The organism is Streptomyces sp. MAR4 CNX-425 (assembly GCF_048656465.1).
Lineage (GTDB): Bacteria > Actinomycetota > Actinomycetes > Streptomycetales > Streptomycetaceae > Streptomyces.
In genome coordinates this window covers 1-230,686 of record NZ_JBMDLF010000009.1, presented here as the reverse complement: position 1 = coordinate 230,686, position 230,686 = coordinate 1, and the positions used below count along the sequence as shown (strand labels likewise).

190 protein-coding genes, 1 tRNA gene, 1 pseudogene and 1 riboswitch are annotated in these 230,686 nt (G+C 73.8%); of the genes and pseudogenes, 82 read left to right on the top strand and 110 right to left on the bottom strand.

Features of this window, described 5'->3' with window-relative positions; genetic code table 11:
- Window positions 1–41: 41 nt before the first annotated feature.
- Both pruA and ACHZ99_RS24585 read right to left on the bottom strand, forming a co-directional pair.
- On the bottom strand, window positions 42–1,673 hold the full coding sequence (pruA, locus tag ACHZ99_RS24590) for an L-glutamate gamma-semialdehyde dehydrogenase (RefSeq protein WP_420306911.1): 1,632 nt from the start codon (window positions 1,671–1,673) through the stop codon (window positions 42–44).
- A 61-nt stretch (window positions 1,674–1,734) separates the two neighbouring features.
- Window positions 1,735–2,661 carry a proline dehydrogenase family protein gene (locus tag ACHZ99_RS24585; RefSeq protein WP_420306910.1) on the bottom strand — a complete coding sequence of 309 codons (927 nt, stop codon included), beginning with the start codon at window positions 2,659–2,661 and terminating at the stop codon, window positions 1,735–1,737.
- 130 nt (window positions 2,662–2,791) lie between these two features.
- On the opposite strand from ACHZ99_RS24585, the gene ACHZ99_RS24580 reads away from it, so the two are divergent.
- Window positions 2,792–4,138, top strand: coding sequence for a PucR family transcriptional regulator (locus tag ACHZ99_RS24580; RefSeq protein WP_420306909.1), 1,347 nt, complete (start codon window positions 2,792–2,794; stop codon window positions 4,136–4,138).
- 107 nt (window positions 4,139–4,245) lie between these two features.
- Here the strand turns inward: ACHZ99_RS24580 and ACHZ99_RS24575 are convergent, their stop codons facing one another.
- From ACHZ99_RS24575 to ACHZ99_RS24540, 8 genes are all read right to left on the bottom strand, one after another.
- On the bottom strand, window positions 4,246–5,778 hold the full coding sequence (locus ACHZ99_RS24575) for an MFS transporter (protein ID WP_420306908.1): 1,533 nt from the start codon (window positions 5,776–5,778) through the stop codon (window positions 4,246–4,248).
- Between the two features lie 65 nt (window positions 5,779–5,843).
- Window positions 5,844–6,500, bottom strand: a complete 657-nt coding sequence (locus tag ACHZ99_RS24570) for a TetR/AcrR family transcriptional regulator (protein WP_420306907.1) — start codon at window positions 6,498–6,500, stop codon at window positions 5,844–5,846.
- A 221-nt stretch (window positions 6,501–6,721) separates the two neighbouring features.
- Window positions 6,722–8,344, bottom strand: coding sequence for a phosphoglycerate dehydrogenase (serA, locus tag ACHZ99_RS24565; RefSeq protein ID WP_420306906.1), 1,623 nt, complete (start codon window positions 8,342–8,344; stop codon window positions 6,722–6,724).
- A gap of 214 nt (window positions 8,345–8,558) precedes the next feature.
- The gene (gene ilvC / locus ACHZ99_RS24560) at window positions 8,559–9,557 is read right to left on the bottom strand and encodes a ketol-acid reductoisomerase (RefSeq protein ID WP_420306905.1); all 999 of its coding nucleotides are present in this window, start codon (window positions 9,555–9,557) and stop codon (window positions 8,559–8,561) included.
- A gap of 159 nt (window positions 9,558–9,716) precedes the next feature.
- The gene (ilvN, locus tag ACHZ99_RS24555) at window positions 9,717–10,241 is read right to left on the bottom strand and encodes an acetolactate synthase small subunit (RefSeq protein WP_420306904.1); all 525 of its coding nucleotides are present in this window, start codon (window positions 10,239–10,241) and stop codon (window positions 9,717–9,719) included.
- A 31-nt stretch (window positions 10,242–10,272) separates the two neighbouring features.
- Entirely contained in the window at window positions 10,273–12,216 is a 1,944-nt protein-coding gene (locus ACHZ99_RS24550) for an acetolactate synthase large subunit (RefSeq protein ID WP_420306903.1), read from the bottom strand.
- A 229-nt stretch (window positions 12,217–12,445) separates the two neighbouring features.
- Window positions 12,446–15,328, bottom strand: coding sequence for a putative bifunctional diguanylate cyclase/phosphodiesterase (locus tag ACHZ99_RS24545; protein WP_420306902.1), 2,883 nt, complete (start codon window positions 15,326–15,328; stop codon window positions 12,446–12,448).
- A 314-nt stretch (window positions 15,329–15,642) separates the two neighbouring features.
- Entirely contained in the window at window positions 15,643–16,575 is a 933-nt protein-coding gene (locus tag ACHZ99_RS24540; protein WP_420306901.1) for a 2-hydroxyacid dehydrogenase, read from the bottom strand.
- 96 nt (window positions 16,576–16,671) lie between these two features.
- Between ACHZ99_RS24540 and ACHZ99_RS24535 the strand changes: the two genes are divergently transcribed.
- On the top strand, window positions 16,672–17,664 hold the full coding sequence (locus ACHZ99_RS24535) for an aldo/keto reductase (protein ID WP_420306900.1): 993 nt from the start codon (window positions 16,672–16,674) through the stop codon (window positions 17,662–17,664).
- 349 nt (window positions 17,665–18,013) lie between these two features.
- Window positions 18,014–19,174 (top strand): PQQ-dependent sugar dehydrogenase, encoded by a 1,161-nt coding sequence (locus tag ACHZ99_RS24530; RefSeq protein WP_420306899.1) that lies wholly within the window; start codon window positions 18,014–18,016, stop codon window positions 19,172–19,174.
- 22 nt (window positions 19,175–19,196) lie between these two features.
- Here the strand turns inward: ACHZ99_RS24530 and ACHZ99_RS24525 are convergent, their stop codons facing one another.
- The gene (locus tag ACHZ99_RS24525; RefSeq protein ID WP_420306898.1) at window positions 19,197–22,277 is read right to left on the bottom strand and encodes a helix-turn-helix transcriptional regulator; all 3,081 of its coding nucleotides are present in this window, start codon (window positions 22,275–22,277) and stop codon (window positions 19,197–19,199) included.
- A 211-nt stretch (window positions 22,278–22,488) separates the two neighbouring features.
- On the opposite strand from ACHZ99_RS24525, the gene ACHZ99_RS24520 reads away from it, so the two are divergent.
- The 5 genes and pseudogenes from ACHZ99_RS24520 to ACHZ99_RS24500 form a co-directional block, all read left to right on the top strand.
- On the top strand, window positions 22,489–22,656 hold the full coding sequence (locus ACHZ99_RS24520) for a hypothetical protein (RefSeq protein ID WP_420306897.1): 168 nt from the start codon (window positions 22,489–22,491) through the stop codon (window positions 22,654–22,656).
- A gap of 2 nt (window positions 22,657–22,658) precedes the next feature.
- Window positions 22,659–25,712 carry a helix-turn-helix transcriptional regulator gene (locus tag ACHZ99_RS24515; protein WP_420306896.1) on the top strand — a complete coding sequence of 1,018 codons (3,054 nt, stop codon included), beginning with the start codon at window positions 22,659–22,661 and terminating at the stop codon, window positions 25,710–25,712.
- A 195-nt stretch (window positions 25,713–25,907) separates the two neighbouring features.
- The gene (locus ACHZ99_RS24510; RefSeq protein WP_420306895.1) at window positions 25,908–26,063 is read left to right on the top strand and encodes a hypothetical protein; all 156 of its coding nucleotides are present in this window, start codon (window positions 25,908–25,910) and stop codon (window positions 26,061–26,063) included.
- A gap of 262 nt (window positions 26,064–26,325) precedes the next feature.
- Window positions 26,326–29,391 carry a helix-turn-helix transcriptional regulator gene (locus tag ACHZ99_RS24505; RefSeq protein ID WP_420306894.1) on the top strand — a complete coding sequence of 1,022 codons (3,066 nt, stop codon included), beginning with the start codon at window positions 26,326–26,328 and terminating at the stop codon, window positions 29,389–29,391.
- Window positions 29,392–29,518: 127 nt separating this feature from the next.
- Window positions 29,519–29,635: pseudogene (locus tag ACHZ99_RS24500) on the top strand (LuxR C-terminal-related transcriptional regulator); the annotation flags it as partial.
- A 178-nt stretch (window positions 29,636–29,813) separates the two neighbouring features.
- Here ACHZ99_RS24500 and ACHZ99_RS24495 read toward each other — a convergent pair.
- The 11 genes from ACHZ99_RS24495 to ACHZ99_RS24445 all read right to left on the bottom strand — a co-directional run bounded on the left by ACHZ99_RS24495 (window position 29,814) and on the right by ACHZ99_RS24445 (window position 45,969).
- Window positions 29,814–32,813: a helix-turn-helix transcriptional regulator gene (locus ACHZ99_RS24495; protein ID WP_420306893.1), complete on the bottom strand. Its 3,000-nt coding sequence runs from the start codon at window positions 32,811–32,813 to the stop codon at window positions 29,814–29,816.
- 47 nt (window positions 32,814–32,860) lie between these two features.
- Window positions 32,861–35,098 (bottom strand): MMPL family transporter, encoded by a 2,238-nt coding sequence (locus ACHZ99_RS24490; RefSeq protein ID WP_420306892.1) that lies wholly within the window; start codon window positions 35,096–35,098, stop codon window positions 32,861–32,863.
- A gap of 124 nt (window positions 35,099–35,222) precedes the next feature.
- Window positions 35,223–36,716, bottom strand: coding sequence for an Asp-tRNA(Asn)/Glu-tRNA(Gln) amidotransferase subunit GatB (gene gatB / locus ACHZ99_RS24485; RefSeq protein WP_420306891.1), 1,494 nt, complete (start codon window positions 36,714–36,716; stop codon window positions 35,223–35,225).
- Window positions 36,717–36,753: 37 nt separating this feature from the next.
- Entirely contained in the window at window positions 36,754–36,993 is a 240-nt protein-coding gene (locus ACHZ99_RS24480; protein WP_420306890.1) for a hypothetical protein, read from the bottom strand.
- Window positions 36,990–38,498, bottom strand: coding sequence for an Asp-tRNA(Asn)/Glu-tRNA(Gln) amidotransferase subunit GatA (gatA, locus tag ACHZ99_RS24475; RefSeq protein WP_420306889.1), 1,509 nt, complete (start codon window positions 38,496–38,498; stop codon window positions 36,990–36,992). The genes ACHZ99_RS24480 and gatA overlap by 4 nt, the downstream gene beginning before the upstream one ends.
- Window positions 38,495–38,791, bottom strand: coding sequence for an Asp-tRNA(Asn)/Glu-tRNA(Gln) amidotransferase subunit GatC (gene gatC / locus ACHZ99_RS24470; RefSeq protein WP_420306888.1), 297 nt, complete (start codon window positions 38,789–38,791; stop codon window positions 38,495–38,497). Before gatC ends, gatA begins: the two co-directional genes overlap by 4 nt.
- A 268-nt stretch (window positions 38,792–39,059) precedes the next feature.
- Window positions 39,060–41,261, bottom strand: a complete 2,202-nt coding sequence (locus ACHZ99_RS24465; protein WP_420306887.1) for an EAL domain-containing protein — start codon at window positions 41,259–41,261, stop codon at window positions 39,060–39,062.
- Window positions 41,262–41,411: 150 nt separating this feature from the next.
- Complete coding sequence (gene ligA / locus ACHZ99_RS24460; protein WP_420306886.1) at window positions 41,412–43,571, bottom strand: NAD-dependent DNA ligase LigA; 2,160 nt, start codon at window positions 43,569–43,571, stop codon at window positions 41,412–41,414.
- 15 nt (window positions 43,572–43,586) lie between these two features.
- Window positions 43,587–44,672 carry a methionine synthase gene (locus ACHZ99_RS24455; RefSeq protein ID WP_420306885.1) on the bottom strand — a complete coding sequence of 362 codons (1,086 nt, stop codon included), beginning with the start codon at window positions 44,670–44,672 and terminating at the stop codon, window positions 43,587–43,589.
- A gap of 31 nt (window positions 44,673–44,703) precedes the next feature.
- Entirely contained in the window at window positions 44,704–45,408 is a 705-nt protein-coding gene (locus tag ACHZ99_RS24450; protein WP_420306884.1) for an SDR family oxidoreductase, read from the bottom strand.
- A 12-nt stretch (window positions 45,409–45,420) separates the two neighbouring features.
- The gene (locus ACHZ99_RS24445; protein ID WP_420306883.1) at window positions 45,421–45,969 is read right to left on the bottom strand and encodes a TIGR00730 family Rossman fold protein; all 549 of its coding nucleotides are present in this window, start codon (window positions 45,967–45,969) and stop codon (window positions 45,421–45,423) included.
- A gap of 101 nt (window positions 45,970–46,070) precedes the next feature.
- On the opposite strand from ACHZ99_RS24445, the gene ACHZ99_RS24440 reads away from it, so the two are divergent.
- A complete protein-coding gene (locus ACHZ99_RS24440) occupies window positions 46,071–46,877 on the top strand; it encodes an alpha/beta fold hydrolase (RefSeq protein WP_420306882.1) in 807 nt (268 codons plus the stop codon).
- Between the two features lie 42 nt (window positions 46,878–46,919).
- Here the strand turns inward: ACHZ99_RS24440 and mnmA are convergent, their stop codons facing one another.
- A complete protein-coding gene (gene mnmA / locus ACHZ99_RS24435; protein ID WP_420306881.1) occupies window positions 46,920–48,059 on the bottom strand; it encodes a tRNA 2-thiouridine(34) synthase MnmA in 1,140 nt (379 codons plus the stop codon).
- Window positions 48,060–48,148: 89 nt separating this feature from the next.
- Between mnmA and ACHZ99_RS24430 the strand changes: the two genes are divergently transcribed.
- Window positions 48,149–48,964, top strand: a complete 816-nt coding sequence (locus ACHZ99_RS24430) for an N-acetylmuramoyl-L-alanine amidase (protein WP_420306880.1) — start codon at window positions 48,149–48,151, stop codon at window positions 48,962–48,964.
- A 70-nt stretch (window positions 48,965–49,034) separates the two neighbouring features.
- Here ACHZ99_RS24430 and ACHZ99_RS24425 read toward each other — a convergent pair whose 3' ends face one another.
- From ACHZ99_RS24425 to ACHZ99_RS24385, 9 genes are all read right to left on the bottom strand, one after another.
- Window positions 49,035–50,216 carry a cysteine desulfurase family protein gene (locus tag ACHZ99_RS24425; protein WP_420306879.1) on the bottom strand — a complete coding sequence of 394 codons (1,182 nt, stop codon included), beginning with the start codon at window positions 50,214–50,216 and terminating at the stop codon, window positions 49,035–49,037.
- A 105-nt stretch (window positions 50,217–50,321) separates the two neighbouring features.
- The gene (locus tag ACHZ99_RS24420) at window positions 50,322–50,984 is read right to left on the bottom strand and encodes a trimeric intracellular cation channel family protein (RefSeq protein WP_420306878.1); all 663 of its coding nucleotides are present in this window, start codon (window positions 50,982–50,984) and stop codon (window positions 50,322–50,324) included.
- Window positions 50,985–51,008: 24 nt separating this feature from the next.
- On the bottom strand, window positions 51,009–52,193 hold the full coding sequence (locus tag ACHZ99_RS24415; RefSeq protein WP_420306877.1) for an ABC transporter ATP-binding protein: 1,185 nt from the start codon (window positions 52,191–52,193) through the stop codon (window positions 51,009–51,011).
- Window positions 52,190–53,326, bottom strand: coding sequence for an ABC transporter ATP-binding protein (locus tag ACHZ99_RS24410; protein ID WP_420306876.1), 1,137 nt, complete (start codon window positions 53,324–53,326; stop codon window positions 52,190–52,192). Before ACHZ99_RS24410 ends, ACHZ99_RS24415 begins: the two co-directional genes overlap by 4 nt.
- The gene (locus ACHZ99_RS24405; protein WP_420306875.1) at window positions 53,323–54,330 is read right to left on the bottom strand and encodes an ABC transporter permease; all 1,008 of its coding nucleotides are present in this window, start codon (window positions 54,328–54,330) and stop codon (window positions 53,323–53,325) included. Before ACHZ99_RS24405 ends, ACHZ99_RS24410 begins: the two co-directional genes overlap by 4 nt.
- A gap of 75 nt (window positions 54,331–54,405) precedes the next feature.
- The gene (locus ACHZ99_RS24400) at window positions 54,406–56,136 is read right to left on the bottom strand and encodes an ABC transporter substrate-binding protein (protein WP_420307006.1); all 1,731 of its coding nucleotides are present in this window, start codon (window positions 56,134–56,136) and stop codon (window positions 54,406–54,408) included.
- A 116-nt stretch (window positions 56,137–56,252) separates the two neighbouring features.
- Window positions 56,253–57,251 (bottom strand): ABC transporter permease, encoded by a 999-nt coding sequence (locus tag ACHZ99_RS24395; RefSeq protein WP_420306874.1) that lies wholly within the window; start codon window positions 57,249–57,251, stop codon window positions 56,253–56,255.
- 361 nt (window positions 57,252–57,612) lie between these two features.
- On the bottom strand, window positions 57,613–58,392 hold the full coding sequence (locus tag ACHZ99_RS24390) for an enhanced serine sensitivity protein SseB C-terminal domain-containing protein (protein WP_420307005.1): 780 nt from the start codon (window positions 58,390–58,392) through the stop codon (window positions 57,613–57,615).
- Window positions 58,393–58,560: 168 nt separating this feature from the next.
- Complete coding sequence (locus tag ACHZ99_RS24385) at window positions 58,561–59,343, bottom strand: enhanced serine sensitivity protein SseB (protein ID WP_420306873.1); 783 nt, start codon at window positions 59,341–59,343, stop codon at window positions 58,561–58,563.
- A 131-nt stretch (window positions 59,344–59,474) separates the two neighbouring features.
- Between ACHZ99_RS24385 and ACHZ99_RS24380 the strand changes: the two genes are divergently transcribed.
- Window positions 59,475–60,119, top strand: coding sequence for a hypothetical protein (locus tag ACHZ99_RS24380; RefSeq protein ID WP_420306872.1), 645 nt, complete (start codon window positions 59,475–59,477; stop codon window positions 60,117–60,119).
- Between the two features lie 272 nt (window positions 60,120–60,391).
- Here the strand turns inward: ACHZ99_RS24380 and ACHZ99_RS24375 are convergent, their stop codons facing one another.
- Complete coding sequence (locus tag ACHZ99_RS24375; protein WP_420306871.1) at window positions 60,392–60,970, bottom strand: AAA family ATPase; 579 nt, start codon at window positions 60,968–60,970, stop codon at window positions 60,392–60,394.
- 168 nt (window positions 60,971–61,138) lie between these two features.
- Window positions 61,139–61,236: riboswitch (glycine riboswitch) on the top strand.
- 150 nt (window positions 61,237–61,386) lie between these two features.
- On the opposite strand from ACHZ99_RS24375, the gene gcvT reads away from it, so the two are divergent.
- The 4 genes from gcvT to ACHZ99_RS24355 all read left to right on the top strand — a co-directional run bounded on the left by gcvT (window position 61,387) and on the right by ACHZ99_RS24355 (window position 65,973).
- A complete protein-coding gene (gene gcvT / locus ACHZ99_RS24370) occupies window positions 61,387–62,520 on the top strand; it encodes a glycine cleavage system aminomethyltransferase GcvT (RefSeq protein WP_420306870.1) in 1,134 nt (377 codons plus the stop codon).
- 212 nt (window positions 62,521–62,732) lie between these two features.
- A complete protein-coding gene (gene gcvH, locus ACHZ99_RS24365; RefSeq protein ID WP_420306869.1) occupies window positions 62,733–63,110 on the top strand; it encodes a glycine cleavage system protein GcvH in 378 nt (125 codons plus the stop codon).
- Window positions 63,111–63,241: 131 nt separating this feature from the next.
- Window positions 63,242–64,510: a serine hydroxymethyltransferase gene (gene glyA / locus ACHZ99_RS24360; RefSeq protein WP_420306868.1), complete on the top strand. Its 1,269-nt coding sequence runs from the start codon at window positions 63,242–63,244 to the stop codon at window positions 64,508–64,510.
- Window positions 64,511–64,590: 80 nt separating this feature from the next.
- Window positions 64,591–65,973 (top strand): L-serine ammonia-lyase, encoded by a 1,383-nt coding sequence (locus ACHZ99_RS24355; RefSeq protein ID WP_420306867.1) that lies wholly within the window; start codon window positions 64,591–64,593, stop codon window positions 65,971–65,973.
- Between the two features lie 331 nt (window positions 65,974–66,304).
- Here ACHZ99_RS24355 and ACHZ99_RS24350 read toward each other — a convergent pair whose 3' ends face one another.
- Window positions 66,305–67,810, bottom strand: a complete 1,506-nt coding sequence (locus ACHZ99_RS24350; protein ID WP_420306866.1) for an AAA family ATPase — start codon at window positions 67,808–67,810, stop codon at window positions 66,305–66,307.
- A 199-nt stretch (window positions 67,811–68,009) separates the two neighbouring features.
- Between ACHZ99_RS24350 and ACHZ99_RS24345 the strand changes: the two genes are divergently transcribed.
- Window positions 68,010–68,945 (top strand): helix-turn-helix domain-containing protein, encoded by a 936-nt coding sequence (locus ACHZ99_RS24345; protein ID WP_420306865.1) that lies wholly within the window; start codon window positions 68,010–68,012, stop codon window positions 68,943–68,945.
- Window positions 68,946–69,388: 443 nt separating this feature from the next.
- Here the strand turns inward: ACHZ99_RS24345 and ACHZ99_RS24340 are convergent, their stop codons facing one another.
- Window positions 69,389–69,787: an ATP-binding protein gene (locus tag ACHZ99_RS24340; RefSeq protein WP_420306864.1), complete on the bottom strand. Its 399-nt coding sequence runs from the start codon at window positions 69,785–69,787 to the stop codon at window positions 69,389–69,391.
- Window positions 69,788–70,158: 371 nt separating this feature from the next.
- Between ACHZ99_RS24340 and ACHZ99_RS24335 the strand changes: the two genes are divergently transcribed.
- Window positions 70,159–71,019 (top strand): helix-turn-helix domain-containing protein, encoded by an 861-nt coding sequence (locus ACHZ99_RS24335; protein ID WP_420306863.1) that lies wholly within the window; start codon window positions 70,159–70,161, stop codon window positions 71,017–71,019.
- A gap of 15 nt (window positions 71,020–71,034) precedes the next feature.
- A complete protein-coding gene (locus ACHZ99_RS24330; protein ID WP_420306862.1) occupies window positions 71,035–71,238 on the top strand; it encodes a DUF397 domain-containing protein in 204 nt (67 codons plus the stop codon).
- A 271-nt stretch (window positions 71,239–71,509) separates the two neighbouring features.
- On the opposite strand, the gene ACHZ99_RS24325 is transcribed toward ACHZ99_RS24330, so the two are convergent.
- Window positions 71,510–72,796, bottom strand: coding sequence for an ATP-binding protein (locus ACHZ99_RS24325; protein ID WP_420306861.1), 1,287 nt, complete (start codon window positions 72,794–72,796; stop codon window positions 71,510–71,512).
- A 345-nt stretch (window positions 72,797–73,141) separates the two neighbouring features.
- Between ACHZ99_RS24325 and ACHZ99_RS24320 the strand changes: the two genes are divergently transcribed.
- The 4 genes from ACHZ99_RS24320 to ACHZ99_RS24305 all read left to right on the top strand — a co-directional run bounded on the left by ACHZ99_RS24320 (window position 73,142) and on the right by ACHZ99_RS24305 (window position 79,616).
- Entirely contained in the window at window positions 73,142–73,816 is a 675-nt protein-coding gene (locus ACHZ99_RS24320; protein ID WP_420306860.1) for a lytic polysaccharide monooxygenase auxiliary activity family 9 protein, read from the top strand.
- Between the two features lie 361 nt (window positions 73,817–74,177).
- A complete protein-coding gene (locus ACHZ99_RS24315) occupies window positions 74,178–75,281 on the top strand; it encodes an arabinan endo-1,5-alpha-L-arabinosidase (protein WP_420306859.1) in 1,104 nt (367 codons plus the stop codon).
- A gap of 205 nt (window positions 75,282–75,486) precedes the next feature.
- Window positions 75,487–77,232, top strand: coding sequence for an RNA ligase family protein (locus ACHZ99_RS24310; protein WP_420306858.1), 1,746 nt, complete (start codon window positions 75,487–75,489; stop codon window positions 77,230–77,232).
- On the top strand, window positions 77,232–79,616 hold the full coding sequence (locus ACHZ99_RS24305) for a poly(A) polymerase (RefSeq protein ID WP_420306857.1): 2,385 nt from the start codon (window positions 77,232–77,234) through the stop codon (window positions 79,614–79,616). The genes ACHZ99_RS24310 and ACHZ99_RS24305 overlap by 1 nt, the downstream gene beginning before the upstream one ends.
- Here the strand turns inward: ACHZ99_RS24305 and ACHZ99_RS24300 are convergent.
- Window positions 79,597–80,472 carry an SAM-dependent methyltransferase gene (locus tag ACHZ99_RS24300; protein ID WP_420306856.1) on the bottom strand — a complete coding sequence of 292 codons (876 nt, stop codon included), beginning with the start codon at window positions 80,470–80,472 and terminating at the stop codon, window positions 79,597–79,599. The genes ACHZ99_RS24305 and ACHZ99_RS24300 overlap by 20 nt on opposite strands.
- Before the next feature lie 255 nt (window positions 80,473–80,727).
- Between ACHZ99_RS24300 and ACHZ99_RS24295 the strand changes: the two genes are divergently transcribed.
- From ACHZ99_RS24295 to ACHZ99_RS24285, 3 genes are all read left to right on the top strand, one after another.
- Complete coding sequence (locus tag ACHZ99_RS24295; protein WP_420306855.1) at window positions 80,728–82,620, top strand: sugar-binding protein; 1,893 nt, start codon at window positions 80,728–80,730, stop codon at window positions 82,618–82,620.
- A 209-nt stretch (window positions 82,621–82,829) separates the two neighbouring features.
- Window positions 82,830–84,158, top strand: a complete 1,329-nt coding sequence (locus ACHZ99_RS24290; protein ID WP_420306854.1) for a DUF2252 domain-containing protein — start codon at window positions 82,830–82,832, stop codon at window positions 84,156–84,158.
- A gap of 159 nt (window positions 84,159–84,317) precedes the next feature.
- Window positions 84,318–86,189: a chitinase gene (locus tag ACHZ99_RS24285; RefSeq protein ID WP_420306853.1), complete on the top strand. Its 1,872-nt coding sequence runs from the start codon at window positions 84,318–84,320 to the stop codon at window positions 86,187–86,189.
- Window positions 86,190–86,387: 198 nt separating this feature from the next.
- Here ACHZ99_RS24285 and ACHZ99_RS24280 read toward each other — a convergent pair whose 3' ends face one another.
- Entirely contained in the window at window positions 86,388–87,038 is a 651-nt protein-coding gene (locus ACHZ99_RS24280) for a snapalysin family zinc-dependent metalloprotease (RefSeq protein WP_420306852.1), read from the bottom strand.
- Between the two features lie 186 nt (window positions 87,039–87,224).
- Here ACHZ99_RS24280 and ACHZ99_RS24275 point away from each other — a divergent pair, with 186 nt between their 5' ends.
- The 4 genes from ACHZ99_RS24275 to ACHZ99_RS24260 all read left to right on the top strand — a co-directional run bounded on the left by ACHZ99_RS24275 (window position 87,225) and on the right by ACHZ99_RS24260 (window position 91,950).
- Complete coding sequence (locus ACHZ99_RS24275; protein ID WP_420307004.1) at window positions 87,225–88,172, top strand: LysR family transcriptional regulator; 948 nt, start codon at window positions 87,225–87,227, stop codon at window positions 88,170–88,172.
- Between the two features lie 201 nt (window positions 88,173–88,373).
- Window positions 88,374–89,741, top strand: a complete 1,368-nt coding sequence (locus ACHZ99_RS24270; protein WP_420306851.1) for a hemolysin family protein — start codon at window positions 88,374–88,376, stop codon at window positions 89,739–89,741.
- Window positions 89,738–90,760: a hemolysin family protein gene (locus tag ACHZ99_RS24265; RefSeq protein WP_420306850.1), complete on the top strand. Its 1,023-nt coding sequence runs from the start codon at window positions 89,738–89,740 to the stop codon at window positions 90,758–90,760. Before ACHZ99_RS24270 ends, ACHZ99_RS24265 begins: the two co-directional genes overlap by 4 nt.
- 161 nt (window positions 90,761–90,921) lie before the next feature.
- Window positions 90,922–91,950 carry a DUF3800 domain-containing protein gene (locus ACHZ99_RS24260; RefSeq protein ID WP_420306849.1) on the top strand — a complete coding sequence of 343 codons (1,029 nt, stop codon included), beginning with the start codon at window positions 90,922–90,924 and terminating at the stop codon, window positions 91,948–91,950.
- 218 nt (window positions 91,951–92,168) lie between these two features.
- Here the strand turns inward: ACHZ99_RS24260 and ACHZ99_RS24255 are convergent, their stop codons facing one another.
- Entirely contained in the window at window positions 92,169–92,828 is a 660-nt protein-coding gene (locus ACHZ99_RS24255) for a LysE family translocator (RefSeq protein ID WP_420306848.1), read from the bottom strand.
- A 402-nt stretch (window positions 92,829–93,230) separates the two neighbouring features.
- Between ACHZ99_RS24255 and ACHZ99_RS24250 the strand changes: the two genes are divergently transcribed.
- Window positions 93,231–93,965 carry an ANTAR domain-containing protein gene (locus ACHZ99_RS24250; protein WP_420306847.1) on the top strand — a complete coding sequence of 245 codons (735 nt, stop codon included), beginning with the start codon at window positions 93,231–93,233 and terminating at the stop codon, window positions 93,963–93,965.
- Window positions 93,966–93,976: 11 nt separating this feature from the next.
- On the opposite strand, the gene ACHZ99_RS24245 is transcribed toward ACHZ99_RS24250, so the two are convergent.
- The 3 genes from ACHZ99_RS24245 to ACHZ99_RS24235 all read right to left on the bottom strand — a co-directional run bounded on the left by ACHZ99_RS24245 (window position 93,977) and on the right by ACHZ99_RS24235 (window position 96,131).
- On the bottom strand, window positions 93,977–94,474 hold the full coding sequence (locus ACHZ99_RS24245) for a hypothetical protein (RefSeq protein WP_420306846.1): 498 nt from the start codon (window positions 94,472–94,474) through the stop codon (window positions 93,977–93,979).
- 83 nt (window positions 94,475–94,557) lie between these two features.
- Window positions 94,558–95,271, bottom strand: coding sequence for a S1 family peptidase (locus ACHZ99_RS24240; protein ID WP_420306845.1), 714 nt, complete (start codon window positions 95,269–95,271; stop codon window positions 94,558–94,560).
- Between the two features lie 230 nt (window positions 95,272–95,501).
- Window positions 95,502–96,131: a hypothetical protein gene (locus ACHZ99_RS24235; protein WP_420306844.1), complete on the bottom strand. Its 630-nt coding sequence runs from the start codon at window positions 96,129–96,131 to the stop codon at window positions 95,502–95,504.
- A gap of 198 nt (window positions 96,132–96,329) precedes the next feature.
- Between ACHZ99_RS24235 and ACHZ99_RS24230 the strand changes: the two genes are divergently transcribed.
- On the top strand, window positions 96,330–97,025 hold the full coding sequence (locus ACHZ99_RS24230) for a response regulator (protein WP_420306843.1): 696 nt from the start codon (window positions 96,330–96,332) through the stop codon (window positions 97,023–97,025).
- Window positions 97,026–97,155: 130 nt separating this feature from the next.
- Here the strand turns inward: ACHZ99_RS24230 and ACHZ99_RS24225 are convergent, their stop codons facing one another.
- Complete coding sequence (locus ACHZ99_RS24225; protein ID WP_420306842.1) at window positions 97,156–98,913, bottom strand: GAF domain-containing protein; 1,758 nt, start codon at window positions 98,911–98,913, stop codon at window positions 97,156–97,158.
- Window positions 98,914–99,059: 146 nt separating this feature from the next.
- On the opposite strand from ACHZ99_RS24225, the gene ACHZ99_RS24220 reads away from it, so the two are divergent.
- The gene (locus ACHZ99_RS24220) at window positions 99,060–99,323 is read left to right on the top strand and encodes a hypothetical protein (protein WP_420306841.1); all 264 of its coding nucleotides are present in this window, start codon (window positions 99,060–99,062) and stop codon (window positions 99,321–99,323) included.
- A gap of 87 nt (window positions 99,324–99,410) precedes the next feature.
- A complete protein-coding gene (locus ACHZ99_RS24215) occupies window positions 99,411–99,983 on the top strand; it encodes a TIGR03086 family metal-binding protein (protein WP_420306840.1) in 573 nt (190 codons plus the stop codon).
- Between the two features lie 38 nt (window positions 99,984–100,021).
- Here the strand turns inward: ACHZ99_RS24215 and ACHZ99_RS24210 are convergent, their stop codons facing one another.
- The 4 genes from ACHZ99_RS24210 to ACHZ99_RS24195 form a co-directional block, all read right to left on the bottom strand.
- Window positions 100,022–100,498, bottom strand: a complete 477-nt coding sequence (locus ACHZ99_RS24210) for a PaaI family thioesterase (RefSeq protein ID WP_420306839.1) — start codon at window positions 100,496–100,498, stop codon at window positions 100,022–100,024.
- Between the two features lie 51 nt (window positions 100,499–100,549).
- Window positions 100,550–101,131, bottom strand: coding sequence for an ATP-binding protein (locus ACHZ99_RS24205; RefSeq protein ID WP_420306838.1), 582 nt, complete (start codon window positions 101,129–101,131; stop codon window positions 100,550–100,552).
- Window positions 101,132–101,393: 262 nt separating this feature from the next.
- Window positions 101,394–102,161, bottom strand: coding sequence for an enoyl-CoA hydratase/isomerase family protein (locus ACHZ99_RS24200; RefSeq protein WP_420306837.1), 768 nt, complete (start codon window positions 102,159–102,161; stop codon window positions 101,394–101,396).
- Between the two features lie 115 nt (window positions 102,162–102,276).
- On the bottom strand, window positions 102,277–103,518 hold the full coding sequence (locus ACHZ99_RS24195; protein ID WP_420306836.1) for a L,D-transpeptidase: 1,242 nt from the start codon (window positions 103,516–103,518) through the stop codon (window positions 102,277–102,279).
- Window positions 103,519–103,730: 212 nt separating this feature from the next.
- Between ACHZ99_RS24195 and ACHZ99_RS24190 the strand changes: the two genes are divergently transcribed.
- The 4 genes from ACHZ99_RS24190 to ACHZ99_RS24175 all read left to right on the top strand — a co-directional run bounded on the left by ACHZ99_RS24190 (window position 103,731) and on the right by ACHZ99_RS24175 (window position 110,762).
- Window positions 103,731–105,107, top strand: a complete 1,377-nt coding sequence (locus tag ACHZ99_RS24190) for an MFS transporter (protein WP_420306835.1) — start codon at window positions 103,731–103,733, stop codon at window positions 105,105–105,107.
- 33 nt (window positions 105,108–105,140) lie between these two features.
- Entirely contained in the window at window positions 105,141–107,090 is a 1,950-nt protein-coding gene (locus ACHZ99_RS24185) for an ABC transporter ATP-binding protein (protein ID WP_420306834.1), read from the top strand.
- A complete protein-coding gene (locus ACHZ99_RS24180) occupies window positions 107,087–108,943 on the top strand; it encodes an ABC transporter ATP-binding protein (protein ID WP_420306833.1) in 1,857 nt (618 codons plus the stop codon). The genes ACHZ99_RS24185 and ACHZ99_RS24180 overlap by 4 nt, the downstream gene beginning before the upstream one ends.
- A 172-nt stretch (window positions 108,944–109,115) precedes the next feature.
- A complete protein-coding gene (locus ACHZ99_RS24175; protein ID WP_420306832.1) occupies window positions 109,116–110,762 on the top strand; it encodes a serine/threonine-protein kinase in 1,647 nt (548 codons plus the stop codon).
- Window positions 110,763–110,777: 15 nt separating this feature from the next.
- Here ACHZ99_RS24175 and ACHZ99_RS24170 read toward each other — a convergent pair whose 3' ends face one another.
- Together ACHZ99_RS24170 and ACHZ99_RS24165 are read right to left on the bottom strand one after the other, a co-directional pair.
- Window positions 110,778–110,954: a hypothetical protein gene (locus tag ACHZ99_RS24170; RefSeq protein WP_420306831.1), complete on the bottom strand. Its 177-nt coding sequence runs from the start codon at window positions 110,952–110,954 to the stop codon at window positions 110,778–110,780.
- 37 nt (window positions 110,955–110,991) lie between these two features.
- On the bottom strand, window positions 110,992–111,495 hold the full coding sequence (locus ACHZ99_RS24165) for an HAD domain-containing protein (protein ID WP_420306830.1): 504 nt from the start codon (window positions 111,493–111,495) through the stop codon (window positions 110,992–110,994).
- Between the two features lie 405 nt (window positions 111,496–111,900).
- On the opposite strand from ACHZ99_RS24165, the gene ACHZ99_RS24160 reads away from it, so the two are divergent.
- The 5 genes from ACHZ99_RS24160 (at window position 111,901) to ACHZ99_RS24140 (ending at window position 117,443) form a co-directional block, all read left to right on the top strand.
- Window positions 111,901–112,803 carry a lysozyme gene (locus tag ACHZ99_RS24160; protein ID WP_420306829.1) on the top strand — a complete coding sequence of 301 codons (903 nt, stop codon included), beginning with the start codon at window positions 111,901–111,903 and terminating at the stop codon, window positions 112,801–112,803.
- 108 nt (window positions 112,804–112,911) lie between these two features.
- Window positions 112,912–115,062 carry a right-handed parallel beta-helix repeat-containing protein gene (locus tag ACHZ99_RS24155; RefSeq protein WP_420306827.1) on the top strand — a complete coding sequence of 717 codons (2,151 nt, stop codon included), beginning with the start codon at window positions 112,912–112,914 and terminating at the stop codon, window positions 115,060–115,062.
- Window positions 115,059–115,538 carry a hypothetical protein gene (locus tag ACHZ99_RS24150; protein ID WP_420306826.1) on the top strand — a complete coding sequence of 160 codons (480 nt, stop codon included), beginning with the start codon at window positions 115,059–115,061 and terminating at the stop codon, window positions 115,536–115,538. The genes ACHZ99_RS24155 and ACHZ99_RS24150 overlap by 4 nt, the downstream gene beginning before the upstream one ends.
- Window positions 115,538–116,821, top strand: a complete 1,284-nt coding sequence (locus ACHZ99_RS24145) for a hypothetical protein (protein WP_420306825.1) — start codon at window positions 115,538–115,540, stop codon at window positions 116,819–116,821. Before ACHZ99_RS24150 ends, ACHZ99_RS24145 begins: the two co-directional genes overlap by 1 nt.
- A 37-nt stretch (window positions 116,822–116,858) precedes the next feature.
- Window positions 116,859–117,443, top strand: coding sequence for a TetR/AcrR family transcriptional regulator (locus ACHZ99_RS24140; protein ID WP_420306824.1), 585 nt, complete (start codon window positions 116,859–116,861; stop codon window positions 117,441–117,443).
- A 27-nt stretch (window positions 117,444–117,470) separates the two neighbouring features.
- Here the strand turns inward: ACHZ99_RS24140 and ACHZ99_RS24135 are convergent, their stop codons facing one another.
- The 11 genes from ACHZ99_RS24135 to ACHZ99_RS24085 form a co-directional block, all read right to left on the bottom strand.
- Entirely contained in the window at window positions 117,471–118,202 is a 732-nt protein-coding gene (locus ACHZ99_RS24135; RefSeq protein WP_420306823.1) for an MBL fold metallo-hydrolase, read from the bottom strand.
- A gap of 76 nt (window positions 118,203–118,278) precedes the next feature.
- Window positions 118,279–119,385, bottom strand: coding sequence for a hypothetical protein (locus ACHZ99_RS24130; protein WP_420306822.1), 1,107 nt, complete (start codon window positions 119,383–119,385; stop codon window positions 118,279–118,281).
- Complete coding sequence (locus ACHZ99_RS24125; protein WP_420306821.1) at window positions 119,385–119,666, bottom strand: hypothetical protein; 282 nt, start codon at window positions 119,664–119,666, stop codon at window positions 119,385–119,387. Before ACHZ99_RS24125 ends, ACHZ99_RS24130 begins: the two co-directional genes overlap by 1 nt.
- Before the next feature lie 29 nt (window positions 119,667–119,695).
- Window positions 119,696–121,036 (bottom strand): UDP-glucose dehydrogenase family protein, encoded by a 1,341-nt coding sequence (locus ACHZ99_RS24120; protein WP_420306820.1) that lies wholly within the window; start codon window positions 121,034–121,036, stop codon window positions 119,696–119,698.
- A 27-nt stretch (window positions 121,037–121,063) separates the two neighbouring features.
- Complete coding sequence (locus ACHZ99_RS24115) at window positions 121,064–122,353, bottom strand: hypothetical protein (RefSeq protein WP_420306819.1); 1,290 nt, start codon at window positions 122,351–122,353, stop codon at window positions 121,064–121,066.
- Entirely contained in the window at window positions 122,350–124,554 is a 2,205-nt protein-coding gene (locus ACHZ99_RS24110; RefSeq protein WP_420306818.1) for an acyltransferase family protein, read from the bottom strand. The genes ACHZ99_RS24115 and ACHZ99_RS24110 overlap by 4 nt, the downstream gene beginning before the upstream one ends.
- Before the next feature lie 46 nt (window positions 124,555–124,600).
- Window positions 124,601–126,553 (bottom strand): glycosyltransferase family 2 protein, encoded by a 1,953-nt coding sequence (locus ACHZ99_RS24105; RefSeq protein ID WP_420306817.1) that lies wholly within the window; start codon window positions 126,551–126,553, stop codon window positions 124,601–124,603.
- 14 nt (window positions 126,554–126,567) lie between these two features.
- Window positions 126,568–128,589, bottom strand: a complete 2,022-nt coding sequence (locus ACHZ99_RS24100) for a hypothetical protein (protein WP_420306816.1) — start codon at window positions 128,587–128,589, stop codon at window positions 126,568–126,570.
- The gene (locus ACHZ99_RS24095) at window positions 128,586–130,118 is read right to left on the bottom strand and encodes a D-ribitol-5-phosphate cytidylyltransferase (protein WP_420306815.1); all 1,533 of its coding nucleotides are present in this window, start codon (window positions 130,116–130,118) and stop codon (window positions 128,586–128,588) included. The genes ACHZ99_RS24100 and ACHZ99_RS24095 overlap by 4 nt, the downstream gene beginning before the upstream one ends.
- A 132-nt stretch (window positions 130,119–130,250) precedes the next feature.
- Entirely contained in the window at window positions 130,251–131,804 is a 1,554-nt protein-coding gene (locus ACHZ99_RS24090; RefSeq protein WP_420306814.1) for a glycosyltransferase family 2 protein, read from the bottom strand.
- Between the two features lie 88 nt (window positions 131,805–131,892).
- A complete protein-coding gene (locus tag ACHZ99_RS24085) occupies window positions 131,893–133,266 on the bottom strand; it encodes a cation:dicarboxylate symporter family transporter (protein WP_420307003.1) in 1,374 nt (457 codons plus the stop codon).
- A gap of 136 nt (window positions 133,267–133,402) precedes the next feature.
- Here ACHZ99_RS24085 and ACHZ99_RS24080 point away from each other — a divergent pair, with 136 nt between their 5' ends.
- From ACHZ99_RS24080 to ACHZ99_RS24070, 3 genes are all read left to right on the top strand, one after another.
- Window positions 133,403–135,571, top strand: coding sequence for an ATP-binding protein (locus ACHZ99_RS24080; RefSeq protein WP_420306813.1), 2,169 nt, complete (start codon window positions 133,403–133,405; stop codon window positions 135,569–135,571).
- On the top strand, window positions 135,568–136,269 hold the full coding sequence (locus tag ACHZ99_RS24075; protein ID WP_420306812.1) for a response regulator: 702 nt from the start codon (window positions 135,568–135,570) through the stop codon (window positions 136,267–136,269). The genes ACHZ99_RS24080 and ACHZ99_RS24075 overlap by 4 nt, the downstream gene beginning before the upstream one ends.
- Window positions 136,270–136,476: 207 nt before the next feature.
- A complete protein-coding gene (locus ACHZ99_RS24070; protein ID WP_420307002.1) occupies window positions 136,477–137,817 on the top strand; it encodes an ABC transporter substrate-binding protein in 1,341 nt (446 codons plus the stop codon).
- Here ACHZ99_RS24070 and ACHZ99_RS24065 read toward each other — a convergent pair.
- Window positions 137,789–139,072 (bottom strand): RNA-guided endonuclease InsQ/TnpB family protein, encoded by a 1,284-nt coding sequence (locus tag ACHZ99_RS24065; RefSeq protein WP_420306811.1) that lies wholly within the window; start codon window positions 139,070–139,072, stop codon window positions 137,789–137,791. The two genes, ACHZ99_RS24070 and ACHZ99_RS24065, sit on opposite strands and share 29 nt — an antisense overlap.
- Window positions 139,073–139,443: 371 nt before the next feature.
- Here ACHZ99_RS24065 and ACHZ99_RS24060 point away from each other — a divergent pair, with 371 nt between their 5' ends.
- On the top strand, window positions 139,444–140,250 hold the full coding sequence (locus ACHZ99_RS24060; RefSeq protein ID WP_420307001.1) for a carbohydrate ABC transporter permease: 807 nt from the start codon (window positions 139,444–139,446) through the stop codon (window positions 140,248–140,250).
- A gap of 4 nt (window positions 140,251–140,254) precedes the next feature.
- Window positions 140,255–141,169: a carbohydrate ABC transporter permease gene (locus ACHZ99_RS24055; protein ID WP_420306810.1), complete on the top strand. Its 915-nt coding sequence runs from the start codon at window positions 140,255–140,257 to the stop codon at window positions 141,167–141,169.
- A 101-nt stretch (window positions 141,170–141,270) separates the two neighbouring features.
- On the opposite strand, the gene ACHZ99_RS24050 is transcribed toward ACHZ99_RS24055, so the two are convergent.
- Entirely contained in the window at window positions 141,271–141,816 is a 546-nt protein-coding gene (locus ACHZ99_RS24050; RefSeq protein ID WP_420306809.1) for a lytic polysaccharide monooxygenase auxiliary activity family 9 protein, read from the bottom strand.
- 156 nt (window positions 141,817–141,972) lie between these two features.
- On the opposite strand from ACHZ99_RS24050, the gene ACHZ99_RS24045 reads away from it, so the two are divergent.
- The 8 genes from ACHZ99_RS24045 to ACHZ99_RS24010 all read left to right on the top strand — a co-directional run bounded on the left by ACHZ99_RS24045 (window position 141,973) and on the right by ACHZ99_RS24010 (window position 148,561).
- A complete protein-coding gene (locus ACHZ99_RS24045; RefSeq protein WP_420306808.1) occupies window positions 141,973–142,683 on the top strand; it encodes a helix-turn-helix domain-containing protein in 711 nt (236 codons plus the stop codon).
- A 90-nt stretch (window positions 142,684–142,773) separates the two neighbouring features.
- Window positions 142,774–143,505 (top strand): putative T7SS-secreted protein, encoded by a 732-nt coding sequence (locus tag ACHZ99_RS24040; protein WP_420306806.1) that lies wholly within the window; start codon window positions 142,774–142,776, stop codon window positions 143,503–143,505.
- Window positions 143,438–144,403 carry a DUF6531 domain-containing protein gene (locus ACHZ99_RS24035; RefSeq protein WP_420307000.1) on the top strand — a complete coding sequence of 322 codons (966 nt, stop codon included), beginning with the start codon at window positions 143,438–143,440 and terminating at the stop codon, window positions 144,401–144,403. Before ACHZ99_RS24040 ends, ACHZ99_RS24035 begins: the two co-directional genes overlap by 68 nt.
- Window positions 144,404–144,700: 297 nt before the next feature.
- Complete coding sequence (locus ACHZ99_RS24030) at window positions 144,701–145,240, top strand: hypothetical protein (protein WP_420306805.1); 540 nt, start codon at window positions 144,701–144,703, stop codon at window positions 145,238–145,240.
- Between the two features lie 311 nt (window positions 145,241–145,551).
- A complete protein-coding gene (locus tag ACHZ99_RS24025; RefSeq protein ID WP_420306804.1) occupies window positions 145,552–146,553 on the top strand; it encodes an RHS repeat domain-containing protein in 1,002 nt (333 codons plus the stop codon).
- Window positions 146,550–147,014 carry an SUKH-3 domain-containing protein gene (locus ACHZ99_RS24020; RefSeq protein ID WP_420306803.1) on the top strand — a complete coding sequence of 155 codons (465 nt, stop codon included), beginning with the start codon at window positions 146,550–146,552 and terminating at the stop codon, window positions 147,012–147,014. Before ACHZ99_RS24025 ends, ACHZ99_RS24020 begins: the two co-directional genes overlap by 4 nt.
- A gap of 436 nt (window positions 147,015–147,450) precedes the next feature.
- Window positions 147,451–147,966, top strand: a complete 516-nt coding sequence (locus tag ACHZ99_RS24015) for a putative immunity protein (protein WP_420306802.1) — start codon at window positions 147,451–147,453, stop codon at window positions 147,964–147,966.
- A gap of 7 nt (window positions 147,967–147,973) precedes the next feature.
- A complete protein-coding gene (locus ACHZ99_RS24010; RefSeq protein ID WP_420306801.1) occupies window positions 147,974–148,561 on the top strand; it encodes a GNAT family N-acetyltransferase in 588 nt (195 codons plus the stop codon).
- On the opposite strand, the gene ACHZ99_RS24005 is transcribed toward ACHZ99_RS24010, so the two are convergent.
- Entirely contained in the window at window positions 148,558–149,430 is an 873-nt protein-coding gene (locus tag ACHZ99_RS24005) for an oxidoreductase (protein ID WP_420306800.1), read from the bottom strand. The genes ACHZ99_RS24010 and ACHZ99_RS24005 overlap by 4 nt on opposite strands.
- A 127-nt stretch (window positions 149,431–149,557) precedes the next feature.
- Here ACHZ99_RS24005 and ACHZ99_RS24000 point away from each other — a divergent pair, with 127 nt between their 5' ends.
- A complete protein-coding gene (locus tag ACHZ99_RS24000; protein WP_420306799.1) occupies window positions 149,558–150,457 on the top strand; it encodes a LysR family transcriptional regulator in 900 nt (299 codons plus the stop codon).
- Between the two features lie 28 nt (window positions 150,458–150,485).
- On the opposite strand, the gene ACHZ99_RS23995 is transcribed toward ACHZ99_RS24000, so the two are convergent.
- The 4 genes from ACHZ99_RS23995 to ACHZ99_RS23980 form a co-directional block, all read right to left on the bottom strand.
- Entirely contained in the window at window positions 150,486–151,112 is a 627-nt protein-coding gene (locus ACHZ99_RS23995; protein WP_420306798.1) for a hypothetical protein, read from the bottom strand.
- A 38-nt stretch (window positions 151,113–151,150) separates the two neighbouring features.
- A complete protein-coding gene (locus tag ACHZ99_RS23990; protein WP_420306797.1) occupies window positions 151,151–152,182 on the bottom strand; it encodes a hypothetical protein in 1,032 nt (343 codons plus the stop codon).
- A 35-nt stretch (window positions 152,183–152,217) separates the two neighbouring features.
- Entirely contained in the window at window positions 152,218–152,883 is a 666-nt protein-coding gene (locus ACHZ99_RS23985) for a hypothetical protein (RefSeq protein WP_420306796.1), read from the bottom strand.
- Window positions 152,884–153,082: 199 nt separating this feature from the next.
- Entirely contained in the window at window positions 153,083–154,108 is a 1,026-nt protein-coding gene (locus tag ACHZ99_RS23980; protein ID WP_420306795.1) for a 6-phosphofructokinase, read from the bottom strand.
- A gap of 254 nt (window positions 154,109–154,362) precedes the next feature.
- On the opposite strand from ACHZ99_RS23980, the gene pta reads away from it, so the two are divergent.
- The 3 genes from pta to pyk are packed head-to-tail and all read left to right on the top strand — an operon-like array spanning window position 154,363 to window position 159,182.
- The gene (pta, locus tag ACHZ99_RS23975; protein ID WP_420306794.1) at window positions 154,363–156,504 is read left to right on the top strand and encodes a phosphate acetyltransferase; all 2,142 of its coding nucleotides are present in this window, start codon (window positions 154,363–154,365) and stop codon (window positions 156,502–156,504) included.
- Window positions 156,501–157,721: an acetate/propionate family kinase gene (locus tag ACHZ99_RS23970; protein WP_420306793.1), complete on the top strand. Its 1,221-nt coding sequence runs from the start codon at window positions 156,501–156,503 to the stop codon at window positions 157,719–157,721. The genes pta and ACHZ99_RS23970 overlap by 4 nt, the downstream gene beginning before the upstream one ends.
- Window positions 157,722–157,757: 36 nt before the next feature.
- Complete coding sequence (gene pyk, locus ACHZ99_RS23965) at window positions 157,758–159,182, top strand: pyruvate kinase (protein WP_420306792.1); 1,425 nt, start codon at window positions 157,758–157,760, stop codon at window positions 159,180–159,182.
- 32 nt (window positions 159,183–159,214) lie between these two features.
- Here pyk and ACHZ99_RS23960 read toward each other — a convergent pair whose 3' ends face one another.
- The 4 genes from ACHZ99_RS23960 to ACHZ99_RS23945 all read right to left on the bottom strand — a co-directional run bounded on the left by ACHZ99_RS23960 (window position 159,215) and on the right by ACHZ99_RS23945 (window position 163,343).
- A complete protein-coding gene (locus ACHZ99_RS23960; RefSeq protein ID WP_420306791.1) occupies window positions 159,215–160,540 on the bottom strand; it encodes a hypothetical protein in 1,326 nt (441 codons plus the stop codon).
- Window positions 160,527–161,126, bottom strand: coding sequence for a DUF6114 domain-containing protein (locus ACHZ99_RS23955; protein ID WP_420306790.1), 600 nt, complete (start codon window positions 161,124–161,126; stop codon window positions 160,527–160,529). Before ACHZ99_RS23955 ends, ACHZ99_RS23960 begins: the two co-directional genes overlap by 14 nt.
- 91 nt (window positions 161,127–161,217) lie before the next feature.
- Window positions 161,218–161,847 carry a DUF6230 family protein gene (locus ACHZ99_RS23950; protein ID WP_420306789.1) on the bottom strand — a complete coding sequence of 210 codons (630 nt, stop codon included), beginning with the start codon at window positions 161,845–161,847 and terminating at the stop codon, window positions 161,218–161,220.
- 506 nt (window positions 161,848–162,353) lie between these two features.
- Window positions 162,354–163,343 carry a tetratricopeptide repeat protein gene (locus ACHZ99_RS23945; RefSeq protein WP_420306788.1) on the bottom strand — a complete coding sequence of 330 codons (990 nt, stop codon included), beginning with the start codon at window positions 163,341–163,343 and terminating at the stop codon, window positions 162,354–162,356.
- A gap of 207 nt (window positions 163,344–163,550) precedes the next feature.
- Between ACHZ99_RS23945 and ACHZ99_RS23940 the strand changes: the two genes are divergently transcribed.
- Both ACHZ99_RS23940 and ACHZ99_RS23935 read left to right on the top strand, forming a co-directional pair.
- Window positions 163,551–164,219, top strand: coding sequence for a TetR/AcrR family transcriptional regulator (locus ACHZ99_RS23940; RefSeq protein ID WP_420306787.1), 669 nt, complete (start codon window positions 163,551–163,553; stop codon window positions 164,217–164,219).
- A 66-nt stretch (window positions 164,220–164,285) separates the two neighbouring features.
- Window positions 164,286–165,260 carry an NAD(P)-dependent alcohol dehydrogenase gene (locus tag ACHZ99_RS23935; RefSeq protein ID WP_420306786.1) on the top strand — a complete coding sequence of 325 codons (975 nt, stop codon included), beginning with the start codon at window positions 164,286–164,288 and terminating at the stop codon, window positions 165,258–165,260.
- A 34-nt stretch (window positions 165,261–165,294) separates the two neighbouring features.
- Here ACHZ99_RS23935 and ACHZ99_RS23930 read toward each other — a convergent pair whose 3' ends face one another.
- Window positions 165,295–167,004, bottom strand: coding sequence for an acyl-CoA mutase large subunit family protein (locus ACHZ99_RS23930; protein WP_420306785.1), 1,710 nt, complete (start codon window positions 167,002–167,004; stop codon window positions 165,295–165,297).
- A gap of 149 nt (window positions 167,005–167,153) precedes the next feature.
- Here ACHZ99_RS23930 and ACHZ99_RS23925 point away from each other — a divergent pair, with 149 nt between their 5' ends.
- Window positions 167,154–167,495 (top strand): DUF3817 domain-containing protein, encoded by a 342-nt coding sequence (locus tag ACHZ99_RS23925; protein WP_420306784.1) that lies wholly within the window; start codon window positions 167,154–167,156, stop codon window positions 167,493–167,495.
- A gap of 36 nt (window positions 167,496–167,531) precedes the next feature.
- On the opposite strand, the gene ACHZ99_RS23920 is transcribed toward ACHZ99_RS23925, so the two are convergent.
- Together ACHZ99_RS23920 and ACHZ99_RS23915 are read right to left on the bottom strand one after the other, a co-directional pair.
- Window positions 167,532–168,038 carry a MarR family winged helix-turn-helix transcriptional regulator gene (locus ACHZ99_RS23920; protein ID WP_420306783.1) on the bottom strand — a complete coding sequence of 169 codons (507 nt, stop codon included), beginning with the start codon at window positions 168,036–168,038 and terminating at the stop codon, window positions 167,532–167,534.
- Between the two features lie 21 nt (window positions 168,039–168,059).
- Window positions 168,060–169,376, bottom strand: a complete 1,317-nt coding sequence (locus tag ACHZ99_RS23915) for an MFS transporter (protein WP_420306782.1) — start codon at window positions 169,374–169,376, stop codon at window positions 168,060–168,062.
- A gap of 84 nt (window positions 169,377–169,460) precedes the next feature.
- Here ACHZ99_RS23915 and ACHZ99_RS23910 point away from each other — a divergent pair, with 84 nt between their 5' ends.
- Together ACHZ99_RS23910 and ACHZ99_RS23905 are read left to right on the top strand one after the other, a co-directional pair.
- On the top strand, window positions 169,461–170,453 hold the full coding sequence (locus tag ACHZ99_RS23910; RefSeq protein ID WP_420306781.1) for a DUF5937 family protein: 993 nt from the start codon (window positions 169,461–169,463) through the stop codon (window positions 170,451–170,453).
- A gap of 246 nt (window positions 170,454–170,699) precedes the next feature.
- Complete coding sequence (locus ACHZ99_RS23905) at window positions 170,700–171,710, top strand: glycoside hydrolase family 6 protein (protein WP_420306780.1); 1,011 nt, start codon at window positions 170,700–170,702, stop codon at window positions 171,708–171,710.
- Window positions 171,711–171,915: 205 nt separating this feature from the next.
- On the opposite strand, the gene ACHZ99_RS23900 is transcribed toward ACHZ99_RS23905, so the two are convergent.
- The 3 genes from ACHZ99_RS23900 to ACHZ99_RS23890 form a co-directional block, all read right to left on the bottom strand.
- Window positions 171,916–173,847, bottom strand: coding sequence for a galactose oxidase-like domain-containing protein (locus ACHZ99_RS23900; RefSeq protein WP_420306779.1), 1,932 nt, complete (start codon window positions 173,845–173,847; stop codon window positions 171,916–171,918).
- Window positions 173,848–173,850: 3 nt separating this feature from the next.
- A complete protein-coding gene (locus ACHZ99_RS23895; protein WP_420306778.1) occupies window positions 173,851–175,764 on the bottom strand; it encodes a glycosyltransferase family 2 protein in 1,914 nt (637 codons plus the stop codon).
- A gap of 132 nt (window positions 175,765–175,896) precedes the next feature.
- A complete protein-coding gene (locus ACHZ99_RS23890; RefSeq protein ID WP_420306999.1) occupies window positions 175,897–176,241 on the bottom strand; it encodes a DUF3817 domain-containing protein in 345 nt (114 codons plus the stop codon).
- A gap of 129 nt (window positions 176,242–176,370) precedes the next feature.
- Here ACHZ99_RS23890 and ACHZ99_RS23885 point away from each other — a divergent pair, with 129 nt between their 5' ends.
- From ACHZ99_RS23885 to ACHZ99_RS23875, 3 genes are read left to right on the top strand one after another with little or no spacing between them, the layout of a single operon-like run.
- The gene (locus ACHZ99_RS23885) at window positions 176,371–177,009 is read left to right on the top strand and encodes an AIM24 family protein (protein ID WP_420306777.1); all 639 of its coding nucleotides are present in this window, start codon (window positions 176,371–176,373) and stop codon (window positions 177,007–177,009) included.
- Window position 177,010: 1 nt separating this feature from the next.
- Complete coding sequence (locus tag ACHZ99_RS23880; RefSeq protein WP_420306776.1) at window positions 177,011–177,661, top strand: AIM24 family protein; 651 nt, start codon at window positions 177,011–177,013, stop codon at window positions 177,659–177,661.
- Complete coding sequence (locus ACHZ99_RS23875) at window positions 177,658–178,386, top strand: AIM24 family protein (RefSeq protein WP_420306775.1); 729 nt, start codon at window positions 177,658–177,660, stop codon at window positions 178,384–178,386. The genes ACHZ99_RS23880 and ACHZ99_RS23875 overlap by 4 nt, the downstream gene beginning before the upstream one ends.
- 76 nt (window positions 178,387–178,462) lie before the next feature.
- Here the strand turns inward: ACHZ99_RS23875 and meaB are convergent, their stop codons facing one another.
- On the bottom strand, window positions 178,463–179,425 hold the full coding sequence (gene meaB / locus ACHZ99_RS23870; RefSeq protein ID WP_420306774.1) for a methylmalonyl Co-A mutase-associated GTPase MeaB: 963 nt from the start codon (window positions 179,423–179,425) through the stop codon (window positions 178,463–178,465).
- Between the two features lie 305 nt (window positions 179,426–179,730).
- Window positions 179,731–180,939 (bottom strand): acetyl-CoA C-acetyltransferase, encoded by a 1,209-nt coding sequence (locus ACHZ99_RS23865; protein WP_420306773.1) that lies wholly within the window; start codon window positions 180,937–180,939, stop codon window positions 179,731–179,733.
- Window positions 180,940–181,072: 133 nt separating this feature from the next.
- Here ACHZ99_RS23865 and mce point away from each other — a divergent pair, with 133 nt between their 5' ends.
- The 7 genes from mce (at window position 181,073) to ACHZ99_RS23830 (ending at window position 190,429) form a co-directional block, all read left to right on the top strand.
- On the top strand, window positions 181,073–181,510 hold the full coding sequence (gene mce, locus ACHZ99_RS23860) for a methylmalonyl-CoA epimerase (RefSeq protein WP_420306772.1): 438 nt from the start codon (window positions 181,073–181,075) through the stop codon (window positions 181,508–181,510).
- Window positions 181,511–181,712: 202 nt separating this feature from the next.
- Window positions 181,713–185,096: a polarized growth protein Scy gene (gene scy / locus ACHZ99_RS23855; RefSeq protein WP_420306771.1), complete on the top strand. Its 3,384-nt coding sequence runs from the start codon at window positions 181,713–181,715 to the stop codon at window positions 185,094–185,096.
- A 103-nt stretch (window positions 185,097–185,199) separates the two neighbouring features.
- Window positions 185,200–186,138, top strand: coding sequence for a cellulose-binding protein (locus ACHZ99_RS23850; protein WP_420306770.1), 939 nt, complete (start codon window positions 185,200–185,202; stop codon window positions 186,136–186,138).
- Between the two features lie 215 nt (window positions 186,139–186,353).
- Window positions 186,354–187,412: an ABC transporter ATP-binding protein gene (locus ACHZ99_RS23845; protein ID WP_420306769.1), complete on the top strand. Its 1,059-nt coding sequence runs from the start codon at window positions 186,354–186,356 to the stop codon at window positions 187,410–187,412.
- Window positions 187,413–187,417: 5 nt separating this feature from the next.
- Window positions 187,418–188,197 carry an ABC transporter permease subunit gene (locus ACHZ99_RS23840; RefSeq protein ID WP_420306768.1) on the top strand — a complete coding sequence of 260 codons (780 nt, stop codon included), beginning with the start codon at window positions 187,418–187,420 and terminating at the stop codon, window positions 188,195–188,197.
- A 118-nt stretch (window positions 188,198–188,315) separates the two neighbouring features.
- Entirely contained in the window at window positions 188,316–189,440 is a 1,125-nt protein-coding gene (locus tag ACHZ99_RS23835; RefSeq protein WP_420306767.1) for an ABC transporter ATP-binding protein, read from the top strand.
- Window positions 189,437–190,429 carry an ABC transporter permease gene (locus ACHZ99_RS23830; RefSeq protein WP_420306766.1) on the top strand — a complete coding sequence of 331 codons (993 nt, stop codon included), beginning with the start codon at window positions 189,437–189,439 and terminating at the stop codon, window positions 190,427–190,429. Before ACHZ99_RS23835 ends, ACHZ99_RS23830 begins: the two co-directional genes overlap by 4 nt.
- A 59-nt stretch (window positions 190,430–190,488) precedes the next feature.
- Here the strand turns inward: ACHZ99_RS23830 and ACHZ99_RS23825 are convergent, their stop codons facing one another.
- Window positions 190,489–191,148, bottom strand: a complete 660-nt coding sequence (locus ACHZ99_RS23825; RefSeq protein WP_420306765.1) for a response regulator — start codon at window positions 191,146–191,148, stop codon at window positions 190,489–190,491.
- Window positions 191,141–192,439, bottom strand: a complete 1,299-nt coding sequence (locus tag ACHZ99_RS23820; RefSeq protein ID WP_420306764.1) for a sensor histidine kinase — start codon at window positions 192,437–192,439, stop codon at window positions 191,141–191,143. The genes ACHZ99_RS23825 and ACHZ99_RS23820 overlap by 8 nt, the downstream gene beginning before the upstream one ends.
- Before the next feature lie 166 nt (window positions 192,440–192,605).
- Here ACHZ99_RS23820 and ACHZ99_RS23815 point away from each other — a divergent pair, with 166 nt between their 5' ends.
- Window positions 192,606–193,274 (top strand): hypothetical protein, encoded by a 669-nt coding sequence (locus ACHZ99_RS23815; RefSeq protein ID WP_420306763.1) that lies wholly within the window; start codon window positions 192,606–192,608, stop codon window positions 193,272–193,274.
- On the opposite strand, the gene ACHZ99_RS23810 is transcribed toward ACHZ99_RS23815, so the two are convergent.
- Window positions 193,191–193,763 carry a cob(I)yrinic acid a,c-diamide adenosyltransferase gene (locus tag ACHZ99_RS23810; protein ID WP_420306762.1) on the bottom strand — a complete coding sequence of 191 codons (573 nt, stop codon included), beginning with the start codon at window positions 193,761–193,763 and terminating at the stop codon, window positions 193,191–193,193. The genes ACHZ99_RS23815 and ACHZ99_RS23810 overlap by 84 nt on opposite strands.
- A 233-nt stretch (window positions 193,764–193,996) precedes the next feature.
- On the opposite strand from ACHZ99_RS23810, the gene ACHZ99_RS23805 reads away from it, so the two are divergent.
- The 3 genes from ACHZ99_RS23805 (at window position 193,997) to ACHZ99_RS23795 (ending at window position 198,272) form a co-directional block, all read left to right on the top strand.
- Window positions 193,997–194,851, top strand: a complete 855-nt coding sequence (locus ACHZ99_RS23805; RefSeq protein WP_420306761.1) for a 3-hydroxyacyl-CoA dehydrogenase family protein — start codon at window positions 193,997–193,999, stop codon at window positions 194,849–194,851.
- Between the two features lie 208 nt (window positions 194,852–195,059).
- Window positions 195,060–195,383: an STAS domain-containing protein gene (locus ACHZ99_RS23800; RefSeq protein WP_420306998.1), complete on the top strand. Its 324-nt coding sequence runs from the start codon at window positions 195,060–195,062 to the stop codon at window positions 195,381–195,383.
- Window positions 195,384–195,494: 111 nt separating this feature from the next.
- Window positions 195,495–198,272 (top strand): ATP-binding protein, encoded by a 2,778-nt coding sequence (locus ACHZ99_RS23795; protein ID WP_420306760.1) that lies wholly within the window; start codon window positions 195,495–195,497, stop codon window positions 198,270–198,272.
- A 139-nt stretch (window positions 198,273–198,411) separates the two neighbouring features.
- Here ACHZ99_RS23795 and nucS read toward each other — a convergent pair whose 3' ends face one another.
- Complete coding sequence (gene nucS, locus ACHZ99_RS23790) at window positions 198,412–199,083, bottom strand: endonuclease NucS (protein WP_420306759.1); 672 nt, start codon at window positions 199,081–199,083, stop codon at window positions 198,412–198,414.
- Between the two features lie 219 nt (window positions 199,084–199,302).
- On the opposite strand from nucS, the gene ACHZ99_RS23785 reads away from it, so the two are divergent.
- Window positions 199,303–199,695, top strand: coding sequence for an SCO5389 family protein (locus tag ACHZ99_RS23785; protein WP_420306758.1), 393 nt, complete (start codon window positions 199,303–199,305; stop codon window positions 199,693–199,695).
- Window positions 199,696–199,756: 61 nt separating this feature from the next.
- Here ACHZ99_RS23785 and ACHZ99_RS23780 read toward each other — a convergent pair whose 3' ends face one another.
- The gene (locus ACHZ99_RS23780; protein ID WP_420306757.1) at window positions 199,757–200,788 is read right to left on the bottom strand and encodes an LLM class flavin-dependent oxidoreductase; all 1,032 of its coding nucleotides are present in this window, start codon (window positions 200,786–200,788) and stop codon (window positions 199,757–199,759) included.
- Between the two features lie 199 nt (window positions 200,789–200,987).
- Here ACHZ99_RS23780 and ACHZ99_RS23775 point away from each other — a divergent pair, with 199 nt between their 5' ends.
- Entirely contained in the window at window positions 200,988–201,314 is a 327-nt protein-coding gene (locus ACHZ99_RS23775; protein ID WP_420306756.1) for an ATP/GTP-binding protein, read from the top strand.
- A gap of 167 nt (window positions 201,315–201,481) precedes the next feature.
- Here the strand turns inward: ACHZ99_RS23775 and ACHZ99_RS23770 are convergent, their stop codons facing one another.
- A complete protein-coding gene (locus ACHZ99_RS23770; protein ID WP_420306755.1) occupies window positions 201,482–202,645 on the bottom strand; it encodes an RNA-guided endonuclease InsQ/TnpB family protein in 1,164 nt (387 codons plus the stop codon).
- A gap of 360 nt (window positions 202,646–203,005) precedes the next feature.
- On the opposite strand from ACHZ99_RS23770, the gene ACHZ99_RS23765 reads away from it, so the two are divergent.
- The gene (locus ACHZ99_RS23765) at window positions 203,006–204,799 is read left to right on the top strand and encodes a glycosyl hydrolase family 18 protein (protein ID WP_420306997.1); all 1,794 of its coding nucleotides are present in this window, start codon (window positions 203,006–203,008) and stop codon (window positions 204,797–204,799) included.
- A 210-nt stretch (window positions 204,800–205,009) separates the two neighbouring features.
- On the opposite strand, the gene ACHZ99_RS23760 is transcribed toward ACHZ99_RS23765, so the two are convergent.
- The 24 genes from ACHZ99_RS23760 to ACHZ99_RS23645 form a co-directional block, all read right to left on the bottom strand.
- On the bottom strand, window positions 205,010–205,450 hold the full coding sequence (locus tag ACHZ99_RS23760) for a DUF2550 domain-containing protein (RefSeq protein ID WP_420306753.1): 441 nt from the start codon (window positions 205,448–205,450) through the stop codon (window positions 205,010–205,012).
- A 36-nt stretch (window positions 205,451–205,486) separates the two neighbouring features.
- Complete coding sequence (locus ACHZ99_RS23755; protein ID WP_420306752.1) at window positions 205,487–205,870, bottom strand: F0F1 ATP synthase subunit epsilon; 384 nt, start codon at window positions 205,868–205,870, stop codon at window positions 205,487–205,489.
- 109 nt (window positions 205,871–205,979) lie between these two features.
- Complete coding sequence (atpD, locus tag ACHZ99_RS23750; RefSeq protein WP_420306751.1) at window positions 205,980–207,431, bottom strand: F0F1 ATP synthase subunit beta; 1,452 nt, start codon at window positions 207,429–207,431, stop codon at window positions 205,980–205,982.
- A gap of 2 nt (window positions 207,432–207,433) precedes the next feature.
- On the bottom strand, window positions 207,434–208,375 hold the full coding sequence (locus ACHZ99_RS23745; RefSeq protein WP_420306750.1) for a F0F1 ATP synthase subunit gamma: 942 nt from the start codon (window positions 208,373–208,375) through the stop codon (window positions 207,434–207,436).
- A gap of 2 nt (window positions 208,376–208,377) precedes the next feature.
- Window positions 208,378–209,949, bottom strand: coding sequence for a F0F1 ATP synthase subunit alpha (atpA, locus tag ACHZ99_RS23740; RefSeq protein WP_420306749.1), 1,572 nt, complete (start codon window positions 209,947–209,949; stop codon window positions 208,378–208,380).
- 103 nt (window positions 209,950–210,052) lie between these two features.
- A complete protein-coding gene (locus ACHZ99_RS23735) occupies window positions 210,053–210,868 on the bottom strand; it encodes a F0F1 ATP synthase subunit delta (RefSeq protein ID WP_420306748.1) in 816 nt (271 codons plus the stop codon).
- On the bottom strand, window positions 210,865–211,431 hold the full coding sequence (locus ACHZ99_RS23730; protein WP_420306747.1) for a F0F1 ATP synthase subunit B: 567 nt from the start codon (window positions 211,429–211,431) through the stop codon (window positions 210,865–210,867). Before ACHZ99_RS23730 ends, ACHZ99_RS23735 begins: the two co-directional genes overlap by 4 nt.
- 29 nt (window positions 211,432–211,460) lie before the next feature.
- Window positions 211,461–211,691 (bottom strand): ATP synthase F0 subunit C, encoded by a 231-nt coding sequence (gene atpE, locus ACHZ99_RS23725; RefSeq protein ID WP_281621958.1) that lies wholly within the window; start codon window positions 211,689–211,691, stop codon window positions 211,461–211,463.
- Between the two features lie 82 nt (window positions 211,692–211,773).
- Complete coding sequence (gene atpB, locus ACHZ99_RS23720; RefSeq protein WP_420306996.1) at window positions 211,774–212,484, bottom strand: F0F1 ATP synthase subunit A; 711 nt, start codon at window positions 212,482–212,484, stop codon at window positions 211,774–211,776.
- A gap of 304 nt (window positions 212,485–212,788) precedes the next feature.
- Window positions 212,789–213,238 carry a hypothetical protein gene (locus tag ACHZ99_RS23715; protein WP_420306746.1) on the bottom strand — a complete coding sequence of 150 codons (450 nt, stop codon included), beginning with the start codon at window positions 213,236–213,238 and terminating at the stop codon, window positions 212,789–212,791.
- Between the two features lie 257 nt (window positions 213,239–213,495).
- Window positions 213,496–214,866, bottom strand: a complete 1,371-nt coding sequence (locus ACHZ99_RS23710; protein WP_420306745.1) for an MraY family glycosyltransferase — start codon at window positions 214,864–214,866, stop codon at window positions 213,496–213,498.
- A gap of 201 nt (window positions 214,867–215,067) precedes the next feature.
- On the bottom strand, window positions 215,068–215,706 hold the full coding sequence (locus ACHZ99_RS23705; protein WP_420306744.1) for a protein-tyrosine-phosphatase: 639 nt from the start codon (window positions 215,704–215,706) through the stop codon (window positions 215,068–215,070).
- Window positions 215,703–216,350, bottom strand: a complete 648-nt coding sequence (locus ACHZ99_RS23700; protein ID WP_420306743.1) for an L-threonylcarbamoyladenylate synthase — start codon at window positions 216,348–216,350, stop codon at window positions 215,703–215,705. The genes ACHZ99_RS23705 and ACHZ99_RS23700 overlap by 4 nt, the downstream gene beginning before the upstream one ends.
- Window positions 216,351–216,363: 13 nt before the next feature.
- Window positions 216,364–217,221: a peptide chain release factor N(5)-glutamine methyltransferase gene (gene prmC / locus ACHZ99_RS23695; RefSeq protein WP_420306742.1), complete on the bottom strand. Its 858-nt coding sequence runs from the start codon at window positions 217,219–217,221 to the stop codon at window positions 216,364–216,366.
- 39 nt (window positions 217,222–217,260) lie between these two features.
- Window positions 217,261–218,337 (bottom strand): peptide chain release factor 1, encoded by a 1,077-nt coding sequence (prfA, locus tag ACHZ99_RS23690; RefSeq protein WP_420306741.1) that lies wholly within the window; start codon window positions 218,335–218,337, stop codon window positions 217,261–217,263.
- Window positions 218,338–218,467: 130 nt separating this feature from the next.
- Complete coding sequence (gene rpmE / locus ACHZ99_RS23685) at window positions 218,468–218,689, bottom strand: 50S ribosomal protein L31 (protein WP_018840095.1); 222 nt, start codon at window positions 218,687–218,689, stop codon at window positions 218,468–218,470.
- Between the two features lie 154 nt (window positions 218,690–218,843).
- On the bottom strand, window positions 218,844–219,998 hold the full coding sequence (locus tag ACHZ99_RS23680; protein ID WP_420306740.1) for an LCP family protein: 1,155 nt from the start codon (window positions 219,996–219,998) through the stop codon (window positions 218,844–218,846).
- A 206-nt stretch (window positions 219,999–220,204) separates the two neighbouring features.
- The gene (gene rho, locus ACHZ99_RS23675; RefSeq protein ID WP_420306739.1) at window positions 220,205–222,214 is read right to left on the bottom strand and encodes a transcription termination factor Rho; all 2,010 of its coding nucleotides are present in this window, start codon (window positions 222,212–222,214) and stop codon (window positions 220,205–220,207) included.
- A 515-nt stretch (window positions 222,215–222,729) separates the two neighbouring features.
- On the bottom strand, window positions 222,730–223,707 hold the full coding sequence (thrB, locus tag ACHZ99_RS23670) for a homoserine kinase (RefSeq protein ID WP_420306738.1): 978 nt from the start codon (window positions 223,705–223,707) through the stop codon (window positions 222,730–222,732).
- A 280-nt stretch (window positions 223,708–223,987) separates the two neighbouring features.
- Complete coding sequence (gene thrC, locus ACHZ99_RS23665; protein WP_420306737.1) at window positions 223,988–225,100, bottom strand: threonine synthase; 1,113 nt, start codon at window positions 225,098–225,100, stop codon at window positions 223,988–223,990.
- A gap of 8 nt (window positions 225,101–225,108) precedes the next feature.
- A complete protein-coding gene (locus ACHZ99_RS23660) occupies window positions 225,109–226,401 on the bottom strand; it encodes a homoserine dehydrogenase (protein WP_420306736.1) in 1,293 nt (430 codons plus the stop codon).
- 125 nt (window positions 226,402–226,526) lie between these two features.
- Window positions 226,527–227,915: a diaminopimelate decarboxylase gene (gene lysA, locus ACHZ99_RS23655; protein WP_420306735.1), complete on the bottom strand. Its 1,389-nt coding sequence runs from the start codon at window positions 227,913–227,915 to the stop codon at window positions 226,527–226,529.
- A gap of 40 nt (window positions 227,916–227,955) precedes the next feature.
- Window positions 227,956–228,942, bottom strand: coding sequence for a DALR anticodon-binding domain-containing protein (locus ACHZ99_RS23650; RefSeq protein WP_420306734.1), 987 nt, complete (start codon window positions 228,940–228,942; stop codon window positions 227,956–227,958).
- A 63-nt stretch (window positions 228,943–229,005) separates the two neighbouring features.
- Complete coding sequence (locus ACHZ99_RS23645) at window positions 229,006–229,458, bottom strand: response regulator (protein ID WP_420306733.1); 453 nt, start codon at window positions 229,456–229,458, stop codon at window positions 229,006–229,008.
- 163 nt (window positions 229,459–229,621) lie between these two features.
- On the opposite strand from ACHZ99_RS23645, the gene ACHZ99_RS23640 reads away from it, so the two are divergent.
- Window positions 229,622–229,693: transfer RNA gene (locus tag ACHZ99_RS23640), tRNA-Arg, on the top strand.
- A gap of 270 nt (window positions 229,694–229,963) precedes the next feature.
- On the opposite strand, the gene ACHZ99_RS23635 is transcribed toward ACHZ99_RS23640, so the two are convergent.
- The coding region (locus ACHZ99_RS23635; protein WP_420306732.1) for a S1 RNA-binding domain-containing protein at window positions 229,964–230,686 on the bottom strand (723 nt) is incomplete at its 5' end.

The following is a 230,686-nucleotide window of genomic DNA, read 5'->3' as shown; positions in this document are numbered from 1 at the left end:
GCCGACGGGGGAGGCGACCGGGGGCGGCGTTCGGGTGGGCGTCAGCCCATGTGGGGGTAGCGGTAGTCCGTCGGGGCGTCCATCGTCTCCTTGATGGCCCGCGGCGAGGACCAGCGCAGCAGGTTGAACTTCGAGCCCGCCTTGTCGTTGGTGCCCGACGCGCGGGCGCCGCCGAAGGGCTGCTGGCCGACGATCGAGCCGGTGGGCCGGTCGTTGACGTAGAAGTTGCCGGCCGCGAAGCGCAGCCTGCGGGTCGCGTCGGCGATGACCGCGCGGTCCTGCGCGAGGACCGCCCCGGTCAGGGCGTAGGCGGCGACGGACTCCATCTGGTCCAGCATCGCGTCATAGGTGCCGTCCTCGTACACGTGCACGGCGATGATCGGCCCGAAGTACTCCTCGGTGAAGACCTCGTTCTCCGGGTCGGAGCAGACGATGACGGTCGGCCGGACGAAGTACCCGACGGAGTCGTCGTACGTGCCGCCCGCGACGATCTCGCACGCCGGGTCGGCCTTGGCGCGCTCGATCGCGGCCTTGTTCTTGGCGAACGCCCGGTCGTCGATGACGGCGCCGAGGAAGTTCCCCAGATCCGTGACGTCGCCCACGGCCAGGCCCTCGGTCTCGGTGACCAGCGCGTCCTTCAGGCCCCCGTCCCACAGCGAGCGCGGGACGTACGCGCGGGAGGCGGCCGAGCACTTCTGGCCCTGGTACTCGAAGGCGCCGCGGGTGATCGCGGTCTTCAGCTTCGCCGGGTCCGCGGTCGGGTGGGCGACGATGAAGTCCTTGCCGCCGGTCTCGCCGACGATCCGCGGGTACGCCTTGTAGCCGGGCAGGTTCCGGCCGACCTCGCCCCACAGGTGCTGGAACGTGCGGGTGGAGCCGGTGAAGTGGATGCCGGCCAGGTCCGGGTGCGGCAGCGCAACCTCGGAGACGTCCTTGCCGTCGCCGGTGACGAGGTTGATGACGCCGGGCGGCATCCCGGCCTCCTCCAGCAGCCGCATGAGCAGCACGGCGGCGTGCGTCTGGGTCGGCGAGGGCTTCCAGACGACGACGTTGCCCATGAGGGCGGGCGCGGTCGGCAGGTTGCCGGCGATCGCGGTGAAGTTGAAGGGCGTGATCGCGTAGACGAAGCCCTCCAGCGGGCGGTGGTCGAGCCGGTTCCACACGCCGTGCGGCTGGACCGGCGGCTGCTCGTCCATGATCTGCCGGGCGAAGTGGACGTTGAAGCGCCAGAAGTCGACCAGCTCGCAGGGCGCGTCGATCTCCGCCTGCTGGGCGGTCTTCGACTGGCCGAGCATGGTGGAGGCGGCGATCGTCTCGCGCCAGGGGCCGGCCAGCAGGTCGGCGGCCTTGAGGAGGATCGCGGCCCGGTCGTCGAAGGACAGCGCGCGCCAGCCGGGGGCGGCGGCCAGGGCGGCGTCGATCGCGTCCTGCGCGTCGGCGCGGGTGGCGGTGCCGTACGTGCCGAGGACGGCCTTGTGCTTGTGCGGCTGCACGACGTCGACGCGCGCGCCGCCGCCCATGCGGCGCACGCCGCCGATGGTCATCGGCAGCTCCATGGGGTTCTCGGCCAGCTCCTTGAGCTTGGCCTCCAGCCGCGCGCGCTCCGGGGTGCCGGGGGCGTAGGTGTGCACCGGCTCGTTGTACGGGGCGGGGACCTGGGTCACAGCGTCCATGGTTGCCGTTCTCCTTCGAGGTGCGGAGTCTTTCGGGGGCTCACGGGGGCTCGCGGGGTCGTCAGCGCCGGCCGGCCAGCGCGCGCAGGAAGAAGGCCGTGTTCGCCGGGCGCTCGGCGAGCCTGCGCATGAAGTAGCCGTACCAGTCGGTGCCGTAGGGGGTGTAGACGCGCATCCGGTGGCCCTCGGCCACCAGCCGGTGCTGCTCCTGCGGGCGGATGCCGTAGAGCATCTGGAACTCGTACTCGTCGGGCTTGCGGCCGTGCCGGCGGGCCAGCTCCTGGGTGATGGCGATCATCCGGGGGTCGTGCGTGCCGATCATGGGGTAGCCGCGGCCGGTCATGAGGATCTTCAGGCAGCGGACGTACGCCCGGTCCACCTCCAGCCGGTCCTGGAAGGCGACGACGGCCGGCTCCTTGTACGCGCCCTTCACCAGCCGCACCCGGGAGCCCTCGCCGGCGAGGTCGTGGCAGTCCTCCTCGGTGCGGAAGAGGTACGACTGGAGCACCGCGCCGGTCTGCGGGAAGCGCTCGCGCAGGGCGCGCAGGACGGCGAGGGTGGAGTCGACGGTGGTGTGGTCCTCCATGTCGAGGGTGACCGTGGTACCGGCCTCGGCCGCGGCTTCGACCACCGGGGTGACGTGGGCGAGCGCGAGGTCGTGGCCGCCGGGCAGGGCCTGGCCGAAGGCGGAGAGCTTCACCGACATCTCGGCGCGGGCGCCGAGGCCCTCGTCCCGGAGCGCCTCGGTGAGCCGGAGGTACGCGTCCCGGGCGCGCAGCGCCTCGCGGGGGTCGGTGACGTCCTCGCCGAGGCGGTCCAGGGTGACGTCGAGGCCGCGGCGGGCCAGGTCGCGGACGGCGGCGACGGCGTCGGCCAGCTCCTCGCCGGCGACGAAGCGGGCGACGACCTGGCGGCTGACCGGCGCGGCCGAGACGGCGCGACGGATTCCGTCGCTGCGCGCGGCGGCGAGAAGCACGGGACCCAGCACGGGGCACCTCCACGGTCGGGTCGCGGGTAACACCTCCGTGAAATCTAAGGATCGCTCCGATCCTGGGCCATCGACAGCTGTCACGCATCCGCGCACCCATCCTCATACAGATGTATGAGAGGCTGCGGTCATGCGCGGCGACTACCAGCGGCTGGTGGACGAGGTCTCGGCGGCGCTCGGCGCCCCCGCCACCCTGGAGGACCGGGACTTCGTGCTGATCGCCTTCGGCGTCCACGACACCGGCGACGGCTCGTCGCGCGGCGTCTCCTCGCTCATGGACCCGGTGCGCACGAAGTCCATCCTGCACCGGCGCTCGACGGCGGCGGTGCGGGCGTGGTTCGAGGCGTACGGGATCGCCCGCGCGACCGGCCCGCTGCGGATCCCGCCGGACCCCTCCGCGGGGGTGCTCACCGGGCGGATCTGCCTGCCGGCGCGGCACGACGGGGTGGTACGGGGGTACGTCTGGCTGCTCGACGACGGGCACCTCGCCGACGTCGAGCTGGGCGGGCCGGGCCGGGCACCGGACCCGCGGATCGCGCAGGCCATGCGGACGGCGGCGCGCATCGGGGCGCTGCTGGCGGCGGAGACGCGGGCGGGCGCGGCGGCCGGAACGCTGCTGTACGAGGTGCTGGCCGGGCCGGCGGCGGGGCGGGACGCGGCGCTGGCGGAGCTGCGGGACACGCTGCCCGGCGGCGCGGCGGGGCCGGTGGCGGCGGTGGCGGTGCTGCCGTGGCGGCCGGCGGACCCGGCGGCGCCGGGCCCGGGGCTGCCGCGGACGGCGGCGACGGCGGTGCTGGCGGTGCCGGGCGCCGGCGGCGGGCGCGGCGGCGCGGGACCGGCCGGCGGGGCGGCGGCGCCGGTGCGGGCGCTGGCGGCGCTGGTGCTGCTGCCGTCCCCGGGCGCGGTGGAGCCGGCGGTGACGGCGGCGGAGCAGCTGCTGCACGCCGCGGCGGGCAGGGCCCCCGGAGCGGCACGGAGCGGCGCCCCGCCCACCGCGCCGGGCGAGGCACCGGCGGAGGTACGGCGCGGGGTGCCCGGCGGGGCGCGTACCGGCTCCGGCGAGGGCGCGCCGGACACCGTCGCCGGGGTCGGCGACGGGCGGGCGGACCTCGCCGGGCTGCCCGGCGCCTGGCGCGAGGCGCTGGCCGCCGCCCGGGCGGCGCGGGCCGCGCCGCATCTCGGGCCGGTGGCGCGGTGGCCGGGCATCGGCCCGTACCGGCTGCTCACCGCCCTGCCCGGCGGCGCCGACCCGGCGGTCGCGCGGCTGCTGGAGCCGGCCCACGCCGAACTGGCCCGCACCGCCGAGGTCTACCTCGACCACGCCGGCCAGGCCGCCCGCACCGCCGCCGCGCTCGGCATCCACCGGCAGACGCTCTACTACCGGCTGTCCCGGGTCGAGGAGCTGACCGGCCTCGACCTCGCCGCGGGCGAGGACCGGCTGCTGCTCCACCTGGCCCTGAAGTCCGCCCGCCTCTGACCGCCGCGGGCGCGCCGGGGTGTCACGGGCCGCCGCACCCTCCCGCAGCGCCCGGGACCCGGCCCGCCGCGGGGGTGCGGCGGGCCGGGTCCCGGGGTACGGGCCGTTCAGCCCAGGTGCGCCGCCGGGGCGTGCGCGCCGGCGCCCACCTGGGAGCGGTCGGGGCGGGGGGTGTTCATGAGCACCGCGACGACGGCGGCCGCGGCGAGCATGATCACGGCGGCCACCGCGTACGCGGAGGCGAAGCCCTCGACCAGGCCGGCCTTGACGACGTCCGGGACGGGGCCGCCCGCGGCCCGGCGCTCTTCGAGCGCGCCGGCGTCCGGGACGCGGTCGGTGAGGTAGTCGGCGGTGGTGCTGGTGGCGATGGTGTTGAGCAGGGCGGTGCCGATCGAGCCGCCGATCTGCTGGGAGGTGTTGACGGTGGCGGAGGCGATGCCCGCCTCCGCCTCGCGCACGCCGTGGGTGGCGTAGTTGATCGCGGGGGCCATCACCAGGCCCATCCCGAAGCCCGTGATCAGTTCGGCGGGCAGGATCCCGGCGGCGTACGAGGTGTCGGCCTCCAGCGTGGCGAGCCAGCCGGTGCCGGCGGCGGCGAACAGCAGCCCGGGCACGACCAGCGCCCGCGGCGGCACCCGGGGCAGCAGCCTGGTGGCCACGCCGCCGGCGCCGGCCAGCACGCCGGCGGTCAGCGGCAGGAAGCCGACCCCGGTCTTCAGGGCGGAGTAGCCCATGACGACCTGCATGGAGTACGTGAGGAACAGGAACATCGCGAACATCCCGACCGTGGCCAGCGCGATGCTCAGGAACGCGCTGCCGCGGGCGCGGCTGACGACCACGCGCAGGGGCAGCAGCGGCGCGGCGGCGTTGCGCTCGTGCAGGACGAAGCCGGTCAGCAGGGCGACGCCGAGGAAGAGCAGGCCCAGCACCAGCGCCGAGTCCCAGCCCTCGGATTCGGCCTCGCTGCACCCGTAGACGACCGCGACCAGGCCGGTGACGGCGAGGATCGCGCCGGGCACGTCGATCTTCGGACGGGGGCCGGTGCGGGTGTCGGCGGGCAGGAACCACCAGCCGGCCGCGGCCAGGACCGCGATGGGCACGTTCACGTACAGGCACCAGCGCCAGTCCAGGTACTCGGTCAGCGCGCCGCCGGTGACCAGGCCGATGGCGCCGCCGCCGGCGGCGATCGCGCCGAAGACGCCGAACGCGCGGGCGCGTTCGCGCTGCTCGGTGAAGCTGGTGGTCAGCAGCGACAGGGCGGCCGGCGCCAGCAGCGCGGCGAACGCGCCCTGGGCGGCGCGGGCGCCGAGGAGGGTGCCGAAGCCGGGGGCGGCGCCGCCGGCCGCGGAGGCGGCGGCGAAGCCGATCAGCCCGGTGAGGAAGGCGCGGCGGCGGCCGGTGTAGTCGGCGATGCGGCCGCCGAGGAGGAGCAGGCCGCCGAAGGCCAGGGTGTAGGCGGTGATCACCCACTGCCGGTCGCCGTCGGAGATGCCCAGGTCCGCCTGGGCGGACGGCAGCGCGATGTTCACGATCGTGACGTCGAGAACGATCATCAGCTGGGCCAGCCCGATGAAGGCCAGCGCGAGCCAGCGCCGCGGGTTGGCCGCCGCGGCCGTCTCGTGGGTTTTTGTAGTGTCCATGTCACTACCTTTCTCGTGCGTGCGTACGGATGGGGGGACCGGGTGCCCTCCGGGCGGTGCGGGCGCTAGCGGGACTCCCCGCCGACGATGCGGTCGGTGGCCTGCACGAAGCGCTCCGCGGTGACGGCCGGGCCGGGCAGCGCGGCCCCGCGGGCGCGGGCGGCCGCCGGGCGCAGCCCGTCGAGGTAGACCTCCAGATGGCGGTGCGCGAGCGCCTGGTCCTCGGGCAGCCCGCCGCCGGGCAGCAGCAGCGTCAGCCGCATGATCATGAACGGGACGTCGCCGAAGACGACGTCCTCGCGGAGCTGGCCGGCCCGCTGCGCCCGTACGATCAGCTCCTGCACCGCGTGCATGGTCGCCGCGCGCAGCTCCGCCAGCTCCTTGTCGATCCGGATCCGGCCGGAGAGCGCGGGCAGCACCGCGCCGATGCGCAGCCTGAGCGCCGCGTGGGCGAAGCGGCGCAGCGCCTCGAACGGCTCCTCGTCCCGCGCCGGCGCCTCCCGGGCGACGGCGCCCAGCTCGGTGAGCGTGGCTGCGGCGACGCCGCGGATCAGCGCCTCGCGGCTGGCGAAGTTGCGGTAGAGCGTGGCGATGCCGACGCCGGCCCGGCGGGCGACCTCCTCCAGCGGGGTGTCGGGGCCCTGCCCCACGAAGATCTCGCCGGCCGCGCGCAGGATCAGCTCACGGTTCCGCCGGGCGTCCGCTCGCATCCGGGTCCGCATGACCACTCCTCAACCGAAGGGAAAATCTCCACTTACTCGCACCGTAGGAGGGAACCGGAGAGATTTCATCCATCTGCGGGGAAGTGAGAGGGGACCGCGCGAAAGTCCTCCGCATCCCGGCGCCGGGCCGGCGGGAGGACACGCGAACGGGCCCGGACCGGCGGCATCGCTGCCGCCCGCCCGGGCCCGGGTGCCCGCGGGGCCGGAGCCCCGGGGGTCCGCTACTCGGTGAGGTTCACCGCGCGCGCCGAGGCCGCGCCGATCTCCCCCGCGATCTCCTGCACGACCGCCGCCGGGATCGTGTCGTCCACCGTCAGCGCGACCAGCGCCTCGCCGCCGGCCTTGGCCCGCGACACCTGCATCCCGGCGATGTTGATGCCCGCCTCGCCCAGGATCCGGCCCATGGTGCCGACGACGCCGGGGCGGTCGCCGTAGCTGAAGAACGCCATGTGGTCGGCGAGCGCCAGGTCCACGTCGTGCTCGCCGACGGCGACGACCTTCTGCTGGTGCTTCGGCCCGGAGAGGGTGCCGGAGACCGACACCTCCTCGCCGCCGGCGAGCGTGCCGCGCACCGTCACCAGGTTGCGGTGGGCGTTCGACTCCGAGCTGGTGGTCAGCCGCACCTCGACGCCCCGCTCCTGCGCGAACAGCGGCGCGTTCACGTAGCTCACGGTCTCCGCGACGATGTCCTCGAAGACGCCCTTGAGCGCGGACAGCTCCAGCACCTTCACGTCGTGCTGGGTGATCTCGCCGCACACCTCCACGTCGAGGCGGACCGCGACCTCGCCGGCGAGCGCCGTGAAGATCCGGCCCAGCTTCTCGGCCAGCGGCAGCCCCGGGCGCACGTCCTCGGCGATGACGCCGCCCTGGACGTTGACCGCGTCCGGCACCAGCTCGCCGGCGAGCGCCAGGCGCACCGAGCGGGCCACCGAGATGCCCGCCTTCTCCTGCGCCTCGCCGGTGGAGGCGCCGAGGTGCGGGGTGGCGACGACGCTGTCGAACTGGAACAGCGGCGAGTCCGTGCAGGGCTCGGTGGCGTAGACGTCGAGGCCCGCGCCCGCGACCCGGCCCTCCTTCAGGGCGGCGGTCAGCGCCTGCTCGTCGACGATGCCGCCGCGGGCGGCGTTGACGATGCGCACGGACGGCTTGACCTTCTGCAGCGCCTCGTCCCCGATGAGGCCCAGGGTCTCCGGGGTCTTCGGCAGGTGCACGGTGATGAAGTCGGAGGTCTCCAGCAGCTCGTCGAGCGAGACGAGCTTGACGCCCATCTGCGCGGCGCGCGCGGCCTGCACGTACGGGTCGTACGCCACGACGCTCATCCCGAACGCCGCCATGCGCTGCGCGACGAGCACGCCGATCCGGCCGAGGCCGACGACGCCGAGGACCTTCTCGTTCAGCTCGACGCCGGTGTACTTCGAGCGCTTCCACTCGCCGGCCTTCAGCGCGGCGTTGGCCTGCGGGATGTTGCGGGCGCTGGCGATGATCAGGCCGCACGCCAGCTCGGCCGCGGTGACGATGTTGGAGGTCGGCGCGTTGACGACCATCACGCCGGCCTTGGTGGCGGCGGGCACGTCGACGTTGTCGAGGCCGACGCCGGCGCGGGCGACGACCTTCAGCCGCCGGGCGGCGGCGACGGCCTCGGCGTCGACCTTGGTGGCGCTGCGGATCAGGATCGCGTCCACGTCGGCGATGGCCGCGAGCAGCTCGGCCCGGTCGGCGCCGTTGCAGTGGCGGATGTCGAAGTCGGGACCGAGGGCGTCGACGGTGGCCGGCGAGAGCTCCTCGGCGATCAGTACGGCCGGCTTCCCGGGGGCGGTGGCGCCGGATGCTGGGGCAGTGCTCACGTGGTCCTCACTGGATTCCTGTGCGGGACGGCCGTCCCGACGGCCGCAGGTGGAGGGGTGCAGCGCCGGTCCGCCGGACAGACGCGTGCTGCCGCGTTTGAAGGACACACGACGCTGTGAGCCTGACGCGCGATGTACGAAGAGTGTAGTGGCGCGGGGCGGCGGCCGGGCGCCACTGCGCCCCGCCGCCGCCCGTTCGAGGGACGCCGTCCGCTCAGTCCTTGTCGTCGACCCAGCTCATGAGCTTCCGCAGCTCCTTGCCGGTGGTCTCGACGAGGTGGTCGCCGTCCTGCTTCTTGTACTCGTTGTAGCGCGGGAGGCCGTTGTGGTACTCGGCCATCCACTCCTTGGCGAACGAGCCGTCCTGGATCTCGCCGAGGATCTTCTTCATCTCGGCCTTGGTGCCGTCGTTGATGATCCGCGGGCCGGAGACGTAGTCGCCCCACTCGGCGGTCTCGGAGACCGACCAGCGCATCTTCGACAGGCCGCCCTCGTACATGAGGTCCACGATGAGCTTCAGCTCGTGCAGGCACTCGAAGTACGCGATCTCCGGCTGGTAGCCGGCCTCGACCAGCGTCTCGAAGCCCGCCTTCACCAGCGCGGCGGTGCCGCCGCAGAGCACGGCCTGCTCGCCGAAGAGGTCGGTCTCGGCCTCCTCGGTGAAGGTCGTCTTGATGACGCCGGCGCGGGTGCCGCCGATGGCCTTCGCGTACGACAGCGCCAGCGCGAACCCCTTGCCGCTGGCGTCCTGCTCGACGGCCGCGATGCACGGGACGCCGCGGCCCTCCTCGAACTGGCGGCGGACCAGGTGGCCCGGCCCCTTCGGGGCGACCATGCAGACGTCCACGTGGGCGGGCGGCTTGACGAACCCGTAGCGGATGTTGAGGCCGTGGCCGAAGAACAGCGCGTCGCCGTCCTTGAGGTTGTCCTTCACGGACTCCTCGTAGACCTGGCCCTGCACCGGGTCCGGCACCAGCATCATGATCACGTCCGCCTCGGCGGCGGCCTCGGCGGGGGTGACGACGCGCAGGCCCTGCTCCTCGGCCTTCACCCGCGACGTGGAGCCCTCGTGCAGCCCGACGCGGACGTCCACGCCGGAGTCGCGCAGCGACAGCGCGTGGGCGTGGCCCTGGCTGCCGTAGCCGAGGACCGCGACCTTGCGGCCCTGGATGATGGACAGGTCGGCGTCGTCGTCGTAGAACAGCTCGGCCACGGAAGTCTCTCCTAGAGGTTTGAGGTTGTGCGGGTTGTGCGGGTTCTGCGGGATTTCCGGGGATCTGGGGGGGGACCCCCGGAGATCCTCCCTCACGGCAACTGCACGGTTGGCGCCGGGGCGCGGAGCACGGCGGCACCCCGCGGCCCGGCCCGGAGGCTACGCCGTGCGGTCGAGGGCGCGCAGCGAGCGGTCCGTGATGGAGCGGGCGCCGCGGCCGATGGCGATCGTGCCGGACTGGACCAGTTCCTTGATCCCGTACGGCTCCAGCATCTTCAGCATCGCCTCCAGCTTCTCGCCGCTGCCGGTGGCCTCGATCGTGACGGCGTCCGGCGAGACGTCCACGGTCTTGGCGCGGAACAGCTGGACGATCTCGACGACCTGGGAGCGGGTCTCGTTGTCGGCGCGGACCTTCACCAGAACGAGTTCGCGCTGCACCGCCGAGCCGGGCTCCAGCTCGACGATCTTCAGCACGTTGACGAGCTTGTTGAGCTGCTTGGTGACCTGCTCCAGCGGCTGGTCCTCGACGTTCACCACGATCGTCATCCGGGAGATGTCCGGGTGCTCGGTGGTGCCGACGGCGAGCGAGTCGATGTTGAAGCCGCGGCGGAAGAACATCGCGGAGATCCTGGCCAGGATGCCCGGCTTGTTCTCCACCAGGACCGAGAGCGTGTGCTTGGACATGTCTTCGTCTCTTCTCTTCGCTTCCCGGGCCTCAGTCGTCCGCGCCGTCGCCGAAGTCCGGGCGGACGTCGCGCGCGGCCATGATCTCGTCGTTGGAGGTGCCGGCCGCGACCATCGGCCAGACCATCGCGTCCTGGTGGACGATGAAGTCCACGACGACGGGGCGGTCGTTGATGGCGTTGGCCTTCTCGATGACGGCGTCGAGCTGCTCGGGATCGTCGCAGCGGATGCCGACGCAGCCCATGGCCTCGGCCAGCTTGACGAAGTCCGGGCAGCGGGTGCCGGCGGCCTGGCGGGCCCGCTCCTCGGCGCCGGCGTCGTCGTCGGCGGCGCCGTTCCCGTTGCCGTCGCCGTTTCCGTTTCCGCCGGGGCCGGAGTGCAGCACGGTGTTGGAGTAGCGGCGGTTGTAGAAGAGGGTCTGCCACTGGCGGACCATGCCCAGCGCGCCGTTGTTGATGATCGCGACCTTGACCGGGATGCCGTTCAGCGCGCAGGTGACCAGCTCCTGGTTGGTCATCTGGAAGCAGCCGTCGCCGTCGATGGCCCAGACCGTCGCGTCCGGCGCGCCGGCCTTGGCGCCCATGGCGGCCGGGACGGCGTAGCCCATGGTCCCGGCGCCGCCGGAGTTGAGCCAGGTGCGGGGCTTGTCGTAGTCGATGAAGTGGGCGGCCCACATCTGGTGCTGGCCGACGCCGGCGACGTAGACCGTGTTCTCCGGGGCCAGCTCGCCGATGCGCTGGATCACCTGCTGCGGCGACAGCGTGCCGTCGGTGGGCAGGTCGTAGCCGAGCGGGTACGTCTCGCGCCAGCGGTTCAGCTGCTGCCACCACTCCGCGTACCGCGCCGTGCCGGCCGGGCCGCCCTGGTCCTGCTCGCCCTGCACCGCGACGATCAGGTCGGCGATGACCTCGCGGGCGTCGCCGACGATCGGCACGTCCGCCTCGCGGTTCTTGCCGATCTCCGCGGGGTCGATGTCGGCGTGGACGATCTTGGCGTGCGGCGCGAACGTGTCGAGCCTCCCGGTCACCCGGTCGTCGAACCGGGCGCCGAGCGCCACGATCAGGTCGGCCTTCTGCAGCGAGGTGACGGCGGCCACCGTGCCGTGCATGCCGGGCATGCCCAGGTGCTGCGGGTGGGTGTCGGGGAAGGCGCCGAGGCCCATCAGGGTGGTGACGACCGGGGCGCCGGTCAGCTCCGCGAGCACCTTCAGCTCGGCGGTGGCGCGGGCCTTGTGCACGCCGCCGCCGACGTAGAGCACCGGGCGGCGGGCGGCGCCGACCAGCCGGGCGGCCTCGCGGATCTGCTTGGCGTGCGGCTTGGTCACCGGACGGTAGCCGGGCAGCTCGTGGCGCGGCGGCCAGCTGAAGACCGTACGGGCCTGGAGCGTGTCCTTCGCGATGTCGACCAGCACCGGACCCGGGCGGCCGGTCGAGGCGATGTGGAACGCCTCGGAGATCACCCGCGGGATGTCCGCGGGGTCCGTGACCAGGAAGTTGTGCTTCGTGATCGGCATGGTGATGCCGCAGATGTCCGCCTCCTGGAAGGCGTCCGTGCCGATCGACTTGACGACCACCTGGCCGGTGATCGCCACCAGCGGGACGGAGTCCATGTGGGCGTCGGCGATGGGCGTGACCAGGTTGGTCGCGCCCGGCCCCGAGGTGGCCATGCAGACGCCCACCTTGCCGGTGGCCTGCGCGTACCCGGTGGCGGCGTGCCCCGCGCCCTGCTCGTGGCGGACGAGGACGTGCCGGACCTTGGTGGAGTCCATCAGCGGGTCGTACGCGGGCAGGATGGTCCCGCCCGGAATGCCGAATACCGTGTCCGCACCCACGGCCTCAAGGGCGTGGATGAGGGACTGCGCGCCCGTCACGGTCCTGTCTGCCGGTGTGTGCCCCGGGACGCGGGGGTTTCCCCCGCTACGGGCCCGCGGCGGCTGCGGGTGGGGCTCACTTCGCGGGGGAGCCTGCTCGGTCATCGGTTTCTCTTCTCGTCTTCGAGTGGTGCGAGGGTTCGGGTGGAGAACGGGTTCGAGCAACAAAAAACCCCCCGTGCCGGATGGCAAGCGAGGGGAGCGCGTCGGCGCGGTCCGGAGTCGGGGGCCGCTTCAGCCGACGCGCTGTCCAAGTACGAGAATTCGGGTGCGCATGGACCTGACCTTGCCCCCGGCCCGCGGGGGGTGTCAAGTTCGTGGGACCCGGGTCTCACTATGTGAGCGCAATGGCCGAGGCGTCCTCCTCCGGCAGCGCGAACGCCCCCAGGGCCAGCGCGTCCCGTACCCGCTCCTCCTCCAGCGGTTCGCAGTAGGCCATGCCCTGCGCGTGCCGGCAGCCCAGCGCGCGCAGCACCTCGGCCTGCTCGGGCAGGTCGACTCCCTCGGCCGCCGAGTCCAGGCCCAGGTCGCCGGCGATGCCGATCATCCCGGCCGCGATGGCGCGCAGCCGGGGCGACTCGGCCAGGCCGTCGACCAGCCCCCGGTCCAGCTTGAGCACGTCCACCGGCAGCCGGCGCAGCGCGGCGATGGCCGCGTGCCCGCTGCCGAAGCCGTCCAGCGCGACGCGTACGCCGAGGTGGCGCAGCGCCACCAGCCGCCGCTCCAGCTCGTCCATGCCGGCCCGGGCGTCGCTGTCGGTGACCTCGACGGTCAGCGCGCCGGGCGGCAGCCCGTGCCGGACCAGCAGGGCCTCCACCAGCTGCGGGGACATGCTCCGGTCGGTGAGCCGGGCGGCCGGCATCCGTACGGTCACGGGGATGCCCAGGCCCGCCTCGTACCGCTCGGCGGCCTGCTCGACCGTCGCCTCCAGCAGCCAGCGCGCCAGCTCCGCGGAGCGGGCCCGGTCCTGCCCGCCGCCGCGCCCGCCGATGTCCGGGGGGCCCTGCATAAACTCGGCCGGCGTGTGCACGATGCCCTGCGCCGAGCGCCAGCGCGGCTGCGCCGAGAGCGCCGCGAGCCGGCCGCTGGACAGCTCCACGACCGGCTGGTGCACGAGGGTGAACTGCCCGTTGTCCAGCGCGGAGCGCAGCCGGTTCGCCAGCTCGATGCGCCGTACCACCTCGGCCTGCATCTGCGGCGCGTACAGCTCGACGCGCGCCTTGCCGGCCTGCTTCGCGCGGTACATCGCCAGGTCGGCGTTGCGCATCAGCTCCGCGGGCGTGCTGCCGGGCTCGGCGAAGGCCACGCCGATGCTGGCCGCGACCCGCACCTCGACGCCGCCGGCGGTGTACGGCTCGGACAGCCGCACCCGCAGCCGGTCGGCGACCTCCCGGGTGCGCCGCTCCCGCCCGGCGCCGTCCGACCGGCTCTCGCCCGCGGCGCCGCCGACGAGCAGCACCGCGAACTCGTCGCCGCCGAGCCGGGCCGCGGAGTCCCCGGAGCGGATCGACTCCTGGAGCCGGCGGCCGGCCTGGATGAGCAGCTCGTCGCCGGCGGCGTGGCCGACGGTGTCGTTGACCGCCTTGAAGCCGTCGAGGTCGATGAAGAGCACGGCCGCGTTCGCGTCCCCGGCCCGCCGGCCGCCGAGCGCGTGCCCGACGCGCTCGGTGAACAGCGCGCGGTTCGGCAGGTCGGTGAGCCTGTCGTGGGAGGCGTTGTGCTGTAGCTGCGCCTGGAGGCGGACGCGCTCGGTGACGTCCCGGGAGTTGAAGATCAGCCCGCTGTGGTGCCGGTTGACCGTCGACTCGACGTTCAGCCAGCCGTCCTCGCCGTACGCGCCGTCGCCGCCCCGGGCGCCGCGGCGGCCCCGGCCGGCCCGGAAGCGGCACTCGATGCGGATCGAGCGCGCCCCGCCGGGCGGCGCGGACAGGAACCGGCGCACCTCGTGCAGCACCCGCCCCAGGTCCTCGGGGTGGATGAGGCCGGCCAGCTCGCAGCCGACCAGCTCCTCCGGATCGGTGCCGTAGACGCCGAGGGCCGCGGGGCTGACGTAGCGCAGGACCCCGGACGGCGCCGCGATCATGATGACGTCGCTCGACCCCTGCACGAGCGACCGGAAGTGGTTCTCCTTCTGGGCGAGTTCCCGGGTGAGGCTGATGTTGTCCAGGAGCATGATCGCCTGGCGGACGACGAGCGCGAGTACCACCGTGCACGCCGTGATCAGCACCACGCGGTCCACGCTGCGGCCGTCCAGCAGGTTGTACAGGATCCCCAGCGTGCACACGCCGGCCGCGAGGTACGGCGCGAGCGCTCCGAGATGCCCGGCGATGGGCCGGGCACGCTCCTCCCGGGCCCGTTCCCCGGTCCCGTCGGCCGCTTTCGCCGCCTCCGCCTTCGCCTCGGCACCCGCGGCCCGGGCCGCCGCGGCGTCCTCGGCCCTGCCGACCCAGGGGGCGTACGCGAGCAGGATCGAGCCGGCGAACCAGCCGGCGTCCAGGAGCTGCCCCGAGCGGTACTGCTCCTGGAGCAGCGGCGAGGTGAACAGCGCGTCGCACAGCACGGTGATCACCAGCGCGCCGATCGCGGTGTTGATGGCGGAGCGGCCCGCGGCGGTGCGCCGGAAGTGCAGCGCCAGCACCATGCTCACCAGCACGATGTCCAGCAGCGGATACGCCAGGGACAGCGCCATGTGCGGCACGGAGTCGCCGTCGCCCGCGGCGTGCGCGAGGGCGAGCGTCCAGGAGATCGTCAGCAGCGAGCCGCCGATGAGCCAGGTGTCCAGGCCCAGGCAGATCCAGCCCGCCCGGCTCACCGGCCGCCGGGCGAGCACCAGCAGGCCGAGGACCGCGGGGGGCGCGAAGAGCAGGAAGAAGAAGTCCGCCAGGGACGCCTCGGGCAGCGGGCGCCGGAGCACGACCTCGTACCAGCCCCAGACCCCGTTCCCCACCCCGGCCATGGCGGACGAGACGCCGAACATGGCCCAGGCGGGCCGGAAGCGGCCCGGGCGGATACGCGCGTAGTACAGACACGAGAAGGCGGCCGCGAACGCCGCCGCGCTCAGCCCGAAGTCCCCCATGATCAGGGCGAGTCGGTCCGAGCCCCAGCCCAGGGCGGCGCCGGTGGCGTAGCCCGCGCAGAGCGTCGCGAGCACCAGCTGGGGTACGAACCCCCCGGGCAACGGCGGCCTGGGCACCACCGCCCCGATCGACGCGGTCACCGCGCCCCCCGGCTGCCGGGAGCCGGGCGCGCCTGCGGACGGGCCGCGGCGCCGGCTCTCAAGGCCGGGAGGCGCGCGGGACTACCGCGCTGCCCGCGGACCGGAAAGGATTTCCACTTGCCGTGCATGTGCCCATCGCCCCCCTCGATATCCGGTTGCGCGGCCGGCGGCTGGCCGGCCGCGTTGACGTCGGGAGCAGTCCCCGCTGCGGACGATACACCAGGTTCGTCACGCAGGGACATACTTCCTCTACGGAGCGTAACTGAAACCGAGAGTTGCGTTTCAACTACGTAGGGTGATAGAGGGGGTGTACGTCAGGCGACGGCGACCACATGCTCCACCGGCTCGCCGGCGGCGAACCTCCGCAGCTGGGAGCGCACGAGCCGCTCGGCGCGCGGCCGGAACGCGGACGTGGGCCCGCCGGTGTGCGGGCTGACGAGCACGCCGGGGGCGTGCCACAGCGGGTGCCCCGGCGGCAGCGGCTCGGGGTCGGTGACGTCGAGCGCGGCCCGCAGCCGGCCCGGCTCCACCTCGTCCAGCAGGGCCTTCGTGTCCACGACCGCCCCGCGGGCGACGTTCACGAGCAGCGCGCCGTCCTTCATCCGGGCCAGGAAACCGGCGTCGACCAGGCCGCGGGTGGCGTCGGTCAGCGGGGTGGTCAGGATCACGACGTCGGCCGCGGGCAGCAACTCCCCCACGTCGGCGAGGGCGTGGACGGGCCCGCGCGGTGAGGTGCGGGGGGAGCGCGCGATGCGTATGACCCGCTCGCACTCGAAGCCGGCGAGCCGGTCCTCCACGGCGCTGCCGATGGCGCCGTAGCCGAGGATCAGCACGGTCTTGTCGGCGAGCGAGGGGTGGAAGCCGGTCCGCCACTCCCCCGCGTCCTGGCGGCGTACGAAGTCCGGGATGCCGCGCAGCGACGCGAGGGTCAGCGCGAGGGCGAGTTCGGCGGTGGACGCCTCGTGCACGCCGCGGGCGTTGCACAGCCGGGCGCCGGGCGGCAGTCCGGGCAGCGCGGGCAGGTAGGCGTCGACGCCGGCGGTGAGGGTCTGGAGCACCTTCAGCGCGCGCATCCGCGGCACCGGATCGCGGGTGATCCGGCGCATGTACGGCACGACGAGGAAGACGCAGTCCGCCGGGTCGGCGGGGAACTCGGGCTGGGCGTCCCAGTGGACGTAGTCCAGCTCCGGCGGCAGGCCGGCGATCTCGTCCGGCGGAATCGGCAGCCACACCTGTCCCTCGCTCATGGTCACGAGAATAGGGCCTGGCGGCCGGGTACCCGCCGGGCCGCCGGACGCGGGCCGTGGAATCCGGTGTCGGCGGCAGGGGCTAGGGTGCCTGGGGTGGAGCGCAGGACGATCGGGGCGGCGGCCCTCGGGGTGGGCGCGGTCGGCCTCGGCTGCATGCCGATGAGCTGGGCGTACAGCGCGTCGCGGCGGCAGGACAAGGAGTCCGTACGGGCCCTGGGCGCGGCGCTCGACGCGGGCGTCAGCCTGCTCGACACCGCCGACATGTACGGGCCGTTCACCAACGAGCTGCTGGTCGGCCGGGTGCTGAAGGAGCGCCGGGCGGACGCGTTCGTCTCCACCAAGGTCGGCCTCCTCGCCGGCGAGCAGCACGTCGTCGCCGACGGCCGCCCCGCGTACGTGAAGCGCGCCTGCGACGCCTCGCTGCGCCGGTTGCAGACCGACGTGATCGACCTGTACCAACTGCACCGCGAGGACCCCGAGGTGCCGGTCGAGGAGACCTGGGGGGCGATGGCGGAGCTGGTGGCGGCGGGGAAGGTGCGCGCGCTGGGGTTCTGCGCGGTCGGCGCGCGGGCGGACCGCCGGGCGGGCGCCGGGATGTACGACGCGACGATCCGCCGGCTGGGCCGCGTGCAGCAGGTCTTCCCGGTCAGCAGCGTGCAGGCGGAGCTGTCGGTGTGGTCGCCGGAGGCGCTGACGGCGCTGCTGCCGTGGTGCGAAGCCCGCCGGGTCGGGTTCCTCGCGGCGATGCCGCTGGGGCACGGGTTCCTCACCGGCACCCTCACCCCCGGGCAGGGCTTCGAGCCGGACGACATACGGGCCCGGCACCCGCGGTTCACCGCCGAGATGATGGCGGCGAACCAGCCGGTGGTCGCCGGGCTGCGGCGGGTCGCCGAGCGGCACGGCGCGACGCCGGCGCAGGCGGCGCTGGCGTGGGTGCTGGCGCAGGGCGCGCACGTGGTGCCGGTGCCGGGCGCGAAGCGCGCGCGGTGGGCGGTGGAGAACGCCGCGGCGGCCCGGCTGCGGCTGACGCCGGCGGACCTGGCGGAGATCGCGGCACTGCCGGCGGCGCAGGGGTCGTGGGAGTAGGGCCGCGGGCGCGGGCCGTACGACGGACGACGCCCGGCCCGCGCCCGTACGCGCGGGAACGCTCCATGCGGTGTACGCACGGTTTTGAATCCTCCCCCAGCTGAAGCAAGGGGATTCCTGGCTCACGCTGCCTGTCGGGTCGGCGACCCGACGGGTCTTCCACGATCAGCACCAGCCGGGTTGAAACCAGCCCGGTTTGATACGGCAAAGCCCTTGGACTTGCATGTACTGTCTTGGTTCTCGATCAGCACGCGCGGGAAACCTGGTTCTCGCAACCCACGTTCAGGACGCTACCAGACGCCGATTCGCCCTGGCGCCGCATCGGCTACTCCTGAGGAGGACCGCCCCCGTGAGAGCCCGCGCCGTCACTGCCGTGACCGCCGCACTCCTGCTCACCGCCGGCTGCTCGTCGGAGGACCACGACGGCGGCGGGACGGCGGACTCCCCGTCGTCCTCCGCCGCCGCGTCCGGCACCGGCGGCTCCGCCGGCGAAGGTTCGCCGGCGGAGGAGCCGCCGCCGGACAAGGGCAGCGCGAAGGTCGCCGCCACCGTCGCCGAGGGGCTCCGGACCCCGTGGGGCCTGGTCGAACTGCCCGGCGGCGACCTGCTGGTCGGCTCCCGCGACTCCGGTGTCGTCCACCACGTCGCCGCGGACGGCGGGAAGGTCACCGAGGCCGGCCAGGTGCCCGGCGTGCAGAGCCGCCCGGGCAACGAGGGCGGGCTGCTGGGGCTCGCGCTGGGCCCGGACGAGATGGTCTACGCCTACGTCACCTCCGCGAGCGACAACCGCATCGTGCGCATGACGTACGACGGGACCGAGCCGGAGGGCAACCGGCTGGGCGCGCCGGACACCGTCTTCCGCGGCATCCCCAAGGGCGGCCGGCACAACGGCGGCCGGATCGCGTTCGGCCCGGACAAGATGCTCTACGTCGGCACCGGGGAGGCCGGCGATCCGGAGCTGGCGCAGGACGAGGAGTCGCTGGGCGGCAAGATCCTGCGGATGACGCCGGACGGCGAGCCGGCGCGCGGCAACCCGGACGCGGGGTCGGTGGTGTACTCGTACGGCCACCGCAACGTGCAGGGGCTGGCCTGGGACGACGAGAAGCGGCTGTGGGCCGCGGAGTTCGGCGACCAGGAGTGGGACGAGCTGAACCTGATCGAGCCGGGTGAGAACTACGGCTGGCCGGAGGCGGAGGGCAAGGAGAACCTGGCCGGGATGGTCGACCCCGTGGTGCAGTGGGCCACGCCGGACGCCTCGCCGAGCGGGATCGCGTACGCGGACGGGTCGGTCTGGATGGCGTCGCTGCGCGGCGAGCGGCTGTGGCGGATCCCGCTGGACAGTACGGAGGCGTCGGCGGACCCGGAGGCGTTCCTCGACGGCGAGTACGGGCGGCTGCGTACCGTGCTGCGGGCGTCGGACGGGGATCTGCTGCTGGTCACCAACGAGACGGACCTGCGCGGCACGCCGGAGGAGGGCGACGACCGGATCCTGCGGCTGGAGGTGAGCTGAGGCGCGGGCCGGGGGACGGCCCTCAGCCGCCCTCGAACAGCCGCAGCCGGTGCGCCACCGCCGCCGCCTCGCCGCGCGCCGCCACCCCCAGCTTCGCCAGGATGTGGGACACGTGCACGCTCGCCGTCTTCGGCGAGATGAACAGCTCCTCCGCGATCTGCCGGTTGCTCCGCCCGGCCGCCACCAGCCGCAGCACGTCCGCCTCCCGGGTCGTCAGCCCCAGCGCCCGGGCCGGGTCCGCCGGCTCCGGCGCCGGCGCGGCGCCGGGGGTGAGCGCGATCCCGGCGCGGGCCGCCAGCGCCTCGGCGTCGCCGGCCAGCACCGCCGCGCCGAGTGCCGTCGCGGCGTCGTACGCGCGCCGCAGCGCCGCCGCCGCGCCGTCCCGCGCCGCGCCCGCGCCCCCCGGGCCTCCCGCGCTCCCCGGGCCCGCGCCGCCCGCCAGCGCCGACTCCGCCCACCGGTACCGCGTCACCGCCAGCTCGTACGGCCACTCCAGGCCCGCCCACGCCGCCTCCGCCTCCGCCCAGCGCGCCGTCGCGTCCCGGCCCTCCGCCGCCAGCAGCTCCGCCTCCGTCATCAGCGCCTGCGCCTCCCACGGCGGCGCGAACCGCGGCAGGGTGCGCATCGCCGCGCGGATCGCGGCCACCGCCGCCGGCCGCCCCGCCTCCGCCGCGGGCAGCCCGCGCAGCCGGGCCTCGGCGGCGGCCGCCGCGTACAGCAGCGGCCAGGCGTAGCGCTGCATGCCCAGCGGCAGCCCGTCGCCGACCGCCTGTGCGAACGCGGCGCGCGCGTCGGCGACCCGCCCCTCGGCGGCGGCCAGCCGGATCGTCATCCCGGCCCGCGGCAGCTCGCACTGCGGCTGCCGGTCGTGGCCGAACTCCGCGCGGGCCGCGGCGAGTTCCGTGCGCACCCCGGCGTGGTCCCCGCGCTCCAGCGCCAGCAGCGCCCGGTCCAGCAGCGCGCTGCCGCGCAGCTGCGTGGTGCGCGCGGTGCGGAACTGCGCGTCCATCGCCTCCTCCGCCTCGGCCCAGCGGCCCAGCGACAGCAGCGCGTTGGCGCGGTTGCCGTGGCTGAGCGAGAGGTACGTGGCCAGGCCGGAGTCGGCGAGCACCGCGACCGCCTCCTCCGCCGCCGCCACCGACTCCGCCGACCTGCCGACGCCTTCGAGGGCCGAGGGCAGGTTCGCGTACGCCCGGGCCGCGGCCACCACCAGCCCGTCGGCCACCGCCCGGTCCCGTACCGCGTAGAGCTCCGCGATGCCGCCCTCGACGTCGCCGGAGTCGACCATCATCCAGGCGCGCGGGATGCGCACGGTCAGCTCGGTCTCGTCGGCGCCGACCAGCCGGGCCAGCTGCACGGCGCGCTCCGCCGCCTCGATGGCGTCGCCGCCCGGGGTGTGCACCGCCTCCCAGTTGGCGACCTCGGCGAGCACCTGCGCGTGCACCGGCGACGGCGGCAGACCGCGGACCAGCTCCTGCGCCCGCGCCAGCTCCGCCCGGCCGTCGCCGCGGCCGAGGCCCTGCACGCAGCGGGCGCGCTCGACGCGGAACCACGCGGCGCGCAGCGGCGCGCCGGGGCCGAGCAGCCGCAGCGCCCGGTCCGCGAGCGTGAGGGCCCGGCCGAACGCGGACGCCAGCCGGGCCGCGAACACCGTCTCGGCCAGCAGGTCGGCGAACTCGGGCGCGTCGGCCGGCGGGTAGGCGCCGCCGGAGCGCGGCACGGTACAGGACTCGGGCGGCGCCTCGTCCCACAGCGCCACCGCCCGCTCCAGGAGCCCGAGCTGGTCGGCGAAGGCGTGCCGGGCGCGGGCGTCGGCGGCGGCGGCCAGCACGGCGGGCAGGGCGCGGGCGGCGTCGCCGCTCTGGTACCAGTAGCCGGCCAGCCGCGCGGGGCGCTCGTCGGCCCGTACGAGGCCGGGGGCGGCCTCCAGCGCCTCGGCGAAGCGGCGGCTGAGGCGGGCGCGTTCGCCGGGCAGCAGGTCGTCGGAGACGGCCTCGCGCATGAGGGCGTGCCGGAAGCGGTACGCGTCCGCCCGCTCGTCGGCGGGCAGCAGCACGCCGGCGCCGATGGCGGTGCGCAGCGCGTCGAACAGTTCGTCCTCGCCCAGCCCGGAGACGGCGGCGAGCAGCGCGTCCTCGACGCGGTCGCCGCCGACCGCGGCCAGCGCGACGACCCGGCGGGCGGGGGCGGGCAGCGCCTCGGTCCGTACGAGCAGCAGGTCGCGCAGCGACTCGCCGAGCCCGCCGGGCGGCCGGGCGCCGGGCCCGCCGCCGAGGCCGGCGGCCAGCTCCTCGACGAAGAAGGCGTTGCCGTCCGAGCGCCCGTACACCTGGGCCACCAGCTCCTCCGGCGGCGGCCCGCCGCGCAGCCCGGCGAGCTGGCTGCGTACCTCGTCGCGGCTGAAGCGGGCCAGCTCGAAGCGGCGGACGCCGCGCAGCCGGTCCAGCTCGGCGAGGGAGGGGCGCAGCGGGTGGCGGCGGTGCAGGTCGTCGGAGCGGTAGGTGGCGACGATCAGCAGCCGGGCGGCCTGGACGGAGCGCAGCAGGTAGCCGAGGAGCTCGCGGGTGGAGTGGTCGGCCCAGTGCAGGTCCTCGACGACCAGCACGAGCACCTGGTCGGCGGCCAGCTTCTCCAGCATCCGGGCGGCCAGCTCGTACAGCCGGGCCCGCGCGGTCTCGCCCTGCGCGGCGGCCGGCAGGTCGGGGATGGGCCCCAGCTCGGGCAGCAGCCGGGCCAGCTCGCCCTGCTGCCCGCCGACGGCGTCGTCCAGCCGGTCGCCGAGGCGGCGGCGCAGGGCGCGCAGCGCGGTGGAGAAGGGCGCGAAGGGCAGGCCGTCGGCGCCGGACTCGATGCAGTTGCCGACGGCGGTCACCGCCCCGGCGGCCTCGGCGCCCGCCAGGAACTCCTCGACCAGCCGGGACTTGCCGACGCCCGCCTCGCCGCCGACGAGCACGGCGCCCGGCTCGCCGGCCGCGGCCCGCTCGTACGCCTCCGTCAGCGCGCCCAGCTCCGCGGCGCGGCCGACGAAGACCCGCGCGCCGGGGCGGCTGCCGGGGGCGCCGGACGGCTCCGGGGGTTCCAGGGACTCCACGGGACCGAGCATCGCACGTCACGCGCCCGCACGGCCCGGGGGGAATGCGGGGGCCTTAGGCGCCGCGGCCCGGCCGCGGCGGGCGTCTAAGGCACCTCGTACCCGGAGATGGGGAAGTCGCCCGATGTGCCGCACCCCCCTGGGGGACGAGTCTTGAGGCACCGGGAGAACACGGCACGAAAGCCGACCCGCACGACCCACACGACCCGCAGGGGAGCCGACGATGTACGACCACGAGATCCACCGGGCCCGCTCCGCCGAGCTGCGCCGCAGCGCCGCCGAGTACCGGACCGCCCGCGCCGCCACCGCCGCCCGCCGGGCGCGCCGGCGCGGCGACGCCGACGAGGGCGGCGCCGCCACCCGCCGCGGGAACTGGGTGAAGGCCGCCTGACGATGACGGCCCCGCCCGCACCTGTCGCCGGGGCGGAGGCGCATGACATCCTCGGCGGCGTGGAAGCCGTCCGCCTCAGCCCCGTCCTCGCAGGCCGCACGGAAGAACTGAAGACACTCGACACCGCGCTGGCCCGCGCCCGCGCGGGAGAGCCGCAGGCGCTGGTGGTGGCCGGCGAGGCCGGGGTCGGCAAGACCCGGCTGGTCGAGGAGTTCCTCGCCGCCGCCCGCGCGGCGGGCGCGGTGACCGCGGCCGGCGGCTGCGTGGAGCTGGGCGCGGACGGGCTGCCGTTCGCCCCGTTCACCACCGCCCTGCGGGCGCTGAAGCGGGAGCTGGGCGACGACGCCCTCTCCGCCGCCGTCGCCGGCCGCGAGGACGAGCTGTCGCGGCTGCTGCCCGACGCCTCGTACGCGCCCCCCGACGGCGCCCCGCCGCACGAGCGCGACGGGCGCACCCGGCTCTTCGAGCTGACCGCGCAGGGCCTGGAGCGGCTGGCCGCCGACCGCGCCGTCGTGCTCGCCCTGGAGGACCTGCACTGGTCCGACCGCTCCACCCGCGAGCTGCTCTCCTACCTCTTCCGCACCCTCCAGGCCACCCGGCTCGTGCTGCTGGCCACGTACCGCTCCGACGACATCCACCGCCGCCACCCCCTGCGCCCCTTCCTCGCCGAGCTGGACCGGCTGCGCTCCGTGCGCCGCGTCGAGCTGGCCCCCCTCAGCCGCGGCGAGGTCGCCGCCCAGCTCACCGGCATCCACGGCGTCGCACCGGCCCCCGCGCACGCCGACGACATCTTCCGGCGCAGCGAGGGCAACCCGTTCTTCGTCGAGGAGCTGTCGGCCAACCCCGACTGCAGCATCAGCCAGTCCCTGCGCGACCTGCTGCTCGTCCGCGTCGAGCGGCTGCCCGAGCCCACGCAGCGGGTGGTGCGGGTCGCCGCCGAGGCCGGCGGCCACGCCGAGCACGCGCTGCTCGCCACGGTCACCGGCGCCGGCGAGGACGCCCTGGAGGAGTCGCTGCGCGCGGCCGTCTCCGGCAACGTGCTCGTCCCCGACGAGGACGGCGAGTCGTACCGCTTCCGGCACGCCCTGCTGCGCGAGGCGGTCCGCGACGACCTGCTGCCCGGCGAGCGCTCCCGGCTCAACCGCCGCTACGCCGAGGTGCTCCAGGCCGACCCGGCGCTCGTCCGGGCCGAGCAGCGGCTCACCCGCATCGCCCGGCACTGGCACCACGGCCGGGACCGGGCGCGGGCGCTGCCCGCGGTGCTGGCGGCGGCCGTGGAGGCGCGCTGCCGGCACGCGTTCGCGGAGCAGTACGAGCTGCTGAAGCGGGCGATGGAACTGTGGGACGACGTGCCGCCCGAGGTCCGCGCCGGCCTGCGGCCCGCCGACCGCATCGAGGACTACGAGACCGGCTACGTCGCGGGCCCCGGGGACGCCCCGCTCACCGAGCTGGACCTGCTCGCCGAGACGATCGTCGCCGCCCGGCTCGCGGACGAGCGGGAACGGGCCCTCGCGCTGACCCGGCGCGCGCTGGAGGCCGTCGACGAGACCGCCGAGCCGCTGCGCGCGGCCTGGCTGTGGGTGCAGCGGCACTGGCTGGTGGAGGACCTCGCACGCGGCGACGGCCGCGCCGAACTCGACCACGCGCTGCGGCTGGTGTCCGGCCTGCCGCCGTCGCGGGTGCCGGCGCTGGTGCTGGCCTGCGCCGCCGCCTGGGAGATGCTGCACCGCCCGGGCCGCCCCGAGGGCCTGGCGGCGGCCGAGCTGGCGGTACGTACCGCCGCCGCGGCCGGCGCGGAGAACCTGGAGCTGAACGCCCGCGTCGCCTACGGGGTCCACCTGGAGGACTCCGGCCAGGAGCAGCGCGGGCTCGACGTGCTGCGCGAGACCCGCGACCGGGCCCGGCGCGGCGGCGACTACACGGCGGCGGCCCGGGCGGAGCTGAACCTGTCCGCGGCCCTGGAGAACCTGGGCCGCTCGGCGGAGGCGGCGGAGGTCGCGGCGGACGCGGCGCGGGCGGCGGCGAGCCGGGGGCGGCGCGACAAGGTGGCGTTCTCGCTCGGCAACCAGATGGACTCCCTGGTGGCGATGGGCCGCTGGGACGAGGCGGAGCGCATCGCCGACCTGGCGGAGCGGGACGCGGTCGTGGCCCTCACGTACGGCAACCTGATGCAGGCCCGGGCCCGGCTGGCGCTGTTCCGCGGCGACGTCACGCGCGCGGAGGCGCTGCTGGCCACGGCGCGGGACCGGCTCGGACCGCAGCGGACGCAGCCGCAGATGGCGATCCCGCTGAGCACGCTGACGGCCGGGGTCGCGGCGGCGCGCGGCGACCTGACGGGCGCCCGCGAGGAGGCCGCCCGCACGATCGACGCCGGGCTGGCACCGGGCGTGCACCGGTACGCGTGGCTGCTGCTTCAGGTGGCGGCGGAGGCCGAGGGCGACGGGCGGCGGACGCCGGCGTTCGCCCGCGGCGGCGCGGCGGCGCTGGCGCGGATCCGCGGCGCGGCGGCGGAGCTGTCCCGCTCGGCGCCGGTGTGGGCGGCGCACGCGCTGTTCCTCGACGCGCAGCTGGCCCGCGCCGGCGGCGACCCCGACCCGCTGCCGTGGGCCGCGGCGGCGGCCGCGTTCGAGCCGCTGGACCGGCCGTACGAACTGGCCCGCGTCCGGCACCGCTGGGCGGAGGCCCTGCTGACCTGCGGCGACCGCGACCGCGCGGCGGGCCTGCTCGCCGATGCCCACGCGACGGCCGCCGCCCTCGGCGCCGTCCCCCTCCGCACGGCGGTCACCGCCCTCGCCTCCCGCGCCCGCGTGCCGCTGGGCGGCCCGGGCCCGGCACCGGCGGACCCGGTCCGGGCGCTGGGGCTGACGTCGCGGGAGCAGGAGGTGCTGAAGCTGGTGACGGCGGGCCGGAGCAACCGGCAGATCGCCGAGGAGCTGTTCATCTCGCCGAAGACGGCGAGCGTGCACGTGTCCAACCTGATGGCCAAACTGGGCGTCTCCGGCCGCGGCGAAGCAGCCGCGACGGCCCACCGCCTGCACCTCTTCGAGGACGCCTAAGTACACCCGCGCGGTTCGCAGGCACGTCTAAGGCCCCCGCCCCGGGGGCCTTAGACGCGTACAGGCGCGTAGGGGCCCCGGGTAAGGCGGCGGGCGGCCGGAGATGCGGAAGTCTCCCGATGTGGCGGACCCCCCTGGGCCGCGAAGCTGGAGTCACGAAAGCAGGAGAGCAGCCGAAACACCGGGGAGAACAAGATGTTCGCGTACCAGATGCACGAGACCCGCTCCGCCGACCTGCGCCGCGAGGCGGCCGCGTACCGGCTCGCCCGCGAGGCGGCCACCGCCCGCCGGGAGCAGCGCCGCGAGGCCCGCCGGGCGCGCGTGCTGTCCCGCTGGGTCAAGGCCGCGTGAGGTGACGGGCCGTGCGACGGATCAGAGTGCGGGCCAGGCCGCGGGATCGCGAGACCCCGCCCCTGGACCTGCGGACACCGGGCGGCCGGCCGCTGCCGTACTGAGCGGCCGCCGCCCCGACCGAACGCCGGCCCCCCGGGGGCCGGAACCGGAGAGCGCCCACCCGCGCAGCGCGGGTCGGGCGCTCTCGTCGTCCGCACCCGCTCCCGACGCCCCCGGCCGCGCGCCGCGGAGGGCTGCCCTCCCGCCGTACCCCTGTGCGATGCTCTCACCTGTGACGATCACCTGCGTGAGCCCCGTGCTCGTCGGCCGGGCCGACGAGCTGCGCGCCCTCGGCGCCGCGCTGGACCGGGCCGGTGCCGGCGTGCCGCAGGCGGTGCTGGTCGGCGGCGAGGCCGGGGTGGGCAAGACCCGGCTGCTGGAGGAGTTCGCCGCCCGCGCCGAGCGGGCCGGCGCCGTGGTCGCGGTCGGCGGCTGTCTGGAGCTGGGCGCCGAGGGGCTGCCGTTCGCGCCGTTCGCCACCGCGCTGCGCGCGCTGCACCGCGCGCTCGGCGACGAGCTGGCGCGGGCCGCCCGCGGGGGCGAGGCCGAGCTGGCCCGGCTGCTGCCCGAGCTGGCCGGGCCCGGCGGCGTGGACGAGCCGGGCGACCGGCACGACGCCGGCGCCAAGGCCCGGCTCTTCGAGCACGCCGCCCGGCTGCTGGAGCGGCTGGCCGCGGAGCGGACGGTGGTGCTGGCGCTGGAGGACCTGCACTGGTCCGACCGCTCCACCCGCGAGCTGCTCGGCTATCTGATCCGGTCCGTGCAGGGCGCCCGCGTCGTGCTGCTGGGCTCGTACCGCTCGGACGACATCCACCGCCGCCACCCGCTGCGCCCCTTCCTCGCCGAGCTGGAGCGGCTGCGCACGGTGCAGCGGGTGGAGCTGGCGCGCTTCACCCGGCAGGAGGTGATCGGCCAGATCACCGCGATCCAGGGGGCCGGCCCGCTGCCGCACCTGGTGGACACGATCTTCCAGCGTTCGGACGGCAACCCGTTCTTCGTCGAGGAGCTGACGGCCCTGCTGGACTGCGGCGGCTCGCCGGACGCGCTGTCGGACTCGCTGCGCGACCTGCTGCTCGTACGGGTCGAGACGCTGCCGGAGGCGACGCAGCGGGTGCTGCGGACCGCCGCGGAGGCCGGCTCGACCGTGGAGTTCGGGCTGCTGCTCGCCGTGTCGGGGCAGGGCGAGGAGGAGCTGATCGAGGCGCTGCGGCCGGCGGTCGACGCCGGCATCCTGATGCCCGCCGCGGAGGGGCCGGGCGCCGACAGCTACCGCTTCCGGCACGCCCTGCTGCGCGAGGCCACCGGCGACGACCTGCTGCCCGGCGAGCGCTCCCGGCTCCACCGCCGCTACGCCGAGGCGCTGGCGGCCGACCCCGCGCTGGTCCGCCCGGAGGAGCACGCCGCCCGGCTCGCCAGCCACTGGTACCACGCCCGGGACGCCGCCCGGGCGCTGCCCGCCGCGCTCCGGGCGGCCGCGGAGGCGGGCACGCGGCACGCCTTCGCCGAGCAGCTGGCGCTGCTGCGGCGGGCCATCGAGCTGTGGGACGAGGTGCCGGAGGAGCAGCCGCGCGAGCTGCCGGCCGCGCGCTACGCCGAGTCGTATCCGCTGTGCGGCTGCGCCGACCGCCCCCACCTGCACTTTCTTGATCTGCTCGCCGAGGCCGTGGTCGCGGCCCGGCTGGACGACGCGCACGAGCAGGCGCGGGCGCTGACCCGCCGGGCGCTGGAGCTGCTGGACGAGGCGGCGGAGCCGGAGCGGGCGGCGTGGTTCTGGCTGGAGCGGCAGTGGCAGGTCGTGAGCAGCGGCGGCGGCGACGGCTGGACGGAGCTGGGCCGGGCGCAGGAGCTGGTCGCGGGGCGGCCGCCGTCGCCGGTGAAGGCGGACGTGCTGGCGACCGCCGCGCTGTGGAAGATGCTGCACAGCCCGGACCCGGAGAGCATCCCGCTGGCGGAGAGCGCGGTGGAGCAGGCCCGGCTGGTCGGCGCGACGGAGGTGGAGCTGCACGCGCGGATCACGCTGGCCACGCTCCGCACCCACGCGGCCGACGTCGACCGCGGCATCGCCGAGCTGTACGAGCTGCGCGACGCCGCCGACCGCTGCGGCGCCCCGACCGTGATCGGCCGGGCGCACAACAACCTGGCGTCCGTGCTGGAGATGACCGGCCGGTCCCGCGCGGCCATCGAGGCGGCGCGGACGGGCCTCGCGGCGGCCCGGCGGCAGGGACTCCGCGACTCGGTCGCCTTCATCGGGTGCAACATGGTCGACGCGATGATGTCCGTCGGCGAGTGGGACGCCGCCGAGCGCGAGCTGGCCGGGCTGCGGTCGTACGGGGCGCAGGCCCGTACCCGCGCGTTCGCCGCGCTGGCCGCCGCCTGGCTGGCGCTGTTCCGCGGCGACCTGGACCGGGCCGGGGAACTGCTCGCGGTGGCGCGCGAGGAGGGCGGCGCGAGCGTCACGGAGCCGCAGGGCAGCTTCCGGATGGTGCAGATCGAGGCGCGGATCCTGATGGAGCGCGGGCGGTACGGGCAGGCGCGGGCGGTGCTCGCGGAGGGGCTGGCGGAGCTGCCGGAGCTGGGGCACGAGTCGTACCTGTGGCAGCTGCTGGTCTCGGCCGCGGCGGCGGAGGGCGACGTGCGCGGGCTGCCGGGGGCGGCCGAGGGGCGCGCGGAGCTGCTGGACCGGCTGGAGCGGGCGGCGGGGCGGGTGGACACGCCGACGCCGGTGTGGGCGGCGTGGCAGCGGTACTTCGCCGCGGAGCTGGCCCGGGCGCGCGGCGGGTCGGACCCGGCGCCGTGGGAGGCGGCGGCGTCGGCGCTGGAGCCGCTGGAGCGGCCGCACGAGCTGGCCTGGGTGCGGTACCGGTGGGCGGAGGCGCTGCTCGCCGGCGGTGCGGGGGCGTCCGTACGGGAGCGGGCGGCGGAGCTGCTCGCGCAGGCGCACGCGGTGGCGGACGCGCTGGGCGCCGTGCCGCTGCGCGACGGCGTGGCGCGGCTGGCGGCGCGCGCCAGGATCCCGCTCCCCGGACCCGGCGAGGCCGCGGCCGCGGCCGGGGCGGCGGCGCCGCCCGCGGACCCGGTGGAGTCGCTGGGGCTGACGGCCCGGGAGACGGACGTGCTGCGGCTGGTGGCGGCGGGGCGCACCAACCGGCAGATCGCCGAGGAGCTGTTCATCGCGCCGAAGACGGCGAGCGTGCACGTGTCGAACATCCTGGCGAAGCTGGGGGTGGGGGCGCGGGGTGAGGCGGCGGCGGTGGCGCACCGGCTGCGGCTCTTCGAGGGCGGGTAAGGCGGAGGGCGCGGGCCCCCGGGGAGTGCGGCCCTGACGTGCTGCGGCAGGTGGCGGCGGGGCGCACCAACCGGCAGATCGCCGAGGAGCCCGGGGGTCCGGGGGTGTCCCCCCGGGAAGACGCAGCATCGCGCCGAAGACGGCAAGCGTGCACGTGTCGAACCTGATGGCCAAGCTGGGGGTGTCGAGCCGGGGCGAGGCGGCGGCGGTCGCCCACCGGCTGCGGCTCTTCGAAAGCGCCTGAGGCGGGCCCGTACGTGCCCGGCGGGCGCCCCGCGCCGGGGCGTACGCCCGGGTCGGCACCCGGGGCCGCGTACGCCGCGCCGTCCCGGCAGCCCACCGCACGGGCGTCCGCACCGGACCTCCCGGCGACCGGGTGATCGGGCGTCCGGGAGCCCCGGTGCCGCCGCGCTCCCGCGGGGTCAGTCCTCGAACAGCCGCAACCGGTGCGCCACCGCCGCCGCTTCGCCGCGGCTCGACACCCCGAGCTTCGCCATCAGGTTCGACACGTGCACGCTCGCGGTCTTCGGCGCGATGAACAGGACCTCCGCTATCTCGCGGTTGCTGCGGCCGGCCGCCACCAGCCGCAGCACGTCCGTCTCCCGGGCCGTCAGGCCCAGCGCCGCCACCGGGTCGGCGGGCGGCCGGCGGGCCGGGCCGAGGGGGATGCGGGCCCGCCCGGCGAGTTGCTCCACGGCCTCGCGGAGCGGGACCGCGCCCAGGCGGACCGCCGTCGCGTGGGCCTCGGCGAGCAGCGGGGCGGCCTCGTCGCGGGCCCCGTCCAGCAGCAGCGCCTCCGCGCGGCGGTGCGCGATGTGCGCCAGCGTGTGCGGGTGGCCCAGCGGCTCGTAGGCCGCCGCGGCCGCCGCCCACGCGCCGGGGTCGGACGTGCCGCGGGAGCGGGTCAGCTCGGCGGCGAAGAGGCGGGACAGCGGCGTCCACAGCGGGCCGGACGCCGGCAGCGTGGCCGCCACCTCCGCCAGCCGCGCCACGATCGCCGCGCGCCGCTCCTCCGGCGCGCCCGGCTCCCCGGCGACGTCCGCCGTCAGCCGCGCGCCCGCGCACAGCAGCTGCCAGACGTAGGTCTCCTGGCCGGGCCCCACCAGCGGGGCGAGCGGGCGCTCCAGCACGTCGAGCGCCTCCGGCACCCGGCCCAGCGTCCGCAGCGCGCTCATCTCCACGGCGGCGAAGGGCAGTTCGTACTGCGGCTCGCCGTCGTTGCGGCCCCGGTAGCGGCGGGCCGCGGCGATCAGCTCCGGCACCAGCCCGAACTCCCCGCGCAGCAGCGCCAGCTCGGCCCGGCGCAGCGCGACGGAGGCCGTGCTGCGGGAGCCGACCGCGAACCGCATCCACTCCTGGCGCAGCTGCTCGGCCCGGTCCCACTCGCCGAGCGAGGTCAGCGACTCCACGACGTTGAGCGCGGCGAAGGCGGCGGAGTCGTACAGCCCGCGGCGGTGCATGTCCGCCATGCCGGCGAGACCGGCCTCGACCGCCTCCGCGGACCGGCCGGCCTTCTCCAGCGCGTCGCAGAGGTTGATGCACGCGCGGCTCAGCTGGCGGTACGCCCCGCGCTCCGCGGCCAGGTCGCGGATCTCGTACAGCTCGGCGATCCAGGCGGCGGAGTCGCTCGTGGCCGAGCGCAGCGTGCTCAGCGTGATCCGGGCGCCCAGCTCGACGTCCTCCGCGCCGGCCTGCCGGGCCAGCTCCACGGCCCGCTCGGCGAGCGCCATGCTGCCCTGGCCGGAGGCGTGCAGCAGCTCCCACATCGCGACGTGCGCCAGGACGTCGGCGTGGGTGGCCGACGCCGGCAGGTCGTGCACCAGCTCGTGCGCCCGGGTCAGCTCCGCGCGGCCGTCGCCGCGGCCGGCGAGGGCGGTGAGCTTGGAGCGCTCCAGCCAGAACCAGGCGGCGCGCAGCGGGGCCCGGGTCTCGTCGACGACCACGAGGGCCTTCTTCACGAACTTCAGCGCCGGCTCCCACTGGCCGTCCAGCCGGGCCGCGAAGGCGGCGTGCGCCAGCAGGTCGACCAGGTGCAGCTCGGTCTCCTCCGGCCGGTCCCCGCAGCCGCACGGCGGATACGACTCCATCCCGCCGGGCAGCGGCAGCTCCCGGCGCTGGGCCGCCGGCACCTCGTCCCACAGCTCCAGCGCCCGCTCCAGCAGCTTCAGCTGCTCGGCGTAGGCGTGCCGGGCGCGGGTCTCCACGACCGCGTCGAGCACGGCGGGCAGGGCCTTGGCGGGGTCCCGGGCGTAGTACCAGTAGCTCGCGAGCCGGGTCGTCCGCTCCTCCGCCGCGACCAGGGCGGGGTCGGCCTCCAGCGCCTCCGCGTACCGCCGGCTGAGCCGGGTCCGCTCGCCGGGCAGCAGGTCGTCGAGGACGGCCTCGCGGAGCAGGGCGTGCCGGAAGCGGTACGCCTCGCCCTCCTCGTCGGGCACCAGCACGTTCGCCCCGACGGCGGCGCGCAGGCCCTCGATCAGCTCGTCCTCGGCGAGGCCGGAGACGACGGCGAGCAGGGCGTGCGGCACGCGCGCGTTCCGCGCGGCGAGGCGCACGACGCGCTGGGCGCCCTCGGGCAGCGCCTCGACCCGGACGAGCAGCAGGTCGCGCAGGGAGTCGCTGAGCCGGCCGGCGTCGTCGCTGAGGGCCAGCTCCTCGACGAAGAACGGGATGCCCTCGCTGCGCGCGTACACCTCGGCGGTCAGCTCGCGCTCGGGCTCGGGCACGCCGCGGATGCCGGCGAGCTGGCTGCGCACCTCGTCCTCGCTGAGCCGGGCCAGCTCCAGCCGCTGCACCGAGCGCAGCCGGTCCAGCTCGGCGAGGAAGGGGCGCAGCGGGTGGCGGCGGTGGACGTCGTCCGAGCGGTACGTCATGAGGACCACGAGCCGGGCGCCCTGTACGGACCGTACGAGATAGCCCAGCAGCTCGCGGGTGGAGCGGTCCGCCCAGTGCAGGTCCTCCAGGGCCAGCACCACCGTCCGCTCCGCGGCCAGCCGCTCCAGCAGGCCGACGGTCAGCTCGAAGAGGCGGGCCCGGCTGTCCTGGCCGGGCGGCTCCTCCGCGACCGGGCCGAGGTCCGGCAGCAGCCGGGCGAGCACCGGCTCCTGGCCGGCGGCCAGCTCCGTCAGCTCGGCGCCGAGCCTGCGGTGCAGCATGCGCAGCGCGGTGGCGAACGGCGCGAACGGCAGGCCGTCGGCGCCCAGCTCCAGGCAGCCGCCGACCGCGCTGACCGCGCCGGCGCCCTGGGCGGCCTCCAGGAACTCGTCCAGCAGCCGGCTCTTGCCGACGCCCGCCTCGCCGCCCACGAGCAGCACCTGCGGCTCGCCGAGGGCGGCGCGCGCGAGCGCCCCGTCGAGGGTCTTCAGTTCGTCGTGGCGGCCTGCGAACACCGGGCTGATGGATCGGCTCTGCACACTGTCGAGCATGGCACGCGGCACTGACAGCGTGGAATCGGTTTTCTCCCCGGCCCCCGTCAGCGGACGGCCGGCTCCCGCGGCAGCCCGATGTGCTCGGCCGCCGCCGGCTCCCCGGGCCCCTCGACGCCGATGCGCGGCAGCCGCCGCTCCAGCCAGCCCGGCAGCCACCAGTTGGCCCGGCCCAGCAGGTGCATCAGCGCCGGCACCAGCAGCGTACGGAGCACGAAGGCGTCCAGCGCCACCGCCGTGGCCAGCGCCACCCCGAACATCGCGATGATCCGGTCCCCGCCCAGCGCGAACGACGAGAAGACCGCGATCATGATGAGCGCCGCACAGTTGATCACCCGGCCGGTCTCGGCGAGCCCGACCCGCACCGCGCGCCGGTTGTCGCGGGTGGCCCGCCACTCCTCGTACATCCGGCTGACCAGGAAGACCTGGTAGTCCATCGAGAGCCCGAAGAGCACCGAGATCATGATCACCGGCAGGAACGGCTCGATCGGCCCCGCCGCCCCCAGCCCGAGCGGCCCGCTGCCCCAGCCCCACTGGAAGACCGCGACCACCACCCCGAAGGACGAGGCCACGGACAGCACGTTCATCAGCGCGGCCTTCAGCGGTACGCCGACGCTGCGGAACGCCACCAGCAGCAGCGCGCAGCCCAGCGCGATCACCACCCCGCCGAAGAGCGGCAGCTTGCCGACGATCACCTCGGCGAAGTCGTCGTGGGCGGCCGTGAGCCCGCCCACCCGCACCTGCACCGACGTGCCGTCGACGGCGTCCGGCAGCACGTCCGTGCGCAGCCGGTCCACCAGCCGGGACGTCGCCGCGTCCTGCGGCGCGGTCGTGGGGGTGACGGTGATCATTCCGGTGCCGCCCCGCCCGTAGACCGCGGCGGAGGCGTCGGCGACGCCCGGGGTGCCGCGCAGCTTCCCGGGCAGCGCGTCGAAGGCCACCCGGTCGGCCGCGCCGTCGAGCCCGGCGACGAGCGTGAGCGGGCCGTTGCTGCCCGGCCCGAAGCCGTCGGCCAGCAGGTCGTACGCCTGCCGGGTGGTGGCGCTCGCGGGGTGGTTGCCCTGGTCGGAGGTGCCCAGGTGGAGCGCGGCGACGGGCAGCGCGAGCACGCCCATCAGCACCAGCGCGAGCCCGCCCAGCAGCCGCGGCCGGCGCTGGACCACGGCCGCCCAGCGGGCGGCCAGCCCGCGCGGCACCTCGGGCCGCGGGCCGTTCTCGACGAGCGCGCGGCGCTCGCGGCGGCTGAGCGCCTTCATGCCGATGGCGCCGAGCAGCGCGGGCAGCAGCGTGAGGGAGGCGGCGACGGTGAGGACGACGGTCAGCGAGGCGGCGACGGCCACGCCGCCGAGGAAGTCCAGCCGCAGTACGAGCATGCCGAGCAGCGCGATGCACACGGTGACGCCGGCGAAGACCACGGCCCGCCCGGCCGTGGCCACGGCGCGCTCCGCGGCCTCGCCGACCGGCAGCCCCTCGCGCAGACCGCGGCGGTGCCGGGTGACGATGAACAGGGCGTAGTCGATGCCGACGCCGAGCCCGATGAGCATGCCGAGCATCGGCGCGAAGTCGGCGAGGGACATGGCGTGGCCGAGGAGGGTGACGCACCAGTACGCGGTGCCGACGCCGACCAGCGCGGTCGCGATCGGCAGCGCCATCGCCGCGAGCGAGCCGAAGGCGACGAAGAGCACGACGGCCGCGACGGCCACCCCGACGGCCTCGCCGTAGTGCACGGACGGCGCCTGCGTCAGCCCCGCCCCGGGACCGCCGACGGCGACCTCCAGGCCGTCGCCGGCCGCCGCCCCGGCGGCGTCGACGACGCCGCGGACGTCGGCCGGCGCGAGGTCGTCGACGCCGGCGTGGTACGTGACGGTGGCGTACGCCGTACGCCCGTCGGCGCTGACGGCGCCGCCCTCGCCGCCGCCTTCCGCGGCGCGGCCGGCGGCAGCGGGGGCGCCGGCATCGTACGAGCCGTACGGCCCGGCCACGTCCGCGACCCCCGGCAGCCCTGCGACCCGGGCCAGCGCCGCGTCCACCCGCTCCCGCGCCGGCGCGTCGCGCACCCCGTCGTCGTCGTGCCAGACGACGGTGTCCGCGGCGCCGTCGAGGCCGGGGAACCCCTCGGCCAGGAGCGCCTGCGCCCGCCCGGACTCGGTGCCGGGGACGTCGTAGTCGTTCGAGTACGCCGGCCCCAGCACGGCCGCCGCGACGGCGGTGCCGGCGAAGACGGCGAGCCAGAGCAGCATGACGACCAGTCGGCGGCGCAGACACCACCGGGCGAGACCGGACACGGGCGGCTCCCTGAGATATTCGTGATCTTTCAGGGAGTTCGGCCCTCAAAGACTCCTGCACCAGCGCTGCCACTGTTACAGGTGCGGGAGATCGTTTGTCCGATCAGTGGCTTTTTTCACATGTTCAGTCCGCTACGCCCAGCTTCTCCATGATCAGCTCACGCGCCCGGGCGGCGTCCGCCTGGCCCCGGGTGGCCTTCATGACCGCGCCGACCAGCGCCCCGGCCGCCGCCGTCTTGCCGCCCCGGATCTTGTCCGCGACGCCCGGGTTGGCCGCGATGGCCTCGTCGACCGCCGCGCCGAGCGCGCCCTCGTCCTTGACGATGGCCAGGCCGCGCTTCTCGACCACCTCGTCGGGGCCGCCCTCGCCGGCGAGGACGGCGGCGATGACCTGGCGGGCCAGCTTGTCGTTCAGCTTGCCCTCCCCGACCAGCGCCGCCACCCGGGCGACCTGCTCGGGCGTGATGGCCAGCGCGGCCAGCTCCACGCCGTCCTCGTTGGCCCGCCGCGCCAGCTCGCCCATCCACCACTTGCGCGCCGCCGCGGCGTCCGCGCCCGCGTCCATGGTGGCGACGATCGGGCCGATCGCGCCGGCGTTGAGGATCGACTGCATGTCGTGCGCGGAGACGCCCCACTCCTCGCGCAGCCGGTTGCGGCGCAGCCGCGGCAGCTCCGGCAGCCCGGCGCGCAGCTTTTCCACCCACTCGCGGGACGGCGCCACGGGCACCAGGTCGGGCTCGGGGAAGTAGCGGTAGTCCTCCGCCTCCTCCTTCGTACGGCCCGAGGTGGTGGTGCCGGTGTCCTCGTGGAAGTGCCGGGTCTCCTGGACGACCCGGCCGCCGCCGTCGAGGACTTCGGCGTGCCGGACGACCTCGGAGCGCACGGCGCGCTCGACGCTGCGCAGCGAGTTGACGTTCTTCGTCTCGCTGCGGGTGCCGAAGGCGGTGGCGCCGGCCGGCATCAGCGACAGGTTCACGTCGCAGCGCAGCTGGCCCTGCTCCATCCGGGCCTCGGACACGCCGAGGGCCTTGATCAGCTCCCGCAGCTCGGCCACGTACGCCTTGGCGACCTCGGGCGCCCGGGCGCCGGCGCCGGTGATCGGCTTGGTGACGATCTCGATCAGCGGGATGCCGGCCCGGTTGTAGTCCAGCAGCGAGTGGGAGGCGCCGTGGATCCGGCCGGTGGCGCCGCCCACGTGGGTGGACTTGCCGGTGTCCTCCTCCATGTGGGCGCGCTCGATCTCCACCCGGAAGACCTCGCCGTCGACCTCGACGTCGAGGTGGCCGTCGTAGGCGATGGGCTCGTCGTACTGCGAGGTCTGGAAGTTCTTCGGCATGTCCGGATAGAAGTAGTTCTTCCGGGCGAAGCGGCACCACTCGGCGATCTCGCAGTTCAGCGCCAGCCCGATCCGGACCGCCGACTCCACGCCCGTCTCGTTGACCACCGGCAGCGCGCCGGGCAGGCCGAGGCAGACGGGGCAGGTCTGGGTGTTGGGGCCGGCGCCCAGCGTGGTGGCGCAGCCGCAGAACATCTTGGTCGCGGTGCCGAGCTCGACGTGGACCTCCAGGCCCAGCACCGGCTCGTACGTCGCGAGGGCGTCCTCGTACGTGACAGTCACAGCTCTCTTCCAGCCTCTCGACCCCGGCGCGGCCCGCTCAGCCGGCGAGGATGTCGTCGTCGTTCTTCCGGCGCAGCTCGCGCAGCAGCAGGGCGACGCCGGTGGCCATGGCGGCGGCGGACACCGCGGCGTCGAGCTGGCGCAGCCGGTCCTCGTCGAAGCGCGCCTGTTTCATCTGCTTGGCGATACCGACCGCGCCGAAGAGCGTGGACGCGAGGGACATGTACAGACCGGCCTTGGACTTCTTGAAGTCCTTGGCCTTGGCGAACTTGCTCATAGGGCGGGTGCCTCCTCCAGCAGGGGGTGGCCCCACCGGGCGGTGAACGCGGCCTCGACCGCGGCACCGACCCTGTAGAGCCGGTCGTCGGCCATGGCGGGGGCGATGATCTGCAGCCCCACCGGGAGCCCGTCCTCCGGCGCGAGGCCGCAGGGCAGCGACATGGCGGCGTTGCCGGCCAGGTTGGACGGGATGGTGCACAGGTCGGCGAGGTACATCGCCATGGGGTCGTCGACCCGCTCGCCGAGGGGGAACGCGGTCGTCGGGGTGGTCGGCGAGACGAGCACGTCGACCTGCTCGTAGGCGCGCTCGAAGTCGCGGGTGATGAGGGTGCGGACCTTCTGTGCGGAGCCGTAGTACGCGTCGTAGTAGCCGGAGCTGAGCGCGTACGTGCCGAGCATGATGCGGCGCTTGACCTCCGGGCCGAAGCCCGCCGCGCGGGTGAGCGAGGTGACCGCCTCGGCGGAGTGCGCGCCGTCGTCGCCGGTGCGCAGGCCGTAGCGCAGGCCGTCGTAGCGGGCGAGGTTCGAGGAGCACTCGGACGGGGCGATCAGGTAGTACGCGGCGAGCGCCTTGTCGAACGTGGGGCAGGACACCTCGACGACCTCGGCGCCGAGTTCCCGCAGCAGCTCCACGGCCTCGTCGAAGCGCTGGACGACGCCCGCCTGGTAGCCCTCGCCGCGGAACTCCTTGACCACGCCGACCCGCATCCCGGCCACCGACCCGTTGCGGGCGGCCTCGGCCACGGCCGGCACGGGGGCGTCGATCGAGGTGGAGTCCATCGGGTCGTGCCCGGCGAGCACCTCGTGCAGCAGGGCCGCGTCCAGCACCGTACGGGCGCACGGGCCGCCCTGGTCGAGGCTGGAGGAGAACGCGATCATCCCGTACCGCGAGACGCCGCCGTAGGTCGGCTTGACGCCGACGGTGCCGGTGACGGCGGCGGGCTGGCGGATGGAGCCGCCGGTGTCGGTGCCGATGGCCAGCGCCGCCATGTGGGCGGTGATGGCGGCCGACGAGCCGCCGCCGGAGCCGCCGGGGATCCGGGTGAGGTCCCAGGGGTTGCCGGTGGGGCCGTAGGCGCTGTTCTCGGTGGAGGAGCCCATCGCGAACTCGTCCATGTTGGTCTTGCCGAGGATGACGACGTCGGCTTCCTTCAGCCGCCGGGTCACGGTCGCGTCGTACGGCGGGATCCACCCTTCGAGCACCTTCGACCCGGCGGTGGTGGGCACGCCCTCGGTGGTGAAGATGTCCTTCAGCGCCAGCGGCACCCCGGCCAGCGGGCCCAGCTTCTCGCCGCGCTCCCGCTTGGCGTCCACGGCCCGCGCGCGGGCGAGCGCGCCCTCGCGGTCGACGTGCAGGAAGGCGTGCACCTTCTCGTCCACGGCGTCGATGCGCGCCAGGTGCGCCTCGGCGACCTCGACGGCGGTGAGTTCGCCGGCGGCGATCTTCGCGGCGGTCTCCGCCGCGGTCTGCCTGATGATTCCCGAGCTGTCCGCCACGGTCACTCCTCCCCCAGGATCTGCGGCACCTTGAAGCGCTGCTGTTCCTGCGCGGGCGCGCCGGAGAGCGCCTGCTCGGCGGTCAGGCTCGGCCGGACGGCGTCCGGGCGCATGACGTTGGTCAGGGGCAGCGGGTGGGAGGTCGGCGGTACGTCCTCGCCGGCCACATCGGAGACGCGGGCGACCGCGCCGATGATGGCGTCGAGCTGGCCGGCGAAGTGGTCCAGCTCCTCACCGCTCAGCTCCAGACGCGCCAGCCGGGCGAGGTGGGCGACCTCCTCGCGCGTGATGCCAGGCATGCGGGTCATCCTCACAGGGTGGTGTGACGGTTTCGGGCCAATCCTATGGGGCGCGGGGCGCTGTGCCCGACCGGGTTTCCCGGCGGGGCGGTACGGGCCGCGTCCCGGCCGTCGCCCCGGACCGCGCGACGGGGGGCGGTCCGGGCGTCCGCGGGGGCCCGGGCGGCCCGGAGGGCCGGGCGTACCGGGGGTCCGGGCGTACTGCGGGTCCGGGCGTACCGGCGGGGGCGGCTGGGGCCCGCGAGCGCGCCACCGCGCCCGCCGCCGGTCACTTCGCCGGCTTCACCGGCCCGACCGGTCCCACCGGCTCCTCCGCCTCGTCCGGCTCCGGCCCCGCCGCGACCGTCTCGCCCGGCGCTCCGGCCGGCGTCCGGGCCGCCTCCTCGCCCGCCGTCTCGCGCGCGGCGCCCGGCGCGGCCGGGAGCGCCCTGGCCCCCGGGGGGCCCGGGCCGCGGGCGCGCAGCCACGCCGTCGTCTCCTGCGGCGGCATCGCGGCGGCGACCAGCCAGCCCTGCACGGCGTCGCAACCGAGGTCGCGCAGGTGCTCCCAGGTCTCGTCGTCCTCGACGCCCTCGGCGACGACCCGCAGGCCCAGGGAATGCGCGAGGTCGACGGTGCAGCGGACGATCTCCAGGTCCTCCGGGTCGACGGCGAGCCGGGCCACGAACGAGCGGTCGATCTTCAGCTCGCTCACCGGCAGCCGGCGCAGGTGGACCAGCGACGAGTAGCCGGTGCCGAAGTCGTCGAGGGACATCTTCACGCCGTGCCCGGTGAGCCCGGCGAGGGTGTCGGCCGCCCGCTGCGGGTCCTCCAGCAGCACGTGCTCGGTTATCTCCAGTTGCAGCGCCCCCGGCGGGACGCCGTGCCGGGCGAGGCGGGCGGCGACGGCGCCGGCAAAGCCGGGGGTGTGCACGTCGCGCGGGGAGACGTTGACGGCGACGGGGACGTGCAGGCCGGCGGCGCGCCAGTCGGCGACCTGGGCGAGCGCGGTCTCCAGCACGTACTCGGTGAGCACCGGCATCAGGCCCGAGGTCTCGGCGATGGCGATGAACTCCTCCGGGCTGACGTGCCCGCGCTCCGGGTGCGCCCAGCGGACCAGCGCCTCCAGCCCGACGACGCGGCCGTCGAAGCCGACCTTCGGCTGGTAGTGCAGGGCCACCTCGTGGGCCTGCAGCGCGCGCCGCAGGTCGCCCAGCAGCCCGAGCCGGTCGGGGGTGTTGCCGTCGCGGCGGGCCTCGTAGACCTCGACGCCGCTGCGGTCCCGCTTGGCCTGGTACATCGCCACGTCGGCGCGTTGCAGCAGGCCCTCGGTCTCGGTGGCGTGCTCGGGGTAGACGGCGACGCCGGCGCTGGCCTCCAGCACCAGGCTCATCCCGTCGAGGTCGAGCGGGGAGCCGAGGGCGGCGACGAGCGTACGGGCCACCCGCTGGGCGCTGGTGGCGGAGTCGGTCAGCGGGATGAGCACGGCGAACTCGTCGCCGCCGAGCCGGGCGGCCTCCGCGCCGCGCGGCAGCGCGAGCCGGAGCCGGTCGGCGAGTTGGAGCAGGAGCCGGTCGCCGGCGCGGTGGCCGAGGGTGTCGTTGACGGCGCGGAAGCGGTCAAGGTCGATGAGGACCAGGGCGGCGCGGCGGCCGGTGGCCTCGGCGGCGCCGAGGGCGTGCCGGGTGCGTTCCAGCAGCCACTGGCGGTTCGGCAGCCCGGTCAGCGGGTCGCGCAGCTGCTCCTCGGCGCGGGCGCGGGCCATCCACAGGCTGGAGTCGAGCGCGATGAGCGGCACGGCGAACAGGGGCAGCAGCACGGGGCGGTTGACGGCCACGACGATGATGAGCGGCGCGATGCCGAGCAGCGCGGCGCCGCCCAGCCCCTGCCGGGTCAGCGCGGCGCGGGCCAGCAGGCCGGGGCCGTCGCGGTGGCCGGGGGTGGCGTACCAGGTGAGCACGCGGGTCACCAGGACGTACGAGAGCGCTGCGGCGATCAGCTCGGGCAGCGCGTACAGGTCCCAGGTGTCGGGCTCCCAGGGCCGCTCGACCGTGGGGCTCTCGCCGCAGGTCCACAGCACGACGGCGGCCGACGAGATGCCGAGGACCTCGACGGCGCCGTGCAGCGGCGCCTGGCGGCGGTGCGGGCTGCGGACGGCGCCGACGGCGAGGATGACCAGCAGGCTGACGAGGGCGGCCGGGATCCAGCCGTAGAGCAGCAGCACGGCGAGGGTGAGCGCGGCGGCCGAACCGTTCCCGCCGGACCAGCGGTCGCGGCCGGGTGCGACCAGATGGGCGATGAGCAGGACCGTGAGGACGACCAGGCCCCAGCCCGCGGTGCCGCGCGGGAAGAGCGCGTTGCCCTGGCGGAGCCCGTGCAGCAGGCCGAGGGCGAACACCAGGGCGCCGGCGGCCCGCACCAGCCAGGGCAGGGCGGGCAGCACCAACCGGCGCAGCACCGGCGCCGGTTCCGTGCTCTCCGTCGGTCGCATCCCGTCCCTCTCACCGCCTGGGGCGCGCGTCGGCGCGCCCATCCACATTAGGCCGCGAACGGCCGTCAGGGGCGGCGATCGGCTGCGGTCGCCCGATTGCCCCCGACTCGCCGGTTTCGGTCGGGCTTCGTACGGATGCGGCGCCGGGGGCTACTCGGGCGGCGTCACGGCGGCCTCGCGGGCGGCGTCGGGACCCTGCTCAAGGAGGACGGCGAAGCCCGCGTCGTCGAGGACCGGGACCTTCAGCTGCACGGCCTTGTCGTACTTCGACCCGGGGTTGTCACCGGAGACGACGAAGTCGGTCTTCTTCGAGACCGAACCCGTCACCTTCGCGCCGCGGGTCTGCAGTGCCTCCTTCGCGCCGTCCCGGGTGTGCGACTGAAGTGTTCCCGTGACGACGACGGTCAGACCCTCCAGCGGACGCGAATCTTCCGATTCATCGGCCTCCTCCTCCATCCGCACGCCCGCGGCCCGCCAGCGCTCGACGATCTCGCGGTGCCAGTCCTCGGCGAACCACTGCGTCAGCGAGGCGGCGATGGTGGGGCCGACGCCCTCGGCGGCGGCCAGCTCCTCCTCGCTCGCCGCCATGATCCGGTCGATCGAGCGGAACTCGCGGGCCAGCGCCTCCGCGGCGACCGGGCCGACGTGCCGGATGGACAGCCCGGCGATGACCCGGGCCAGCGGCCGGTCCTTGGCGGCGCTGATGTGACCGAGCATCAGCTCGGTGTTCTTCTTCGGCCTGCCCTCCTTGTTGGCGAAGAAGGTGACGACCTTCTCCTCGCCGGTCTCCGGGTCCCGCTTGGGCAGGCCGGTGTCCTGGTCCAGGACGTACGACTTGATGGGCAGCAGGTCCTCGACCTTCAGGTCGAACAGGCCGCCCTCGTCCTTCAGCGGCGGCTCCGCCGGCTCCAGCGGCTGAGTGAGCGCGGTGGCGGCGACGTACCCGAAGTTCTCGATGTCCAGGCAGCGGCGGCCGGCGAGGTAGAACAGCCGCTCGCGCAGCTGCGCCGGGCAGGACCGGGCGTTGGGGCAGCGCAGGTCGACGTCGCCCTCCTTCATGGGCTTGAGGCCCGTGCCGCACTCGGGGCACTCCGCGGGCATCACGAACTCCCGCTCGCTGCCGTCCCGCAGGTCCGTCAGCGGGCCGAGGATCTCGGGGATCACGTCGCCCGCCTTGCGCAGCGCGACCGTGTCGCCGATGAGGACGCCCTTGGCCTTGACCACGTCCTGGTTGTGCAGCGTGGCGAACTCGACCTCGGAGCCGGCCACCGTCACCGGCTCGACCACGGCGTACGGCGTGACCCGCCCGGTGCGCCCGACGCCGACCCGGACGTCGACCAGCTTCGTGTTGACCTCCTCCGGCGGGAACTTCCACGCGATCGCCCAGCGCGGCGCGCGGGACGTGGACCCCAGCCGGCCCTGGAGCGCGATCTCGTCCAGCTTGACGACGACGCCGTCGAACTCGTACGCCACGTCGTGCCGGCGGTCGGCGTAGCGCGCGATGTACGCCCGCACGCCGTCGATCCCGTCGACCACCTGCGTGTACGGCGAGGTGGGCAGGCCCCACTCCTTCAGCAGGCCGTACGCCTCGGAGAGGCGGTCGGGGCGGACGCCGTCGATCTCGCCGATGCCGTGGACCACCATGTGCAGCGGGCGGGAGGCGCTGACCTGGGGGTTCTTCTGGCGCAGCGAACCCGCCGCGGAGTTGCGCGGGTTGGCGAAGGGCGGCTTGCCCTCGGCGACCAGGTCCGCGTTGAGCCGCTGGAACTCGGTCAGCGTGAAATACACCTCGCCGCGGATCTCGACCAGGTCAGGGACGTTCTCCCCGTCGAGGCGGTGCGGGATCTCGCCGATGGTGCGGATGTTGGGCGTGATGTCCTCGCCGGAGCGGCCGTCGCCGCGGGTGGCGCCGCGGACCAGCCGCCCGTGCTCGTACGTCAGGTTGACCGCGAGGCCGTCGACCTTCAGCTCGCACAGCAGGTGGTACGGCTGGGGGTCCAGCTCCCGGGCCATCCGGTCGGCCCAGGCGTCCAGTTCCTCGTCCGTGAACGCGTTGTCCAGGGAGAGCATCCGGCCGCGGTGCTGGACGGAGGTGAACTCGGTCTCGTACGCCCCGGCGACCTTCTGGGTCGGCGAGTCCGGCGTGACCAGTCCGGGGTGCTCCTTCTCCAGCGCCTCCAGCTCGCGCAGCAGCGTGTCGAAGTCGGCGTCGCTGATGACGGGCGTCGTCACGTAGTACCTGAAGCGGTGCTCCTCGATCTGCTCGGCCAGCTGCCGATGCCGCTCACGCGCTGCGCTGTCCGTACTCACACCGGCCTCCCGTGGTCACTCCGGGTCCCGGGCGAGGGACCCCGCGGCGCGGACGCAGTGGGCGAGGGCCCGGCGGGCGTACTCCGGGTCGGCGCCCGCGAGACCGCACGCCGGGGTGATCACCACACCGCCGGCGAGCGCCTGCGGCGACAGCCCCAGCCTGCGCCACAACGTCCTGACCACACTGACGCTACCCGCAGGGTCTGACATTCGGCCCGCACCGGCGGGCGTGCCCGCCGCCGCGTCCCCGGCCGGGTCCGCCGTCGCCGGCACGACGCCCGCGAAGAGCCCGAGCCCGGCCTCCACCGCCTCGCCGACCGCCTCGTCCTGGCGTGCGGTCAGCAGCGCCGCGTCGTACGACACGGCCGCGGCGCCCGCGCGGCGCAGCAGCGCGAAGGGCACGTCCGGGGCGCAGGAGTGCACGACGACCGGGGTGGCCGCGCCGGTGCCGCCGGTGGCGCCGGTGGCGCCGGCGGCGTCGATCACGTCGCGCAGGGTGCCCTCGACCACCGCGCGGTCCACGGCCCGGTAGGTGCGGTAGCCGCTGGCGGTGGCGATCCGGCCGGTGAGCACGGCGGTCACCGACGGCTCGTCGAGCTGGAGCACCACCTCGGCGCCGGGCACCCGGCGGCGTACCTCCGACAGGTGCGCGCGCAGCCCCTCGGCGAGCGAGGCGGCCAGGTCGCGGCACGCGCCCGGGTCCCGCAGCGCCGCCTCGCCGCCCTTCAGCTCCAGCGCGGCGGCCAGCGTCCACGGCCCGGTGGCCTGGACCTTCAGCGGGCCGGTGTAGCCCTGGGTGAACTCCTCCAGCGCGTCCAGGTCCTCGCCGAGCCAGGAGCGCGCCCGGCGGGTGTCGAGCCCCGGCCGGTCGGCGACGCGCCAGCCGCTGGGCTGAAGGTGCGCGTAGACGTCGACGAGCATCCCGGCGCTGCGGCCGACCATGTCGGCGCCGGGCCCGCGCGCGGGCAGCTCGGGCAGGAACGGAAAGTCGCCGACCTCGCCGGTCACGGTGCGCGCGGTCTCCCGCGCGTCCGTGCCGGGCATGGATCCCACGCCGGTGGCGGCACCGGCACCCCACGGGCGCGTCGCAGTCTCAGTCACCAGGTGAGGGTATGCCGACCGGGCGGCCGGGCTACGGGCCGGGGCGGACGGACACGTCGGTGAGCTGGGCGTCGCGCGGCAGATCCAGGGCCGTCAGCAGCGTCGTCGCCACCGACTCGGGGTCGATCCAGCGCCCCGGGTCGTACTCCCGGCCCTCCTGGCGGTGCACCTTGGCCTGCATCGGGGTGGCCGTGCGACCGGGGTAGACGGTGGTGACCCGGACGCCGGCGCCGGCCTCCTCGGCGCGCAGCGCGTCGGCGAGCGCCTTCAGCCCGTGCTTGCTCGCGCCGTACGCGCCCCACCCGGGCCCCGCGCTCAGCCCGGCGCCGGAGTTGACGAACACGACGTGCCCGCGGGCCGCCCGCAGCCGCGGCAGCAGCAGCCGGGTCAGCTCGGCGGGCCCGGTCAGGTTGACCGCGAGCGTCTCGTCCCAGACCTCCGGGCCGGTCTCGGCGACCGGGCCCAGCTCCACCACGCCCGCGACGTGCACCAGCGAGTCGAGCCGGGCCGGCAGCTCCTGCTCCGCCAGCGCGCCGGCCAGCCCGCCCGGCGCGCCGAGGTCGGCCACGACGGTGCGCGCGCCGGGGAAGCGCTCGGCCAGCTCCGCGGCGCGCGCCTCGGCGCGGACGAGGAACCAGAGCCGGGCGGCGGGCCCGCGCGCGGCCAGCCGCCGCGCCAGCGCCTCGCCGATGCCGGAGCCGGCGCCGGTGATCAGGTGGGTGGTGGTCTCGCTCATGCCGTCATCCTGTCACCGCGCCGCCGCGTCCGGGCCGCCGGCCTCCAGGTAGGTCAGGGCGGACTCCGGGTCGTCCGCGAAGAACATCAGCTCCGTCAGCGGCAGCGGCAGGAAGCCCTCCGCCTCCATCCGCCGGAACTGCTCGCGCAGTCCGTCGTAGTACCCCGCGCTGTTGAGCAGGACCACCGGCTTGCTGTGCAGCCCGTGCTTCTTCAGCTCCAGGATCTCCGTGGCCTCGTCCAGCGTGCCGGTGCCGCCGACCATGATCACGACAGCCTCGGAGCGGCCGAGCAGCTCCGCCTTGCGCTCCGCCAGGTCCCGGGCGACGACCATCTCGTCGGCGCCCGCGCGCGCCTTGTCCGACAGGAACGTCACCGAGACCCCGACGAGCCGCCCGCCGTGCTCCTGCACCCCGTCGGCGACCACCTTCATCAGTCCCACGTCCGACCCGCCCCACACCAGGGTGTGCCCCCGCTTGCCCAGCAGCTCGGCGAAGCGCCTGGCGGGCTCCGTGTAGCGCGCGTCGAGGTCGGCGGCGGAGAGGAAGACGCAGATGTTCATACCTGACACCGTACGCGCGGGGCCCGGTGTCGTGGACCGATGATTTCCGGCCGCCGATCCGGTCGTTATCCGGGCAGCCGCCCTACCCACGAGGAGTACCCATGACGCATCTCACCACCTCCGCCGACGGCACCCCGCTCGCGTACGAGACCCGCGGCGACGGCCCGCCCGTGGTGCTGGTCCAGGGCGCCCTGTGCACCCGCGGGGTCGACGCGCCGCTGGCGGACCTGCTCGCCCCGGACCGCACCGCGGTACTGTACGACCGCCGCGGCCGGGGCGGCAGCGGCGACGCGACCGCGGGCCGCATCCCGCCGACGGGGGTCGCGGAGCGGGAGGTCGAGGACCTGGCCGCGGTGATCGACGCGGTCGGCGGGAGCGCCGCGGTGTACGGCATGTCCTCGGGCGCGGCGCTGGCGCTGCGCGCGGCGGCGGCCGGGCTGCCGGTCACCCGCCTCGCGGTCTACGAGCCGCCGTTCCGGCCCGGGGACGACGGCGGCGACGGGGACGCGGAGCACGCGGCGGACGTCGCCCGGCTGCACGAACTGCTCGCCGCCGGCGACCGGGACGGCGCGGTGGCGCACTTCATCGGCGGCGTGGGCGCGCCGCCGGAGGCCGTCCGCGAGATGAAGGCCATGCCCATGTGGGCGGACTTCACGGCGCTGGCGCCCACCCTCGCGTACGACCACGACGTCCTCGGCGACGGCCGGCTGCCGGCCGCGCGGCTGGCGGAGGTGTCCGTGCCGGTGCTCGCGCTGGCCGGCGGGGCGAGCTGGGAGTGGATCCGCGACGCGGCGCGCCGGGTGGCGGAGACCGTGCGCGACGGCCGCTTCGCGCTGCTGGAGGGGCAGACGCACGAGGTGGCGCCGGAGGCGGTGGCGCCGGCGCTCACGGAGTTCCTGACGGCGTAGCCGCGCTCCCCCGAAGGGGCCTTCTCTTCAGGAGATGCCGCGCTACGCCACCGGCGCGCCCGCGCGGCGCGTCGTCGCGATCGTCGCGGACCCGACCACCCGGGTGCCGTCGTACAGCACCACCGCCTGCCCCGGCGCGACCCCCCGCACCGGCTCCGCGAAGCCCACCCGCAGCTCGCCGTCCACGACCTCGGCGGTCACCGGCGTCTCGCCGCCGTGCGCGCGCAGCTGCGCGGTGTACGTCCCGGGGCCGGCCGGCGGCGTGCCGCACCAGCGCGGCGACAGGGCGGTCAGCGCCTCGACGTCCAGGGACGAGGCCGGGCCGACGGTGACGGTGTTGTCGACGGGCGAGATGTCGAGCACGTAGCGCGGCCGGCCGTCGGCGGCGGGGTGGCCGAGCGCGAGGCCCTTGCGCTGGCCCACGGTGAAGCCGTACGCGCCGGAGTGGGTGCCGACGCGGGCGCCGGACTCGTCGACGACGTCGCCCTCGGCGGTGCCGAGGCGGCGGGCGAGGAAGCCCTGGGTGTCGCCGTCGGCGATGAAGCAGATGTCGTGGCTGTCGGGCTTCTCGGCCACGGACAGCCCGCGCTCCGCCGCCTCCGCGCGGATCTCGGCCTTCGTGGTGCCGGTGTCGCCGAGCGGGAACATCGCGTGCGCGAGCTGGCGTTCGTCCAGCACGCCGAGGACGTACGACTGGTCCTTGGCGGCGTCCGCCGCGCGGTGCAGCTCGCGGCCGCCGTCGGCGCGGGTGACGACCTTGGCGTAGTGGCCGGTGCACACCGCGTCGAAGCCGAGGGCGAGCGCCTTGTCCAGCAGCGCCGCGAACTTGATCTTCTCGTTGCAGCGCAGGCAGGGGTTGGGCGTACGGCCCGCGGCGTACTCGCTGACGAAGTCCTCGACGACGTCCTCGCGGAACCGCTCGGCGAGGTCCCAGACGTAGAACGGGATGCCGATGACGTCGGCGGCGCGGCGGGCGTCGTGCGAGTCCTCGACGGTGCAGCAGCCGCGGGCGCCGGTGCGGAAGGACTGCGGGTTGGCGGAGAGCGCGAGGTGCACCCCGGTCACGTCGTGTCCGGCCGCGGCGGCGCGGGCGGCGGCGACGGCGGAGTCGACGCCGCCGGACATGGCGGCGAGGACCTTCAGACGGGCGGGGCGGGCCGGGTGTGTCGCTGGCGGTGTCATAGCCCCTCCAGGGTAACGAGCCCCGGGGCGGAACCGTGGGGCGGCCGGAGGCGTTGGCCGATCGGGACCGGACGGGGAGGTGGAGGCGGATGCCGACGACGGACGGCGACGGCCCGGAGCGCGCGGACGGCCCGCGGCCCGCGGACGGCGCGCGGCCCGGGCCGGACGGGCGGAGCGGGCCGGACAGCGGGAACGTGCGGGGCGCGCCGCTCGGCCCCGACGGGCTGCCCCGCCGCTCCAGCCGCCGCGCCGTGCTCGCCGCCCTCGGCGTGGGCGCCGTCGGCGCCGGCCTCGGCTGGGCCGGGTACGAGCAGCTGAAGCGCCTGTGGTGGCAGGTGCCGGGCATCGACAAGCCCCGCAGACCCGGCGAGCTGGACTACGCCGCCGCCGGCTGGGCCGGCGCCTCGGAGTCGAACTGGCGCCGCGCCGACCGCCCCGCGGACTTCCCCGTCGACCGCGTCGTCATCCACGTCACCCAGGGCAGCTACGACGTGGCGCTCCAGGTCTTCCGCGACCCCGGCCACGGCGCCGCCACCCACTACGTCGTCCGCGCCGCCGACGGGCACGTGGCGCAGACCGTGCGCGAGCTGGACGTCGCGTACCACGCGGGCAACCGGGAGTGGAACGAGCGCAGCGTCGGCATCGAGCACGAGGGCTTCGTGGACCGCCCGGAGACGCTGACCGACGTCATGTACCGCTCGTCGGCGAAGCTGACCGCGGACATCTGCCGCCGCTACGGCATACCGGTGGACCGGGAGCACATCGTCGGCCACAACGAGGTGCCGGGGGCCACCCACACCGACCCCGGGCCGCACTGGGACTGGCGGCGGTACCTGCGCCTGGTGCGCGAGGCGCACGCCGCCGCGGAGCGCAAGCCGAGCGCACGCCCGGCGCGCGACTCCTGACGCGCGCTACGCCCCCGCCGCGGAACCCCGCACGGCCCGGCCGATTCCGGCCCGGCCGATTCGGCCCGGGTCAGCTCAGCCCCGCCGCCCGCGCCCGCGCCACCGCCGGGCCGATCGCCGCCGCCAGCGCCGCCACGTCGGCCGCCGTCGACGTGTGCCCCAGCGAGAACCGCAGCGTCCCGCGCGCCAGGTCCGCGTCCGCCCCCGCCGCGAGCAGCACGTGGCTGGGCTGCGCGACGCCCGCGGTGCAGGCCGAGCCGGTGGAGCAGGCGATGCCCTGCGCGTCCAGGAGCAGCAGCAGCGAGTCGCCCTCGCAGCCGGGGAACGAGAAGTGCGCGTTGGCCGGCAGCCGGCCGGCCGGGTCCGGGTCGCCGTTGAGCACCGCCTGCGGCACGGCGGCGCGCACCGCGGCCACCAGGTCGTCGCGGAGCGCGCCCACCTCGGCGGCGAACTCCGCGCGCCGCTCGGCAGCCAGCTCCCCGGCCACCGCGAACGCCGCGACCGCCGGCACGTCGAGCGTGCCGGAGCGCACCTCGCGCTCCTGGCCGCCGCCGTGCAGCAGCGGCTCGGGCGCGTACTCCCGGCCGAGGAGCAGGGCCCCGATGCCGTACGGGCCGCCGATCTTGTGCCCGGTCAGCGTCAGCGCCGCCAGCCCGCTGCCGCCGAAGTCGACCTCGGCCTGGCCCGCGGCCTGCACCGCGTCGGCGTGCAGCGGCACGCCGTACTCGCGGGCGACGGCGGCGAGTCCGGCGACGGGCAGCACGGTGCCGATCTCGTTGTTCGCCCACATCACCGTCGCCAGCGCCACGTCGTCCGCGCCGCCGCGCGCCAGCGCCGCGCGCAGCGCGTCCGGGTGCACCCGCCCGTACGGGTCGACCGGCAGCCACTCGACGGTGGCGCCCTCGTGCTTCTGCAGCCAGTCCACGGCGTCCAGCACCGCGTGGTGCTCGACGGGGCTGGCGAGCACCCGGGTACGCGCCGGGTCCTCCGCGCGCCGGGCCCAGTACAGGCCCTTGACCGCCAGGTTGTCCGCCTCGGTGCCGCCGGAGGTGAAGACGACCTCGCTGGGCCGGGCGCCGAAGGCGGCGGCCAGCCGCTCCCGGGACTCCTCGACCGTACGCCGCGCCCGCCGGCCCGCGGCGTGCAGCGACGAGGCGTTGCCGGTGACGGACAGCTGATCGGTCATGGCCCGCACCGCCTCGGGGAGCATCGGGGTGGTGGCGGCGTGGTCGAGGTAGACGGCCTGGTCCATGGTGGCTCCGATTCTACGGCGCGCGCCGCCCCCGCCGAACGCCGCCTTCCGGCCGTACGCCCCCGGGCCCGCGCCGCACCGCCCGCCGGGTCGCCCGCGGCCGCCTCAGCCCTCCCCCGCCGCCCGGCTGCGCCGCTGCCAGGCGCGCGGCGCGCGCCAGCGGTACCGCAGCGCCAGCAGCCGCAGCGCGAACGCCAGCGCCGCCGCGGCCGTCGCCGAAGCGGGCGCGACCGCGTCGAAGCGGATCAGCAGCGCCGTGGCCGCCGCGCCGACCAGCGCCGGCACCGCGTACACCTCCCGGTCCCAGCGCAGCAGCGACGGCACCTCCCCCGCCAGCAGGTCGCGCACGACGCCGCCGCCGGCCGCGCTGGTCAGCCCGAGGACCGCGGCGGAGGTGAGGCCCAGCCCGTACTCGTACGCCTTGAGGGTGCCGGTGACGCAGAACAGCCCCAGCCCCGCGGCGTCGAAGACCATGACCGCGCTGGTGATCCGCTCCACCTCGGGGTGGAGGAAGACGACCAGCAGCGCGGCGACGAGCGGCGTGAAGAGGTACCCCGGCTCGGTGAACGCGGCCGGCGGCACCGCCCCGATCACCAGGTCCCGCAGCACGCCGCCGCCGAGCCCGGTGGCCAGCGCCAGCACGGCGATGCCGAAGACGTCGAAGTTCTTCCGCACCGCCAGCAGCGCGCCGGAGATCGCGAAGACGAAGATCCCCGCGAGGTCGAGCCAGTGCTGCAAGGACGGGGTGAACAGCTCGTCCGACACCACGCCCCCGCTGACCGCCGGTCCGTCCTACTTCGTGTCGTCGGGTGCCTGGTCGGGCGCGTTCTCCGGGTGCCAGCAGGCGGTCCGCCGGCCGGGCTTCAGCTCCAGCAGCGGCGGCTCCTTGGTCTTGCAGACCTGGGTGGCCTTCCAGCACCGGGTGTGGAAGCGGCAGCCGGACGGCGGCTCGATCGGCGACGGCACGTCGCCCTTGAGCAGGATCCGCTCGCGCTGCTGCCGGCGCTTGGTGTCCGGCACCGGCACCGCGGACATCAGCGCCTTGGTGTACGGGTGCAGCGGCGCCTGGTACAGGCTGTCGCGGTCGGCCAGCTCGACGACCTTGCCCAGGTACATGACCGCGATCCGGTCCGAGACGTGCCGGACGACGGACAGGTCGTGGGCGATGATCACGTAGGTGAGCCCGAACTCCTGCTGGAGGTCGTCCAGCAGGTTGACCACCTGCGCCTGGATGGACACGTCCAGCGCCGAGACCGGCTCGTCCGCCACGATCAGCTTCGGCTGGAGGGCCAGCGCGCGGGCGATGCCGATGCGCTGCCGCTGGCCGCCGGAGAACTCGTGCGGGTAGCGGTTGTAGTGCTCGGGGTTCAGGCCGACCCGTTCGAGGATCCCCTGGACCTCCTTCTTCACCCCGCCCTCAGGCGTGACGTCCTGCAGCTTGAACGGGGCGCCGACGATCGTGCCGACGGTGTGCCGCGGGTTCAGCGACGAGTACGGGTCCTGGAAGATCATTTGCACGTCGCGGCGCAGCGGGCGCATCCGGCCGGTGCTCAGGTGCGTGATGTCCCGGCCCTGGAACTCGACGGTGCCGGCGGTGGGCTCCAGCAGCCGGGTGATCAGCCGGCCCATGGTGGACTTGCCGCAGCCGGACTCGCCGACCACGCCCAGGGTCTCGCCGGGCAGCACGTCGAAGTCGATGCCGTCCACCGCCCGCACCGCGCCGACCTGGCGCTGGAGCAGGCCCTTGCGGATGGGGAAGTGCTTGGCGAGCCCGGAGACCCGCAGCAGCGGCTCGGTGCCGGCGGCGGGCTTCTTGCGCAGCCGCCCGCCCGGCGCGGGCTCGGCGGTCCCGGCGTCGGCGCCGGCCGTCTTCGCCGCGGCGTCGGTGCCCTTCGGGTCCCCCGCGCCGGCCGCCTTCGGGTCCCCCGCGTCAGTGGGCTTGTCGGCCTTCGTCTCGGGCACAGCCTCGTCCTTCACAGCTTCGGCGCAATCTCTTCGGTGTAGATGCGCTCCCGGTCTTCCTGCCGCAGGTGGCAGGCGGCGAAGTGGCCTCCCCCACCGGCTACGCCCTCACTGGCGGGGGTGCCCCCATCGCCCACCTCGCGCAGCTCGGGCCGTACGGTGCGGCTGGCGTCGTCCGCGGGCACGTCCGCGTAGGGGCAGCGGGGGTGGAACGCGCAGCCGTTCGGCACGTTGATGAGGCTCGGCGGGCTGCCCTTGACCGGGGTGAGCCGGTCGGTGGCCTCGCGGTCGATGCGCGGCATGGAGCCCAGCAGGCCCCAGGTGTACGGGTGCTGCGGCCGGTCGAAGATCTGCTCGGCCGAACCCTTCTCCACGCACCGGCCGCCGTACATCACCAGGATGTCGTCGGCCAGCTCGGCGACCACGCCGAGGTCGTGGGTGATGATGACGACCGCGGAGCCGAACTCCTTCTGCAGATCGCGGATCAGGTCGAGGATCTGCGCCTGGACGGTGACGTCCAGCGCCGTCGTCGGCTCGTCGGCGATGAGCAGCTCGGGGTTGTTCACCAGCGCCATCGCGATCATCGCGCGCTGGCGCATGCCGCCGGAGAACTGGTGCGGGTAGTCGTCGACGCGCTTGTCGGGCTGCGGGATGCCGACCCGGTCGAGCATCTCGATCGCCCGCTTGCGCGCGGTCTTCTTGTCGACGTCGTGGTGGACCCGGTACGCCTCCACGATCTGGTACCCGATCTTGTAGTACGGGTGCAGCGCGGACAGCGGGTCCTGGAAGATCATCGACATCTCGCGGCCGCGCAGCCGGCGCACCGCATCGGGCTCCGCGGACAGCAGCTCCTGGCCGTTGAGCCAGATCTCGCCGGAGAGCTGGGCGCGCCGGCGCTTGCCGTACTGCCCGGCGGTGTGCAGCCCCATCACCGCCAGCGAGGTGACGGATTTGCCGGAGCCGGACTCGCCCACGATGCCGAGCGTCCTGCCCTTCTCCAGCTGGAAGGAGAGCCCGTCGACGGACTTCACCAGGCCGTCGTCGGTCGGGAAGTGGACCTTCAGGTCCCGGATGTCCAGGAAGGCCGACGGCCCCGTGCCGGTGGGCACGGGCTCGCCGACGGCTCCCGTCTTCGTCAGGCCGGTCACGAGACCCTCACCCTCGGGTCGATGGCGGCGTACACGAAGTCGACCACCAGATTGCACATCACGATGAAGAAAGCGGCGAACAACGTGACGCCGAGGATCGGCGGCAGGTCGTTCTCGTTGATGGACTGCACGGCCCAGGAGCCGACCCCGTCGAAGGAGAAGACCGTCTCGGTGATCACCGCCCCGCCGAGCAGCAGCGCGAAGTCCATGCCGAAGATGGTGACGATGGGGGTCAGCGCGGAGCGCAGCCCGTGCCGGGTGATCACCACCGGCTCCTTCAGGCCCTTCGCGCGGGCGGTGCGGATGTAGTCCTCACCCATGGTCTCCAGCATCCCGGCCCGGGTGAGTCTCGCATAGAGCGCCGAATAGAGGAACGCCAGCGAGAACCAGGGCAGCATCAACCCCTGGAACCAGCGCACCGGATTCTCGGTGAGCGGCGTGTATTCGTTCGGGAAGATCTCCCAGTTGAAGGTGAACAGCGCCAGCGCGACGGTGCCGGTGAAGAACATCGGCAGCGAGACGCCGGCGAGGGCGATGCCCATCGCCGCGCGGTCGAAGAACGACCCCGGGCGCAGCGCGGAGATCACGCCCGTCGTGACGCCGGAGAGCAGCCACAGGACGGCGGCGCCGATGGCCAGCGAGGCGGTGACCGGCAGCCGGTCCAGCATCTCCGGCCAGACCTCCACGTGCTTGCGGAAGGAGTAGCCGAGGCAGGGCGCGTTGCACTGCGACGGGTCGGGCCCGAAGTTGAACTCCCGGCCGGCGAAGATGCCGCGGATGAAGTCCCAGTACTGGACGTAGACGGGATCGTCGAGGCCGAGGTTCTTCTTGACCGCTTCGATGGTCTTTTCGTCGGGGCTCTTGCCGATGTACTGCGCGGCCAGCTGGTCGGGGGTGCTGCCGGCCAGCCGCGGCAGGACGAAGAAGATGGCGTAGGTGATGGCGCTCACGACGAAGAGCAGCATCACCGCGGCCAGCAGCCGCCGGATGAAATACGCGAACACGAGGGCGTGCCTTCCACGGTCCGGGCGGCGCGGGCGGTGCCGGTGGGGGCACCGCCCGCGCAGCCGGTGGGGGTGCTACTTCAGGCCGAGGTTCAGGTAGTCGTACTGACCGCTGAACGCCTGCGAGACCACCAGGTTGGTGACCTCGTCCGAGCGCTGGTGCAGGACCTTGAAGTAGGAGAGGGGCACGATCGCCGCCGTCTCCATCATCTTCTTGTCCACCTCGACATAGGCCTTGGCGCGGGCCGCCTTGTCCGGGTTGGCGATCGACTCGTCGAGCAGCTTGTTGATCTCCGGGTCGTCCAGGTACGAGATGTTCGTGTTACCGGACTCGCCGAGGGCGCCGCCGTTGGCGATCTGCTGCAGGAAGCCGTAGCCGCTGGGCCAGTCGGCGCCCCACTGCATCATGTACAGACCCGCGTTGTTGTCCTGGCCCCACTTCCGGGAGCCCGCGAAGTCGGTGAAGTACTTGCCGCCGGGGAACTTCTGGATCTCGGCGTTGATGCCCACCTTCTTCAGGGCCGCCTGGATCGCGGTGGCGTTGTCGATCTCGTCCTGCCGCTCGGTGCGCGCGGTCAGCACGGTGTCGAAGCCGTTGGGCTTGCCGCACTCCTTCAGCGCGGCCTTGGCCTTCTCGACGTTGCCCTTGCTGCCCTCGGTGGCGTACGGGTCCTCGTAGGACTCGTGGCCCGGGACGTCGGGCGGCAGCACGGTGGAGGCGATCTCGCCCTTGGGCTCGCCGCCGAGCGCGCGCATTGAGGAGTCCTTGTCGATCGCGAACTCCACGGCCTTGCGGCAGTTGACGTCGTCGAGCGGCGCCAGCTGGGTGTTCATCGCCAGGTAGGTGAGCCGGCCGCCGGTCGGGTTGTCCAGCATGTTCGACTCGTCCCGCAGCATCTGGGACTGGGTCTGCGCGGTCACCCCGAGCGCGTCGAACATCACGTGGGTCTTGCCCGCCTCGATGTTCTTGTCGATGGTCTCGTGGTTGACCTTGAAGCGGACCTCGATCTTGTCCGGCAGCTGCTTGCGGATCTTGTCCGTCTTCGGGTCCCACTGGTCGTTGCGGACCAGGGTGGCGGACTTGTCCAGGTCGAAGCTCTCGAACTTGTACGAGCCCGAGGAGACGATGTTCTTCTGGTAGTCCGAGCCGTTGTCCTTGTCCCGCGGCACCGGCGCGGTCTGCGTCATCGCGGCCAGGTAGTCGAACTCCTGGAACGGCTGGTTGAGGTTGAAGACGATGGTGTAGTCGTCCGGCGTCTCGATGGACGCGATGCCCTCTTCGCTCTTGTCCTTGTACGGACCCTGGTAGTCGTCAGGGTTCTCCAGGTACTGCGCGAAGTAGTTCGGGCCGAGCGAGAGGACGTCGCGGGCGAAGTTGCTCCGCTCGACCGCGTACTTGATGTCCGCGGTCGTGATCTCGGTGCCGTCCTCGTACTTGACGCCCTTCTTGATCTTGTACGTCCAGGTCTTGCCGCCGTTGCTCGACTCGCCCGGGGCCGTGGCGAGGTCCGGCACCGGCTCCGCGGCCTGCGCGCCCGGGCCGGGGGCGTAGGTCATGAGGGAGCGCGCGTACAGCCGGCTGAAGTTCCACATGTAGCCGTAGTACGTGTTGCCCGGGTCCATCGAGTCCGGCACGTCGGCCGACTCGTAGACGAGGGTGCCGCCCTTCTTGTCGGACGGGTTGAGAACCTTCTCGATCGCCGCGTTCGCGGCCGCGCCGCCGCCCTCGTCGCCCTCGTCGTCGTCGTTGCCGCCACCGCCGCAGGCGGAGACGGTCAGCGCGACCGAGACGGCAACCGCGAGCATGGCGGCTGATTTCGACCTGAGTTTCATGGTGAGGCGTTGCCCCCTGGTTCGGAGTGATGGGACGAGAGCGGGTACGGCGGGTGCCGCGCCCAGACTGCTTCTTGGGGTCATCGGCGTCATCGGCGGCCCTTGGGATCGAGTGCGTCCCTGAGCCCGTCGCCCAAGAGGTTGAAGGCCAGCACGGAGAGGAAGATCGCCACGCCCGGCACGACCATGAACATCGGGTCGACCTGGTAGTAGTCGATCGCGCTGCTCAGCATGCCGCCCCAGGAGGCCTGCGGCGGCTGGATACCCACGCCGAGGAAGCTCAGCGCCGCCTCGAACAGGATGTTGGTCGGAATCAGCAGCGTGGAGTAGACGAGAATCGGCCCCACCAGGTTCGGCAGCAGCTCCCGGAAGAGGATGAAGGGGCCGCGCGCGCCCAGGCTCTTGGCCGCTTCGACGAACTCGCGTTCGCGCAGGCTGATCGTCTGGCCCCGGACGATGCGGCCGATATACGGCCAGCTGAAGAAGCCGATGACGAAGATCAGCACCCCGATGTGCAGCTCCAGCCCCTTCAGCCCGAACGCGCCGCCCTGGAGTGCGGCGGAGATGGAGATGGCGAAGAGCAGCACCGGGAAGGCCAGGAACGTGTCCATGGTCCGGCTGATGATCGTGTCGGCCCACTTGCCGTAGTAGCCGGCGATGACGCCGAGAACGGTGCCGAGAACGACCGCGACCATGGTGGCGCCGAAGGCCACGAGCAGCGAGACCCAGGAGCCCTCCAGGATCCGGGTGGCGATGTCGCGGCCCAGCTTCGGCTCCACGCCCAGCGGGTGATCCCAGCTCATGCCGCCGAACGAGCCGTACGGCGTGGCCAGCGAGGGGTCGACGAGGTCCTGGTTCAGCTTGTTGGGGTCGAGACCGAGGATCGCCTGGATCGGGCGGGAGAGCGCGGCGGTCAGGATGAGGAACACCACGACGATGCCGCCGGCCATGGCGATGCGGTCGCGCTTGAGCCGCATCCAGGCGATGCGGCCGAGTGAACGGCCCTCGATCCGGCTCTTGTCCACGCCCTCGACGAGAGCTTCCGGCGCCGCCTCGGCGGCGCCGGCTGTCTCGATAGGTGCCGTCATGTTGTGGGGACCCCTCTCGAGCGGCGGCGTCCCGCCGTCGTCCGCCGCGGTAGCGGCTCATTCGCTTCGCTGGTGCAAGTCATGCCGTGGTGCTGTCGGTGCCGTAGTGCGTGATCATGAATGTCTGTCGTCGCACAGGGGAACGACAGCCTCCTGACGGGGGGAGTCTTCAACGCGCTCGGGATCACTCGCCAGCCCCCGAGGGGAATGGATGCGCAAACGTGATGCGATGCAGTGGATACCGTTATCCGGACATCACACCGCCGCTGAGCGGATCTTCCCCGCCCGGATAGCGGGATATGCGCGGACATAACGGGCGGGGTCCCGGAACCGGGTTCGCCGAGGGCTTTCGGCCCGGTTCTCAGAACCCGGGGGCGGGCCCGGGCTGCCAGCCGGACTGGTGGGCGCCGCCCGCGGGGTGCGGCGGCGGGTACCCGTAACCGGCCGGCGGGGCGGCCGGGCCGCCGCCGTGGGCGCCGCGGTCGAAGAACGGCCGGGCGTTGGCCCGCATCCACATCGCCACCGGCTCGTGGTCGTCGGCCAGCGCCACCGTGGAGACCGCCAGGCCCGGGGGCACGGCGGCCACCGACTCCTGCATCATCGCCTGCGCCGCGGCGACGGACTGGGGGCCGGTGTCGTAGAGGTCGATGCCGATGGCCAGGTACGGCTCGCCGAGGGCCGGCTGCACCCAGGCGCGGCAGAGCGTGCGCACCGCGGGGGTGCGGTGGGCGGTCTGGCCCAGCAGGGCGTAGAACTGCGCTACGTCCACGACCGGCTCGGAGATCCGCAGCGGGCCCGCGGGCAGCCGGTCCAGGCCGGTGGCCAGCCGGCGCAGGTCGAGCCAGGGGACGCCGACGCCGCCGCCGGCGGCGTGCGGGTCGAGCCACAGGCCCCAGCGGTCGGGGTAGAGCGCGGCGGCGATCTCGGCGCCGGCGACGGGCTCGTGCGCGCCGGTCCAGCCGCTGGCGGCCAGCTCGCGGTCGGAGCTGAAGCAGGGCGCGTAGGCGTGGCCGTCGACCTGCATGCTGCCGTACTGCGCGTCGGGCGAGTCCGGGCGGCCCTGCCAGAGCAGCATCCACACCTGCCCGGCGGCCAGCGCGGCGAGCAGCGCCTCGTACGCGTCGTACCTGCCGGGAGCCATCTGGCGGACCAGTTGGTCCACACCCGCTCCCGGCGCCGCGCTCCCGCTCGCGCCCCCGTTCACCCTCGGCCCCAACCCTTCGTCCCGTCCGCCGCCACCGCCGCCCCCGGGCGGGCGCGTACGCGTGTCCGCCCGAAGGTCATCAAACCAGCTTAGAGCCTGCCTGTGTCACCCGACCCGGATGTAGAACGGCTCGACCTTGGCCCGCATCCAGGTGATCACCGGGTCCACGGCGGCGTCGAGGAACACCAGCTGCACCTTCCACGGCACCGGCCGCGCCCCCAGCGCCCGGCCCAGCGCCTCCACCGTCGCCTGCCGGCTCTCGTCGTACGTGTCCAGCAGCTCGACCCCGATGTAGAGCTGCTCGCGGCCGCCCTCCACGCTCGCCAGCCCCCGGCGCGCGCTGCGCACCACCCCGATCCGCTCGAACTCCTCCCGGGCGACGGCCAGGAAGTCCACCGGGTCGTCCTGCCAGTCCGGCGTGAACAGCCGCACCCGGCCGCCCCGCGCCTCCCCCGGCAGCCGCGGCGCCCCCCGTTCCCGGCGGTCGCGGCACAACTCAGCCACCGCCGCCGGCGGCAGCGGCACGCCGACCGTGCCGCCCGGGTTGACCGCGATGCCGAGCTGCGGCGGCAGCCCGCGGGCGAACTCGCGGGCGGGCGCGACGGTGAACGACAGGTGCGACCCGGCCACCCGCAGGAACTCCTCCTGCGAGGAGAACACCGGCACGTACGGCGCGCCGCCGATGTCGGTCGTCGGCACGTTCAGCGACACGCTGTCCGGGCCGCCGCCCTCGGGCAGTGGCACCCACAGGCTGCTGCGGCCCAGCACCTCCAGCAGCCGCGGGGCCGCCTGCGGGTTGCCGAGGGAGGCGGCGAGCACCTCCTCCAGCTCGTTGCCGGGGAAGCCGCCGGTGGCGGGGGGCTGCGGGGAGCGGTAGTCGAAGCTCATCGGGACCAGCCAACTGTCGGGGGATGAACGTCGGCACCCTAACGGCTGCGAGCGTTCGCGGGCGAAGCCCGTACCTGCACACGGTGGAGCCCTCGCACCCACCCGACCCCGGATCAGGGAGCCCCTCTGCCATGCGTACGAACGCCACGCGTACGAACCGAACGGGCGGCCTGGCCGCCACCGTCGTCTCCGCCGTCGCCGGCGGCGCGCTCGTGCTCGGCACGGCCGGACCCGTGGCCGCCGGGCCCGCCGGGCTCACCGGGCCCCAGGCCGCCCCCGGGGGCGGCCGGAGCGCCGCCGCGGCGGGCGCCGCGGCCCCGGCCGCCGCGGACGTCGACGCCTCGACGCTGCGGCTGCTGGCGGAGCTGGGCCGGCTCACCGACACCACCGCGCGGGCCGTCGAGCGGATCCAGCGGGCCGTCGCCGACGGCGGCCGCCTCCATCCGCGCACGCTGCCCGACTACCGGTCGCCCCTGGACGCGGTGGGCGCGGCGGCGAAGACCCGGGGCCGGGTCAAGTCGATGAAGGCGCGGGAGACGACCGCGCTGGCCGAGGCGGTCGCGTCGCTGCGGACGGAGCTGGCCGGTCTGGTACGGGCCGGGGAGGCGGGCGACCGGACGGCGGTGGACGAGCGGGCGTCGGTGGCCGTGGCGGCGCTGGTGCGGGTGCTGTCGGCGGCGGCGGCCAGCGGGCTGGTGCCGGCGGGGCAGCCGCCCGGGGCCGCGGCGGCGAACGCGGCGGAGCCGCCGGAGCTGCCGGCGGGGACGGGCGCGTAGGCGGTGGGGCCCCGGGCGGCTGGCCGGGCCGGGAGTGGTCCGGCGCCGGGTGGCACGCCGGGCGGGCGCGCGCCGGAGCCGCCGGCTGCCGGACCGGGCGCACGCCCGCGGGCGGACCACGGAACCGCGGCGCCGCCGGCGCGCCCGGGCCCGCCTCCACCGGTTCCGCGCGCGGACCGCCCCGGCGCGCACCGCTCCGCGCGCGCCCTCACCTCAGCGGGCGTGCGCTGCCCGCCGTGCCCTCACCCGGCGTGCGCTCATCCGGCGTGCACTCACCCGCCGTGCCCCCGGCCGAAGCTGATCCCCCGCAGCGTCCCCGCCGCCGCCCCGTCCAGCACCAGCACCGACGCGCACCTCGCCGCCAGCCCCCCGTCGCCCGCCGCGTCCAGCAGCCGCCGGTGCGCCCACCGGTGCCGGGCGAAGGCGTACCGCGACACCGCGCGCCCGCGCGCCTCCTGCCGCTCCCGCGCCACCTCGGCCGGTATGTCCAGCACCACCACGTGCAGCCCGCGCCCGTACCGCCGGGCCTGTCCGGTCAGCCACCACCGCACCCACGGCAGCGTGCCGCAGTCGTGCACGACGAGGCTGCCGCCGGCGCGTACCGCGAGCCACAGCCGCGCGTAGTGGTCGACGCGCACCAGCGGCCGGTACAGCCCGTACGGCAGCCGCCGCCCCAGCCGGCGCGCCCAGCGTTCGCGTACGTACTGCGAGTCGATCAGCACCACCTCCGCCCGCGGCTCCGTCCGCCGCATCAGGGTGCTCTTGCCGCTCCCCGGCAGCCCGGAGATCACGACGATGTCGCCCGCCGGATATCGGAGCCGTTCCCGGGAGGCCGCCTGCTCCACCGTCACGCCGCCTCCCGCGCCCGCCCACCGCTGCCCGCCACCAGCCTGGCAACCCCGGCGGGCCCCGACAAGGACGCGTCCGGCGCAACGGAAGACGGTCTCCCAGTTCCTCGCGCCGTCCCGCGATCCCCGGCCGCGTGCAATGATGGGCCGGCCAACTCCATACCGGCCGTTCGAACCCGCGCGGGAGAGTCCCGGTGCCTCACCGCACCGGGCGCCGAAGGAGCAAGTCCTCCCTTGAATCTCTCAGGCCCCGTCACCGCGCGGGCGAGGCAGATCTGAAAAGCGGGCCGTGCCCGGCCGCAGTGCCGGCGCCGCCCCACCCAAGGTGCAAGCCACGCTCCCGCGGGATCGTGGCGAACCTCTCAGGTTCCGATGACAGATGGGGAGGACACGACCACCCCCTGTCCGGGAGCCTGACGATGACCACTGAGAGCCCTGCACCGCGCCGCACCGCGCTCGACGCCACGCACCGCGCGCTCGGCGCCACCATGACCGACTTCGCCGGCTGGGAGATGCCGCTGCGCTACGGCAGCGAGCGCGAGGAGCACGTCGCGGTGCGCACCCGCGCCGGCCTCTTCGACCTCTCCCACATGGGCGAGATCACCGTCTCCGGCCCCGGGGCCGCCGTGCTGCTGGACTACGCGCTGGTGGGCCGGCTCTCGGCGGTACGCCCCGGCCGCGCCCGGTACACGATGATCTGCCGCGAGGACGGCGGCATCCTCGACGACCTGATCGTCTACCGGCTCGCCGACGAGCAGTACATGATCGTCGCGAACGCCGCCAACGCGCAGACCGTCCTGGACGCGCTCGTCGAGCGGGCCGCCGGCTTCCCGGGCGCGGTGGTACGGGACGACCGGGACGCGTACGCCCTGATCGCCGTGCAGGGCCCGGCGGCGGCCGGCGTCCTGGGCCGGGTCACCGACGCGGACCTGGACGGGCTCAAGTACTACGCCGGGCTCCCCGGCACCGTCGCCGGCGCCGAGGCGCTCGTCGCCCGTACCGGCTACACCGGCGAGGACGGCTTCGAGCTGTTCGTACGCCCCGCGGACGCCGTCGCCGTGTGGGAGGCGCTGACCGCCGCCGGGCAGGACGACGGCCTGGTGCCGTGCGGGCTCTCCTGCCGCGACACCCTGCGGCTGGAGGCCGGCATGCCGCTGTACGGGCACGAGCTGAGCACCGCGCTCACCCCCTTCGACGCCGGCCTCGGCCGGGTCGTCAAGCTCGACAAGCCCGGCGACTTCGTCGGCCGCGAGGCCCTCGCGCGGGCCGCCGAGCGCGCCGCGGCCGAGCCGCCGCGGGTGCTGGTCGGCCTGGTCGCCGAGGGCCGGCGGGTGCCGCGGGCGGGGTACGCGGTGGTGGCCGGCGGCCACCGGATCGGCGAGGTCACCTCCGGCGCCCCCTCCCCCACCCTGGGCAAGCCGATCGCCATGGCGTACGTCGACCCCGCGCACGCCGCGCCGGGTCCGTCGGCCGCCACCGGCGTGGGCGTCGACATCCGCGGCAGCCACGAGCCGTACGAGGTCGTCGCCCTGCCGTTCTACAAGCGCCCCTGACCCTTCCGGCACCCCGCAGACCCGTTCCGGCACCCCGCGGAACCGTTCCGGCACCCCGCGAACCAGACCCGCCGGCACAACCCGACAGCCCTCCCCGGGCACAACCCCGACGAACCCCGATGAACCCCCGCACTCCCGCCCCAGGGTAGGCGGCCCCGCTGACAGCGGCGCCCCTTCCCGCCGCCCACCTCCCGATCCTGGAGAATCGCCTCATGAGCAACCCAGAGAACCTGCGCTACAGCAAGGAACACGAGTGGGTCGCGGCCGGCGACGACGGCGTCGCCACCGTCGGCATCACCGCCCACGCCGCGGACGCGCTCGGCGACGTCGTCTTCGTCCAGCTCCCCGAGGTCGGCGACACGGTCACCGCGGGCGAGCCCTGCGGCGAGCTGGAGTCGACGAAGTCCGTCTCCGACCTCTACGCACCCGTCTCCGGGGAGGTCACCGCCGCCAACGAGGCCGTCGTGTCCGACCCGGCACTGGTGAACTCCGGGCCGTTCGACGACGGCTGGCTGTTCAAGGTCCGGGTCGCGGGCGAGGCCGGCGACCTGATGTCCGCCGACGAGTACACCGCGTTCGCCGCGGGCTGAGCCCGCGCGCCGGCAGCCCGCCGCCCGCCCGTCCGCCAGCCGTCCGCCAGTCGTCCGCCCGCGTCCGTACGCCTGCCGCGCGCGTCCGTACCGCCTGCCGCCCGCGTCCGCCCTTTCCCACGGAAGGTTCCATGTCCCTTCTGAACGGCTCGCTCCACGAGGTCGACCCCGAGGTCGCCGCCGCCGTGGACGCCGAACTCAAGCGCCAGCAGTCCACCCTCGAAATGATCGCCTCGGAGAACTTCGCCCCGGTCGCCGTGCTGGAGGCGCAGGGCTCGGTCCTCACCAACAAGTACGCCGAGGGCTACCCCGGCCGCCGCTACTACGGCGGCTGCGAGCACGTCGACGTCGCCGAGGAGCTGGCCCGCGAGCGCGTCAAGGCGCTCTTCGGCGCCGAGGCCGCGAACGTCCAGCCGCACTCGGGCGCGTCGGCGAACGCGGCGGCGATGTTCGCGGTGCTGAAGCCCGGCGACACCATCCTGGGGCTGGACCTGGCCCACGGCGGGCACCTGACCCACGGCATGAAGATCAACTTCTCCGGCAAGCTGTACGACGTCGCCGCCTACCACGTCGACCCCGGGACCGGGCTGGTCGACATGGCCGAGGTCGAGCGGCTGGCCAAGGAGCGGCGGCCGAAGCTGATCGTGGCCGGCTGGTCGGCGTACCCGCGGCAGCTGGACTTCGCCGGCTTCCGCCGGATCGCCGACGAGGTCGACGCGCTGCTGCTGGTCGACATGGCGCACTTCGCCGGGCTGGTGGCCGCGGGCCTGCACCCCAACCCCGTGCCGTACGCGGACATCGTCACCACCACCACCCACAAGACGCTCGGCGGTCCGCGCGGCGGGGTCATCCTGTCCCGCCAGGCGCTCGCCAAGAAGATCAACTCGGCGGTCTTCCCCGGCCAGCAGGGCGGCCCGCTGGAGCACGTGATCGCGGCCAAGGCGGTGTCGTTCAAGGTCGCGGCGTCGGAGGAGTTCCGCGAGCGGCAGCGGCGCACGCTGGACGGCGCCCGGATCCTCGCCGAGCGGCTGCTGCGCGACGACACCCGCGCGGCCGGGGTCTCGGTGCTCTCCGGCGGTACGGACGTCCACCTCGTCCTCGTCGACCTGCGCCACTCCGAACTGGACGGCCAGCAGGCCGAGGACCGGCTCCACGAGATCGGCATCACGGTCAACCGCAACGCCGTCCCGAACGACCCGCGCCCGCCCATGGTCACCTCCGGCCTGCGCATCGGCTCCCCGGCGCTGGCCACCCGCGGCTTCACCACCGCGGACTTCGAGGAGGTCGCCGACGTCATCGCCGAGGCCCTCAAGCCGGGCTTCGACGAGACGAAGACCGCCGCCCTCGCCGCCCGGGTCACCGCCCTGGCCGAGAAGCACCCGCTGTACCCCGGCCTGTAGCCCGTACGTCCGGGGGCCCGCCGCCGTCGCGGGCCCCCGCCCGGGGCGTACGTCCCCACGAAAGGACAAAGGAGTCCCGAGTGGCAATCTCCGTCTTCGACCTCTTCTCGATCGGCATCGGCCCGTCGAGCTCCCACACCGTCGGCCCGATGCGGGCGGCCGGGATGTTCGCCCGCCGGCTGAAGAACGAGGGCCTGCTGGCCCACACCGCCGCCGTACGGGCCGAACTCTTCGGCTCCCTCGGCGCCACCGGCCACGGCCACGGCACCCCCAAGGCCGTACTCCTCGGCCTGGAGGGCCACTCGCCGCGCACCGTCGACATCGAGTGGGCCGACGGCGAGGTGGAACGCATCCGCACCACCGGCCGGCTGCACCTCCTGGGCGCCGAGATAGGACCCGACCACGAGATCCCCTTCGACGCCGGCGCCGACCTCGTCCTGCACCGCCGCCGCTCACTGCCGTACCACGCCAACGGCATGACGCTGGCCGCCTACGACGCGGACGGCGGCACGCTGCTGTCGAAGACGTACTACTCGGTGGGCGGCGGCTTCGTCGTCGACGAGGCGGCCGTCGGCGAGGACCGGATCAAACTCGACGACACCGTGCTGAAGTACCCCTTCCGCACCGCCGACGAAATGCTGCGCCGCACCCGGGAGACGGGCCTGTCGCTGTCCTCCCTGATGCTGGAGAACGAGCGGGCCTGGCGCACGGAGGCGGAGATCCGCGCCGGACTGCTGGAGATCTGGCGGGTCATGCGCGACTGCGTCGCCCGCGGCACCACCCGCGAAGGCATCCTCCCCGGCGGCCTGAAGGTCCGCCGCCGCGCCCCCGGCGAGGCCCGCCAGCTCCGCGCGGCCGGCGACCCGGCGGCGCACGCCCTGGAGTGGGTCACCCTCTACGCGATGGCCGTCAACGAGGAGAACGCCGCCGGCGGCCGCGTCGTCACCGCCCCCACCAACGGCGCGGCGGGCATCATCCCCGCGGTCCTCCACTACGCGACGGACTTCGTCCCCGGCGCCGACGACGACACCGCCGTCCGCTTCCTCCTCACGGCGGGCGCCATCGGCATGCTCTTCAAGGAGAACGCCTCCATCTCCGGCGCGGAGGTCGGCTGCCAGGGCGAGGTCGGCTCCGCCTGCTCGATGGCCGCCGGCGGCCTCGCCGAGATCCTCGGCGGCACCCCGGAGCAGGTGGAGAACGCCGCGGAGATCGGCATCGAGCACAACCTGGGCCTGACCTGCGACCCGATCGGCGGCCTGGTGCAGATCCCGTGCATCGAGCGCAACGGCATGGCGGCGGTCAAGGCGATCACCGCGGCCCGCATGGCGCTGCGCGGGGACGGGCAGCACTTCGTCTCGCTCGACAAGGCGATCAAGACGATGAAGGAGACGGGCGCGGACATGAAGGTCAAGTACAAGGAGACGGCCCGCGGCGGCCTCGCGGTCAACGTCGTGGAGTGCTGATCATATCTCCCCTGACCTGCGACTACAGATCTTTCAGAGTGGTCAGGGCCTTCCCTGCCTGTCCGGCGGGAAGTCCCGCGGAAGCCCCCGGACCGCTCTGAAAGTCCCTGAAGAGTCCCAGAGAAATCCCAGATCGGCCCGCGGTTGTCCGCCCCTCGAAGTCCTCCAGCGAGCCGCCGCGGTGCAGACCACGCCGTCGGAGTCGGGGCTGCCGTCGCCAGGGAGATCTGGCCGGGACTGTCCCCTCGCCTCCGCTCGGTCCGCGCGCGAGAGCGACCCGGCACAGCCGGAGCTTCCGCAGGGCCGCCGGCCCGGGCTTGGCCGGTCCCGCTTACCGGCCGTACAGCGTGGGCAGGTCCGCGAGGAGGATGTCTTCGCGGTGGTCGGCGAGCTCGATCAGGTCGGGGTAGAAGCCGTGCAGGGAGTACAGGGCCAGTACGGTGCCGGTGATGTCGTGGCCCTGGTCGGCGAGCAGGGTGCGGATGTGTTCGAGGCGTTGGAGGTCGCCGGTGCCGCGGCGCGCTGCGGTCGCTTTGGCCTCGCCCAGCAGGGCGATGCGGGTGCGCGGTGACTGCGGACGTTCGCCGGCGGCCAGGGCGATGACGTCGACCTCGTGTTTGGTACGGGCGGCCGGGTCGGCCACCTCAGTGGTGCCAACCGGTCCCGGCAGCCCGCCGGGCAGCAGCGGGTGGGCGTAGCGGCGGGTGAAGTCGCGGGCCAGGTCCTCGAAGTGCGGACCGACGATCTTGGAGTTGAAGGTGGGGGCGGCCTGCTGCCAGACCTGTTCGGCGAAGCCCTGCTCGACAGCTGCCGCCTGGGGCAGGGTGATGAGCTGGTTGAAGCGGATGACCGGGTCGGCGAGGGTGATGACCGGGTGCCGGGTGCGCAGGATGTCCTGTTCACGGCGGATGTAGCCGGTCGATTCCAGGACGCCCAGCGGGTGGGCGACGGCGTTGCGGGGGCGCTCCAGCGCGGCGCCGATCTTGCTGGGGGTGGTGGCGCCCTGGGCGATCGCGGTGAGGATGTCGTAATAGAGCGTGTGCTGGGTGATCCGTGGGTCCTCGCGCAGCAGGTATTCGGTCTCGGCGCGGGAGTAGACGGCACGGCCCGGGTCGAGCAGGGTCCTGCTCAGCCAGGTGTCGAAGCCGCCGTCGGGGTGCGGCCGGGCGGCCACCGAGCGGTAGCCGGGTGCGCCGCCGAGGACGGCGTGCACCTTCAGCGCGGTCTGCGGGTCGTCGATCTGCCAGAAGGCGCGGCTGTCGCGGTAGTCGAAGGGGCCGAGCCGCAGGTCGACCACGGCGCGGCCGCGCAGCGGCTTGGTGCCGGAGAGCAGTTCGTGCATGACGCTCAGCGCCGAGCCGCACATGATCAGCCTTGGGCCCGGGCCCGCGCCCGGCGCGGCCCGGCGCTGGCGTTCGTCATAGATCTGCTGGAGCAGTCCCGGAATCTCCGGCGAATGCTGCAGCAGATACGGCAGCTCGTCGATCACCAGCAGTGGGTACGTCGAGCGGGAGGTCACGTCCAGGGCACTGGCCAGTACGTCGCGCCAGTCGGTCAGCCGCAGACTGCCCGCGCGCAGGCCGGCATGGGCGGCGACCGTATCGGCGAACCGCTGGATCGCCGGCAGCCGCCCCTCCTCCCGCACGGCTGTCATGTACAGCCCCCCGGCCTGCTCGGACAGAGCCTGCAGCAGGTACGACTTCCCGTGCCGCCGACGCCCGGACACAATGCCCAGCCGCATAGCCGGATCCGGATCGGTCAGGAAGTCCGTCAGCAGACCCCACTCGCGGTCCCGGTCGACCACATCGCCCGGCTTGACCAGCACTCCGCTCGGCATCCGACCTCCACCATGTCGAGTGCTACAGATTTCGTCTAAGTCTACTTCGACGAAATCCGTCACACCACAGATAGCCGGCCGGCGACCCCCGCACAGGTCGCGGTGACGACTGCCGGATTCGTATCGGCGCAATCCCTCATCAGTGATCCGCGGTTGGCTCTCATGATCCGGCACGGCACACTGTCGACCAGTAACGTTCATGCGCCGCACCAGCACCGATCGGCCGGCCACGCTGTCCGCAACAGCAACAGGCAACGGGGAGGTGCGAGTGGACGGCGACGGCACCCCGATGGAGCGGCTGCGGGCTTTGGACCATCTGAGCCCGCGTGCGGCCGCCAAGGCATGGGGCGTACCGGCCAAGGACGTCAGCCGGGTCGCCACACAGATCACGTACGTCCGGGAAGGAATGTGGGGTGGGCTCGCCCGGGACCGCCCGCGGTGTCCTGCGCCGGTCACCTCGTTCTACGGCTTCCCGTGCAAGCTCCCTGTCGAGGAGGGCGGGGAAGTATGCGCCCTGCACCGCAAGGCCACCGGACACCCGGGCCCGGAGCTGGCCGACGAAGCCCTGGCCGTGGTGCAGACCCATCCGGGCTGGAAGGAGCTGCGCGAGCGGCTCTGGAAGATAGACAAGCGAGCGCTGCAGCGAGAACGGCTGCGCCTCAGCCGGGAGCTGGAGGCTGGAGCCTCGCTGACCGAGGAGGATTTCCGGCTCGCGGCGTTGCTCCTGCCGTCAGCCGACCCCGCAACCCAGGGCAGGCGGGCACTCGGGCTGCCCGGCCCTAACGACGGGATGGGTGATGCCGCCCGGCTCCGCGGACTCGGCGTCCTGCTGGCAGCCGTGGACGCCGCGGTGCTCGGGCTGCCAGTGGCCGGCCCCCGGCAGGCAGCCGGCGAACGCGCCCCGGCAAAGGCGGTCCCCAAGTCCCGCAAACCCGGGCCGCTCCTGTACTCGATCGCTGAAGCCGCTGAGCGCCTCGGCGTGAAGGCGTCATGGCTGCGCACCGAGTCGGCCGCCGGCCGCGTCCCGTATCGGCAGATCGGCGGTCACCGGATGTTCAGCGAGGAAGACCTGGAGCAGATCGTCAAGGACGCCTACCGGCCCAGCAGCGGCAGGACACGTTACGGACGCCGCTGACGCACCTGCCCCGTCCACGCGCTGTGCCGTGGAAGATCGCATCGTCCGCGATCCACCCGTAGGCTGGCGCTGCCGCCCCATTCCTCACCGTGCAGAAGTCCCACAGAAGTCCCTGATCTTGAAAAGTGTGCCATTCTCAGCGCAAAATCGCAGGTCAACTGCATGATCATCTGCTGCCGCCATGAAGGTCAAGTACAAGGAGACCGCCCGCGGCGGCCTCGCGGTCAACGTCGTGGAGTACTGAAGCCCGGGCCGGACTGAGGCCCCGGGCCGTCCGCCCGAACACGGTTCCCCGCGTCCGCGGGGACCACAACCGCTCGACGGCGAATTCGGCCCCGCAGAACAGCCCCGCACCTGCGGTGCTGTTCCGTCGACCAGCAGGTGACCGACGGGGAGTTTGCCGTACTCCCCGCATGCTGAGCTTGCTCAGGCGGGTGACGGCATCATTGGTCACGCGCCTCCCGTGTGTCGGCGGGCGGGGTGAGGGGGAACCCGCACCACACGACCTTGCCGGGGCCGCGACGGGGGGAAGTGCCCCAGCGGGCGCTGAATGCTTCGACCAGGTACAGACCGCGGCCGGCCGGGTCGGTGGGCGCGGCGTTCCGGGGCTTGGGTGGGGCGGGGTTGCTGTCGTGTACCTCCACCAGTAGTTCGGTGTCGGTCAGCGACAGGCCCAGCATGAACAAACGGCCCGGCGTTCTGCCGTGTTGAAGTGCGTTGGTGCACAGCTCGGAGACGCACAGGTGGACGGCATCGGCGTCGACCGGGGGCATCCACTCGCTGAGGACCTGGGTGGTGAAGACGCGAGCCCGTCGGATGGACGCGGCGGTGCTGGGGAACATCAGCGACCGTGCACGTCTCGCCGCCGAAGCCGCGGGAACGGGGGTTGGCGCGTTGCCTGCTGTGGTCGCCACCGCCTCCCGGGGAGAGGCCGGCGCAGGCGCGAGAGGCTCTCGCGCTAACCGATCCGGCTCCTGGGATGGGTCTTGCTGCGCTGACATACGTGCCTCCCTGTTGACAAGGCATGGAGGGGCCAACCACCCGTACGGGTCGGTGAGTTAGAGCCCACAGCGGGCGTTCACCTAGACTGCTCTTGCGTGGACGCAGAATGCAAGGATTGCAAACACATGTCATGCGTTCGAAGTAGGTTGAGTCGCGGCGTGATGGACCACCACACGCACGGGGTACGAGTGGGGAAGCGAGGGGACGTGTCGTGTCAGAAAAGCGTCAGCACGTGCCGACGGTCAGGCTTCGGCGCCTGGCTGCCGAACTCCGGCACCTGAGGGCCGGTGCCGAACTCAGCCGTGAGGACGTCTCCGAGAAGACGGGCATCAACGTCGCCACGCTCTACCGCATCGAGAAGGCGCGGGCACGGCCGCAGAAGCGGACGTTGATCGCCCTGCTGGACCTGTACGAGGTCCAGGACCCCCTTCGTGACGAGCTGGTGTCGATCTCTCGTGGAACCAGCGATCAAGGCTGGTTGCGGCCGTACCACTCGGAACTGCCCGAGGAATACACTGCTTACATCGGCTTTGAGGCCGAAGCGCGGTCGATGCGCAACTACGAGTCGCTCTTCGTACCGGGACTTCTCCAGACGGAAGACTACGCGCGCGCCGTGATCAAGGGCACCCTGCCCACGGCCAGCCAGAGGGAGGTGGAGCAGCGGGTGCAAGCGCGGATGGAGCGGCAGGCGCTGCTCGCCAAGGAGCAGCCACTACAGCTCTGGGGAATTGTGGATGAAGCATCGGTTCAGCGCTTGGTCGGCGGCCGTGGAGTGATGCGCCGGCAGGCGCAGCACCTCCTCGACGTCCTGGAAGAGCCCCATGTCACGCTACAGGTGATCACGTTCGACAAGGGCGCGCACGCAGGCATGGCGGGGTCGTTCGTGCACATGGACTTCCAAGATCCCGCGGACCCCGAGCTTGTCTACGTGGACAACCTTGCGGGTGACCTGTTCCTGGAGTCCGAGGTCGAGATCCGACGGTACAGGTCCATGTTCGAACACCTGCGTGCGGTGGCACAGAGCCCGAAAGAGAGTTCAGATCTGCTGGCTAAGGTAGCGGCGAGAGACTGAGAGGAGGTGTTGAGAGTGCAGTACGACCTCTCCGAAGCCGTCTGGCGGAAGAGCACCCACAGCAGCGGCAACGGTCAGTGCATCGAGGTTGCGGACGGGTACCCCGGCGTCATACCGGTGCGCGACAGCAAGGCCCCCGAGGGCCCGTTCCTGGTCTTCGGGGCCGACGCATGGACCTCCTTCGTGCAGGCGGTGAAGCACGGCGACTTCTCCGCATGAGTCCTGGCGCGACTCCCATCAGCGCAGAACTGCGCCCCCGCCCGGCCCAGAAGGGCTGGACAGGGGGCGCAGTCGTCAGGTTGGTTCCCATGCCGCCGATTCCGCTGGTGCGCCGCAGGGGCTCTTGCGATCGGTCGCGGGCGGCGAGCACCAGCCAGGCCCGGCTGGGAGGCTGTCCCGTTCGTCATTCGCAGAGGAGGCGGGCCAGTAGCGGGCCCGCCTCCGTTGCGTCGTACGGACCGCCGGGACCGTGGGCGGCTTGCCAGGCCGGTCACCTCCCTGCGGAGGGCGCCTCCCATAGCGCACTGATGGGAATGGCGCGGAAGCGCGGGCCGAAGGGGAGTGTCTGCTGACCGGTGTAGAGCACGATCCCGGTCAGCAGATCGCTGCCCAAGCGGTCGGCGAGGTGCCGCAGGCCCCGGAAGTCCTCAGCCTTGACGGTCGAGGCGGCCTTGACGTCGATCGCGACGACCTGGCCACGCCGGTTCTCCAGCACGATGTCGACCTCGACCTTGTCCTTGGTCCGGTAGTGGTACAGCTCGACGGGCTGGTCGGCCCAAGTGAGCTGGCGGGCGATCTCCATCGCGACGAAACCTTCGAGTAGTCCGCCGAGCGGGCCGGCGGGCTGCCGCAGGGCCGAGGCGTCCAGACCCAGCAGGTTGGCGGCGATGCCGGAGTCGACCATGGCGACCTTGGCGGTGCCGACGGCCCGGGTGCTGAGGTTGCGGGACCAGGCGGGGATGCGCTTGATGAGGAAGACCTCCTCCAGCAGCCCCAGGTATCGCTTGATCGTCGGCTGCGGAAGCCCGAGCTCGTTACCGAGCGTGCCCGGGACGAGGAGCTGCCCGGATCTGGCGGCCACCAGCCGGGTCAGTGCCCGCATCTCCGGCCCGCGCTCGATCTCGGAGAGCTGGATGACGTCACGGTTGATCAGATCCGCGACGTAGGAGTCGAGGAACCGTCCCCGGCGGCGCGGCGGGCGTGCCACCGCTTCGGGGAAGCCGCCGCGCGTGATCCTCTCGACGTAGTCGGCTCGCATCTGGGTCGAGCTGTGCCGCAGCTCGGGGCCGGCGTCGAAGACAGCATCCACGAACCCGTCCGGACCGCCGTCGATCTCTCCCTGCGACAGCGGCCACAGCTCGATGGTCTCCATCCGCCCCGGCAGGGCGTCGGGCACGCTACGCAGATGCAGGACACGGGCGGAGCCCGTGAGGAGGAACCGTCCGGGTCGCGGATCGGTGTCGACCGCCTCTTTGATGGCCAGCATCAGCTCCGGGACCCGCTGCACCTCGTCGATGACCAGCGGTACGGAGCCGGCGACGAATTCCGTGGGGTCGAAGGCCGCTGCCTGGCGTGTCGCCGCACGGTCCAGGCTGCGCCACTCCGCCCCCCTCGCGTTGCCGATCTGCGCCACCAATGTGCTCTTGCCGGACTGCCGCGCACCGTTCACCAGGACCACGCGGGTGTCTGCCAGCGCCTCGTCGATGGCAGTCGCTGTCCGGCGAGGGAGGATGCGCCCGATAGGCGATTCAGGGATCTTCACCACGAGGTCCAGCATGGCACACCCATGTTGATTTGGCCGCAAGGTCAATATTGATCTGGTCGCCATGCGTGTGTTTGTTTGGTCGCATCCTACGTGTCGGTTTGACCTCCGGCCCTCGCGTGTCGCAGCCAGCTGATCATTCAGAGCCGTCACGTGACGGCTCTGACGTGCTCCCCGCAGGCGCGGGGCTGTTGCGGCTGGGTCCTCGTGTGCCTGGACGCCCGCGCCTTCCTGTCCCCGGGGTGACCGAGGGGCGCGGACGGTGCAATCGAACTCTGTTCTCTTCATGGACACTTCACGCGGGCTGAGTAGAATTGGGAGCGCTCCCACGTGTTCGCCAACCGAAACGGAGACCCCCCCATGCGCAAGTCAAGCCTCTCCGCCGGACGGCCTCGGGCGGCTGTCCGCCGGCTCCTCCAAGCGCTCGCCCTGGTGATCGCCGTGACCACCAGCGCGCTGCTCTGGACGAGCCCCGCCCAGGCCCACGGCACCGTCGTCGGCCCGGCGACCCGCGCCTACCACTGCTGGGAAGAGTGGGGAGACGACCACCTGAACCCGGCCATGGAGCAGGAGGACCCCATGTGTTGGCAGGCCTGGCAGGCCAACCCCAACACCATGTGGAACTGGATGAGCATGCTCCAGGACGGGCTCGGCGGCCAGTTCGAGGCGCGGATTCCCAACGGGAAGCTGTGCAGCAACAACCACCCGAACTTCGAGAGCCTGAACAACCCGGGCCCCTGGAAGACGACCGACGTCGGTGACAACTTCTCGATCCACCTGTACGACCAGGCCTCCCACGGCGCCGACTTCTTCCGGGTCTACGTGAGCAAGCAGGGGTTCGACCCCAAGACCCAGAGCCTCGGCTGGGATGACCTCGACTTCATCACCGAGACCGGCAGCTACCCGCCGGCGAACGACATCACGTTCCCCGTCCAGACCTCCGGCTACTCCGGACACCACATCGTCTTCACCATCTGGCAGGCCTCGCACCTCGACCAGGCCTACCTGATGTGCAGCGACGTGAACTTCGGCTGAGCCGGGAGCACCGCACACACCGCAGCATCCCGCCGGCCCGGTGCCCGAACCCGGCACCGGGCCGGCCCAGCCGTGGCCGACGACCACGGCAGGTCTGCGCCGGGGCGGGCGCTGCCGGGCGGGTGCGCGCCGGTGGGCGGAATCGGCGGCTAATCCCCTCTGGAAGCGGTACACATCGCCCACGCGCCTCGACATCCGCGGCCGCTTGACGGTGCGGGGTGACCGCCCTACGCTCCGCCCAACATTACGAACAGCGTTCGACATTTCGAATAGCTGCTCCTCTCCATTGGTGGCGCAGTTGCGCCCTCGGGCGCATGAACAGCAGCGTGCCGCCCCCACCCCCCACGCCAAGGAGACGACCGTGACCGAAACCCCCCACCGCGACTCCACCGCCGCCGCGCCCCCGGCCGCACCGGCAGCACCCGCCGCACCCGCCGCACCCGCCACACCCGCCGCACCGCCGCCCGGTACGACCTCCCGGCGCCGGCTGCTCCGCGGCGCGGTGGCGGCCGGGGTGCTGGCGGGCGGCTCCGTGGTCGGCGGGGGCGGGGTGCGTTCCGCGGCGGCCGGTGCCGCCCCCGCCGCGTACCCCTTCCCCGGCGTCGTGACCGGGGACACCGGCGTGCACGACCCGTCGTTCGTCAAGCGGCCCTCCGGCGGCTACCTCGTCGCCCACACCGGCAACGACATCTCCCTGAAGACGTCCGCCGACCGCACGGACTTCCGCAACGCCGGCAGCGCCTTCCCCGGCGGCGCGCCGTGGACCAGCCCGTACACCGAGGGCTCACGCAACCTGTGGGCGCCGCACCTGAGCCACCACAACGGCCGGTACCACCTGTACTACTCCGCCTCCACCTTCGGCTCCAACCACTCGGCGATCTTCCTGGCCACCAGCTCCAGCGGCGACCCGGGCAGTTGGACGCACCAGGGGCTGGTCGTCGAGTCCGGCGGCGCGGACGACTACAACGCCATCGACCCGCACCTCGCCGTGGACGCCGAGGGCCGCTGGTGGCTGGCCTTCGGCTCGTTCTGGTCCGGGATCAAGCTCATCCGGATCGACCCGGCGACCGGCAGGCGGCTCGACGACGGCATGGTCGCGATCGCCGGCCGCGGCGGTGGCGCCATCGAGGCGCCCACGATCTTCCGGCGGGGCGGCTACTACTACCTCTTCGTCTCGTTCGACCTGTGCTGCCGGGGGGCGTCCAGCACGTACCGGGTGATGGTCGGCCGGTCCACGGACATCGCCGGCCCCTACCGCGACCGCAACGGCACCGCGATGACCGCCGGCGGCGGTACCGAGATCATGGCCGGCCACGACCACATCCACGGCCCCGGCCACCAGGACGTCTTCGCCGACACCGACCACGACATCCTCGTCTACCACTACTACGCCGACAACGGCACGGCCCTGCTGGGCATCAACTGGCTCGGCTGGGACGGCGACGGGTGGCCTTACGCACACTGAGGGCCGGAGCCGGGCCCGTTCGACCGCAACCGTTCGACGGCAACCGTTCGACGGCTCGGCGGCCGGCGGGCCGGAGTTCACCACGAACGACTTCGCCGTCACTTCCGGCTGACCGCCGGCCCGGCCGTTGTTATTTCGCTGGAGCCCGGCTCCCGCGCGCTCCTAAAGTGGGCGGGCCCCCGACCGCCCGTCACGGAGCCGGACCATGCGTGTGCACTACCCCCGTACACCGCATCTGCCCTGGTCGCCCGGGGCCGCGGCGGACGACGTGCGGGCCGGGGACCTGGCCGGGCTGGCCGGGCGCGAGGTCGTGGTCACCGAGAAGCTCGACGGGGAGAACACCACCCTGTACGCCGACGGGCTGCACGCCCGGTCGCCGGACTCGGCGCACCACCCCTCGCGGACGTGGGTGAAGGGTCTGCACGGGCGGATCCGCGGGCGGATACCGCGGGGGTGGCGGGTGTGCGGCGAGAACGTGTTCGCGCGGCACTCGATCGCGTACGAGGACCTGGAGGGCTTCTTCTACGGATTCTCGGTCTGGGACGGCGACCGCTGCCTGGACTGGGACCGTACGGTCCGGTTCCTGCGGCGGGCCGGGGTGCCGGCGGCGCCCGTGCTGTGGCGGGGTGTCTTCGACGAGCGGGCGCTGCGGGCGCTGCGGCTGGACACCGGGCGCCAGGAGGGGTACGTGGTGCGCACCGTCGAGGGGTTCGGGCGGGCGGACTTCGGGCGGCGGGTGGCCAAGTGGGTGCGCGGCGGGCACGTGCGGACGGACACCCACTGGATGCACGCGGCCGTCGTGGCGAACGGCCTGGGGCCGAAGGCCGCGCTGTGGACGGTGCGTTCGGGCGGGGCCGCCGACGTGCCGTCCCTGTCGGCCGCGCTGGGCGTCGCGCCGGAGGAGCCCGCCGCCGAAGGCGCCGAAGCCGCCGAAGCCGCCGTCGCCGACACGGCCGCGCGGCTGGACGTGCTCGGCCGGTACGGGGACGCCCGGCTGGCCGGCGTCGTCGCCGCGATGCTGCACGGCGTGGGGAGGGCGCGGCTCGCGCCGCTGCTCGCGGGGCCGCTGGGGCTGCGCGGCGCGCGAATGGTCGCCGACCTGGTGGGGCTGGCCGGGGGGTTGCAGCGGGCCTTTCCGGACGGCGAGCGCCGGGCCGGTCTCGTCCGCCTCTCGCTCGCCGCCGACCTCGGGGTGCTGCACGCGGTCGCGGGGGCGCTCGCGCGGGGCGCGGAGGCGCGCGAGCAGGTGGAGTGGTCGGCGCTGCACGCCGAGGACGCCGGGCTGCTGGGCGAGTCGCCGCTGGCGCCGCTGCGGGACGGGCTGCGGGAGGCGCTCGGCGGGGTGGCTCCGGAGGCCGCCGACCGGTGCTGGGCCCAGGCGCGCGAGGCGTACGCGGACGGACGGATCGCCACCGTCGCGGAGGCGGTGGCGGTGGGCTGGCGGTGGCGGTCCGGGGCGTTCCCGCGGCTGGTGCACCTCGTCGGGCCGTCCGGCAGCGGCAAGAGTACGTTCGCCCGGGGCCTCGCGGGGACGGACGCGTACGTCGGCCTGGACGACCTGCGCGCGGCCCGCGGCAACCGGGCCGACCAGGGGGCCAACGCGGAGGTCCTGCGGGAGGGGCTGGGGCGGCTCGACGCGGCGCTGGCGGCCGGCGGGACCGCGGTGTGGGACGCCACGTCGCTCGACCGGCACCGGCGGGCGGCGGTCCAGCGGGTCGCGCGGCGCCGCGACGCCCTGGTCACGCAGGTGGTCACGCTGGTCGGCGAGGACGAGCTGGTACGGCGCAACCGGAAGCGGGCGCACCCCGTGCCGCCGGAGGTGCTCGCCGCGCAGCTGCGCCGGTTCGCGCCGCCCTACCCGGGCGAGGCCCACCGCACCTGGTACGTCGGCGCGGACGGAACGGTCGCCGACACGGCCGGCTCCCTGCACGGGGACGAGGGGTGGGCGTGATGCGTACGAGCGACGAGATATACCACCGGGTCCGCTGGGACCCGCGGTTCGATCCGGCCAGGTTCGTGCTGGGGATCCACCAGCGGGGCGCCGGCCCGAAGCGGGTGCCGCTGGCCTCCTTCGTCCCCGGCGGCGACGTCCCCTGGCACCGGATCGTGTTCGTCGAGGCGGACGGCGAGGTGGTGTGGGACCGCGCCGCCGGGGTCGACCGCGTCGGCGCCTCGGACGCCGGCAGGGTACGCAGTCCGCGTCTCCTGCGGGCGCCGTTCTTCACGGCCCGTACGCCCCACGGGTGGGACCCGGCGGCCGGCTGGCGCCCCACCCGGGAGGTACGGCCCGCGGCGGGCGCGGCGACGCTGCGCGTCCTCACCTGGAACACGCTGTGGGACCGGTACGACGGCGGGCGGATCCACACCGCCCGCCGCCGCCCCCTGCTGCTCGACGCCCTCGAAGGCGCCGACGCGGACGTCATCGCGCTCCAGGAGGTCGAAGCCGGCCTGCTCTCCCTGCTGCTGGCCGCCCCCTGGGTACGCGCCGGCTACACCCTGGACACCGGCCCGGACGGCAAGGACGTCGCCGACAACGGGCTGCTGCTGCTCAGCCGGCTGCCGGTACGGGAGGCGGGGTGGCACCGGCTCGGGCCGCACAAGGCCGTCACCGCCTGCACGGTCGAGACGGGCGCCGGGCCGCTGGTGGTGGCCACGACCCATCTGAGCAGCGACCACTCCGACGACGGCGCCGCCCTGCGGCGGGCCCAGCTGGACCGGCTCGCCGAGGGGCTCGGCGGGGTGGCCGGCGACGTCGTGCTGGCCGGTGACTTCAACGACGGCGGCGACGCGCCGGCCACCGCGCTCGGGCTGCGCGACGTCTGGACGGAGGTGCACGGCCCGGCCGACCGGACGCCGACGTTCGACCCGGACGTCAACCCGCTGGCCGCGGTGTCCTCGCTGTCCGGCCGGGCCTCGCGACTGGACCGGATCCTGCTGCGGCCCGGGCGGTGGGGCGCGGCGGGGGCCGTCCTGCGGGGCGACGCGCCCACGGCGGACGGGCTGTACGTCTCGGACCACTACGGCGTGGCGGCGGAGCTGCGCGCGGGTACGGGCCCGCCCGCGCACCCCGCCCCGAACCCCGCCCCGCGCGACGCGCACGCGCCCGCCGGACCGGCCGCACCCGCCGTGCCCGCCGAGCCCGTCGCCGGGAGCGAGGCCGGGAACGCCCCCGCGCTCGACCTCGTGCGGCGCGTCTCCGCAGCGCTCGGCGAAGGCGCCGTCCACCTCGCCGGCTCCCGGCGCATGGGCTGCGCCCTCGCCGGCGCGGACGTCGACCTGGTCGCGGCGCTGCCCGGCGGCGCCGACCCGGCCGGCGTCCGGGCCCGGGTGGCCGCCGCGCTGCCGGACGCGACCCGGGTGCGGCAGGTCACCGGCGCTCGCGTACCCGGCCTGCGGCTGCGCTCGGGCGGGCTGGACGTCGACCTCGTGGTCGTCGCCACCGGAACCCTCGACCCCGGCGAAGCGGTGGCCCGGCGCGCGGAGTTGGGCGAGGCGGCCGCGGTCGCGCTGAGCGCGGTGAGCGACGCGGAGGCGGTACGGGCCGCGGCCGGCGGCCGGCCCGCCGCCTTCGCGGGGCTCGCCGCCCGGGTGAAGGCGTGGGCGCGGGCGCGGGGCCTGGACTCCGCCCCGTTCGGCGGGTTGCCGGGCCTGGCCTGGGCGGTGCTGGCGGCCCGTACCGTACGGGAAGCGGAAGCCGAAGCAGAGGCCGAAGCCGAAGCCGGTGCCGCGGATTCGGCCGCCCCGGATCTCCTCCGCCGCTTCTTCGGCACCTGGGCCGCCTGGGACTGGCGGGAACCGGTCGCGCTGACGCCCAGCGACCCCGGCCCCGACCCCGGCACCCACGCCGGCACCGGCGCCCCGCTCGTCCTCCGCACCCCCACCGCCCCGGTCCGCAGCTGCACCGGACAGGTCACCGCCGGCTTCCGGGACCTGCTGACCGACGAGCTGTACCGCGCCTGGACCGTCCTGGAGCGCGCCGCCGAAACCGGCACCGACCCCTGGCCCGAGCTGGTGTCACCGCCGCCCCTGCACCGGCGGCACGCGGCCTGGGCGCTGGTGACCGTGGCCCCGGACCGCACCGCGGAGTTCGACGGGACCCTGGGGCGGGTCCGCGGCCGCCTGCGCGCGCTGCTCACCGCGCTGGAGGACGCCGGGGCGGCGGACGCGCACGCCTGGCCCCGGCCGTTCGAGACCGGGCCGGCGCTCGCGCGCTACGCCGTCGGCCTCGGCCGCACCCCGCCCGGCGCCGCCCGCGTCGCGGAGGTCGCCGAAGGGTGGTGCCGGGGCCTGCGCGGGGTGAGCGTCGAGCAGGGGGTCACGCCTTTCTGGCGATGAGGCCCAGGCACGACGCCTCGGCGTCGGTGTAGAGGGACGCCGGGCGGTCGTCGGGGGTGTCCGGGGACCAGCGGTTGACCGGCAGGATGCCCGGCGGCAGCAGCTCCAGGCCCAGGGCGTCGACCAGTTCCGCCAGCTCGGCGGCGTCGCGGGCCTGCGCCGGGAGGCCCTGGTTGTGGTAGAGGCGGGCGGCGGCCGCGACCTCCTCCGGGGCGAACTCGTCGGTGATGTGGCTGAGGATGAGGTGGCTGCCGGCCGGCAGCGGGTCGAGCAGGGCGGAGACGATCCGCTTCGGGTCGTCCGCGGGGGTGATGAAGTGCATGATGGCGACCAGGTTGACGGCCACCGGGCGGGCGAGGTCGAGGGCCGGGTCCGGGCCGGTCATGCAGGGGTGGCCGAGGATGGTCTCGGGGCGGCGCAGGTCGCCCTGGATGTAGTCGATGCGGCCCTCGTCGGTGGAGTTCATCAGGGCGCGGGCGTGGGCGAGCACGACCGGGTCGTGGTCGGTGTAGAGGATGCGCGCCGCGGGCCGTATGGACTGGGCGACCTCGTGGACGTTCGGCGAGGTGGGGATGCCGGTGCCGACGTCGAGGAACTGGTCGACGCCCGCGCGGGCCAGGCGTTCGACGGCCAGGTGCATGAAGTGCCGGTTGGCGCGGGCGAACTTGCCCACGCTGGGCCAGACCCCGATGACCCGCTCGGCGGTCTCCCGGTCCGGCCCGTAGTGGTCCTTGCCGCCCAGGTAGTAGTCGTACATCCGGGCCGTCTGCGGCTTCGTGAAGTCGATCTCGGGCGGCGCCCAGGACGTGCCGCCCGCGGTGCTGAGCCAGGCCGTCTCGCCGTTGTCGGTGGTCACATGAGCTCCCGGGTGTGCCGTCGGATAAAACGACCTTGCCATACGGGGCCCGCCGGCGTCTCGTACTGCCCTGCCCGGCGGGAGAGTTGACCGGAGTTCCGCGGGCCCTGCGGGCGGCCCGGCGGGGCGTTCGGCACGTCCAGTTGACAAGATGTCCTGACAAACCCCTTGCCCCGGCCCCCGGTCTGGATTAGAACGGTCGGTCGTGAGCCTCATCGAGCGGGGCTCACCACGTACGTCAAGGGGAGGCCATCGGTGACGAACTCGGCGCAGGGGGACAGAACGGAACCCGTACCGGCCAGGGACACGGCCGGGGACACGGGCGGGGCGGGGCCGAGCCGGCGGCTGGTGTCGGCGGCGCTGGTGTCCGGCGTCGTCGGTACGGCGCTGGGCGCGACGGCGCCGTCCGCGTGGGCGGACGAGTGGAGCGCGCCGCGTCCGCGCCGGGCGCCGCGCGGGCGGCACGGGCGCGCGCACAACGACGTGCTCTTCGTCGGCGCGCACCCGGACGACGAGGCCGGGAACCTCTCGACCTTCGGGCAGTGGCGGGAGCGGCACGGGGTGAGCACCGGCGTGCTCACCGTCACCCGCGGCGAGGGCGGCGGCAACGCGGCCGGCCCGGAGGAGGGGCCGCCGCTCGGGCTGATCCGGGAGGACGAGGAGCGCGCGGCGGTCGGCCTGGCCGGCATCGACAACGTCTACTACCTCGACAAGCCGGACTTCTGGTACACGCTCTCCGGCCCGCTGACGGCCGCGATCTGGGACGCGGACGACACGCTGGAGCGCATCGTCCGGCTGATCCGCGCCACCACGCCCGACACGGTCGTGACCATGGACCCGCGCCCCTTCAACCAGCACGGCGGGCACCAGCTGTCCGCGCGGCTGGCGATCGAGGCGTTCTTCCTCGCCGGCGACCCGCGCGCGTTCCGCTCGCAGATCACCCGCGAGGGCTACCGCCCGCACCGCCCGCGGCTGCTTCTCGCGCAGAACTACGGCTTCGGCGGCCTGCTCGGCCCGGACGCCCCGAAGCAGCGGCGCACGGACCGCGCCAGCGGCCTGCCGGTCTTCGGCGTCTTCTCCGGCGTACGCAGCCGGGAGCACGGCACCAGCTGGGCGCAGGTGGAGCGGGACGCGGCGCGCAAGTACGTCACGCAGGGCTGGGCCGCGCGGCCGCCGGAGGTGCCGACCGACCCCGAGGAGCTGGGCTCCGACTGGTACACGGTGCTGGCGGCGAACGGCCGGGCGGTGAAGTCGAAGGTGCGGCGGCAGGACGGGCTGCGCCCGCTGTACGCGGAGTTCCGCGACTGGACGGAGCGGGTGGGCCTGCCGTGGCTGGCCAACGACGCGCAGCCGGACTACCCCGCCCCGCCGGCCACGACGATCCCCGAGGTCGCCACCGCCCCCGTGCTCGACGGCGTCGCGCGCGCCGCCGAGTACCCCGGTCCGGCGCTGCCGCTGGTGCACTGGCAGGGCGAGGAGGTGGGCGACCAGGACGTCTCGGCGACCGCGAAGCTGTCGCGGCACGGCGACGACCTGTACGTGTTCGTCGAGGTCGTCGACGACCGCCGGGGCACGGCGCTGGAGGAGAGCGACGCCAAGCGGCACTGGCGTACGGACTCCGTCGAGATCACCCTCGACCCGCGCGGCACGGCCGACGACACCGCGGCGACCTTCAAGACGGGCATCTTCCCGTTCACCGCGAACGGCGGCGGCCCGGCGGCCGAGCGCGACGGCGACAACCGGCAGGGCCCGGCGGCCGTCACGGCGCCCGGGATGCGGGTGGCGTCCGTGGTCTCCGACCCGTACCGCGGCTACACGGTCGAGGCGAAGATCGCGCTGGCCGACCTGCCGGCCGCGGCGGACCCGGAGAAGTTCACGCTCAACGTGCTCGTGTACGACTCGGACACCGACGACAAGACGGGCCAGACCCGGCTGGCGTGGTCCCCGTACGGCAGCGCCCAGGCCGACCCCTACGTCTGGGGCGACGCCGCGCTGGAGGGCTACACGCCGCCGTCCGGTCGGCCCACGGAGCCGGTGGAGCCGGAGATCCCGACGGACGCGGCGCAGAGCGAGGACTCGCCGGCGGCGGTGGCGCAGTCGCGCCGCACCGGCGTCCCGCTGGCGGTGGGCCCGCGGCCGCGCCGCTGAGGCATCTGCGGGCGGGCGCGGCCGCCTCACCGGCGCGGCCGCCGCCGCCCGCGGCACCGTTCCGCCGCGCCTGCCCGCCACGCCGTACGACCGCGCCCCGCCTGCTCCGGCGGGGCGCGGCCGTACGGCCCGGGGCCCGTCCCGGCCCGTCGCCGCGGCCCGTGACGCCGCCCCCGCTGGCGGAGAACCGCGCCGGTATCGTGAGCCGCATGGTCACGGACACCCAGGACGCTCAGCGAGGCGAGGAGATACTCGCCGTCTTCGACTCGGCATTCGGCGAGCTGCTCGCCGCCGACCCGGCCGCCTTCCGGCTGAAGTTCCGCAAGATGGCCGCCTCGGCGTTCGCCTTCTACCGCGGCACCGCCTGCCTCTATTACCACGACCTCCAGACCGGCGGGGGCGCCGATCCGTTCCTGACCGAGCAGACGAGCCGGGTGTGGATCCACGGCGACCTGCACGCCGAGAACTTCGGCACGTACATGGACGCCAACGGGCGGCTCGTCTTCAACGTCAACGACTTCGACGAGGCGTTCGTCGGCCCGTTCACCTGGGACGTCAAGCGGCTGGCCGGCTCGCTCGCGCTCATCGGCTACACCAAGGCGCTCAGCGACGGGCAGATCTCCGGCCTCGTCCGCGCGTACGCCGACGCCTACCGCGAGCGCATCCGCGCCCTCGCCTCCGGCGCGAAGGACGACGAGGTGCCGCCCTTCACCCTCGACACCGCCTCCGGCCCGCTGCTGGGCGCCCTGCGCGCCGCCCGCGCGCACACCCGGGTCGGCCTGCTGGACTCGATGACGGAGGTACGGGACTACGAGCGCCGCTTCACCGCCGGCGGCGGGGCCATCGAGCTGGACGCGGCCACCCGCGCCCGGGTCCTCGACGCCTTCGAGGGCTACCTGGAGACGCTGCCCGCCGGCGGCCGGGAGCGGCGGCCGGACGCGTACCGGGTGAAGGACGTCGTCGGCCGCCGGGGCATCGGGATCGGCAGCGCGGGGCTGCCGTCGTACAACATCCTTCTCGAAGGGCACAGCGACGCCCTGGAGAACGACATCGTGATCTACATGAAGCGCGGCCAGACCCCGGCGGTCGCGCACCACATCACCGACCCGGCGATCAGCGGCTACTTCCGCCACGAGGGGCACCGCACGGTGATCTCGCAGCGCGCGCTCCAGGCCGCGTCCGACCCGTGGCTGGGCTGGACCGAGCTGGACGGGGCGGGGCAGCTGGTGGCGGAGGTGTCGCCGTACGCGGTGGACCTGGACTGGTCGGACATCGACGACCCGGAGCAGGCCACCGCCGTCGTGGGCGACCTGGGCCGGGCGACGGCGACGATGCACGCGGCGGCGGACGTGGCGGAGAGCGGGCACTCGCTGGTGCCGTTCTCGACCGAGCGGGTGATCGACGCGGCGATCTCGGCGGGCGCCGACGGGTTCACCGAGATGCTGGTGGACTTCGCGCACGGCTACGGGGCGCGGGCGCGCGCCGACCACCAGATCTTCGTCGACCTCTTCCGCAACGGGCGGATCGCCGGGCTCTGAGCGCGGGGCGGCCATAAGCGCGGGACACCGGGGCGCGTACGCGGACGGCGTGCGCGCCCTGACGCGTACGCGTCCCCTTGACATCATTATTGGTCTGGACCAACCTGTCCCTCGCGCATCCCCCGCCAGGCCCCGACCTCCCCAGCCCCGGAGGCAGTTGTGGACCGTTCCCCGCGCTTCCCCAGACACCCGTCCAGGCGCCCGTCCCGGCGCCGCTCCCGTCCCGCCGCGCCCCTCGCGGCCCTGATCGCCGCGCTCGCCCTGCTCGCGAGCGCGCTCGCCGGCACCGCCGCCGGCGCCGCCGCTCCCGAGGCCGCCGCCGCGCCGAACCTCCTCCGCAACGGCGGCATCGAGGCCGGTCTCGACGGCTGGAGCTGCACCGCCGGCAGCGGCTCGGCGGTCTCCAGCCCCGTGCGCACCGGCGCCTCGGCGCTCAAGGTCCAGCCGTCCGGCGGCGACCGGGGCGAGTGCAGCCAGACCGTCCCGGTGCGGCCCGACTCGCAGTACGCGCTGAGCGGCTGGGTGCAGGGCTCGTACGCCTACCTCGGCGCCCGCGGCACGGGCACCACCGACGTCTCGGACTGGACCTCGTCCGCGACCGCGTGGACCGAGCTGGGCACGTCCTTCACCACCGGCCCGGACACCACCTCCGTGACGGTCTACACCCACGGCTGGTACGGCCAGCCCGCCTACCACGCCGACGACCTCACGCTCACCGGCCCCGGCGGCGACCCCGGCACCGTCCCCGCCGCCCCGGCCGGCCTGTCGGCCGGCTCCACCACCGCCACCTCCGTCTCGCTCTCCTGGAGCGCGTCGAGCGGCGCCACCGGCTACACCGTCTACCGCGACGGCACCCGCGCCACCTCCGTGACCGGCACCTCCGCCACCGTCACCGGGCTGACCCCGGCGACCTCGTACCGCTTCGAGGTGACCGCGACCAACGCCGCCGGCGAGTCCGCCAAGTCCGCCGCCGTCAGCGCCACCACCCGCGACGGCGGCGGCGGCCCCGGCAACACGCTTCCGGAGCACGCCCTCGTCGGCTACCTGCACACCACCTTCGCCAACGGCTCGGGCTACACCCGGCTCGCGGACGTGCCCGACAGCTGGGACGTGATCAACCTCGCCTTCGGCGAGCCCACCTCCCCGACCTCCGGCGACATCCGCTTCCGGCTCTGCCCGCAGGCGGAGTGCCCGAACGTGGAGTCCGAGGCGGAGTTCAAGGCGGCGATCGCGGCCAAGCGGGCCGCCGGCAAGAAGGTGCTGCTCTCCATCGGCGGCCAGAACGGCCAGGTCCAGCTGACCAGCACGGCCGCGCGGGACGCGTTCGTGCGGTCGGTCGGCGGGATCATCGACGAGTACGGGCTGGACGGCGTCGACATCGACTTCGAGGGGCACTCCCTCTCGCTGGACAACGGCGACACCGACTTCCGCAACCCGACCACCCCGGTCATCGTCAACCTGATCTCGGCGCTGAAGTCGCTCAAGGCGAAGTACGGCGAGAGCTTCGTGCTGACGATGGCGCCCGAGACGTTCTTCGTGCAGATGGGCTACCAGTTCTACGGCACCGGGCAGTGGGGCGGTCAGGACCCGCGCTGCGGGGCGTACCTGCCGGTGATCCACGCGCTGCGCGACTCGCTGACGCTGCTGCACGTCCAGGACTACAACTCCGGCCCGATCATGGGGCTGGACGACCAGTACCACACCATGGGCGGCGCCGACTTCCACATCGCGATGACGGACATGCTCCTCACCGGCTTCCCGGTGGCGGGGAACACCGACCACTTCTTCCCCGCGCTGCGCCCCGGCCAGGTGGCCATCGGGATGCCGGCCAGCCCGCAGGCCGGCAACGGGTACACGACGCCGGGCGAGGTGACCAAGGCGCTGGACTGCCTGACGAAGGGCGCCGACTGCGGCTCGTACCGGACGCACGGCACCTGGCCCGGCATGCGCGGGCTGATGACCTGGTCGATCAACTGGGACCGGTTCAACAGCCGGGAGTTCAGCCGGAACTTCGACTCCTACTGGCCCTAGCGCCCCGGGCCCCGGCCCCGCCGGACGCGCGCGCCGGCCCCCGGGCGGCCGGACGCGCGCCGCGCCCGCCCCGCGGACCGCGGGGCGGGCGCGGTCGGGCCGTCGCGCCGCCGGGCCGTGCGGCCCGCGGGCGGCGGCCCGCCGGTCCCGTGTGGGGCCGGGACCGGGCACGGCGGGGTGCCCCGGCCGGCTTCCCGCTCAGAAGCCGAAGTTGGCGTCCACGCGGGCGGCCTCGTACGTGTTCGGGTAGGCGTTCATGCAGGACGGCCCGGGGCCGCCGCCGGACATCAGCTCGCTGCACGGGCCGCTGTAGTTGTCCGGCAGGCCGAGGATGTGGCCGGTCTCGTGCGCGACGACGCGCAGCGAGTAGTACTGCTGGGTCTGGCGGAGGTCCAGGAAGACGTAGCCGTGGCCGCGTCCGTCCGTGACGGCGTGGCTGCCGCGCGGGTCGTTGCCCTGGCGGTAGCTGAAGTCGCCGCCGCCGGAGGTCTCCTGGAGGGTGATGTTGCTGGTGGCGCCGTTCCAGATCTGGGTGCTCCGGGCTATGTCGCCCTGGTAGTTCGGGGCGTTCGCGTCGTTGTACGTGATCGTGACGGCCTGGAAGCCGGGCTCGGCCGCCTGCTTCTCGCGCGCCTTGTCCCGGAGCATCTCGAAGAACGCCCGGTACTCCTTCTGCTGCCCCTTGTCGTGCCCGATGTACGCCGGGGACGCGGTGGACCCGGTGGCGGCGGCGGACCGGGCCGGCTGCCGGTCGTGGTGGTCGGCCGCGGGTGCCGGGGACGCGGCCAGGCCGGTCAGCGCCAGGCCGAGGCCCAGGGCGGTGGAGACCAGTCTTCCGGAGAGTTTCATGGGGGGTCGCTCCTCACGAACGATTGGTCGGTCGGTGGGGAGTCTGCGGGCGGAAGGGCGGCCGGGGACAGATCTCATCCGGTGATAGCGGCGTACGATCCCGGCCGCGGCGGCGGCGGAACGGCGCATAGGTGTAGTGCCCCTGACAAGAAAGTCCGGCTATGCTCCCGAAGCGTGGAGCTGGAGTTGAGGCATCTGCGCGCGCTGTGCGCGATCGCCGACGCCGGAAGCGTGCACGGGGCGGCCAGGTGGCTCGGCGTCTCCCAGCCTTCCCTGACGGCCCAGCTGAACCGCATCGAACGGGCCGTGGGCGGCCGGCTGTTCGTACGCGACCGCTCGGGCTGCCACCCGACCCCGCTCGGCCGCTCCGTCACCGCCCGCGCCCGGCCCGTACTCGCCGAGATGGCCACGCTGGTCAGCGAGGCGCGCGAGGAGGCCCGCGCGCTGGAGAGCGGGCCGCGGCTGCGGCTCGGCAGCACCGCGAACCGCGCGGTGGCCGGCTGGCTCTGCCGGCTGCGCGGCCGGTTCCCGGACACGGACGTCTCCATCCGCGTCGACCCCTCGCCGAACTCGCTGCTGCGCATGGTCGCCGAGGGGCAGCTCGACGTCGCGTTCGTGCACGAGGTCACCGGCGTCCCGCTGCGCGTACCGGACGGCGTCGGCCAGCGCACCCTGCTGTGGCGCGAGCCGCAGTTCGTCGCGCTGCCCGCGGCGCACCCCGCCGCCGAGCGCGAGGAGGTGACGCTGGCCGACCTCAGCGGCCACCCGTGGGTCGTCGACCCGCACGTGGACGGCGAGTGGCACGGCATCCGCCGGATGTTCGCCGGCGCCGGCCTGGAGCTGCGGGTCATCCAGGGCGACTATCTGACGGGTGCCGACCTGGTACGGGCCGGGGTGGCCGTCACCCCGTGCCAGCCCACGTCGACCCCGCGCCCCGGCATGGCGATCAGGCCGCTGCGCGGCGACCCGCTGACCGTGCGGCTGCTGCTGGCCGCGCGGGCGGCGTCGACCACCGACGGGGAGTTCCACGCCGTCTACACCGCGCTGGAGGACGCCTACCGGGAGGCGGCCAGGTCCACGGAGACGTACCTGCGCTGGCTGCACCGCAACGACAACCCGCTGCTGCTCACCTGAACCGGTCCCCTCCGGCCTGGTCACCGGCCCGCAAGCCGGTTTACCATCCCTTTACCCTGGTGTCGGGGACAATCGATACGAGACACTTCCCGACATCCCCCGACGACGACGAAGGAGCAGCGGTCCCGCAATGGGCGAACCTCCCAGTACCAGCCGTGCCACAGCCCGCCGGAGGACGAGCGACGGGGCGGGGGTGGCACGGTGACCGAGATCCTTCTGCTGCTCGCCGCCCTGGCGCTGACCCTGGCCTGCGCGATCTTCGTGGCGGCCGAGTTCTCCCTGACCACCGTGGAGCGCGGCGACCTGGAGCGCGCCGCCGCAGCCGGTGAGCGGGGCGCCGACGGGGCCCTGAAGGCGGTCCGGCGGCTCACCCTCCAGCTCTCCGGCGCCCAGCTCGGCATCACGGTGACCTCGCTGGTCATCGGCATGCTCGCCGAGCCCTCGCTCGCCACCCTGCTGCGCGGCCCGCTGGCCGCCCTGGGCCTGGGCGGCGCGGCCCCGCCGGTGGCGACGGTGCTGGGCGTGGCGCTGTCCACGGTGGTGCTGATGGTGATCGGCGAGCTGGTGCCGAAGAACTGGGCGATCGCCCGGCCGCTGGCCGTGGCGAAGGCCGTGGCGGGCCCGCAGCGCGGCTTCACCGCCGCCTTCGGCCCGTTCATCCGCCATCTGAACAGCACCGCGAACCGCGCCGTCCGCCGCGCCGGCCTGGAGCCCGCGGAGGAGCTGGCCTCGGCCCGTACGCCCGACGAGCTGGTCTCGCTGGCCCGGCACTCGGCCGCGGGCGGCGCGCTGGAGGCGGACTCCGCCGAGCTGTTCGTCCGCACCCTGCACCTGCACGAGCTGACCGCGGAGAACGTCATGACGCCCCGCGTCGACGTCAAGGCGCTCCAGGCCGGCGCCACCGCCGCCGACGCCGCGAACCTCGCGCACGCCACCGGCCTGTCCCGCTTCCCCGTCTACGCCGGCAGCCTGGACGAGGTCGTCGGCACGGTGCACATCCGCGACGTGCTCGCCCTCGAACCCCGCGCCCGGGCCGCGACGGGCGTCACCGAGCTGGCCGCGGAGCCGCTGCTGGTGCCCGAGACGCTGCCCGCCGACCGGCTGCTGGAGCGGCTGCGCGAGCGGCGCACGATGGCCGTCGTCATCGACGAGTACGGCGGCACCGCCGGCGTGGCCACGATGGAGGACATCGTGGAGGAGGTCGTCGGCGAGGTACGCGACGAGCACGACCCGGTCGAGCTGCCCGACCTGCGGCCGGCGGGCGTCGGCGCGGACGGCCGGCCCGCCTGGGAGGCCGACGGCGGCGTCCGCCTGGACCAGCTCGCGGAGCTGGGCCTGGACGCCCCGGAGGGGCCGTACGAGACCGTGGCCGGGCTGATCGCCACGCAGCTGGCCCGCATCCCCGCCGCGGGCGACGCGGTGCACCCGGGCGGCTGGCGGCTGGAGGTCCTGGCCGTCGAGCACCACCGCGCCGACCGGGTCCGCATCACGGCCCCGGACGGCGGCGCCGCGGCGCGCCCGGCGGCCGCGCCCGACCAGCGCCGGCCCGCCGAGGAGGTGCGCCGGTGACCGCGCTGCAACTGTGGATCGGCGCCCTGACGCTGTTCACGAACGCCTTCTTCGTCGGCGCGGAGTTCGCGATGATCTCCGTACGGCGCAGCCAGATCGAGCCGCGGGCCCGCCGCGGGCCGGGGCGCGCCCGCATCACGCTCTACGGCCTGGAGCACCTCTCCGCGATGATGGCCACCGCCCAGCTCGGCATCACCGTCTCGTCGCTGGTGCTGGGCGCGGTCGCGGAACCGGCCATCGCGCACCTGCTGGAGCCCGCCTTCACCGCCGCGCACGTGCCGCACGCCGCGGTGCACCCGATCGCGTTCGTCATCGCGCTGACGGTGGCGACGTACCTGCACATGCTGATCGGCGAGATGATCCCGAAGAACATCGCGCTGGCCGCGCCCGTGCCCACGGCGCTGCTCCTCGGCCCGCCGCTGGTGGCGCTGACCCGCGCGCTGCGCCCGGTGGTCTTCGGCATCAACGCCGTCGCGAACGCGCTGCTGAAGCTGCTGCGGGTGGAGCCGAAGGACGAGGTGGCCGCCGTCTTCACCGACGACCAGCTCGCGCGGATGGTCACCGACGCCAGCCGCGCCGGGCTGCTCCAGCCGGCCGACGGCGAGCGGCTGCGGGACGCCCTGGAGCTGGGCACCCGGCCGGTCGGCGAGATCCTGGTGCCCGCGGGCACCATGACCGCCGTCGACGACACGGTCACCCCGGCCCGGCTGGAGCGGCTGGCCGCCGAGGCCGGCTTCTCCCGCTTCCCGGTCACCGACGCGGGCGGCGCGCTGCTGGGGTACCTGCACGTCAAGGACACCCTCGGGGTGACGGAGCGGGACGCGCCGTTCCCGCGCGCGGCGCTGCACCCGATGACCCGGGTCGCCGTCGACACCCCGCTCGACGACACGCTCACCGCGCTGCGCGCGGCCGGCAGCCACCTGGCCGCCGTCACCGGCGACCAGGGGCGGGTGCTGGGCTTCGTCACCATGGAGGACGTCCTGTCGGAGCTGGTGGGCCCCGCGCCTGCCGCGGCCTGAGCGCGCCGCCCGGCCCGGGCCGCGCGCCCGGGCCGGCGGGCCACGGCCGCGCGCGGCGGCCGCCGGCCGCGGCCCGCGGGGCCGCGGGCGCGGAAAACCCCTCGTGCGCGAGCGCCGGACCGCGGTACGGTCGCGCTCTCGGCGACGGCGGGAGGCGGCTCATGCACGGTCCCGCCGTGGAGCTGTTCTGCGACGAGTCCGGCTACGAGGGCGAGAACCTCGTCGGCGGCGTCACCGACGTCTTCGCCCACGCCGGCGTGACCGTACCGGCCGCCGACGCGGCCGACTGCATCCGCGAGCTGCGGGACCGCATCCGCTCCCCCGCGACCGTCTATAAGGCGAACCACCTGCAGCGCCAGAAGCACCGCGGCACGATGCTGTGGTTCCTCGGCCCCGCCGGGCCGCTGCCCGGCCGCGCCCGCGTGCACCTGACCGAGAAGGCGTTCTTCGCCGTCGCCCGCCTCGTCGGCCTGTTCGTCTCCCGGACCGACCCGGCGGACGCCGCGGCGATGCTGCGCGGCGTGCACGCGCGCGGACCCGCGGGCGCGCTGTACCGCGAGGGGCCGCTCGTCTACGGCGCCGAGCGGTGGCGGGCGTTCCTCGCCGCGTTCAACGAGCTGATGTGGGTCAACACCCGCCGCGGCGCGGAGACCTCGGCGGACGGCTTCTTCCGGCTGGCGGACGCGCTGCACGGCCGGGGGGCGCCGGGCGAGGCCGGGCGCGTCCTGCGGCTCGTGGCGGGGGCGCGGCCGCGGGCGGAGGAGCTGCGCACCGCGCTGCTGGCGGACCCGCGCACGGTGCCCGCGCTGGACTCGCTGCTGCCGGCGCTGGCCGCGGCGGTCGCCCACTGGGGGCGGGACGGGACGGAGGTGACCGTCGTGCACGACCGGCAGACGGCGCTGACGGAGGAGCGGGTGGCGCGGCTCGCCGAGGTGTGCCGGCCGCCCCGCGCGCGGCTGCGCGCGCTGCGCTTCGTCGACGCGGAGACCGAGCCGCGGGTGCAGCTCGCCGACTTCCTGGCCGGGATCGCGCGCAAGCGGGCCTCCGACGCGCTGGCGGGGCTGGCCGACCCCGAGCTGGACGAGCTGCTGCGCCCGTACCTCGACCCGGCCTCGGCGTGGGGCGACGAGCGCACCTGGGCGCTGCTCGCCCCGGACCCCGGCCGGCGGGCGGGGCTCACCTCCGCGTGAGATACGGGCCGTACGGGATGGCGTCCCGCCGGACGGTGCAGCCGATCAGCGGACCGGAACGCGCGGGTCACACCGCGTGCTTCGGCCTACCCTGACCGGGCCACCGCGCGTGCCGCGCCCACGGAGAGACCATCGCGAGCCCGGCACCGGAGGGCGAAGCCCATGAATCGCCTGCACCACCTCGCGGGACGCGAAACCGTACGGGCCGGGGCCCGCGCTCAGCGCGGGGTGGCCGCCAGCCGTACGGCCAGGCCCGCGAAGACGGTGCCGCTGAAGACGTTGAGCCCGCGCGCCAGCCGGCGGCTGCGGCGCAGCGCCCGGGACAGCCGGCCGGAGAGCAGGCCCACGGAGCCGTCGACGCAGAAGCCGACCACGACGCCGGTGACGCCGAGCACCAGCAGTTGCAGCGGCAGATGGCCGCGGCCCGGGTCCACGAACTGCGGCAGGAACGCGATGTTGAACATGATGACCTTGGGGTTGAGCAGGTTGGTGACCATGCCCTGCCAGAACGCCCGCCGCGGCCGCGGCCCGGTCCGCCGGCCGCCGGCGCCCTCGGCGGCGTCCCCCGCGCCGTCCTCGTCACCGGGCACGGAGCGGTCCCGGAAGGCGCGGACGGCGAGGTAGAGGAGGTAGGCGGCGCCGAGCCAGCGGAGCACGTGGTAGAGCACCGGCAGCGCGCCGAAGAGCGCGGACAGCCCGAGGGCGGCGGCGACGGCGTGCACGAGCATGCCGCACGCCACGCCCGCCGCGGCCATCACGCCCATGCCGGAGCCGCCGCGGCCGCCCATCGCCACGATGAACATCATGTCGGGGCCCGGGGTGATGGAGAGCACGAAGATCGCCCCGATGAAGGCGGCGAGGAGGGACATGTCGACCATGGCGGCGATACTCGCACCGCGCCCCCGCGCCGGGCGACCGAATTCCGCGTGCCGGGTGCGTCGCGCGGCCGTCACGGTCTGGCATATGCCATCGTCAGCCCCCGTCCGAGGGCCGGACGCCGCCTGAACGACCGCCTCCGCGGGGCAGCTTCGCCGCCCGCCCGGCGGCCGTCTAGTGTGGTCTGCCACGACCACCCCGGACCCCGGTGGGCCGTCGCCGGAGCACGAGCGAACGCCCATCGCTGGGAGCACGTCCCGCTGCGCGCCCACGCTCGGCCGGGAAGCCCTCCCGAGTTCAGCCCCCGCGCCCGCGTGCGGGCAGCGGGTCGCGCGTGACCTCCGGCGGTACGCCCGGCCGCGCATCCGGCCGGCACAGCAGCCGCGAAACGAGGTGACGACCCCATGTCCGAGGAGTCGCGAGAGGAAGGTCTGGCCGCCGCGTTCGTCGAGCTGGCCGACACCCTCGTCAGCGATTTCGACGTCGAGCAGCACGTGCGCAGCCTTGCGCGGCACTGCGCCCGGCTCGTCGACGTCACGGCCGCGGGAGTCGTCCTGGCCGCCGACACCGGTACCGCCCCGACGGCCTCGGCCTCCGACGAGCACACGCACGCCCTGGAGTTAGCGGGGCTGGAGTGGGGCGAGGGCCCCGCCGCCGACTGCCGGCGCACCGCCAGGGAGCTGCCGCCCACCGCGCTCGCGCACCCGCGGGCGCGCGCCGAGTGGCCCCGCTTCACCGGCCGGGCGCTGGAGCTGGGCTTCGTCCTCGTCGCCGCCGCCCCGATGCGGGCGCGGGGCACGGCGGTCGGGGCGCTGACCCTCTATCACGACCGGCCCGGCGCCCCGACCGCCGCGCAGCTGCGGCTGGGCCGGGCGCTCGCGGACGTCGCGACGATCGGGATACTCCAGCAGCGCGCGCTCGCCGAGCGGTCCGCCGTCGCGGCGCAGCTCCAGAACGCCCTCGACTCCCGCGTCGTCATCGAGCAGGCCAAGGGCGCGCTCTCGCAGCGCCGGAGCATCGCCGTCGACGAGGCGTTCCGCCTGCTGCGCGGGCACGCCCGCAACACCCGCCGGCCGCTGACCGACGTGGCCCGCGAGGTCGTCGAGAACGGGCTCGACCCGGCGGCGAAAGAAGGCTGAAACCCGGCCGGTCAGGAGAGGGCGAACGTCGGCGGCACGCCGGGCAGCTCCATCGCGGCGTCCAGGAACCGGTCCTCGCGCGGCGGCAGGAACTGCAGCGTGCTCGCGTGCGCCGGGCCGTCCGCCGTCATCGCCCACAGGCACAGCATCGCCGCCGGCCGCCCCGCCGGGTCGGGCGACACCTCCAGCGTGGCATACCGCACCGGCGCCCCCGGCTCCGCCGTGACCAGCACGAAGTGCGCCTCGGGCGGCGCCACCGCGGGCGGCGGCGTGACCAGGACGGAGTGGGCCGGCGAGCGGCCGACGAGCCGGCCCGCCGGCCACTCGTCCACCGCCTGCCCGGCGGGGGGCAGCCCCGCCCCCGCCCGCCGCCACAGCGCCCGCAGCTCGGCGTCCAGCGAGCCGTCGAGCGCGGCGGCGAGCAGACGCTCCGGGGCGGTCAGGGCGACGTCGCGGAGCACGGCGTGGACAAAGGCGCAGTGCTGTCGTCGGGCATCCGAAGCATTCATACATCAGTTCTAGCGGAGCCCACTGACAACGCCCCCGTCCCCGGCGGCCGTTGGCCGTTGGCCGGGGTCGTCGGCCGTACGGCTCAGGGGATGCTGAGCCCGTACTCCTGGAGGACCTCGACCACGGGCTGGTAGAACGTCGTGCCGCCGGTGGTGCAGTTGCCGTTCCCGCTCACCAGGACGCCCAGCGCGGCTCTGCCGGAGTACGCGGACACGCCGCCGCCGCCCGGCTCGGCGCAGACGTTGGTCTGGAACACGTGGTAGACGGTCCCGTCGGGGTAGCTGATGCTGATGTTCACCGCGACGACGACGCCGCAGTGCAGGCCCGCGGACGGGCTGACGGCGCACACCTGCGCGCCGACCGTGGGCTGCGCGGCGTGGGTGATCGGGATCGGCTGGCCGAATCCGGAGGACAGCTCGCTGGGATAGGTGTAGTCGGGGTTGGTGTAGCGGATCACGGCGGAGTCGCCGCCGGGGAAGCCCGCGTCGGACCGGCCGATCTCGATCGTCCGGCCGGGGTCCGCGTACCAGACGGGGCCGGCGTCCTTGACGCAGGGGGCCTGCATCACCGCGTAGCGATCCGCGCCCCGCGAGGCGTTGAAGGCGACCGGGCAGGCGGCGCCGGTGCTGCTGTAGAGCGTGTCGCCGCCGCGTACGGCCTGGTCCTGCGCCCCGGCGGCGGGCGGGGCGAGGGCGGTGAGCACCGCGAGGAGCAGGGCGGCCAGTACGGCGGCCGGTGCGAAGAGCCGCACGGGGGCGGCGGGGTACGGGGTGAGCGGAGCGCGACGCAACTTCACGGTTCCTCCCGTCGTGGGGTCGGCGAGCGCATTGTCGCGCGGGCCGAGCGCCCCGTACAGAAGAGCCGTTCGGCCCTATGGGCGCGCCGTTCTCCGGGGGATGCTGGTTCCGCCTCGGCGAGCCGCGGCGTGGGGGTGAGGGCCGGTACGGCGCGGACGTCCGCGCCGTACCGGCTCACCTGCTTCCGCCCCGCGCGTCCCCGTGCCCGTACGCGCGAACGGCCCGCGCGCTACCGCTCGGACGGCCCCGCGCTCCCCTGCCGCCAGTACGGCTCCACCCGCGCCCAGTCGCGCTCCCACTCCGCCGCGCGCCGCCGGTCCAGCCGCACCCGCAGCGCGGTCCGGCAGCCGAACGCCAGGCACCCCACCCCCCCGGCCGCGGCGCCCGCCGCCACCGCGCTCTGCACGCCGGTGTCCACCGGCGGCGGGGGCGGGTCCACGGCGCGCCGGCCCGTGGAGTCGGTCCAGATCTCCGCACGCGCGCCCTCCGGCAGCCCGCCGGTGACCCGGGCACGGCCGGTCCGCGGCAGCCCGTCCGCGTCCCGCCAGCGCACCTCGGTGAGCACCTTGCCGCCCGTCCACGCGGTGCTCCGCGGCCCCGTCGGCGCGGGCGCGTCCTTCAGCAGAACCGCCGTCGTACGCTCCCGCTCCGCGCTCCGGCCGCTCAACTCCCCGTGCACGGCGGACGCCGCGCCCCAGCCGGCCGCGGTGCCGCCGACGGCGAACACCGCGAAGGCGCCCCACGCGGCCCAGCCCTCCAGCACGTCCGTGCGCCGGCGGAAGGGGTTGCGCCGGCTCCACACTCTGCGTACCGGGCGGTGTCCCCCGCGCCCCGCGCCCGCGCCCATCGGCACCCCCATCCACTTCCCTTACGCCCCGGTAAAGGCTCTCCTCTCGACTGTCGCACCTTCGCCCCGGTTCCGGCGAGAACGCCCCCGGGGCCGTCATACGGCCGTAGCATCCGGGTGCCCCTTGCGCCACGGACCATGGGTCCGTTCGGCCCTACCCCCGGCCACGGCGGCCGAGGACGATCGAGCCAGCCGCGCAGCAGCCGAAAGGTGCCCGACGTGTCAGTGGAAAGGCAGTCCTCCGCAGCCCCGCCCATCAGGGTCTTCCTCGTCGACGATCACGAGGTGGTGCGCCGCGGCCTGCGCGACCTCCTGGACGCCGAACCCGGCATCGAAGTGGCCGGCGAGGCGGGCACGTTCGCGCAGGCGCTCGCGCGCGGCCCGGCGCTGCGGCCGGACGTCGCGGTGCTGGACGTACGGCTGCCGGACGGCGACGGCATCGGGGTCTGCCGCGAGCTGCGCTCGCGGATGCCCGGCCTGGCGTGCCTCATGCTGACGTCGTTCGACGACGACGACGCGCTGCTGGACGCGATCATGGCCGGCGCGTCGGGGTACGTGCTCAAGCAGATCAAGGGCGGCGATCTGGTCTCCGCGGTACGGACCGTGGCCTCCGGGCAGTCCATGCTCGACCCCGCGACCACGGCCCGGCTGATGACGAGCCTGCGCCGCGACGACGCCCCGGCGGTGCCGGAGAACGAGGTGCTCGCCGCGCTGTCGCCGCGGGAGCTGGACGTGCTGGAGCTGATCGGCGAGGGGCTGACGAACCGGCAGATAGGGCAGCGGCTCTATCTGTCGGAGAAGACCGTGAAGAACCACATCTCGCGGCTGCTGGCCAAGCTGGGCGTCGAACGGCGCATCCAGGCGGCGGTGCTGGCCAGCAAGGCGCACCGGCCCCCGGGACTGTGACCGGGGGAAGCCCTACGGCGTCCCCCGGCAGACCGCCCCAACCCCGGCCCCAACCCCGGCCTCGGCCCCCGGCCCCGGCAACCGGCCCCCGGCCGCGTCCCGGTGTGCTCCCGGCCGCCTCGTCCGGCCCCTACGCGTCCGCCGCGCCGCCCGGGTCCGGCGCCGCCCGCGGGTCCAGCGGCACCCGCCACACCAGCCGGGTGCCGCCGCCCGCCGGCGGGTCCAGCGTCAGCTCGCCGCCCAGCTCCCGGGCCCGCTCCGCGATGTTGGCCAGCCCGCTGCGCCGCCCGCCGCGGAGCACCCCGCGCCCGTCGTCGCTCACCGTCAGCGCCACCAGCCCCTGCCCGGCGACCACCGTGACCTCGACCTTCGACGCGCCCGCGTGCCGGGCGGCGTTGGACAGCGCCTCGCCGAGCACCGCGACGAGGTGGTCGGCGACCGGCGCGGGCACGTCGGTGTCGAGCAGCCCCTCCGTGCGCAGCGCGGGCGTGAAGCCCAGCGCGGCGACGGAGTCCTTGACCTGGCTGAGCACCCGCAGCCGCAGCCCCTGGGCGGCCGGTCCGCGCGCGTGCCGGCGCAGGCCGAAGATCGTGGTACGGATGATCTTGATGGTCTCGTCGAGGTCGTCGACGGCGCGCAGCAGCCGCTCCGCGCCCTCCGCGTGGGTCACGAAGCGCACCGCGCTCTGGAGCGTCATGCCGGTGGCGAACAGCCGCTGGATGGCCAGGTCGTGCAGGTCCCGGGCGATGCGGTCGCGCTCCTCGTAGAGCGCGAGCTGCTCGGCGTCCCGGCGCCGGTGGGCCAGCTCCATCGCCACCGCCGCCTGCCCCGCGAAGCCCACGAGGGCGTCCGCCTCCTCCGGCCCGAAGCGCTCGCCGCCCACCTCGCGGGCGACGAGGAGCACGCCGCGCAGCCCGTCGCTGGCGCCGAGGGGCACGGCGACCGCGGGGCCGAGGCCGCGGGCCGGGAGCACGCTGGCGTGCACCCGCGGGTCCTCCGTCATGTCGTCGCTGATCGCCAGCTCCACCCGGGTGAACGCGGCGCCGGACAGCGTCCCCTTCATGGGCAGCGTGCGCCCTTCCAGCTCGGCCGCGGCGCTGCCCTGGGCGAGCACGATCCGCAGCCCGTCGGCGCCCTCGGCGGGCAGCGCGACGGTGCCGAGGTCGGCCCGGAGGATTTTGCGGGCCCGGTCCAGCATCAGGCCCAGCACCTCCTTCTCGTGGGCGCCGGAGAGCAGGGTGTTGGTCACCTCGCCGCTGGCCTCGATCCAGCGCTGCCGGCGGCGGGCCTCCTCGTACAGCCGGGCGTTCTCGATCGCCACGCCCGCGGCCACCGCGAGCGTCTGCAGGACGGCCTCGTCCTCGCCGTCGAACTCCTTGGCGCCGCGCTTCTCCGTCAGGTAGAGGTTGCCGAAGACCTCCTCGCGCACCCGGATGGGCACGCCGAGGAAGGAGCGCATCGGCGGGTGGGCGTCCGGGAAGCCGTACGAGGACGGGTGGTCCTGGAGGTCCGCGATGCGCAGCGCCTCCGGGTGCCGGATCACCTCGCCGAGCACGCCGTGGCCGCGCGGCAGCGGGCCGATCCGCTCGTACTGCTCGACGGAGATCCCCACCTGGATGAACTGCGCCAGCCGCTCGCCGCGCCCGATCACGCCGAGCGCCCCGTACTCGGCGTCCACGAGCGCCACCGCGGCCTCCACGATCCGGCGCAGCACCTGGGCCAGATCCAGCTCCCGGCCGACCGTGAGCACGGCCTCCAGCAGGCTGTGCACGCGATCCCGGGTGCCGCGCACCTCGTCGATGCGCAGTTGCAGCTCGTCGAGGAGCTGGTCGAGCTGGAGCCGCGGCAGCGGCCCGCCTCTCTGTCCGCTCTGTCCGCTTGTCGCCATCGCATCCCCCCACAGGACCCCGAGTGGTCAGACAGCATCCCCCTGCACCACCGTAGCCACGTCGTCACCCTCCGGGAGCCGTTCCCGGTCACCCGAATGCACGATGCGGCGAGAGGCCGCGCAGAGCCTCGCGCACTGTGGATGCCATGAGCGATGAGCGAGCCCGCGACGGGGAGAAGAAGGACACCCGCCGGACGCCGCGTGACCGGGGCGCGCGCGGACGGCCGGACGACGGCCCGGAACGGGGCCTGGGCCTGGGCCGCGAGGGCCACGGCGGGGTGCTGCTGCCGGACGGGCACGGGGAGCGCGAGGAGCGCGGACGGGGCGGGAAGCGCACGGACCGGCGCGCGGACCGCGAGCGCGACCCGGACGACGGCGAGGAGCGGCCGGATGAGGCCCCGGACCGCTAGCGGACGTGTCCGCCGGCGGACGGGCCGGGGCGGAGCGGGGGTCCGCTCGGCAGGCGGGCTGTCAGTGCCCGGCCTTACGGTGGGCGCATGGCAGTGAACGAGATCCTGGCCCTGCACGCCGCCGCGCTCGACCTGTTCAGCGGGCACGTCCACCGGGTCCGGCCCGGCCAGTGGTCGCGGCCCACGCCGTGCGCGGACTGGAGCGTGCGGGATCTCGTCAACCACATGACGGTGGAGCAGCTGTGGGTGCCGCCGCTGCTCGCCGGGGACACGATCGAGGAGCTGGGCGACCGGTTCGACGGCGACCAGCTGGGCGACGACCCGGTGGCCGTCTGGGACGACGCCGCGGCCGCCGCCCGCGCCGCCTTCGCGGAGCCGGTGGCCCTGGCCCGTACGGTGCACCTGAGCTACGGGGACAGCCCCGCCGAGGCGTACTGCGCGGAGATGGCCGTCGACGCCGTCGTGCACTCCTGGGACCTGGCCCGGGGCATCGGCGCGGACGACGCGCTGCCAGCGGAGCTGGCGGAGTTCGCGCTGCGGCAGGTGGAGCCGCAGGCCCCGGCGCTGGCGGCGAGCGGGCTGTTCGCCGAGCCGGTGCCGGTGCCGCCGGACGCGGACGCGCAGACCCGGCTGCTGGGCCTCACGGGCCGCCGCGCCTGAGCGGCGGGCGCGTCCGGCGGGCCCGTCGCCGCCCGGGGCTACGTGCCGGTCCGCTCCGGGGCGGTGCGCTCCGGGGCCGTGAGGATCGTGCCCTGCGCCACGGCGCACAGCTCGCCCGGCCCGTCGCCGGCGCCGCTCCCGGCGTCCTCCGCGCCGGCGCCGTCGACCACGTAGATGTCGCAGCGGCAGACCGCCTGGCGCCGGCCCGCGTGGACGACGTACGCCTCGGCCCGCAGCGTGCCGTCCCGGGCCGGCCGCAGGTACTGGACGGAGAAGCCGCCGGTGATGATGGCCGGGCCCAGGACCGTGCCGGCGGCGAACGTCAGCGCGTTGTCGGCGGCGTAGGCGAGCAGCCCGCCGTGCGCGTAGCCGTACTGCTGCCGCAGGTCGTCGCGGATGTCCACCTCCAGCGTCGCGGCGCCGTCCGCGAACCGGGTGATCCGGGCGCCGAGCAGCCGGCTGAACGCCTGCTTGTCGAGCACCTGCTGGGCGAAGTCGATCCCGGGGTCCGTCATGTGACCACACGGTAACGGCTGTTGAGCTGCGCTTCCAGGTACGGAGGGAACCTAGGCCGGGTCGGGCAGCCGGAGCTCGACCCAGGTGCACTTGCCGCGCGGCAGCAGGTCCACCCCCCAGCGGTCGGCGACCTGGTCGATCAGGAACAGCCCGCGCCCGCTGGTGTCCATGTCCCGCACCGGCATCAGGCACGGCAGCGCCCGCGAGGGGTCGCGCACCTCGATCCGGATGCCGCGGCGCCGCCGCGACATGCGCAGCGCGAACGTGCGCGCCCCGGTGTGCCGTACGGCGTTGCCGACCAGCTCCGAGACCAGCAGCACGGCGAGCTCCGCGAACCGCGGCGACATCCCCCAGTGGCCGACGACGACCGCCTCGGCGAGCCGGCGGGCGACCGCGGCGGACTCGGGCCGCGAGGGCAGCCGCACCTCGTCGACGGCCGGGTTGCCCCACAGCTCGATGGGGCCGGCCACGGCCGCCCCGGCGGGCCCGCCGCCCGGCGCGGTGGTGGGAAAGCGCCGGTAGGCGGGCGACGGCAGCGGTCGCGGCAGGGGCCTTCGGGACCGCCGTACGACGGCGGCCGGATGTGCCGCCTGGTCCCGGTGGAGTTGCTCGACTTCCTCAAGGCCCGCCATGGCCTCATGATGGCGCGGACGGACGGCTTTGGGAGCATTTCCGCGCCAACAAGTCCCGCGGAAGCCTACATTCCGTGAGCGTCCGGGGGCATATGCCAGTGCGGTACGGGCCCGGGCGTGCCCCGCTGAGCTGCACGAACACCCCTCCCACCGGCGCCTGCGCGCCACCGGACCGCCCCCATCGCTTAAGTTTTGCTTAAGGCGGCCGCTACCCCCGGGCGGGGGTAGCGGTCACGGAGCGTCGCGGCCCGGCCGCGGCGGCTCAGCGGAACTCCGCCTTGCCCGGCCCCTTCTCCACGAAGCTGCGCATCCCGATCTCCCGGTCCTCGGTGGCGAACAGCCCCGCGAACCAGCTCCGCTCCAGCGCCAGCCCCGTCTCCAGGTCCGCCTCCAGCCCGTGATCCACCGACTCCTTCGCCGCCCGCAGCGCGATCGCCGGCCCCTTCGCCAGCCGCGCGGCCCAGGCGTGCGCCTGCTCGTACACCTCCGCGTCCGGCACCACCCGGTCCACGAGCCCCAGCGTCAGCGCCTCGTCCGCCGCGACCATCCGGCCGGTGAAGATCAGGTCCTTGGCCCGCGACGGCCCCACCAGCCGGGCGAGCCGCTGGGTGCCGCCCGCGCCCGGGATCAGCCCGAGCAGGATCTCCGGCTGCCCCAGCTTCGCGCTCTCGCCGGCGATCCGGATGTCGGCGCACAGCGCCAGCTCGCAACCGCCGCCCAGGGCGTAGCCGTTGACGGCGGCGACGACGGGCTTGGGCAGCCGCGCCAGCGCGGTGAAGGACTCCTGCAGCGCACGGCTCCGCGCGACCATGGCCGCGTGGTCCATGGCCTGCATCTCCTTGATGTCGGCGCCGGCGGCGAAGACCTTCTCGCCGCCCCACACCACCAGGGCGCGCACGTCGTCGCGGCCGGCGGCCTCGGCGGCGAGTTCGCGGATACGGTCCTGGGTGTCGATGTCCAGGGCGTTCATGGGCGGGCGGTCCAGGCGCAGGGTACCGACGCCGTCGGCGGCCTCCAGATATGCAGTCATGGCACCCCACGTTAGCGGCCGCTAACGCCGCGGGGCCCGGTGCGCTTGCTCACACACCGGGCCCCGCGGGACGTCTCGCCGGAGCGGGCCGCGGTACGGCGGCCCGGGCGGGCGGCTACTGCGGCGCGGTCCACTCCTCCCAGGACATGTTCCAGGCGTTGAGGCCGTTGTCCGGGGCGATGATCTCGTCCTTGGCGTTCTTCACCTCGACCACGTCCCCGATCAGGGAGTTGCGGAAGAACCACGAGCCGGGTGTCGACTTGTCGGCACCGCCGCGCGCGTCGTACAGGCCGATGCAGCCGTGGCTGGTGTTGGCCGAGCCGAAGGTGGCCTGTCCGGCCCAGTAGTTGCCGTGGATGAAGGTGCCGGAGGTGGACAGGCGCTGCGCGTGCGGTACGTCCTTGATGTCGTACTCGCCGCCGAAGCCGACGGTGTCGCCGTCCATCCTGGTGACCTCGAACTGCTCGGTGATCACCATCTTGCCGTTCCAGGTCGGGGTGGACGGCGCGCCGGTGGTCACCGGGATGGTCTTGACGACCTCGCCGTTCCGCTCGACCTTCATCTTCTTGCTCTCGGCGTCGACCGTGCTCACCTGGCGGCGGCCGATCTCGAAGCTGACGTCCTTGTGCTGCTGGCCGTAGACGCCCTCCGCGCCCTCGACACCGTCGAGGCGCAGGCTGAGCGTCACCTTGGTGCCCGGCTCCCAGTACTCCTCGGGGCGGAAGTCGATGCGCTGGTTGCCGAACCAGTGGCCGTCGATCTCGACGCCGGGGTCGGCGGTGACCTCGATGGCCTTCTCGACCGCCGCCTGGTCGGTGATCGGCTGGTTGAAGTTGATCGACACCGGCATGCCGACGCCGACGGTGCTGCCGTCCTCGGGCGTGAAGTAGCCGATGAAGGAGTTCTCCGGCACGACGGTGGTGAACGAGGCGTCCTTGACGGCCTCCAGGCCGTCGGAGTCCTGCGCGACGGCGTGCACCTTGTACTTGGTCTGCGTGCGCAGGTGCGCGGCGGGCCGCCACTCGGCGCCGTTCTTCGAGATCTTCCCCTCGACCTCGGCGCCCTCCTCGTCCGACACGGTCACCGAGACGAGCTTGCCCCGGGCCGCGGTCACCTTCAGCTCGCCCTGCGTGCCGACGGCGTCGGCGCCGTCCTTCGGCGAGATCTCGACGACCGCACGCGACGACTTCTGGGCGCCGCCGCCCGCGCCGCCCGAGCCCTTGGAGCCGCCCTCGTCCTCGTCGCCGCCTCCGCCGCCGGATCCCCCGCACGCCGCCACCAGGACGAGCACGACGCCGGTCAGCAGCGCCGACAAGCTGTTCCGGGTACGTCCCCTTCGTATCCGCTCCACCTTCAACGCCGCTGTCTCCCCTCGGCCGCACCGAGCCAGATTCCCCCGCGCGAGAACCGCGCCTTGACGTTCAAGGTATCCCCGGCCACGCGGAAGTAAGGCCACGCGATTGTCACCGTTCGGTCCCAACTGATGCCCTGCCGCGCCGGCCCCGCGGCCGGGCGTCGGCACGATAATCCGATGACATTCCGGGGGCCGCCGGGTGACACTGCAACCCGATGACCTCCGACTCCTCCGCCCCAGCCTCCGACCCCGCCCGGGCGCTGCCCGGCCCGCCGCGCCGTACGCTCCGCAGCCGCGAGTTCGGGCTCTTCTTCGTCGCCCGCGCCATCGCCCGGCTCGGCGACATGATGGCGCCCGTCGCGCTCGCCGCCGGACTGATCATGGCCGGGTACGGCGCCGGGGAGGTCGGCCTGGCGATGGCGTCGATGACGGCCTGTTTCGCCGGTTTCGTCATCTTCGGCGGGGTGTTCGCGGACCGGTTCAACGCCCGTACCGTGATGATCGGCGCCGACCTCGCCCGGGTCGGCACCCAGCTGGCGATGGCCGGGCTCTTCCTCGCCGGCGACGTGGTGCTCTGGCAGGTCTGCGTGCTCTCCGCGCTGCACGGCACCGCGGGCGCGATGTTCCAGCCGGGCATCGCCGGCATCATCCCGCGGATCGCCGACGACGTGCAGGGCGCCAACGCCTCGATCCGTACGGCCGAGTCGGCGATGACCCTCGCCGGGCCCGCGGCGGCGGGCGCGCTGGTCGGCCTCACCTCGGCCGGCGGCGTGTACGTGGCGCACGCCGGGACGTACGCCGTGAGCGCGCTGTGCCTGGCGCTGCTGCGGCTGCCGCCCCGCCCGGCGGACGACGGGGGCGGCGTCGCCGCGCCGGCCCGGCCGGCGAAGGGCGAACGCGGGCGCGTGTTCCGGGCCGACCTGGTGGAGGGCTGGCGCGAGTTCTCCTCCCGCACCTGGATGTGGGGGGTCATCGCGGTCTGGATGTTCTACATGATCGCCTCCTGGGGCCCGTCGGTGCCGCTGGTGGCGGCGGAGGTGGTCGAGGAGTACGGGGCCGGGGCGTACGGCGTCGTGAACTCGGTGATGGGCGCCGGGATGGTCGTCGGCGGGCTGGTCGCGATGCGGCTGCGGCCCGTGCGTCCGCTGCGCGCCGGGGCGGTGGCGCTGCTCGGCGTCGGCGCCCAGGCGGCGGCGGTGGGGCTGCGGCTGCCGGTGCCGGCGATCGCCGGGGGGATGGCGGTGTCCGGGGCGGCGATGGCGTTCTGGAGCGTGATGTGGTCGACGAGCGTGCAGACGCAGGTGCCGCCCGCGGCGCTGAGCCGGGTCAACGCGTACGAGATCGCCGGCTCGGTCGCCATGCTGCCCGTCGGCAACGCGCTGGCCGGGCCGGCGGCCGGGGTGCTCGGCGCGCACGAGGTGCTGGTGGCCAACGGCGCGCTGGGGCTGACGGCGGCGGTCGCGCTGCTGTCCGTACCGGCGATACGCAACCTGCGCCGGGTGGACGGCCGCCGCGGGGAGCCGGTGACCGGCGGGCCCCCGCGGCCGGGCGCCCGGGTGGCCGGCGGACCGGGAGAAGGGAAAACGGGGTGAGCTCCCGGCCTGCCCTTACGTAGGCTCGGGGCGATGCCTGCCGCCGCCCCACGCACCGAAGAGCCCGATCCCGCCGACACCGCAGCCGACACCCCGGACACCGCCGGCACCGCCGCCGACGCGGGGGACGGCGGGCCGGACCGCTCCGCGGTGCGCTCGCTGCTGCGCCTGTGGCCGTACGTCCGCCCGGTGCGGGTGCGGCTGTTCTCGGCGGCCGGCGTGGCGATCGTCGCGTCGTGCATCGGGCTGGTCATCCCGCTGGTGCTCAAGTGGCTCGTGGACGGCCCGGTGGCCGACTCGGACCCGGCCGGCGTGTGGCTCGGCGGGCTGCTGATCCTCGCCCTCGGCGTCGCCGAGGCGGCGCTGTTCGGCTTCCGCCGCTGGCTGGTGGCCCGGCCGCTGGCCGGGGTGGAGGCGTCGATGCGGGCGAGCCTGTACCGGCGGCTCCAGCGGCTGCCGGTGTCCTTCCACGACCGCTGGCCCTCCGGCCAGCTGCTCTCCCGCGGCACGACGGACCTGCAGCTCATCCGGATGTTCCTGGCCTTCCCGCTGACGTTCCTGGTCGTCAACGGCACGACCATCGCGGTCGGCTGCGCCGTGCTGCTCGTCCAGGAGTGGACGCTCGGGCTGGTGCTGCTGGCGCCGGTGATCCCGCTGGTGGCGCTCTGCTCGGCGTTCGAGCGGCGCTTCTTCGGCGCCGCGCGCCGGGCGCAGGACCAGGTCGGCGACCTGACGACGGTGGTCGAGGAGGCGGTGCTCGGCATCCGCATCGTCAAGGGCTTCGGCCGGCACCGCAGCCAGGCGCGGGCGTTCCGCCGGCTGACCCACGAGCTGCGCGCCACCGAGCTGCACAAGGCGCGGCTGCTGGCCGGGATCTGGGCGCTGATCATGACGCTGCCGGAGCTGGCGGTCGGCGCGGCGCTGGTGCTGGGGACGGTGCAGGTCGCGGACGGCGACCTGTCGGCCGGGACGCTGGTGGCGTTCCTGTCCACGGCGATGGCGCTGCGCTGGCCGGTGGAGTCGATCGGGTTCCTGCTGGCGATGTGCAACGAGGCGGCGACGGCGGCGGACCGCTACTTCGAGGTGATGGACGAGCCGGAGGCCGACGCGGCGGACGGCCCGGCGGCCCCGGCCCGCGCGGCGGCCGCGACGGCCTCCGTCCCGGCGCAGCGCAAGGGGTCCGCCCCCGACGGCATCCGCTTCGCTTGCGTCGTCTTCCGCCACCCCGACGCCGGCCCCGCGGCCGCCCCCGTACTCGACGGCGTCGACCTGCACGTGCGCTCCGGCGAGACCCTCGCCCTCGTCGGCGCCACCGGCAGCGGCAAGACCACCCTCACCGCGCTCGTCCCGCGGCTGTACGAGCCGACGGCCGGCCGCATCAGCCTCGACGGCCGGGACATCACCGGGCTGCCCCGCGACGAGCTGCGCGAGCTGGTCGCCGTGGCGTTCGAGGAGCCGACGCTGTTCTCCGCCACCGCCGGCGAGAACGTGCTCATGGGCTCGTACGAGGCCGAGGAGCACGACCTGCTGCGGGCGCTGGACGTCGCGCAGGCCGACTTCGTCCACCGGCTGCCGGACGGCCACCGCACGGAGGTCGGCGAGCAGGGCCTCAGCCTCTCCGGCGGCCAGCGCCAGCGTCTCGCGCTGGCCCGGGCGATCGTGGGCCGGCCGCGGTTCCTCGTGCTGGACGACCCGCTGTCGGCGCTCGACGTGCACACCGAGGCGCTGGTCGAGGCGGCGCTGCGGCGCGTGCTGGCGACGACCACGGCGCTGGTGGTGGCCCACCGGCCGTCGACGGTGCTGCTGGCCGACCGGGTGGCGCTGCTGTCCGGCGGCCGGATCGCGGCGGTGGGGACGCACGACGAGCTGCTGCGGAGCAGCGCGGAGTACCGCGCGCTGATGGCGGGCGTACCGGACGAGGAGCAGCCGCGGGCCGGGGACGGGCCCGCGGCCGGGGACGACGACGAGGGGGAGCGGCGATGACGGCGGCGGTCACCGAGAGGCCGGGCGGCGAGGAGCCGGACGAGGACCGCCCGCGCCCCCACGGCGACCCGTTCGACCAGGACCTCCTGCCCGCCCCCGAGGGCGCGTCCCGCACCCTGCTGGGCTCGCTGCTCGCCGCGCACCGCCGCCGCGTCGCGTCGGCGGCCGCGCTGATCCTGCTGCAACAGGCCGCGGTGCAGGCCGGCCCGCTGCTCGTCGCGTACGCCATCGACCACGCGGTGCCCGCGCTGCGCCGCGACGACCACGGCCCGCTGATCGCGGTCGGCATCGCGTACGCGGTCTGCGCGGTGGCCTCCGGGCTGTTGCAGCACACCTTCGTGCGCGCCGCCGCGCGGATCAACCAGGACGTGCTGCTGGACCTGCGCGGCCGCATCTTCCGGCACGCGCAGGCGCTCGACGTCGACTTCCACGACCGCTACACCTCCGGCCGGCTCATCTCCCGCTCCACCAGCGACGTGGAGTCGCTGCGCGAGCTGCTGAGCGAGGGGTTGCAGGAGTTGATCGTCGTCGTCCTCCAGGTCGTCTACATCTCCGCGCTGCTGCTCTGGCTGGACCTGGGGCTGGGGGGCGCGGCGCTGCTGTCGTTCGTGCCGCTGTACGCGCTGATACGCAACTTCCAGCGGCGTTCGATCAGGATCTACACGAAGCGGTCGACGGCGATCGCCCAGGTGATCGTGAAGTTCGTCGAGACGATGAACGGCATCCGGCCGGTGCAGGCGTTCCGCCGGGAGCGCGCGAACGACGCGGACTTCGACCGGCTCAACGGGCGCCACGAGCGCGTCAACGGCGACTCCATCCTGGAGATGGCCCGTTACGTCGTCTCCTCCCGGCTGACCGCGAACGTCGCGGTGGCGGCGATCGTGCTGTGGGGCGCGTACCGGGTGGCGGAGGGCGGCCTGGCGCTGGGGGTGCTGGCCGCGGCGGTGCTGTATCTGCGGCGGCTGTACGACCCGATCGACCGGCTCGGGATGTTCCTCAACTCCTACCAGTCGGCGGCGGCGTCGCTGACGAAGATCGCCGGGCTGCTGGCGCAGCGTCCGGGCGTCGCCGAGCCCGCGGAGCCGCGCCCGCTGCCGGCGCGCGCGGACGGGCTGCCGGGCCGCGAGGTGCGCTTCGAGGGCGTCGGCTTCTCGTACCGTACGGGCGGCGAGGTGCTGCCCCGCTTCGACCTGACCGTCCCGGCCGGGCAGACGGTCGCGGTGGTCGGCTCGACGGGCGCGGGGAAGTCGACGCTGGCGAAGCTGCTGGCGCGGTTCTACGACCCGAGCGCGGGCCGGGTGCTGCTGGACGGGGTGGACCTGCGGGAGATCGCGAACGCGGACCTGCGGCGCGGGGTGGTGATGGTCACCCAGGAGGCGTTCCTGTTCTCGGGCACGGTGGCGGAGAACATCGCGATCGGCCGTCCGGACGCGACCCGCGCGGAGATCGAGGCGGCGGCGAAGGCGCTGGGCGCCCACGAGTTCATCGCGGCGCTCCCCGACGGCTACGACACCGACGTGCGCAAGCGCGGCGGCCGGATCTCGGCGGGCCAGCGCCAGCTGGTCGCGTTCGCCCGCGCGCTGCTGGCGGACCCGGCGGTGGTGATCCTCGACGAGGCCACGTCGTCGCTGGACATCCCGGGCGAACAGGCGGTGCAGCAGGCGATGCACACGGTCCTGCGCGGCCGTACGGCGGTGGTCATCGCGCACCGCCTGTCGACGGTGGAGATCGCGGACCGGGTGCTGGTGATGGCGCAGGGCCGCGTGGTCGAGGACGGCCCCCCGGCCACGCTGATCGCCGACCGCGGCCGCTTCGCGGCGCTGCACCAGGCGTGGCTCGACAGCACGGCCTGACCCGGCGCCGGTGCGGGCCGGGAGGAGAGCGGACGGGTCAGCGCCCCATGGCATCGACTGCGCTCAGTAACTAGGATCACACCCGTGGTCGCGGGGGGCTCGGCGATCCGGTGGGACGGGCACGACCGCCACGGCGCCGTCCGGCCGGTGCGGCTCCCGGGGAGGGGCGGGCATGACGGTGCACCTGCTGGGCGGGCGCTACGAGTTGACGGAACGCATCAGCGCGGGCGGTATGGGGGTGGTCTGGGCGGCGCGCGACCGGGTGCTGCACCGGACGGTGGCGGTGAAGGTGCTGTCGGGCGCGGGCGTCGCCCCGGACGCCGTGGCCCGGCTGGAGCGGGAGGCGCGGGCGGCGGCGGGGCTGGCGGAGAACCCCCACGTCGTCACGGTCCACGACTTCGGCCGGGACGGCGACGCGGTCTTCGTCGTCATGGAGCGGGTCGCGGGGGAAACCCTCGACGCGGTGCTGCGGGCGGGCGCGCCGCCGCGGCCCGACGTCGCGGCGGACTGGGTGCGCCAGGTGTGCACCGCGCTGGAGGCGGCCCACGCGGCGGGGGTGATCCACCGCGACATCAAGCCCGCCAACGCGATCCTGACCCCGGACGGCACGGTCAAGGTCCTGGATTTCGGGATCGCCCTGTTCCACCCGAGGCACGGTCTGGAGCGGCTCAGCCGCGACCTGGTCGTGGGCAGCGTCCCCTGGATGTCACCGGAGCAGATCCGGGGCGGCTCGCTGGACCACCGCAGCGACCTCTATTCGGTGGGCTGCCTGCTGTACGAGCTCCTCACGGGCCGGCCCCCGTTCGGAGACCGGGACGCCTACGGCCAGTTCGTCGCCCATGTCACGGAACAGCCCACGGCCCCGGGCCTGGTGCGTCCGGGCGTCCCGCCCGCCCTGGACGCCCTGACGATGCGCCTCCTGGCCAAGTCCCCGGACGCCCGTCCGGACTCGGCCGCGGCGGTGGCCGCCGAACTGGCGCCGCTGAGCCGGGGCCCGGCGGCGGCTGCGGGCCCGCAGGCCCCGTCCGAGGCCCCGGCCGCGCCGGAGCCGGGTGGCCGCGGTCCGGGCGCCCCGCACCCCGCGGGGGGCGGCGGGCGACGGCGGTCGCTGCGGCGTCCGGCGCTCGTGGCGGCCGCCTGCGTCGCGTTCGCGATGCTGCTGATCGCCGGCGCGCTGTGGCTGGACGGGCCGGACGGCGGGCGGGACTCGAACGCCGGGACGGCGGGCGGGCCCGAGCGGAGCCCCTCGTCGCCCCCGGCGTCCGGCGCGCCCGGTGCGCCCGGCGCCGGGGAGCCCGGGGAACCGGCCCGGTTACCGCGCACCCCGGCGGACACCTCCCCGCTCCCCCCGGGCTGGCATCAGGCACGCGAGACCCGCTACCGCATGGTCGTGCCCGTCCCGGACGACTTCACCGCCTCCGACAACGAGGGCGAAGGCATGATCTACTACGGCCCCGGCGACCAGCTCGTGATCAGCGTCTACCACGAGTTCGACGTCGCCAAGCCGATCCGGCAGAGCCTGCGGGACCAGCTCGGCTGGTACCTGGACGGAGCGGACGGCACCATGGGCGCGGTCCGCAGCACCGGGGTCGGCGGCCTGACGCTGCTGGGACTGCCCGGCCTGGGCTTCGAGGTGACGTACCACAAGGACGACTCCGCCCGGGGCACCCGGCACCGCCGGATCGAACGCGGGGTCCAGGACGACCGGGGAGAGGAGGTGTACTTCCGCGTGGAGTACCCCGACACCCCGGAGTACGACGCCCGCGCCCGCGAGGTCCTCGGCGAGATGGAGGACCGGATCCTGCTCCACCCCCGCTGACGGCCGACGCCGGTCTCACCCGGCACAGGCCGGCAGCGCCTCCAGTCCCTCCGGCGTCCCGTGCTCGAAGACCGCCTGGTACGCCTCGGCGGCGTCGCATCCTTCGTCCATCCACTGAACGGCGATCGCGCTCCAGATGACGAGGGCGATCACGACGGCGAGCCCGCACACCCAGCCCAAGAATTTTGACATGTATGCGGTTATTTCCGCTCCCGTGGCGGATACACCGCTACCGCGCCTCCCGAAGCCAGGAGTCGAGGGCGGCGAAGTCCGCGTCGGTCAGGCCGCGGCCGGGGTCGACGCGGTGCAGGAGGGCCCGTTGTGGGTGGTGGGCGGCCACCCAGTCGCGGTCGGCCGCGGTGATCTCGTCGTCGACCCAGGCGAAGGGCCGCCCGGCCGCCCAGTCGACCAGGAGCGGGGTCTTCCAGTGCACGCCGCCGCGTCCGCCCCCGTCGTCGTCCTCGGGGATGCCGACCACCGGCAGCTCCGGCAGGCCGAGGAGCGGCGCGACGCACTCGTTGGCGTCGGCCAGCCAGGTCGTCGCCCACACCAGTTCGCACGGCAGCGCGGCCAGCCGGGGCCCGTCGGCCGGCTCGACCCTGGCCAGGAGCGGATTGCCCGTGCCGGTCGCCAGCCGGGCGCCGCGGCGGGGGCGGCCGTGCCACGTGGGTCCGAAGGGGATGAGGGGGCCGTCGACGTCGAGGAAGAGCAGCGGGCGTACGGAACCGGTCACGGCCGCACGCTAGCGCCCGCGGCACCCGCCGGCGTCCGGCGGCCCGGCGGCGGGGCGGGAGGGCGTCAACGTGACGGGTGGGGTGTGCGGTTCGCCGGGGGGAAGAGGCGGGGCGACCGGGAAGGTGCACAGCGTGTCTGCTCTGGCACGCTCCGTGACCGGAATGCTATTCTTCGTTTCGGCTTTCACACCATGAAAGTTGACGATTTCCTCTCCGGTAACCGCAGCTCAGCGCACGCGTCACTGGACTGGACCATAAAGGGTGGCGGTCCCCCCTTCTCAGGCAGGCGTTCCTATGCGTCACTCTTGTCGTGTTCGCATCAGAACACCGGTCTGTCCGTACGAGCATCACCCAGCACCGCCTCTCCCCACCCCCACAGAGCACACGAGTGCCAGGAGGCCGCGATGCACTTGCACAGATCACTCACCCACCGCCTCTTCTCCGGCCGCGCCCGCCGCACCCGCGCCGGCGCCGCCGTCGTCCTCGGCGCGTCCCTCGCCATGGTCGCGGGGCTCACCTCGCCGTCCGCCGCATCCTCACCGGCGGCCGGCAGCGACACCAAGAAGAAGAACCCCGTGCCCCTGGGCCACGCCTACATGGGCATGGGGGTCGAAAAGCAGCAGTCGTCCCCCGAGTACAGCCCGCTGGACCACACCAGCGGCGTCCAGGGAATCGACGTCTCGCACTGGCAGGGCACCATCAACTGGACGTCCGTCCGCAACTCCGGCATCCAGTTCGCCTGGATGAAGGCGACCGAGGGGACCACGTACAAGGACCCGTCGTTCAACCGCAACTACCCGGCGGCGTACCACGCCGGCGTCATCCGGGGCGCGTACCACTTCGCCCGGCCGAACTCCTCCAGCGGCGCGGCCCAGGCCAGGTTCTTCGCCTCCAACGGCGGCGCCTGGTCGCGGGACAACCGGACGCTGCCCGGCGTGCTGGACATCGAGTCCAACCCGTCCGGCGCAAAGTGCTACGGGCTCTCGGAGTCCGCGATGCGCAACTGGATCCTCGACTTCTACAACACGTACAAGGCGAGGACCACGCGCGACGTCGTCATCTACACCAGCCCGAGCTGGTGGAACGACTGCACCGGACGCTGGAGCGGCATGGCGAACCGCAGCCCGCTGTGGGTCGCGCACTGGACGTCCGCGCACAGCCCGACCATCCCGAGCGGCTTCCCCTTCTACACGGTGTGGCAGTACACGAGCACCGGCCGGGTCGCCGGGATCTCCGGCAACGTCGACCGCGACAAGTTCAACGGCAGCAGCTCGCGGCTGCTCGCGCTGGCGAACAACACCCCGTAACCCCGGGGCGGAGTGCGGCGGAGGGGCCGGCCGGGCGACGGCCGGCCCCTTTCGCGCGGGCCGGGCGCGAGGGGTCACAAAAGCTGAAAGTTGCTCTACTCTTCCGCCATGTCGTCGTGGACACGCAAGGTCCGAACGGCCCTGCTCCCGCTCGCCGCACTCGGCGCGCTGCTGCTCCCCGCCGCGCCCGCCGCCGCACACGAGGAGCGCCCCGTCGAGTTCCCCGACGGCACCGGCAGCGTGCCGGAGTACCGCGACGAGGAGCCCGACCTGCTGGTGTGCAAGCCCGGGCGGGCGGACTTCGCCCAGCGCGTCGCCGACTTCCCCGCCGCCCTGCGCGCGCGCAACCTGCGGCTCTACGAGCGCTGCCGCGAACACGGCGGCTTCGAGCACCTCCAGCAGGCCGTCGACGCCGTCGACGAGCCCGGCATGACCATCGCCGTCCTGCCCGGCGTCTACCTGGAGGAGCCCAGCCGCCCGGCGCCCACGGGCGCCTGCGCGCGCCTGACGGCCCCGCGGTCCGGCTTCGGGTACCAGATCCTGTCGTACGCGCAGCAGAAGCGCTGCCCGCACAACCAGAACCTCGTCGCCATCATGGGCAAGCGCGACCTGCAGATCGAGGGCACCGGCGCCGACCGCGGCGACGTCGTCATCGACGGCCAGTACCGCAAGCTCAACGTCATCCGCGCGGACTCCGCCGACGGCGTCTACTTCCGCAACTTCACCGCCCAGCGCTCCACGTTCAACTCGCTGTACGTGCTGGCCGCGGACGGGTTCGTCATCGACGACGTGCTCACCCGCTGGAACGACGAGTACGGCTTCCTGACCTTCGCCTCCGACCACGGCCTGTACCGGGACTGCGAGTCGTACGGCAACGGCGACTCCGGCATCTACCCCGGCAGCGCCTCCGACATCAACGACGGACGCGGCTACGACGTCCCGCGCTACGCCATCGAGATCACCGGCTGCCGCAGCCACCACAACATGGTCGGCTACTCCGGCACCGCGGGCGACTCGGTCTGGGTGCACGACAACGAGTTCGACCACAACATGGGCGGCGCCTCCATGGACAGCGCCTTCCCCGGCCACCCCGGACTGCCGCAGAACCACGCGAAGTTCGAGCGGAACCTGATCCACGACAACAACCAGAACTACTACCCGTACGTCGCCGACGGCACCTGCGCCAAGCCGCCCGCCGAGCGCGGCTACGAGCAGGGCGTGGTCTGCCCGCAGATATCCATGCCGCCGGGGACCGGCATCATCACCGCGGGCGGCAACTGGAACATCTACCGGGACAACTGGATCTACGGGCACCAGCGCACGGCGTTCTACCTCAACGCCGTCCCCGCGTTCATCCGCGGCGAGGGCGCGCTCGGCAAGCAGCTCGACACCTCGCACCACAACCGCTACGCGGACAACCACCTCGGCGTCGACCGCGCGGGGAACGAACGGCCCAACAAGACCGACGTGTACTGGGACGGGCAGGGCGAGGGCAACTGCTGGCAGGGGGACGTGGGCGCGACCAGCCCGCGCACGCTGCCGGAGTGCGGGGACCGGCCCGGCGACGTCTCGGGCGGCTCGGACCGGATCCTCGGCGAGCCGGTGAAGCTGGCGCAGCTGCTGGTGTGCGCGGAGTACGACGTCGAGGCGCGGAAGCTGCCGGCGGGGTGCGACTGGTACGGGGCGCGCGGCATCGAGCGGATCGAGGTGCAGCTCGCGCTGGCCGCGGCGGTGGTGCTGGGGCTGGTCGGCGGGGTGCTGTGGTGGCGGCTGCTGCGGCACGACGCGGTGGCCGGGGGCGCCGCGGCGGCGGGGGCGGCGGGGCTGGTGCTCGGCGTGGTGGGGGCGGCGGGCTCGTACGCGCACACGTGGCTGCCGGTGATCGCGCTGGTGCTGACGGGCGCGTGGTGGACGGCGACCGGGCTGCGGCTGCGGGTCCGGCTGCGCGGCGGGCGGCCGGGGTTCACGGGGGTGACGGTGGCGATGGGCGTGCTGACGCTGCTGGACGCCTTCGACAAGGCGGTGCTGCTGATCCCGTGGATCCCGCTGAGCCCGGCGTGGCTGCGGACGCTGCTGGGGCTGGTGTGGGTGGTCTGGGCGGTCGTCGCGGTGGCCCGCCGCACGCCCGCGGCGGGCGCGGCGGAGCGGTCGGCGGAGGAACCGGCGGCGGGTCCCGGCGCGGGTCCGGCGGGTCCCGGGCCGGGCCCGGGGCCCCGGCCGGGCGCCGGCGGCCCGGCGCCGGAAGCCGGGCTCGCATGAGCCGCCGCCCTCTCTCCCCCGCCCCCGCCTCCTCCCGCTCCCCCGCCGGACGCCTGGCCGCCGCCGTGGCGCTCCTGCTGGCCGGCGCCCTCCTCGCCGCCGGCTGCGCCCGCGGCGACACCCACCACGAGCCCGGCACCGGCCACGAGGTCGCCACCGGTTCCGTCCCGCCCGCCACCGACGTGCCCGACCGCGGCGCCAACGGCTCGGACGCCGGCACCACCGTCGAGATCGCGGTACGGGACGGGCGGGTCACCCCCGCGCCCGGGCGCGTGGAGGTGGCGGCCGGCGATCCCGTCACCCTGCGCGTCACCAGCGACACCGACGACGAACTCCACGTCCACGGCTACGACGAGACCGCCGAGCTGCGCGCCGGCGCGCCCGCCGAGCTGACGTTCACCGCCGACCGCACCGGCGTGTTCGACGTCGAGACGCACGGCTCCGGCCTCGTCCTCACCCAGCTCATGGTGCGCTGATGCCGCTCGCCCACGGCGTCGGCGGCACCCAGGACCTGCCCATACCCGCCTTCTACGCCTACGCCGGCGGCTTCGCCGCCCTCCTCGTCTCCTTCCTCGCCCTCGGCCTCCTCTGGCCCGCCCCCCGCTACACCGGCGCCACCGCCGGCCGTCCCCTCCCCCGCGCCGTCCAGCGCCTCGCCGGCGCGCCCGCCCTGCGCCGCACCGCCGCGGGCGCCGGACTCGCCGCCGCCGCGTTCGTCGCCGGCCACCTGCTCCTCGGCCCCGACGACCCCGCCCGCAACCCGGCGCCCGGCGCGGTCTACGTGCTCCTCTGGGTCGGCCTCGTCCCCGCCTCCCTCCTCCTCGGCCCCGTCTGGCGCCCGCTCAACCCGCTCCGCACCCTGCACGCCCTCGCCTGCCGCGCCCTGCGCCGCGACCCCGCCGCCGGCCGCCCGCTGCCCGCCCGGCTCGGCCACCGGCCCGCGGCCGCCGGGCTGCTGGCCTTCACCTGGCTGGAGCTGGCCGCCCCCGAACCGGCCGCCACCGCCGCCCTGTCGGCGTTCCTCGCCGCGCACGCCGCCGTCCAGCTCACCGGCGCGGCGGTCTACGGCGACCGCTGGTTCGCGCGCTGCGACCCCTTCGAGGCGTACAGCACCCTGCTCGGCCGGCTGGCTCCGGTCGGCCGCCGTCCCGCCGACGGCGTGCTCGTCCTCCGCTCCCCTCTCGCCGGACTCGACACCACCCCCGCCGTCCCGGGACTGACCGCCGTCCTGTGCGTCCTCCTCGGCTCCACCGCCTACGACGGCTTCTCCGCCGCCCCCGCGTGGATCGGCACGCTGCAGACCGCCGCCCCCGGCCGCACCGCCACCGCCACGCTCGGGCTGCTCGCCGCCGTCGCCCTCGTCGCCGTCCTGTACGCCGCCTGCGCCGCGGCCGTACGCCTGGTCGCCGGCCGCCTCGACCACCCGCTGTCCGCCTTCGCCCACTCCCTCCTGCCGATCGCGCTCGGCTATCTCGTCGCCCACTACTTCACGCTCTTCGTCACCGAAGGACCACGTACCGTCACGATCGCATCCGGCACTGACAACCCGCCCCCGGCCGACCCTCCGCTGACCCCCGGCGGCCTCGCCGCGCTCCAGGTCACCGCCGTCGTCACCGGCCACGTCCTCGGCGTTGTCGCCGCCCACGACCGCGCCGTCCGCCTCTTCCCGCCCGCCCGCGCGGTCGCCGGCCAACTGCCGCTGCTGGCGCTGATGGTCTGCTACACGGTCGGCGGCCTGACGCTGCTGCTGGCCGCGTAGCCCGTACGCAGCCCGTACGGAACGGAGGTCCGGCACCATGGACGGCGTGAGCACCCCCTCCCTCCGCCGCACCCCCGTCCAGCAGCGCAGCGCCGAGCGGCTGGCCCGGATCCTCGACGCCTGCGCCGAACTCCTCGACGAGACCGGCTACGAGGACCTCACCACCAGCGCCGTCGCCGACCGCGCGGGCGTCCCCATCGGCTCGGTCTACCGCTTCTTCCCCAACAAGCGGGCTCTCGCCGACGCGCTCGCCGCCCGCAACCTCGACGACTTCACCGCCCGCGTCACCCGCCGGCTGGCCGCCGAGCCCGCGCGGGCCGGCTGGCGCCGCATCCTGGACTCGATGCTCGCGGAGTACGTCGCGATGATGCGCACGGTCCCCGGCTTCGCGCAGGTGGACTTCGAGGCCAACGACCCGGTCGCGGCCCGGCTGTGCGACATCCTCGCCGAGCGGCTCTCGCTGCCGGTGACGGCCGCGCTCCGGCGCTCCTGCCTGGTGGCCGTCGAGGCGGCCGACGCGCTGCTCCAACTCGCCTTCCGCACCGACCCGGACGGCGACGCCGCGCTGCTGCGGGAGACGCGGACGCTGCTGCACGCGTACCTGTCGCGCACGCTGGACTGAGGCACCGGGGCGCGGCGCGGGCCCGGGTCAGCCTCCGAGCGCCGCCTTCGCCTCCGCCCGGCGCCGCGGCGCGTCGTGGCTCTCCACGTACCACTCGTACGCCTCGTCCACCAGGCTCCGCGCCAGCTCCAGGTCCGGCCCCGCGTCCGGCCCCCGCAGGTGGTACGGCGGCGGGTAGAAGCAGTCGCCCAGGAACAGCACGCCCTCGGACGGGACCCGTACGACCGTCGAGTCGGCGGCGTGGCCGCCGCCGACGTGCTCCAGCTCGACGGTGACCCCGGCGAGGCGGACGCGGTGGCGGCCGGTGAACGTCTCGTCGGGCGGCACGACGCGGAAGGAGTCCCAGCCGTCCGCCGCCATCGCGCGCGAGCGCGCGCCGTAGCTCGGCGCCAGCCGCGGGTCGCGGGCCGTCTGGGCCCGCAGGTACGCCTCGGACCACGGCTTCGCCGCCTCGGCGCGCAGTGCCTCGGCCGTCAGCTCGTGCGCGACGGCCGGTACGCCCCACGCCTGCGCGCCCCAGACGTGGTCCCAGTGGTGGTGGGTGTAGACGACGCCGCGCGCCCGGGGCAGGCCCGCGCCGCCGAGGGCGCGGGCGATCCGGCGGGCCAGCGCGGGGCTGTGGCCGGCGTCGACGAGCAGGCAGCCGTCGTCGCCGGCGATCACCCCGACGGCCGCCTGGACCCGGTCCGGGTCCGGGTGGTGCGGCCAGAGCCACACCCGCTCCGTGATCCGGACCAGCGCCGGCACCGCCTCGGCCATCCGCCCGCCTCCCTCTCCGCGGCCTACAGGGTCAGGACCCGGACTCCATGCCGCGTCCGCGGCCCCGTCCCGGGTCCTACGCGGACGGGTCCGCCGCTGCCAGCGCGCCCGCCACCGCCGCGTACACCGCGGACACCGGCAGCCGGGCCGCGCCCGCGGCGTCACGCCCGTCCGGCTCGTCCGGCCCGTCCGGCCGGTCCGCGTCGCCGCCCGCGCCACCGTCCGCACCGGCCGCCGGCACCAGCGAGTCCAGGTCTCCCAGGACCCGTACCCCCGACGCGCGGATCCCCGCGACCATCTCGGCGCTCACCGCGGCCGCGGCGCGCCGCGCCCACGCCGGCGTGGCGATCCGCGCCGCGTCCTTCTCCGGCACGTACGCCCCGCGCAGCTCGCGCACCAGCGCCTCGCGCACCAGCTTGCGCTCCACCGCCGGCCGCCGGCTCCGGGACAGCTCCTGGTTGACCTGCCGGAGTATCTCCACCTCCGCGGCGGTCAGCGACCGGTTGGTCAGCCCGTCCCGCTCCGGCTCCAGCAGCCCGTCCGGCAGCCCCAGCAGGCCCTCGAAGGCCCGCAGCTGCCACAGCGGATCGCCCTGGTCGACCACGACCACCGTCAGGTTCTCCGGGCCGGCCGCCTTCGCCCAGCGGGCCACCAGCTCGTCGTGCCGGTGCCGCCGCCAGAACGACGGCGTCGGCTTGTCGTACGGCGGCCTGCGCAGCATGCCGTCGAGGAACTTCTCGTACGTGTGGTGGTGGCCGGACTTGATGTACTCCTGCCACTGCGACGGCAGGATCTTCAGCAGCGGCCGCAGCGTGACGACGACGTGCACCCGCTTCCCGCCGAGCCCGTCGACGACCGCCCGCGCCGTGTCGTCGTCGGCGTTGGCGAAGCGCTCGCTGCTGACGACGACCCGGCGGCGCCGCCCCGCGCGGGCGACCTCCGCGCACAGCTGCTCCCAGTGCGCCATGCTCGGCGCCTCCAGGCTGTTGACGGGCGTGCCGCCGGCGATGGCCGCGGCGGCGTGCGCGGGCTGCCGGGTGCGGCCGGCGTACCGTACGCCGTGGGCGGCGAGCGCCCGCCGCCCGCGGTGGAAGGCTCCCTGCAACGTCGTGGTGCCGGTCTTGTGCGGCCCGATGTGCACCAGCCGGGCACCCGGCGGGAGCACGCCCTGCCCCTGCGGCATCAGTTCCTCCCTCCCCGGCCCGTGGAGGCGGCGTCGAGGCGCCCCCTCGGCCGCACGTCGTGGGCGGTGACCCGCTCGTGCGGCCGGGCGCGGCGGTAGCCGTGCAAACAGTCACCGCCACCGTAGCCGCCCCCCGGCCGCGCGGAGGCCGCCGGGTCTTGGCCGGCTCCGCGCTCCCGGGCGGGCGGCACGGCGAAGGCGTCGTACCGGTCGTGCGTCCCCGCCGCGCGCTCCCCGGGGCCCTGCCGGCTCTTGCCGCCGCGGACGGGGAGGTTCTTCATGGTGGGGGTGGTCCTGTCGGGTGCGGGGCTCAGAGGGCGGGGCGTCCCATGGCGCGGAACGTCCAGCCCGCGGCGCGCCACGGCGCCGGGTCCAGGGTGTTCCGGCCGTCGATCAGGTGGGGGGTGGCCGCGGCCCGGGCGAGCCGCCCGGGGTCGAGGTCGCGGAACTCCGGCCACTCGGTCAGGTGCAGCACGACGTCCGCGCCGCGGACCGCGTCTTCGGCGGAGTCGGCGTAGCGCAGGGTGGGGAACTCCCGGCGGGCGTTGTCCATGCCCTTGGGGTCGTAGACGGTGACCTGGCCGCCCTGGAGGTGGATCTGGCCGGCGACGTTGAGGGCGGGGGAGTCGCGGACGTCGTCGGAGTCGGGTTTGAACGCGGCGCCCAGGACGGCGATGCGCCGGCCCAGGAAGGTGTCGCCGCAGGCTTCGCGGGCGAGCTCGACCATGTGGGCGCGGCGGCGCATGTTGATCGAGTCGACCTCGCGCAGGAACGTCAGCGCCTGGTCCACGCCCAGCTCGCCGGCGCGGGCCATGAAGGCGCGGATGTCCTTGGGCAGGCAGCCGCCGCCGAAGCCGACGCCGGCGCGCAGGAACTTCCTGCCGATCCGGTCGTCGTAGCCGATGGCCTCGGCGAGCTTGACGACATCGCCCCCCGCGGCCTCGCACACCTCCGCCATGGCGTTGATGAACGAGATCTTCGTGGCCAGAAACGCGTTCGCCGAGGTCTTCACCAGCTCCGCGGTCGGATAGTCCGCCGTCACGAACGGCGTACCGTCTGCGACCGGCCCGGCATAGACCTCCCGCAGTATCTCCTCGGCGCGCTCGCTCGCCACGCCGACGACGATGCGGTCCGGACGCAGGGTGTCCTCCACCGCGAAGCCCTCGCGCAGGAACTCCGGGTTCCACGCCAGCTCCGCCTGCTCCCCCGCCGGCGCCAGCTCGGCCAGCCGCCGCGCCAGCCGCGCCGCGGAACCGACCGGCACCGTCGACTTCCCCACCACCAGACACGGCCGGTCCAGACGCGGCGCGAGGGTGTCCACCGCGGCGTCGACATAACTCATGTCGCAGCCGTACTCGCCCTGCTTCTGCGGCGTGTTCACGCACACGAAGTGCACGTCGCCGAACGCGGCCAGCTCGTCCCAGTCCGTGGTGAAGCGCAGCCGGCCGGTCGAGCCCTCGATCCCGGCGACGTGCTTGCGCAGCAGCTCCTCCAGGCCGGGCTCGTACATCGGCACCCGGCCCGAGGACAGCAGCTCGACCTTCTCCTTGACCACGTCCAGGCCCAGCACCTCGAAGCCCAGCTCCGCCATCGCGGCGGCGTGCGTGGCACCGAGGTACCCCGTCCCGATCACAGTGATTCTCAGCGACATCCGTGCAGGTCCTTCGAAGTAGTCGAACTATCGGCGGATACGGCGGAGCCCGCGCCGGGCGGCGCTCCGCAGCAGGTCGGTGGGGCCGCCGCGACCGCCGGAGCGGCCGGCGGCGGACGTCGGCCCCGGGGTGGCGGCGGACGCGCCGGCGGGCCCGGAGGGGCCCTTCCCGGCGGTGTCCTTCGCCGCCGCGGCGGCCTTGGTGTCGAGCGACGACTGCGCCAGCAGCGCGCCGATGACCGCCTGGGCGGCCGCGGCGGCCGGGACCGTCGCCTGCGCGGGGGCGGCGGGCGGTGTGCCGGGCCGCTTCGCCAGCGAGGCCAGGTCGCCGACGACGTTGACGCCGAGGCCGGCGATGGCGGCGGTCATCTCCTCGGCCAGCGCGGTGGCCTCGGCCACCGCCCACTCGGGGGTGGCGACGCGCGCCTCGTCGCGGGCGGGCTGGTACTTGTCGCGCATCCGGCGCAGCGCCCCGGCGCGCACGACCTTGCCGTGCCGCTCCACGGACCAGCCGCGGCGGTGCGACTCCTCGTTGAGGAGCCGGACCAGCTCGGCCTCGCCGTGGGTCATCGACCGGTTGTCCTTCGTGTCGTAGACGAGGAACCCGGAGGGCAGCCCGGCCATCTCCTCGAAGACCCGCAGCTGCATCTGCTGGTCACTCTCGTCCTGCACCAGGACGGTCACGTTCTCCGGGCCGGCGGCCGCCGCCCAGCGGGCGATCAGCTCGTCGTGCCGGTGCCGGCGCCAGAAGCTGGGCGTCGGCTCGATGTACGGCTCCCGGTGGAACATCTCCTCCAGCCAGTCCTCGTACGTCGAGCGCAGCCCGTTGCGCACGTACTGCTGCCACTGCGACGGCAGGATCTTCAGCAGCGGCCGCAGCGTGACGACGACGTGCACCCGCTCCCCGCCGCCGAGTTCGGCGACGACCTCGCGGGCGGCGTCGTCGGCGGCGTTGGAGAAGTACTCGGTGCTGATGACCACGCGCCGGTCGCCGGCCTGCTCGCACTGCTCCAGCAGCTTGTGCCAGCGGTCCATGCCCGGCCGGTCGCGCTGCAGGAACACGTCGAGGTGCTCGCGTACGGGCGTGCCCGCCGGGCCCGGGAACTCCACCCCGATCTTGGCGAGCGCCGCCGAGACGGGCTGCCGGTGGGTGCCCGCGTAGACGACGTCGTACGCGGGCAGCCGGTCGCGGGCGCTGTGGAACGCGCCCTGCAGGGCGGTGGTGCCGGTCTTGTGCGGGCCGACGTGGAGGATGCGGCCTCCGCGCGGCACCGTGGGCACCAGCGTCGGCGTCGGCTGCGTCGGCGGTGTCGTCATCGGGAGTCCTTCTCTTCTCGGACGTTCTCCGGCAGCTGGTCGTCCAGCCATCCCGTGAGCGTCTCCATGTACGTCTCGGTGATGTGCTCGCCGGCCCGGTAGACGATCACGTTGCCGATGACGGCGGGGCAGGTCCCGTCCGGGCACAGCTCGGGCGCGAGGTCGATGGTCCGGACCCCGGCCCGCTCGGCGGCCTGGGGGGTGACCTGCTCGTACTCCAGCCCTTCGCGCAGCGGGAAGGCGCAGTCCGTCAGCTGGTCGGTGTTGGCCGACACGCACGACGGTATGTCCTCCGGCGGGTACGGGATGTCGGCGAGGGCCATGACCCGGGTGCCGGAGTCCTTCAGCTCGCCCAGCGTGGCGGCCATCCCGTCGCGCAGGGCCGCGGTGTTCTCCTCGCCGTCGAGCTTGTCGTCGCCGTCCATCGCCGCCTGGTCGTCGCGGTTGCCGACGAGCACCAGTCCGGGGTCGCTGGCCGTGATGTGCTCCACCGCGCTGGCGCGCCAGGCGTCGCACTCGGTGTACGCGCGCTCGTACTGCCGGTTGTAGATGGTCGTCCTGGCGGGGGTGCAGGCGGACTTGGTGATCACGGCGACGTTCCATGCGCGCCGCTCGGCGACCTTCAGCAGGGCCGGCGCGTACTGGGCGGCGTGCGAGTCGCCGAAGAGCACGACGTCGACCTCCACCCCCTCCATTACCCGGGCGCCGCCGTCCGTGTCCTCGATGACGGTATGGCCGTGCCGGAGGGCCCGGCTGCCGTCGCCGGTGCGGTCCGCGTCGTTGACGTAGAGGCAGCCCCTGGCCTCGGTGTCCCGCTGTCCGGCGTGGCAGCCCGTCTCGTACACCTCGCCCTCGTCGGCGTCGGCGTCCTCGGGCAGCGGGCTGAGCACGGCGGCGGACTCCTGGACCTTCATGGAGTCCTTGAGCGCGGCGGCACCGACGGCCTGGTCGGGGTCGGCGAGCTTCATCGTCGGCACGGTGGCCCAGGTCAGCCAGCCCAGCAGCGCGCCGGCGGCGGTGCAGGCGAGGCCGAGGACCAGGCCGCGGCCCACCGGCGCGAGCGCGCGCGAGACCCGTACGGGATCCTCCACCAGCTTGTGGGTGAGCGCGGCGGGCACCCAGCTGGCCGCGACGACGACGGCCAGCTGCGCGGTGGTGATGTCGGGCCACTTGACGGTGGCGAACGCGACGGCCGGCCAGTGCCACAGGTACCAGGAGTACGAGATCCGCCCCACGTACCGCATCGGCGCCGTGCCCAGCAGCCGCCCGCCCAGGGTCTCCTGCCGGGCGGCGCCGGCCGCGATGACCGCGGCGGCGCCCAGCACGGGCAGCGCGGCGGCGGAGCCGGGGAACGGGGTCTCGTCGGAGAAGCCGAGGGCGGCCGCCGCGATGGCCGCCAGCCCGGCGGCGGCGAGGACGCCCGCGAGGCGTCCCGGCAGCCGCCGCCAGGCGTCCGCCGGGACCAGCGCCAGCAGCCCGCCGACGGCCAGCTCCCAGCCGCGGGTGAAGGTGGAGAAGTACGCGGCGCCGGCCTCCTCCCGGGTGAGGTAGACCGAGTACGCGAACGAGGCCACGGCGATGCCGCCGAGCGCCAGAGCCAGCCGCGGGCGCACCGCCTTGCCGCCGCGGCGGGTGCACCACCAGCCGATGGCGATGATCAGCAGCGGCCAGACCAGGTAGAACTGCTCCTCGACCGCGAGGGACCAGAAGTGCTGGACGGGGCTGGCGTCGGCGCCCAGCGCGGAGTAGTCGACGGCCAGCGACGCCTGCTGCCAGTTGACGACGTACAGCGCCGCGGCGGCCAGGTCCTTCGCGACCGTCTTGCGCTCCACCGGCGACATCAGCAGCCAGGCCAGCAGCGCGACCGCCGCGAGCACGACGGCCGTCGACGGCAGCAGCCGGCGGGCGCGGCGGGCGTAGAACCCGGTGAGGGAGATCCGCCCGCTGCGCTCCAGCTCGCGCACCAGCAGCCCGGTGATCAGGAAGCCGGAGATGACGAAGAAGACGTCGACGCCGACGTAGCCGCCGGAGATCAGCGGCACGCCCGCGTGGTACAGCAGCACCACGCCCACGGCGACGGCCCGCAGGCCCTCGACGTCGGGGCGGAACCCGCGGCTGTGGCCTGCCGACCGGGTGTCCGGCCGGGGCCGGCGCTCGGTCGGATCGGGCGCGTCGAGCGCCGGGGCCTGCTGGCCGTGCATCAACCCTCCGGGTGACGGTTCTGGTGGTGTCGGGTGGGGCCGGACGTCACTTGCGCGCGGCGAGCCGGGACTTGGCGGAGCGCAGCACCGTGGCGATGCCCCGGCCCGCCGGCGGGGCGGCGGCCGCCGGGGCGGGCTCCGCCCGGCGCACCGGGACGGTCCAGGACAGCGCGCCGGCGCGGACGGTGACCTTCGGCGTGAGGTCCTCGCGCCGCTTGCGGGCCTCCCGCGGCAGCCGCAGCTTCGCCCGGTACGTGCGGGTGGCGCCGGAGGTCTTGCCCGGCTGGGCGACGGCGGTGGCGGTGACGCCGGGGCCCTCGACGTCGAGCCGCACCGCGTCGGCGGGCAGCCCGGTGACGGTGGCGCGCACGTCGACGACGAGTTCGTCGCGGCGCTTCTCGGCCTGCTCCTCGGCCTCGAACCGCTTCTCCACCTTGTGCTTGATCTCGCCCAGCTCCAGCGTGACGTGGCCGGTGGAGCGGATCGCGTAGAGGGTGACGACCTGGCCGGAACCGGCGTGGGCGGCGGCGACGTGCGTCGCCGGCTGCTTGAGCAGGCTCAGGCTCCGCTGGTCGCCGAACCGGGTGACGTTGGCGTCGCCGCAGGCCAGGGAGAGGTCCCAGAGCGCCTCGGCGAGCGGCTCGCCGCCGGCGGCGGTCGCCGGGTCGATGTCCAGCCGGAAGTTCTGGTAGCCCTCGTCGTCCTGCTGCGGCTCCAGCGACAGCGGCAGCCGGTGCTGGACGATGCCGCCGCGCTGCTTGAGCACCATCTCCGGCGGGGCGCCCCAGCCGTCCGGCGCGGGCGCCTTGACCTTGCCGGAGAGGTGGACGACGCCGGTCCCGGCGTCGAGGACGGCCTTGCCGACGCGGAACGGGACGGGCAGCTCGTCGGTGACGTCGTAGAACTCGTCCGGGATGTTCCTGGCGGGGTCGCGGAAGAACGGGTACCGGGCGTACACCCGGCCGTCCTCCACCAGGTGCGTCACCTGCTGGTCGCCCAACTTGCGGTGGTACTTCGACGCGGTGAGCAGGTCGTCGAGGTCGCCGCGGCGGACCAGCTCCATCAGCAGCCGCTCGACGACGGACAGCCGGGCCGCCGCGCCCTCGGTGTACCACCGGTCGAACAGCAGGCGCATGTCCTGGAAGGCCGTCTGCTTGTCGCCGGGGTCCTTCTCGCGGCGCAGCTGGCGGATGGTGTTCGGCAGGTCGATGTTGTAGTGCCGGGCCAGCAGGTGGTGGCGCCGCGGGCCGTCCGGCACCTGCTCGCCGACCAGCTCGAACATGGCCTCCAGGAAGCGGATCCGCGGGGCGGTGCCCTTGGTGACGGAGGTGTTGTTGCCGCCGTCGTCGCGCTTGACCCAGTACACGCAGTCGTAGTCGGCGATCACGCTGATGCCGTCGGCGTGCAGGTACGCGGCGCTGGTGAACGGCTGGTCCTGGCCGACCTTCAGCTCGGGGCGGAAGCGCAGCCGGTGGCGCTCGACCAGCTCGCGGCGGAAGAGCTTCATCGGGTTCAGCGTCCAGTAGACGCGGGAGCTGAACACGTCGGTGCGGGCCAGGTTCTGGTGGTACATGGACGTCGGCGCGCCGCGGCCGTTGACGCCGACCATCTTGCCGACGACGACGTCGGTGCCGTGGGTGTCGGCGGTGTCGACCATCCGCGCCAGCGTCTCGCGGCCGAGGTAGTCGTCGGCGTCGAGGAAGAACACGTACCGCCCGGTGGCCCGCTCCAGCCCGACGTTGCGGGGGCCCGCGGGGCCGCCGGAGTTCTCCTGGTGGATGACGGTCAGCCGGGGGTGCGCCGCGGCCAGCCGGTCCAGTTCGGCGCCGGTGCCGTCGGTGGAGCCGTCGTTGATGACGAGGATCTCCAGCCGGTCGACCCCGATGGTCTGCTCCAGCACCGAGGTGACGCTGCGGGTGATGTACGGCATCGAGTTGTACGCGCCGGTGATCACCGTGACGTCGGGTATGGATGCGGCGGCCGCCGCGGACGATGTCATCGTGCAAGTTCTCCTTAGACTGCGCGCTCAAGGTTGCGGCGCTCGGACTTCTCCGCGAGCGCGCGCACGGCTTCGCCGAACCGGACGACGGACGCGGGCTCGTCGGGCCCGAGCAGGTACTCCTTGAGCTCCTCGCGCGCGGCGCGCAACGGGTCGGCCGCCGGGTCGGGGACGGCGGCCAGCAGGTCGTCGAGGCGGACGGCGTCGGTGGCCAGGACGACGGCCGCCCGCACCGCGGTGTTCTGCCGCTTGAACTCCTGCTCCCCCAGGCCCGCCGAGTCGGTCACCGCGTACGGCTTGCCGCTGGCGATGAAGTCCGACACCACGCTGGAGATGTCGGAGACCATGCCGTGCGAGACGTTGAAGCAGTCGTAGAGCCGCGGCATGTCGCCGGTGACGACGCGGTGCTCCCACCAGCCGAAGGAGCGCCAGTAGGCGTCGTTCCACTCCTCCTTCAGCCGGGCGGCCTCCGCCTCCCGGGCCGGGTCGACCACGGCGTCGCGGGATGCCTGCGCCTCGTCGGCGGACTCGTCGGCGGTCCGGTCGAGCCGCTCCAGCTGCGCCTCGATACGCACCAGCTCGGCCCGCGCGGCCTCCATCCCGGCCTGCTCGGCCGCGGCGGCGCGCACCCAGCGGGGCTCGGCGGCGCGGCGCTCGCCGGCCTGCTCGACCATGGCGACGATGCGCTCGTGGGCGGCCTTGGCCTGCGGGCTGACCATGCCGGTGAACGGGTGCGGCTTGTACAGCACCCGCACCGGCTCCTCGGCGGCCAGCAGCCGGCGGACGATGTTCTCGCCGGCCAGGATCAGCGAGGTGTTGCCGGGGTCGTCGGTCCACCCCTCCCACGTCGGCGCGTAGAGGAGGGTGGGGATGCGGCCCGCGGCGGGCGCCTCGGCGGGGCGGATCGACGCCAGCTGCGGGCGGCCGACCTCCACGATGGCGTCGTCGCGGACGCCGACGTCGGCCAGCGCGTAGCGGTCGCGGCCGGCCCGGCCGGCGGTCCACACCTCGTCGTAGACCTTGGCGTACGGGTTGATGCTGGCGACCTTGTCGCTGTCGCCGTGGCCGATGAAGACGTGCTTCATCGTGGGCACCCGCAGCAGGTGGATGTTCTTGCCGACGTTGGCGGGGTAGAGCGCGACCCGTACCGACGACAGGTCCATGTTCATCAGGTGCACCGCGGACGGCACGCACGCCACCGGCACGGTGGTGGAGGCCAGGCCGGGCAGCGTGTGCTGCTCGCGGACGATGAGCAGGGGCCGCTCGTCCAGCTCCTCCAGCGTCTCCAGCCACATGTTGATCTGGTACGTGGACTCCTTGGTGCCGGAGAAGTAGAGCACCACGGTCGGCCGGTAGGCGCGCAGCCACTCGTCGAACCACTCCAGCACCGCGTCCCGCTTCGGCGGCAGCCCGCCGGGCCGCAGGTGGTACATCACCACGCCGATGTACAGCAGCGTCAGGCCCAGCGTCACGGCCGTGCCCACGTAGCCGTACGCGCCGCGGCCGGTCTCGGCGGCGACGAGGACGCCGGTGACCGCGAACAGGTCGAGGTGCAGGACCTTCTCGGCGGCGCGGTGGGTGAGCCAGCGGGGCGCGGCGTCGGAGATGCCGAGCGGGGCCAGGTCGATGTTGCGGGTGACGACGGGCAGCTTGCGGCGGTTGCGCAGCAGCGTGAGCATGCCGCTGTGCGGCGCCTGGAGGGTGGCGACGAGCGCGAAGCAGGCGATGGCCTCGTACCCGACGGTGTCGCCGGCGACGCCCATCCGGGCCAGCAGCAGCACGAGCAGCAGCTGGCGCAGCATGAAGCGCAGCGTCAGGCCGGCGCGGGCGCGGGAGAGCTGGCTGAGCAGGTAGGCGCCGCGGCGGTGCAGGAAGTGGTCGGAGACGTAGCTCGCCACGGCCGCGCCGGCGAACAGGCCGAGGCTCGGGATCAGCGCGGCCAGCAGCATCAGCGGGTACGAGACCAGCATCACGGCGACGGCGCCGAGCTCTCCGGCGTTGCCGCCCCGGAGCAGGCGCAGGAATATGCCCGTCACCGCACACCCGCCTCGGCGCCGCCCTCGCTGCGGTCGAGCACGGCGGCCAGCGCGCGGTCGACGTTGGAGCCGCGGGTCGGATCCTGCTGGCGTACGTCGATGACGTGTCCGGTCATCCGGGAGAGCAGCACGTCGAGGGAGGTGCGGGCGACGGCCTCGGAGGCCAGCAGCGAGCCGGCGGGCTCCTCGCCGAACGCCTTGGTGCGCATCGGCGTGGCGGTGCGCTCGGGGTTGACGCAGTTGACGCGGATGCCGTCGCCCGCCCACTCGTCGGCGAGGGCCTGGGTGAGGTTGACCACGGCGGCCTTGGTGGAGGAGTAGAGGCTGTACTCGGCGCGGCCGCGGGTGTAGCTGCTGGAGGTGTAGAGGAGCAGCTGGCCGCGGGTCTCGGCGAGGTACTTGTGGGCGGTGCGGGCTATCTGCACCGGGGCGAGGTAGTTGACCCGCAGGGCCTCTTCGAGGGCGGCGTCGTCGGTGTCGGCGAGCCGGCCGATGCGCAGCACGCCGGCGGTGTTGACGACGTAGTCGATGCGGCCGGTCTCGTCGTAGGCGCGGCGCAGCGCCTCCTCGATGTCGGCGGGGTTCTCCACGTGGGTTCCGGTGGTGGAGCGGCCGAGGGCGTAGACGTGGGCGCCGTAGCCCCGGGCCAGCTCGCAGATGTCGCCGCCGATGCCGTACGAGCCGCCGAAGACGACGAGCGTACGGCCTTCGAGGAGCCGGCGGTGGGCCTCGTCGTCGCTGTGCTCGGGGGCGGAGGTGGAGCCGAGCTGGAAGAGCTTGTCGGCGATGAAGACGTCGACGGGGTGGGTGACCTTCATGTTGTACTCGTCGCCCGCGACCACGTGGATCGGCACGTCGGGCAGGTACTTCAGCACCACCGAGCAGTCGTCGGTGGCCTGGAAGTTCGGGTCGTCCGCGGCGACCTCGTACGCCCGCCGGATGGTGGAGAGCTTGAACGCCTGCGGCGTCTGCCCGCGGCGCAGCCGGGAGCGGTCCGGGACGTCGGTGATGAACTCGCCGTCCTCGCCGTGCCGCCGGGTGACGATGATCGTGTCCGCGGAGGGGATGGCGACGTCCACCGCCTGGTAGCGCTCCAGGGCGGCGACGCAGTCGGCTATCACCCGGGCGGACAGCAGGGGGCGTACCGCGTCGTGGAAGAGGACGTTCGCGTCCTCCCCCTCGGCGAGGCCGGCGCCGACCGCGGCGATGGCGCGCTCGGTGGTCTCGTTGCGGGTGTCCCCGCCCTCCAGCACCTGCCGCACCTTGGTCAGGCCGGCCTTGGCGACGATCCGCTCCACGTCCTCGACGTAGCCGGGGGCCATGAGGACCAGGATCTCGTCGATGCTGTCGGCCTGCTCGAAGGCGGCGAGTGTGTGCTCTATCACCGTCTTCCCCGCGATCTTCAGCAGTTGCTTGGGTATGGAGAGCCCCACGCGTTGCCCGGTGCCACCCGCCAGTACCACGGCGGTGGTTCGGGTGGCCTGGGCGGATCTGCTCGCTGCCGGCTCCGTGGGGGCGCCTGTCGACACTACTGCTCCTGGGTGCTGATCGTGAGCGTCCACCGAATTCGGAGTGAATTCGGCTCGACTGGAGGACATCTTAAAGATGCGCGAAGTTGTATCCGGTTACGGGGCCAGGACTGGATCGTCACCTCCTCGTGATCAGGACGCCGACCCGGCCACCCGCCGGCGGCCGCGGCCGAGCCAGGCGCGCAGTACGTGCGCGGGATTCCTGCTCTCCACCCGTACGGTCTGCACCGGCAGCTCCGACGCGCCGTCCCCGGCGATCCGCAGGGTGAGGTGCCAAAGGCCCGGCTGGGGCACCCGGAGGCGAACGGTGAAGGCGTCCCCACCCTCCGTGCCGTCCGGGCCGGGTGCGGCGGCGGGAGCGGGGAGGTCGGCCGTGACCGTGCGGCCGTCGCCCGCGCGGGTCGCCGTCACCTCCAGCGCCACGGCGGGCAGCCGCTTGCGGCGCCGGCCGCGGACCACCACCGCCCGGGGGTCCGACCGGTCCTGCGCGGCGGTCAGGGACGCGGGCCGGACGACGTTGCGCACGCCGCCGACCTGCCGGGTGACATCGAACACATCGTCGGGCAGGCCGAGGCGGGCGTCGCGGAAGTACGGGTAGTGGGCGAGGATCCGGCCGTTCTCGACGGTGAAGCCGTCGGGCACGATCCAGCGCACCGGCTTGCCGTCCCGGGCCGCGAGCGCCCGGCGGCGCCGCTGGACATAGCGGACGACGGCGATCGCCTCCTCGTACAGGCCGCGCCGCACCATCTCGCCCTGCAACCGCACGATGGCCGGAACCCGCGCCATCGCCGCGTCGCTGTACCAGCGGGCGACGGGCTCGTGCACTAAGGCGAACATGCGGCGCGCGCGGTCCGGGTCGCGCTTGTCCGTGCGGCTCACCGAGCGCAGGGCGCGCTGGAGGTTGACCTCGTAGAGCCGGGTGAGGAGGTAGTCGCGGCGGGGTCCCGCGGGGGTCTGCTCGCCGACGAGGCCGAGCATCGCGACGAGCGTGCCGGTGCTGCCGGCGCCGAGGGGCGGCTCCTTGAGCGGGGTGGTCGTGAGGTTGCCGCCGTCGTCGCGCAGGACCCAGTAGACGCAGTCGTAGGAGGCGACCACGGAGACCTTCGCGGCGTGCAGGTACGCCCGGGTGACGAAGACCTGGTCCTCGCCGGTGCGCATGTCCTCGGGGAAGCGCAGTCCGTGCCGCTCGATCAGGTCGCGGCGGAACAGCTTCGTGGGGGTGAGCACCCAGAAGATCCGGGAGCTGTACAGGTCGGCGTCCGGCTGGTCGCGCTTGAACATCGACGTCGGCACGCCCCGCCCGCCGACGCCGACGAGCTTGCCGAGCACGACGTCCGAGCCGTTGCTGTCGGCCATGGCCGCCATCCGCTCCAGCGCCTCGGGGCCGAGGTAGTCGTCGGCGTCGAGGAAGAACACGTACCGGCCGCGGGCCAGCTCGATGCCCCGGTTGCGCGGGGCGGCCGGGCCGCCGGAGTTCTCCTGGTGTTCGACGCGGATCCGGCCCGGGTGCAGTTGCGCGAAGCGGTCCAGCTCCGCGCCGGTGCCGTCGGTCGAGCCGTCGTCGACGGCGACGACTTCGACGGCGTCCGGCGGCAGGCTCTGCCCGAGTACGGAGTCGATGCACCTGGTCAGGTACGGCATGGCGTTGTACGCGGCGATAACCACGCTGACGTGCGGCTTTTCCACTGGCCCCCCAGCCCGATCGTTTTCGATGCAGACGCAGACCGGCCCGGGGGGTGAATGGTTGTCCTGGCTTGCGGGATTCGCGACGGGTTTATCCGGCCTTTACAGGCGTGGTTTCGGGCGCCGCGGAGGCGTCGGCCGGCTCCTCCGGCTCCGCCGCCGCGGGCGCGTGGTCGTCCACGAGCGTCGCCTCGTCGAAGGGCACCCGGCCGGCGAGGACCTCCTCGACCCGGTCCCGGTCGATCTCCTTCGTCCAGGTCCCGATGAGGACCGTGGCCACGGCGTTGCCCGCGAAGTTGGTCAGCGCCCGGGCCTCGCTCATGAACCGGTCGATGCCCACGATCAGGCCGACGCCGTCGACCAGTTCCGGCCGGTGCGACTGCAGCCCGCCGGCCAGGGTGGCCAGGCCGGCGCCGGTGACGCCGGCGGCGCCCTTGGAGGCGACGATCATGAAGACGAGCAGCGAGATCTGCTGGCCGACGGACAGCGGGTCGCCCATCGCCTCGGCGATGAACAGCGAGGCCATGGTGAGGTAGATGGCGGTGCCGTCGAGGTTGAAGGAGTAGCCGGTCGGCACGGTGATGCCGACGACCGGCCGGGAGATCCCGAGGTGCTCCATCTTCGCGATCAGCCGCGGCAGCGCCGACTCCGAGGAGGAGGTGGAGACGATCAGCAGGAACTCCCGGGCCAGGTACTTCAGCAGCCGGAAGATGTTGACGCCGGCGACGAACCGCAGCACCAGCCCGAGCACCCCGAAGACGAACAGCGCGCAGGTCACGTAGAACCCGATCATGATCACGGCGAGCGACTTCAGCGCGTCCGCGCCGGTCTCGCCGACCACCGCGGCGATGGCGCCGAACGCGCCCACCGGGGCCACCCACATGATCATGGCCAGCACCCGGAAGACGAGCCGCTGGAGATGCCCGATGCCGGTGAGCACCGGCTGGCCGGCCCGGCCCAGCGCTTGCAGCGCGAAGCCGACGAGCAGCGCCACGAAGAGCGTCTGGAGCACCTCGCCGGAGGTGAAGGCGGACACCATCGTGTCCGGAATGATCCCCAGCAGGAACTCGGTGGTCGACTCCGCGTCGCCGGCCGCGGCCTGGTCGGCGCCGGCGTCGCGGGCCTCCTGGGTCAGCTCCAGGCCGTTGCCCGGCTGGATGATGTTGCCGACGACCAGGCCGATGGCCAGCGCGGCGGTGGACATCAGCAGGAAGTAGCCGAGCGCCAGCCCGCCGACCGCGCCGACCTTCGCGGCCTTGCGGACCGAGCCGATGCCCAGCACGATCGTGCAGAAGATGATCGGCGAGATCATCATCTTGATGAGGTTGACGAAGCCCTTGCCTATCGGCTTCAGCTCGACGGCCACGTCGGGCGCGGCGAAGCCGACCGCGATGCCGGCGAGCACGGCCACGATCACGGCGAGGTAGAGATAATGGGTGCGGTCGCGCTTCACGCGGCCCGCCACGGGGGTGGGTGCAGCCACGTCGCTGCCTCCTCACGGCTCGGTGTCCCAGCGGTCCCGGTGAATATGTCGGCCGCCGCGGACGGCGTCACCGTTGCGTTCATTTCGTTCACGTGAGGGCCCCGGTCACACTGGGGCCATGCGCCTCCCCCGTCCCCGCAGCCTGGCCGGCCAGCTCTTCGCGATGCAGGTCGTGCTGGTCACGCTGATGGTGGCCGGGTCGGCGGTCTTCATGTACGTCACGGCGCGCGACCGCGCGGAGGACGCGGCCGAGCGGCAGGCGGAGAGCACGGCGCGGTCGGTCGCGGCGGCGCCGGGAGTGGCCGGGGCGATCACCGGCGGCCGGAACGCGTCCCGGGTGCTCCAGCCGTACGCGGAACGCGCCAAGCGGGACACCGAGGTGACGTTCATCACGATCATGGCCCCGGACGGCACCCGCTTCACCCACCCCAACCCGGACGTGATCGGCGGCTCGTTCCTCGGCCACACCGCCCGCGCGCTGCGCGGCGAGACGTTCAGCGAGACGTACACCGGCACGCTCGGCCCGTCGCTGCGGGTGGTCACGCCGGTGCGGGCGGCGGACGGCCGGATCGTCGGGCTGGTCAGCGCGGGCATCACCGTCGAGGCCATCAGCGACGAGGTGCGGCGGCAGCTGATGCCCGTGCTGTACGTCGCCGCGGCGGCGCTGGCGCTGGCCGGGCTCGCGACGTACCTCATCAACGCCCGGCTGCGGCGGCACACGCACGGGATGAACGCCGGCGAGCTGAGCCGCCTGCACGACTACCACCAGGCGACGCTGCACGCGGTCCGCGAGGGCCTGCTGATGCTCGACGGCACGGGGCGGATCGCGCTGGTCAACGACGGCGCACGGGAGCTGCTGGGCACCCGCGCCGACGACGGCGTGGTGGGCCGCCCGGTGGCGGACCTGGGGCTGCCGGGGCCGCTGACGGAGGCGCTGCTGTCGCCCGGCCCGCGGGTCGACGAGGTGCACCTGACCCGGGACCGCACGGTGGTCGTCAACACCTCGCCGGTGTCCGGCGGCGAGCACCGCGGCACGGTCGTCACGCTCCGGGACGTCACGGAGTTGCAGACCCTGACCGGCGAGCTGGACTCCGTACGGGGTTTCGCCGAGGCGCTGCGCTCGCAGGCGCACGAGTCGGCGAACCGGCTGCACGCGGTGGTCTCGCTGATCGAGCTGGGCCGGCCGGCGCAGGCGGTGGAGTTCGCGACGGCGGAGCTGGAGCTGGCGCAGACGCTGACGGACCGGGTGACGGGCGCGGTGACGGAACCGGTGCTGGCGGCGCTGCTGCTGGGGAAGGCGGCCCAGGCGAACGAGCAGGGGGTGGAGCTGGTGCTGAGCGGGGACAGCAGGATCGACGACGGCGTCCTGCCGCCGACGCTGCCGCCCCGGGACCTGGTGACGGTGCTGGGCAACCTGATCGACAACGCCGTCGACGCGGCGGCGGAGGGTGCGAGGGAGCGTGCGGCGTCCGGCATACGGAACGGCGCGGACGGGCCGTCGCAGCCGCAGGTGCGGGTGACGGCGCTGGCGTCGGCCGGGGAACTGCTGCTGCGGGTCGCGGACGACGGCCCGGGGGTGGACCCGGCGCGGGCGGCGGAGGTCTTCGAGCGCGGCTGGACCACGAAGCGCGCCGCCGGCGCCGCCGCCGCGGGGGGCCGCGGCCTGGGCCTGGCGCTGGTCCGCCAGGCCGCCCGCCGCCACGGCGGCGAGGCGACGCTGAGCAGCGCCCTGGAGGGCGGCGCGGAGTTCACGGTGCGCCTCCCACTGGCCCCGGCGGCCCCGGCGGAGCCGGGCAGGCCGGAGACGGCGCCGGGCAGGTCGGACGCGAAGCCGGGCAGGCCGGACGCGAAGCCGGGCGGGTCGGAGACAGAGCCGGGCAGATCGGCCGCGGAGGGCGGCAAGTCGGAGGCGGAGCCGGGCGGGCCGGACGCGGAGCCAGGCAGGCCGGAGGCGGGGGCCGGGACGCCCACGGCCCCGGCAGCGGTGCCGGGCGCGCCACCGGCCGCCGCGCACGCGCTACCGGCGGCCCCGGGAGCCCCCGCCACGGGGCAGCCGGAACCGGCGGAGCCGGGGGCGACGGTTCGTATATCGGCGGCGAGCGGCCCCGCCCCCGGACGGCCCCTGGGCGACCGCTCCGCGGAGCCGCCCCGGTCTGCCGGATCCGCGGAGCCGCCCCGGACCGCGGTGCCGCGCGCCCGCCCCGGCGAGCCGCACTCCACCGACCCGCCGGTCCACCGCACCCCGCGTCCCCGCGCCCCCGGCCGGCCCGGTGGGGGCTCCGTATGACCGCCGCCGGGCGCTCCGCGCCCATCCGCGTGCTCGTCGTCGAGGACGACCCCGTCGCCGCCGACGCCCACCGGCTCTACGTCGAGCGCGTGCCCGGCTTCGCCGTCGCCGGGGCCGCGCGCTCCCGCGCCGAGGCCGTCCGCCTCCTCGACCAGGTCGCGGTCGACCTCATCCTCCTCGACCTCTACCTCCCCGACGGCCACGGCCTCGCCCTCCTCCGCTCGCTGCGCGCCGCCGGCCACGCCGCCGACGTCATCGCCGTCACCTCCGCCCGCGACCTCGCCGTCGTCCGCGAGGGCGTCTCCCTCGGCGTCGTGCAGTACGTCCTCAAGCCCTTCGCCTTCGCCACCCTCCGCGACCGCCTCCTCCGCTACGCCGAGTTCCACGCCGCCGCCGGCGAGGCCGGCGGCCAGGACGAGGTGGACCGCGCGCTCGCCGCGCTCCGCGCGCCCGCGCAGGCCGCGCTGCCCAAGGGCCTGTCCGGCCCCACCCTCGCCGCCGTCACCGACGCCCTGCGCCGGGCCGGCGACGACGGGCTCACCGCCACCGCCGCCGGCGAGGCGACCGGCACGTCGCGCATCACCGCCCGCCGCTACCTGGAGCACCTGGCGGAGACCGGCCACGCCGACCGCGCCCCGCGGTACGGCCAGGTGGGCCGCCCCGAGCTGCGCTACCGCTGGTCCGGCAGCCGCCCCTGAGCAGGCCCGCCGCCCGGGTCCGGCTGCGGCCCCGGCCGCGTCCCCGGCCCCGTACAGACGGCTGAAAACCGTCGGTACAACAACGTTGTCACCGATCCGGGGCATGCCCTGCCGGAAGCATTGACCGGACATCCGGACAGCCGTACTTTCACCGGAATCTCGCCAGAGCCGCAGGGAGGTCCCGCCGTGCACCGCCCCGTTTCCCCCATGCTCGCCACCGCGCTGACCGCCGTTCTCGCCGCCACCGTGCTCTCCGGCTGCGGGGACTCGGGCAGCGATCCGGACACCGTGAAGGTCCAGTTCAAGAAGTCCACCGACGCCAAGAACAAGATCTTCGACCGCGAGATGGAAGCGGTGAAGAAGGAGTTCGAGAAGAAGTTCCCCGGCAAGAACGTCGAGCTGATCCCGGTCCAGGTGCCGGACGAGCAGTACTACACCAAGGTCCAGCAGATGCTGCGGTCCCCCAAGACCGCCCCCGACCTGGTCTACGAGGACACCTTCCTGATCAACTCCGACATCACCGCCGGCCTCCTCACCCCGCTCGACGGCTACCTGAAGGACTGGAAGGACTGGGACCAGTACATCGACACGGCGAAGGCCGCCACGCGCGGGCAGGACGGCAAGACGTACGGCGTTCCGGACGGCACCGACACCCGCGGGCTCTGGTACAACAAGGAGCTGTTCGAGAAGGCCGGTCTGCCGACCGACTGGCAGCCGGAGACCTGGGACGACGTCCTCGACACCGCCCGCACCCTCAAGCGCGAACTGCCCGGCGTCATCCCGCTGAACGTCTACACCGGCAAGCCGCCCGGTGAGGCCGCGACCATGCAGGGCTTCGAGATGCTGCTGTACGGCACCGGCGAGGACCCCCTCTACGACCCGCGGGCGAAGAAGTGGGTCGCCGGCGGCCAGGGCTTCACCGACGCCCTCGACTTCGTGCACACCGTCTACAACGAGGGCCTCGGCCCCGAGCCGCAGGAGGCCCTCGACCCGAACATCGGCACCAAGGTCGGCACCGAGTGGCTGCCCGAGGGCAAGCTCGCCATCGACCTCGACGGCTCCTGGATGTCGAACAACTGGCTGGAAACCGGCCCCCGGCCGTGGCCGGAGTGGACCGAGGTCCTCGGCCAGGCCGCGATGCCCACCCAGCACGGCCAGCCGCCCGGCCGGGTCAGCATGTCCGGCGGCTGGGCCTGGTCCATCCCCGCCGAGGCGAACAACCCCGACCTGGCCTTCGAGTTCATGAAGGTGGCCCAGTCGCAGAAGAACAACACCCGGCTGACCATCGCCAACGGCCAGATCGCCGTCCGCGAGGACGTCGCCGCCGACCCCGACTACCAGGCGTACGTCCCGGGCGTCGAGTTCTTCACCGGCCTGGTCGAGTACACCCACTACCGCCCGGCGCTCCCGGTCTACCCGCAGGTCTCCACCGCCATCCAGGAGGCCATGGAGAAGGTGACCACCGGCGACTCGTCCGCCGAGGACGCCGCGGCGGACTACGACGACGCGCTCGATTCGATCACCGACGGCGAGGTGGTCGAGAAGTAGCCGCCGCGAGCAGCCCGAGAGGCCATGTTGACTCCTCCCTCGCCTGAAGGCAGGGGATTCCTGGCTCACGCTGCCTGCGGCCCGGCGGGTCGCTGGGTCTTACACGATCAGCACCAGCCGGGTTGAGACCAGCCCGGACCAGCATGACCCGCGCTGAGTTCTTGTCCCGGGGGGACACGGCTCCGCACGAGGTGCAGGCGTAGGTACGTTCCGAGAGGGGAAGTGCGTGCTTGGTTCTCGCTCCGCACTGTGCGCAGTCCATGGTGGTGTGCGCGGGATGGACCAGGTGGACGATGCGCCCGTGTTTGCGGGCCATCTCCACCAGGGCTTGTTTCGTGGCCCGGATACCGGCGTCCGCCGCCTTGTGGGCCATGGTCGACTTCGCCAGGAAGCGGGGGCGGAAGTCCTCGACGGCCACGGCGTCGTGGTCGCGGACGACGGACTTGGCCCACTTGCGGGCGGTGTCCTGCCGCTGCCGCGCCACCTTGGCGTGCAGCTTCGCTGTCTGACGCTTCGCCGCACGGTAGCCCCGGGAAGCGGCCTGTCCGCGGACAGGCCGGCGCCGGGCCATCATCCGCTGGTACCCCGCGAGTCGCTGGGCGGCGGTCCTGCCGTGCTGGGGATGGGGGAGGTCGTAGGCGTCGGATGTGGTGGTGGCGATCTCCTTGACGCCCCAGTCCACGCCGATTACGCGGCCGGTCCCCGGAAGCGCCTCGGAGGGAGCAGGGACGACGAAGGAGGCGTACCAAGCCCCCGCGGGATCCTGGTACACGCGCACGCTCGACGGTTCTTCGGGCAGTGCCCGCGACCACACCGGACGCACCACGATGCCCCCGGCCAGGTGCAGGCGCCCGTCCTTCAGCCGGAAACCGCGCCGGGTGTAGTTCAGGGTCGGCCGCGATTCACGCCTTTTCTTGTACCGGGGCATCCCGGCACGCTGCCGCATCGGCAACCGGTCCTTGACGTCTTTGAGCGCCTTTGCACGGGACATCCCGAAGTCGCGCACCACCTGCTGTTGGGGAACCGACGAGCCCTCCCGGAGCCACGGCGTCACAGCACGGGCCTCGGTCAGCATCCTGTCCAGCCGCGCCGGTCCGCACGCCTCCCCGTCGCGGTGGGCCTTCTTCGAGCGGGCCACCGACTCATTCCACACCCAGCGGCAACGCGCCCACTCGGCTCCGAGAGCGCGGGTTGCGCCGGCGGACACGCGCAGCCGGTACGTGTACCGGGCGTGGGCCGTGGTGTCCGTCGTCATGGCCACGAAACTATCCGGGAGGACTGACAGTTGAGAACTCTTGATCGTTATGTGCCGCCTCCCCCCGCCGTAGGGTGGACTGTCTGCCACGCTGGCGGCGAAACCCCTTCTCCTGCCCAGCCTCGCAGGAATCCGATTCCTCCCGGGCCAGAAGACCAGGGCGTCCGCAAGGGCTCCAGGTGACCGAGCACACCCCCGCCCCCGCCGGGCCGCGGGGCGCGGCCGCCGCCGGTGCGGCGGCGCGCGTCCCCGCACCGGCGGGCGGCGGCCCCCGCGCCCGCCGCCCCGGACCGCGGAAGGCGGGGCCGCCCCCGCACTCCGTGCTGCGCGCGCTCCTGCGGGCGCTGCCCGTGGGGCCGTCCGTCGTCCTGATGCTGCTGTTCCTGGCCGGCCCCATCGCGTACTGCGTGTGGATCGCCTTCACCGACCTGCAGCTCTCCGGCCAGGCCGAGTCGTCGTTCGTCGGCCTGGAGAACTTCCGTACCGCCCTCGGCGACGAGGGCTTCATCAACGCCGTCTGGCTGACGCTGGTGTTCACCGTCCTGTCGTCGATCGTCGGCCAGAACACCCTGGGGCTCGCGCTCGCCTCGCTGATGCAGCGCGCCTCGAAGGCGGTACGCACCGCCACCGGCGCGATCGTCATCACCGCCTGGGTGGTGCCCGAGGTCGTCGCCGGCTTCCTGCTCTACGCCTTCTTCCGCGACGACGGCACGCTCAACGCCGTCCTCGACCGGCTCCACCTCCCCAGCCAGAACTGGCTCTACACGCTGCCCATCCTGGCGGTGTCGTTCGCCAACATCTGGCGCGGCACGGCGTTCTCGATGCTCGTCTACTCCGCCGCGCTCTCCGAGATCCCGAAGGAGATCACGGAGGCCGCGGAGGTGGACGGCGCGGGCGGCTGGCGGAAGCTGTGGCACGTCACGCTGCCGATGATCCGCCGCTCGATCGCGACCAACCTGATGCTCAACACCCTGCAGACCCTCTCGGTCTTCGGGCTGATCTGGGCGATGACCCGCGGCGGCCCGGGCGACCGCAGCCAGACGCTGCCACTGTTCATGTACGAGCAGGCGTTCAAGAACAACCTGCTCGGCTACGGCACGGCGGTGGCGCTGCTCCTGCTGCTGGTCGGCGCCCTGTTCTCGCTGGTGTACATGCGGATGCTGCGTACGGAGGTATGAGCCGATGCCCACGTCCACGCGCACCCGCGACGGCGCCGGCGCGCCGGGCCCGAAGTCCCCGGCGCCGCGCCGGCGCGGCCCGCTGCGCACCCTCGCCGGCCGCAAGCACAGCCGGCGGCTGGCCGCGGACCTGAGCCTGCTGCTGGCGGCGCTGGCGTTCCTCCTGCCGCTGGCCTGGCTGCTCTTCTCGTCCGTCGACGCGGACTCGGGCCTGACGGCCAAGCCGCCGACGGACGTCACCTGGGACCACTTCGACGCGGTGATGACCACCGACATCACCTTCCGGCCGCTGCTCAACAGCCTGATCCTGTGCGGCGGGGCGACGGCGGTCACGGTCGTCGCGGCGGCGCTCGCGGCGTACCCGCTGTCGCGCTACCGCTCGCGGTTCAACCGCCCGTTCATGCTGACGATCCTCTTCACCACCAGCCTGCCGATCACCGCCATCATGGTGCCGGTCTACGGGCTGTTCGTGCAGATCAACCTCATCGACACGATGTCCGGCACGGCCTTCTTCCTGGCCAGCTCGCAGCTGCCGTTCGCGATCTGGCTGATGAAGAACTTCATGGACGGGGTGCCGAAGGTGCTGGAGGAGGCCGCCTGGACGGACGGCGCGTCGTCGATGCAGGCGCTGGTGCGGGTCATCCTGCCGCTGATGGGCCCGGGGGTCGTGGTGGTGACGATCTTCTCGTTCATCATGATGTGGGGGAACTTCTTCGTCCCCTTCATGCTGCTGCTCAGCCCCGACCAGATGCCGGCCTCCGTCTCGATCTTCGAGCTGTTCGGCAACATGGGCTCGGTGGTCTACGGGGAACTGGCGGCGTTCTCGATCATCTACTCGGCGCCGGCGGTGCTGCTGTACGTGCTGATCGCCCGCCGGCTCGGCGGCGGCTTCGCGCTGGGCGGCGCGGTGAAGGGCTGACCGGGGCCGGGCCCTGCCCTCCACCGCTGCCGCCGCGCGCACGCGCCCGGCGGGGTCGGCCCGCCGGGCGCGTACGGTACGGCCGCGGTCGGCCGGCGGCGTCAGCCGCCGATGTTGACGTCGACGCAGGCGTAGAAGGCGTTCGCCGTGTCGGCGACGTTCCACACGGCGAGCACCTTCTGTTTGCCGGTGATGCCGCCGAAGTCGACGGTGTGGCTGAACTCGGCGGGCGGCCGGGCGCCGCCGTCGTCGAACTCGGCGACCTTCTGGCCGCCGACGAAGTACTGCCAGGTGCTGGTGCTGTGCCGGGCGGTGATCCTCCAGTTGAACGTCGTGGTGCTCCCGACGTTCGTGACGGCCCAGCCCTTGCTGTCGTCGTCCAGCTCCTTGAAGCCCTCGTTGCCGCCGCTGCAACTGGTCAGGCCCTTCGGGCCCTCGACGCTCTGCGGCTCGTACTGGATGGCGCCGCACTCGACGACGCCCGTCGCGCACTGGTCCTGGCGGCTCGGCGGGTTGGTGATCCAGCCGTGCGCGCCGGCCTGCTGGGTGGGGATGGCGAGAAGGACCAGCGGGGCCGCGCCCGCGCCGACGACCGCCGCCTTGAGGGCCTTGCGGCCCCTGCCGGCGGGCTTCGTACCGCGTCGCATACAACACTCCTTGCGTGGGGGGTAATTGGTCTAGACTTTAGTCATTGGCGGTTCACCGTCAACCCCTGCAACGCACACGCAACTCCCCCGCCCCGCGCCCCACTTCGGCGGAACCTACGGTTGATTACGGACCGCACCACTACCTACGGTGACCGGGTGACGACAAAGGCGCCCGGCTCCGGCGCCGGTCCGCCGGAGCACCCACCCCCTTTCGACCCCGCGGCGGCCCGTCGATTACGCCGCGCCTTAGGGCTCGGCCACGACCACGTCGCGTACGGCATGCGCGCCGCCTACGGCCTGACCGTGCCCGCCACCGCCGTCGCCGACTGGGAGAAGGGCCACGCCCGCCCCACCCGCCCCGAACTCGACGCCCTGGCCGGCGCCCTGTGGTGCACCCCCGCCGACCTCATGGGCTCCCCCACCTCCCTGCACGCCCACCGCCGCGCCCACGGCCTGCCCCTCGACGACGTCGCCCGCCACATCGGCATGGACCCCGCGACGTACCTCAGCGCCGAACAGACCGGCCGCTGGCCCGGCACCGAGTCCCAGGCCACCCGCCTCGCCCACCTCCTCCGCCTCCCCCTCCCGGACCTGATGGACCTCACCGGCCGCAGCGAACCCCTCGCCCGCCACCTCCGCGAGGCGGCCACGACCCGCTGGCAACCCCAACTCCGCCCCGTGGCCCGCCTCACCCGCCTCCCCCGCCGCCCCCTCGAACGCGCCCTGAGCACGCTCCACGAGGAGTACCAGGCCCGCATCGCGGCGGCCCGCAACTGGGGCGAGGACCCGGGCTCGGAGGCCACGGCGGCGGTGGCGGCGTACCTCAAAGAGGTGCTCCCCCGCTTCTGGGAACTCCTCCGCAACTGACCCCTCAGGGCGTTCTTCACCGACCGGTTCGAATGTCGCTACCGTGTACGAAACGGAAGCGGCCGTGCGTACGCCTGGGGGGCGGTACCGGTGGGCACTCGTCCGACGGACTGGCACGTACTCGACCTCGACGACGATCCGACGCCGGGCGATCCGGAGCGGGTGAAGCAGCTCGCCCGGGAGTTGCACGACTTCGCCGACGACGTGGCGGACGCCTTACGCCAGATCAAGGGCATGGCAGGCGAGGACGCCCTTCTTCGCTGGGCGGGGAAGACGGCGAAGGCGTTCCAGGACGAGTTCGAGGAAGTCCCGAAGAACCTGAAGAAGCTCCAGCGTTCGTACGACCTCGCCGGCGACGCGCTCGCCGCGTACTGGCCGAAGCTGGAGCGCGCCCAGTCGCTGGCCGACAAGGCGTTAGCCAAGGGCCGCGAGGCCCGCAACGACCTGACCGCCGCCAGCGGCCGCCTCGACTCGGCGAACTCCTGGGTCGAGCGGGCGACGGAGAAGACGGAGAAGTACGACGAGGCGGAGGGCAAGGAGAAGCCCGACGACTCCGAGGTACGCGCCGCCGCCCGCAACGCCACCGACGCCAAGTCCGCCCAGTCCAGCGCCCAGCGGGCCGTCGACAACGCCCAGGGCGGCCTCGAAGCGGCCAAGAAGATGGCCGCGGACGCGAAGAAGATGCGCGAGGACGCGGCGTCGGAGGCGAAGGACAAGCTGGAGGACGCTCCGACGCGGGCATCCAGAACCGCAAGTGGTGGGAGAAGGCGGTCGACTGGGTCAAGGACAACTGGGACACCATCGTCAGCGTCTGCAAGGTGATCGTCGCCGTCCTGGGCATCGTCGTCCTCATCATCGGCGGCCCCCTGGCCTGGGTCGTCCTCGCCGCCGCCCTGGTGGTGCTGGCCGACACCCTCTACAAGTACATGAACGGCCAAGCCTCCCTCTGGGACGTCGCCTTCGCCGCCCTGGACTGCATCCCCGGCATGAAGGGCCTCACCACCCTCGGCGGCCTCGCCAAGGGCCTCAAAGGCGGCCTGGCAGCCGTCAAGGGCGGTATGAAGGGCATGGCACTCGGCCTCCGCGGCGGTCTTCGCAGGGCCGCCATGGCGATGCGCAAGCGCGTCTGCCTGACCGACCCCGTCGACGTCGTCACCGGCGAAATGGTGATGGCCCAAACCGATGTCGATCTCCCGGCGCTGCTCCCCTGGTTCTCCACAGGGCTCACGTTTCGAGCTTCCGCTCGGGCCGGTGCTTCGGCGGCAGCTGGGCCTCCACCCTCGATCAGCGGCTTGAGATCGACGAGGACAGCGTCACGTTCTTCACCGATGACGGATGGCTCTGCGCTACCCGTGCCGGAGCCCGATGTGCCGGTTCATCCTCTGGTCGGTCCCCGGTGGCCGTTGAGATGGAACGGGCAGCCCGGCGGGGACATCCGCGTGGAGCGTCCGGGAGCCGGGCACACCTTGCGTTTCAGTCCGCTCCCGGAGTCCGCCGTCTCCCGGCCGTCAGACGTTCAGGCGGTGGCACTTCCGCTGCGGTCGATCATCGACCGGAACGGGCAGCGGATCGACTTCGAGCGACTCCCGAACGGCATCCCGGTCGAGGTGCGGCACAGCGGTGGATATCGGATCGGGATCGACGTGACCGGCGACAGGGTGACGAGGCTTCGTCTCCTCAGCGCGCCCGAGCAGCCGGTGCTGATGCGGTACGCCTTTGACCGGAACGGCAATCTCACCGACGTCGTCAACTCGTCGGGGAAACCGTTGCGATACGAGTACGACGACGAACACCGCATCACCGCCTGGGAGGACCGCAACGGCACCCGCTACCGCTACGAGTACGACGCCGCGGGCCGGTGCACGGCATCCCGCGGCACGGACGGCATCCTCGACGCGACGTTCGCCTACGACGACCTCCGGCGGTCGACTTCGGTCACGGATTCTCAGGGGGAATCCGCACATACCGGTTCGACGACCGGTATCGCATCACTCAGGAAGTGGATCCGGTCGGCAACGTGACCCGGCAGGAGTGGGACGCGCAGGACCAGCTCGTTTCGAGAACAGATCCCCTGGACCGCACGACGACGTACGCGTACGACAGCCGGGGAAACCTCGTGGGCTTCACCCGCCCCGACGGCCTCACCAGCACTGCTCGGTACAATCAGCTCGGCCTCGTCACCGCGGTCTCCCACCCGGACGGCAGCCAGTGGTGGCAGGAGTACGACGAGCGCGGAAACCTCACTCTCACGGTCGATCCCCATGGCGATCGTCAGCACTACGTCTACGACGAACGTGGTCACCTCACTCGGACCATCGATGCCCTGGGCGCGGTCACCCGCATAGAGACAGACAGCGCCGGGCTGCCCGTCTCGATCGCGGACCCGCTCAGCCAGGTCACCACGTACCGGCGTGGCCCCACAGGAGCCTTCGAAGAGATCACCGACCCCTCGGAGAAACCACACGTTTCGTCTGGAGCATCGAGGGGAAACTCGTCCGCCGTACCCTACCCGACGGCTCGGCGGAGACCTGGGACTACGACGGTGAGGGCAACCTGATCGAGCATCGCGGTCCGCTCGGCCACGTCACCCGCTTCGAGATCGGCGCTTTCGACGTCGTCGCTGCCCGGACGGACCCCGACGGAACGCGCCTGGAGTTCGTCCACGACACGGAACTGCGGCTCTCCGCCGTCATCAACCAGCAGGGCCACAGCTGGAGATACGAGTACGACCCGGCAGGGCAACTCGTACGCGAGACGGATTTCGACGGCCGGACACTCGCTTACCGCCACGACGCGGCCGGTCAGCTCATCGAGCGCACCAACGGACTCGAAGAGGTCATTCGCTTTGGCTACGACCTTCTGGGCAATGTGGCCGACCAGACATGGGCAGGTTCCGTCACCCGTTTCGACTACGACGCGATGGGGCGGCTCACACGCGCGGTGAATCGCGATGCCCGGACGGACTTCGCCTGGGACGGCGCCCGCGTCGTCGAAGAACTGACGCCGGAGGCGGTGACCGTCTGGGAGTACGCCCCCGGCACACACCGGCCCCTGCTGCAGACCGAGCGCCGCACGTCCGGCGCGGGAGCGACGGCCGAAAGCACCCACCTGGTGGTGACCGACAGGGCGGGCACACCCACGGAGCTGCTCGACCCGGCGGGCGGGATCGCCTGGGAACGCCGCGCCGACCTGTGGGGAGCGCCGCTGCCGGGCGCGGCCACGACCGACGTCCGCTGCCGGCTGGGCTTCCCCGGCCAGTATCTGGACGACGAGTCGGGCCTGTTCTACAACCTGCGCCGCTACTACGACCCGGACTCGGCCGGCTACCTCTCGCCCGACCCGCTGGGCCCGGCCGCAGGACCCAACGACACCGGCTACGCGGGCGATCCGCTGACCGACTCGGACCCGTGGGGTCTGGTGCTGGCACAGTGCATGAGCACCGCGCTCGGGGAAGCGTTCGCCGAGGCGACGCGCCTGAACCGGGCCGGCCGGCCGCCGATCAGTACGGTGTCGGTGGCGCGCATCAGAGGCAGCGACATCGTGGCCACCGGATTCTCCGGCCCCGTGGGCCGTCCGCTGTACATGGAGGACGAGGTCGCGAACGCACTGCGCAACGGCGGCCAGATGGACTGGGACGCGGCGAACTGCGCAGAGATACGCGCGGTGAACAGACTCATCGCCGAGAACGGTCACGAGTTCACGCACCTGGACGACGCGCAGGACATGTTCCGGGAGATAGAGTTCCTGACCGTTGAAGTCCCGTCGGGGCTGCCGAAGGCCGCGTGCCTTTCGTGCCAGAGCGTCCTGGTGCGCAACGGCGCAGAGGATCTGGCACCGACCATGCCCGCCGGATGGAGGTCCCCAGGATGACCGAACTCACTCCTGAAGCACACGAGATGCTGCGGACGGCGGGCTGGCATCCCGGACGGCGAGTGGAGATCGGTGACGTCGTCGCCCATCTGGAGTCCCTCGGGGTCCGGGTGCACACCGCCGCTCGGGACTTCCTCGCCGAGTTCGGTGACCTCCACCTCATCCACGAGCCGTCCGCGGAGATCAAGGGACGGCTCGTCACCAGCTTTACCGATACCGACAACGCGCGGCACATCACCGAGCATGAACACCCGTTCCGCTCCTACGTCGCCGAGGCCACAGGTTCAGCGGTGTGCCCGGTGGCCGGTACGAGCTTCCACGTCTCCGTCTACGTCACCGAGGACGGCCGGTTCTACGGGATCCGGGACGGCGCGGTGTATCTCTTCGGCGACGACACGGCGTCGTTCTTCAACCAGGTGGTCACCGGCCGGAAGCCGCCGCTCTTCGCGGGGTTCGAGTAGCCCGTTCCGCGCCTGCAACCCGCCGCGGGCGGCAGGCATCCGCGAACCAGGCCGGACCATCTTGGCGGCGACAAGGCGTATTCCTTCCGTCGAACGGGCCCGCGGCCGTGTACCGGCTCATGCCGGGGCCTCGGAGGCTCCGTACACTCGTACCCCACCCGGTCTCCGCGGCCCAACTCACCGGCTGGCTGCGCAACGGCGGGTACGCGCAACGTCAAGAAGACAGTTCTGTTCCCCGACCGGCTGCCCACGCCACTGCCCGCGTTCCGCGTGCCCCAGTCCCGTACAACGTGCACTGGAACGGCTGGGCGAAGGAGGGCTTGGCAGACCTTCTCGGCGATGTGGTCCCAGGACCCTGCCTTGACCCGGCACCCACAGCCCTGGGGGTTCCGACGGACGCCGGAACCGGCCACAACGCCAGGAAGGAACGTGCCTCGTGATCCTCCCGAAAGTCCGGGATCCCCGGTTCGTCACCATCCGCCGTGGGGGCACCCTCACCGACGCCGACCACCACCTCCTCGCCCTCTGGGCCGCCTCCTGCGCGGAGCACGTCCTCGGGCACTTCGAGTCCGTCCGGCCCGGGGATTCGCGGCCGCGGGAGGCGGTCGCGCACGCGCGGGCCTGGGCGCGCGGCGAGGTCCGGATGATGGTGGCCCGCGCGGCGGGTGGGCATGCCATGGGGGCGGCACGGGAGTTGCGCGGGGCGGCGCGGCATGCGGCGTACGCCGCGGGGCAGGCCGCGGTCGTCGCCCACGTCGCCGCGCACGAACTCGGCGCCGCCGCGTACGCGATCAAGGCGGTGCGGGCCGCCGCGCCGCCGGGCGAGAGCGAGGCCGCGGGGCGGCGTGTGTGCCGGTGGCAGCGTGAGCGGCTGCCGGCGGCGATCCGCGCGCTCGTGCTCGACGACCAGCGGCTGCGCAACGACATCTGCTGGTCGGTCTTCGACTGCTGAACCGCCGATGGTGCGAAACTGGGCACCGACCGGCCGCACCGCGTCACCGGAGGTTCCGACGGACACCGAACTGGCCGACGCCGTCGGCGAGACCATACACACCGCCCGCCTCGACCTGCTCCCGCTGCGCGTCGAGCACGCCGACGAGATGGCCGGCGTGCTCGGCGACCCCGCGCTCTACGAGTTCACCGGCGGCGCGCCGCCCTCGCTCGGCGAGCTGCGGACGCGCTACGCGCGGCTGGCCGCCGGGGCGCCCGGGGGCGGGACGGTCTGGGGCAACTGGGTGCTGCGCGTACGGGCGGACGGGGCGCTCGGCGGGTACGTGCAGGTGACGATCCGGGAGGCGGTCGCCGAGGTCGCCTGGGTGGTGGGGACCCCGTGGCAGGGGCGGGGCCTCGCCGGGGAGGCGGCACGCGGGCTGGTCGCCAGGCTGGGGCGGCTGCCGCTGCGGGCCGTCGTCGCGCACGTCCACCCCGACCACCGCGCCTCCGCCGCCGTCGCGGCCTCCGCCGGGCTGGTGCGTACGGACCTCGTCCACGACGACGAGGCCGTCTGGCGCCTCGACCTCCCCGGACCGCGGCCCGGCCGGACCTAGCGGCCGATCTCGTCCAGCTCCGCGAAGTCCTCGTCGGAGAGCCGGAGCCCCGCCCCGGCGGCGTTCTCGCGCAGGTGCGCCACCTTCGACGTACCGGGGATGAGCAGGATGTTCGGCGACCGCCGCAGCAGCCACGCCAGGGCGACCGACTTCGGCGTCGCGCCCAGCCGGGCGGCCACCGCGGACAGCGCCGCGGACCGCAGCGGGGTGAAGCCGCCGAGCGGGAAGAAGGGCACGTAGGCGATGCCCGCGGCGGCGAGGTCGTCGATCAGGTCGTCGTCCTGCCGGTGGGCGAGGTGGTACATGTTCTGTACGCACACCACCGGCGCGATCGTCCGTGCCTCGGCGACCTGTTCGGCGGTCGCGTTGCTCACCCCGAGGTGCCGGATCAGCCCCTCCTCCCGGAGCGCGGCGAGGGTCTCGAAGGGCTCGGCGAGCGAGCCGGGCAGCGGGCCGGTGGCGTCGCCGAGCCGGAGGTTGACGGTGTCGAGCACGTCGAGGCCCAGGTCGTCGAGGTTTTCGCGGACGGCGCGGCGCAGGTCCTCGGGGCGGCGGGCGGGCGGCCAGCCGCCCTGCGGGTCGCGGACGGCGCCGACCTTGGTGACGAGGTGCAGCGACGCGGGGTAGGGGTGGAGCGCCTCGCGGATCAGCTGGTTGGTGACGCGCGGGCCGTACGCGCCGGCGGTGTCGATGTGCGTGATCCCGAGGGCGACGGTCTCGCGGAGGACGGCGAGCGCGCCGTCGCGGTCGGCGGGCGGGCCCATGACGCCGGGGCCGGCGAGCTGCATGGCGCCGTAGCCGAAGCGGGTGACGGTCAGGTCGCCGAGGGGGTGGGTGCCGCCGGGGAGCGGCGTGGCGGGGGTGGTCATGGTGGTGCCTTCGCTGTCGGTGCGGGTGGCCGGTGCCGTCGATGGTTGCCCGCCGGTGTGCGCCGTATCCAATACCGGGACGGTGACCTGTCATACCCGGCGGGTATCAGTGGCGTACGCTGGGGTCATGGAGCCCCTGGAGACCCGTGAGCTGCGGTATTTCGTCGCCGTCGCCGAGGAGCTGCACTTCGGCCGCGCGGCCGTCCGCCTCGGCATGGCCCAGCCGCCACTGTCCCGGGCGGTGCAGCGGCTCGAACGGCGCCTCGGCGTCCGCCTGCTGGAACGCGACCGCCGCGGCGTCGCGCTGACGGAGGCCGGGGAGATGCTGCTGCACGAGGGCCGCGCCGCCCTCGACGCGGCCACCGCCGCCGCCCGCCGCACCCGCCGCGCGGGCGGCGCGGACGACGCGGACGGGACGGGCGGAGCGGGCGGGGCAGGCGGGTCCGGCGGGCCCCGTCACCGGCTGGTGCTGGCGGTGAAGGCCGCCGCGTCCCACGAACTGCTGCACAAACTCCTCGACGCCTACGCCGCCGAGCCGGACGCCGCCGACGTCGAGGTGCTGCCGAGCGGCACGTGCGAACAGGGCGAGATGCTGCGCGACGGCCGCGCCGACGTGGCGCTGATGCACGCGCCGTTCAACTCCCTCGCCGGTTTCGACAGCGAGGAGCTGCTCACCGAGGGCCAGATCGCCATCCTGCCCACCGCGCACCCCCTGGCCGCGCGTACGAGCCTCACCCTCGCCGACGTACGCGACATCCCCGGCCTGCCGCTCGCCCGCTGGTCCCGCGACGACGCGCACGCGCCCGGCCCGGGGCCCCTGATCCACGACCAGACGCAGCTGGCGCAGCTCATCGCCCTCGGCCGTACGGTGGCCGTCTTCCCCGACTCCGCCCGCGCCTGGCTGTGGGCGGAGCACACCGCCGTCCCGCTGACCGACGCGCCGCCGGTGGTCACGCACATCGCGTGGCCGGCGCACAGCCGCTCGCTCGCGCTGGCGCGGCTGGTCCGTACGGCCACGGGGCTGTAACGCCGCAGCCTCCGGCTACGTACCGCCGCTACTCCTCCACCTGCGCCCGCTGCCACGCCAGGTAGTCCGCCACCACCTCCGGCGGGTTCGCCGCCGCCGTACGCGGGATCTGGTCCTCCGGGTCGTCCATGTCGAACAGCACCACCGGCACCCGCCGCCCCAGCACCTCCTCCACCCGGCCCGTCTCGTGCAGATGCCGGGCCACGTGCACGCAGTCCTCGGCGAAGTCCGCGCACAGCGCGTCGAACACCGCCTCCCACCGCTCCGAGAACTGCTCCTCGTCCTCGAACCACAGCCCCTTCGCCGCCGCCTCGGCCCGGTGCAGCGCGGTGCCCACCGGGTCCTCGGGCACGTGGCCGACGCGCTCGAAGCCGTCCAGGATCCAGTACGCGTACGACCAGCGCACCTCGCCGTCCGGGTCCATCCCGCCGCGGGACCGCTCGCACTCGCGGCGGATCTGCGACTCGGTGTTGTAGCCGATGTCCACGTACGGGTAGCGGGCGTCCTGGTCCACGCGGTAGAGCGACAGGGCGACGACGTAGATCTCGGGCCGCAGCTCCTCCGGGAACGTGTCCAGGATCCGGTACGCCTCCTGCTTCAAGTGCTGCCGGAACGTCATGCCCTCCCCGCCCTTCCCAGCCGCCACGGCCGCCACGGGCCTCATCATGCCCCGCCGGTCCGGCGCCCGACAGGTCAGCGCACGACCGACTGGATCTCCTGCACGTCGAGTTCCTGCGTGGCCTCGACGATCCCGGTGGGCAGCGGCTCGTCCTCGGTGCCGTCGGAGGCGCTCCAGGAGACCTTCCAGGTGACGGAGGCGGTGAAGTCGTAGGGACCGGTGCTCGCGGAGGAGCGCAGGTACGTCACGCCGCACGGCGGGAGCTTGTCGGCGTCACCCCTGCGGTACGGCGTGCCGACGGCACCGTCGTCGCCCATTCCGCACTCGCCGCCGTCCGGATGCAGCTCGGCGTCCTCGGTACCGGGATCGATGGTCAACGAGACCGGGGTGGCCGTCGTCTCCGCCCACATGCCGAGCGCGGGGATCTCGGCCCGCACCGACACCGGCTGGAACTCGGCGCCGTCCAGCCACACCCAGGTGGGCAGGTTGACGGTCTGCTCGCCCTCGGGCCGCAACTCCGCCTCGGTGTCGGGCACGACCATCCGCTCGTACGCGAGCTCGGCGAGCATCGCCGGGTCGATGGCCTCCTCCGCCACCCAGTCGGGCGGGGGCTCGCCGTTGTCGACCCAGAAGGGGACCTCGTTGCACGCGTCGCGGAGAGCGCTGTCCTCCTCGGCCGGGTTCGGAACACCCGCCCAGAACATGCCCTCCCCGTCCTTCTTCACGTTCCAGTTCTGGAAGCCGGGATGGTTGGGCCAGCTGTAGCCGTCTTCGTAGTGGTCGAGCAGCTGCTGCAGGGCGTTCCCGGCATGGCCGGGCATGCCCGGCACCGCCATCTGCTCCTCGATGGACTTCTCGGTGACCCGCTTGAAGTCCTTGGCGCCCAGGTACGGGGCGTACCAGCAAGGTGGCGGATCCCATGCGACCGTCGTCGGGGAGAGGTTCCCGGGCTCCTGGCCGTCCTCCTCGACGGCGCCCTTGAAGGCGATGCCGCCGCCGGTCCTGGCCCAGATCTCCTGGTCATCGGCGCCGGCTCCGGTCTCCGGGTCCGTGATGACGTCCGCGTGTCCCGGAGTGCCCGCCGCCAGGACGAGACCGACCCCCACGAGGATCGATAACCCGGCCGTCGCCCTCCTGCCTCCTACCTGCACTGTGTTGCCTCCCCCTCGACATCGACGCTGGTGGCCTGCCAGATGTCGTCTCGGCCCGGGTACTTGCCCATCACGACCTGGTAGTACAGATAGCTGGAGTCGCTCTCCTCGGTGCGGTGGACCTTCCCCGTCTCGACGTCCTTGCTGTACATCTCCGACTGGTTGGCACAGAACGAGAATGCGACAGCGCTCGCATGCGCTTCCCGCTCAAGCCGGTAGAAGCGCTGCGTGCCGGTCACGGTGACGCCTGCGTCGAGGCTCTGCTCGACCTGGTCCTGTGCGTACGTCAACGCCTGGTCACGGGCGTAGAACTGGGCTGCCGGATCCGCGGACGACTGTTCCGTGACACCGCGGAAGACGCTGCGCAGGAAGTTCTGCGCGTCACGCTGCGCGACGACCTCGTCCGGCTTCGTCGCCTCGCCCCACTCGAAGACCAGCTTCACGTCCTCCGGCAGCGACACATCCGGCGCATCCGCCGGCGCCTCGGCCCCTGCGCCCGGGGTCTCCGACTCCGGCTTGTCCGACGCGGTGTCCTTCGCGCCCTCGATCTGCTCCGTCCCACCGTCGTCGCCCGAGTCGGAGTCCCCGCAGGCGGTGAGCGTCAGCGCGGCGGCCGTCGCGAGCGCGGCGGCCGTCAGGGCGGTGCGTGTACGCATGGCAAGAAGCTCCCGGTCGGTCATCGGGAACAACCGGCGCCGGTACGCGGGCCGTTGTCCCCCGGTGGCGAACTGTGCACGGCACGTTACCGAACCGACCGCCGGGGGTTAAGGATGACCGGGTGACCGCTGCGTCACGGTGTTGACACAGTCCGCGGCCAGACCGGCCACCGCCACCGCCACCGCCACCGCCGTCCTCTCAGAACACGACCTCCGCCTCGTCCATCCGGTCCGCCGGTACCCGCTTCAGCTCCCGCGTCGCCTCCGCCAGCGGCGCCATCACGATGTCCGTGCCGCGCAGCGCCGTCATCTGGCCGAAGTCGCCGCGGTGCACCGCCTCCACCGCGTGCCATCCGAAGCGGGTCGCCAGCACGCGGTCGTACGCCGTGGGCGTGCCGCCGCGCTGGACGTGGCCGAGGATGACGGGCTTGGCCTCCTTGCCGAGGCGGCGTTCCAGTTCGCCGGCGAGGCGGTTGCCGATGCCGGTGAAGCGCTCGTGGCCGTACTGGTCGATCTCGCCCTTCTGGTACTCCATCGTGCCCTCCGCCGGGTGGGCGCCCTCGGCGACGCAGATGACGGCGAACTTCTTCTGCCGGTCGAAGCGCTCCTCGACCATCTTGCAGAGGTTGCCGATGTCGAAGGGCCGCTCCGGCAGGCAGATGCCGTGCGCGCCGCCGGCCATGCCGGACTCCAGGGCGATCCAGCCCGCGTGCCGGCCCATGACCTCGACGACCATGACACGCTGGTGGGACTCGGCGGTGGTCTTCAGCCGGTCCATCGCCTCGGTGGCCACGCCGACGGCGGTGTCGAAGCCGAAGGTGCGGTCGGTGGCGGAGATGTCGTTGTCGATCGTCTTGGGTACGCCGACGACGGGCATCCCGGCGTCGGCGAGCATCGCCGACGCGGTGAGGGTGCCTTCGCCGCCGATCGGGATGAGCGCGTCGAGGGCCAGCTCGCGGCTGAGCTCCTCGGTGTTCTCACAGGCTTCGCGGAGCCGGTCGCGCTCCAGCCGGGACGAGCCCAGGACGGTGCCGCCGCGGGCGAGGATGCCGCTGACGGCGTTGAGGTCCAGTTTGTGGTAGCGGCCGTCGAGCAGACCTTTGAAGCCGTCCTCGAACCCGATCACCTCGTCGCCGTGACCGGCCACGGCCCGGTGGACCACCGACCTGATCACCGCGTTCAGGCCGGGGCAGTCTCCGCCCGCCGTGAGTACTCCGATGCGCATGTCTCTCCAGCTCGAATTCAGTCGCATGCATGCTCGAAGCCGATTCTCCCATGCCCCGGGAGTCACTCGCCCGAACGGCCGGTTAACCCTGAGTCACACCCGGCGGTCACCGGGCCGTCACACCGGCCGCGGCACCGGCCACCGCGCCGGTCGTCCCGCCGGTGTGGCCGGGGCCGTTCCGCCCGGCCTCGCCGCGCGGCCGTCACCGGCCCGGCGGTATGGTCGGACGGAACCGCGACGGATGGAGAGCAGGAGTGGCCCGCAGCGTCTACGTCGCCGGCATCGGCCGCGGGGACGGCCGCCAGGTCGTCGAGCTGGGCATGATGGAGCTGCTCTCCCGCCAGGTCGACCGGGTCGGGGTCTTCCGTCCGCTGGCCCACGCCGGCCCCGACGCCCCCGACCCCGTCTTCGACCTGCTCCGCGCCCGCTACCGGCTGAGCCAGCCGCGCGCCGGCGTGCTCGGCACGACGTACGAGACGGCCTCCGCGCTCCAGGCCGAGGAGGGGACGGACGCGCTGGTCGCCCGGCTGGTGGGGCGGTTCCACGAGATCGCCGCCGACTACGAGGCCGTGCTGATCCTCGGCACGGACCACGCCGACACCAACATCCCCGCGGAGCTGGCCCTCAACGCCCGTCTCGCGAACGAGTGCGGCGCCGCCGTGCTCCCCGTCGTGGGCGGTGCCGCGCAGTCCGCGGACTCCGTGGTCGCCGAGGTCCGCAACGCCCACGACGCCTACGCCGCCCTCGGCTGCGACGTGCTGGCGATGGTCGCCAACCGCGTCGCCCCGGCCGCCGCCGCGCAGGTCCGGCAGGCCGCCGGCGAGGTGGGCCTGCCCGCCCCGGTGTACGTCCTTCCCGAGGACGCCGGCCTCGCCGCGCCGACCGTCGCGCAGATACGGGACGCGCTCGGCGCCGGGCTGCTCGCGGGGGACGCCGGCGGGCTGGCCCGGGACGTACGCGACTTCGTCTTCGGCGGTGCGATGCTGCCCGCGTTCCTGCCGGCGCTGAGCGAGGGCTGTCTGGTCATCACGCCCGGCGACCGCGCGGACCTCGTCATCGGCGCGCTCGCCGCGCACTCGGCGGGCTCGCCCGCCCTCGCGGGGGTGCTGCTGACGCTGGACGAGCGGCCGGGCCCGGACATCCTGGCGCTGGCCGAGCGGCTGGCGCCGGGGACGCCGCTGCTCACGGTGGCCGAGGGCTCGTTCCCGACCGCCGCCGCGCTGGTCGGGCTGCGCGGCGAGCTGAACGCCGCGACGCCGCGCAAGGCGGACATCGCCCTCGGCCTGTTCGAGTCGCACGTGGACTCGGCGCAGCTCACCGGGCGGCTGTCGGTGGCGGCGAGCGGGCGCGTGACGCCGATGATGTTCGAGCACATGCTCATCGAGCGGGCGCAGGGCGACCGCCGGCACGTGGTGCTGCCGGAGGGCACGGAGGAGCGGGTGCTGCTGGCGGCGGAGGTGCTGGTACGCCGCGGGGTGTGCGATCTCACGCTCCTCGGCGAGGAGCAGACGATCCGCAAACGCGCGGCGGAGCTGGGGCTGAGCCTGCCGCTGCTGGGCGCGGACGCGCCCGCGGCGCCGCCCGGCGGCGCGGCCGCGGCGCCGTCGGCGCGCATCACGGACCCGCGGGTCTCGCCGCTGCGCGAGAGCTTCGCCGAGCTGTACGCGCAGTACCGCGCGCACCGCGGGGTCAGCGTGGACATGGCGTACGACATCGTCGGCGACGTCAACTACTTCGGCACCCTGATGGTCCAGCAGGGCCTCGCGGACGCGATGGTCTCGGGCGCGGCGCACTCGACGGCGGCGACCGTCCGCCCGGCCTTCGAGGTGATCAAGACGGCCCCGGGGGCGGCGATCGTCTCGTCCGTCTTCTTCATGTGCCTGGCGGACCGCGTCCTGGTGTACGGGGACTGCGCGGTCAACCCCGATCCGGACGCCGAGCAGCTCGCGGACATCGCCATCCAGTCGGCGGCGACGGCCGCGCAGTTCGGCGTCGAGCCGCGGCTGGCGATGCTGTCGTACTCCACCGGCACCTCCGGCTCCGGCTCGGGCGTCGACAAGGTGCGGCGGGCGACCGAGCTGGTACGGACCCGCCGGCCGGATCTGGAGGTGGCGGGCCCGATCCAGTACGACGCGGCGGTGGACGCGACCGTCGCCGCCGCCAAGATGCCGGACTCGCGGGTCGCCGGGCAGGCCACGGTGCTGGTCTTCCCCGACCTCAACACCGGCAACAACACGTACAAGGCGGTGCAGCGCACGGCCGGCGCGGTCGCCGTGGGGCCGGTGCTCCAGGGGCTCAACAAGCCGGTGAACGACCTGTCCCGGGGCGCGCTCGTCCAGGACATCATCAACACGGTGGCGATCACCGCCGTCCAGGCGCAGGGCCGCCGCCGGTGACCGCGGCCGCCCCGACCCGGGTCCTCGTGCTCAACTCCGGCTCGTCCTCGCTGAAGTACCAGCTCATCGACATGGCCGGACCGGTCCCCGGGACCGACCGCCCCGCCCGCGGCATCGTCGAGCGGATCGGCGAGCCGCGGGCCCGCGGCGGGGTGCCGGACCACGCGGCGGCGCTGCGCGCCGTGGGCGACGAGCTGGCCGCCGCCGGGCACGGGCTGGACTCGCCGGACCTGCTGGCCATCGGCCACCGCGCCGTCCACGGCGGCACCCGCTTCACCGAGCCGGTCCTCGTCGACGACGGCGTGCTGGCGGAGATGGAGAAGCTCGTCCCGCTCGCCCCGCTGCACAATCCGGCGAACATCGCCGGCATCCGCGTCGCCCGCGAGCTGCGCCCCGACCTGCCGCAGGTCGCCGTCTTCGACACCGCCTTCCACGCCACCCTCCCCGAGCACGCCTGGCGCTACGCCCTCGACCCGGCCGTCGCCGACCCGTACGCGATCCGCCGCTACGGCTTCCACGGCACCTCCCACGCCTACGTCTCCCGGACCGCGGCGCGGCTGCTCGGCCGCGACCCGGCGGACCCGGCGGACCTCGCGGGGTTCCACGTGATCGTGCTGCACCTCGGCAACGGCGCCAGCGTCTCCGCGGTCGCCGGCGGCCGGTGCGTGGAGACGTCGATGGGGATGACCCCGTTGGAGGGCCTGGTGATGGGTACCCGCAGCGGGGACCTCGACCCGGCGGTGGTCTTCCACCTCGCCCGGGAGGCGGGCATGGACACCGACGCGATCGACACCCTGCTGAACAAGCGCAGCGGGCTGGCCGGCCTCTGCGGCGACAACGACATGAGGGAGATCGGCCGCCGGATGGCCGAGGGCGACGAGCGGGCCCGGCTGGCGTTCGACGTGTACGTGCACCGGATCCGCAAGTACGTCGGCGCGTACACCGCCGTGCTGGGCCGGGTGGACGCGATCGCGTTCACCGCCGGCGTCGGGGAGAACTCCGCCGCCGTCCGGGAGGCGTCGATGCGGGGGCTGGAGGCCTTCGGCGTCGAGCTGGACTCCGTACGCAACGCGGTGCGCGGCGACGCGCCCCGCGTGGTCTCCGCGCCCGGCTCGCGGACGGCGGTGGCCGTGGTGCCCACCGACGAGGAGCTGGAGATCGCCACCCAGACCCGCGACCTGGTCGGCGAGCGCGGGTTGTCGCTTCCTCCACCGTAATAATTCCGGTTGCGAACAAACCGATAGGATGCCGCCATGCGCCGAGCGAAAATCGTCTGCACCCTGGGCCCCGCCGTCGACTCCTTCGAACAGCTCAAAGCGCTGATCGAGGCGGGTATGACCGTGGCCCGCTTCAACATGAGCCACGGCACCCAGGCCGAGCACCAGGAGCGCTACGACCGGCTGCGCAAGGCCGCCGAGGAGACCGGGCGGCCCATCGGCGTGCTGGCCGACCTCCAGGGCCCGAAGATCCGGCTGGAGACCTTCGCCGAGGGCCCGGTGGAGCTGGTGCGCGGGGACGAGTTCACCATCACCACCGAGGACGTGCCCGGCGACCGGACGGTCTGCGGCACCACGTACAAGGGCCTGCCCGCGGACGTCTCCCCCGGCGAGCGCATCCTCGTCAACGACGGCGCGGTGGCGCTGGAGGTGCTGGAGGTGCGCGGCCCCGAGGTGCGCACGATGGTCATCGAGGGCGGCGTGGTCTCCGACCACAAGGGCATCAACCTGCCGGGCGTGGCGGTGAACGTGCCGGCGCTGTCCGAGAAGGACGTCGACGACCTGCGCTTCGCGCTGCGGATGGGCTGCGACATGGTCGCGCTCTCCTTCGTGCGCGACGCGCGCGACGTCGGCGACGTGCACCGGATCATGGACGAGGCCGGCCGGCGGGTGCCGGTGATCGCGAAGGTCGAGAAGCCGCAGGCGATCGACCACATGGAGGAGATCGTCCTCGCCTTCGACGGCGTGATGGTGGCCCGCGGCGACCTGGCCGTGGAGTACCCGCTGGAGAAGGTCCCGATGGTGCAGAAGCGGCTGATCGAGATGTGCCGCCGCAACGCCAAGCCGGTGATCGTCGCGACCCAGATGATGGAGTCGATGATCAACGCGTCGCGGCCGACGCGCGCCGAGGCGTCCGACGTCGCGAACGCGATCCTCGACGGCACGGACGCGGTGATGCTGTCGGCGGAGTCGTCGGTCGGCAAGTACCCGATCGAGACGGTCAAGACGATGTCGCGGATCGTCACGGCCGCCGAGGACGAGCTGCTCTCGCGCGGGCTGCAACCGCTGGTGCCGGGCAAGAAGCCGCGTACGCAGGGCGGGTCGGTGGCCCGCGCGGCGTGCGAGATCGCGGACTTCCTGGGCGCCGCGGCGCTGGCGGCGTTCACCCAGTCCGGGGACACCGCGCGGCGGCTGTCCCGCTACCGGGCCTGCCAGCCGATCGTCGCCTTCACCACCGAGGAGAGCACGCGCAACCAGCTCTGTCTGAGCTGGGGCGTGGAGCCGGTGCTCGTCCCGCACGTGGACAACACCGACGCGATGGTGGACCTGGTGGACGCCGAGCTGCTGAAGCTGGGCCGCTTCCGCGAGGGCGACACGATGGTCATGACCGCCGGGTCGCCGCCCGGGGTGCCGGGCACCACGAACATGGTGCGCGTGCACCACCTGGGCGGCGAGCGCTGAGCGGCGTGCGGCGCTGAGCCTGCCCCCGGGCGCTACTCGATGGTGTTCTGCAGGCCGGGCACGGTGAGGGTGCCGCCGAACTGACCGGCCTGGGTCACCTGTACGTCGGTGAAGAACGCGAACGGCAGGTCCAGCGGCGGCGGGCTCTCGGGGCTGAACGTCAGCGGGATCAGCCCGAAGAGGTTGCCCTTCAGCTCCTCGGTGTACATGGTCACCGTGCCGTCGCGGATGGTGGACGTGCTGCCCTTGTCGGCCCGTACGTGCGAGGTGTGCGTGCCGGGGCCGACGACGGTCTGGTGCAGGTCGCGGATGTCCACCCCGTCGGTGGCGGTGTACTTCAGCACCTTCTTGACCGCGCCGCTGTAGGTCTTCACCTCGACGATGCCGTGGTACTTCAGGCCCTTGAGGGTGAGCTTGGTGCTCTCCAGCCGCCAGGGCTCGTCGGGCAGCAGCGGCACGCCGGGCTCCAGCTCGGCGTTCGCGAGGGCCTCGGGGTCGGCGGTCGGGCAGGGGAAGGGCTCCTTGCCGCCGGCGCCCGCGGCGTCCTCCCCGGCGGCGCCGGTGTCCGGCGTCTCCCCTCCCCCTGCGTCCTCGGCGGTGTCCTTGACCTTGTCGTCCAGCTCTTCCACGGTGGCGCCGGCCTCGTCGGCGGCGTCGCGGATGGCCTTCTCGGTCTCGCTCCGCTCCTCGCCCGCGCCGGAGCCGGAGTCGCCGCCGGAGCCGTCCGGGGCGGAGCCGGAGTCCGCGGAGCCGTCCGACGACTTGGGCTCGGGCTCGGCTTCGGTTTCGGGCTCGGCTTCGGGCTCGTCCGGGTCGACGAGGTCGCCCAGCTTGTCGCCGAGGCCCAGCGGGTCGTACCAGGGGTTCGACTCGGACGGCGAGGGCTCCGCCTGCTCCGGGTCCTCGGCACCGGCGTCGGACCCGCCGCCCGAGCCGGACCCCGAGCCCGAGCCGTCCGCGTCGCCGCCGTCCGGCGACTCCGTCGGCCCGCCCGCCGTCGCCGACGGGCTCGGCGACGGCTCCGCGTCCGGCTCCGCCGACTCCCCGGCGTCCGGCGTGCCTTCGCCGTCCGCCGCGCCGTCCTTCTCCCCGGTCTCCCCGGTCCCGGCGCTCTCCCCGCTCTCGTCGTCCTTCGGCTCGTCCGACTGCTCCGCGCACGGCCCCGGCCGCCAGCGGTCGGCCGGATCGTCCTCGGCGATCGCCGGCCGCGAGGTGAGCCCGAGGCCCAGGAAGACCGCGGTGGGCATGGCGGCCAGGGCCATCACCTTGCCCGCCGGCACCCGGCCGAGCAGCGGCCGCCGCGGGGCGGCGTGCCGCGGTCCGGGGCGTACCGGGGACGTGTGGTCAGCCGGCCGCACGGTGCCTCCCGCCGCCCAGGTCCTCCAGCACGTCCACGCCGGGCCCGCCGGAGTCCGCTCTGCCGCCGGGCCGCTTCCCGTCCGGCGCGTCGCCGGCTTGATCGGCGTCGGCGTCGGCCTCGGCGGCATCGGCGTCGGCGTGCACGTCAGCGGCCCCGGAGGCTCCGGATGCCCCGGCGTCGTCGGCCGGCGGGCCGCCCGGCGCCCACGACACGGCCAGCGCGCCGCCGATCATCGACAGCAGGAAACCCACCAGCAGCCCGCCGAAGTTGGACACCGGTATCGACACCAGGGCCAGCACGATGGAGGCGACGCCGGCGAACACCCGGACGACGCCGTGGAACCACATGGTCAGCCCGAGCGTCACCAGCAGCACGCCGATGATCAGGCCGCCGGCCCCCGCCTGCGTGGCCATCTGCAGGCTGAGGTTGCCGAGCTTGATGTTGTAGTACGGCAGCGCGCCGATCGGCACGCCGCCCGCGATGGTCAGCAGGCCCGCCCAGAACGGACGGGAGCCGCGCCAGGCGCGGAATCGCAGCCGCCACGTGTTGAGGCGGTGCAGCAGGTCCGGCAACTCGGCGCTCATGATGACAGCTCCCCGGTACGGCAGTGCGGCTTACGTCAGAGGGGGCGGTGGCGGGGAGCGGTGGACGCCTCCCCGCCGGCCGGGTGCCTGGTCAGAAGCACTCTTCAACGCCCTTGTGCAGCTTCATGCTGAGGCCGCTCAGCTTGAAGGTGCCCGCGCTGGTGGCCCAGGCGGTCTGCTTCACGTCGGTGAGGATGGCCTTGTCGGCCTCCTGCGCGAACCCGTTGGGGTTCGCCTTGTCGCCCTTGCCGATGCCCGGTCCCTTGGTGCTGGCCCCGGCGGCCACGCCGATGTTGATGTTCTTGAACGTCGCGTCGGCGTCGAGCTGCGCGATGTCGATGTAGAGGTTCTTGGCCTCCACCGGCTCGTCGCCGCCCGCCTTGAGCACCAGGCTGACCGAGCCGATGAGCGGGACGTCCGGCGTGACGACGGACTGGCACATGTCCTCGATCTTCGCCTTCTTGAACGCGGATATCGCCACCGGCCGGGTGGCCTCGTCGCCGTTGAGGTCGTGACCGCTGTCGACGCCACCGTACTGGACGAACCCGGTGCCCTCCAGGCGGCCGGCCGTGACCTTGAACTCCTGGCCCGACACGCTGAACGACGCCGCCAGCGCGCCCTGGCTGAGCGCGACGCCGATCGCGGCGGTCGCCGCCAGGCTCGGCACCATGACCACGGCGAACCGCTTCCACCTGGTCCCACCACGTGCCTGGGACTCCATGCCTCTCCTCCTTCTCGGACGTACGTCCTGGGCCCGTGGACCGGTCCTCGGGAAGCGAGGGAGATCCGCACACGCGCGGCGGCACGGCTCTGCGGTCCGGGGAAACGGGCGGCGGACGCGCTACGTCGAAGGGGGTGATCACCCCCGAGCGACTCGTTGTCCGGACAGGCGCCGCCCCGCGCAGACGCTCCGCGGGAGACGGGGAACCCCCCTGTCCGGATGGCGATCGTGGTCCATCGGAAGGGGGGCGCACAAGGGGTTCGTTACCAACGAGTAACGCGCGGGTGGCGCAGATCCGGCCATGTTGGCCGGATCCTGCACCCTGGGTCGCCGCTTATCGCGGCCGTACTCCACGAGAAAGCACGACAAAGGCGGCCATCCGGCGGCGCCCGAGTTACTGCGAGTAACAGCCCTGCCCACAGTCAATTTTTGGCAAAGCGGCCGGGGCTGTCACTCTCCGTCGGGCCCCGGTTCCGGCCCGGTGCCGGACCCGGTGCCGAGCCGGTTCAGAACAGCACGCGGGCCAGCGCCTGCCGCCCCGCCACCACCCGCGGGTCGTCGCCGCCCACGACCTCGAACAGCTCCAGCAGCCGCACCCGCGCGGCCTGCCGGTCCTCGCCCGCGGTCCGCGCCACCGTGTCGACCAGGCGGCCGAACGCGTCCTCGACGTGCCCGCCCACCAGGTCCAGGTCGGCGACCCGGATCTGCGCCTGCACGTCCGTGGGGGCGTCCGCCGCCTCCTTGCGCACGGCGGCGGCGTCGAGCCCCTCGACCCGCCGCAGCAACTCCGCCTGCGCCAGGCCCAGCTTGGCCTCCACGTTGCCCGGGTCGTCGGACAGCACGTTCTGGTACGCCTGGATGGCGCCGCCCAGGTCGCCCCGGTCCAGCGCGTCGCCGGCCGCCGCCAGCGCGCTGTCGTACGGGCCCGCCGGCTCCTCCGGCGCCTGAAGCCCGTCCGCGGCCTCGGCTTCCGGGGCGTCGGCGGCGTCCCCGGCCACCGGCTGCCCGACGATGCCGAACTGCTGCTCGGCGACCTTGATCAGCTCGTCCAGCACCTGCCGGATCTGCGGCTCGGGCGCGGCGCCCTGGAACAGCGGGATGGCCTGCCCGCCGACGACGGCGAACACCGCGGGGATGGACTGGACACCGAACTGCTGGAAGAGCATCTGGTTGGCGTCGACGTCGATCTTGGCCAGCACGAACCGGCCGGCGTAGTCCTGCGCCAGCCGCTCCAGCAGCGGGCCGAGCTGCTTGCAGGGCTGGCACCACTCGGCCCAGAAGTCGATGACGACCGGGACCGCGGTGGAGCGCTCCAGGACGTCCTGCTGGAAGCCGGCCTCGTCGACGTCGATGACCAGCCCGCCGGCGCCCGGCGCGGGCACACCGTCCCGGGCGGCCTGGGCGCGCGCCGCCTCCGCCTTCTCCTTGGCCTCGGCGGCCGCCTTCACCGCGGCCAGGTCGACCGCTCCGCTCATAGACATGTTGCGTGGCTGCATACGCCCTATCCTCCCCCCTTCGCGCGGCTCGTTGAACGGACGGGCTGCGGATGGCTCGGTGAACCCGCCCGGAAGGGTTCGTCCCGGGCGGGTTCGGGTGCAGCGGAAAGCACCGGCCGCTCGGGGGTGACTTACGCTACGAGTCGTAGCGTAAACCATGGAGCGCCCCCCGGAGAAGCGGGGCGGCGAAGGGATAAGGTCCAGCTCATGAGCCACGAGACCCCGTCCGCCCGGCGGGCCGGCCGCCCGCGCAGCGCGGCCGCGGACCGGGCCATCCTGGACGCCGCCCGGGCCGCGATCGCCGAGGCGGGCTGGGCCGGGGTGACGCTCGGGGACGTCGCGGCCCGCGCGGGAGTGGCGAAGACCACGCTCTACCGGCGCTGGCCGGGCAAGAACGAACTCGTCCTGGACGCGCTCGCCGACCTCTTCGACTCGCTGCGGCTGCCGGACCACGGCAGCCTGGCGCGGGACGTCGAGGGCGTGGTGCTCCAGTTCGCCGCGCTGCTGCGGGAGCCGCGGACGCGGGGCGCGCTGATGGCGGTGGTCGCGGAGTCGACGCACGACGCGGCGCTGCGCGAGCGGCTCCGCGGCGCGATCGTGGACCGGCAGAAGCACCTGGTGCTCCAGGGGCGCGAACGGGCGCGGGCGCGCGGGGAGCTGCCGGTGGAGGCCGACGCGGCGGCGGCGGACCGCAACGCGGACATGATCTTCGACGTGATCGCCGGCTCCGTGCTGCACCGGCTGCTGGTCAGCGCGGAGCCGGTGACGGCGGCGTGGGCGACCACCTTCGCCACCCTGCTGACCCGGGGCCTGGCCGCCCTGACGGACCCGGGCCCCGGCCCGGACCCGGGCGGCGCGGACCCGTCGGGGCAATAGTCCCTCCGGGTCTACCGCCGCCGCGCCCGGGGCGCGATGCTGGCACCCACCGCGGGGAGGGGCACCATGAGGGCGATCGTCCAGGACCGCTACGGCCCGGCCGGGGTGCTGCGGGCCGCCGAGGTCGACCGGCCGGAGCCCGGCGCGGGCGAGATCGTCGTACGCGTACGGGCCGCCGGCGTCGACCCGAGCGTGTGGCACCTCATGACCGGCCGCCCGTATCTGATGCGCCTGATGGGCTTCGGCCTGCGGGCGCCGAAGGTGCGGGTGCGCGGCTGGGACGCCGCCGGGACCGTCGCGGCCGTCGGCGCGGGCGTCACCCGCTTCGCGCCGGGCGACGACGTGTTCGGCATCGGCAGCGACGGGACCTTCGCCGAGTACTGCCGCGGCCCCGCGGAGATGTTCGCGGCCAAGCCGGCGGGCGTGGACTTCGACGCCGCCGCGGCCGTGCCCACCTCCGCGATCACCGCCCTGCGCGCCCTGCGCGACGCGGGCGGGCTGCGGACGGGCGGGCACGTGCTGGTGCTCGGCGCCGGCGGCGGCGTGGGCACGTTCGCCGTCCAGCTGGCCAAGGCACGCGAGGCGGAGGTCACCGGCGTCTGCGGGACGGACAAGACCGCGCTGGTCCGCTCGCTCGGTGCGGACCACGTGGTCGACTACACCGAGGAGGACGTCACCGCCGGCACCGCCCGCTACGACCTCGTGCTCGACACCGCCGGCAACCGCCCGCTCGGCGCGCTCCGCCGCGTCCTGGCGCCGCGCGGCACGATCGTCCTCGTCGGCGGCGAGGGCGGCGGCGACTGGGTCGGCGACCTGCCGCGCTCGCTGGGCGGCTCCGTGCGCTCGCTGTTCTCCGGCCGGAAGGTGAAGGCGCCCTACGTACGCCCCACGCCCGGGGACGTCGAGGAGGTGCGCGGCCTGCTGGAGTCCGGCACGATCAAGCCGGTCGTGGGCCGGCGGTACGCGCTCGACGAGGCCGCCGAGGCGATCCGGGACTGGGAGAAGGGCCACACGCGCGGCAAGTCCGTCCTGATCGTGTGACCCCGCTCCCCCGCCCGCTCCGCGCCGGTACGGGTCAGAAGGCGGCCGGCTCGGTGTAGACGCCCCACTCCTCGCGCAGGGCGCCGCAGATCTCGCCGAGCGTGGCCTCGGCCCGTACCGCCGCGAGCATCGGCTCGATCATGTTGCCGCCGTCCCGGGCGGCCGCCAGCAGGCCGTCCAGCGCGGCGCGCACCCGGGCGTCGTCGCGGGCGGCCTTGCGCGCGGCCAGCACCCGCACCTGCTCGCGCTCGACCTCGTGGCTGACCCGCAGGATCTCCAGGTCGCCGGTGACGGAGCCGGTGTGGCAGTTGACGCCGACGATCTTCTTGTCGCCCTTCTCCAGCGCCCGCTGGTAGCGGAAGGCGGACTCCGCGATCTCGCCGGTGAACCAGCCGTCCTCGATGCCCCGCAGGATGCCGGAGGTGATCGGCCCGACGGGGTGCCGCCCGTCCGGGTGGGCGCGCCGGCCGCGCTCGCGGATCTGCTCGAAGATCTTCTCCGCGTCGGCCTCGATCCGGTCGGTGAGCTGCTCGACGTACCAGGAGCCGCCGAGCGGGTCGGCGACGTTGGCCACGCCGGTCTCCTCCATCAGCACCTGCTGGGTGCGCAGGGCGATCTCCGCGGCCCGCTCGCTGGGCAGCGCCAGGGTCTCGTCGAGGGCGTTGGTGTGCAGCGAGTTGGTGCCGCCGAGGACCGCGGCGAGCGCCTCGACAGCGGTGCGCACCACGTTGTTGTACGGCTGCTGGGCGGTCAGCGACACGCCCGCGGTCTGGGTGTGGAAGCGCAGCCACTGCGCCTTCTCGCTCTTCGCCCCGTACTCGTCGCGCAGCCAGCGGGCCCAGATGCGGCGGGCGGCGCGGAACTTGGCGATCTCCTCGAAGAAATCGACGTGGGCGTCGAAGAAGAAGGACAGGCCGGGGGCGAAGTCGTCGACGTCGAGCCCGCGGGACAGGCCCAGCTCCACGTAGCCGAAGCCGTCGGCGAGGGTGTACGCCAGCTCCTGCGCGGCCGTCGAGCCGGCCTCGCGGATGTGGTAGCCGGAGACGGACAGCGGCTTGTACGCGGGGATGCGCGCGGCGCAGTACTCCATCAGGTCGCCGATGAGGCGCAGGTGCGGCTCGGGCTGGAAGAGCCACTCCTTCTGGGCGATGTACTCCTTGAAGATGTCCGTCTGGAGCGTGCCGTTGAGGACGCCGGGGTCCACGCCCTGACGCTCGGCCGCGACCAGGTACATGCAGAACACCGGGACGGCCGGGCCGCTGATCGTCATCGAGGTGGTGATGCCGCCCAGCGGGATGTCCCGGAACAGCACCTCCATGTCGGCGGCGGAGTCGATGGCCACGCCGCAGTGCCCGACCTCGCCGAGGGACTGCGGCTCGTCGGAGTCGCGGCCCATGAGGGTGGGCATGTCGAACGCGACGGACAGGCCGCCGCCGCCGTGGCCGAGGATGAGCTTGTAGCGCTCGTTGGTCTGCTCGGCGTTGCCGAAGCCGGCGAACTGCCGGATCGTCCACGTCCGGCCGCGGTATCCGGTGGCGTACAGGCCGCGGGTGTAGGGGAACTCGCCGGGCCAGCCGATGCGTTCGAAGCCCTCGTAGACGTCCCCCGGGCGCGGGCCGTAGACCGGCTCGACGTCGTCGCCCGAGAGCGTGGTGAAGTCGGCGTCGCGCTTGCGGGCCGCGTCGTAGCGCGCCTGCCAGCGGCGCCGGCCGTCTTCGAGGGCCTTGTGGGCACCAGCGTCCATGCCGTACCGCCTCCCTGTGCGCGCGGATCGCGCGGCGCACTTACTAGGACGTCCTAGTAAGTGTCGCACGCCCCCGGCCCGCCCGCGCAACACCTGACCCGGGTGGGGGTGGTCACGGCGTGTCCCCCGCGGGGTTTAGGCTCGGTGTCATGAAGAAGAGCGTCCTCACCCGCTACCGCACGATGGCGTACGTGACCGGCGTGCTCCTGGTCCTGCTGTGTCTCGGCATGATCGGCAAGTACGCCCTGGACCTCTCCGGCGCGGACGGCTTCACCAAGGTCGTGAGCATCGCCCACGGCTGGCTGTACATCGTCTACCTCGTCTTCGCCTTCCAGCTCGGCTCGCAGGCGAAGTTCCCGGTCGGCAGGCAGGTCTGGGTGCTGCTCGCGGGGACGGTGCCGACCGCCGCGTTCTTCGTCGAGCGGAAGGTCAGCCGGGAGGTCGAGCCGCTCGTCGCGGCCGGCGGCGAGCCGGCGGTGGCGGAGGCTTAGGCGGTGGCGTAGGCGCGGGCGCGCGGCCCGCGCGGGCTACTGCTCGAAGTCGCCGGCGGCTATCCGCAGCGGGCGCAGCATCGCGAAGATCGCCGCGCACTCCTCGTCGTCGTAGGCGCTCAGCCCGAAGTCCATCGCCATCAGATCGCGCGTCGCCTCCTCGACGATCTCGCGGCCCCGGTCCGTGATCGACGCGAGCGTGCCGCGGCCGTCGTCGGGGTTGGGGCGCTTGGCCACGTAGCCGGACCTCACCAGCCGGTCGACGGTGTTCGTCACCGACGTCGGGTGCACCATCAGCCGCTCGCCGATCTTGGACATCGGCAGCTCGCCCGCCTGCGAGAAGGTGAGCAGCACCAGCGCCTCGTAGCGCGCGAAGGTCAGCCCGTACGGCTTGACGACGGCGTCGACCTGCCCCAGCAGGATCTGGTGGGCGCGCATCACCGAGGTGATCGCCCCCATGGCGGGCACGGCTCCCCAGCGCTGGCGCCACAGTTCGTCGGCGCGCGCGATGGGGTCGAACGACAGGCTCAGCGGCTTCGGCACGCCGCCGACCCTACCCCCCGGTCATGTCGTGGTCAGCCCGGTCTCACGCTTCGGTCGCGTCCGGTGCACCTCCAGGCAGACGAGCAGCGAGCACAGCGTGCCCGTCGTCCCCACGGCGGCGACGGCGAGGTGCACCGGGACGAACTCGGCGACCGCGCCGGCCGCGCCCATGCCCACGCCTTGCAACGTCATCAGCCCGGCGGTCTGGAGCGTCATCGCCCGGCCGCGCATCTCCTCGGGCACGGCGGCGACGAACCACTGGTCGAGCCCGAGCGAGTACGAGATGCCGAACCCGGTGAGCACCAGCAGCGGCAGCGCCCAGCCGAAGGAGGGGTGCGTGGCGAAGCCGATCGCCGGGACCGTGCAGAGCACCGCCACCGGGAAGACGATCCGCTCCCGGCCGCGCGGGCCGAGCAGCGACCCGGCGAGGATCTCGCTGGTGACCGCGCCGACCGGCATGCCGGTCATGAGCAGGCCGAGCCCGACCGCGCCGATGCCCAGCTCGTCGGCGTACGCGGCGGCCAGCGCCTCGGGGGCGACGACGAAGGTCGGCGGGATCCAGGTGAGCAGCAGCAGCGCCCGGATGCGGCGGTCGCGCAGGAACGTGCCGGCGGCGGCGAGCGACGCGCCGACGGTGCTCGCGCCGCCGCGCGCCCCCGCGCCCGCGGCCGCGGCCCGCGCCGGGCGGGCGCGGGTGCCGAAGCGCAGCACCAGCGCGGAGCCGAGCATGCCCAGCGCCGTCACCGTCAGCGTGGCGCGCGGCGAGAACGCCGCCAGCAGCCCGCCGAGGGCGAAGCCGACGAGCTGCGCCGCCTGCGCGGTGAGCCGGATGACGGAGCGGCCCAGGACGAACCGGTCGCCGGCGCCGAGGATGTCGGCCAGCGTGGCGATCCGGGTGCCGGTGAAGACCGGCGAGATGACGCCGGCGACGCAGCGCAGCGCCAGCAGCGCGGCGACGGGCATGCCCGGGAGCACCATGAGCGCGAAGCAGCCGGCGGCGAGCAGGTCGCAGGTCACCAGCACCCGGCGGGCGGGGAGCCGGTCGGCGACGGAGGACAGCAGGGTGCCGCCGACGAGGTACGGCAGCAGGCCGACGCCGAGCGTCAGCGCGCTCAGCAGCGGGGAGCCGGTGCGGTCGTAGACGAGGACGGTCAGCGCGATGGCCGCGACGACCTCGCCGGTGATCGACATGACGTGGGCGGCGAAGACGAACCGGAACTCGCGGACCCGGAAGACGTCGGCGTAGCGGGCGCGCCGGTCGGCGGCGGCGCCCGGTCCGGACGGCGGGGCGGCGGACACGGGTGCGGCCCCGCCGTCCGGGGCTGTGGTGTCGCTCATCACGGGAGCGTGGCCCGCCGCCGGTGCCGGGCCGTAGTCTTTCGGCACGAGCCGAATCACCCGGCCGGAGAAGGGGGGCCCGCCATGCCGGTGTACCTGCGCTTCGGTCCCGACGACCTGCTCCGCTGCCGCTTCGCGGTCTCCCCGGTCTTCGAGACCCACGAGGCGATCCGGACCCTGCGCCGCACCGAGCGCCACGGCTACCACCGGCCGTGGCTGCGCCGGCTCGGCGACGCCGCCGCCGGGCTCGACCTCGAACCGCTGTGGCTGTTCATACCGAGCGCCGGCCCCAGCTACACGCCGGACTTCCTCGGCGGTCCGCCGCGGGCGGGGTACACCTCGGTGGCCGACGGCCTCGCCCAGCTGCGCGCCACGGACCCGGCGCTGGCGCACGCCGAGATGACCCTGTCGTTCAGCACGATCCCCGGCGCCGCGGAGTCCCCGCTCGGCCGCAGGCTGCTCGACGACCCGGCCGCCGCCGTCGCGTTGCTGGCCGACGTCACCGAGCGCGCCTGGCACGTGCTGGTCGAACCGTTCTGGCCGCGGCTGCACGACCTGCTGGAGGCGGACATCGACTACCGCGCCCGGCAACTGGCGTCCGCAGGTCTCGGCGAACTGTTCGCGCTGCTGCACAACCGGCTGTCGTTCGAGGACGGCCTGCTGACCGTACGGACCAAGAACGACTACTTCTACGAGCGCGACCTCGCCGGCGACGGCCTCCTGCTGATGCCCAGCGCCTTCGCCTGGCCGGACGTGGTGACCGGCTTCCAGCCGCCCTGGCAGCCCACCGTCATCTACCCCGCCCGCGGCATCGGCGCCCTGTGGTCGGAGCCCGCCCCCGAGACGGCGCAGGCGCTGACGCGGCTGCTCGGCGCCGGCCGGGCCGCCGTCCTCGCCGCGCTCGGCGAGCCGGCCTCCACCTCCGCGCTGGCCCGCCGCCTGGGCCTGGCCCCGTCCTCGGTCTCCGCGCACCTGTCGGTGCTGCGCGCGGCGGGCCTGCTGACCTCGCGCCGCGAGCGCCACCGGGTGCTGTACGAGCGCACGCCGCTCGGCGCCGCCCTCGCCGCGGGCGGCTGAGCGGCCGCCCGCGGCGGGCGCGGGGCGCACTCGGCCGCCGGGCCACACCCACGGCTACGGCCGCCCGGTACCCGCGCGGCCGTGTCCCCGGCCGCGCCACCCCGCGGGACGCGGTCCGCGGCTGACGCCCATCCGGACGCCTCCGGCCCGCGGCGCCCGGGCACGCGGGCGCGGCGCCCCCTGGGGAAAGTTCCGCTATGTCACGATCATCAGGTTCTGTCCGTTCGTCTGCCGCGGGAGAAGTGGATGTCAGCGCGGATCCGTACGCTCGTCAGCGTCCTGCTCCTCGGCGTCCTGCTCGGCTGCTCGGCCGGTGACGACGGCGACGACGGCGGGGACGGGCCGCGGGACGGCGGCGCAAGCCCCGCCGCGGCGGCGGAGTCGCCGTTCTGGGTGGACCCCGCCACCGAGGCCGCCCACCAGGTGCGCGAGTGGCGGCGGCAGGGGCGGACGGAGGACGCCGAGCTGCTGGAGCGGATCGCCGACCGCCCGGTCGCCGAGTGGCCCACCGGCGGCCACGACCCCGGCGCCGACGTGCGCGCCGCCGTCCGCGGCGCCGCGGCGGCCGGCCGTACCGCCGTGCTCGTCGCGTACAACATCCCGCACCGCGACTGCGGCCAGCACTCCGCCGGCGGCGCCCCCGACGCCGCCGCGTACGAGCGGTGGATCGGCTCCTTCGCCGACGGCATCGGCGACGCCGGAGCGCTGGTGGTCCTGGAGCCGGACGCGATCCCGCACGTCGTGGACGGCTGCACCCCGCCGGAGCTGCACGAGGAGCGCTTCCGGCTGATCTCCGGGGCCATCGCCCGGCTCAAGGAGCACCCGGGCGTCAAGGTCTACCTCGACGCCGGCAACTCCTCCTGGATCACCGACCCCGCCAAGCTGGCGGACGCGCTGCGGCGCGCCGGCATCGGCGCGGCCGACGGCTTCGCGCTCAACGTGTCCAACTTCCAGCGCACCGACGAGCAGCTCGCCTACGGCCGCCGGCTCTCCGGGCTGCTCGACGGCGCCCACTTCGTCATCGACACCAGCCGCAACGGCAACGGCCCGCTGGAGGGCCCGCCCGGCCAGGTGTGGTGCAACCCCCCGGGGCGGGCCCTCGGCGAGCCGCCGACCACGCGGACCGGCGACGAGCTGGCCGACGCGTTCCTCTGGGTCAAGCGCCCCGGCGAGTCGGACGGGCCGTGCCGCGGCGGCCCCAAGGCCGGCGCGTGGTGGCCGGACTACGCCCTGGGCCTGGCCCGGCGCGCGGACTGACCCCCGTCCCGTACGAACCGGCCCCGCCGCGTCTCCCGCACGAACCGGTCCCCGTCCCGTCCGGGTTCTCCGTCTCCCGCCCGAGTCAGCCGACGCCCTCCCGTGCGGACGCCTTGTTCACCGGAGCCGCACCGCTCCGGCGCACCGGCGGAGCCGCCCCGTACGCCGGCGGGGCCGAGGGGCGGCGGCCCCGCCGGCGGGCTCGTCACGGCACATGCACCCACTTCGCCTCGGACGGCACGCCCTCGCCGTCGGTGACGAAGAGCATGTACCAGCCGGGCGGCACCAGCGTCGGGTCCTCCGGCACGGTCACCGTCACCTCCCCGTCGCCCTTCTCCACGTCCAGCTGGATCGAGCGCTGCTCGACGTCCGTGACGTGGGTGACGGACCCCGGCCGCATCAGCCGCGCCTTCGCCACCCGCTCGGCCCCCGCGACCCGGTACGTCGCCTCCTCGCCCCGCCCCGGCTTCTCCGGCCCCCGGCCGATCTCCAGCCGCTCCTCCTCGTCGCCCCGGTGCAGGTACGGCGGCGTGTAGACCTCGATGCGCTGCTCGAAGGTGCCGGGCCGGGTGTTGGCCTCGTCGCCGAAGAGCGGGTCGGAGCCGAAGGTGGCGACCCGGCCGTCGGGGAGCAGCAGGGCCTCGGAGTGGTAGTTGCGGCCCACCTCCGGATCGGCGGCGGGGGTGAAGGAGTTGGTCTCCGGGTCGTAGAACTGGGCCTTGTTGATGTCGCTGTCGCTGCGCCCGCGGTAGTCCCCGGAGCCGCCGGTGGTGAAGACCGAGTCGTCCGGCATGATCACGCTGTTGAGGTAGCGGGTGCCCTGCGGCAGCGGGGGCCCGTCCTTGTATGCCGGGTCGTCCTTCGTCAGGTCGATGACCGCGGTGCGCGGCGTCGACTTCTTCGACTCCCCCACCCCGCCGCCGCCGAGCACCATGACCTTCTGGTCCTGGGCGGGCGGCAGCAGCAGCGAGCCGGCGGTCTCCAGCTGGTCGGGGTCGGACAGGCCCGGGACGGTGGTGAAGGAGTTGTCCTCCAGGTCCCAGATGCCGGGCTTGCGGCCGCGGTCGGCCGGGCCGTAGCCGGCGTTGGCGCCGGAGTAGAAGAGCTTGCCGCCCTTGGTGAGGAAGAGCGCCGGGTACGTCGGGAAGTAGCGGGTCGGCGCCTTGGACCACTTCCGGGTCTCGGGGTCGTAGATCTCGTTGTCGCCGTAGAGGATCTCGCCGGACTCGTCGAGGCCGGAGACCGACAGCACCTTGCCGTCGGGCAGCGTCACCAGCGTCGGGTACCAGCGGGCCTTGTCCATCGGGTCGACGCGGACGTAGCGCTCCTGCTCCGGGTCGAACTCGAAGGTGTCCTTGATCCCCTGGAAGTCCTGCTTGTCCATGGTGAGCTTCTGCGCCAGGCCGTAGACGTTGTCCGCGTCCTTGCCGGTCAGGCCCTCGACGGCGTACTGCGCCTGGCGGTCCTGGACGTAGCCGCGGCCCTCCTCGTCGGCCTCGACGAAGACGTTGGCCTCGGCGGCGGTGACGACCGGCTTGCCGCGCTTGCGCGTCTTCTTCTCCGCGGCCGGGACGGTGATCTTCGCGGTGGTGCGGTAGACGAGGCCGGAGGGGGATATGAAGCCGGTGCCCTTCTTGAGCGTCACCGGCTTGTCCGGGTCCTCGTTCTTCACCAGCATCCGGCCGCCGGCGCGCTCGACGTCGCCGTCGAGCCGCTCGTAGCGCGCGGTGCCGCCGGCGACCAGCAGCCGGCCGTCGGCGAGCTGGGTGTGGCCGGCGCAGAACATGTCGGCGGGGGTGGGGATCTCCTCGTAGCTGTTCTTCTCCGGGTCCCACAGGACGGTGCGGAACGTACCCGCGTCGAACTGCTTCTCGTCGTTGCCGGAGCCGGCGATGAGCAGCACCTTGCCGGTGTGCAGCAGGGTGGCGTGGATCGCGTTGACCTTGTACGAGTCCGGGGTCTCCTGCACCTGCCAGGAGCCGTACTCCCGCTTGTATTCGGGCCTGGATATCCGGTACTCGTGGTACTGCTCCTCGGCGAAGCCTATGGCCGCGGGGGCGTTGAGCCCCGCCAGCAGCAGGACCACGCCCGTGCCTATCGCCGTCTTCCTCGTCCGTTTCCCGGGCCGGTACGCCATGGATCAGCTCCCGCTCGTCGTCGTCGCCGTACTCGTCGTCGTGGTGGCCGGTGCCCCCGCGGCCCCCGCAGCCCCCGTGGCAGCCGTGGCCGCCGTGGCCGCCGCGGGCTGGGCCGTGCCGCCCGCGTCCTCGACCGCCCTGGCCGGCTTCCACAGCCGGGCCAGCCCCCTCGCCCGCCCGCGCAGCGCCACGGCCGCCGCCAGCGCCGCCCGCCGCCGCACGTCCTCGCGCCGGTTCGTACGGCGCAGCTGCCACCCGGACCAGAGCCAGATCGCCGCCGGCGCGAGCGCGAGGCCCACGGCGAGCAGCGTCCAGGTGCGCATCGCGACGTGCGAGTGGCCCAGGACCAGCGACGCCAGGAACGAGACCGCCAGCAGCCCCGCCCAGAACAGGTGGATACGGAACGTCGCCAGCCGGTCGGGGCTCGCGTCGCCGCCCTTGGGCGTCACCACGAACCGGCACGGCCGGCGCAGCACCGCCGCCCTGAAGGACGTGAAGTAGATCGGCGCCGACATCGCCGACATCACCATCCCGGCGAGGCCGCCGGAGCCCTCGGGCTCGTGCGGCGACACGTTGTGCCGCCGGTTCCACAGGTACAGGCAGATCTGCAGGGCGGCGGCGTCGCTGTACAGCATCAGCCACACCGAGGCCGGCACCTGGGTGCCGGAGGAGCCGAGCCAGAGGAAGAGCGTGCAGCTGAGCGCGCCGAGGAACCAGGTGGCCGCGGCCATCGGGTAGAAGACGAGCATCAGCGAGTAGTTGAGGAGGCGCCGCAGCGGAAAGCGCGCGCCGCCGCGCCCGTACTGGCGGATGAGCGTCTCGTACGTGCCGCGCGACCAGCGCATCTGCTGGGTGAAGAAGTCGGTCCAGGAGTTGGGCCCCTCGCCGACGGCCAGCACGTCCGGGGTGTAGACCGACTTCCAGTGCCGGCCGCTGTCCGGGTTGCGGGTGCGGTGCAGCTCGAAGCCGGTGGCCATGTCCTCGGTGATCGAGTCGTACAGGCCGCCGATCTGCTTGAGCGCCGAGACGCGCACCGCGTTGTTCGTGCCGACGAACATCGGCGAGCCGTAGGCGTTGCCGGCGCGCTGGATCAGCGCGTGGAAGAGGTACTGCTGGCTCTCCGCGAACTTGGTGACGGCGGTGTCGTAGTTGCCGTACACCTGCGGGCCGACGACGAAGGCGACGTCGGGGTCGCGGAAGTAGCCGAGCATCCGCTCCAGGTAGCCCGGCAGCGGCACGTGGTCGGTGTCGACGGAGGCGAAGAAGTCGTAGGCGTCGCCGTGCGACTCCAGCCAGGCGTTGTAGTTGCCGTGCTTGGTCTTCGCGCGGTGCGGGCCCTCCTCGGTGTTCCAGTGCGGCACGCCCTTGCGGCTGAAGTGCCGTACGCCCAGCTCCGCGCAGAGCGCCCGGGCCTCGGGGTCGTCGCCCTCGTCGAGCAGCCAGACGTCCAGCGGGCCGTCGTGCCGGAGCGCGGCCGCGCCGGTGAGCGTGCCGCGCACCATGGCGATGGGCTCCTTGCCCGGCACGTACGTGGTGAGGAACGCGACCCGGGTCCCGGGCTCCGCGGTGACCGGGACGGGGTCCCGGGCGACCATCGTGGCGTGCGCGATCGAGACGACGTTGACCAGCCGGAACGACTCGATCAGCCCGATGGATATGAGCATCACCGCGTCCGCGGTGAGCAGCCAGGGCGGGGCGCCGGTGCGCTCGGTCCAGTGCGCGGGCCAGACCAGGTAGAGCAGCAGGGCCCCGGACAGCAGCGGCGCGAGCGCCATGAGCAGGACCGCCCGGACGCGGTGCGGCTCACGGGAGAGCAGGCGCGTGTAGCGCACCCGGTAGGGCCGGGACGGATCGGGATCCGTCAGCGGCCCCGCGAGGCGGCTGAACTTCTCGTAGTCATAGCCTTCCGGCCGCACGATCCCTCCGCAGGTACGACAACGCCGACATATCCCACCAAAAGCGGAAATTGACTGCGTGTCGAACGGGAGAGGGCCGTGCGGGGGGTTCCGCCCCGCCCACGGGCCGGCCGGACGGCCGGCGGGCGCCGGTCAGGCGCCGACGACGCCCTCCCGGCGGGCCCGCGCGGCGATGATCCCGGCCTCCACCTCGCGGCGCAGCATGCGCTCGGCGACGAAGCCGCCGCCCGGCAGCACGGCCAGGACGAAGTAGAGCCCGGCCCGCTTGGCGGGCCACCGGGTGCGGTTCCAGGCGTCGGCGAGGAAGAGCACGTACCCGATGAAGAGCAGCCCGTGGATCATCCCCATGACCGGCACCGCGTCGAAGTCGGTCGTCCGCTTCAGCACGGAGCAGACGAGCAGCAGCAGGAAGGAGACCGCCTCGGGGGCGGAGATCAGCCGGAGCCGCCGCAGAGCGGACGCGGTCTGGAGGTCCACATGGTCCATGGGTACAGCCTTCGGATCGTCCGGGCACCGGGGGACCTCCCCGGGCAAACTGGACCCTATTGTGTCAGCGGCCCGGATCCTCCCTTCCGGGAGGGGTGGCCGAGCGGCTAGCGTCGGCCCGTGGCTCAGTTTCGACTACAAGGCAGCAAGGTGCTGGCCGTGGACATGGCCGGCGACGGGGTGAAGGCGAAGAACGGCTCGATGGTCGCCTATGACGGCCAGATGTCGTTCAAAAAGCTCACGGGGGGCGGCGAGGGCATACGGGGGATGGTGACGCGCCGGCTGACCGGCGAGCAGATGGAGCTGATGGAGGTGAAGGGGCAGGGCACCTGCTACTTCGCCGACCGGGCCAGCGTGATCAACCTGGTCGGGCTCCAGTCCGACAAGCTCTACGTGGAGTCCAGCAACCTGCTGGTCACCGACGGGGGGCTCAAGACGGGGACGAGCTTCTCCGGGATGCGCGGCGCCAGCACCGGCACCGGGCTGTTCACCACGACCGTGGAGGGCACCGGCCAGGTGGCGATCATGTCCGACGGCCCCGCGGTCGTCCTGCGGGTCGCGCCGCACATGCCGCTGGTCGTCGACCCGGGCGCGTACGTCGCCCACACCGGCCAGGTCCAGCAGCACTTCCAGTCCGGCGCGACGTTCCGCACCCTCATCGGCGAGGGCGGCGGCGAGGCGTTCCAGATCCGCTTCGAGGGCGACGGCGTCGTCTACGTCCAGCCCAGCGAGCGCAACACGGTGGGGGGTGCGGTCTGAGATGCCGTTCCGCATGCTCAATTCGAAGATCGCCGAGGCGCAGGTGTCACCCGGCCGGACGATGTACAGCCAGCGGGGGGCGATGCTCGCCTACACCGGGCAGGTCAGCTTCACGCCCAACATCCAGGGCGGCCAGGGCGGGCTCACGTCGATGATCGGCCGCCGGGTGGCGAACGAGGCGACGCCGCTGATGACCGTCGAGGGCTCGGGCACCGTGATGTTCGGCCACGGCGGCCACGAGGTGCACGTCGTCGAGCTGACCGGCGACACCCTCTACGTCGAGGCCGACCGGCTGCTGGCCTTCGACGGCTCGTTGCAGCAGGGCACGATGTTCCTGGGCCAGCAGGGCGGCGTGATGGGCATGGTCCGCGGCCAGGTCACCGGCCAGGGCCTGTTCACCACCACCCTCGCCGGGCACGGCGCGGTGGCGGTGATGGCCCACGGCGGCGTGCTGGAGCTGCCGATCACCCCGCAGCGGCCGGTGCACGTCGACCCGCAGGCGTACGTCGCGCACCGCGGCCAGGTGCAGAACAAGCTCTCCACCGCGCTCGGCTGGCGCGACATGGTGGGGCGCGGCTCCGGCGAGGCGTTCCAGCTGGAGCTGTCGGGCAACGGCACGGTGTACGTGCAGGCATCGGAGGAGAAGCTGTGACCGCCGGACCCGTCGTCCACGACGCGCAGACACTGCCGCAGAACGACAACGTCCACCCGTACGCCTTCAGCGTCGCGCTGAACGGCCAGTGGTTCGTGCAGAAGGGGAAGATGATCGCCTACTACGGGCAGATCTCCTTCGACGGCGTCGGCCACGGGGCGTTCGAGGGCCTCGTCGCCGGCAGCTTCCACTCGCCGCTGCACGCCGCGGACTGGGTGGTGGCGCAGGGCAACGGCATGATGCTGCTCGCGGACCGGGCGTTCGACGTCAACTCCTACGACCTGGACGACGGCAACCTCACGATCCGCTCCGGGAACCTGCTGGCCTTCGAGCCGGGGCTGGAGCTGAAGCAGTCGATCGTGCCGGGGTTCCTGACGCTGATCGGCACCGGGAAGTTCGTGGCCGTCTCCAACGGCGCCGTCGTCTTCGTCGAGCCGCCGATCCGGGTCGACCCGCAGGCGCTGGTGGGGTGGGCCGACTGCCCCTCGCCGTGCCACCACTACGACCACGGCTACATGCAGGGCCTCCTCGGCGGCATCCGCGCCATGACCGGCATCGGCGGCGCGTCCGGCGAGGAGCACCAGTTCCAGTTCACCGGGGCCGGGCAGGTGCTGCTCCAGTCGACGGAGACGATGCAGGCCGGGCTGGCGACGGGGGCCGTGCCGGGCCAGCAGGGCGTGCCGGGCGGGGTCGGCCAGGCGGGCCCCGCGGGGTTCGGCCGGTAGGGGTTTACGGGCGTACGGGCCGGGCGCCCGGTCCGTACGCCGTACGCCGGCAGACCCGCGCCCGCCCGCCCGGGTCTCAGCCGCCGGTCAGGCCCGCCAGCAGCTCGTCGGCCGCGGCGTACGGGTCCAGCTCCCCCGCCGTGATCCGCTCCGCCAGCGCCGACAGCCGGCGGTCGCCGTGCAGGTCGGCCATGCGCTCGCGCAGCGCGGTCACCGCGATCGTCTCGACCTCCCGGGCCGCCCGGCGCAGCCGGCGCTCGGCCAGCACGCCGCGCTCCTCCATCCAGGCCCGGTGCTTCTCCAGCGCCTCGACGACCTCGTCGGTGCCTTCGTCGCGGGCGGCGACGGTCCGGACGATCGGCGGGCGCCAGTCGCCGGGGGCGCGGGCCTCGCCGAGGCCGAGCATGTGGTTCAGCTCGCGGGCGGTGGCGTCGGCGCCGTCGCGGTCGGCCTTGTTGACCACGTACACGTCGCCGATCTCCAGGATCCCGGCCTTGGCGGCCTGGATGCCGTCGCCCATGCCGGGCGCCAGCAGCACCACGCAGGTGTCGGCCTGCCCGGCGATGTCCACCTCGGACTGCCCGACGCCGACGGTCTCGACCAGCACCACGTCGCAGCCGGCGGCGTCCAGCACCCGGATCGCCTGCGGCGCCGACCACGCGAGGCCGCCGAGGTGGCCGCGGGTGGCCATGGAGCGGATGTAGACGCCGGGGTCGGAGGCGTGCTCGCCCATCCGCACCCGGTCGCCGAGCAGCGCCCCGCCGGAGAACGGCGAGGAGGGGTCGACGGCCAGCACGCCGACCCGCTTGCCGCGCCTGCGGTAGGCGGTGACCAGGGCGGAGGTGGACGTGGACTTGCCGACGCCGGGCGAGCCGGTGAGCCCGACGACGTAGGCGCGGCCGGCGAGCGGGGCGAGGGCGGCCATCACCTCGCGCAGCTGCGGCGACGCGCCCTCGACCAGGGTGATGAGCCGGGCCACGGCCCGCGGGCCGCCCTCGCGGGCGGCGGCCACGAGCGCGGTTACGTCGGCGGCTGGCATGTGTGATCGCTCCTTGCGTCCGTGCGGGGTGGTCTCCCCAGCCCCGCCCCTTTCCCAAACCGGGGCGCCGCCCCGGACCCCGTGCGCCCGCGGCGCGCACCCGGGGCTGCCGCCCCGGCCCCGGAGGAGCCGGGAGGCGGGACCCCGGGGCCCGGGGCCGGGCCCGGGCGGTCCGCGGCGGCGGCCCGGTGAGCGCGGCGACCGGCCGCGGGCCCACCGCCGGCCGGGCCGCTGCCGGGGCGAGGGGCCCGGTCACGCGGCGGGGCCCGCCCCGGCGGCGGGGCGGGCGCACGCCACGGCGGCCGTCAGGCCGCCGGCACGCGCAGCAGGAGCGCGTCGCCCTGGCCGCCGCCCCCGCACAGGGCTGCCGCGCCGACGCCGCCGCCGCGGCGGCGCAGTTCGAGGGCGAGGTGCAGGACGAGCCGGGCGCCCGACGCCCCGATCGGGTGACCCAGCGCGATGGCGCCGCCGTTGACGTTCACCATTTCGGGGGTGACGCCGAGGTCCTTCATGGACTGCACGGCGACGGCGGCGAAGGCCTCGTTGATCTCGATGAGGTCGAGGTCGCCGACGTCGATGCCCTCCTTCTTCAGCGCGTGCTGGATGGCGTTCGAGGGCTGCGACTGGAGCGAGTTGTCGGGGCCGGCCACGTTCCCGTGCGCGCCGATCTCGGCGAGCCAGGTCAGCCCCAGCTCCTCGGCCTTGGCGCGGCTCATGACGACCACCGCGGCGGCGCCGTCGGAGATCTGCGAGGCGGTGCCGGCGGTGATCGTGCCGTCGGGCGAGAAGGCGGGGCGCAGCTTCGCCAGCCCTTCGGGGGTGGTGTCCGGGCGGATGCCCTCGTCGGTGTCGACGACGAGGGGGTCGCCCTTGCGGCGGGGGACCTGGACGGGGGTGATCTCCTCGGCGAAGATTCCCCGCTCCCGCGCGGCGGCGGCCCGCTGGTGGGAGGCGGCGGCGAAGGCGTCCTGGGGCTCGCGGGCGATGCCGAGGCGGGTGTTGTGCTTCTCGGTGGACTCGCCCATGGCGATGCCCTCGAAGGGGTCGGTGAGCCCGTCGTGCGCCATGGAGTCGAGCATCTCCAGCGCGCCGTACTTCACGCCCTCGCGGGACTTCGGCAGCACGTGCGGGGCGTTGGTCATGGACTCCTGGCCGCCGGCGACGACGATGTCGAACTCGCCGGCGCGGATGAGCTGGTCGGCCAGGGCGATGGCGTCGAGGCCGGAGAGGCAGACCTTGTTGACGGTGAGCGCGGGCACGCTCATGGGGATGCCCGCCCGCACGGCGGCCTGCCGCGCGGGGATCTGGCCGGCCCCGGCCTGGAGCACCTGGCCCATGATCACGTATTCGACCTGGCCGGCGCCGACGCCCGCACGCGTCAGCGCCGCCTCGATCGCGAAGCCGCCGAGGTCCGCACCGGAGAACGGGGTGAGGGAGCCGAGCAGGCGCCCCATCGGGGTTCGGGCGCCCGCGACGATCACGGACGTGGTGCCTGAGGTGCCACTGCCAGTCATGCGGTCCCCTTCGGGGAGAAGTGAATGAGGGTTAACTCCAGCGTACTGAGCGGTACGCGGCCGGGTCACGGTTCGTTCGGTGTGACCGTGCGCACGTTGCGTGACATCCCGCCGGACGGGGGACACTGGTCGGATGCTGACACGCATCGACCACATCGGAATCGCCTGTCATGACCTTGACGCAACCGTCGAGTTCTACCGCGCCACCTACGGCTTCGAGGTGTTCCACACCGAGGTCAACGAGGAGCAGGGCGTCCGCGAGGCCATGTTGAAGATCAACGACACGTCCGACGGCGGCGCCTCGTACCTGCAACTCCTCGAACCCGTCCGCGAGGACTCGCCCGTCGCCAAGTGGCTGGCGAAGAACGGCGAGGGCGTCCACCACATCGCCTTCGGCACCGCGGACGTCGACGCCGACGCCGCCGGCATCCGTGACAAGGGCGTACGCGTCCTCTACGACGAGCCGCGGCGCGGTTCGATGGACTCGCGGATCACGTTCCTGCACCCCAAGGACTGCCACGGGGTACTGACAGAATTGGTCACTTCCGCACCGGCCTCGGGCGCGCACTGACCTTTGATTCCCATGGCCGGTAGAGTGCAGGGGGCCGCCCGCGTCCTGGGCGGCCCGATCATCTGACACCATCGACAGCAGCACACGAACGCAGCGACTCGGTGACTCGGCGACCCGGCAACTCGCCAGCACAGCACACGCCACGGTCATCGGCCGAGTCATCACCAGTACGCAGAAACCCGGGGACGGATGGGACCGCGCAGTGCGGGGCTACGACCGCTACGAGCCTGACGCCGTGATGGACGGGCTCTCGCAGTTCGAGGCCGAGATCGAGCGGCTGAAGAAGGAGCGGGAGAAGGCCGTCCAGCACGCCGAGGACCTCGCCTACCAGGTCGAGGTGCTGCGCGCCAAGCTGCACGAGGCGCGCCGCGGGATCGGCGCCCGCAACTCCTTCGAGAACGCGGGCCACCAGGCCGAGCAGCTGCTCCGCAACGCCCAGGCCCAGGCCGACCAGATGCGCGCCGACACCGAGCGCGAGCTGCGCGAGGCCCGCGCCCAGGCGCAGCGGCTGCTCCAGGAGCACGCGGAGCGCCAGGCCCGGATGGAGGCCGATCTGCACGCCGAGGCGATCGCCCGGCGGCAGCGGCTGGACGAGGAGCTGGCCGAGCGCCGCACCACCGTCGAGACCCACGTCAACGAGAACGTCTCCTGGGCCGAGCAGCTGCGCTCCCGCACCGAGGCGCAGGCCCGCCGGCTGATGGACGAGACCAGGACCGAGGCGGACCGGATCATCGCCGCCGCCCGGGCCGAGGCGCAGCGCCAGTCCGAGCAGGCCCGTCAGCGGGTGGGCAGCGAGGCGGAGGCGGCCCGGGCCGAGGCCGAGGACCTGCTGCGGCGGGCCCGCGCGGACGCCGAGCGGCTGCTGGCCGCCGCGTCCACCCAGGCCCAGGAGGCCACCGCCCACGCCGAGCAGCTGCGCAGCTCCTCGGCCGGGGAGGCGGAGGAGGCCCGCCGGGAGGCGACCGACGCGCAGCGCCGGGCCGAGGAGAAGCTCGCCGAGGCGGAGAGCGCGCTGCGCGCCGCGCGCACCGAGGCGGACCGGCTGGTGGCGCAGGCCGAGGAGGCGGCGACCAAGAAGATCGCCGAGACCGAGGCGGGCGCCGACCAGCGGATGCGGACGACGCGCAACGAGATCGCCCGGCTGGTCGGCGAGGCCACCAAGGAGGCCGAGGCGATCAAGGCGGAGGCGGAGCAGCTGCGCGCCGACGCCCGTACGCAGGCCGAGGCCCTCATCGCGGAGGCCGAGGAGACGGCCCGTACGCGCTCCGCGGAGGACAGCGCGAACGCCATCGCGAAGGCCGCCAAGGACGCCGAGGACGTGCTCAACAAGGCGTCGAAGCAGGCCGAGGACACCACCAGCGCCGCCGGCGAGGAGGCCGACCGGATCCGCCGGGAGGCGGAGGCCGAGGCCGACCGGCTGCGGGAGGAGGCCGCGGCGGCGGCCGAGCAGCTCAAGGGCGCGGCCAAGGACGACACCGAGGAGTTCCGGGCCAAGACCGTCGAGTTGCAGGGCGAGGCCCGGCGGCTGCGCGACGAGGCCGAGCAGCTGCGCACGGAGGCCACCGCCGAGGGCGAGCGGATCCGCGGCGAGGCCCGCCGGGACGCGGTCGGCCAGATCGAGGAGGCGGCGAAGTCCGCCGAGGAGCTGCTGGCGAAGGCCGGCACCGACGCCGAGGAGCTGCGCGAGGCCGCGACGGCCGAGGGCGAGCGGGTGCGCCGCGAGGCCGCCGAGCGGGCCGCGACGCTGCGCGAGCGGGCCGAGGAGGCGCTGGCCAAGGCCCGTACCGAGGCGGACGAGCTGCGCGCCGAGGGCGAGGCGCAGGCCACGAAGATCACCGAGGCGGCGGCGGAGGCCGCGCAGAAGACGCGTACGGAGGCCGACGAGGCCGTCGCCGCGCGCCGGGCCGAGGTGCAGACGGAGCTCGACCGGCTCCAGCAGGAGGCGGCCGACCGGGTCACCGCCGCCGACGAGGCGCTGGCCAAGGCCCGTACCGAGGCGGAGCGGATCCGCCGGGAGGCCGCGGAGGAGACCGAGCGGCTGCGCGCGGAGGCGGCGGAGCGGCTGCGTACGCTCCAGCAGCAGGCGCAGTCCGAGGCGGCCCGGATGCGCGAGGAGGCCGCCACCGAGTCCGCGGCGACCCGCGCCGAGGCCGAGGCCGCCGCCCAGCGGCTGCACGAGGACGCCACCGGCGAGTCCGAGCGGCTGCGCCGCGAGGCCCAGGAGGCGGCCGACCGGGTCCGCTCCGAGGCGGCCGCGGCCGCCGAGCGGCTGGGGGCCCAGGCGCAGGAGGCGCTGACCGCCGCGCAGGAGGAGGCCGCGCGCCGGCGGCGCGAGGCCGAGGAGATGCTGACCGCCGCGCGGGGCGAGGCGGAGCGGGAGCGCACGCAGGCCACCCGGCAGGCGGAGGAGCTGCTGGCCTCCGCGCGCAAGCGGGTCGAGGAGGCGCAGGCCGAGGCCGCCCGGGTCACCGAGGAGTCGGAGCGCCGGGCGCGCGAGCTGGTGGCCGCCGCCGAGCAGACGGCCCAGCAGGTACGGGACTCGGTGAGCGAGCTGCGCGAGCAGGCCGACGAGGAGATCGCCGGCCTGCGCTCGGCCGCGGAGCACGCCGCGGCGACGCTGCGCCGGGAGACGAAGGAGGAGACGGACGCCGCCAAGGAGTTGGCGGAGTCGACCGTCAACGAGGCCCTAGCAGAGGCCGATCGGCTGCGTACCGAGGCTGAGCGGGTCCGGGACGAGTCCCGCAGCGATGCCGCGAAGCGCCGCGGCGAGGCCGCTGAACAGGCCGACAAGCTGGTCGAGAAGGCGCACGACGAGGCCACCCGGGCCACCGCGGCCGCCGAGGAGCAGGCCGACGTCATGGTCGCCGCCGCCCGCAAGGAGTCCGACCGGCTGGTGCGCGACGCCACCGCCGAGGCGGGCGGTCTGGTGGAGAAGGCCCGCGCGGACGCCGACCGGCTGCTGGAGGAGGCCCGCCGGGACTCCGCCGCGATCCGCGAGCGCGCCGAGGAGCTGCGGACCCGTACCGAGGCCGAGACCGACGCGCTGCACGACCGCGCCCGGCGGGAGGCCGCGGAGGCCACCAAGGCGGCCGGCGAGCGCGTCGACAAACTCGTCGCCGCCGCTCACGAGCAGCTCAACGCGGCCGAGACGCGCGCCGAGCAGATGCTCACCGACGCCAAGGGCGAGGCGGGCAAGGTCCGTATCGCCGCGGTGAAGAAGGCCGAGGGGCTGCTCAAGGAGGCCGAGCAGAAGCAGGCCGAGGCGTTCGACGCGGCCGAGCGGACGAAGGCCGACGCGCGCGCCGAGGCCAAGCGGATGGTCGAAGAGGGCCGCCGCGAGCTGGAGTTGATCACCCGCAGACACGAGGACATCAACGCGGAGATCTCCCGCGTGCAGGACGTCCTCGAAGCCCTGGAGTCCTTCGAGAGCCCCGGCGCCGCCGGGGCGAACGGCAAGGACGCCAAGGACGCCAAGGACGGCAAGAACAGCCAGGTCAGCAAGGGGAAGGACGGCGGTGGGAAGGCTCCCGCGGCCGCCGCGGCCCGGTCCGGGAGCAAGCAGGCCGGAGGCAGACCACTCGATTGAGCGGACATTCTCCAGATCAAACCGACATTGACGCTGTGACACGCCGTCAGCACCCCTAGGATTCCCCTTATCACCTCACCCGGTCTCTTTCGACAGGAACCCCATGAGCGACACTGCCAACCCCTTCGGTTTCGAGTTCGCAAGGCGCGGATACGATCGCGAGCAGGTGGACGAGCGGATCACCAAGCTCGTAGCCGACCGCGACAGTGCCCTCTCGCGCATCACCTCCCTCGAAAAGCGCATCGAGGAGCTCCACCTCGAGACGCAGAACGCACAGGCGCAGATCGCCGACTCCGAGCCGTCGTACGCCGGCCTCGGTGCCCGGGTTGAGAAGATCCTGCGGCTGGCCGAGGAAGAGGCCAAGGACCTGCGCGAGGAGGCCCGCCGCGCCGCCGACCAGCACCGCGAGCTGGCCGAGTCGTCCGCGCAGCAGGTGCGCAACGACGCCGAGTCGTTCGCCGCCGAGCGCAAGGCCAAGGCCGAGGAAGAGGGCGCCCGGATCGTCGAGAAGGCGAAGGGCGAGGCCGCCGGTCTGCGCGCCGAGGCGCAGAAGGACGCGCAGTCCAAGCGCGAGGAGGCGGACACCCTCTTCGAGGAGACCCGCGCCAAGGCCGCCCAGGCCGCCGCGGACTTCGAGACCAACCTCGCCAAGCGCCGCGAGCAGTCCGAGCGCGACCTCGCCTCCCGCCAGGCCAAGGCCGAGAAGCGCCTCGCGGAGATCGAGCACCGGGCCGAGCAGCTGCGCCTGGAGGCCGAGAAGCTGCGCACCGACGCCGAGCGCCGCGCCCGCCAGACGGTGGAGACCGCGCAGCGCCAGTCCGAGGACATCGTGGCCGACGCCAACCAGAAGGCCGAGCGGATCCGCAGCGAGTCCGAGCGCGAGCTGGCGGCCCTCACCAACCGCCGCGACAGCATCAACGCCCAGCTGACCAACGTCCGCGAGATGCTGGCCACGCTGACCGGCGCCCAGGTCGCCGCCCAGGCGGGCGGGGCCGACGAGGTCGAGGACAAGCCGGGCGTGCCCGCCCAGCAGTCCCGCTGACGCCGGTGCGGCCGGGCGGGTGACGCCCGCCCCGGCCGCACGGCACCCGCAAGCCCGGAACAGACCCGGAGCGCGGCCGGCCACGGGGCCGGTCGTGCGGCCGGTCGCGACGCCGGTGTCCGGCGCCCTCCGCCCCGCCGCGGAGGGCGCCGATCCGCTTGTGTCGATTGTCCACAGGAGATGCGCTCGGAGCCGTCCCCGCCTAGGGTTGGCGCATGATCGAACTGGAGGGGCTCACCAAGCGGTACGGCGACAAGCTGGCCGTCGACCATCTGACCTTCCAGGTGCGGCCCGGCATGATCACCGGATTCCTCGGGCCGAACGGCGCCGGCAAGTCGACGACGATGCGCATGATGCTCGACCTCGACAACCCCACGGCGGGCTCGGTGCGCATCGACGGCAAGCACTACCGCGATCTCCAGGAGCCGCTGAAGTACATCGGCGCCCTGCTGGACGCGAAGAACATGCACGGCGGCCGCAGCGCGTACAACAACCTGCTCTGCCTGGCGCAGAGCAACCGCATCCCGGCCTCCCGGGTGAGCGAGGTGCTGGAGACCGTCGGCCTGACGGCGGTGGCGAAGAAGAAGTCCAAGGGCTTCTCGCTCGGCATGGGCCAGCGCCTCGGCATCGCGTACGCCCTGCTGGGCGACCCCGAGATCCTGATGTTCGACGAGCCGGTCAACGGGCTGGACCCCGAGGGCATCCACTGGATCCGCAACCTGATGAAGAGCCTCGCCGCCCAGGGCCGCACGGTCTTCGTCTCCAGCCACCTGATGAGCGAGATGGCGCTCACCGCCGACCACCTCGTCGTCATCGGCCAGGGCAAGCTGCTCGCCGACACCTCGATGGCCGGCTTCATCCGGGAGAACTCCCGGTCGTACGTGCGCGTCCGCACCCCGCAGCCCGAGCAGTTCAAGGACGCAGCGAGCGCGGCGGGCCTGGCGGTCAGCCTGCGCGAGGACGGCACGTTCGAGGTCGAGGGCGCCGACATGGCCGAGCCGGTCGGCGAGCTGGCCGCGCAGCACCGGGTCACGCTGCACGAGCTGAGTCCGCAACAGGCCTCCCTGGAGGAGGCGTTCATGCAGATGACCGCCCAGGCGGTCGAATACCACGCACACGATCTGAGCGACCCGAACGCCGCCGCGGCGGCCGGCGCCGCGGGCCCCGTGCCGCCCGGCGCGGTACCGCCGGGGGCGCCGCCGCCGGGCGCGGTGCCGCCCGCGCCGCCGCCGCCGGCGCCGGGTCAGGGTCCGCAGTGGGGCAAGGGAGACTGACGGCCATGGCAGCACCCTCGGCAGTGCTCAAGTCGGAGTGGACCAAGGTCCGCTCGGTCAGCTCTACGATGTGGACGCTGGCCGCGGCGCTGGTCCTCACCGCCGCGGTGGGCGCGCTTCTGTCCGGCGTCATGAACGCCACGTTCGACGACCTCTCGGCCGCCGAGCGGGCGACCTTCGACCCCACCCTGGTCAGCTTCTTCGGCATGATGCTCGGCCAGCTGGCGATGGTCGTCTTCGGCGTCCTGGTGGTCAGCACGGAGTACAGCTCCGGCATGATCAGGACCTCGCTGGCCGCGGTGCCGCAGCGCGCCTCGTTCTACGTCTCCAAGATCGCCGTCGCCACGCTGCTCGCCCTGGCCGTCGGGCTGCTCACCAGCTTCATCACCTTCTTCCTCGGTCAGGCCCTCCTCGGCGAGCACAACGCGTCGATCACCGACGACAACGTGCTGCGGGCCGTCATCGGCGCCGGGCTCTACATGACGGTGATCGCGATGTTCTCCATGGGCGTCGCCGCGATGCTGCGCAGCACGGTGCTCTCGCTCGGCCTGCTGATGGCGTTCTTCTTCCTCGTCTCCTCGATCCTGGCCGGCGTCCCCGCCACGCGGGACGTCGCGCGGTACCTGCCGGACCAGGCGGGTTCGGCGGTCATGCAGGTGGTGCCGGGCGCGCTGGACACCGACAAGCTGCCCTACGGGCCGTGGGGCGGCTTCGGCATCATGTGCGCCTGGACGGCCGCGGCGCTGATCGGCGGGTACGCCGTGCTGAAGAAGCGCGACGCCTGACCGCCCTCCCGGCCCTCCCGCGGCCTGCCCGCCGGGAACCGGAAGCGCCCCGGTAGCCTCTTAGCCTCCAGGGGGACGGGAACGACCGCGCGCCCCCATGTCCGACGCAGGGGGCCACATGATCGAAGCACGGGGTCTGACGAAGACCTACGGCGCCAAGACCGCCGTGTACGACCTTTCCTTCACCGTCCAGCCCGGTGTCATCACCGGCTTCGTCGGCCCCAACGGGGCCGGCAAGTCGACGACGATGCGGATGATCCTCGGGCTGGACGAGCCGAGCCGCGGCACGGTGACCGTCGGCGGCCATCCGTACCGCCGGCTGCCCAACGCCCCCCGGCAGGTCGGCGCCCTGCTCGACGCCAAGGCCGTGCACGGCGGCCGCAGCGCCCGCAACCACCTGCGCTGCGTCGCCCAGCTCTCCGGCATCCCGCAGCGCCGCGTCGACGAGGTCCTCGACGTCGTCGGCCTGCGCGAGGTCGCGGGCCGCCGCTCCAAGGGCTTCTCGCTCGGCATGGGCCAGCGCCTCGGCATCGCCGGCGCGCTCCTCGGCGACCCGCAGATCCTCCTCTTCGACGAGCCGGTCAACGGCCTCGACCCCGAGGGCATCCTGTGGATCCGCAACCTGATGAAGAAGCTGGCGAGCGAGGGCCGCACCATCTTCGTCTCCAGCCACCTGATGAGCGAGATGGCGCTGACCGCCGACCACCTCATCGTCATCGGCCGCGGCCAGCTCATGGCCGACATGAGCGTGCGGGACTTCATCAACACCCACTCGGCGAGCTTCGCCCGGGTCCGCGTCCCCGACGGGGAGGAGGGGCAGCGGGAGAAGCTGACGGCCGCCCTCACCGAGCACGGCGGGCAGGTGCGGCCGGAGGAGGACGGGGCGCTGCGCGTCACCGGGATGCCGCTGCCGCGCATCAGCGACCTGGCGCACGACGCCGGGATCCGGCTCTGGGAGCTGTCGCCGCACGAGGCGTCGCTGGAGGAGGCGTACATGCGGATGACCCAGGGCGCGGTCGACTTCCGCTCCACGGTCGACCAGCGCACGGGCCTCACGCAGCCCGGCGTGCCGGTTCCCCCGCAGGGGTACGCGGCCCCCGCCCCCGGCTACGCGCCGCCCGCGGGCCCGCCCGGGATGCCGCCGCCCGGCCCCGGCGCGCCGCCGCCCGCGGCGCCCGGCTACGCACCCCCGGCGCCCCCGGCCGCGCCGTACGTCCAGCGCGAAGGTGAGACCCCCCGATGAGCTACCCGCCGCAGCCCTCCGCCCCCGCCCCCGGCGGCCCCGCGCCCGGCACGCCCCCGCTCCCGGGCGCCGTGCCCGGCTCCGCCCAGGCCCCCGCCCCCGGCGCCCCGCCGCCCGGCGGCGCGCCCGCGGGCGGCGGCTACTCCTCGCCGATCCCGATCGTCAGGACGCACCTGGGCCACGCCTTCGCCTCCGAGTGGACCAAGATCCGCTCGGTGCGCTCGACCATGTGGACGCTGGGCATCATGCTCGTGCTGGTCGTCGGCGTCGGCTTCCTCATCGCGCTGGCGATGGCCTCCGACGACTGGATCGGCGCCCCGCTGCTCTCCGGCGGGCTCTTCGGCCTGATGCTCGGCCAGATCTGCATCGTCACGCTCGGCGTGCTGGTGATCACGTCCGAGTACGGCACGGGCATGATCCGTACCACGCTGACCGCCTCGCCGCAGCGCTGGCGGGTGCTCCTGGCCAAGGCCACGGTGTTCTTCGTGCTCGCCTTCGTCCTGACCACCGTGGCCTGTGCGATCACCGCGGTGATCCACTCGGCGATTCTCGGCGGGCAGACCGTGCCCGGGTACGAGTACGAGGACCCGACGTTCAAGGACTCGGTCTCCGACAGCGGCGAGCTGATCGCCACCGGCGGGCAGTGGTTCGACGCCACGGTGGGCGCCGCGCTGTACGTGTCGCTGCTGGGGCTGCTCGCGCTGGCCGTCGGCGCGATCCTGCGGCACTCCGCGGGCGCCATCACCACGATGGTCGGCTTCATCCTGCTGCCGCTGATCATCGCGCTGTTCATGCAGACCGAGAGCCTGGAGGACGTCCAGCGCAAGCTGGTCGAGTACTCCCCGCTCAGCGGCCTGGCCGCGCTCTTCGGCATCCCGTTCTTCGAGGACGGGGCGGTCGGCGGCTGGGGTCTGCTGGGCCTGCTGGCCGCGGTCACCGGCGGGATGCTGGTGCTGGCGTTCGCGCTGCTGTCGAAGCGGGACGTGTAGCCGTACGGCGGCCGGGGGCGGGGGCGTACGGCCGTACGTTCCGCCCCCCGGCCGCCGGCTCAGACGCCCAGCTCCTGCGCCAGCACCGCCGCCTGCACCCGGCTGCGCAGCCCCAGCTTGGCCAGCAGCCGGCTGACGTGCGTCTTCACCGTCGCCTCCGCCATGTCCAGCCGCTCCGCGACGTCCGCGTTGGACATCCCCTGCCCCAGGCAGGCCAGCACCTCCCGCTCGCGCCGCGTGAGCGCGTCGAGCACCGCCGGGTCGGGCGCGTCGGGCGCCGGGCCCCGGCCCGCGAACTCGGCGATCAGCCGCCGGGTCACCGCCGGGGCGATGAGCCCCTCGCCGCGCGCGACCGTGCGCACGGCCGTCACCAGGGCGTCCGCCTCGGTGTTCTTCAGCAGGAAGCCGGCGGCGCCGGCGCGCAGCGCGCCGAAGACGTAGGCGTCGAGGTCGAACGTCGTCAGCACCAGCACGTCCGCCAGCCGCTCCGCGCTGATCTCGCGGGTCGCCGCCACCCCGTCCAGCTTGGGCATCTGGACGTCCATCAGCACCACGTCGGGCCGCAGTTCGCGGGCCAGCCGCACGGCCTCCTCGCCGTCCGCGGCCTCGCCGACGACCTCCAGGCCGGGCGCGGAGCGCAGGATGAGGACGAGCCCGGCGCGGACGGCCTGCTGGTCCTCGGCGACGAGGATCCGGACGGGCGGGGCGGCGTCAGTCATGGGTTCTCCGTTGCGGCACGGTGGTGTTCTCGTCGGTGGGCAGGACGGCCCGTACGGCCCAGTGCTTGCCGCCGCCCCCGCCGTGCTCCCCGGCGGTGCCGTCGCCCGCCTTCGGGCCGGCGGTGAACGAGCCGCCGAGCAGCGCCACCCGCTCCTCCATCCCGATCAGCCCCGCGCCCGACCCCGGGGCGCGCGGCACGGCGTCGCCGCCCGGCCGCCCGCCGCCGTCCGCGCGCGCGTCGCCGAGCGGGCTGGTGACCGTCACGGTCAGCGGCTCGGGCCCGGCCAGCCGGACCCGTACCCCGCCCGGCGCGGCGTGCTTGAGCGCGTTCGTCAGCGACTCCTGCACGATGCGGTACGCGGCCAGCTCCACCGGCGCCGGCAGCCGCGCGCCCGGCTCGCGCGCGTCGTCGAGGACGACGTCGAGGCCGCTCGCGGCGCCGTTGGCGCGGGCCTGCGCCACCAGCGCCGCGAGCCCCTGCAACGTCGGCGCCACCGCCGGCTCGGCCGCCGCGCCCCCGGCTTCGCCGGCGTCGGCGGCGGCGCGCAGCAGGCCGATGAGCCGGCGCATCTCGGCGAGCCCCTGCACGCTGTTCTCGCGGATGACGGCCAGCGCCTCCCGCGACGCCGTCCGGTCGTCCATCGACTGCGCGGCGGTGGCGTGGATGGCGATGGCGGAGAGGTGGTTGGCGACCATGTCGTGCAGCTCCCGCGCCATCCGGGCGCGCTCCGCTCCGACGGCCTCGCGCCGGTCCAGCTCCGCGAGCAGCGCCGTCTGCTCGGCCTGGAGCCGGGCCGCGTCGGCGGCCCGGCGGTGGGTGCGTACGGCGACGCCGGTGATGGCGGGGGCGACCGTGAGGAGGCCGACGGCGACGCCGAGGAGGATCGCGGTCCGGTCGTGGGAGAGGGCGAGCACGAGGACGGCCGTCGCCACGGAGAGCGCCACCGAGATCCGCGGGACCCAGCGGGCGGCGGCCGCGGTGCCGTAGAGCACGGCCGCGTAGACCAGGTCCGTGAACATCAGGATCGTGGCCAGCGTGCCCCGGGTGAACTGATCGGCGACGAGGGCGGCGGTGGCGAAGCCCAGCGCGGTCAGCGGCCGGGTCCGGCGCAGCAGCTCGGCCCCGGCCATCACCGTGAGCGGGATCAGCGTCAGCCGCGCGTCGGGGAACGGCCGCCCGCCCTGGGTGTGCAGCCCGAGCGCCCACAGCGCCACGCCGCACAGCAGGCCGACGACCGCGAGGAGCACGTCGTCGCGGTGCGGCCGGAGCGGGACGCGGGCGCTGGTCACTCCCCCATCAAACACGCCCGCGGCGCCCGCGGCCTCCGTACCCCGGGCCCCTTTCCGCGGCGGCCGCTACATCGAAGGATGCAGTGCGGGATCGTCGCGTACGACGACGTGTCCGCGCGCCGCGCACGGGAGCCTGGGAAGGGAGGCCGGAGAAGGGAGCCCTGCCGTGATCGTCACGCTCATCGTCGTCTGCGAGGTCGCCTTCTGGGTGCTGCTCGCCGCGGGGCTCTCGCTGCGGTATCTGGCGCGGAAGCCGCGGCTGGGCGCGGGGGTGCTGCTGTGCGAGCCGCTGCTGGAGGTCGTGCTGCTGGTCGTGACGGCGATCGACCTGAAGAACGGCGCCGAGCCGGACTGGAAGCACGGCCTGGCCGCCGTCTACATCGGCTTCTCGATCGCGCTCGGCCCCGCCACGATCCGCTGGGTCGACGCCCGCTTCGCGCACCGCTTCGCGGGCGGGCCGCCGCCGGTGAAGCCGCCCCGGTACGGGAGGGCGCGGGCGCTGCACGAGTGGCGGACCGCGGCGCGCTGGATCCTGGCGGCCGGGATCGCGATCGCGCTGCTCCAGGGCGCGGTGTGGTACGTCGGCGGCGACGGGGACACGGAGTCGCTGCGCGCGTGGCAGGTCCGGATGCTCTTCGTCATCGGCATCAACGTCGTCATCGCCGGGAGCTACACGCTCTTCCCCAAGCAGCGCCCGGCCGGGGACCGCGACGAGCCGGGCGGCCGGGGCGGCGGGGGCGGGCGGGCCGGCTCAGCGTTCGCCGCCCGGCACCCAAAGGACGTCGCCGACCGCCTTGTTGGCCGTACGGGCCAGGATGAAGAGCAGATCCGATAGCCGGTTGAGGTACGTGGCAGTCAGCGGGTTCATGGTCTCGCCGTGCGCCTCCAGGGCGGCCCACGTGGACCGCTCGGCGCGGCGCACCACGGTGCACGCCTGGTGCAGCAGGGCCGCGCCGGGGGTGCCGCCGGGGAGGATGAAGCTGCGCAGCTTCTCCAGGTCGGCGAGGAAGCGGTCGCAGTCGGCCTCCAGCCGGTCGACGTACTCCTGTTCGACGCGCAGCGGCGGGAACTCCGGGTCGGGCCGCACGGGCGTGGACAGGTCGGCGCCGACGTCGAAGAGGTCGTTCTGCACCCGGGTGAGGACGCGGGCGACCTCCTCGGAGAGCCCGCCGAGGGCGAGGGCGGTCCCGATCGCGGCGTTCGCCTCGTTGGCGTCGGCGTACGCGGAGATCCGCGGGTCGGTCTTGGCCACCCGGCTCATGTCGCCGAGGGCGGTGGTGCCCTTGTCTCCGGTGCGGGTGTAGATCCGCGTCAGGTTGACCATACGGACAGCGTAGGCCCGCGCCCCGGGCGCCGCGCGGGCGCTTCCGGGCGGCCCGGCGGACCTGTTGGGCCAAAAGGTGCTCAACTACGCGCCCGGGCCCGCCGAGTGCGCCCCGGACGTGTGATGTCCGTCATCTGAGACGTGACGCGCATCTCTTCGCGCTCCGCGAACAGGCCGGGGGCACTAAGGTCCGCTGAAGAGCACGTGAACGAGCCTATAGCGAGGGAACCACCGTGGAATCCGCCGGAAAGCTCGCCGTCGTCGGAGCCGGACTCATGGGGTCCGGTATCGCCCAGGTCGCCGCCCAGGCCGGCTGGGAGGTCGTGCTGCGGGACCTCACCGACGAGGCGCTGACCCGCGGCACGGACGGGATCAGGGGCTCGTACGAGAAGTTCGTCGCCAAGGGCAGGATGGACGCGGCCGCCGCCGAACAGGCGCTCGCCCGCATCACCACCACCACCGACCTCGACGCCGCCGCCGACGCGGACATCGTCGTCGAGGCGGTCTTCGAGCGGCTCGACGTCAAGCAGGACATCTTCCGCACCCTCGACGGCCTCGTGCGCGACGACGCCGTGCTCGCCTCCAACACCTCCGCGATCCCCATCACCAAGATCGCCGCGGTGACCGGCCGCCCCGAGCGGGTCGTCGGCACGCACTTCTTCTCGCCGGTCCCCCTGATGCAGCTCTGCGAGCTGGTACGGGGCCTGAAGACCGACGACGACACCCTCGCCCGCGCCCGGGCCTTCGCCGAGTCCACCGGCAAGACCTGCATCGTCGTCAACCGCGACGTGGCCGGCTTCGTGACCACCCGGCTGATCGCCGCGCTGGTCGTCGAGGCCACCCGGCTGTACGAGTCGGGCGTGGCCACCGCCGAGGACATCGACGTCGCCTGCCGGCTCGGCTTCGGGCACGCCATGGGGCCGCTGGCCACCGCCGACCTGACCGGCGTCGACATCCTGCAGCACGCCGCCGAGAACATCTACACCGAGACCCAGGACGAGAAGTTCGCGCCGCCGGAGCTGATGCGCCGGATGGTCGACGCCGGCGACTTCGGCCGCAAGAGCGGCCGCGGCTTCTACGAGCACTGACCCCGGCCGCGCCGTCCCCCGCAGGGGTGAAATCCCTGCGGATACCCGCACCGACGGCAACCCGGTACCGCCCCGGACAGTCAGATCAAGAGCAGAGAGAACCCGCAGACGGGGAGCGCACATGTTTGAGGCGGAGGGCCGCGAGAGCGCCCCGCCCTTCCACCACGCCCGCCACCGCGCGGGCCCCGCGCGCAGGACGGCCGGGCCGGTGCCGGGGGCCGCCGGCGGCACGGGAGCGCCCGCGTACATCAAAGGGGACCACGCCGAGCTGACCGTCGGCGGCCGTCTCGACGTGCGCAGCGCGGCGGACGCCCGGGTCGCGCTGCACCGGGCCGTCGACGAGGGCCGCGGCGACCTCGTTCTCGACCTCACCGACCTGGACTCCTGGGACGCGACCGGCCTGGGTGTCATCATGGGGGCACATCGCAGGGCGGGCCGGGCCGATCGCCGGCTCGTGCTGCGCGGGGTGCCGCCGCAGATGCAGCGACTGCTGGTGGCCACCAAACTCCACCGCATCCTCACGATTCAGTGAAGAGACGGCGTCGTCGGGGCGTCCCGCCTCGACAGACCGCCCGGCGGAGGTCGTAGGGTTTCCGGGCCGGGGAGCGGCACGGCGTAGGACGGCGGGCAGGAAGGCTTCGCGATGGACCCGAACACGGGCCATGGACAGGACGACACACCCGAGGGCATACCTCAGCCCCCGGACTCCCCGCCCGGTCCGTACCCCGGAGAACCGGCGGGCACGCACCCCGACCCGGACGCGCCGGGGGCCGCGTACCCGGAGCCCGGGCGCCCCGCGAGCGAGTACCCCGAGAGCGAGTACCCGGAGCCCGGGCCGCCCGCGGAGGCGCCCCCGGAGGAGACCGGCGGCGCCTTCCCCGGCGAGGAGCCCGTACGCCCCTACGCCGGCGAGTCCGCCCCCGCCGGCGGCAAGGGCGCCGGGCGCCGCGCCGCCGACCCCGGCACCCCCGGCGCCGGCCCCGGCGGGCCGCAGGGCCCGGCGCGTACGGCCCGGGTCGTCGTCGGCGAGTACCGGCTGACCGTCAACCCCGTCGACGGCACCCACGCCGAGCTGTGCCCGCCCGCGGAGCGCCCCGGCCCGCCGCGCCGGATGACGGCCGCCGCGCGCGCCGAGCACCGCCGGCCGCCGTCGCCGCCGCCCGGGCCCGCGGCACCGCGGCTGCCGCTGCTGGAGCGCGACGAGATCCGCGAGCGGCTGGTGCGGCTGCTCTCCCGGGGCCGTTCCGTGCGCCTCACCGGCCCGTCCGGCTCCGGCCGCACCGTGCTGCTGGAGGCGGTCGCCGCCGACTGCGCCGAGCTGGCGCCGGACGGCGTCATCCGGCTGAGCGGCCGCAACCGCACCCCCACCGACCTGCGGTACGAGCTGTGCGCCGCGGTCTTCGAGCTGACCGGGCGGCGGCCGGACCGCGAGCAGCTCGCCGAGCTGCTGCCGCAGATCGGCGCGGTCGTCGTGCTCGACGACGTCGAGTTCGGCGGCACCGCGCTCGAAGAGCTGCTGGACGCCACCCCCGAGTGCGCGTACCTGCTCGCCGTCACCCCCGACGTGCCCGCGGCCACGGCGGCCTCGTACCTCGAAGAGGTCGCCCTGCCGGGCCTCGGCCGGGCCGCCTGCATGCAGCTGCTGGAGCGCGCCGCGCGGCTGCCGCTCGGCGACGAGGAGCGCACCTGGGCGGCCGACCTGTGGTTCGAGTCCGAAGGGCTGCCGCTGCGGTTCGTGCAGGCGGGCGCGGTGCTGCGGCTCGCCGGGCCGGGCAGCGGCGAGCCGCTGCCGCCGCTGGCCGAGAGCGCCGCGCCGGCCGCGCTGCTCGCGTCCCGGCTCAGCGAGGCGGCCCGTACCGCGCTGCGCTTCGCCGTGGCGCTCGGCGGCGTCTTCCCGCACCACGCGCAGCTCCCCGCGCTCGCCGGCGAGGCCCTCGCCGACACCGCGCTCGCCGAACTCGCCGGCTGCGGGCTGGTCTCCGGCGGCCCCGCCCGCTACCGGCTGGCGGCCGGCGTCTCGGCGCAGCTGGTCGCCGCCGGCTACGACCAGCCGGCCGAGGGCGGCCAGGGCGCCGTGCTCACCGCCGCGCAGCACTACGCCTGGTGGTCCGCGCACCGCTCGGTGACCCCGGAGACGGTCGCGGCCGACGCGGACGCCGTCCTCGCCGCGCTCGGCGTCCTGGTCAACGACCCGGAAGGCGCCACCGCCAGCACCGCGGTGCTGCTCGCCCGCGCGGCCGCGCCGGCGTTCGCCGCGGCGCTGCACTGGAGCGCCTGGGAGCGGGCGCTGCGGTACGGGCAGGAGGCGGCCCGGCGCGTCGGCGAGGTGGCGGCGGAGGCGTACTTCCATCACGAGCTGGGCGTCCTGGCGCTGTGCACCGGCAACACCGGCCGGGCCCGGGCGGAGCTGGAGGCGGCGCTGGCGCTGCGCGGCGCGATCTCCGACCGCGGCGGCGAGATCGCCAGCCGGCGCGCGCTCGCGCTGGTCACCCACGGCGGCGCGAGCGAGGCGTTGACGACGGAGCTGCCGGCGCTGCCGGCCGGCGCCGGGGGCGCGGCGGGCGTGGCGGAGGCGGTGGCGGCGTTCGACGAGCCGGGCGAGGGCGCGGAGCCGCCCACGGTGCTCATCTCCCCGGCCGGGCAGGGCGCGCAGGGCGCTAAGGGCGCGAAGGGGCCGGACGGCGGGGACACCGCCGTGACGCCCGCGGTCCGCGGGCCGGGCGCCGAGGCGGCGTCGGCGTCGAAGCGCAACCTGATCGCGGCGGGCGCCGGGGCGCTGCTGGTCGCGGTGCTCGGCACGGTCGTCACCCTGGGCATGGCCGGCGGCGACGACCCGCCCGCCGACCGGGGCGAGGTGGAACGTTCCGCCGCCGCGGACGACGAGGACACCCTGCCCACCGAGGAGCCGACGTCCCGCAGCCCGTCGTCGAAGTCGGCGTCGCCGTCGCCGGAGTCGTCGGCCCCGGAGCCCTCGGCGCCGTGGACCGACCCCGGCGACGAGACGAGCAGCGCGCCGCCGCAGACCTCGCCGAGCAGCTCGCCGGGCACGCCCACCAGCGGCGGTTCGTCGTCGGACGACGGCACGACGGGCGGCGGGTCGAACGGCGGCGGCAACAGCGACGGCGGGACCGACAACGGGGGCACCACCGACGGCGGCACGACGACCGACGGCGGGTCCACCACAGGCGACGGCGGCACGACCGACGGCGGCACCGACGACGGGGGCACCACCGACGGCGGGACCGACGACGGCGGCACGACGGACGGCGGGACCGACGACGGCGGCACCAGCGACGGCGGGACCGACAACGGGGGCACCGCGGACGGCGGCACCGACAACGGCGGCCAGGTGCAGGGCACCACGACCGGCACCGAGTCGGCCCCCTCCGGCACCGCCGGCGGCGGCGCGGTCGGCGGCTGACGCCGCCCGCCCCGGCCCGTACCGCGGACGTGGCGTACGGCCACCGGCCCCCGCCGCGGCAGCGGGTACCCGGACGGCCCCCCGCCCGGCGCCTGAGCGGCGCGGGGGCCGTTGGCGTACGCGGACTACGCCACCGGCGTCAGAACAGCTTCAGCTTGCCGTCGTCCGTCCCGCGCAGCGCGTCGTAGTCCAGGACCGCGCACTCGATGCCCCGGTCCGCCGCCAGCACCCGCGCCTGCGGCTTGATCTCCTGCGCCGCGAACACCCCGCGCACCGGCGCCAGCAGCGGGTCGCGGTTGAGCAGGTCCAGATAGCGGGTCAGCTGCTCCACCCCGTCGATCTCGCCGCGCCGCTTGATCTCCACGGCGACGGTCGTCCCCTTCTCGTCCCGGCCGAGGATGTCCACCGGGCCGATCGCGGTGGGGTACTCGCGCCGGATCAGGGTCCACCCCTCCCCCAGCGTCTCCATCCGGTCGGCGAGCAGTTCCTGCAGGTGGGCCTCGACGCCGTCCTTGACCAGACCGGGGTCGACGCCCAGCTCGTGCGACGAGTCGTGCAGCGTTTCCTCGATCGTGATGATCAGTTTTTCGCCTGCCTTGTTCTCGACCGTCCACACCGCGACGCCGTCCTGTTCGCCCTCTTTCAGGGTGCAGGGCGGTGACATCCAGTTGAGGGGTTTGTACGCACGGTCGTCGGCGTGCACGGAGACGCTGCCGTCGGCTTTGACCAGGATCAGCCGGGGTGCGGAGGCGAGGTGGGCGGTGAGCCGCCCGGCGTAGTCGACAGAGCAGCGGGCGATGACGAGGCGCATGGCGCACCACGCTACTCGACTCCGGCCGCGCCCTGCGATCTGACCCCTGATGCACCTTTCCGCAATGGCCAGTTGTGTACGCGTTCTTGTGGTGGAGCCGCATCCTCCGCCCTACGGTGGAAGCGGGCGGTTGCCACATGGGCACCGAGAGTGGTGATCGTCCGTCCCTGTCCGGTCAGGCCCCGCCCGGAACCCCGCGGGGCTGCGAGAGGAGAATCCATGTCGCTGGACGTCCCACCTGCTCTGCTCGATCAAGCCGAGCGGGGCGAGGTCGACGAAAGGGAGTTTGTCGACTGCGTCCGGACCTCACTTCCCTATGCCTGGGACATGATCAGTTCCCTGGTGGCACAACTGAAGGTGGACGGCGGAGACTTCGCCGACAACCAGGTCCCGCCCCCCGACGAGCACGCCCGCGGCCAGCTTCTGCGCGCGCTGGCCAGCGACGCGATACGGGGGTCGCTGGAACGCCACTTCGGCGTCCGGCTCGCTTTCCAGAACTGTCATCGCGTGGCGGTCTTCCCCCCGGAAGCCTCGGCAGCGGAGCGGCTGGCCCGCTTCACTTCGGTGAGAGCACAGCTGCTCAACCAGTCACCGGAGCTGCGCGACTGCTGACGGGCCCCGGGTCCCCCGCGCTGCCGCTCCCCACGCCGTCCGCTCGCCCCGGCCCCTCCGGTCAGCGAGCGAGGAGCGGCAGCACCTCCGAACCGATTCTCTTGACGTTCCGCTCGGTGGCGCACAGGTCCCCCGAGCCCTCGACGAGCAGCGCGAAGCGCGTGATCCCGGTACGTTCCGCGGTCGCCGCCAGCCGGTCGGCGCACAGCCGCGGCGGGCCCACCGGGTGCAGCGCGCACAACTCGTCCGTGTACGCCTCCGGATCGCGCATCGGACGCCGTCTGCCGTCCACCGTCTCCATCGCCCCCAGGCCGCTGCGGAACGCCCCGGGCAGCGACCGGCGCAGCACCTCCGCCGCGCCCTCCGGCGTGTCGTCGACCTGGGCCACGCCGGCCGAGACGTGCGGCGCCGCGTCGACGTCCTCCGGGCTCATCCCGGCCGCCCGTGCGGTGCGCCGCCACAGCCCGACCATGTCCGCCTTCTCCTCGTCGCCGCAGTGCATCCCGAGCAGCATCGGCAGCCCGCGCCGGGCGGCGAGCCGCACGGTGCCGGGCGAGGTGCAGGCGACCAGCACCGGCACCTCGCCGCCGCCGTGGAGGGCCTCGGCCGGCCGCGGCACGACGTCGACCTCGCGGAACGCGTAGCGCTCGCCGGCGGCCCCCACCCGCGGCTCGCGCAGCCAGCGCAGCAGCAGGTCCAGCGCCTCGGGGAACTCCGTCTCGTACGCCGCGAGTCCGGTGCCGAAGACCTCCAGGTCCACCCACGGCCCGCCGCGCCCGACGCCGAGGACGAAGCGGCCCTGCGCGGCGTGGTGCAGCAGCGCGGCCTGCTCGCCGAGGGCGACGGGGTGCTGGTTCGGCAGCACGCTGACGGCGGTGCCGACGCGGACGCGGCTGGTGCGGCCGAGGAGCAGCGCGGCGAGGGTGACCGCCGAGGGGCAGGTGCCGTACGGGATGAAGTGGTGCTCGGCGAGCCAGACGGAGTCGAGCCCCGCCTCCTCCGCCGCCACGCCCGTCCGCACGGCGCGGTGCAGGGCTTCGCCCTGTCCCTGGCCGGGGAAGCGGGCGGCGAGCACAAACGAGCCGACGTGCATCCTGCCCCCTGGGTACCGATGGTGCGGTGGTGTGCGGGGTACGAAACGGCCGCCACCTGCGGCGACGCGGCTCCGCCCCGAAGCCGTCTTCATTGTTGGCGATGGGCGGGTGAATCGTCATTCTTTGTGCCCGGGGCTGGACTTCGCGCCCCTTACCCTGGTAGGGAAGCCGTCACGACGATCTTCCCGAGGTGCCGCCGTGTCTCCCCGACGGAACAAGCCGCGCTCCCGCGGCGCCGCCCGCCCGCCCGCGGACGACGACCTCGCCGGCCGTATCGGCACGCCCGCCGCGGCGGCGTACGGGGGCGAGGACTTCCTCGTCCGCCGGGTCTCCGGGTCCGGGGCCGACAAGAGCTACCGCTGCCCGGGCTGCGACCAGGAGATCCGCCCCGGCACGCCGCACGTGGTGGCGTGGCCGGAGCACGGCGGCGCGGACCTGCGCCGGCACTGGCACACCGCCTGCTGGAACGCCCGCGACCGGCGCGGCACCCGGCCGCAGCGCTCGCGGAACGCCCCGCGCTACTGAGCGCCGCACCACCCCTGCGGCCGCCGCGACGACCATCACCGGCCCCCAAGACCGCAACTACCACGTCAACTTCTCACCCCTGACGGCCGGGTTTGCCGGCTCGGCCGGGAGGAATGGGATTGCAGGTGGAGCGTGGCTGGCTGCCGCGTGGTCCCCTGCGTCCGGAATCAGCGTGTGCTGGTTCTGGGGCGGTTGACTACGCCCCGCTGCCACGCGGCATCGGCCCGGTGGGCGATGTTGCGGGAGCCGTTGTGGTCCGCGTGCAGCACGATCCCGCAGGACCGGCAGGCGAACCGTGCCTGGGATACCCGGTTGGTCCGGTGGGTGTGCCAGCACTCGGAGCACTGGCGGGAGGTGTTGCGCGGGTCCACGCGGACCACGGGCACACCCACTCGACGGGCCTTGTACTCGACGAACGCGCCGAGTTGGGCGAAGGCCCACGAGTGCAGTGCCGACCGCTGGTCTTTCTTGGCCGTAACCCTCTGCCGGATGCCGGACAGGTCTTCCAGTCCGATACCCCGTGAGGTGCGTTCAGCGGTGGTCACGAGCTTCTTGGCGATGATGTGGTTGCGCTGGGTGGTGTAGCGGGACTCCCGGCGCCGGATGCGCTTGAGGGCGCGCTTTGCGCTCTTGGTGCGTTTCGCCTGCAACTTCTGCCGCAGGTCGCGTTGCCGCTTGCGGTAGCGGTTGACCCGGCGTCCGGACATGGTCCGGCCATCGCTGGTGGTGGCGATGTTGACGATGCCGAGGTCCACTCCGAGCCAGCCGGCCGGCTCGTACGCCTGTGGTTCAGGGACCTCGACGGTGGCGATCAGGAAGAACATGCCGTCCCGCATCACCAGATCCGACTCCCCCCTACGCGCGGTAAGGAGTTCCCCGGCCTGCTCGGAGCACACGAACGGGATGCCCTTGAGCCGCCCGGCCACCGTCCAGATCGACACGGTACGGGCATTGAGGTTCCAGGTCAGGATGCGGTCGTCGTACGGCTGCGCGGCATCCTCACGAAACCGAACCGGACGGGACTCCACCCTCGCTCGGCGCTTCGAGTCCTCTCGGCCGTAGTTCCCGGCCTTCAGATTCGCCTGGCGCGTGGCGTAGGCATCCACCACCTTCTTGATCACCCTCACCGCGGGCTGCGCGGCCAGATCGAAGGTGTCCTTGGTGTCGTAGTACACCGCTTTCTGCAACTCGTTGCGCCTTTTCAAGTCCTGGGCGTGAGCCACCTCGGACACCCAGTTCGCGGCCCGGTTGCAGGCGCGCAGAGTTGCCGCGAGCGTGTCCGCATCATGCGCGGACGCGGGCAGCAACTTCACCTGCGCAACGATTTTCACACAGATGAACCTAGTAGGGCGGATCGAGGGGATCAAGTTTGAGTGCAGACGCAAGAACAACGAGGGGAGTACCGCGCTGGGCACCGGCGCCCCAGGGAAGCCGCCTACCGCGCTGGTCGCCGCCGGTGGCAACCACCGACCCGGGCTTCTTCCATTTGGTCCAGACCTATTGACCGCATTGGTACATACCAATAGCCTCCCTGGCGTGTGAGTGTCATGGCATGAACAACCAGCTCGTGTACGACGGGCCGGCCGTACGCGCGAACGCGCCGCCCGCACCACCGGAACGGCACTCGACAAGGGAGACACACCTTGAGATCCCCCACCGGCAGTCGTCTGCTGAGACGAGCCACGGCCATCCTGGCCGCGGTGGCGATTCCGCTCGCCGCCATGGTCGGGCTCGCCAGCCCCGCCCAGGCGGCCGGCGCCACCGCGACCTACCAGCAAACCGGGGACTGGGGCACCGGCTTCGGCGGCAAGTGGACGGTGAAGAACACCGGCACCGCCCCGATCTCGTCCTGGACCATTTCCTGGGACTTCCCCGCGGGCACCACCGTCACCTCCGCCTGGGACGCGGACGTCACCAACTCCGGCACCACCTGGACCGCCAAGAACAAGTCGTACAACGGCAGCCTGGCCCCCGGCGCCAGCGTCAGCTTCGGCTTCAACGGCTCCGGCAGCGGCGGCGGCACCGTCACCAACTGCACCCTGAACGGCGACCCCTGCGACGGCGGCGGCGTCCCCGGCGACAACCCGCCCTCCGCTCCCGGCACGCCCAGCGCCGGGACCATCACCGACACCTCCGTCGCGCTGAGCTGGACGGCGGCCACCGACGACAAGGGGATCAAGAACTACGACGTGTACCGCGGCAGCTCCAAGGTCGCCACGGTCACCGACACGACGTACACCGACACCGGCCTGAACGCCGGGTCGACGTACACCTACAGCGTGCGCGCCCGCGACACCGCCGACCAGGTCGGCCCGGCGAGCGGCTCCCGGACCGTGACCACCACGGGCGGCGGCCCCGGCCCCGGCCCGGGCGACAAGATCAAGATGGGGTACTTCACCGAGTGGGGCGTCTACCAGCGCAACTACCACGCGAAGAACCTCGACACCTCCGGCGCGGCCGCGAAGCTCACCCACATCAACTACGCCTTCGGCAACGTCCAGAACGGCCGCTGCACCATGGGTGACTCCTTCGCGGCCATCGACAAGAACTACACCGCCGGCCAGAGCGTCGACGGCGTCGGCGACACCTGGGACCAGCCGCTGCGCGGCAACTTCAACCAGCTGCTCAAGCTGAAGAAGAAGCACCCGCACCTGAAGATCCTCTGGTCCTTCGGCGGCTGGACCTGGTCCGGCGGCTTCGGCCAGGCCATGCAGAACCCGGCCGCGTTCGCCAAGTCCTGCTACGACCTGGTGTACGACCCTCGCTGGCAGGGCCTGTTCGACGGCATCGACCTCGACTGGGAGTACCCCAACGCCTGCGGCCTGTCCTGCGACACCAGCGGTCCCGCGGTGATGCGCGAGATGATGCAGGCGTTCCGTGCCGAGTTCGGCCCCGACAAGCTGCTCACCGCCGCCATCACGGCCGACGCCTCCGGCGGCGGCAAGATCGACAAGGCCGACTACGCCGGCGCGGCGCAGTACGTCGACTGGTACAACGTCATGACGTACGACTTCTTCGGCGCCTGGGACGCGCAGGGCCCCACCGCCCCGCACTCCCCGCTGACGTCGTACGCCGGCATCCCGATCCCGGAGTTCAACTCCGACTCGGCGATCCAGAAGCTCAAGGGCATGGGCATCCCGTCGGAGAAGCTGCTGCTCGGCATCGGCTTCTACGGCCGCGGCTGGACCGGCGTGACCCAGACCGAACCCGGCGGCAGCGCCACCGGGCCGGCGCCCGGCAAGTACGAGCAGGGCATCGACGACTACAAGGAGCTGAAGAACAGGTGCCCGGTCTCCGGCACCGTCGCGGGCACCGCGTACGCGCACTGCGGCCAGCAGTGGTGGAGCTACGACACCCCGCAGACCATCGCCGGGAAGATGACGTACGCCAAGAACCAGAACCTCGGCGGCGCGTTCATCTGGGAGATGAGCGGTGACACCGCGAACGGCGAGCTGATGACCGCGGTCCACAACGGTCTCGGCTAGAGCCCGACCCTCAGACGGGCCTGAGCCCGGGGTATCCGGCGTGCGCTCGCCTCCCCGCCCCGGGTTCAGGCCCTTTCCCGTCCACACCGGCACGCACCCGATACGCACGACAACGCGCACCCACCGCCCCACCGCCACGGCGGACAACGTGCGCTCGCCTCCCGGGTTCAGGCCCTTTCGCCCGTCCCACGAGCGAGTGACCTCCGCGCGCTACGCCACGTTGACGCGCTGGCCGGGCGGGGCCGCCTCCAGCCAGGCGAGAAAGCCGGTGAGCGCGTCCTCGCTCATCGCCAGCTCGATCCGGTCCTCGTCGTGCCGGCAGGCCAGCACGACGGCGTCGGAGAGCAGCGCCAGCTCCTCCTCGCCCGCGGGGGCCCGGCGCTCCAGCACCTCGATGGCGTCCCGCCGCAGCACGCGGCGCGGCCTCGGCGCGTACGAGAAGACGCGGAACCACTCGATGACGTCACCGCTGTAGCGGGCGACGCCGTACGCCCAGCCCTTGCCGGGCCGGGCCGCCTTCGGGCCCCAGCGCAGGCTGCAGTCGAAGGTGCCGCCGGCCCGCTGGATGAGCCGGCGGCGCAGTCCGAAGAGGAAGAGGCCGAGCAGCAGCAGCGCGACCGCCGCCCCGGCCAGCAGCAAAGCGAGGAACATCTCCACAGACCTCCTCGCCGCTCCTCTCGCGTGGCCTCAGCGAACGCCCGCCACGGCCAGGAGCCGTACTTCCGCGCGTCGTTCCGCCTCCGCGTCCGTGTCCGACTTGGCCCGCTCCAGGGCGCGCTCCGCGCGCTCCACGTCGATCTCGTCGGAGAGCTCGGCGATCTCGGCGAGCAGCGAGAGCTTGTTGTCCGCGAAGGAGATGAAGCCGCCGTGCACGGCCGCCACGACCGTGCCGTCGCCGTTGCCGCCCGCGGTGCGGATCGTCACCGGGCCGGAGACGAGGACGGTGAGCAGCGGCTGGTGTCCGGGCATGATGCCGATGTCGCCGGACGGGGTGCGCGCGATGACTCGCGTGGCCTCGCCGGACCAGACGCTACGGTCCGCGGCGACCAACTCGACGTGCAGCTCGGCCACTGTGGCTCCTCAACTGGGGTTTAGCAGAGAATAACTGGTTTGCGGGCCGGGGCGGGGCGAACCCCGCCCCCGATTGGCTCGGAGCCAATGGAAACCCTGGGCGCGCCCGTCAGGAGACGCCCAGCTCCTTGGCCTTGGCCTTCAGGTCCTCCAGGCCACCGCACATGAAGAACGCCTGCTCGGGGAAGTGGTCGTACTCGCCGTCGGCGATCGCGTTGAACGCGGCGATCGACTCGTCCAGCGGCACGTCCGATCCGTCGAGGCCGGTGAACTGCTTCGCCGCGTGGGTGTTCTGCGACAGGAAGCGCTCGATCCGGCGCGCCCGGGAGACGGTGAGCTTGTCCTCCTCGGACAGCTCGTCCATACCCAGAATGGCGATGATGTCCTGGAGGTCCTTGTACTTCTGCAGGATCGCCTTGACCCGGGTGGCGCACTCGTAGTGCTCCTGCGCGATGTAGCGCGGGTCCAGCACCCGGGAGGTGGAGGCCAGCGGGTCCACCGCGGGGTAGATGCCCTTCTCGGAGATCGGACGGGACAGCTCCGTCGTCGCGTCCAGGTGGGCGAAGGTGGTCGCCGGGGCCGGGTCGGTGTAGTCGTCCGCGGGCACGTAGATCGCCTGCATCGAGGTGATGGAGTGACCGCGGGTGGAGGTGATGCGCTCCTGGAGCAGACCCATCTCGTCGGCCAGGTTCGGCTGGTAGCCCACCGCGGAGGGCATGCGGCCCAGCAGGGTGGAGACCTCCGAGCCGGCCTGGGTGAAGCGGAAGATGTTGTCGATGAAGAACAGCACGTCCTGCTTCTGCACGTCGCGGAAGTACTCCGCCATCGTGAGGCCGGCCAGGGCGACGCGCAGCCGGGTGCCCGGCGGCTCGTCCATCTGCCCGAAGACCAGGGCGGTCTGCGGGAGCACGCCGGACTCGGCCATCTCCTCGATCAGGTCGTTGCCCTCACGGGTGCGCTCGCCGACGCCGGCGAAGACGGAGACGCCCTCGTGCAGCTTGGCGACACGCATGATCATCTCTTGGATGAGCACGGTCTTGCCGACGCCCGCGCCGCCGAAGAGGCCGATCTTGCCGCCCTTGACGTACGGGGTGAGCAGGTCGACGACCTTCAGACCGGTCTCGAACATCTCGGTCTTGGCTTCGAGCTGGTCGAAGGCCGGGGCCTTGCGGTGGATCGCCCAGCGCTCGGTGATCTCCGACTCGTCGACCTCGTCGTTGAGGATCTCACCCAGGGTGTTGAACACCCGGCCCTTGGTGACGTCGCCGACGGGGACCGTCAGGCCCTCGCCGGTGTCGGTCACCGGGGCCTGGCGGACCAGGCCGTCGGTGGGCTGCATGGAGATGGCGCGGACCAGACCCTCGCCGAGGTGCTGGGCGACCTCCAGGGTCAGCACCTTGGTCTCGCCCGCGTTGGCGGGGTCGGCGACCTCGACGGTCAGCGCGTTGTAGATGTCGGGCATCGCGTCGACGGGGAACTCCACGTCGACGACCGGGCCGATGACCCGCGCGACGCGGCCGGTCGCCGTGCCGGTCGCGGGGGCAGTCGTGGCAGTGGTCATGGTTATCGGTCACTCCCCGCAGAGGCGTCGGCCAGGGCGTTCGCACCACCGACGATCTCGCTGATTTCCTGGGTGATTTCGGCCTGGCGGGCCTGGTTGGCAAGCCGTGTGAGCGACTTGATGAGCTCCTCGGCGTTGTCGGTCGCCGACTTCATCGCGCGCCGGGTGGCGGCGTGCTTGGAGGCGGCCGACTGCAGCAGAGCGTTGTAGATCCGGCTCTCGACGTACCGCGGGAGCAGCGCGTCGAGCACGCCGTCCGCGGACGGCTCGAAGTCGTACAGCGCCTGGTACTCCTGCTCCTTCTTCCGCGCCTCCTCGAAGACCTCCATCGACTCCTCGGCGGTCCTCTCGAACACGATCGGCAGCAGGCGCTTGTCCACCGCGGTCTGCGTCATCATCGAGTGGAACTCGGTGTAGACGATGTGGATCTCGTCCACGCCGCCCTCCGAGGTCGCCTTGTTCAGCGCGTCGATGAGGGGCGCGGCCACCTTCTTCGCGTCGGCGTACGTCGGGTTGTCCGTGAACCCGGTCCACGACTCGGCCACCGGCCGCCCGCGGAAGCCGAAGTAGGACACGCCCTTGCGGCCGACGACGTAGTGGTCGACCTGCCGGCCCTCGCCGGTCAGCCGGTTGGTCAGCGCCTCGGTCTGCTTGATGGCGTTGGAGTTGTAGCCGCCGGCCAGCCCGCGGTCGCTGGTGATCATCAGCACCGCGGCCCGGACGGGGCGCTCCACCTCGGTGGTCAGCGGGTGCTTGGTCCCGGAGCCCGCCGCCACCGCCGTGACCGCGCTGGTCAGCTCGGTCGCGTAGGGGGTGGAGGCCGCCACCTGGCGCTGCGCCTTGACGACGCGCGAGGCGGCGATCATCTCCATCGCCCGGGTGATCTTCTTGGTCGCAGAGACGCTACGGATCCGCCTCTTGTAGACCCGCATCTGGGCGCCCATGGTCAGCCCTCGCCCAGCAGCTTGCCGTCCGAGGTCTCGAACTGCCGCTTGAAGGACTCGACCGCCTCGCGCAGCGCCTCGATGGTCTCGTCGCCCATCTTGCCGCCCTCGCGGATGCCCGTGAGCAGGTCCTTCTGCTCGCGGTGCAGGTGGTCCAGCAGCTCGCGCTCGAAACGCTTGACGTCCGCAACGGGCACGTCGTCCAGGATGCCGTTGGTGCCGGACCACACGGAGACGACCTGGTCCTCGGTGGGGAAGGGCGCGTACTGCGCCTGCTTCATCAGCTCCATCATCCGCTGGCCCCGCTCCAGGGCCGCCTTGGAGGCGGCGTCCAGGTCGGAGCCGAAGGCGGCGAACGCCTCCAGCTCGCGGAACTGCGCCAGGTCGAGCTTCAGCCGGCCGGAGACCTGCCGGATCGCCCGGTGCTGGGCGGCGCCGCCGACGCGGGAGACGGAGATGCCGACGTTCAGCGCCGGGCGCTGGCCCGAGTTGAACAGGTCGGACTCCAGGAAGCACTGGCCGTCGGTGATGGAGATCACGTTGGTCGGGATGTACGCCGACACGTCGTTGGCCTTGGTCTCGATGACCGGCAGGCCCGTCATCGAGCCGGCGCCCATCTCGTCGGAGAGCTTGGCGCAGCGCTCCAGCAGCCGGGAGTGCAGGTAGAAGACGTCGCCGGGGTACGCCTCGCGGCCCGGCGGGCGGCGCAGCAGCAGCGACACGGCGCGGTACGCCTCGGCCTGCTTGGACAGGTCGTCGAAGATGATCAGGACGTGCTTGCCCTGGTACATCCAGTGCTGGCCGATGGCCGAGCCGGTGTAGGGGGCCAGGTACTTGAAGCCCGCCGGGTCGGACGCCGGGGCCGCCACGATCGTGGTGTACTCCAGGGCGCCGGCCTCCTCCAGCGCGCCGCGCACGCTGGCGATGGTGGAGCCCTTCTGGCCGATCGCCACGTAGATGCAGCGGACCTGCTTGCTCGGGTCGCCGGAGCGCCAGTTGTCGCGCTGGTTGATGATCGTGTCGATGCCGAGGGCGGTCTTGCCGGTCTGCCGGTCACCGATGATCAGCTGGCGCTGGCCGCGGCCGATGGGGGTCATCGCGTCGACGGCCTTGTAGCCGGTCTCCATCGGCTCGTGCACCGACTTGCGCTGCATGACCGTGGGGGCCTGCAGCTCCAGCGCACGGCGCCCCTCGGTGGCGATCTCACCGAGGCCGTCCACCGCGTTGCCCAGGGGGTCGATGACCCGGCCCAGGTAACCGTCGCCGACCGGCACGGAGAGGACCTCGCCGGTACGGGTGACCGACTGCCCCTCCTCGATGCCCCTGAACTCGCCGAGGACGACCGCACCGATCTCCCGCTCCTCCAGGTTGAGGGCGAGGCCGAGGGTGCCGTCCTCGAACTTCAGCAGCTCGTTCGCCATCGCCGAGGGCAGCCCCTCGATCTTGGCGATACCGTCCATGGCCTGCGATACCGTGCCGACCTCTTCGCGCGAGGCCGCGTCCGGCTGGTACGACTGGACATAGCTCTCCAGCGCGTCCCGGATCTCCTCCGGCCGGATCGTGAGCTCCGCCATCTGGGTTCCCTGCTCTCCTTGTTGGGCCCGTAAGTTCTTGCGTCCACGGCCCAACTCGGGCCGCTGTGATGCTCTGGAGTTGGTGTGTGACGGCCGGTGACCGTCAGCCCGCCATGCCGCGCTTCACCTCGTCGAGGCGGTCGGCGACGGAGCCGTTGATGACCTCGTCGCCCACCCGCACCGAGATCCCGCCGAGGACCCCGGGGTCCACGTCCAGGTTCAGGTGCATGTCCCGGCCGTACAGCCGGGACAGCGCGGCGCCCAGGCGCTCCTTCTGCCCGTCGCTGAGCGGCACTGCGGTGGACACGACGGCGACCATCCGGTCCCGGCGCTCCGCGGCGAGCTTGGACAGGGCCTCCAGGCCCCCTTCCAGGCTACGGCCCCGCGGCCGCTCCACGAGCCGGACGACCAGCCGCTCGGTGACCGGGTTCGCCCGGCCGCCCAGCAGCGAGTGCAGCAGCTCGGCCTTGGCGGCGCCGGTGCCCACCCGGTCGGTGAGCGCACCGCGCAGCTGCTTGTCGGCGGAGACGATCCGGCCGAACCGGAACAGCTCGTCCTCGACGTCGTCCAGCTGCCCCGCGCGCTGCGCGGCGGTGAGGTCCGCGGTGTCGGCGAGCTCTTCGAGCACGTCGACCAGGTCACGCGCGCGCGACCAGCGGGCCCGTACCATCCCGGCGACCAGGTCGGCGGCCTGGCCGCCGAGCTGCCCGCCGAGGACCCGGCCGACCAGCTCGGCCTTGGCCTCGCCGGGCTGCGCCGGGTCGGTCAGCGCCCGCCGCAGCGTCACCTCGCGGTCCAGCAGCGCGGTCACGGCGGCCAGCTCCCCGGCCAGCGCGGCCGCGTCGACCGAGGTGCTGTCGGTCAGCGCGTCGAGCTGTTCCCGGGCGGCGGCCAGCGCCTCGCGGCTCGCCCCGTTCATGCCCCGGCCTCGGCCTTCGTCCCGGACTGGCCGGCGGCCTGGGCCTCCAGCTCGTCCAGGAACCGGTCGACGACCCGGCTCTGCCGGGCGTGGTCCTCCAGGGACTCGCCGACCAGCCGGCCGGCCAGGTCGGTGGCGAGCGTGCCGACGTCCTGGCGCAGCGCCAGCGAGGCGGCCTTCTTGTCGGCCTCGACCTGGGCGTGACCGGCGGCGATGATCTCCTCACGCTGCCGCTGGCCCTCGGCCCGCATCTCGGCGATGAGGGCCGCACCCTGCTCGCGAGCCTCCTCGCGCAGCCGGTTGGCCTCGTGCCGGGCCTCGGCGAGCTGGGCCTTGTACTGGTCCAGCGTCTGCTCCGCCTCGATCTGGGCGGCCTCGGCCTTCTCCATGCCGCCCTCGATGGCCGCGCGCCGCTCCTCGAGCACCTCGTTGATGCGCGGCAGGAGCTTCTTGGCCAGCAGCGCGAAGACGATCAGGAAGGCGATCAGGCCGATGACGAGTTCCGGCATCGGCGGGACGAGCGGGTTCTGCTCCTCCTCCGCCGCGATCTGCAGGAGATTCACATCGGTGCCTTTCGTCGGAAAGAGGCTGATCAGTACACGAACGGCATGACGATGCCGATGAGGGCGAGCGCCTCACAGAAGGCGAAGCCCAGAATCATGTTCTGCCGGATCAGGCCGACGGCCTCGGGCTGGCGGGCCATGGCCTGCACGCCGTTACCGAAGATGTAACCGATGCCGACACCGGGGCCGATCGCGGCGAGGCCGTAACCGATCGAGTCGACGCTGCCTTCGATCGCGGCCAGGGTCTCCATCGCAGCCATGTGCTTTCTTCCTTCTCTTCTGCCGAACCGGTGGGGGTTGGCCACCGGACGAATGGGGGGGTGTGCGGGTGGTACGGGGGTCTCAGTGCGCCTCTTCGAGGGCACCGGAGATGTAGCTGGCCGTCAGCACGACGAACACGTACGCCTGCACGGCCTGGATGAACAGCTCGAAGACGATCATCACGATGACCAGGCCGAAGGCGAACGGCGCGAACGCAAAGCCCAGGTCGTTCATGAAGAACCAGGTGGCGATCGTGAACATCACCAGCAGCAGGTGGCCGGCGAACATGTTGGCGAAGAGCCGGACCGCGTGCGTGAACGGCCGCACGAGCACGTTCGAGAAGAACTCGATCAGCATGACCAGCGGCAGCACCGCACCGAGCGACTTGTCGTAGCCGGTGAGGTTCTTGAACCCGCCGACGAAGCCGTGCCGCTTGAAGGTCAGGGTCATCCAGGTCACCCAGACCAGGATCGCCAGCGCCGCCGGGAAGGCGATGATCGAGGTCACCGGGAACTGGGCGAGCGGGATGATCGACCAGAGGTTCATCAGCCAGACGAAGAAGAAGAGGGAGACCAGCAGCGGCACCCACTTCTCGCCCTCCTTCTTGCCGATGGTCTCGTAGACGATGCCGCGGCGCACGAAGTCGTAGCCGGACTCGGCGACCATCTGCAGCTTGCCCGGGACGACCTTCGGGGTGGCGAACGCCTTCCAGAAGAAGAGGCACAGCAGCGCGGTCGTGATCAGCGCCAGCAGGATCGGCTTGTTGAACTCGAAGCCGCCGATCTCGAACATCGGCTTGAAGACGAACGAGTGCAGGCCGGGGGACTGGAAGCCGCAACCGCCGTCAACGAAGATCTTGCAACTCGCGTCGAAAGCGAGCGTCGTATCAGCAGCACTCACCGGCGAGCTCCTTCGGTGTGACGCATGGCTACGGCAACCTCAATGTGTCGGCGTTGTGCACCGCTGGAGAGCGGTACGTGACAGGACGGGATCCGGCCGGCGGGGTGCGGTGCGGCCCTGCGGCCCACGGCGCACGCGCGCACCGGCGCGGCACGGGGACGATAGCAGTAGCGGATCACCGCTCGGGCGGCGCCCCTCATCGCCCGGCCTCGGTGGTACTGCCGGAGCGCTGTTCACCCGCTCCGGCGGCTCGCTCCGGCTCCACGTACGGCATCTTCAGCCGGAAGTGGGTACGTCCCATGGCGGCGGTGAACACCAGCGCCGCGGCGAGCACGGTGAGCCCGAAGGCCCGGGTGCTGAAGAGCGTCGTGTCCTTGAACAGCCCCATCACGACCGCGAGCAGCAGGATCTGGGTGGTGTAGGTCAGCAGCGCGATTCCCATGAACAGTTCGGGGTGCTTGCGGGAGAAGTGCTGCAGTGCGAAGAGACCGAGACCGAAGAAGGCGAGGACCACCACGGTGGCTGCGGCGGCTCCCACACCGCCCTTCACGCCGGCCACGAGTGAACTGACGACACTCGCGACGACGCCGGCGAGGGCGGTCGGGATCGCGGCGCCACGGAGGATCCGGGCGTCGTTGACCTGCATATGAGGAGTCTCCGGCGGGAGTCGGGAGCAACTGGTCGACGGTGACGAGCACGTCCCCGGAGCGAGTGCACCGCTTGACGGGGCATCGCGCCAGAGAACCGTCGCACTACGGTCCTTCGGCTCTGCACCGGGTTCTCGTGAACGGTATCACAAGCATCTTGACCCGAGCTTTACTCGGGAAGTGTGCCGCCCGTCACACGAAGGGGGCCATCTCGGCCGCGTTATCCCGCTCACCAGGAGATATGCCTGCTAAGGGGTCAATGTCCCGCGCGCCGCCACCGGGACCGCTCCCCCACGGCGGTGGAGCCGCTGATCCCGGCGGGCACCAGCTCGTGCTCCTGTGAACCCTTTGCCCCGCCCGTCCCGTTCGCGGCGGTCCCGCCGGCCGGCGCCGGGCCGCCCGGCGGGTCCGTACCCGCGCCGGGGCCGCCGCCCCGCCCGCCGCCGGAACCGCCGCCGGGCCGCGGGCGCCGGTAGCGCGGCGGCACCAGCCTGTCGGCCCACGACGGCGTCTTCGGGGCGAACCGCGGCAGCAGCAACAGCACCAGCCCGGCGGCGCTCAGGCCCACCGCCACCAGCACCACCCACACGTTGTCGGCCTGCACCGAGAAGGCCACCATCCCGAACGCGACCAGCGCCGACCAGAAGTACATGAGGAGCACGGCCCGCATGTGCGAGTGGCCCATCTCCAGCAGCCGGTGGTGCAGATGCCCGCGGTCGGCCGCGAACGGCGACTGGCCGCGCCAGGTGCGCCGTACGACGGCCAGCACCAGGTCCAGCATCGGGATGGCCAGGATCGTCAGCGGCAGCACCAGCGGGATGAACACCGGCACCGTCGAGCGCACCGCCTGCTTCTCGCTGCCGGCGAAGACCTTCAGCGAGTCCGGGTCCACCTGGCCGGTGATGGAGATCGCCCCGGCGGCCAGCACCAGGCCCAGCAGCATCGAGCCGGAGTCGCCCATGAAGATCCGCGCGGGGTGCACGTTGTGCGGCAGGAAGCCGACGCACATGCCCAGCAGCACGGCGGAGAACAGCGCGGCGGGGGCGGCGGCCTCGATGCCGTAGCCGAACCAGATCCGGTACGCGTACATGAAGAACGCCGCCGAGGCGATGCCCACCATGCCGGCGGCCAGCCCGTCGAGGCCGTCCACGAAGTTCACGGCGTTGATCGAGATCACGACGAGCGCGACGGTCAGCAGCGTGCCCTGCATCGGCGTCAGCACCACCGTGCCCACGCCCGGGACCGGGATCCACAGGATCGTCAGGCCCTGGAGCACCATGACGCCCGCGGCGATCATCTGCGCGCCCAGCTTGAGCAGGGCGTCCACGCCCCACTTGTCGTCCAGCACGCCGATCAGCCAGATCAGCGCGGCCCCGGACAGCAGCGCCTTCGGCTCGTTGAGCTCGAAGACCCGCTCGAAGGCCTGCAACTGCGACGCGACGAGCAGCGCGGCGCACATCCCGCCGAACATGGCGATGCCGCCCAGTCTCGGCGTCGGCTCGCTGTGCACGTCACGGTCCCGGATTTCCGGCATCGCGCCGGCCGCGATCGCGAACTTCCGCACCGGGCCGGTCAGCAGATACGTGACAGCGGCTGCGATGCACAGCGTCAGCAGGTATTCACGCACAAGCTGCCCCAGAGGTTTCGCTGTTCCGTTCAGCCACACACATTAGCCCGCCCGCGGGCCCGGCGTTCTCCGGTACGGGTGTGAAGGCCCGCCCGGGCCCGTACAGAAGGAGACCCGCGAGGCGTCCGAGCGGTTGCATCCGGCCATTATCCGGCCGGACCCCGCCGGCGCGCCCGGCGCGGTGCGGCCGCTGGCAGGCCGCTATCCGGCCGTGGCCGCCGGCACGCCCGTGAGCGCCGTCACCACCGGATCGAGCGCCTGCCCGATCTCGTCGCCGATACGCCGGAAGTACGGCACCGGCGCCCCGTACGGGTCGTACACCTCGTCCGCGGCCGGGCTGGGGGCCAGCAGCCAGCCGCGCAGCGCCGCCGCGGCCCGCACCAGCGCGTGCGCCCGCGCCACCGGCCCCTCGCGGGCGGGCGGCAGCGTCGCGGCGTCTATGGCCCGTACCAGCCGGGCGAACTCCTTGAGCGTGAACGTGCGCAGCCCGGCGGAGTGCCCCATGGAGATCACCTGCGCCCGGTGGTCCCGGGTCGCGGTCAGCACCAGATCCGCCCGGATCACGTGCTCGTCGCGCAGCTCGCGGGCCGCGAACCCGTCCGGGTCCGCCCCCGACTCGCGCAGCACCGTCGCGGCGTGCGCCTCCATCGGCGCGCCCTCGTGGCCCCAGGTGCCCGCGCTCTCCACGGCGATGCCCGCCGCCGGCCGGGGGCCGAGGCGGACGTCGAGGGCATGCCGCGTCAGCCGCTCGGTGATCGGCGAGCGGCAGACGTTGCCGGTGCTGACGTGGAGGATCCGGAATCCCTGTATATCCCCCGTGCGCCCTTCGGGCGCGGTCAACTGGCGACCTCAAGCCCGCCCGCGACCTCGCGCAGCTGCTCCGCGGTCACCGCGCCCTCGCGCAGCAGCACCGGCGTGCGGCCGGTGATGTCGACGATCGAGGACGGCACCGCGGCGGGCGTCGGGCCGCCGTCGAGGTAGACCGAGACGGACTCGCCCAGCATCTCCTGCGCGGCGTCGCACTCCTGCGGGGCGGGGTGGCCGGTGAGGTTGGCGCTGGAGACGGCCATCGGGCCGACCTCCTTGAGCAGTTCGAGCGCCACCGGGTGCAGCGGCATGCGCACCGCCACCGTGCCGCGGGTCTCGCCCAGGTCCCAGGTCAGCGACGGCTGGTGGGTGGCGACGACGGTCAGCGCGCCCGGCCAGAAGGCGTCGATCAGCTCCCACGCCTCCTCGCTGAGGTCCTTGACCAGGCCGTGCAGCGTGTTCGGCGAGCCGATCAGCACCGGCGTGGGCATGTTGCGGCCGCGGCCCTTGGCGTCCAGCAGCGCCGCCACCGCCTCGTCGGCGAAGGCGTCGGCGCCGATGCCGTAGACGGTGTCGGTGGGCAGGACGACCAGCTCGCCGCGGCGGACGGCGGACGCGGCCTCGCGCAGCCCGGTCCTGCGATCGGCCGCATCGCTGCAGTCGTAGCGCCGTGCCATGTCAATCTCCTTCTCAGGTACGGACCCTGCGGGCGGTCGCGAATCGAGGCCGGTTGTTGAGGTCGGGGTGGTCGGCGGCGTCCGCCCAGCCGCGTTCCTCGGGGAAGAGCCACGGCACCTGGCCGCCCTGGGTGTCGGCGTGCTCGACGACCACCACCCCGCCGGGGCGCAGCAGCCGTCTCGCGGCGGCCTCCAGACCGCGGATGAGGTCGAGGCCGTCCTCGCCGGAGAAGAGCGCGGCCTGCGGGTCGTGGTCGCGGGCTTCCGGGGCGACGTGCTCCCACTCGGTCAGCGGGATGTACGGCGGGTTGCTGACGACCAGGTCGACCTGGCCGTTCAGCTCGGGCAGCGCGGTGCGCGCGTCTCCATGGTGCAGCACGACGCGGGCGCCGCCGTCGTTGTGCGCGGCGTTCTTGCGCGCCCAGCCGAGCGCCGTCTCCTCCAGCTCGACGGCGTGCACGGCGGCCCGCGGCACCTCCTGCGCCATGGCCAGCGCGATGGCGCCGGAGCCGGTGCACAGGTCGACGATCAGCGGCTCGACCACGTCCATCGCGCGCACCGCCGCTATGGCCCAGTCCACCACGGACTCGGTCTCCGGCCGCGGGACGAACACGCCGGGGCCCACCTGGAGTTCCAGATAGCGGAAGTAGGCGACGCCGGTGATGTGCTGGAGCGGCTCGCGGGCCTCGCGGCGGGCGACGGCCTCCCAGTAGCGGGCGTCGAAGTCGGCGTCGGCGACGCGGTGCAACTCGCCGCGGGGCACGCCGTGGACGTAGGCCGCCAGCTCCTCCGCGTCGAAGCGCGGGGAGGGCACGCCGGCGTCGGCGAGCCGCCGCGTGGCCTGGGCCACTTCGACGAGCAGCAGGTTCACGTTCCCTCCGGTCCCTTACGGCGTATCCGCGAGCGGTGGTCAGCCGGCGTCCGCGAGCTTGGCCGCGGCGTCCGCGTCCACGCAGGCCTGGATCACGGCGTCCAACTCCCCGTCGAGCACCTGGTCGAGGTTGTACGCCTTGAACCCGACCCGGTGGTCGGAGATGCGGTTCTCCGGGAAGTTGTACGTGCGGACGCGCTCCGACCGGTCCACCGTACGCACCTGGCTGCGGCGCGCGTCCGCCGCCTCCTTCTCGGCCTCCTCCTGCGCCTCGGCGAGCAGCCTCGCCCGCAGGATACGCATCGCCTGCTCCCGGTTCTGCAGCTGGCTCTTCTCGTTCTGGCAGGACACCACGATGCCGGTGGGCAGGTGCGTGATGCGTACCGCGGAGTCCGTCGTGTTGACGGACTGGCCGCCGGGCCCCGAGGAGCGGTAGACGTCGACGCGCAGGTCGTTGGGGCCGATCTCGACCTCGTCGACGTCCTCGGCCTCCGGCAGCACCAGCACGCCGGCCGCGGAGGTGTGGATCCGGCCCTGCGACTCGGTGGCCGGCACCCGCTGCACGCGGTGCACGCCGCCCTCGTACTTCAGCCGCGCCCACACGCCCGCGCCGGGCTCGGCGGGCGCGCCCTTCAGCTTCACGGAGACCGAGACGTCCTTGTAGCCGCCGAGGTCGGACTCGTTGGCGTCCAGCAGCTCCGTCTTCCAGCCCTGCCGCTCGGCGTAGCGCAGGTACATCCGCAGCAGGTCGCCGGCGAAGAGCGCGGACTCCTCGCCGCCCTCGCCGGCCTTGACCTCCAGGATGACGTTCTTCTCGTCGCTGGGGTCGCGCGGCACGAGCAGCAGCCGCAGCCGCTCGGTCAGCTCCTCCCGCTCCCGCTCCAGGCTCTTGGCCTCGGCCGCGAACTCCGGGTCCTCGGCGGCCAGCTCCCGGGCGGTGGCGGCGTCCTCTCGAGCGCGCTCCCAGGCGCGGTAGGCGGCGACGATCGGGGCCAGCTCGGCGTAGCGCTTGTTGAGCCTGGTGGCGCGGCGCTGGTCGGCGTGCACGCCGGGGTCGGCGAGCTGCTGCTCCAGGGCGGCGTGCTCGCCGATGAGATCCTTGACGACCTCGAACATCGTGGGGTGCTCCGTAGGGGAGGTAGCAGACCGGTCGGCGGGCGGGGGCGGGCGGCCGGACGGGACGAAAAACGTGCGCCGGCCCGGTCCGCCCTCATCGAAGGCGGCCGGCCCGGCGCACGCGGACGGGCTACTTCTTCGCCGCGGCCTGCTTGCCGAAGCGGGCCTCGAAGCGGGCCACGCGGCCACCGGTGTCGAGGATCTTCTGCTTGCCCGTGTAGAACGGGTGGCACGCGGAGCAGATGTCCGCGCGGATGGTGCCGGAGGTGACGGTGCTCCGGGTGGTGAACGAGTTACCACAGGTGCAGCTGACCTGGGTCTCCACGTACTCCGGGTGGATGTCGCGCTTCAAGGGATTCTCCTAGGTTCGGGAGGGCTCCGGGTCGCTCCGCGGGCTGCGTCACGTGAACCGGGACCGACGTACCAGTCTACGAGGACCGGTCGTGCTGGCCAAAACGGGTCGCGGGCCCGCTTTATTCCACGTCCCGTCCCGGGCCGCTCTCCGCCTACGGCGCCGCCGCCTGCGCGCCGCCGCGGGGCGCGACCTCCGGCGGCGCGTCCGGTGCGGCCGGCGGCGGGGCGGTGACCACGCGGTCCTGGCCCGCCCGGGCGCCCGCGGTGTCCTTCAGCGCGGACCCGGGTATCCGCCGGTCGTCCCGCAGCGCCTCCCAGACCTGCGCGGACTCCTTCTCCAGCGGCACCACGCGGTTGCGGTCCTGCGCGTCGTACGTCACCGGGAGGGTCACCATCTGCAGGTCGTCCGGCCCTATGCCGCCCAGGCTCTCGGCCAGCCGGCGCAGCTCGTTCACCGAGGCCAGGTCCTCGTCGGTGGTGATCGACTCGGTGGCGGTGTCGGCGAGGCCGATCAGCTTCGCCGGGCTGGTCAGCAGGTCGATCTCGCCGATCCGCTGCACCAGCGCCCTGACGAACACCTGCTGGAGCTCTATCCGGCCCAGGTCGCTGCCGTCGCCGACGCCCTTGCGGGTCCGTACCAGACCGAGCGCCTGCTCGCCGTCCAGGGTGTGCGTGCCGGCCTTGAGGTCGAGGTGGCTGTCGGGGTCGTCGATGTCCTGGCGGGTGGTGACCTCGACCCCGCCGAGCTGGTCGATCAGCCGCTTGAAGCCGCTGAAGTCCACCTCGACGAAGTGGTCCATGCGCACCCCGGTCATCTTCTCCACGGTCTTGACGGTGCAGGCCGGGCCGCCGACGGAGTACGACTCGTTGAACATGGCCCGCTCGGCGGCCGGGGCGGTGCCGCCGCCGTCCCGCTCGCACTCCGGGCGGTCGACGAGGGTGTCGCGGGGGATGCTGACGACGCTGGCGCGCTTCCGGTCCTCGTAGACGTGCACGATCATCGCGGTGTCGGAGCGGGCGCCGCCGCCGTCGCGGCCGTATTCGGCGTTCTCGCCGGCCCGGGAGTCGGAGCCGAGGACGAGGATGTCCATGGAGCCGCCGGGCAGGTCCTCGGGCCGGTCGCCGCCCAGCTTGGCGTCCAGGTCGACGCTGGTCAGGTTGCCGTTGAGGCGGAAGTAGAGGTACGTGAGCCCGGCGCCGCCGAGGATCACGGCCCCGACGAGCACCCAGACCGCGGCGAGGACCGCCTTGCGGCGGGGGCTGCGCGGTCGCCGGCCGGGATCCCCGGCCGCGTACGGTTCCGCCATCGGCTCCTCACCTCGGCCGCTCAGGTCCCTGACGCGCCGCGGGCAGGTCCAAACTTTTCCCCACATTCCCCGACAGGGATCACCTAAAAGGGTTACACACGTCTAGGTGAACGCGCAAAAGCCTCCCCCCGTTCCGGGGAGAGGCTTTTGCCCTGATAAGTCCCTGACCTGCACCGGTTCGCGTGGGCCCGGCGCGAGGCCCGGAGCTAGTCGCCGTTCGGCGTGGGCGTGGTCTTCTGGATCTGGAGCAGGAACTCGGCGTTGCTCTTGGTCTGCTTCATCTTGTCCAGCAGCAGCTCCATGGCCTGCTGCTGGTCCAGCGCGTGCAGCACCCGGCGGAGCTTCCAGACGATGGCCAGCTCCTCGCCGCCCATCAGGATCTCCTCCTTGCGGGTGCCGGAGGCGTCCACGTCGACCGCGGGGAAGATGCGCTTGTCCGAGAGCTTGCGGTCCAGCTTGAGCTCCAGGTTTCCGGTGCCCTTGAACTCCTCGAAGATGACCTCGTCCATGCGCGAGCCGGTCTCGACGAGCGCGGTGGCCACGATGGTCAGCGAGCCGCCGTCCTCGATGTTCCGCGCGGCGCCGAAGAACCTCTTCGGCGGGTAGAGCGCGGTGGAGTCCACGCCGCCGGACAGGATGCGGCCGGAGGCGGGCGCCGCCAGGTTGTACGCGCGGCCGAGCCGGGTGATCGAGTCGAGCAGCACGACGACGTCGTGGCCCAGCTCGACCAGGCGCTTGGCCCGCTCGATGGACAGCTCGGCGACCGTGGTGTGGTCCTCCGCCGGGCGGTCGAAGGTCGAGGAGATGACCTCGCCCTTCACCGACCGCTGCATGTCGGTGACCTCTTCCGGCCGCTCGTCGACGAGGACGACCATCAGGTGACACTCGGGGTTGTTGGTGGTGATCGCGTTGGCGATGGACTGGAGGATCATCGTCTTGCCGGTCTTCGGCGGCGCCACGATCAGCCCGCGCTGCCCCTTGCCGATGGGCGAGACGAGGTCGATGATCCGCGGCGTCAGCGTGCCCGGGTCGCTCTCCAGCCGCAGCCGGTCCTGCGGGTAGAGCGGGGTGAGCTTGCCGAACTCCGCGCGCCCGCGGCTCTGTTCCGGCCCCTGGCCGTTGACGGAGTCGAGCCGGACCAGCGCGTTGAACTTCTCCCGGCGCTCGCCCTCGCGGGGCTGGCGCACGGCGCCCGTGACGTGGTCGCCCTTGCGCAGGCCGTTCTTGCGCACCTGGGCCAGCGACACGTACACGTCGTTGGGGCCGGGGAGGTAGCCGGAGGTGCGGACGAAGGCGTAGTTGTCGAGGATGTCGAGGATCCCGGCGACCGGGATCAGGACGTCGTCCTCGGCGATCTGCGGCTCGCTGAAGTCCTCGCGCCCGCGGCGCCCGCGGCGGTCGCGGTAGCGGCCCCGGCGGCCGCGCCGGCCGCCCTCGTAGTCGTCGTCCTGCTGCTGTTGCTGCCGGCCGCCGCCCTGGTTCTGCTGGCCGCCGCCACCGCCCTGGCCGCCGCCGTCGTCGCCCTTGTTGCGGCGGTTCTGCCGGTCCCGGCGCCCGCCGCCCTGGCGGTCGCCCTTCTGCCGGCCGCCGTCGCCGAACTGCTTGCCGCCGTCGCCGCCGGACTGCCGGCCGTCGCCGCCCTTGTCGGGCCTGTCGGCCTTCTCCGCCCGGTCCCCCTGGTCGCCGCCCGCGGTCTGCTGCCCGTCACCGGGCTGGTCCTGCGACTTGGCGGGCTGGCCGGGGATGTCGATCCGGGAGTCGCCCTCGTCCCTGCGGCCGCTGTCCTTGCCGCCGGCGCCCTGCGGCTGCTCGGCGCGCTCGGCCTGCTCGACCTCGCCGGTACGGGCCCGGGAGGTGGCGCGGCGCTTGCCCACGGCCTTGTCGACGGCCTTGTCGCCCGCCTTGTCCGCGGTCTTCTCGGCGGTCTTCTCGGCCTTGGCCTCGGCGGGCTTGCCGCCGTCGGCGCCCTGCCTCTCCTTGATCACCTCGATGAGCTGGCTCTTGCGCATCCGAGCGGTGCCCCGGATCCCGAGGCCGGATGCGATCTGCTGGAGCTCCGCCAGGACCATGCCCTCCAGGCCGGCGCCACGACGGCGCCTGGTCGAACCGGCGGTGGTTGCGGGAGCCCCCCCAGTCTCCTGCTGGGAGGCACCCCCAGAAGCTGGGCTGGCGGCGTTCTCTGCGTTGACGCCCATCAGATCGGTGGTGTCGCTCACGAAGGGTCCTTCCCTGGAGCGGTGCGTCGGCCTGTCTGGCTCGGCGACCGGTCGTGCTCTCCGGCTGCGGCCCGTGCGTTTGCGTCCGCGGGTCCGCGTCGGTGCGGTAGTCCGCCGTACGGCGGTGAAGACTGTGCAGGGTCGGCATGCTGGTGATGCGGGGCACTCGGGTGGGTGTCACGCACGACAGCGGTGCCGATTCGGGAGCGTCACTGCACCGGCAGGCTGCTCAGGCAATGTGGAAGGCTCCCGGAAGAAAGGCTGCCCCGCTGGGGTAATCCCCTTGTGGGACCGGCCCCCGGGCCCTGCGGCCCGGAGAGACCCCAGCACACAGCACGGCCGTGTTGATCCTGGTCGGTCCTGCGACCGGGTCGAAACCCACGACTGAGTGGATCCCACGACTGAGGTGCGCTGGTGCTGCCTTGAGGTTAACACTATCGGATCCTGCAGACATTCCCCCTCTCCCGGCGCCGACGGCCGGTCGCGTATGTCGCGTGGCAGGCCGCCGCCGCCCGTCAGGCCAGCGGGAGCACGCTCGCCCCCTCCCGGTCGAGGTCCAGCCGGTTCGCCGCCCAGCCGTCGCCCGCCGACAGCGCGACCTTCTCGGCCGCCCCGTCCTCCGCGAACGCCAGCACCGTCGGCCCCGCGCCGGAGATCACCGCCGGCACGCCGTCCGCCCGCAGCCGCGCCACCAGCGCCGCGCTCTCCGGCATCGCGGCGGCCCGGTAGTCCTGGTGCAGCCGGTCCTCCGTGGCCGTCAGCAGCAGCTCGGGGCGCCTGGTCAGCGCCTCGACGAACAGCGCCGCGCGGGCGGCGGTCAGCGCCGCGTCCGCGTGCGGCACGGTACGGGGCAGCAGCCCGCGGGCCTCCGCCGTGGACAGCGGGTTGCCCGGCACGAAGACGACCGGGACGACGCCCCCGGCCGGGTCCAGCCGGATGGCCCGTACCGCCGGCGCGGGCGCCTGCCCGGGCAGCGCGCCGGCGCCGCCCGTGCCGTCGTCCGTCCAGGCCAGCGTGAAGCCGCCGAGCAGGCACGCCGCGACGTTGTCGGGGTGGCCCTCCAGCTCCGTCGCCAGCTCCAGCAGCGCGGTCTTCTCGGGCGCGGTGTCGAGGGCGCCCGGCCGCTCGGCGCCGCCGATCGTCACCGCCCGCGCGGCGATGATCCCGGCGCAGATCGCGGCGGCGGACGACCCGAGCCCGCGGCCGTGCGGGATCCGGTTGGCGCACACCACCTCCAGCCCGCGCGGCTGCCCGCCCAGCGCCTCGAACGCGCTGCGCATGGCCCGTACGAGCAGGTGCGACTCGTCGCGGGGCAGGTCGTCGGCGCCCTCGCCGGCGATGTCGACGTGCAGCCCGGACTCGGCGACCCGGACCACCACGTCGTCGTACAGCCCGAGCGCGAGCCCGAACGTGTCGAAGCCGGGGCCGAGGTTGGCGCTGGTCGCCGGCACGCGGACGCGTACGGGCGCGGCGCGGAAGGCTGGACCGGCCATCGCTTGCGTGACTCTCCTTGTGTGGCTCTCACCCGGTCTCCCCGGGCGGTGGGGGAAATCAGCTCGGCATCGGATGCGCCCGACCGGCGCCCCGCGGACGCGCCGTGCGCGCGCGGCCGGACGGTACGGACGTCTTCCAGAGGGGTGCCCGGGACAGTCGACCGGCGGGCTCAACCCCAGCTTATCGAAGGTGGGTTCCCCTGCGACATAGGGCGCACAGGAGGCGCTCGATGCGCGGCCCGCGCACACACCCGAAAGGCCGTACGGGGCCGGGCCGGGGTCAGGCCAGCCCCAGCCGCTCCGCCGCCGCGTCCGCGTCCACCGGTACGGCGACGGGCTGCGGCGCGCCGGCCACCGCCCAGTCCGGGTCCTTCAGCCCGTTGCCGGTGACCGTGCAGACGATCCGCTGGCCGGGGTCGACCATGCCCAGCTCCACGGCCTGGAGCAGCCCCGCGACGCTCGCCGCCGAGGCGGGCTCGACGAAGACGCCCTCCTGCGCGGCCAGCAGCTTGTACGCCCGCAGGATCTGCCGGTCGGTGACCGCCTCGATGAGCCCGCCGGACTCGTCGCGCGCCCGCTCCGCCAGCTCCCACGAGGCCGGGTTGCCGATGCGGATGGCGGTGGCCAGGGTGCTCGGGTCCTTCACCGGCTCGCCGCGCACGATCGGCGCCGCGCCGGCCGCCTGGTAGCCCCACATGCGGGGGGTGCGGGTGGCGGGGCCGTCCTCCCGGTACTCGCGGTAGCCCTTCCAGTACGAGGTGATGTTGCCGGCGTTGCCGACCGGGAGCACGTGGATGTCCGGCGCGTCCCCGAGCGCGTCCACCACCTCGAAGGCGGCGGTCTTCTGGCCCTCGACCCGCGCGGGGTTGACGGAGTTCACCAGCGCCACCGGGTGCTTCTCGCTGAGCCGCCGGGCGAGCGTCAGGCAGTCGTCGAAGTTGCCGTCGACCTGGAGGATCTGCGCCCCGTGCACCAGCGCCTGGCCCATCTTGCCCAGCGCGATCTTGCCCTGCGGCACCAGCACCGCGCAGGTCAGCCCGGCCCGTACCGCGTACGCGGCGGCGGAGGCCGAGGTGTTGCCGGTGGAGGCGCAGATCACGGCCCGCGCGCCGGCCTCCTTGGCGACGGAGATCGCCATCGTCATCCCGCGGTCCTTGAAGGACCCGGTGGGGTTGGCGCCCTCCACCTTCAGGTGCACGTCGCACCCGGTGCGCTCGCTGAGCACCCCGGCCGGCACCAGCGGGGTCCCGCCCTCACGGAGCGTCACCACCGGGGTCGTCCCGTGGACCGGCAGCCGGTCGCGGTACTCCTCGATGACGCCGCGCCACGCGGGTGCCGGCCGCGCGACGGAGTCGCTGATGTCACGTCGCGGTTCGTCGATCACTGCGTCCATTCCTTACGTCACTCCCCTTCGACCCGCATGGTGCTGGCCACGCCGCGTACGGTCTCCAGCCTCCGCAGCGCCTCGACCGTGGCCGCCAGCGCGGCGTCCGTCGCCCGGTGCGTGACCACCACGAGCGACGCCTCGCCATCCTTGCCCTGCTGCCGGACCGTGTCGATCGACACGTCGTGTTCGGCGAAGACGGCGGCCACATGGGCGAGCACGCCCGCCCGGTCGGCCACGTCCAGGCTGATGTGGTACCGCGTGACGACCTCGTCCGGCGGCGCCACCGGCAGCTGCGTGTACGCGCTCTCCCCCGGCCCGCTGCCGCCGCTGAGCCGGTGCCGGCAGACCGCGACCAGGTCGCCCAGCACGGCGCTGGCCGTGGGCGCGCCGCCGGCGCCCGGGCCGTAGAACATCAGCTGACCGGCCGCGCTGGCCTCGACGAAGACGGCGTTGTACGCCTCGCGGACGGAGGCCAGCGGGTGCGTCAGCGGGATCATCGCCGGGTGCACCCGCGCGGTGACGGACCTGCCGTCGGGCGTGCGCTCGCAGATGGCAAGCAGCTTGACCGTACAGCCCATCCGGGTGGCCGACGCCATGTCGGCAGCGGTGATCTCGGTGATGCCCTGGCGGTGCACGTCGTCGAGGCGGACCCGGGTGTGGAAGGCGATGCCGGCGAGGATCGCGGCCTTGGCGGCGGCGTCGTAGCCCTCGACGTCGGCGGTGGGGTCGGCCTCGGCGTAGCCGAGCGCCGTGGCCTCCTCCAGCGCCTCGGCGTAGCCGGCGCCGGAGGTGTCCATGCGGTCGAGGATGAAGTTGGTGGTGCCGTTGAGGATGCCGAGCACCCGGTCGACCCGGTCGCCGGCCAGCGACTCGCGCAGCGGGCGGACGAGCGGGATGGCGCCGGCGACGGCGGCCTCGTAGTAGAGGTCGACGCCGCGGCTCGCGGCGGCGGCGTAGAGGCTGGGGCCGTCCTCGGCGAGGAGGGCCTTGTTGCCGGTGACGACGCTGGCGCCGTGCTCGAAGGCGGTGGTGATGAGCGTACGGGCCGGCTCCAGGCCGCCGATCAGCTCGATGACGACGTCGACGTCGCCCCGTTTGACCAGCGCGGTGGCGTCCGTGGTGACCAGCTCGTCGGGGATCCCCGGCCGCTCCACCCCCGTGCGCCGCACCGCGACGCCCGCCAGCTCGACCGGGGCGCCGATCCGGGCGGCGAGGTCGGCGGCGTTCGCCGTCATGATGCGCGCGACCTCGGAACCGACGGACCCGCAGCCCAGGAGCGCCACCTTCAGCGGACGCCTCTCGCTCATATGACCTCGTTCCTCACGTGCACCGGTGATGGGCGATTCCAGTCTCACGCAGCGGGGGGCGTTTGCGAGGCCCTGTCCGGATGCCGAGACGTAGCGTTTGCGGCCTGAGATGCGGCTTCGTGCCCTCAGCCGACGTCGAGCCGCAGCAGGTCCTCCTCCGTCTCCCGCCGCACGATCTCCCGCGCCGCGCCGTCCGCCGCCACCACCACGGGCGGGCGCGGCACGTGGTTGTAGTTGCTCGCCATGGAGCGGCAGTACGCCCCGGTGGCCGGCACCGCGAGCAGGTCCCCGGCGGCCAGGTCGGCGGGCAGGTAGGCGTCCCGTACGACGATGTCGCCGGACTCGCAGTGCTTGCCGACCACGCGGGCGAGCATCGGCTCGGCGGTGGAGGCGCGGGAGGCCAGCGCGACCGAGTACTCGGCGTCGTAGAGCGCGGTGCGGATGTTGTCCGACATGCCGCCGTCCACGCTCACGTACGTACGCAGCCCCGCCAGCTCCTTGACCGTCCCGACCTCGTACAGCGTGAAGGCCGTGGGCCCGACGATGGCCCGGCCCGGCTCCACGGACAGCCGCGGCATCGCCAGCCCCGCGGCGGAGCACTCGCGCGAGACGATGTCGCGCAGCGCCTTGGCGATCTCGTGCGGCTCGCTCGGGTCGTCCTCCGGGGTGTACGCGATGCCGAGGCCGCCGCCGAGGTCGATCTCGGGCAGCTCCACCCCGTGCTCGTCGCGGATCTCGGAGAGCAGCCCGACGACGCGGCGGGCGGAGACCTCGAAGCCGGCCATGTCGAAGATCTGCGAGCCGATGTGGCTGTGGATGCCGGCCAGCTCCAGGGACTCCAGCCCCAGCACCCGCCGTACCGCCTCGGCCGCCTGGCCGTCGGCGAGCGCGAGGCCGAACTTCTGGTCCTCGTGGGCGGTGGCGATGAACTCGTGGGTGTGCGCCTCCACGCCCACCGTCACCCGGATCTGCACCCGCTGGCGGCGGCCGAGCCGCTCGGCCGCGTGCGCCACGCGGACGATCTCCTGGTACGAGTCCAGCACGATCCGCCCGACGCCGGCCTCCACGGCCCGTTCGATCTCGGCCGGGCTCTTGTTGTTGCCGTGCATCGCGATCCGCTCGGCCGGCATCCCGGCGGCCAGCGCGGTCGCCAGCTCGCCGCCGGAGCAGACGTCGAGGTTCAGCCCCTCCTCGCGCAGCCAGCGCACGACGGCGCGGGACAGGAACGCCTTGCCGGCGTAGAAGACGTCCGCGCCCTCGAAGGCGTCGGTCCAGGCGCGGCAGCGCGCCCGGAAGTCCGCCTCGTCGAGGAAGTAGGCGGGGGTGCCGAACTCCTCGGCGAGCCGCGTCACCGGCAGCCCGCCGACGGTGACGACGCCGTCGCCGTCGCGGGCGACGGTACGGGCCCAGACGTGCGGGTCGAGGTCGTTGAGGTCGGCGGGCGGGGCGGCGTAGTGCCCTTCGGGCAGCACGTCGCCGTGCCGGGGGCCGGCGGGGTGGGCGGATCGGCTCACGGCGGGGTACTCCTTCGGTGGTGCGGGTGGGTCGGTGGGCTCAGAGGTGCTCGGGCGCGTGGATCCCCAGCAGTGCGAGCCCGTTGCGGAGCGCCACCCCGGCGGCGGCGGCCTGGCGGAGCCGGGCCCGGTGACCGGCGGTGGGCTCCTCGTCGCCGCCGGGGAGCGCGGGGTGGGCCGCCTCGGCGCCGAGGAAGGCGCCGGCCAGGACGTCGAGGTGCCGGGCGAGCCGGTCGGGCGCGCGGCGGCGGGCGGCGGACTCCACGACGGCGGGGAGGTCGCCGATGGCGGCGCGCAGGGCGCCGTCGGTGCGAGTGTGCCGTACGGGACCGGCGGGAGGCACGCCGGGTGGGCCGGCGAGACCAAGAGCGGCCGCCGCACGGGCCAGGGCGGCGGTGCGGGAGTGGGCGTACCGGACGCGGAAGAGGGGATTCGACTCGCGCCGGACGAGGAGGCCGGGGGTGAGGCGCGCCCGGTGCTCGCCGGGGGTGCGCAGGCAGGCCCAGCGGACGGCGTCGGCGGGGTAGCGCGCGACGTCGCCGGCTAGCGGGACGGGCCGTACCCGTACGACCTCGCCCCGCTCGGCGAGGGACCCCCCGGCGCAGACCAGCAGCCCCCGCAGAACCCCGCCGAGAACCTCGGCCCGCAGCCCGTCCGCGACCCTGAGCGCATAGACCTCCCCCCCGAGAACGTCCCCGCCCCCGAACCGCTCCCCCGCCGCCAGGGCCTCCTCGACGGGATCACCGCTCCCCCGCAGGGTGATGTTGAGAAACCCGGGCCCGCTGACGGTCACCTCGGCGATGCCGGGGAGCGCGGCGAGCCGTACCCGCAGAAACGCGGCGACGTCGAGAGGATCCCGCCCGGCGGCGTGGGCGAGCTGGAGGGCGGCGTTGGTGGCGTAGTCCCCGCACCCCCCGGGCCGCGGCCGCTCCACGACGACACGCGCCGGCACGGGTGCGCCGAACTCACCCACCGCGGCGGATCGCACCGTACGCAACACGGTGCCGGTGAGCTCTGCGGGGTCCACGGGACCAGCGTATGGGAGGCACCGGGGAGGGAGGCGAACCCTTTTACCCGACCCGTCCCCGGATCAGCACACGGAAGACCCGGCGGGCTCCGCGTCGTCGGCGGCGTCCCCGGCCAGCGACTCCCCGACCCGCTCGGAACCCCGCCGCGCAGCCAGCCGCCGCACGACCCGCACCAGGTCGACCGGCTCGAAGGGCTTGGCCACGAACGCGTCCACCCCGGCCGCCCGCCCGGCCTCGACCTCCAGCTGATTGCACCCGCTGACCACCGCTATCGGCAGCCCCCGCGTCCGCGAGTCGGCCCGCAGCCGGGCCGCGGTCCGCAGCCCGTCGAGCCGGGGCATGACGATGTCGAGCGTCACCACATCGGGACGGACCCGGTGGACGACTTCCAGGCACTCGGCACCATCGGCCGCGGTCACGACCTCGAAACCCTCAAGTTCGAGATTGACCCTGATCAGCTGCCGGATCACCTTGTTGTCATCGACGACAAGGACCCGGCCGGACAAGCCAGGCACAAGGGAAAGCGTAGGCGCGCCCGCCCCCCTACGTCCGGCTTTTGGACACTTCCGCCCCTGACCTGCACACACACCCCGCCCCCCACCCCCAAAACCCGGTGGCCGACCACCCCCCGGAAGCTGGTAGGGTTCTACCCGTCACCGCACCACCACGCGGAGACACGCCCCCGTAGCTCAGGGGATAGAGCAACGGCCTCCGGAGCCGTGTGCGCAGGTTCGAATCCTGCCGGGGGCACCTCGCCTGAGGTGCCCAAGACCCCGTGACCAGCGCAAGCGCTGAGGACGGGGTCTTCTTGCGTGCGCAGCCGAAGGCCGCCGGATGCGGCTCCATGCCACTGATCACGTAATGACGACGTCATGATCTTGAAGGACTCCCCGCAGGTCAGACCACGATCTCGGCCAGCTAGTGCTGTGACCGCGTAGGTTCGCCGGTTAAGGCATGGCCCTGCCCCGAAGGCACGGAGCACTCGTGCAGGGGAACCCTTGTGACGGTGACGTCCAGGTGTCATCGAGAGTCAGGTGACGCCTGCCGTCGCGAGAGGGTCAGCGTGCGCCGCTCTCGGTCTGCGTCCGTGACGACGACCAACACCTCGGCGCCGGCCTCAACGACGTCCTGTGGAGTTGCCACGGGCGTCGAGGTGAGCTCTTGAAGACGGACCAGTCCCTCAATGCCGTCGGCAACCTGGACGAAGACGCCGAACGAGACCAGTTTGGTGACCTGTCCCTGCAGTGTTTGGCCCACCGTGATGCTGTCGGCGAATGCCTGGAAGGGGTCCGGCTGTGTCGCTTTCAGGGAAAGTCTGGCCTCTCCGTTCCATGTGTCGAACTGGAGGAACTCGCACGAGACGCGCTGCCCGACCTGAACGACGTCCGAAACTGCGTCGATACGCCGCCAGGACAGTTCGGGAATCGTGATGAACCCGACGCCGGGGAAGACCGGATGGTCGGGGCCGTTGTCCAGCGCCACGAACACGCCGAACCGTTCGATGGCCGTGATCGTGCCGGAGAGGATCTCGCCGCGGTGACGTGATTTCAGGAACGCCCACAGTTCCGGGTTCTCAGTGGCGGTCATGGCCAGCCGGGCGTGGCCCTCATCCAGGTCAACGGCGATCACCTCGGCGGTGATCCGCCGGCCGACCTTCACGGCCGCAGACCGATTCCCTCTCCAGGAGACGTCCGAAGGCCAGATGCTCCCCAGCGGGTGTGCGGGGAATCCGTCCAGGGTGAC

Coding starts and splice junctions, on each gene's coding strand:
- ACHZ99_RS24310 (WP_420306858.1), top strand. CDS start 75,487: ATGCGTGTGCACTACCCCCGTACACCGCATCTGCCCTGGTCGCCCGGG.
- ACHZ99_RS23955 (WP_420306790.1), bottom strand. CDS start 161,126: ATGAGCGCCGAGTTGCCGGACCTGCTGCACCGCCTCAACACGTGGCGG.
- ACHZ99_RS24070 (WP_420307002.1), top strand. CDS start 136,477: ATGCTCGCCACCGCGCTGACCGCCGTTCTCGCCGCCACCGTGCTCTCC.
- pyk (WP_420306792.1), top strand. CDS start 157,758: ATGCGCCGAGCGAAAATCGTCTGCACCCTGGGCCCCGCCGTCGACTCC.
- ACHZ99_RS24120 (WP_420306820.1), bottom strand. CDS start 121,036: ATGTCGCTGAGAATCACTGTGATCGGGACGGGGTACCTCGGTGCCACG.
- ACHZ99_RS23825 (WP_420306765.1), bottom strand. CDS start 191,148: ATGACTGACGCCGCCCCGCCCGTCCGGATCCTCGTCGCCGAGGACCAG.
- ACHZ99_RS23945 (WP_420306788.1), bottom strand. CDS start 163,343: ATGCAGCCACGCAACATGTCTATGAGCGGAGCGGTCGACCTGGCCGCG.
- pruA (WP_420306911.1), bottom strand. CDS start 1,673: ATGGACGCTGTGACCCAGGTCCCCGCCCCGTACAACGAGCCGGTGCAC.
- ACHZ99_RS23940 (WP_420306787.1), top strand. CDS start 163,551: ATGAGCCACGAGACCCCGTCCGCCCGGCGGGCCGGCCGCCCGCGCAGC.
- atpD (WP_420306751.1), bottom strand. CDS start 207,431: ATGACCACTGCCACGACTGCCCCCGCGACCGGCACGGCGACCGGCCGC.
- ACHZ99_RS24340 (WP_420306864.1), bottom strand. CDS start 69,787: ATGTTCCCCAGCACCGCCGCGTCCATCCGACGGGCTCGCGTCTTCACC.
- ACHZ99_RS24305 (WP_420306857.1), top strand. CDS start 77,232: ATGCGTACGAGCGACGAGATATACCACCGGGTCCGCTGGGACCCGCGG.
- ACHZ99_RS23930 (WP_420306785.1), bottom strand. CDS start 167,004: ATGGACGCTGGTGCCCACAAGGCCCTCGAAGACGGCCGGCGCCGCTGG.
- atpB (WP_420306996.1), bottom strand. CDS start 212,484: ATGTTCGAGATCGGCGGCTTCGAGTTCAACAAGCCGATCCTGCTGGCG.
- atpE (WP_281621958.1), bottom strand. CDS start 211,691: ATGGCTGCGATGGAGACCCTGGCCGCGATCGAAGGCAGCGTCGACTCG.
- ACHZ99_RS24235 (WP_420306844.1), bottom strand. CDS start 96,131: ATGGGGGTGCCGATGGGCGCGGGCGCGGGGCGCGGGGGACACCGCCCG.
- ACHZ99_RS24575 (WP_420306908.1), bottom strand. CDS start 5,778: ATGGACACTACAAAAACCCACGAGACGGCCGCGGCGGCCAACCCGCGG.
- ACHZ99_RS24065 (WP_420306811.1), bottom strand. CDS start 139,072: ATGACGACGGACACCACGGCCCACGCCCGGTACACGTACCGGCTGCGC.
- ACHZ99_RS23915 (WP_420306782.1), bottom strand. CDS start 169,376: ATGAGCGACACCACAGCCCCGGACGGCGGGGCCGCACCCGTGTCCGCC.
- ACHZ99_RS24245 (WP_420306846.1), bottom strand. CDS start 94,474: ATGAATGCTTCGGATGCCCGACGACAGCACTGCGCCTTTGTCCACGCC.
- ACHZ99_RS24225 (WP_420306842.1), bottom strand. CDS start 98,913: ATGGCGACAAGCGGACAGAGCGGACAGAGAGGCGGGCCGCTGCCGCGG.
- ACHZ99_RS24005 (WP_420306800.1), bottom strand. CDS start 149,430: ATGACCACCCCCGCCACGCCGCTCCCCGGCGGCACCCACCCCCTCGGC.
- ACHZ99_RS24050 (WP_420306809.1), bottom strand. CDS start 141,816: ATGCGACGCGGTACGAAGCCCGCCGGCAGGGGCCGCAAGGCCCTCAAG.
- ACHZ99_RS23840 (WP_420306768.1), top strand. CDS start 187,418: ATGGCAGCACCCTCGGCAGTGCTCAAGTCGGAGTGGACCAAGGTCCGC.
- ACHZ99_RS24260 (WP_420306849.1), top strand. CDS start 90,922: ATGCACGGTCCCGCCGTGGAGCTGTTCTGCGACGAGTCCGGCTACGAG.
- ACHZ99_RS24400 (WP_420307006.1), bottom strand. CDS start 56,136: ATGCTCGCGGTTGCCGTCTCGGTCGCGCTGACCGTCTCCGCCTGCGGC.
- ACHZ99_RS23700 (WP_420306743.1), bottom strand. CDS start 216,350: ATGGCACGGCGCTACGACTGCAGCGATGCGGCCGATCGCAGGACCGGG.
- ACHZ99_RS24210 (WP_420306839.1), bottom strand. CDS start 100,498: ATGACGGACCCCGGGATCGACTTCGCCCAGCAGGTGCTCGACAAGCAG.
- ACHZ99_RS23680 (WP_420306740.1), bottom strand. CDS start 219,998: ATGGCGGAACCGTACGCGGCCGGGGATCCCGGCCGGCGACCGCGCAGC.
- ACHZ99_RS24510 (WP_420306895.1), top strand. CDS start 25,908: ATGTTCGCGTACCAGATGCACGAGACCCGCTCCGCCGACCTGCGCCGC.
- ACHZ99_RS23835 (WP_420306767.1), top strand. CDS start 188,316: ATGATCGAAGCACGGGGTCTGACGAAGACCTACGGCGCCAAGACCGCC.
- ACHZ99_RS24105 (WP_420306817.1), bottom strand. CDS start 126,553: ATGACATCGTCCGCGGCGGCCGCCGCATCCATACCCGACGTCACGGTG.
- ACHZ99_RS24250 (WP_420306847.1), top strand. CDS start 93,231: ATGTCCGAGGAGTCGCGAGAGGAAGGTCTGGCCGCCGCGTTCGTCGAG.
- ACHZ99_RS24505 (WP_420306894.1), top strand. CDS start 26,326: ATGCTCTCACCTGTGACGATCACCTGCGTGAGCCCCGTGCTCGTCGGC.
- ACHZ99_RS24540 (WP_420306901.1), bottom strand. CDS start 16,575: ATGAGCGAGGGACAGGTGTGGCTGCCGATTCCGCCGGACGAGATCGCC.
- ACHZ99_RS24380 (WP_420306872.1), top strand. CDS start 59,475: ATGCGTACGAACGCCACGCGTACGAACCGAACGGGCGGCCTGGCCGCC.
- ACHZ99_RS24175 (WP_420306832.1), top strand. CDS start 109,116: ATGACGGTGCACCTGCTGGGCGGGCGCTACGAGTTGACGGAACGCATC.
- ACHZ99_RS24010 (WP_420306801.1), top strand. CDS start 147,974: ATGGTGCGAAACTGGGCACCGACCGGCCGCACCGCGTCACCGGAGGTT.
- ACHZ99_RS23745 (WP_420306750.1), bottom strand. CDS start 208,375: ATGGGCGCCCAGATGCGGGTCTACAAGAGGCGGATCCGTAGCGTCTCT.
- ACHZ99_RS24445 (WP_420306883.1), bottom strand. CDS start 45,969: ATGAACATCTGCGTCTTCCTCTCCGCCGCCGACCTCGACGCGCGCTAC.
- ACHZ99_RS24135 (WP_420306823.1), bottom strand. CDS start 118,202: ATGGCCGAGGCGGTGCCGGCGCTGGTCCGGATCACGGAGCGGGTGTGG.
- ACHZ99_RS23950 (WP_420306789.1), bottom strand. CDS start 161,847: ATGGAGTCCCAGGCACGTGGTGGGACCAGGTGGAAGCGGTTCGCCGTG.
- ACHZ99_RS24465 (WP_420306887.1), bottom strand. CDS start 41,261: ATGCGACCGACGGAGAGCACGGAACCGGCGCCGGTGCTGCGCCGGTTG.
- gcvH (WP_420306869.1), top strand. CDS start 62,733: ATGAGCAACCCAGAGAACCTGCGCTACAGCAAGGAACACGAGTGGGTC.
- ACHZ99_RS23760 (WP_420306753.1), bottom strand. CDS start 205,450: ATGTTCCTCGCTTTGCTGCTGGCCGGGGCGGCGGTCGCGCTGCTGCTG.
- ACHZ99_RS24150 (WP_420306826.1), top strand. CDS start 115,059: ATGAGCCGCCGCCCTCTCTCCCCCGCCCCCGCCTCCTCCCGCTCCCCC.
- ACHZ99_RS24055 (WP_420306810.1), top strand. CDS start 140,255: ATGCCCACGTCCACGCGCACCCGCGACGGCGCCGGCGCGCCGGGCCCG.
- ACHZ99_RS23845 (WP_420306769.1), top strand. CDS start 186,354: ATGATCGAACTGGAGGGGCTCACCAAGCGGTACGGCGACAAGCTGGCC.
- ACHZ99_RS23735 (WP_420306748.1), bottom strand. CDS start 210,868: ATGAACGGGGCGAGCCGCGAGGCGCTGGCCGCCGCCCGGGAACAGCTC.
- ACHZ99_RS24390 (WP_420307005.1), bottom strand. CDS start 58,392: ATGGCTCCCGGCAGGTACGACGCGTACGAGGCGCTGCTCGCCGCGCTG.
- ACHZ99_RS24520 (WP_420306897.1), top strand. CDS start 22,489: ATGTACGACCACGAGATCCACCGGGCCCGCTCCGCCGAGCTGCGCCGC.
- ACHZ99_RS23865 (WP_420306773.1), bottom strand. CDS start 180,939: ATGACTGGCAGTGGCACCTCAGGCACCACGTCCGTGATCGTCGCGGGC.
- ACHZ99_RS24290 (WP_420306854.1), top strand. CDS start 82,830: ATGGTCACGGACACCCAGGACGCTCAGCGAGGCGAGGAGATACTCGCC.
- ACHZ99_RS23785 (WP_420306758.1), top strand. CDS start 199,303: ATGTCGCTGGACGTCCCACCTGCTCTGCTCGATCAAGCCGAGCGGGGC.
- ACHZ99_RS24125 (WP_420306821.1), bottom strand. CDS start 119,666: ATGAAGAACCTCCCCGTCCGCGGCGGCAAGAGCCGGCAGGGCCCCGGG.
- ACHZ99_RS24425 (WP_420306879.1), bottom strand. CDS start 50,216: ATGGACCAGGCCGTCTACCTCGACCACGCCGCCACCACCCCGATGCTC.
- ACHZ99_RS24440 (WP_420306882.1), top strand. CDS start 46,071: ATGACGCATCTCACCACCTCCGCCGACGGCACCCCGCTCGCGTACGAG.
- mnmA (WP_420306881.1), bottom strand. CDS start 48,059: ATGACACCGCCAGCGACACACCCGGCCCGCCCCGCCCGTCTGAAGGTC.
- ACHZ99_RS24145 (WP_420306825.1), top strand. CDS start 115,538: ATGCCGCTCGCCCACGGCGTCGGCGGCACCCAGGACCTGCCCATACCC.
- gatC (WP_420306888.1), bottom strand. CDS start 38,791: ATGCCTGGCATCACGCGCGAGGAGGTCGCCCACCTCGCCCGGCTGGCG.
- ACHZ99_RS24480 (WP_420306890.1), bottom strand. CDS start 36,993: ATGAGCAAGTTCGCCAAGGCCAAGGACTTCAAGAAGTCCAAGGCCGGT.
- ACHZ99_RS23810 (WP_420306762.1), bottom strand. CDS start 193,763: ATGGTCAACCTGACGCGGATCTACACCCGCACCGGAGACAAGGGCACC.
- ACHZ99_RS24115 (WP_420306819.1), bottom strand. CDS start 122,353: ATGACGACACCGCCGACGCAGCCGACGCCGACGCTGGTGCCCACGGTG.
- ACHZ99_RS24495 (WP_420306893.1), bottom strand. CDS start 32,813: ATGCTCGACAGTGTGCAGAGCCGATCCATCAGCCCGGTGTTCGCAGGC.
- ACHZ99_RS23850 (WP_420306770.1), top strand. CDS start 185,200: ATGAGCGACACTGCCAACCCCTTCGGTTTCGAGTTCGCAAGGCGCGGA.
- ACHZ99_RS24525 (WP_420306898.1), bottom strand. CDS start 22,277: ATGCTCGGTCCCGTGGAGTCCCTGGAACCCCCGGAGCCGTCCGGCGCC.
- ACHZ99_RS24215 (WP_420306840.1), top strand. CDS start 99,411: ATGGCAGTGAACGAGATCCTGGCCCTGCACGCCGCCGCGCTCGACCTG.
- ACHZ99_RS24430 (WP_420306880.1), top strand. CDS start 48,149: ATGCCGACGACGGACGGCGACGGCCCGGAGCGCGCGGACGGCCCGCGG.
- ACHZ99_RS24190 (WP_420306835.1), top strand. CDS start 103,731: ATGACCTCCGACTCCTCCGCCCCAGCCTCCGACCCCGCCCGGGCGCTG.
- ACHZ99_RS24080 (WP_420306813.1), top strand. CDS start 133,403: ATGCGCCTCCCCCGTCCCCGCAGCCTGGCCGGCCAGCTCTTCGCGATG.
- meaB (WP_420306774.1), bottom strand. CDS start 179,425: ATGCCAGCCGCCGACGTAACCGCGCTCGTGGCCGCCGCCCGCGAGGGC.
- ACHZ99_RS24570 (WP_420306907.1), bottom strand. CDS start 6,500: ATGCGGACCCGGATGCGAGCGGACGCCCGGCGGAACCGTGAGCTGATC.
- ACHZ99_RS24020 (WP_420306803.1), top strand. CDS start 146,550: ATGACCGAACTCACTCCTGAAGCACACGAGATGCTGCGGACGGCGGGC.
- ACHZ99_RS23910 (WP_420306781.1), top strand. CDS start 169,461: ATGCCGGTGTACCTGCGCTTCGGTCCCGACGACCTGCTCCGCTGCCGC.
- ACHZ99_RS24205 (WP_420306838.1), bottom strand. CDS start 101,131: ATGGCGGGCCTTGAGGAAGTCGAGCAACTCCACCGGGACCAGGCGGCA.
- ACHZ99_RS24170 (WP_420306831.1), bottom strand. CDS start 110,954: ATGTCAAAATTCTTGGGCTGGGTGTGCGGGCTCGCCGTCGTGATCGCC.
- ACHZ99_RS23980 (WP_420306795.1), bottom strand. CDS start 154,108: ATGCGCATCGGAGTACTCACGGCGGGCGGAGACTGCCCCGGCCTGAAC.
- ACHZ99_RS24110 (WP_420306818.1), bottom strand. CDS start 124,554: ATGCACGGCCAGCAGGCCCCGGCGCTCGACGCGCCCGATCCGACCGAG.
- ACHZ99_RS23780 (WP_420306757.1), bottom strand. CDS start 200,788: ATGCACGTCGGCTCGTTTGTGCTCGCCGCCCGCTTCCCCGGCCAGGGA.
- atpA (WP_420306749.1), bottom strand. CDS start 209,949: ATGGCGGAGCTCACGATCCGGCCGGAGGAGATCCGGGACGCGCTGGAG.
- nucS (WP_420306759.1), bottom strand. CDS start 199,083: ATGCGCCTCGTCATCGCCCGCTGCTCTGTCGACTACGCCGGGCGGCTC.
- ACHZ99_RS24325 (WP_420306861.1), bottom strand. CDS start 72,796: ATGCTGGACCTCGTGGTGAAGATCCCTGAATCGCCTATCGGGCGCATC.
- ACHZ99_RS23925 (WP_420306784.1), top strand. CDS start 167,154: ATGAAGAAGAGCGTCCTCACCCGCTACCGCACGATGGCGTACGTGACC.
- ACHZ99_RS24280 (WP_420306852.1), bottom strand. CDS start 87,038: ATGAAACTCTCCGGAAGACTGGTCTCCACCGCCCTGGGCCTCGGCCTG.
- mce (WP_420306772.1), top strand. CDS start 181,073: ATGCTGACACGCATCGACCACATCGGAATCGCCTGTCATGACCTTGAC.
- ACHZ99_RS24550 (WP_420306903.1), bottom strand. CDS start 12,216: ATGACCGAGCAGGCTCCCCCGCGAAGTGAGCCCCACCCGCAGCCGCCG.
- ACHZ99_RS24255 (WP_420306848.1), bottom strand. CDS start 92,828: ATGGTCGACATGTCCCTCCTCGCCGCCTTCATCGGGGCGATCTTCGTG.
- ACHZ99_RS23900 (WP_420306779.1), bottom strand. CDS start 173,847: ATGGCGTACCGGCCCGGGAAACGGACGAGGAAGACGGCGATAGGCACG.
- ACHZ99_RS23880 (WP_420306776.1), top strand. CDS start 177,011: ATGCCGTTCCGCATGCTCAATTCGAAGATCGCCGAGGCGCAGGTGTCA.
- ACHZ99_RS23795 (WP_420306760.1), top strand. CDS start 195,495: ATGGACCCGAACACGGGCCATGGACAGGACGACACACCCGAGGGCATA.
- ACHZ99_RS23715 (WP_420306746.1), bottom strand. CDS start 213,238: ATGCAGGTCAACGACGCCCGGATCCTCCGTGGCGCCGCGATCCCGACC.
- ACHZ99_RS24160 (WP_420306829.1), top strand. CDS start 111,901: ATGCACTTGCACAGATCACTCACCCACCGCCTCTTCTCCGGCCGCGCC.
- ACHZ99_RS24075 (WP_420306812.1), top strand. CDS start 135,568: ATGACCGCCGCCGGGCGCTCCGCGCCCATCCGCGTGCTCGTCGTCGAG.
- ACHZ99_RS23985 (WP_420306796.1), bottom strand. CDS start 152,883: ATGCGTACACGCACCGCCCTGACGGCCGCCGCGCTCGCGACGGCCGCC.
- ACHZ99_RS24185 (WP_420306834.1), top strand. CDS start 105,141: ATGCCTGCCGCCGCCCCACGCACCGAAGAGCCCGATCCCGCCGACACC.
- glyA (WP_420306868.1), top strand. CDS start 63,242: ATGTCCCTTCTGAACGGCTCGCTCCACGAGGTCGACCCCGAGGTCGCC.
- ACHZ99_RS24320 (WP_420306860.1), top strand. CDS start 73,142: ATGCGCAAGTCAAGCCTCTCCGCCGGACGGCCTCGGGCGGCTGTCCGC.
- ilvN (WP_420306904.1), bottom strand. CDS start 10,241: ATGTCCAAGCACACGCTCTCGGTCCTGGTGGAGAACAAGCCGGGCATC.
- prfA (WP_420306741.1), bottom strand. CDS start 218,337: ATGTTCGAGGTCGTCAAGGATCTCATCGGCGAGCACGCCGCCCTGGAG.
- ACHZ99_RS23830 (WP_420306766.1), top strand. CDS start 189,437: ATGAGCTACCCGCCGCAGCCCTCCGCCCCCGCCCCCGGCGGCCCCGCG.
- ACHZ99_RS24155 (WP_420306827.1), top strand. CDS start 112,912: ATGTCGTCGTGGACACGCAAGGTCCGAACGGCCCTGCTCCCGCTCGCC.
- ACHZ99_RS24350 (WP_420306866.1), bottom strand. CDS start 67,810: ATGCCGAGCGGAGTGCTGGTCAAGCCGGGCGATGTGGTCGACCGGGAC.
- ACHZ99_RS24345 (WP_420306865.1), top strand. CDS start 68,010: ATGCGCCGCACCAGCACCGATCGGCCGGCCACGCTGTCCGCAACAGCA.
- ACHZ99_RS24130 (WP_420306822.1), bottom strand. CDS start 119,385: ATGCCGCAGGGGCAGGGCGTGCTCCCGCCGGGTGCCCGGCTGGTGCAC.
- ACHZ99_RS24180 (WP_420306833.1), top strand. CDS start 107,087: ATGACGGCGGCGGTCACCGAGAGGCCGGGCGGCGAGGAGCCGGACGAG.
- ACHZ99_RS24200 (WP_420306837.1), bottom strand. CDS start 102,161: ATGACTGCATATCTGGAGGCCGCCGACGGCGTCGGTACCCTGCGCCTG.
- ACHZ99_RS24580 (WP_420306909.1), top strand. CDS start 2,792: ATGCGCGGCGACTACCAGCGGCTGGTGGACGAGGTCTCGGCGGCGCTC.
- ACHZ99_RS24450 (WP_420306884.1), bottom strand. CDS start 45,408: ATGAGCGAGACCACCACCCACCTGATCACCGGCGCCGGCTCCGGCATC.
- ACHZ99_RS24140 (WP_420306824.1), top strand. CDS start 116,859: ATGGACGGCGTGAGCACCCCCTCCCTCCGCCGCACCCCCGTCCAGCAG.
- ACHZ99_RS23905 (WP_420306780.1), top strand. CDS start 170,700: ATGTCAGCGCGGATCCGTACGCTCGTCAGCGTCCTGCTCCTCGGCGTC.
- ACHZ99_RS24395 (WP_420306874.1), bottom strand. CDS start 57,251: ATGACGGCACCTATCGAGACAGCCGGCGCCGCCGAGGCGGCGCCGGAA.
- ACHZ99_RS24515 (WP_420306896.1), top strand. CDS start 22,659: ATGACGGCCCCGCCCGCACCTGTCGCCGGGGCGGAGGCGCATGACATC.
- ACHZ99_RS23935 (WP_420306786.1), top strand. CDS start 164,286: ATGAGGGCGATCGTCCAGGACCGCTACGGCCCGGCCGGGGTGCTGCGG.
- ACHZ99_RS24220 (WP_420306841.1), top strand. CDS start 99,060: ATGAGCGATGAGCGAGCCCGCGACGGGGAGAAGAAGGACACCCGCCGG.
- ACHZ99_RS24060 (WP_420307001.1), top strand. CDS start 139,444: ATGCTGCTGTTCCTGGCCGGCCCCATCGCGTACTGCGTGTGGATCGCC.
- ACHZ99_RS24000 (WP_420306799.1), top strand. CDS start 149,558: ATGGAGCCCCTGGAGACCCGTGAGCTGCGGTATTTCGTCGCCGTCGCC.
- thrC (WP_420306737.1), bottom strand. CDS start 225,100: ATGGACGCAGTGATCGACGAACCGCGACGTGACATCAGCGACTCCGTC.
- ACHZ99_RS23660 (WP_420306736.1), bottom strand. CDS start 226,401: ATGAGCGAGAGGCGTCCGCTGAAGGTGGCGCTCCTGGGCTGCGGGTCC.
- thrB (WP_420306738.1), bottom strand. CDS start 223,707: ATGGCCGGTCCAGCCTTCCGCGCCGCGCCCGTACGCGTCCGCGTGCCG.
- ACHZ99_RS24385 (WP_420306873.1), bottom strand. CDS start 59,343: ATGAGCTTCGACTACCGCTCCCCGCAGCCCCCCGCCACCGGCGGCTTC.
- gcvT (WP_420306870.1), top strand. CDS start 61,387: ATGACCACTGAGAGCCCTGCACCGCGCCGCACCGCGCTCGACGCCACG.